216 protein-coding genes and 1 tRNA gene (1 of these 217 only partly in view) are annotated in these 222,555 nt (G+C 68.3%); 133 read left to right on the top strand and 84 right to left on the bottom strand.

Annotated elements, in window-relative coordinates; translation table 11 throughout:
* Positions 1 to 124 precede the first annotated feature (124 nt).
* The gene (locus ACWV14_RS31030; RefSeq protein ID WP_172839868.1) at positions 125 to 265 is read right to left on the bottom strand and encodes a hypothetical protein; all 141 of its coding nucleotides are present in this window, start codon (positions 263 to 265) and stop codon (positions 125 to 127) included.
* On the opposite strand from ACWV14_RS31030, the gene mltA reads away from it, so the two are divergent.
* Both mltA and ACWV14_RS31020 read left to right on the top strand, forming a co-directional pair.
* Positions 264 to 1,415, top strand: coding sequence for a murein transglycosylase A (mltA, locus tag ACWV14_RS31025; protein ID WP_454905688.1), 1,152 nt, complete (start codon positions 264 to 266; stop codon positions 1,413 to 1,415). The two genes, ACWV14_RS31030 and mltA, sit on opposite strands and share 2 nt — an antisense overlap.
* A 137-nt stretch (positions 1,416 to 1,552) precedes the next feature.
* Complete coding sequence (locus ACWV14_RS31020; protein ID WP_454905687.1) at positions 1,553 to 3,784, top strand: PhoX family protein; 2,232 nt, start codon at positions 1,553 to 1,555, stop codon at positions 3,782 to 3,784.
* A gap of 91 nt (positions 3,785 to 3,875) precedes the next feature.
* Here the strand turns inward: ACWV14_RS31020 and ACWV14_RS31015 are convergent, their stop codons facing one another.
* Positions 3,876 to 4,343 (bottom strand): Lrp/AsnC family transcriptional regulator, encoded by a 468-nt coding sequence (locus ACWV14_RS31015; protein WP_454905685.1) that lies wholly within the window; start codon positions 4,341 to 4,343, stop codon positions 3,876 to 3,878.
* A gap of 105 nt (positions 4,344 to 4,448) precedes the next feature.
* Between ACWV14_RS31015 and mdeB the strand changes: the two genes are divergently transcribed.
* The 9 genes from mdeB to ACWV14_RS30970 all read left to right on the top strand — a co-directional run bounded on the left by mdeB (position 4,449) and on the right by ACWV14_RS30970 (position 14,843).
* Entirely contained in the window at positions 4,449 to 7,115 is a 2,667-nt protein-coding gene (gene mdeB / locus ACWV14_RS31010; protein WP_454905683.1) for an alpha-ketoglutarate dehydrogenase, read from the top strand.
* A gap of 73 nt (positions 7,116 to 7,188) precedes the next feature.
* Entirely contained in the window at positions 7,189 to 7,965 is a 777-nt protein-coding gene (locus ACWV14_RS31005; protein ID WP_454905681.1) for a FadR/GntR family transcriptional regulator, read from the top strand.
* Positions 7,966 to 8,096: 131 nt separating this feature from the next.
* Complete coding sequence (gene ltnD / locus ACWV14_RS31000) at positions 8,097 to 9,017, top strand: L-threonate dehydrogenase (RefSeq protein ID WP_454905679.1); 921 nt, start codon at positions 8,097 to 8,099, stop codon at positions 9,015 to 9,017.
* 25 nt (positions 9,018 to 9,042) lie between these two features.
* A complete protein-coding gene (denD, locus tag ACWV14_RS30995; RefSeq protein ID WP_454905678.1) occupies positions 9,043 to 10,056 on the top strand; it encodes a D-erythronate dehydrogenase in 1,014 nt (337 codons plus the stop codon).
* Between the two features lie 3 nt (positions 10,057 to 10,059).
* On the top strand, positions 10,060 to 11,394 hold the full coding sequence (otnK, locus tag ACWV14_RS30990; protein ID WP_454905676.1) for a 3-oxo-tetronate kinase: 1,335 nt from the start codon (positions 10,060 to 10,062) through the stop codon (positions 11,392 to 11,394).
* 283 nt (positions 11,395 to 11,677) lie between these two features.
* The gene (locus tag ACWV14_RS30985; RefSeq protein WP_454905674.1) at positions 11,678 to 12,343 is read left to right on the top strand and encodes a class II aldolase/adducin family protein; all 666 of its coding nucleotides are present in this window, start codon (positions 11,678 to 11,680) and stop codon (positions 12,341 to 12,343) included.
* 12 nt (positions 12,344 to 12,355) lie between these two features.
* Positions 12,356 to 13,174 (top strand): 2-oxo-tetronate isomerase, encoded by an 819-nt coding sequence (gene otnI, locus ACWV14_RS30980; protein WP_454905672.1) that lies wholly within the window; start codon positions 12,356 to 12,358, stop codon positions 13,172 to 13,174.
* Entirely contained in the window at positions 13,171 to 14,379 is a 1,209-nt protein-coding gene (locus ACWV14_RS30975; protein WP_454905670.1) for an amidohydrolase family protein, read from the top strand. Before otnI ends, ACWV14_RS30975 begins: the two co-directional genes overlap by 4 nt.
* Positions 14,376 to 14,843, top strand: coding sequence for a RidA family protein (locus ACWV14_RS30970; RefSeq protein ID WP_369630641.1), 468 nt, complete (start codon positions 14,376 to 14,378; stop codon positions 14,841 to 14,843). Before ACWV14_RS30975 ends, ACWV14_RS30970 begins: the two co-directional genes overlap by 4 nt.
* Here ACWV14_RS30970 and ACWV14_RS30965 read toward each other — a convergent pair.
* From ACWV14_RS30965 to ACWV14_RS30910, 12 genes are all read right to left on the bottom strand, one after another.
* Positions 14,836 to 15,525: a TetR family transcriptional regulator C-terminal domain-containing protein gene (locus tag ACWV14_RS30965; protein ID WP_454905668.1), complete on the bottom strand. Its 690-nt coding sequence runs from the start codon at positions 15,523 to 15,525 to the stop codon at positions 14,836 to 14,838. The genes ACWV14_RS30970 and ACWV14_RS30965 overlap by 8 nt on opposite strands.
* Positions 15,522 to 16,484 carry a PDR/VanB family oxidoreductase gene (locus ACWV14_RS30960; protein ID WP_454905666.1) on the bottom strand — a complete coding sequence of 321 codons (963 nt, stop codon included), beginning with the start codon at positions 16,482 to 16,484 and terminating at the stop codon, positions 15,522 to 15,524. The genes ACWV14_RS30965 and ACWV14_RS30960 overlap by 4 nt, the downstream gene beginning before the upstream one ends.
* Before the next feature lie 35 nt (positions 16,485 to 16,519).
* Entirely contained in the window at positions 16,520 to 17,110 is a 591-nt protein-coding gene (locus tag ACWV14_RS30955; protein ID WP_454905665.1) for an NAD(P)H-dependent oxidoreductase, read from the bottom strand.
* A gap of 140 nt (positions 17,111 to 17,250) precedes the next feature.
* Positions 17,251 to 18,279 (bottom strand): ABC transporter substrate-binding protein, encoded by a 1,029-nt coding sequence (locus ACWV14_RS30950; RefSeq protein ID WP_454905663.1) that lies wholly within the window; start codon positions 18,277 to 18,279, stop codon positions 17,251 to 17,253.
* A 190-nt stretch (positions 18,280 to 18,469) separates the two neighbouring features.
* Positions 18,470 to 19,852: an FAD-binding oxidoreductase gene (locus ACWV14_RS30945; protein WP_454905661.1), complete on the bottom strand. Its 1,383-nt coding sequence runs from the start codon at positions 19,850 to 19,852 to the stop codon at positions 18,470 to 18,472.
* Positions 19,853 to 19,981: 129 nt separating this feature from the next.
* The gene (locus ACWV14_RS30940; RefSeq protein WP_454905659.1) at positions 19,982 to 20,866 is read right to left on the bottom strand and encodes an ABC transporter permease; all 885 of its coding nucleotides are present in this window, start codon (positions 20,864 to 20,866) and stop codon (positions 19,982 to 19,984) included.
* Positions 20,844 to 21,638 (bottom strand): ABC transporter ATP-binding protein, encoded by a 795-nt coding sequence (locus tag ACWV14_RS30935; protein ID WP_454905657.1) that lies wholly within the window; start codon positions 21,636 to 21,638, stop codon positions 20,844 to 20,846. Before ACWV14_RS30935 ends, ACWV14_RS30940 begins: the two co-directional genes overlap by 23 nt.
* Before the next feature lie 11 nt (positions 21,639 to 21,649).
* Positions 21,650 to 22,471: a creatininase family protein gene (locus tag ACWV14_RS30930; protein WP_454905655.1), complete on the bottom strand. Its 822-nt coding sequence runs from the start codon at positions 22,469 to 22,471 to the stop codon at positions 21,650 to 21,652.
* Positions 22,472 to 22,633: 162 nt separating this feature from the next.
* Positions 22,634 to 24,259 carry an MFS transporter gene (locus ACWV14_RS30925; protein ID WP_454905653.1) on the bottom strand — a complete coding sequence of 542 codons (1,626 nt, stop codon included), beginning with the start codon at positions 24,257 to 24,259 and terminating at the stop codon, positions 22,634 to 22,636.
* Positions 24,260 to 24,406: 147 nt separating this feature from the next.
* Complete coding sequence (locus ACWV14_RS30920; protein ID WP_454905651.1) at positions 24,407 to 25,177, bottom strand: amino acid ABC transporter permease; 771 nt, start codon at positions 25,175 to 25,177, stop codon at positions 24,407 to 24,409.
* Between the two features lie 113 nt (positions 25,178 to 25,290).
* Complete coding sequence (locus ACWV14_RS30915; RefSeq protein ID WP_454905649.1) at positions 25,291 to 26,049, bottom strand: basic amino acid ABC transporter substrate-binding protein; 759 nt, start codon at positions 26,047 to 26,049, stop codon at positions 25,291 to 25,293.
* A 116-nt stretch (positions 26,050 to 26,165) separates the two neighbouring features.
* Positions 26,166 to 26,642 (bottom strand): Lrp/AsnC family transcriptional regulator, encoded by a 477-nt coding sequence (locus tag ACWV14_RS30910; RefSeq protein WP_454905647.1) that lies wholly within the window; start codon positions 26,640 to 26,642, stop codon positions 26,166 to 26,168.
* 177 nt (positions 26,643 to 26,819) lie between these two features.
* Here ACWV14_RS30910 and ACWV14_RS30905 point away from each other — a divergent pair, with 177 nt between their 5' ends.
* The 5 genes from ACWV14_RS30905 (at position 26,820) to ACWV14_RS30885 (ending at position 36,573) form a co-directional block, all read left to right on the top strand.
* Positions 26,820 to 30,431: an indolepyruvate ferredoxin oxidoreductase family protein gene (locus ACWV14_RS30905; protein WP_454905645.1), complete on the top strand. Its 3,612-nt coding sequence runs from the start codon at positions 26,820 to 26,822 to the stop codon at positions 30,429 to 30,431.
* A gap of 286 nt (positions 30,432 to 30,717) precedes the next feature.
* Entirely contained in the window at positions 30,718 to 31,053 is a 336-nt protein-coding gene (gene yajC, locus ACWV14_RS30900) for a preprotein translocase subunit YajC (protein WP_062478234.1), read from the top strand.
* An 89-nt stretch (positions 31,054 to 31,142) separates the two neighbouring features.
* Positions 31,143 to 33,023 (top strand): protein translocase subunit SecD, encoded by a 1,881-nt coding sequence (secD, locus tag ACWV14_RS30895; protein ID WP_454905643.1) that lies wholly within the window; start codon positions 31,143 to 31,145, stop codon positions 33,021 to 33,023.
* Between the two features lie 18 nt (positions 33,024 to 33,041).
* Positions 33,042 to 34,001, top strand: a complete 960-nt coding sequence (gene secF, locus ACWV14_RS30890) for a protein translocase subunit SecF (RefSeq protein WP_454905641.1) — start codon at positions 33,042 to 33,044, stop codon at positions 33,999 to 34,001.
* A gap of 151 nt (positions 34,002 to 34,152) precedes the next feature.
* Positions 34,153 to 36,573: a DUF1631 family protein gene (locus ACWV14_RS30885; protein ID WP_454905639.1), complete on the top strand. Its 2,421-nt coding sequence runs from the start codon at positions 34,153 to 34,155 to the stop codon at positions 36,571 to 36,573.
* Between the two features lie 145 nt (positions 36,574 to 36,718).
* Here the strand turns inward: ACWV14_RS30885 and ACWV14_RS30880 are convergent, their stop codons facing one another.
* The 3 genes from ACWV14_RS30880 to ACWV14_RS30870 form a co-directional block, all read right to left on the bottom strand.
* Positions 36,719 to 37,237, bottom strand: a complete 519-nt coding sequence (locus ACWV14_RS30880; RefSeq protein ID WP_454905637.1) for a DUF494 family protein — start codon at positions 37,235 to 37,237, stop codon at positions 36,719 to 36,721.
* Positions 37,238 to 37,338: 101 nt separating this feature from the next.
* Positions 37,339 to 38,505 (bottom strand): DNA-processing protein DprA, encoded by a 1,167-nt coding sequence (gene dprA / locus ACWV14_RS30875; protein WP_454905635.1) that lies wholly within the window; start codon positions 38,503 to 38,505, stop codon positions 37,339 to 37,341.
* 30 nt (positions 38,506 to 38,535) lie between these two features.
* Complete coding sequence (locus tag ACWV14_RS30870; RefSeq protein ID WP_422084479.1) at positions 38,536 to 39,756, bottom strand: LysM peptidoglycan-binding domain-containing protein; 1,221 nt, start codon at positions 39,754 to 39,756, stop codon at positions 38,536 to 38,538.
* A gap of 159 nt (positions 39,757 to 39,915) precedes the next feature.
* Between ACWV14_RS30870 and def the strand changes: the two genes are divergently transcribed.
* From def to ACWV14_RS30845, 5 genes are all read left to right on the top strand, one after another.
* Positions 39,916 to 40,434, top strand: coding sequence for a peptide deformylase (def, locus tag ACWV14_RS30865; RefSeq protein WP_106936436.1), 519 nt, complete (start codon positions 39,916 to 39,918; stop codon positions 40,432 to 40,434).
* A gap of 2 nt (positions 40,435 to 40,436) precedes the next feature.
* Positions 40,437 to 40,949, top strand: coding sequence for a hypothetical protein (locus ACWV14_RS30860; RefSeq protein ID WP_454905632.1), 513 nt, complete (start codon positions 40,437 to 40,439; stop codon positions 40,947 to 40,949).
* A complete protein-coding gene (gene fmt, locus ACWV14_RS30855; protein WP_454905630.1) occupies positions 40,946 to 41,902 on the top strand; it encodes a methionyl-tRNA formyltransferase in 957 nt (318 codons plus the stop codon). Before ACWV14_RS30860 ends, fmt begins: the two co-directional genes overlap by 4 nt.
* Entirely contained in the window at positions 41,902 to 42,642 is a 741-nt protein-coding gene (locus ACWV14_RS30850; RefSeq protein ID WP_454905628.1) for an AzlC family ABC transporter permease, read from the top strand. Before fmt ends, ACWV14_RS30850 begins: the two co-directional genes overlap by 1 nt.
* A gap of 94 nt (positions 42,643 to 42,736) precedes the next feature.
* The gene (locus ACWV14_RS30845; RefSeq protein WP_198084019.1) at positions 42,737 to 43,075 is read left to right on the top strand and encodes an AzlD domain-containing protein; all 339 of its coding nucleotides are present in this window, start codon (positions 42,737 to 42,739) and stop codon (positions 43,073 to 43,075) included.
* A gap of 49 nt (positions 43,076 to 43,124) precedes the next feature.
* Here ACWV14_RS30845 and ACWV14_RS30840 read toward each other — a convergent pair whose 3' ends face one another.
* From ACWV14_RS30840 to ACWV14_RS30815, 6 genes are read right to left on the bottom strand one after another with little or no spacing between them, the layout of a single operon-like run.
* Entirely contained in the window at positions 43,125 to 44,096 is a 972-nt protein-coding gene (locus ACWV14_RS30840) for a Bug family tripartite tricarboxylate transporter substrate binding protein (protein WP_454906136.1), read from the bottom strand.
* A 43-nt stretch (positions 44,097 to 44,139) separates the two neighbouring features.
* The gene (locus ACWV14_RS30835; protein ID WP_454905626.1) at positions 44,140 to 45,117 is read right to left on the bottom strand and encodes an MBL fold metallo-hydrolase; all 978 of its coding nucleotides are present in this window, start codon (positions 45,115 to 45,117) and stop codon (positions 44,140 to 44,142) included.
* Positions 45,114 to 45,320 carry a DUF2783 domain-containing protein gene (locus ACWV14_RS30830; protein ID WP_454905624.1) on the bottom strand — a complete coding sequence of 69 codons (207 nt, stop codon included), beginning with the start codon at positions 45,318 to 45,320 and terminating at the stop codon, positions 45,114 to 45,116. The genes ACWV14_RS30835 and ACWV14_RS30830 overlap by 4 nt, the downstream gene beginning before the upstream one ends.
* A complete protein-coding gene (locus tag ACWV14_RS30825; protein ID WP_454905622.1) occupies positions 45,317 to 46,969 on the bottom strand; it encodes an FAD-dependent monooxygenase in 1,653 nt (550 codons plus the stop codon). The genes ACWV14_RS30830 and ACWV14_RS30825 overlap by 4 nt, the downstream gene beginning before the upstream one ends.
* 7 nt (positions 46,970 to 46,976) lie before the next feature.
* Positions 46,977 to 48,098, bottom strand: a complete 1,122-nt coding sequence (locus tag ACWV14_RS30820) for an alpha/beta hydrolase family protein (protein WP_454905620.1) — start codon at positions 48,096 to 48,098, stop codon at positions 46,977 to 46,979.
* On the bottom strand, positions 48,091 to 48,630 hold the full coding sequence (locus tag ACWV14_RS30815) for a VOC family protein (RefSeq protein WP_454905618.1): 540 nt from the start codon (positions 48,628 to 48,630) through the stop codon (positions 48,091 to 48,093). The genes ACWV14_RS30820 and ACWV14_RS30815 overlap by 8 nt, the downstream gene beginning before the upstream one ends.
* Positions 48,631 to 48,723: 93 nt before the next feature.
* On the opposite strand from ACWV14_RS30815, the gene ACWV14_RS30810 reads away from it, so the two are divergent.
* The 3 genes from ACWV14_RS30810 (at position 48,724) to pyk (ending at position 52,469) form a co-directional block, all read left to right on the top strand.
* Positions 48,724 to 49,629 carry a LysR family transcriptional regulator gene (locus ACWV14_RS30810; protein ID WP_454905616.1) on the top strand — a complete coding sequence of 302 codons (906 nt, stop codon included), beginning with the start codon at positions 48,724 to 48,726 and terminating at the stop codon, positions 49,627 to 49,629.
* 99 nt (positions 49,630 to 49,728) lie between these two features.
* Complete coding sequence (locus ACWV14_RS30805) at positions 49,729 to 50,934, top strand: phosphoglycerate kinase (protein ID WP_454905614.1); 1,206 nt, start codon at positions 49,729 to 49,731, stop codon at positions 50,932 to 50,934.
* An 86-nt stretch (positions 50,935 to 51,020) separates the two neighbouring features.
* Positions 51,021 to 52,469: a pyruvate kinase gene (pyk, locus tag ACWV14_RS30800; protein ID WP_081268800.1), complete on the top strand. Its 1,449-nt coding sequence runs from the start codon at positions 51,021 to 51,023 to the stop codon at positions 52,467 to 52,469.
* Positions 52,470 to 52,476: 7 nt separating this feature from the next.
* Here pyk and ACWV14_RS30795 read toward each other — a convergent pair whose 3' ends face one another.
* On the bottom strand, positions 52,477 to 53,493 hold the full coding sequence (locus ACWV14_RS30795) for a 1-aminocyclopropane-1-carboxylate deaminase (RefSeq protein ID WP_422084490.1): 1,017 nt from the start codon (positions 53,491 to 53,493) through the stop codon (positions 52,477 to 52,479).
* A gap of 136 nt (positions 53,494 to 53,629) precedes the next feature.
* Here ACWV14_RS30795 and ACWV14_RS30790 point away from each other — a divergent pair, with 136 nt between their 5' ends.
* The 4 genes from ACWV14_RS30790 to ACWV14_RS30775 all read left to right on the top strand — a co-directional run bounded on the left by ACWV14_RS30790 (position 53,630) and on the right by ACWV14_RS30775 (position 57,221).
* A complete protein-coding gene (locus ACWV14_RS30790; RefSeq protein ID WP_454905611.1) occupies positions 53,630 to 54,115 on the top strand; it encodes an Lrp/AsnC family transcriptional regulator in 486 nt (161 codons plus the stop codon).
* A 35-nt stretch (positions 54,116 to 54,150) separates the two neighbouring features.
* Entirely contained in the window at positions 54,151 to 55,080 is a 930-nt protein-coding gene (locus tag ACWV14_RS30785; RefSeq protein ID WP_454905609.1) for an alpha/beta hydrolase, read from the top strand.
* Positions 55,081 to 55,144: 64 nt separating this feature from the next.
* Positions 55,145 to 56,209 (top strand): class II fructose-bisphosphate aldolase, encoded by a 1,065-nt coding sequence (fba, locus tag ACWV14_RS30780; RefSeq protein ID WP_081268804.1) that lies wholly within the window; start codon positions 55,145 to 55,147, stop codon positions 56,207 to 56,209.
* A gap of 106 nt (positions 56,210 to 56,315) precedes the next feature.
* Positions 56,316 to 57,221, top strand: a complete 906-nt coding sequence (locus tag ACWV14_RS30775) for a phosphoribosylaminoimidazolesuccinocarboxamide synthase (protein ID WP_454905606.1) — start codon at positions 56,316 to 56,318, stop codon at positions 57,219 to 57,221.
* A gap of 11 nt (positions 57,222 to 57,232) precedes the next feature.
* Here the strand turns inward: ACWV14_RS30775 and ACWV14_RS30770 are convergent, their stop codons facing one another.
* Together ACWV14_RS30770 and ACWV14_RS30765 are read right to left on the bottom strand one after the other, a co-directional pair.
* A complete protein-coding gene (locus ACWV14_RS30770) occupies positions 57,233 to 57,688 on the bottom strand; it encodes an META domain-containing protein (protein ID WP_454905604.1) in 456 nt (151 codons plus the stop codon).
* 133 nt (positions 57,689 to 57,821) lie between these two features.
* Positions 57,822 to 58,742, bottom strand: a complete 921-nt coding sequence (locus ACWV14_RS30765; RefSeq protein WP_422084495.1) for a tetratricopeptide repeat protein — start codon at positions 58,740 to 58,742, stop codon at positions 57,822 to 57,824.
* A gap of 36 nt (positions 58,743 to 58,778) precedes the next feature.
* On the opposite strand from ACWV14_RS30765, the gene purE reads away from it, so the two are divergent.
* The 3 genes from purE to ACWV14_RS30750 are packed head-to-tail and all read left to right on the top strand — an operon-like array spanning position 58,779 to position 61,515.
* On the top strand, positions 58,779 to 59,330 hold the full coding sequence (purE, locus tag ACWV14_RS30760; RefSeq protein ID WP_454905603.1) for a 5-(carboxyamino)imidazole ribonucleotide mutase: 552 nt from the start codon (positions 58,779 to 58,781) through the stop codon (positions 59,328 to 59,330).
* The gene (locus ACWV14_RS30755; RefSeq protein WP_454905601.1) at positions 59,327 to 60,517 is read left to right on the top strand and encodes a 5-(carboxyamino)imidazole ribonucleotide synthase; all 1,191 of its coding nucleotides are present in this window, start codon (positions 59,327 to 59,329) and stop codon (positions 60,515 to 60,517) included. The genes purE and ACWV14_RS30755 overlap by 4 nt, the downstream gene beginning before the upstream one ends.
* On the top strand, positions 60,514 to 61,515 hold the full coding sequence (locus tag ACWV14_RS30750) for an L-threonylcarbamoyladenylate synthase (protein WP_454905599.1): 1,002 nt from the start codon (positions 60,514 to 60,516) through the stop codon (positions 61,513 to 61,515). The genes ACWV14_RS30755 and ACWV14_RS30750 overlap by 4 nt, the downstream gene beginning before the upstream one ends.
* A gap of 105 nt (positions 61,516 to 61,620) precedes the next feature.
* Here the strand turns inward: ACWV14_RS30750 and ACWV14_RS30745 are convergent, their stop codons facing one another.
* From ACWV14_RS30745 to ACWV14_RS30735, 3 genes are all read right to left on the bottom strand, one after another.
* Positions 61,621 to 63,201: an alpha/beta hydrolase family protein gene (locus ACWV14_RS30745; RefSeq protein WP_454905598.1), complete on the bottom strand. Its 1,581-nt coding sequence runs from the start codon at positions 63,199 to 63,201 to the stop codon at positions 61,621 to 61,623.
* Between the two features lie 170 nt (positions 63,202 to 63,371).
* A complete protein-coding gene (gene dacB, locus ACWV14_RS30740) occupies positions 63,372 to 64,796 on the bottom strand; it encodes a D-alanyl-D-alanine carboxypeptidase/D-alanyl-D-alanine endopeptidase (protein WP_454905596.1) in 1,425 nt (474 codons plus the stop codon).
* A gap of 7 nt (positions 64,797 to 64,803) precedes the next feature.
* A complete protein-coding gene (locus ACWV14_RS30735) occupies positions 64,804 to 65,391 on the bottom strand; it encodes a GDP-mannose pyrophosphatase (RefSeq protein ID WP_454905594.1) in 588 nt (195 codons plus the stop codon).
* A gap of 80 nt (positions 65,392 to 65,471) precedes the next feature.
* Between ACWV14_RS30735 and ACWV14_RS30730 the strand changes: the two genes are divergently transcribed.
* From ACWV14_RS30730 to pyrF, 5 genes are all read left to right on the top strand, one after another.
* Positions 65,472 to 66,236 (top strand): DeoR/GlpR family DNA-binding transcription regulator, encoded by a 765-nt coding sequence (locus ACWV14_RS30730; protein ID WP_454905592.1) that lies wholly within the window; start codon positions 65,472 to 65,474, stop codon positions 66,234 to 66,236.
* 114 nt (positions 66,237 to 66,350) lie between these two features.
* On the top strand, positions 66,351 to 67,082 hold the full coding sequence (gene tsaB, locus ACWV14_RS30725) for a tRNA (adenosine(37)-N6)-threonylcarbamoyltransferase complex dimerization subunit type 1 TsaB (protein ID WP_454905590.1): 732 nt from the start codon (positions 66,351 to 66,353) through the stop codon (positions 67,080 to 67,082).
* Positions 67,079 to 67,621 (top strand): ribosomal protein S18-alanine N-acetyltransferase, encoded by a 543-nt coding sequence (rimI, locus tag ACWV14_RS30720; RefSeq protein WP_422084504.1) that lies wholly within the window; start codon positions 67,079 to 67,081, stop codon positions 67,619 to 67,621. The genes tsaB and rimI overlap by 4 nt, the downstream gene beginning before the upstream one ends.
* Positions 67,618 to 68,463 (top strand): uracil-DNA glycosylase family protein, encoded by an 846-nt coding sequence (locus tag ACWV14_RS30715; RefSeq protein WP_454905588.1) that lies wholly within the window; start codon positions 67,618 to 67,620, stop codon positions 68,461 to 68,463. Before rimI ends, ACWV14_RS30715 begins: the two co-directional genes overlap by 4 nt.
* A 55-nt stretch (positions 68,464 to 68,518) precedes the next feature.
* Positions 68,519 to 69,343, top strand: a complete 825-nt coding sequence (gene pyrF, locus ACWV14_RS30710) for an orotidine-5'-phosphate decarboxylase (RefSeq protein WP_454905587.1) — start codon at positions 68,519 to 68,521, stop codon at positions 69,341 to 69,343.
* 3 nt (positions 69,344 to 69,346) lie between these two features.
* On the opposite strand, the gene ACWV14_RS30705 is transcribed toward pyrF, so the two are convergent.
* Positions 69,347 to 70,081, bottom strand: a complete 735-nt coding sequence (locus tag ACWV14_RS30705; protein WP_454905585.1) for a helix-turn-helix domain-containing protein — start codon at positions 70,079 to 70,081, stop codon at positions 69,347 to 69,349.
* Between the two features lie 144 nt (positions 70,082 to 70,225).
* Here ACWV14_RS30705 and ACWV14_RS30700 point away from each other — a divergent pair, with 144 nt between their 5' ends.
* From ACWV14_RS30700 to ACWV14_RS30670, 7 genes are all read left to right on the top strand, one after another.
* Complete coding sequence (locus tag ACWV14_RS30700) at positions 70,226 to 71,080, top strand: hypothetical protein (protein ID WP_454905583.1); 855 nt, start codon at positions 70,226 to 70,228, stop codon at positions 71,078 to 71,080.
* Between the two features lie 13 nt (positions 71,081 to 71,093).
* Positions 71,094 to 73,055, top strand: a complete 1,962-nt coding sequence (locus ACWV14_RS30695) for an MFS transporter (RefSeq protein ID WP_454905582.1) — start codon at positions 71,094 to 71,096, stop codon at positions 73,053 to 73,055.
* Between the two features lie 116 nt (positions 73,056 to 73,171).
* Positions 73,172 to 73,681: a YiaA/YiaB family inner membrane protein gene (locus ACWV14_RS30690; protein ID WP_454905580.1), complete on the top strand. Its 510-nt coding sequence runs from the start codon at positions 73,172 to 73,174 to the stop codon at positions 73,679 to 73,681.
* 27 nt (positions 73,682 to 73,708) lie between these two features.
* On the top strand, positions 73,709 to 74,188 hold the full coding sequence (locus ACWV14_RS30685) for a hypothetical protein (protein ID WP_454905578.1): 480 nt from the start codon (positions 73,709 to 73,711) through the stop codon (positions 74,186 to 74,188).
* Between the two features lie 11 nt (positions 74,189 to 74,199).
* Complete coding sequence (locus ACWV14_RS30680) at positions 74,200 to 74,988, top strand: DUF2145 domain-containing protein (RefSeq protein ID WP_454906134.1); 789 nt, start codon at positions 74,200 to 74,202, stop codon at positions 74,986 to 74,988.
* A 19-nt stretch (positions 74,989 to 75,007) separates the two neighbouring features.
* The gene (locus ACWV14_RS30675) at positions 75,008 to 76,045 is read left to right on the top strand and encodes a serine endopeptidase (RefSeq protein ID WP_454905576.1); all 1,038 of its coding nucleotides are present in this window, start codon (positions 75,008 to 75,010) and stop codon (positions 76,043 to 76,045) included.
* A gap of 108 nt (positions 76,046 to 76,153) precedes the next feature.
* Complete coding sequence (locus tag ACWV14_RS30670; RefSeq protein ID WP_454905574.1) at positions 76,154 to 76,543, top strand: DUF3597 domain-containing protein; 390 nt, start codon at positions 76,154 to 76,156, stop codon at positions 76,541 to 76,543.
* 127 nt (positions 76,544 to 76,670) lie between these two features.
* Here the strand turns inward: ACWV14_RS30670 and ACWV14_RS30665 are convergent, their stop codons facing one another.
* Complete coding sequence (locus ACWV14_RS30665) at positions 76,671 to 77,453, bottom strand: SDR family NAD(P)-dependent oxidoreductase (RefSeq protein WP_454905572.1); 783 nt, start codon at positions 77,451 to 77,453, stop codon at positions 76,671 to 76,673.
* 113 nt (positions 77,454 to 77,566) lie between these two features.
* Between ACWV14_RS30665 and ACWV14_RS30660 the strand changes: the two genes are divergently transcribed.
* A complete protein-coding gene (locus ACWV14_RS30660) occupies positions 77,567 to 77,944 on the top strand; it encodes a hypothetical protein (protein WP_454905570.1) in 378 nt (125 codons plus the stop codon).
* A gap of 13 nt (positions 77,945 to 77,957) precedes the next feature.
* Here ACWV14_RS30660 and tgt read toward each other — a convergent pair whose 3' ends face one another.
* Positions 77,958 to 79,130 (bottom strand): tRNA guanosine(34) transglycosylase Tgt, encoded by a 1,173-nt coding sequence (gene tgt / locus ACWV14_RS30655; RefSeq protein WP_454905568.1) that lies wholly within the window; start codon positions 79,128 to 79,130, stop codon positions 77,958 to 77,960.
* A 10-nt stretch (positions 79,131 to 79,140) separates the two neighbouring features.
* On the bottom strand, positions 79,141 to 80,184 hold the full coding sequence (queA, locus tag ACWV14_RS30650; protein ID WP_454905566.1) for a tRNA preQ1(34) S-adenosylmethionine ribosyltransferase-isomerase QueA: 1,044 nt from the start codon (positions 80,182 to 80,184) through the stop codon (positions 79,141 to 79,143).
* Between the two features lie 147 nt (positions 80,185 to 80,331).
* Between queA and ACWV14_RS30645 the strand changes: the two genes are divergently transcribed.
* The 3 genes from ACWV14_RS30645 to recG are packed head-to-tail and all read left to right on the top strand — an operon-like array spanning position 80,332 to position 84,715.
* Positions 80,332 to 81,006 (top strand): DUF4166 domain-containing protein, encoded by a 675-nt coding sequence (locus ACWV14_RS30645; protein ID WP_454905564.1) that lies wholly within the window; start codon positions 80,332 to 80,334, stop codon positions 81,004 to 81,006.
* Positions 81,003 to 82,499, top strand: coding sequence for a TIGR01777 family oxidoreductase (locus tag ACWV14_RS30640; protein ID WP_454905562.1), 1,497 nt, complete (start codon positions 81,003 to 81,005; stop codon positions 82,497 to 82,499). Before ACWV14_RS30645 ends, ACWV14_RS30640 begins: the two co-directional genes overlap by 4 nt.
* An 11-nt stretch (positions 82,500 to 82,510) precedes the next feature.
* A complete protein-coding gene (gene recG, locus ACWV14_RS30635) occupies positions 82,511 to 84,715 on the top strand; it encodes an ATP-dependent DNA helicase RecG (protein ID WP_454905560.1) in 2,205 nt (734 codons plus the stop codon).
* A 6-nt stretch (positions 84,716 to 84,721) separates the two neighbouring features.
* On the opposite strand, the gene ACWV14_RS30630 is transcribed toward recG, so the two are convergent.
* Positions 84,722 to 85,354, bottom strand: a complete 633-nt coding sequence (locus ACWV14_RS30630) for a LysE family translocator (RefSeq protein WP_454905558.1) — start codon at positions 85,352 to 85,354, stop codon at positions 84,722 to 84,724.
* 85 nt (positions 85,355 to 85,439) lie between these two features.
* Entirely contained in the window at positions 85,440 to 86,144 is a 705-nt protein-coding gene (locus ACWV14_RS30625; protein ID WP_422084520.1) for a GntR family transcriptional regulator, read from the bottom strand.
* Between the two features lie 272 nt (positions 86,145 to 86,416).
* Here ACWV14_RS30625 and ACWV14_RS30620 point away from each other — a divergent pair, with 272 nt between their 5' ends.
* From ACWV14_RS30620 to ACWV14_RS30575, 10 genes are all read left to right on the top strand, one after another.
* Positions 86,417 to 87,154, top strand: coding sequence for a DUF969 domain-containing protein (locus ACWV14_RS30620; RefSeq protein ID WP_454905556.1), 738 nt, complete (start codon positions 86,417 to 86,419; stop codon positions 87,152 to 87,154).
* Positions 87,155 to 87,156: 2 nt separating this feature from the next.
* Positions 87,157 to 88,113: a DUF979 domain-containing protein gene (locus ACWV14_RS30615; protein WP_422084523.1), complete on the top strand. Its 957-nt coding sequence runs from the start codon at positions 87,157 to 87,159 to the stop codon at positions 88,111 to 88,113.
* A 9-nt stretch (positions 88,114 to 88,122) separates the two neighbouring features.
* Positions 88,123 to 88,803: a pyroglutamyl-peptidase I gene (pcp, locus tag ACWV14_RS30610; protein ID WP_454905554.1), complete on the top strand. Its 681-nt coding sequence runs from the start codon at positions 88,123 to 88,125 to the stop codon at positions 88,801 to 88,803.
* A 50-nt stretch (positions 88,804 to 88,853) separates the two neighbouring features.
* Positions 88,854 to 89,633, top strand: a complete 780-nt coding sequence (locus ACWV14_RS30605) for a LamB/YcsF family protein (protein ID WP_454905552.1) — start codon at positions 88,854 to 88,856, stop codon at positions 89,631 to 89,633.
* Positions 89,634 to 89,635: 2 nt separating this feature from the next.
* The gene (locus tag ACWV14_RS30600) at positions 89,636 to 91,222 is read left to right on the top strand and encodes a 5-oxoprolinase subunit B/C family protein (RefSeq protein ID WP_454906132.1); all 1,587 of its coding nucleotides are present in this window, start codon (positions 89,636 to 89,638) and stop codon (positions 91,220 to 91,222) included.
* 14 nt (positions 91,223 to 91,236) lie between these two features.
* Positions 91,237 to 92,970: an acetyl/propionyl/methylcrotonyl-CoA carboxylase subunit alpha gene (locus ACWV14_RS30595; protein WP_454905550.1), complete on the top strand. Its 1,734-nt coding sequence runs from the start codon at positions 91,237 to 91,239 to the stop codon at positions 92,968 to 92,970.
* Positions 92,971 to 93,282: 312 nt separating this feature from the next.
* Positions 93,283 to 94,248, top strand: coding sequence for a LysR substrate-binding domain-containing protein (locus ACWV14_RS30590; RefSeq protein ID WP_081267421.1), 966 nt, complete (start codon positions 93,283 to 93,285; stop codon positions 94,246 to 94,248).
* 141 nt (positions 94,249 to 94,389) lie between these two features.
* A complete protein-coding gene (locus ACWV14_RS30585; protein ID WP_081267422.1) occupies positions 94,390 to 94,965 on the top strand; it encodes a Dps family protein in 576 nt (191 codons plus the stop codon).
* A 73-nt stretch (positions 94,966 to 95,038) separates the two neighbouring features.
* On the top strand, positions 95,039 to 95,899 hold the full coding sequence (gene ubiA, locus ACWV14_RS30580; RefSeq protein WP_454906130.1) for a 4-hydroxybenzoate octaprenyltransferase: 861 nt from the start codon (positions 95,039 to 95,041) through the stop codon (positions 95,897 to 95,899).
* A 5-nt stretch (positions 95,900 to 95,904) separates the two neighbouring features.
* Positions 95,905 to 96,387: a MaoC/PaaZ C-terminal domain-containing protein gene (locus ACWV14_RS30575; protein ID WP_422084530.1), complete on the top strand. Its 483-nt coding sequence runs from the start codon at positions 95,905 to 95,907 to the stop codon at positions 96,385 to 96,387.
* Positions 96,388 to 96,389: 2 nt separating this feature from the next.
* Here ACWV14_RS30575 and proC read toward each other — a convergent pair whose 3' ends face one another.
* Both proC and ACWV14_RS30565 read right to left on the bottom strand, forming a co-directional pair.
* Positions 96,390 to 97,247, bottom strand: coding sequence for a pyrroline-5-carboxylate reductase (gene proC / locus ACWV14_RS30570; RefSeq protein ID WP_454905548.1), 858 nt, complete (start codon positions 97,245 to 97,247; stop codon positions 96,390 to 96,392).
* An 11-nt stretch (positions 97,248 to 97,258) separates the two neighbouring features.
* Positions 97,259 to 98,419: an esterase-like activity of phytase family protein gene (locus ACWV14_RS30565; RefSeq protein ID WP_454905546.1), complete on the bottom strand. Its 1,161-nt coding sequence runs from the start codon at positions 98,417 to 98,419 to the stop codon at positions 97,259 to 97,261.
* 215 nt (positions 98,420 to 98,634) lie between these two features.
* Here ACWV14_RS30565 and rplN point away from each other — a divergent pair, with 215 nt between their 5' ends.
* From rplN to ACWV14_RS30475, 18 genes are all read left to right on the top strand, one after another.
* Positions 98,635 to 99,003 carry a 50S ribosomal protein L14 gene (rplN, locus tag ACWV14_RS30560; protein ID WP_009124801.1) on the top strand — a complete coding sequence of 123 codons (369 nt, stop codon included), beginning with the start codon at positions 98,635 to 98,637 and terminating at the stop codon, positions 99,001 to 99,003.
* A gap of 13 nt (positions 99,004 to 99,016) precedes the next feature.
* Positions 99,017 to 99,349 carry a 50S ribosomal protein L24 gene (gene rplX, locus ACWV14_RS30555; protein WP_454905545.1) on the top strand — a complete coding sequence of 111 codons (333 nt, stop codon included), beginning with the start codon at positions 99,017 to 99,019 and terminating at the stop codon, positions 99,347 to 99,349.
* An 11-nt stretch (positions 99,350 to 99,360) separates the two neighbouring features.
* Entirely contained in the window at positions 99,361 to 99,900 is a 540-nt protein-coding gene (rplE, locus tag ACWV14_RS30550; protein ID WP_013544114.1) for a 50S ribosomal protein L5, read from the top strand.
* An 8-nt stretch (positions 99,901 to 99,908) separates the two neighbouring features.
* Complete coding sequence (gene rpsN, locus ACWV14_RS30545) at positions 99,909 to 100,214, top strand: 30S ribosomal protein S14 (RefSeq protein WP_081267427.1); 306 nt, start codon at positions 99,909 to 99,911, stop codon at positions 100,212 to 100,214.
* A gap of 20 nt (positions 100,215 to 100,234) precedes the next feature.
* Entirely contained in the window at positions 100,235 to 100,630 is a 396-nt protein-coding gene (gene rpsH, locus ACWV14_RS30540) for a 30S ribosomal protein S8 (protein ID WP_081267428.1), read from the top strand.
* A 24-nt stretch (positions 100,631 to 100,654) separates the two neighbouring features.
* Positions 100,655 to 101,188: a 50S ribosomal protein L6 gene (rplF, locus tag ACWV14_RS30535; protein ID WP_422084534.1), complete on the top strand. Its 534-nt coding sequence runs from the start codon at positions 100,655 to 100,657 to the stop codon at positions 101,186 to 101,188.
* 14 nt (positions 101,189 to 101,202) lie between these two features.
* Entirely contained in the window at positions 101,203 to 101,568 is a 366-nt protein-coding gene (rplR, locus tag ACWV14_RS30530) for a 50S ribosomal protein L18 (protein ID WP_081267539.1), read from the top strand.
* Between the two features lie 18 nt (positions 101,569 to 101,586).
* The gene (gene rpsE / locus ACWV14_RS30525; protein ID WP_081267430.1) at positions 101,587 to 102,105 is read left to right on the top strand and encodes a 30S ribosomal protein S5; all 519 of its coding nucleotides are present in this window, start codon (positions 101,587 to 101,589) and stop codon (positions 102,103 to 102,105) included.
* A gap of 24 nt (positions 102,106 to 102,129) precedes the next feature.
* The gene (gene rpmD / locus ACWV14_RS30520; RefSeq protein ID WP_019653974.1) at positions 102,130 to 102,312 is read left to right on the top strand and encodes a 50S ribosomal protein L30; all 183 of its coding nucleotides are present in this window, start codon (positions 102,130 to 102,132) and stop codon (positions 102,310 to 102,312) included.
* A gap of 11 nt (positions 102,313 to 102,323) precedes the next feature.
* Entirely contained in the window at positions 102,324 to 102,755 is a 432-nt protein-coding gene (rplO, locus tag ACWV14_RS30515; protein ID WP_009124820.1) for a 50S ribosomal protein L15, read from the top strand.
* Positions 102,756 to 102,782: 27 nt separating this feature from the next.
* On the top strand, positions 102,783 to 104,096 hold the full coding sequence (gene secY, locus ACWV14_RS30510; RefSeq protein ID WP_009124822.1) for a preprotein translocase subunit SecY: 1,314 nt from the start codon (positions 102,783 to 102,785) through the stop codon (positions 104,094 to 104,096).
* 64 nt (positions 104,097 to 104,160) lie between these two features.
* Positions 104,161 to 104,274, top strand: a complete 114-nt coding sequence (gene rpmJ, locus ACWV14_RS30505) for a 50S ribosomal protein L36 (RefSeq protein ID WP_013544106.1) — start codon at positions 104,161 to 104,163, stop codon at positions 104,272 to 104,274.
* Between the two features lie 23 nt (positions 104,275 to 104,297).
* On the top strand, positions 104,298 to 104,663 hold the full coding sequence (gene rpsM, locus ACWV14_RS30500) for a 30S ribosomal protein S13 (RefSeq protein WP_013544105.1): 366 nt from the start codon (positions 104,298 to 104,300) through the stop codon (positions 104,661 to 104,663).
* A gap of 12 nt (positions 104,664 to 104,675) precedes the next feature.
* Positions 104,676 to 105,080: a 30S ribosomal protein S11 gene (rpsK, locus tag ACWV14_RS30495; RefSeq protein ID WP_009124825.1), complete on the top strand. Its 405-nt coding sequence runs from the start codon at positions 104,676 to 104,678 to the stop codon at positions 105,078 to 105,080.
* 131 nt (positions 105,081 to 105,211) lie between these two features.
* Entirely contained in the window at positions 105,212 to 105,835 is a 624-nt protein-coding gene (gene rpsD / locus ACWV14_RS30490) for a 30S ribosomal protein S4 (RefSeq protein ID WP_009124826.1), read from the top strand.
* 142 nt (positions 105,836 to 105,977) lie between these two features.
* Complete coding sequence (locus ACWV14_RS30485; protein ID WP_009124827.1) at positions 105,978 to 106,967, top strand: DNA-directed RNA polymerase subunit alpha; 990 nt, start codon at positions 105,978 to 105,980, stop codon at positions 106,965 to 106,967.
* A gap of 91 nt (positions 106,968 to 107,058) precedes the next feature.
* Positions 107,059 to 107,457, top strand: a complete 399-nt coding sequence (gene rplQ, locus ACWV14_RS30480) for a 50S ribosomal protein L17 (protein ID WP_081267431.1) — start codon at positions 107,059 to 107,061, stop codon at positions 107,455 to 107,457.
* A gap of 18 nt (positions 107,458 to 107,475) precedes the next feature.
* Positions 107,476 to 107,552, top strand: a tRNA-Met gene (locus ACWV14_RS30475).
* Between the two features lie 145 nt (positions 107,553 to 107,697).
* Here the strand turns inward: ACWV14_RS30475 and ACWV14_RS30470 are convergent.
* Genes ACWV14_RS30470 through ACWV14_RS30445 form a run of 6 tightly spaced genes read right to left on the bottom strand, consistent with a single transcriptional unit; the run spans position 107,698 to position 114,629 of the window.
* Positions 107,698 to 108,096 carry a RidA family protein gene (locus ACWV14_RS30470; RefSeq protein ID WP_081267432.1) on the bottom strand — a complete coding sequence of 133 codons (399 nt, stop codon included), beginning with the start codon at positions 108,094 to 108,096 and terminating at the stop codon, positions 107,698 to 107,700.
* The gene (locus tag ACWV14_RS30465) at positions 108,093 to 109,715 is read right to left on the bottom strand and encodes an AMP-binding protein (RefSeq protein WP_454905541.1); all 1,623 of its coding nucleotides are present in this window, start codon (positions 109,713 to 109,715) and stop codon (positions 108,093 to 108,095) included. The genes ACWV14_RS30470 and ACWV14_RS30465 overlap by 4 nt, the downstream gene beginning before the upstream one ends.
* A gap of 5 nt (positions 109,716 to 109,720) precedes the next feature.
* Positions 109,721 to 110,914 (bottom strand): acyl-CoA dehydrogenase family protein, encoded by a 1,194-nt coding sequence (locus ACWV14_RS30460; protein ID WP_454905539.1) that lies wholly within the window; start codon positions 110,912 to 110,914, stop codon positions 109,721 to 109,723.
* Between the two features lie 4 nt (positions 110,915 to 110,918).
* Positions 110,919 to 111,773 carry an enoyl-CoA hydratase family protein gene (locus tag ACWV14_RS30455; RefSeq protein ID WP_454905537.1) on the bottom strand — a complete coding sequence of 285 codons (855 nt, stop codon included), beginning with the start codon at positions 111,771 to 111,773 and terminating at the stop codon, positions 110,919 to 110,921.
* Positions 111,770 to 112,249, bottom strand: a complete 480-nt coding sequence (locus ACWV14_RS30450; RefSeq protein ID WP_422084539.1) for a MarR family winged helix-turn-helix transcriptional regulator — start codon at positions 112,247 to 112,249, stop codon at positions 111,770 to 111,772. The genes ACWV14_RS30455 and ACWV14_RS30450 overlap by 4 nt, the downstream gene beginning before the upstream one ends.
* Before the next feature lies 1 nt (position 112,250).
* Positions 112,251 to 114,629 carry a bifunctional salicylyl-CoA 5-hydroxylase/oxidoreductase gene (locus ACWV14_RS30445; protein ID WP_454905535.1) on the bottom strand — a complete coding sequence of 793 codons (2,379 nt, stop codon included), beginning with the start codon at positions 114,627 to 114,629 and terminating at the stop codon, positions 112,251 to 112,253.
* A gap of 133 nt (positions 114,630 to 114,762) precedes the next feature.
* Here ACWV14_RS30445 and ACWV14_RS30440 point away from each other — a divergent pair, with 133 nt between their 5' ends.
* Positions 114,763 to 116,031: a class I SAM-dependent methyltransferase gene (locus ACWV14_RS30440; protein WP_454905533.1), complete on the top strand. Its 1,269-nt coding sequence runs from the start codon at positions 114,763 to 114,765 to the stop codon at positions 116,029 to 116,031.
* A gap of 11 nt (positions 116,032 to 116,042) precedes the next feature.
* Positions 116,043 to 116,366 carry a DUF1840 domain-containing protein gene (locus ACWV14_RS30435; RefSeq protein WP_454905531.1) on the top strand — a complete coding sequence of 108 codons (324 nt, stop codon included), beginning with the start codon at positions 116,043 to 116,045 and terminating at the stop codon, positions 116,364 to 116,366.
* A 14-nt stretch (positions 116,367 to 116,380) separates the two neighbouring features.
* Here ACWV14_RS30435 and ACWV14_RS30430 read toward each other — a convergent pair whose 3' ends face one another.
* Together ACWV14_RS30430 and ACWV14_RS30425 are read right to left on the bottom strand one after the other, a co-directional pair.
* Positions 116,381 to 117,412, bottom strand: a complete 1,032-nt coding sequence (locus ACWV14_RS30430) for a Bug family tripartite tricarboxylate transporter substrate binding protein (protein ID WP_454905529.1) — start codon at positions 117,410 to 117,412, stop codon at positions 116,381 to 116,383.
* Between the two features lie 62 nt (positions 117,413 to 117,474).
* Positions 117,475 to 118,413: a LysR family transcriptional regulator gene (locus ACWV14_RS30425; protein WP_454905527.1), complete on the bottom strand. Its 939-nt coding sequence runs from the start codon at positions 118,411 to 118,413 to the stop codon at positions 117,475 to 117,477.
* A 123-nt stretch (positions 118,414 to 118,536) separates the two neighbouring features.
* Between ACWV14_RS30425 and ACWV14_RS30420 the strand changes: the two genes are divergently transcribed.
* The gene (locus tag ACWV14_RS30420; RefSeq protein ID WP_454905525.1) at positions 118,537 to 119,307 is read left to right on the top strand and encodes an SDR family oxidoreductase; all 771 of its coding nucleotides are present in this window, start codon (positions 118,537 to 118,539) and stop codon (positions 119,305 to 119,307) included.
* A 129-nt stretch (positions 119,308 to 119,436) separates the two neighbouring features.
* On the opposite strand, the gene ACWV14_RS30415 is transcribed toward ACWV14_RS30420, so the two are convergent.
* Genes ACWV14_RS30415 through ACWV14_RS30405 form a run of 3 tightly spaced genes read right to left on the bottom strand, consistent with a single transcriptional unit; the run spans position 119,437 to position 121,858 of the window.
* Positions 119,437 to 119,859: a MarR family winged helix-turn-helix transcriptional regulator gene (locus ACWV14_RS30415; protein WP_081267443.1), complete on the bottom strand. Its 423-nt coding sequence runs from the start codon at positions 119,857 to 119,859 to the stop codon at positions 119,437 to 119,439.
* A 23-nt stretch (positions 119,860 to 119,882) separates the two neighbouring features.
* Positions 119,883 to 120,851, bottom strand: a complete 969-nt coding sequence (locus ACWV14_RS30410) for an alpha-ketoacid dehydrogenase subunit beta (RefSeq protein ID WP_454905523.1) — start codon at positions 120,849 to 120,851, stop codon at positions 119,883 to 119,885.
* Positions 120,842 to 121,858, bottom strand: a complete 1,017-nt coding sequence (locus tag ACWV14_RS30405) for a thiamine pyrophosphate-dependent dehydrogenase E1 component subunit alpha (RefSeq protein WP_454905521.1) — start codon at positions 121,856 to 121,858, stop codon at positions 120,842 to 120,844. Before ACWV14_RS30405 ends, ACWV14_RS30410 begins: the two co-directional genes overlap by 10 nt.
* 149 nt (positions 121,859 to 122,007) lie before the next feature.
* On the opposite strand from ACWV14_RS30405, the gene ACWV14_RS30400 reads away from it, so the two are divergent.
* The 17 genes from ACWV14_RS30400 (at position 122,008) to ACWV14_RS30320 (ending at position 138,802) form a co-directional block, all read left to right on the top strand.
* The gene (locus tag ACWV14_RS30400; RefSeq protein WP_422084549.1) at positions 122,008 to 122,289 is read left to right on the top strand and encodes a ParD-like family protein; all 282 of its coding nucleotides are present in this window, start codon (positions 122,008 to 122,010) and stop codon (positions 122,287 to 122,289) included.
* Entirely contained in the window at positions 122,286 to 123,083 is a 798-nt protein-coding gene (gene map / locus ACWV14_RS30395; protein WP_454905519.1) for a type I methionyl aminopeptidase, read from the top strand. Before ACWV14_RS30400 ends, map begins: the two co-directional genes overlap by 4 nt.
* 134 nt (positions 123,084 to 123,217) lie before the next feature.
* Positions 123,218 to 124,111, top strand: coding sequence for a helix-turn-helix domain-containing protein (locus tag ACWV14_RS30390; RefSeq protein WP_454905517.1), 894 nt, complete (start codon positions 123,218 to 123,220; stop codon positions 124,109 to 124,111).
* A gap of 135 nt (positions 124,112 to 124,246) precedes the next feature.
* The gene (locus ACWV14_RS30385; RefSeq protein ID WP_454905515.1) at positions 124,247 to 125,866 is read left to right on the top strand and encodes an amidohydrolase family protein; all 1,620 of its coding nucleotides are present in this window, start codon (positions 124,247 to 124,249) and stop codon (positions 125,864 to 125,866) included.
* Entirely contained in the window at positions 125,863 to 126,927 is a 1,065-nt protein-coding gene (locus ACWV14_RS30380) for a CobW family GTP-binding protein (RefSeq protein WP_454905513.1), read from the top strand. Before ACWV14_RS30385 ends, ACWV14_RS30380 begins: the two co-directional genes overlap by 4 nt.
* Entirely contained in the window at positions 126,924 to 127,727 is an 804-nt protein-coding gene (locus ACWV14_RS30375; RefSeq protein ID WP_454905511.1) for an ABC transporter permease, read from the top strand. The genes ACWV14_RS30380 and ACWV14_RS30375 overlap by 4 nt, the downstream gene beginning before the upstream one ends.
* Entirely contained in the window at positions 127,724 to 128,797 is a 1,074-nt protein-coding gene (locus ACWV14_RS30370; protein WP_454905509.1) for an ABC transporter ATP-binding protein, read from the top strand. Before ACWV14_RS30375 ends, ACWV14_RS30370 begins: the two co-directional genes overlap by 4 nt.
* Before the next feature lie 40 nt (positions 128,798 to 128,837).
* A complete protein-coding gene (locus ACWV14_RS30365) occupies positions 128,838 to 129,875 on the top strand; it encodes an extracellular solute-binding protein (protein ID WP_454905507.1) in 1,038 nt (345 codons plus the stop codon).
* A gap of 3 nt (positions 129,876 to 129,878) precedes the next feature.
* Positions 129,879 to 130,721: an ABC transporter permease gene (locus ACWV14_RS30360; RefSeq protein WP_454905505.1), complete on the top strand. Its 843-nt coding sequence runs from the start codon at positions 129,879 to 129,881 to the stop codon at positions 130,719 to 130,721.
* A 188-nt stretch (positions 130,722 to 130,909) separates the two neighbouring features.
* Positions 130,910 to 131,542 (top strand): response regulator, encoded by a 633-nt coding sequence (locus ACWV14_RS30355; RefSeq protein WP_081267540.1) that lies wholly within the window; start codon positions 130,910 to 130,912, stop codon positions 131,540 to 131,542.
* Positions 131,543 to 131,570: 28 nt separating this feature from the next.
* Entirely contained in the window at positions 131,571 to 132,851 is a 1,281-nt protein-coding gene (locus tag ACWV14_RS30350) for a phospholipase D-like domain-containing protein (protein WP_454905503.1), read from the top strand.
* Positions 132,852 to 132,891: 40 nt separating this feature from the next.
* Positions 132,892 to 133,578: an alpha/beta hydrolase family protein gene (locus ACWV14_RS30345; protein WP_454905501.1), complete on the top strand. Its 687-nt coding sequence runs from the start codon at positions 132,892 to 132,894 to the stop codon at positions 133,576 to 133,578.
* Positions 133,579 to 133,703: 125 nt separating this feature from the next.
* Positions 133,704 to 134,207 (top strand): ferritin-like domain-containing protein, encoded by a 504-nt coding sequence (locus ACWV14_RS30340; protein WP_454905499.1) that lies wholly within the window; start codon positions 133,704 to 133,706, stop codon positions 134,205 to 134,207.
* A 186-nt stretch (positions 134,208 to 134,393) separates the two neighbouring features.
* Positions 134,394 to 135,416: a D-xylose ABC transporter substrate-binding protein gene (gene xylF / locus ACWV14_RS30335; protein WP_081267451.1), complete on the top strand. Its 1,023-nt coding sequence runs from the start codon at positions 134,394 to 134,396 to the stop codon at positions 135,414 to 135,416.
* A 112-nt stretch (positions 135,417 to 135,528) separates the two neighbouring features.
* Entirely contained in the window at positions 135,529 to 136,719 is a 1,191-nt protein-coding gene (locus ACWV14_RS30330) for a sugar ABC transporter permease (RefSeq protein ID WP_422084561.1), read from the top strand.
* Between the two features lie 123 nt (positions 136,720 to 136,842).
* On the top strand, positions 136,843 to 137,637 hold the full coding sequence (locus ACWV14_RS30325; RefSeq protein WP_422084562.1) for an ATP-binding cassette domain-containing protein: 795 nt from the start codon (positions 136,843 to 136,845) through the stop codon (positions 137,635 to 137,637).
* A 1-nt stretch (position 137,638) separates the two neighbouring features.
* Positions 137,639 to 138,802 (top strand): ROK family transcriptional regulator, encoded by a 1,164-nt coding sequence (locus ACWV14_RS30320; RefSeq protein WP_285414036.1) that lies wholly within the window; start codon positions 137,639 to 137,641, stop codon positions 138,800 to 138,802.
* 4 nt (positions 138,803 to 138,806) lie between these two features.
* On the opposite strand, the gene ACWV14_RS30315 is transcribed toward ACWV14_RS30320, so the two are convergent.
* Positions 138,807 to 140,093, bottom strand: coding sequence for a helix-turn-helix domain-containing protein (locus ACWV14_RS30315; protein ID WP_454905496.1), 1,287 nt, complete (start codon positions 140,091 to 140,093; stop codon positions 138,807 to 138,809).
* Between the two features lie 133 nt (positions 140,094 to 140,226).
* Between ACWV14_RS30315 and ACWV14_RS30310 the strand changes: the two genes are divergently transcribed.
* Entirely contained in the window at positions 140,227 to 142,341 is a 2,115-nt protein-coding gene (locus ACWV14_RS30310; protein ID WP_454905494.1) for a PQQ-dependent dehydrogenase, methanol/ethanol family, read from the top strand.
* Positions 142,342 to 142,351: 10 nt separating this feature from the next.
* Here the strand turns inward: ACWV14_RS30310 and ACWV14_RS30305 are convergent, their stop codons facing one another.
* Both ACWV14_RS30305 and ACWV14_RS30300 read right to left on the bottom strand, forming a co-directional pair.
* Positions 142,352 to 142,609, bottom strand: coding sequence for a LuxR C-terminal-related transcriptional regulator (locus tag ACWV14_RS30305; RefSeq protein WP_454905492.1), 258 nt, complete (start codon positions 142,607 to 142,609; stop codon positions 142,352 to 142,354).
* A 22-nt stretch (positions 142,610 to 142,631) separates the two neighbouring features.
* Positions 142,632 to 143,606: a tripartite tricarboxylate transporter substrate-binding protein gene (locus tag ACWV14_RS30300; protein WP_422084567.1), complete on the bottom strand. Its 975-nt coding sequence runs from the start codon at positions 143,604 to 143,606 to the stop codon at positions 142,632 to 142,634.
* Between the two features lie 251 nt (positions 143,607 to 143,857).
* Here ACWV14_RS30300 and ACWV14_RS30295 point away from each other — a divergent pair, with 251 nt between their 5' ends.
* Complete coding sequence (locus tag ACWV14_RS30295) at positions 143,858 to 144,427, top strand: type 1 glutamine amidotransferase domain-containing protein (protein ID WP_454905490.1); 570 nt, start codon at positions 143,858 to 143,860, stop codon at positions 144,425 to 144,427.
* Here ACWV14_RS30295 and ACWV14_RS30290 read toward each other — a convergent pair.
* A complete protein-coding gene (locus ACWV14_RS30290) occupies positions 144,372 to 145,610 on the bottom strand; it encodes a citrate synthase (protein WP_454905488.1) in 1,239 nt (412 codons plus the stop codon). The two genes, ACWV14_RS30295 and ACWV14_RS30290, sit on opposite strands and share 56 nt — an antisense overlap.
* Before the next feature lie 82 nt (positions 145,611 to 145,692).
* On the opposite strand from ACWV14_RS30290, the gene ACWV14_RS30285 reads away from it, so the two are divergent.
* Together ACWV14_RS30285 and ACWV14_RS30280 are read left to right on the top strand one after the other, a co-directional pair.
* Positions 145,693 to 146,814 carry a citrate synthase/methylcitrate synthase gene (locus tag ACWV14_RS30285; protein WP_081267461.1) on the top strand — a complete coding sequence of 374 codons (1,122 nt, stop codon included), beginning with the start codon at positions 145,693 to 145,695 and terminating at the stop codon, positions 146,812 to 146,814.
* Positions 146,815 to 146,904: 90 nt separating this feature from the next.
* Positions 146,905 to 147,939 carry a hypothetical protein gene (locus tag ACWV14_RS30280; RefSeq protein ID WP_454905486.1) on the top strand — a complete coding sequence of 345 codons (1,035 nt, stop codon included), beginning with the start codon at positions 146,905 to 146,907 and terminating at the stop codon, positions 147,937 to 147,939.
* Here ACWV14_RS30280 and ACWV14_RS30275 read toward each other — a convergent pair.
* From ACWV14_RS30275 to ACWV14_RS30245, 7 genes are all read right to left on the bottom strand, one after another.
* Positions 147,930 to 149,180, bottom strand: coding sequence for a phenylacetate--CoA ligase family protein (locus ACWV14_RS30275; protein WP_454905484.1), 1,251 nt, complete (start codon positions 149,178 to 149,180; stop codon positions 147,930 to 147,932). The two genes, ACWV14_RS30280 and ACWV14_RS30275, sit on opposite strands and share 10 nt — an antisense overlap.
* A gap of 331 nt (positions 149,181 to 149,511) precedes the next feature.
* Positions 149,512 to 150,324: an ABC transporter ATP-binding protein gene (locus ACWV14_RS30270; protein ID WP_422084573.1), complete on the bottom strand. Its 813-nt coding sequence runs from the start codon at positions 150,322 to 150,324 to the stop codon at positions 149,512 to 149,514.
* Positions 150,325 to 150,493: 169 nt separating this feature from the next.
* The gene (locus tag ACWV14_RS30265; protein ID WP_081267465.1) at positions 150,494 to 151,825 is read right to left on the bottom strand and encodes an ABC transporter substrate-binding protein; all 1,332 of its coding nucleotides are present in this window, start codon (positions 151,823 to 151,825) and stop codon (positions 150,494 to 150,496) included.
* A 51-nt stretch (positions 151,826 to 151,876) separates the two neighbouring features.
* Complete coding sequence (locus ACWV14_RS30260; RefSeq protein WP_081267466.1) at positions 151,877 to 152,941, bottom strand: branched-chain amino acid ABC transporter permease; 1,065 nt, start codon at positions 152,939 to 152,941, stop codon at positions 151,877 to 151,879.
* 3 nt (positions 152,942 to 152,944) lie between these two features.
* The gene (locus ACWV14_RS30255; RefSeq protein ID WP_422084575.1) at positions 152,945 to 153,874 is read right to left on the bottom strand and encodes a branched-chain amino acid ABC transporter permease; all 930 of its coding nucleotides are present in this window, start codon (positions 153,872 to 153,874) and stop codon (positions 152,945 to 152,947) included.
* Between the two features lie 152 nt (positions 153,875 to 154,026).
* On the bottom strand, positions 154,027 to 154,812 hold the full coding sequence (locus tag ACWV14_RS30250) for an ABC transporter ATP-binding protein (RefSeq protein WP_454905481.1): 786 nt from the start codon (positions 154,810 to 154,812) through the stop codon (positions 154,027 to 154,029).
* The gene (locus tag ACWV14_RS30245; RefSeq protein ID WP_454905479.1) at positions 154,809 to 156,767 is read right to left on the bottom strand and encodes an AMP-dependent synthetase/ligase; all 1,959 of its coding nucleotides are present in this window, start codon (positions 156,765 to 156,767) and stop codon (positions 154,809 to 154,811) included. Before ACWV14_RS30245 ends, ACWV14_RS30250 begins: the two co-directional genes overlap by 4 nt.
* A gap of 84 nt (positions 156,768 to 156,851) precedes the next feature.
* Here ACWV14_RS30245 and ACWV14_RS30240 point away from each other — a divergent pair, with 84 nt between their 5' ends.
* The 4 genes from ACWV14_RS30240 (at position 156,852) to ACWV14_RS30225 (ending at position 159,205) form a co-directional block, all read left to right on the top strand.
* Positions 156,852 to 157,631, top strand: a complete 780-nt coding sequence (locus tag ACWV14_RS30240) for a Crp/Fnr family transcriptional regulator (protein WP_422084578.1) — start codon at positions 156,852 to 156,854, stop codon at positions 157,629 to 157,631.
* On the top strand, positions 157,628 to 158,101 hold the full coding sequence (locus ACWV14_RS30235; protein WP_454905477.1) for a hypothetical protein: 474 nt from the start codon (positions 157,628 to 157,630) through the stop codon (positions 158,099 to 158,101). The genes ACWV14_RS30240 and ACWV14_RS30235 overlap by 4 nt, the downstream gene beginning before the upstream one ends.
* A 62-nt stretch (positions 158,102 to 158,163) precedes the next feature.
* Positions 158,164 to 158,928 (top strand): SDR family NAD(P)-dependent oxidoreductase, encoded by a 765-nt coding sequence (locus ACWV14_RS30230; protein ID WP_454905475.1) that lies wholly within the window; start codon positions 158,164 to 158,166, stop codon positions 158,926 to 158,928.
* 19 nt (positions 158,929 to 158,947) lie between these two features.
* A complete protein-coding gene (locus ACWV14_RS30225) occupies positions 158,948 to 159,205 on the top strand; it encodes a hypothetical protein (RefSeq protein ID WP_422084583.1) in 258 nt (85 codons plus the stop codon).
* A gap of 49 nt (positions 159,206 to 159,254) precedes the next feature.
* On the opposite strand, the gene ACWV14_RS30220 is transcribed toward ACWV14_RS30225, so the two are convergent.
* Positions 159,255 to 160,271 carry an MBL fold metallo-hydrolase gene (locus ACWV14_RS30220; protein WP_454905474.1) on the bottom strand — a complete coding sequence of 339 codons (1,017 nt, stop codon included), beginning with the start codon at positions 160,269 to 160,271 and terminating at the stop codon, positions 159,255 to 159,257.
* Positions 160,272 to 160,331: 60 nt separating this feature from the next.
* Positions 160,332 to 161,318, bottom strand: a complete 987-nt coding sequence (locus tag ACWV14_RS30215) for a Bug family tripartite tricarboxylate transporter substrate binding protein (protein WP_454905472.1) — start codon at positions 161,316 to 161,318, stop codon at positions 160,332 to 160,334.
* A 206-nt stretch (positions 161,319 to 161,524) separates the two neighbouring features.
* On the opposite strand from ACWV14_RS30215, the gene ACWV14_RS30210 reads away from it, so the two are divergent.
* A complete protein-coding gene (locus ACWV14_RS30210; RefSeq protein ID WP_422084586.1) occupies positions 161,525 to 161,902 on the top strand; it encodes a VOC family protein in 378 nt (125 codons plus the stop codon).
* 19 nt (positions 161,903 to 161,921) lie between these two features.
* On the opposite strand, the gene ACWV14_RS30205 is transcribed toward ACWV14_RS30210, so the two are convergent.
* The 5 genes from ACWV14_RS30205 to ACWV14_RS30185 are packed head-to-tail and all read right to left on the bottom strand — an operon-like array spanning position 161,922 to position 168,912.
* Positions 161,922 to 162,503, bottom strand: coding sequence for a superoxide dismutase (locus tag ACWV14_RS30205; RefSeq protein WP_454905470.1), 582 nt, complete (start codon positions 162,501 to 162,503; stop codon positions 161,922 to 161,924).
* Between the two features lie 40 nt (positions 162,504 to 162,543).
* The gene (locus tag ACWV14_RS30200; RefSeq protein ID WP_422084588.1) at positions 162,544 to 163,239 is read right to left on the bottom strand and encodes a helix-turn-helix transcriptional regulator; all 696 of its coding nucleotides are present in this window, start codon (positions 163,237 to 163,239) and stop codon (positions 162,544 to 162,546) included.
* 35 nt (positions 163,240 to 163,274) lie between these two features.
* The gene (locus tag ACWV14_RS30195; protein WP_454905468.1) at positions 163,275 to 164,714 is read right to left on the bottom strand and encodes an efflux transporter outer membrane subunit; all 1,440 of its coding nucleotides are present in this window, start codon (positions 164,712 to 164,714) and stop codon (positions 163,275 to 163,277) included.
* The gene (locus tag ACWV14_RS30190) at positions 164,711 to 167,791 is read right to left on the bottom strand and encodes a MexW/MexI family multidrug efflux RND transporter permease subunit (RefSeq protein WP_454905466.1); all 3,081 of its coding nucleotides are present in this window, start codon (positions 167,789 to 167,791) and stop codon (positions 164,711 to 164,713) included. Before ACWV14_RS30190 ends, ACWV14_RS30195 begins: the two co-directional genes overlap by 4 nt.
* The gene (locus ACWV14_RS30185) at positions 167,788 to 168,912 is read right to left on the bottom strand and encodes an efflux RND transporter periplasmic adaptor subunit (RefSeq protein ID WP_454905465.1); all 1,125 of its coding nucleotides are present in this window, start codon (positions 168,910 to 168,912) and stop codon (positions 167,788 to 167,790) included. The genes ACWV14_RS30190 and ACWV14_RS30185 overlap by 4 nt, the downstream gene beginning before the upstream one ends.
* Positions 168,913 to 169,245: 333 nt before the next feature.
* Here ACWV14_RS30185 and ACWV14_RS30180 point away from each other — a divergent pair, with 333 nt between their 5' ends.
* From ACWV14_RS30180 to fusA, 12 genes are all read left to right on the top strand, one after another.
* On the top strand, positions 169,246 to 169,491 hold the full coding sequence (locus ACWV14_RS30180; protein WP_455342726.1) for a hypothetical protein: 246 nt from the start codon (positions 169,246 to 169,248) through the stop codon (positions 169,489 to 169,491).
* A 23-nt stretch (positions 169,492 to 169,514) separates the two neighbouring features.
* Positions 169,515 to 169,907 carry a hypothetical protein gene (locus tag ACWV14_RS30175; RefSeq protein WP_454905461.1) on the top strand — a complete coding sequence of 131 codons (393 nt, stop codon included), beginning with the start codon at positions 169,515 to 169,517 and terminating at the stop codon, positions 169,905 to 169,907.
* Between the two features lie 133 nt (positions 169,908 to 170,040).
* Positions 170,041 to 170,163, top strand: a complete 123-nt coding sequence (locus tag ACWV14_RS30170) for a hypothetical protein (RefSeq protein WP_267898696.1) — start codon at positions 170,041 to 170,043, stop codon at positions 170,161 to 170,163.
* Positions 170,160 to 170,258 carry a K(+)-transporting ATPase subunit F gene (kdpF, locus tag ACWV14_RS30165; protein WP_019657711.1) on the top strand — a complete coding sequence of 33 codons (99 nt, stop codon included), beginning with the start codon at positions 170,160 to 170,162 and terminating at the stop codon, positions 170,256 to 170,258. The genes ACWV14_RS30170 and kdpF overlap by 4 nt, the downstream gene beginning before the upstream one ends.
* Position 170,259: 1 nt before the next feature.
* Complete coding sequence (gene kdpA, locus ACWV14_RS30160) at positions 170,260 to 172,059, top strand: potassium-transporting ATPase subunit KdpA (protein ID WP_454905458.1); 1,800 nt, start codon at positions 170,260 to 170,262, stop codon at positions 172,057 to 172,059.
* 13 nt (positions 172,060 to 172,072) lie between these two features.
* Entirely contained in the window at positions 172,073 to 174,175 is a 2,103-nt protein-coding gene (gene kdpB, locus ACWV14_RS30155; RefSeq protein WP_454905456.1) for a potassium-transporting ATPase subunit KdpB, read from the top strand.
* Between the two features lie 13 nt (positions 174,176 to 174,188).
* Complete coding sequence (gene kdpC, locus ACWV14_RS30150; RefSeq protein WP_454905454.1) at positions 174,189 to 174,800, top strand: potassium-transporting ATPase subunit KdpC; 612 nt, start codon at positions 174,189 to 174,191, stop codon at positions 174,798 to 174,800.
* Between the two features lie 13 nt (positions 174,801 to 174,813).
* The gene (locus tag ACWV14_RS30145; protein WP_422084597.1) at positions 174,814 to 175,188 is read left to right on the top strand and encodes a hypothetical protein; all 375 of its coding nucleotides are present in this window, start codon (positions 174,814 to 174,816) and stop codon (positions 175,186 to 175,188) included.
* The gene (locus ACWV14_RS30140) at positions 175,178 to 175,309 is read left to right on the top strand and encodes a hypothetical protein (protein WP_267898697.1); all 132 of its coding nucleotides are present in this window, start codon (positions 175,178 to 175,180) and stop codon (positions 175,307 to 175,309) included. Before ACWV14_RS30145 ends, ACWV14_RS30140 begins: the two co-directional genes overlap by 11 nt.
* A gap of 14 nt (positions 175,310 to 175,323) precedes the next feature.
* Positions 175,324 to 178,077, top strand: coding sequence for a DUF4118 domain-containing protein (locus ACWV14_RS30135; RefSeq protein ID WP_454905452.1), 2,754 nt, complete (start codon positions 175,324 to 175,326; stop codon positions 178,075 to 178,077).
* Positions 178,078 to 178,081: 4 nt separating this feature from the next.
* Positions 178,082 to 178,780, top strand: coding sequence for a two-component system response regulator KdpE (gene kdpE / locus ACWV14_RS30130; RefSeq protein WP_422084599.1), 699 nt, complete (start codon positions 178,082 to 178,084; stop codon positions 178,778 to 178,780).
* 473 nt (positions 178,781 to 179,253) lie between these two features.
* Positions 179,254 to 181,272 (top strand): elongation factor G, encoded by a 2,019-nt coding sequence (gene fusA / locus ACWV14_RS30125; RefSeq protein ID WP_454905450.1) that lies wholly within the window; start codon positions 179,254 to 179,256, stop codon positions 181,270 to 181,272.
* Between the two features lie 67 nt (positions 181,273 to 181,339).
* On the opposite strand, the gene ACWV14_RS30120 is transcribed toward fusA, so the two are convergent.
* From ACWV14_RS30120 to ACWV14_RS30095, 6 genes are all read right to left on the bottom strand, one after another.
* Entirely contained in the window at positions 181,340 to 182,470 is a 1,131-nt protein-coding gene (locus ACWV14_RS30120; RefSeq protein ID WP_454905448.1) for a zinc-binding dehydrogenase, read from the bottom strand.
* An 86-nt stretch (positions 182,471 to 182,556) separates the two neighbouring features.
* Positions 182,557 to 183,102, bottom strand: a complete 546-nt coding sequence (locus tag ACWV14_RS30115; RefSeq protein WP_454905446.1) for a dual specificity protein phosphatase family protein — start codon at positions 183,100 to 183,102, stop codon at positions 182,557 to 182,559.
* Positions 183,099 to 183,590, bottom strand: a complete 492-nt coding sequence (locus tag ACWV14_RS30110) for a hypothetical protein (RefSeq protein ID WP_454905444.1) — start codon at positions 183,588 to 183,590, stop codon at positions 183,099 to 183,101. Before ACWV14_RS30110 ends, ACWV14_RS30115 begins: the two co-directional genes overlap by 4 nt.
* Positions 183,587 to 184,732 (bottom strand): MGDG synthase family glycosyltransferase, encoded by a 1,146-nt coding sequence (locus ACWV14_RS30105; protein ID WP_454905442.1) that lies wholly within the window; start codon positions 184,730 to 184,732, stop codon positions 183,587 to 183,589. Before ACWV14_RS30105 ends, ACWV14_RS30110 begins: the two co-directional genes overlap by 4 nt.
* A 331-nt stretch (positions 184,733 to 185,063) precedes the next feature.
* Positions 185,064 to 186,509, bottom strand: coding sequence for a nicotinate phosphoribosyltransferase (locus tag ACWV14_RS30100; protein ID WP_454905440.1), 1,446 nt, complete (start codon positions 186,507 to 186,509; stop codon positions 185,064 to 185,066).
* Positions 186,510 to 186,575: 66 nt separating this feature from the next.
* Positions 186,576 to 187,646 (bottom strand): bifunctional nicotinamide-nucleotide adenylyltransferase/Nudix hydroxylase, encoded by a 1,071-nt coding sequence (locus tag ACWV14_RS30095; protein WP_454905438.1) that lies wholly within the window; start codon positions 187,644 to 187,646, stop codon positions 186,576 to 186,578.
* 83 nt (positions 187,647 to 187,729) lie between these two features.
* Here ACWV14_RS30095 and ACWV14_RS30090 point away from each other — a divergent pair, with 83 nt between their 5' ends.
* The 5 genes from ACWV14_RS30090 (at position 187,730) to ACWV14_RS30070 (ending at position 192,479) form a co-directional block, all read left to right on the top strand.
* A complete protein-coding gene (locus ACWV14_RS30090) occupies positions 187,730 to 188,563 on the top strand; it encodes a pseudouridine synthase (protein WP_106936513.1) in 834 nt (277 codons plus the stop codon).
* The gene (locus tag ACWV14_RS30085) at positions 188,530 to 189,657 is read left to right on the top strand and encodes a winged helix DNA-binding domain-containing protein (protein WP_454905436.1); all 1,128 of its coding nucleotides are present in this window, start codon (positions 188,530 to 188,532) and stop codon (positions 189,655 to 189,657) included. Before ACWV14_RS30090 ends, ACWV14_RS30085 begins: the two co-directional genes overlap by 34 nt.
* Before the next feature lie 155 nt (positions 189,658 to 189,812).
* Positions 189,813 to 190,469 (top strand): response regulator, encoded by a 657-nt coding sequence (locus ACWV14_RS30080; RefSeq protein ID WP_454905435.1) that lies wholly within the window; start codon positions 189,813 to 189,815, stop codon positions 190,467 to 190,469.
* Positions 190,470 to 190,587: 118 nt separating this feature from the next.
* On the top strand, positions 190,588 to 191,982 hold the full coding sequence (locus tag ACWV14_RS30075; protein ID WP_454905433.1) for a sensor histidine kinase: 1,395 nt from the start codon (positions 190,588 to 190,590) through the stop codon (positions 191,980 to 191,982).
* A 158-nt stretch (positions 191,983 to 192,140) separates the two neighbouring features.
* Entirely contained in the window at positions 192,141 to 192,479 is a 339-nt protein-coding gene (locus tag ACWV14_RS30070; protein ID WP_454905431.1) for a hypothetical protein, read from the top strand.
* A 31-nt stretch (positions 192,480 to 192,510) separates the two neighbouring features.
* Here ACWV14_RS30070 and aqpZ read toward each other — a convergent pair whose 3' ends face one another.
* Positions 192,511 to 193,215, bottom strand: a complete 705-nt coding sequence (aqpZ, locus tag ACWV14_RS30065) for an aquaporin Z (protein WP_422084612.1) — start codon at positions 193,213 to 193,215, stop codon at positions 192,511 to 192,513.
* Between the two features lie 270 nt (positions 193,216 to 193,485).
* Between aqpZ and ACWV14_RS30060 the strand changes: the two genes are divergently transcribed.
* Positions 193,486 to 194,538, top strand: a complete 1,053-nt coding sequence (locus ACWV14_RS30060; protein ID WP_454905429.1) for an ABC transporter substrate-binding protein — start codon at positions 193,486 to 193,488, stop codon at positions 194,536 to 194,538.
* 114 nt (positions 194,539 to 194,652) lie between these two features.
* Here ACWV14_RS30060 and ACWV14_RS30055 read toward each other — a convergent pair whose 3' ends face one another.
* From ACWV14_RS30055 to ACWV14_RS30025, 7 genes are all read right to left on the bottom strand, one after another.
* A complete protein-coding gene (locus ACWV14_RS30055) occupies positions 194,653 to 195,135 on the bottom strand; it encodes a DUF3761 domain-containing protein (protein ID WP_454906128.1) in 483 nt (160 codons plus the stop codon).
* Between the two features lie 108 nt (positions 195,136 to 195,243).
* A complete protein-coding gene (locus tag ACWV14_RS30050) occupies positions 195,244 to 195,909 on the bottom strand; it encodes a hypothetical protein (protein ID WP_454905427.1) in 666 nt (221 codons plus the stop codon).
* Positions 195,906 to 196,745, bottom strand: coding sequence for a COG1470 family protein (locus ACWV14_RS30045; protein ID WP_454905425.1), 840 nt, complete (start codon positions 196,743 to 196,745; stop codon positions 195,906 to 195,908). Before ACWV14_RS30045 ends, ACWV14_RS30050 begins: the two co-directional genes overlap by 4 nt.
* On the bottom strand, positions 196,742 to 197,233 hold the full coding sequence (locus ACWV14_RS30040) for a hypothetical protein (protein ID WP_454905423.1): 492 nt from the start codon (positions 197,231 to 197,233) through the stop codon (positions 196,742 to 196,744). The genes ACWV14_RS30045 and ACWV14_RS30040 overlap by 4 nt, the downstream gene beginning before the upstream one ends.
* Positions 197,230 to 197,865: a hypothetical protein gene (locus tag ACWV14_RS30035; RefSeq protein ID WP_454905421.1), complete on the bottom strand. Its 636-nt coding sequence runs from the start codon at positions 197,863 to 197,865 to the stop codon at positions 197,230 to 197,232. Before ACWV14_RS30035 ends, ACWV14_RS30040 begins: the two co-directional genes overlap by 4 nt.
* The gene (locus ACWV14_RS30030; RefSeq protein WP_454905419.1) at positions 197,865 to 198,479 is read right to left on the bottom strand and encodes a hypothetical protein; all 615 of its coding nucleotides are present in this window, start codon (positions 198,477 to 198,479) and stop codon (positions 197,865 to 197,867) included. Before ACWV14_RS30030 ends, ACWV14_RS30035 begins: the two co-directional genes overlap by 1 nt.
* Before the next feature lie 68 nt (positions 198,480 to 198,547).
* The gene (locus ACWV14_RS30025; protein WP_454905418.1) at positions 198,548 to 200,800 is read right to left on the bottom strand and encodes an SdrD B-like domain-containing protein; all 2,253 of its coding nucleotides are present in this window, start codon (positions 200,798 to 200,800) and stop codon (positions 198,548 to 198,550) included.
* A gap of 299 nt (positions 200,801 to 201,099) precedes the next feature.
* On the opposite strand from ACWV14_RS30025, the gene htpG reads away from it, so the two are divergent.
* The 11 genes from htpG to ACWV14_RS29970 all read left to right on the top strand — a co-directional run bounded on the left by htpG (position 201,100) and on the right by ACWV14_RS29970 (position 218,650).
* Positions 201,100 to 203,136 carry a molecular chaperone HtpG gene (htpG, locus tag ACWV14_RS30020; protein WP_454905417.1) on the top strand — a complete coding sequence of 679 codons (2,037 nt, stop codon included), beginning with the start codon at positions 201,100 to 201,102 and terminating at the stop codon, positions 203,134 to 203,136.
* Positions 203,133 to 203,753: a hypothetical protein gene (locus ACWV14_RS30015; protein WP_454905416.1), complete on the top strand. Its 621-nt coding sequence runs from the start codon at positions 203,133 to 203,135 to the stop codon at positions 203,751 to 203,753. The genes htpG and ACWV14_RS30015 overlap by 4 nt, the downstream gene beginning before the upstream one ends.
* Positions 203,754 to 203,805: 52 nt before the next feature.
* Positions 203,806 to 205,155 carry an SWIM zinc finger family protein gene (locus ACWV14_RS30010; RefSeq protein ID WP_454905414.1) on the top strand — a complete coding sequence of 450 codons (1,350 nt, stop codon included), beginning with the start codon at positions 203,806 to 203,808 and terminating at the stop codon, positions 205,153 to 205,155.
* A gap of 61 nt (positions 205,156 to 205,216) precedes the next feature.
* Positions 205,217 to 206,755 carry a DUF5691 domain-containing protein gene (locus ACWV14_RS30005; RefSeq protein WP_454905412.1) on the top strand — a complete coding sequence of 513 codons (1,539 nt, stop codon included), beginning with the start codon at positions 205,217 to 205,219 and terminating at the stop codon, positions 206,753 to 206,755.
* On the top strand, positions 206,752 to 207,831 hold the full coding sequence (locus tag ACWV14_RS30000) for an ATP-binding protein (RefSeq protein WP_422084624.1): 1,080 nt from the start codon (positions 206,752 to 206,754) through the stop codon (positions 207,829 to 207,831). Before ACWV14_RS30005 ends, ACWV14_RS30000 begins: the two co-directional genes overlap by 4 nt.
* An 8-nt stretch (positions 207,832 to 207,839) precedes the next feature.
* Entirely contained in the window at positions 207,840 to 209,702 is a 1,863-nt protein-coding gene (locus tag ACWV14_RS29995; protein ID WP_454905410.1) for an ATP-binding protein, read from the top strand.
* A 24-nt stretch (positions 209,703 to 209,726) separates the two neighbouring features.
* Complete coding sequence (locus tag ACWV14_RS29990) at positions 209,727 to 212,051, top strand: hypothetical protein (RefSeq protein WP_454905408.1); 2,325 nt, start codon at positions 209,727 to 209,729, stop codon at positions 212,049 to 212,051.
* A 36-nt stretch (positions 212,052 to 212,087) separates the two neighbouring features.
* Entirely contained in the window at positions 212,088 to 214,460 is a 2,373-nt protein-coding gene (locus tag ACWV14_RS29985; protein ID WP_454905407.1) for a DUF5682 family protein, read from the top strand.
* The gene (locus ACWV14_RS29980) at positions 214,457 to 215,668 is read left to right on the top strand and encodes a VWA domain-containing protein (protein WP_454905405.1); all 1,212 of its coding nucleotides are present in this window, start codon (positions 214,457 to 214,459) and stop codon (positions 215,666 to 215,668) included. Before ACWV14_RS29985 ends, ACWV14_RS29980 begins: the two co-directional genes overlap by 4 nt.
* A gap of 175 nt (positions 215,669 to 215,843) precedes the next feature.
* On the top strand, positions 215,844 to 216,827 hold the full coding sequence (locus ACWV14_RS29975; protein ID WP_454905403.1) for a Bug family tripartite tricarboxylate transporter substrate binding protein: 984 nt from the start codon (positions 215,844 to 215,846) through the stop codon (positions 216,825 to 216,827).
* A gap of 143 nt (positions 216,828 to 216,970) precedes the next feature.
* On the top strand, positions 216,971 to 218,650 hold the full coding sequence (locus tag ACWV14_RS29970; protein ID WP_454905401.1) for a hypothetical protein: 1,680 nt from the start codon (positions 216,971 to 216,973) through the stop codon (positions 218,648 to 218,650).
* On the opposite strand, the gene ACWV14_RS29965 is transcribed toward ACWV14_RS29970, so the two are convergent.
* The 4 genes in view from ACWV14_RS29965 to ACWV14_RS29950 are tightly spaced (at most 38 nt apart) and all read right to left on the bottom strand, a layout consistent with a single transcriptional unit that may run on beyond the window.
* Positions 218,640 to 219,788 carry a hypothetical protein gene (locus ACWV14_RS29965; protein WP_454905399.1) on the bottom strand — a complete coding sequence of 383 codons (1,149 nt, stop codon included), beginning with the start codon at positions 219,786 to 219,788 and terminating at the stop codon, positions 218,640 to 218,642. The genes ACWV14_RS29970 and ACWV14_RS29965 overlap by 11 nt on opposite strands.
* Positions 219,789 to 219,791: 3 nt before the next feature.
* Positions 219,792 to 220,568, bottom strand: coding sequence for a hypothetical protein (locus tag ACWV14_RS29960; protein ID WP_454905398.1), 777 nt, complete (start codon positions 220,566 to 220,568; stop codon positions 219,792 to 219,794).
* Positions 220,558 to 221,568, bottom strand: coding sequence for a hypothetical protein (locus ACWV14_RS29955; RefSeq protein WP_454905396.1), 1,011 nt, complete (start codon positions 221,566 to 221,568; stop codon positions 220,558 to 220,560). Before ACWV14_RS29955 ends, ACWV14_RS29960 begins: the two co-directional genes overlap by 11 nt.
* A 38-nt stretch (positions 221,569 to 221,606) precedes the next feature.
* A protein-coding gene (locus ACWV14_RS29950; RefSeq protein WP_454905395.1) for a glycosyltransferase crosses the window boundary here: on the bottom strand, positions 221,607 to 222,555 show its 3' portion. It continues 77 nt past the right edge of the window; the window shows 949 of its 1,026 coding nt (coding positions 78-1,026); the start codon falls outside the window, past its right edge; the stop codon is at positions 221,607 to 221,609.

The raw sequence follows: 222,555 nt of genomic DNA, 5'->3' as shown, positions 1-222,555 counted from the left end.
AAGCCCCACGGAAAATAAGAAAAGTTTCGCCATTGCCCATGAATGCTACGATGATTGCTACGAAAGTAATAGCAATGGGGTACTTCTCCGACAAGTTGCGGCGGTAACGGACTGCACAAGCAATTCACGCTTCTGGCGGCGGCTTCCGGTCGGTGTCGTCCTCGTCGTGCAATTCACCCTTCTTGCGGCCGGAAAACATGGTCCACCAGATGATCAAGATGAACACAAGTCCCGCGGCGAGGGCTTCAAGCAGAATCAAACCCATGAGAAATGGACTCCAGTGGCTGGTCGGGCTCTTGATCGTAGCAACGCTCGCAGCCTGTTCCACCGGCCCGCGCGCACCCGACCTGCCGACGCGCCCCCCCGTCATCAGCCCGCCGCGCGACCTCGGCCCGCTCACCGGCTCGCTCGCGCATCCCAAGAGCCGCTGGGTGCCGGTCGGCTGGGCGGAGCTGCCGGGCTTCAGCGAAGACCCGCTGCACGAGGCCTGGATCGCGCTGCTGGCCAACTGCTCGCGCCCCAATGCCGCCTTCGCGCCGCTGTGCCGCGACGTGCGCCAGCTGACCATCGCCACGCCCGAAGAACAGCGCCAGTGGATGACCGACCGGCTGCAGCCCTACCGCATCGAGGCGCTGAACGGCCAGAGCGAAGGCAAGCTCACCAGCTACTACGAGCCCGTGTACGAGGCCTCGCGCGTGCCCACCGCCACCTTCAACGTGCCGATCTACCAGGCGCCCGACGGCCTGGCCCCGCGCCGCCCCTGGTACACGCGCCAGGAAATAGAGACGCTGCCTGAAGCCCAGGCCGCCCTGCGCGGCCGCGAGATCGCCTGGATGGCGGACCCCATCGACGCCCTGATGCTGCACATCCAGGGCTCCGGCCGGCTGCGTATCACCGAGGCCAATGGCTACCAGCACACCGTGCGCATGGCCTTCTCGGCCACCAACGAGCAGCCCTACCGCAGCGTGCAGCAATGGCTCATGAGCCAGGGCGTGGCCAAGGTCGGCAAGTGGCCCGACGACACCAAGGCCTGGGCCGCTCAGAACCCCCAGCGCGTGACGCAGTTGCTGTGGAGCAATCCGCGCTACGTGTTCTTCCGCGAAGAAACCATGAGCGAGGTCGATGCCGCCTTCGGTCCGCGCGGCGCGCAGGGCGTGCCGCTGACCGCGGGGCGCTCCATCGCGGTCGACCGCGAGAGCATCCCCTACGGCACCCCGGTGTGGCTGGCATCCAACGGGCCGGCTGCGCAATTGCAGAAGCTGGTGGTGGCGCAGGACACCGGCAGCGCGATCCTGGGGGCCGTGCGGGCCGACTACTTTGCCGGCACCGGTGCCGACGCCGGGCGGCTCGCGGCGAGCATGAACCAGCCCCTGCGGCTGTGGGCGTTGTGGCCGAGGCAGTTGCCGGCACCCTGATTCTTGCGTGTGCTGCGTGCCGTCAGCTAGATCGATTCAACCTGACGGGAAGCTGAGCAATTCATAGAAGCGTCATACGAAGTGCCTACCTTCGCGGGCTGGTTTCCTTTCCATCCCCACGAAGAAAGACATTGCGCATGACCGCAAACACCCGCACCGACGATCCCTCGGTCGACCTCGACGACATCGGCACCAACCCCACGTCGAACCCCTCGTTCACCGACCTGATCGCCGCGCGCCTGAGCCGCCGGCGCCTGTTCGGCCTCGGCGCCGGCACCGCCGGCACGGCCCTGCTGCAAGCCTGCGGCGGCGGTGGCGGCGCAGGCGCCGCACCCTTCCCGATCCTGCCGCCGGCACCCGCACCTGCCCCCGCGCCGGCACCGGCCCCCGCCGGTCCGATGAAGCTCGGCTTCAATGCCGTCGCCAAGAGCCTCGCCGACGTGGTTGCCGTGCCCGCCGGCTACACCGCCAGCGTGCTGTACCGCCTGGGTGACCCGACCGCAGCCGGTGTCGCCGCCTACAAGAACGACGGCACCGACGACGCAACCACCTACGACCGCCGCGCCGGCGACCACCACGACGGCATGACCTTCTTCGGCATGAACGCGTCGAACAAGTGGGACGCCACCAGCGCCACGCGCGGCCTGCTCGTGATGAACCACGAAGCCATCACGCCCGTGTTCCTGCACCCCACGGGCCAGACCACTGTCAGCGGCGTGCGCACGGTTGCCGATGAAGTGCTGCGCGAGTTCTACCTGCACGGCGTGAGCGTCATCGAGGTCAACAAGAGCGGCAGCACCTGGAGCTACAAGCAGGACTCGAGCTTCAACCGCCGCGTCCACACCCTGACCGAAATGACCTTGTCCGGCCCGGCCGCCAAGACCGATTACCTGAAGACCAAGTACTCGACCGACGGCAGCAAGACCCGCGGCACTGTCAATAACTGCGCCAACGGCACCACGCCGTGGGGCACGTACCTGACCTGCGAAGAGAACTGGGCCGGTTACTTCCGCCGCATCAAGGCGAACGACGACGTCAACCGCTCTGCCAAGGAACTTGCCTCCTTCAGCCGTTACGGCGTCGCCGGCACCGGCCGCGAACTCTGGGCCACCGTCACGCCCGACACCGCCGACAACCTGTATGGCCGCTGGAACACCGAAGTCGTGGCTGTGACCGGCACCGCCACCGACGACTACCGCAACGGCGCCAACACCTACGGCTGGGTGGTCGAGATCGACCCCTTCAACCCCACCAGCACTCCGAAGAAGCGCACCGCGCTCGGCCGCTTCGGCCACGAAGGCGCCTGCCTGGGCCCGGTCGTGGTCGGCAAGCCGCTCGTCTGGTACATGGGCGACGACTCGCAGAACGAGTACCTCTACAAGTTCGTTTCCACCAAGAACTGGGATGCGGCTGACATCGGCGGCGGCATTGCGGCCGGCGACAAGTACATGGACGACGGCAAGCTCTACGTCGCCAAGTTCAAGGCCGACGGCACGGGCGACTGGCTCGAGCTCAAGCTCGGCGTGAACAACATCACCGCGAGCTACGCCAGCTACGCGTTTGCCGACGCGGCCGACGTCGTGATCAACGCGCGCCATGCAGCCGACGCAGCCGGCGCCACGAGGATGGACCGTCCGGAATGGACGGCGGTGAATCCGAAGAATGGCGAGGTGTACCTCACCTTGACCAATAACGCGGCTCGCACGATCAATGGCACCGACGCAGCCAACCCGCGCTTCTACAACGACCCCAAGGGCACGACCCCGCAGCGGGGCAACCCGAACGGCCACATCATCCGCTTTGCCGACACCGGCGGTGACCCTGCGGCCGTCAGCTTCAAGTGGGACGTGTACCTGTTCGGCGCGCGCTCGACCGCATCTGCCGACGTGAACGTGTCCGCCCTCGGCGCCGACAACGACTTCTCCAGCCCCGACGGCATGTGGTTCAGCCAGGCGGCGCCCGGCCTGCTGTGGATCGAGACCGACGACGGCAAGTACACCGACGTGACCAACTGCATGCTGCTCGGGGCACTGCCTGGCAAGGTCGGCGACGGTGCGTCCAAAACCATCACCAACTTCGACGGTGCTACCACCGTGCAGCAAAAGACTTTCGTCGGCAAGGCCCCGGGCACCGACGGTCTGCGCCGCTTCCTGGTCGGCCCGGTGGAGTGCGAGATCACCGGCATTGCCGAATCGGGCGATGGCCGCGCGCTGTTCGTGAATATCCAGCACCCCGGCGAGGACACGAAGGTGGCCGACATCACGACCCCGACGAAGTTCTCCAGCCACTGGCCTGAAGGCGGCAACGCCCGCCCGCGCTCGGCGACCATCGTCATCACGAAGAACGACGGCGGCCTGATCGGCCTGTAGGCAAGGGTCGCCCCTTCCGGAAGGGAACACCGTGGAACCGGCTCTGCCGGTCCACCGGTGTCGCCCCCGGCGAGGGGGCCTGGGGAAGTACCTACTCTTTCGGCAACGGCAGCGCCGTCTTGTATCTCACCTGCTTGAGCGCAAAGCTCGAGCGGATCTTCTCGATCCCAGGAATCGGCGTGAGCTGCTCCATGATGAATTTCTCCAGCGCCGCCATGTCGGCCACGGCGATGCGGATCAGGTAGTCGCTGTCGCCTGTCATCAGGTAGCACTCCATCACCTCGTCGTGCTCGGCGATGCGCTGTTCCAGGTCGGCGAGCGACTGCCGGTTCTGCGCCGCGAGGCTGATCGAGATGAACACGTTGAGCCCGAGGCCCAGCGCCTTGGGGTTCGCGAGCGCCACGTAGCGGTCGATCACGCCGTGGGTCTCGAGCGCCTTCACGCGGGCCAGGCAAGGCGACGGCGACAGGTGCACGCGGCGCGCGAGTTCCACGTTCGACAGCGCCCCGTCGCGTTGCAGTTCATCAAGAATGCGCAGGTCTATGGTGTCGAGTTGCATGAAATGCCGCGTCTCCTTTGTTTCGCGGAATTTTATGCCGCGAGGTGCGCATGGACTTGCATGCGCCGGTAGCTAATTCTTCGCATGCCGGCCTAAAGTGCCGTCATGAACGCCCCGATTTCCGCCGACCAGATGCGCGCGCTGCTGCTTGATACGCCGCTGTCGCACGACCCCGATCCCGCCGAGACCGCCGAGTGGCGCGACGCCTTCGTGGCGCTGGCGCAGACCCAGGGGCCGCAGCGCGCCAAGCAGATGCTGACCGAGCTGGCACGGCTGGCGCGACAGCAGCGCATCGGCTGGCAGCCCGAGCTGGCCACGCCGTACGTCAACACCATCGCCGCGCAAGACCAGCCGCCGTTCCCGGGCGACCTGGCCATCGAGGAAAAGCTCGCCTCGCTGATGCGCTGGAACGCGCTCGCGATGGTGGCCAAGGCCAACCAGGCGTACGGCGAACTCGGTGGCCACATCGCCAGCTATGCCAGCGCGGCCGATCTTTTCGAAACCGGGTTCAACCATTTCTTCCATGCGCGCAGCGACGCCCATCGCGGCGACCTGGTGTTCTTCCAGCCGCACAGCGCGCCGGGCGTCTATGCCCGCGCCTACCTCGAAGGCCGCCTGAGTGAAGAAGACCTGAAGCACTACCGCCAGGAACTCACCGCGCCTGCCTTCACCGACGGCAGCGGCGCGCGCGGCCTGTGCAGCTATCCGCACCCGTACCTGATGCCGGACTTCTGGCAGTTCCCCACCGGGTCGATGGGCATCGGCCCGATCAGCTCGATCTACCACGCGCGCTTCATGCGCTACCTCACGCACCGCAACCTGCTGAACTGCGAAGGCCGCAAGGTGTGGGGCGTGTTCGGCGACGGCGAGATGGACGAGCCCGAGTCGATGAGCGCATTGACGCTCGCCGCGCGCGAGAAGCTCGACAACCTCGTGTGGGTGGTCAACTGCAACCTGCAGCGGCTCGACGGCCCGGTGCGCGGCAACGGCCGCATCATCGACGAGCTCGAAAAGCTCTTTGCCGGCGCTGGCTGGAACGTCATCAAGCTGGTGTGGGGCAGCGACTGGGACGGGCTCTTCGCGCAGGACGTGAGCGGCGCCCTGGCCCGCGTGTTCGCCAACACCGTCGACGGCCAGATGCAGACCTTCGCGGCCAAGGACGGCCGCTTCAACCGCGACAACTTCTTCGGCCAGAACCCCGAACTCGCGCGCCTGGCCGAAGGCATGACCGACGAGCAGATCGACCGCCTCAAGCGCGGCGGCCACGACCTGGTGAAGATCCATGCGGCCTACGCGGCGGCGGCAAGGCACAAGGGACAGCCCACTGTGATCCTTGCCCACACCAAGAAGGGCTACGGCATGGGCAGTGCCGCGCAGGGCAAGATGACCACGCACTCGCACAAGAAGATGGGCGACGTGGACCTGATCGAATTCCGCGACCGCTTCAACCTGCCGCTGACCGACGCGCAGGCCACGGCGATGGACTTCTACCGCCCGCCGGAAGACAGCGCCGAGATGCGCTACCTGCGCCAGCACCGCGAGGCGCTCGGCGGCGCCATGCCCCGGCGCGAGACCGCCTGCGAGGTGGTGCCCAAGCCCGACATCGCGAGCTATGCCCAGTTCGCGACCGCGGCCGCCGGCAAGGAAATGAGCACCACCATGGCCTTCGTGCGCATGCTGGGCAACCTGCTGAAAGACCCGGCCCTGGGCCCGCGCATCGTGCCCATCGTGGCCGACGAGGCGCGCACCTTCGGCATGGCCAACCTGTTCAAGCAGGTCGGCATCTACTCGAGCGTGGGCCAGCGCTATGCGCCGGAAGACATCGGCTCGGTGCTGAGCTACCGCGAAGCCACCGACGGGCAGATCCTCGAAGAAGGCATCAGCGAGGCCGGCGCCATCGCGAGCTGGACGGCGGCGGCCACCAGCTACAGCGTGCACGGCCTGGCGATGCTGCCGTTCTACATCTACTACTCGATGTTCGGCTTCCAGCGCGTGGGCGATGCCATCTGGGCCGCGGCCGACCAGCGTGCGCGCGGCTTCCTGCTGGGCGCCACGTCGGGGCGCACCACGCTCGGCGGCGAAGGCCTGCAGCATCAGGACGGCAGCAGCCACCTGGTGGCCGCGACCATTCCCAACTGCAAGGCCTACGACCCGGCGTATGCGGGCGAGATGGCGGTGATCGTCGACGCGGGCATCCGCGAGATGATGGTCGAGCAGCAGGACGTGTTCTATTACGTCACGCTCATGAACGAGAACTACGCGCAGCCTGATGTGCCCGAGGGCGCACAAGGCGACATCCTGCGCGGCTGCTACCGCTTCGGCACTTACGCGCCTGCATCGGGCAAGGCGAACAAAGCGCAAGGGAAGGTCACGCTGATGGGCTCGGGCGCGATCCTCACCGAGGTGGTCAAGGCCGCGCAGCTGCTGGCCGACGAAGGCATCGAGGCCGAGGTGTTCAGCGTCACGAGCTGGAGCGAACTTGCACGCGACGGGCTGGCCTGTGAGCAGCGCGCGCTGGCTGGCGAGAAAGAAGCCGGCACCGCGTTCGTTGCGCAGCAACTCGGCAAGGACAGCAAGGCTCCGATCATTGCCGCCACCGACTATGTGCGCGCCGTGCCAGAGAGCGTGCGCGCCTTCCTCCCCGAAGGCCGCCGCTACATCACGCTGGGCACCGACGGCTTCGGCCGCAGCGACACGCGCGCTGCGCTGCGGGGGTTCTTCGGGGTGGATGCGGCCAGCATCGCGAACGCCGCGCGTCACGCGCTGGCCTGAGCGGGCCGGCAAGGGCGGAAATTGGCCGCGCGGGGCCTGCGTTAGAGTCGCAGCCCATCGCCGCACCACGCCAATGACCGCCCGCTTCCAGTCCGTCGCCCCCACCGTCCGCCTGGCGGACCAGGTGGCCGACGCGCTGGTCGCCGAGGTGCGCAGCGGCCGCCTGTCCGAAGGCGACCGGCTGCCCACCGAGACCGCATTGGCCGCGCAGTTCGGCGTGAGCCGCACCGTGGTGCGCGAAGCGGTGTCGCGGCTCAAGTCGCTGGGCCTGGTCGATTCGCGCCAGGGCAGCGGCGTGTACGTGCGCGCCGCCGGCATCGAACCGCTGCGCTTCGAGATGCCGCATGTCGCCTCGCGCGAGGCGGTGATCCAGATGGTCGAGCTGCGCCGCGCCCTCGAAGCCGAGGTGGCCGCGCTGGCCGCCGAGCGGCGCACCGAGGCCGACCTGCGCAGCATCCGTGAAGCCATCAAGGCGCTCGAGGCGGCGGTGGCGGATGGCGGCAACGGCGCAGACGAAGACGTGCGCTTCCACACCGCAATCGCCGAGGCCGCGCGCAACCCCTTTCTTCTCGGCACGCTGCAGTACCTGCGGCAGTTCCTGCATGGCGCCACCCGCGTCACGCGCGCCAACGAGGCACGCCGCGCCGACTTCGCCGCCCAGGTGGCACGGGAGCATGCGCTGATCGTCGATGCCATCGACGCGGGCGACCCGGTGCGCGCGCGCGAGGCGGCCAAGTCGCACATGGACAACGCGATCCGCCGCATCGAGCAGGCCGACCCGGCGTTCTGGCAGCAGGAGGGCGCGCAGCTCGCGCGGCCATTGGTCGAAGGCTGGCCCGCGCGCAACTGAGCCCACGCATGGCCCCAGGGTGCGGGTTAGATCGGATCGGCCCCAATGACGAGAATTTGTATGATGACCTTACAAATTGAGCCGCAGGCCATCGAGGCCTACGCTGTACACCGTTCAAGGAAAGCCCCTCCATGACCTCTTCACCCATCCCCGTCGTCGGCCTCGTGGGCCTTGGTGCAATGGGCGCCGGCATGGCGCAGTCGCTGCGCCGCGCGGGCCATGCGCCGCATGTGTTCGACGTGCGCCGCGAAGCCGCCGAAGCCTTCGCCCGCGACGGCGGCACGGCCTGCGCCACGCTCGAGGCGCTGGGCGCGCAGTGCGACATCGTGGTGTCCGTCGTCGTGAACGCCGCGCAGACCGAGTCGGTGCTGTTCGGCGACGGCACCACGCCCGGCTGCGCCGCGTCGATGAAGCCCGGCAGCCTGTTCGTGATGTGCTCCACCGTCGATCCGAACTGGTCGGTGGCACTCGAAGCGCGCCTCGGGAAGCTGGGCATCCTGTACCTCGACGCGCCCATTTCCGGCGGCGCCGCCAAGGCCGCGAGCGGCCAGATGACGATGATGACCGCCGGCACGCCCGCCGCCTACGAAAAGGCCGGCGCCGTGCTCGACGCGATGGCCGCCAAGGTCTACCGCCTCGGCGACCGCGCGGGCGCGGGCAGCAAGGTGAAGGTCATCAACCAGCTGCTGGCCGGTGTGCACATCGCCGCCGCGGCTGAGGCAATGGCGCTGGGCTTGCGCGAAGGCGTGGACCCGGCCGCGCTGTACGAAGTCATCACGCACAGCGCGGGCAACAGCTGGATGTTCGAGAACCGCATGGCGCACGTGCTGGCGGGCGACTACACGCCGCTGTCGGCCGTCGACATCTTCGTGAAGGACCTGGGGCTGGTGCTCGACGTGGCGCGGGCCAGCAAGTTTCCACTGCCGCTGTCGTCCACCGCGCACCAGATGTTCATGCAGGCCTCGACCGCGGGCTACGCGCGCGAGGACGACAGCGCGGTCATCAAGATCTTCCCCGGCATCGAAGTGCCGGCCCCGAAAAAAGAAGCCTGAAGAGAAAGCAGAGAGAGACACACACATGAACATCCTCATCACCGGCGGCTGCGGTTTTCTCGGCGCCCGCCTCGCCCGAACGCTGCTTGCCGGAGGCCCTCTCGCGCTGGCCGGCGGCGCCGCGCAGCCCGTGTCGCGCATCACCCTGGCCGACCGCGTGCCGCCGCCCGCCGACCTGGCCGGCGATGCGCGCGTGCAGTTCGTGCAGGGCGACCTGCTCAAACAGCTTGCGAGCGGCGCACTGCCCATCGCCGAGACGCAGCTCGTGTTCCACCTCGCTGCCGCCGTCAGCGGCGAGTGCGAGGCTGACTTCGACCTCGGCATGCGCAGCAACCTCGACGCCACGCGCGGCCTGCTCGAAGCAGCGCGCCGCGCCGGCCATGCACCGGTGTTCGTGTTCTCCAGCTCGGTCGCGGTGTTCGGCGATTCGCCCGAGCAGCGCCTGCCGGCGGTGATCGAAGACACCACGCTGCCGACGCCGCAGAACAGCTACGGCATCCAGAAGTTCATCGGCGAGCAGCTGGTGGCCGACTTCACGCGCAAGGGCTTCGTGCAGGGCCGCAACGTGCGGCTCATGACGGTGTCGGTGCGCCCGGGCAAGCCCAACGGCGCGGCCTCCAGCTTCCTCAGCGGCATGCTGCGCGAGCCGCTGGCCGGCGAGCGCGCGCGCTGCCCCGTGCCGCCCGACACGCCGGTCGCGCTGGCCTCTCCCGGCAACACCGTCGCGGGCATCATCCGCGCGGCCACGGCAAGCGCCACCGAGTGGGGCGCGCGCACAGCCATCAACCTGCCCGCGCTCACCACCACCGTGCGCGACATGGCGCAGGCGCTCGAACGCATCGCGGGCAAGGAAGCCACCGGCCTGATCGACTGGGAGCCCGACGCCGCCGTCGCGAAGATCGTCACCAGCTGGCCCAGCCGCATCCATGCCGCGCGCGCCGAGGCGCTGGGCCTGAAGGCCGACGCCAGCTTCGACGCCATCCTGCGCGACTACGTGCGCGAGAACGCGCAGGCCGTAAAGCTGCCGCTGAAGGGCTGAGCCATGGCCAAGCTCATGCTCGGCTGCATCGCCGACGATTTCACAGGCGCCACCGACCTCGCCAACAACCTCGTGCGCGCCGGCATGCGCGTGGTGCAGGCCATCGGCGTGCCCGAAGCAAGCGCGCGTCCCCTTGGGGGGCAGCGAGGACACGAAGTGCCGAGCGTGGGGGCCGAACTACCGCCGCTCGATGCGGATGTCGATGCCGTGGTCGTCGCGCTCAAGTCGCGGACCATCGCGCCGGCCGAAGCCATCGCGCAATCGCTGGCCGCGCTGCGCTGGTTGCAGGCACAGGGCGCGCACCAGATCTACTTCAAGTACTGCTCCACCTTCGACAGCACGCCGCAGGGCAACATAGGCCCCGTCACCGAGGCGCTGATGGACGCGCTGAACTGCGGCTTCACCATCGCCACCCCCGCCTTCCCCGACAACAAGCGCACCGTGTTCAAGGGCTACCTGTTCGCGGGCGACGTGCTGCTCAACGAAAGCGGCATGCAGAACCATCCGCTCACGCCGATGACCGACCCGAACCTGGTGCGCGTGCTGCAGGCGCAGTGCACGCGCAAGGTGGGGCTGATCGACTACGCCGTTGTGGCGCGCGGTGCGGCGGCCATCGACGAACGCATCGCTCAGCTCAAGGCCGAGGGCATTTCGATCGCCATCGTCGACGCCGTCTCCAACGACGACCTGCTGCGCATGGGCCCCGCGCTCGCGAAGATGCCGCTCGTCACCGCAGGCTCCGGCGTTGCCATCGGCCTGCCGGCCAACTTCGGGCTGGCACCTTCGTCGCAGGCCAGCGCATTGCCGAAGGCCGGCGGCAGGACGGCGGTCGTGTCGGGCAGCTGCTCCCTCGCCACCAACAGGCAGGTGCAAGACTTCATCCAGCGCGGCGGCGCGGCCATGGCCATCGACCCGTTGCGCATAGCGCAGCGAGTGGACGTCGCAGCAGAAGTGCTGGCGTGGGCCGCGCCGTTGATCGACAAGGGCCCCGTGCTCGTCTATTCCACAGCCGATGCCGGCGCCGTGAAGTCGGTGCAAGGAAAACTCGGCGTGGAGGAGGCCGGCGCATTGGTCGAGCGCACCATTGCCGCCATCGCGCGTGGCCTGGTCGAACGCGGCGTGCGCCAACTGGTGGTGGCCGGTGGCGAAACCTCCGGCGCATGCGTGCAGGCGCTGGGTATCGACCAGATGCAGATCGGCCCGCAGATCGACCCTGGCGTGCCGTGGTGCCATGCGCGCTCCGACGCAGCGCCGGAGGCTGGCTTGCACATTGCATTGAAGTCGGGCAACTTCGGCAGCGATGACTTTTTTACCAAGGCGTTTGCGGTGCTCGAATGACGTTCGTGTTGCAGGGGCGCGCTCACGCCGACGGGGTACCTTGCTCCGCGAATGTCCCCCGGCCTGCGGCCCCCTCCTCTATTTCGCTGCGCAAGGCACCCCATCGTCGTGAGCGTTGGACAGAGCGCCGGTTGATCGGCCGAGCACCAGCAGCGTGCCCACTGCACAGGGCATCGGGTGCTCCCCGCAGCGAAATAAAGGAGGAGGGCGAAGCCCGGGGGACATTCGCGGAGGGGAGTACCCGGTGGCCTGTGCAGTCCCCCGAACAACAGCGTTAAAAGAAATGACCGAAACCCAAGCAAGAGAAGAAATCTGCCGCACAGGCCGCAGCCTGTTCGACAGGGGCTACGTGCATGCCACCGCCGGCAACATCAGCGTGCGGCTGGACGACGGCTTCCTCATCACGCCGACCGATGCCTGCCTCGGCTTTCTCGACCCCGCGCGCCTTGCAAGGCTCGACGCGCAAGGCCGCCAGACAAGCGGCGACCGCGCCAGCAAGACCATCGCACTGCATACGCGCATCTACGCCGCCGCGCGCAAGTTCGACGCACACACCGCCTGCGTCATCCATACCCACAGCACCCACTGCGTCGCGCTCACATTGAACCCAACGGGCGACGAACTGCTGCCCGCGCTCACACCCTACTTCGTGATGAAAGTCGGCCATGTGCCCGTCATTCCGTACCACCGCCCCGGCGCGCCAGAGGCGGCCGAACAAGTCGCGCAGGCCATCGAACGCATGGGCGCGGCCGGCACGCCGATCCGCGCCGTGATGCTCACCCGCCTGGGCCCCAACGTCTGGCACGACACCCCCGCCGCCGCCATGTCCGTACTCGAGGAACTCGAGGAAACCGCCCGGCTCCAGATGCTCACGCAGGCTGCAGGGCCAGAGCCGCTGGACGCCGCACAGATCGATGAACTGCGCCGCACCTTCGGCGCGCGCTGGTAGTAAAAACACCCCATGCCCCAATTCGCCGCCAACCTCTCGATGCTCTACCCGGAGCTCGACTTCCTCGACCGCTTCGACGCCGCCGCCAAAGACGGCTTCCAGGGCGTCGAATACCTCTTCCCCTATGCCTTCCCGCAGAAGGAAATCGTTGCCCGCCTGCAGGCCAACGGCCTGAAGCAGGTGCTCTTCAACGGCCCGCCCGGCGACTGGGACGGCGGCGACCGCGGCCTCGCCTGCCTGCCGGGGCGCGACGCCGAATTCCGCGAAGGCATCGCCCGGGCCATCGACTACGCCGTGGCACTCGACTGCCCGCGCATCCACGTCATGGCAGGCCTAGTGCCCGAAGGCCTGGAGCGCGAGGCGGTGCAGGCCGTGTACCTCGACAACCTGCGCTGGGCCGCCACCGAAGCCGCCAAGGCCGGCCGCGACGTGCTGATCGAACCCATCAACACACGCGACATTCCGCGCTTCTTCCTCAACCGGCAAGACCATGCGCACGAGATCGTCGAGGCTGTCGGCGCGCCCAACCTCAAGGTCCAGATGGACCTGTACCACTGCCAGATCGTCGAAGGCGACGTGGCGATGAAGATCCGCAAGTACCTGCCCACCGGCCGCGTCGGCCACCTGCAGATCGCCGGCGTGCCCGAGCGCCACGAGCCCGACATCGGCGAGCAGAACTACCCCTACCTGTTCGAGGTGATCGACGAGGTGTCGGCGCAGTGCGGCTGGCAGGGCTGGGTCGGCTGCGAGTACCGGCCCGCCCGCGGCGCCGAGCCCGGCGGTACGTCGGCCGGCCTGGGCTGGCTGCGCGCCTGGCGGCAGCGCGCATGAAGCTCGAAGCGTTGCGCATTCCGGCGCCGCTGCGAGGCTTCGGCGCCGGCGACGCGCAGCTGTTCGACATCGTGCTGGCCGCCGGCAAGGTCGAATCGATCACGCCGAGCGCCGAGCAAAAGCACGCGCGTGGCACGCTGCTGAGCGCGCTGGTCGAGGCCCATGCGCACATCGACAAGAACTACACCGTGCAGGACGTGGGCGCCGCGCAGGGCAACCTGTTCGTGGCCATCGACCGCATGAACAAGCATCGCGACAGCTGGACCGGCGAGTCGCTGCGCCTGCGCATGGAGCGCGCACTGCACGACGCATGGCAGTGCGGCACCCGCGCGCTGCGCACGCACCTCGACTGGGTGCAGGCCGAGCCGCCGGCAGCGCTGGCCGTGTTCGAAGCCCTGCGCGAGGAATGGCGCGGCCGTGTCGAACTGCAGTTCGTCTCGCTCACGCCGCTCGATCTGTTCGCCGACCTCGCGGCCGGCGAGCGCATCGCGCGCGAGGTGAAGCGCGCGGGCGGCGTGCTGGGTGCGTTCGTGTACCGCAACGATGGCATCGTGCACAAGCTGGGGCGCGTCTTCGACCTGGCGCAGCAGCACGGGCTGGCGCTCGACTTCCATGTGGACGAAGGGCTCGACGCCGAAGCTGGCGGCCTGCGCAGCATCGCGCAGTTGGTGCGCGCGCGCGACTTCAAGGGCAGCGTGGCCTGCGGCCATGCCTGCTCGCTGTCGGTGCAGGACGATGCGGTCGCCGGCGAAACCCTTGCGCTGTGCGCGGGCGCCGGGCTGCATCTCATCGCGCTGCCCACCACCAACCTCTACCTGCAGGGCGCGTGGGACCGCACGCCTGTGCAGCGCGGCATCACGCGCATCCGCGAGGCGGCGGCACGGGGCTTGCGTGCGAGCCTGGCGACCGACAACGTGCAGGACGCCTTCTATCCCTACGGCAGCTACGACCTGCTGGAGACATTCGGCCTCGGCGTGCAGGTGGCGCACCTGGCGCCCGCGGCCGACTGGCTAGACACCGTCACCGTGAACCCCGCGAAGGCGCTGGGGCTCGCGTGGGACGGGCGCATCGCACCGGGCTGCCCGGCGGACCTGCTGGTGCTGTCGGCCACCGACGAACACGAACTCATCGGCCCGCGCGGAAGGCAACGCACCGTCATCCGCGCCGGCCGGATCATCGAGAAAAATCTGGAGAAAACCCAATGAGCATGGGCAAGCCAATGGCCAACTACGCCGCCGCCAAGCGCGTCGGCGATTTCGTCTTCATGAGCGGCGTGGTCGCGGTCGACCCGGCCACGCGCCGCGCCGTCGCCGGCTACGACGCCATTCCCGAAGAAGCGCGCACCGCGCTGCAGGGCGTGGGCTACGCCACCGGCCAGATGTCGGTGGACGTGTTCGAGGCACCCATCGTGGCGCAGAGCTGGTTCGTGCTGGAGCGCATCCGCCAGATCGCCGCCGAGCACGGCGGCACCATGGAAGACGTGGTGAAGCTGGTGCAGTACTTCCGCCACCTGCCGCACTACGCCTTCTACAACCGCGTGCGCGGCCTGTTCTATCCGGGCGAGCCGCCGGTGAGCACGGTGGTCGAGGTGTCGCGCTTCCTGCCGGGGGACGAGGTGCTGGTGGAAGTCGAAGCGACGATGTACCTGCCGCAGCGCGCGGCTACTTGACCCCCGCGCCCTTGAGCAGGAACTCGGTCACCTGCTCGATCAGGTAGCGCCGGTCTTTCTCGTCGCCCTGCTGCGCCACGTCGCGGTAGTAGGCGGCCTGCGTGGCGTGGTCGGCGTAGAACTGCGTCACGGCCCAGATGTGGAACAGCACCAGCATCGGGTCGGCCTTGTCCATCAGGCCCTGGTTCATCCAGTTCTGGATCACGGCGGCGGCCTGGTCGGTGCGGGCCTTGCTCGTGGTCATCATGTCGTTGATGACCGGCGCGCCGCGCATCATCTCGGCCGTGAAGATCCGCGAGCGCAGCGGATGATCGAACGAGAACACCATCTTGCGGCGGATCAGGTCGCCCAGCACCTTGCGCGGGCCGAAGGCCTCGTCGCTGAAGCCGAACACCACGATCCAGTCGGTGAGGATGTCCTGCAGCACCTGCCGGTACAGCGCTTCCTTGCTCTCGATGTAGTAGTGCAGCTGCGCCTTCGACAGCCCCGCCTTGTCGGCGATGGCCTGGGTCGATGCGCCGGCGAGTCCTTCACTGGCGAAGACCTCGATGGCGGCCTGGTTGATGAGGCCGAGTACCTGCGTGTACTTGCGCGAGCGGCCGCGCGTGGCGGGAGCTTCGCCGTCGCCCTCGTCGGCAACGACGGGGGGCGTGGTGGTGGTGGTGGAAGCGCGCGCGTTCACAGCTGAAGCACCAGCTCCGTGCCCTTGGCGCGGGAGCAGCACAGCGCCACCTTGTGGCGGCGCTCGCTGCCGGTCAGGCAGAAGTCGCGGTGTTCGGCGCCTTCGCCGTCGCCCTCGACCACGCAGGTGCCGCACAAGCCCTGCTGGCACGACACCGGAATGTCGATGCCGACCTCGTGCAGCGCATCGACAGCGGTCTGGTCGGCCGCCACCGGCACGCTGATGCCGCGCCGCGCCAGCTTGAGCGTGAAGGGCAGGCCGGTGGTGGTGTTGGCGTCGGTGGGTGCGGCGAAGTATTCGGCGTGCAGCGCGTCTTCCGGCCAGTGCGCGGCCGCGTCGCGTACTGCCTGCATGAAGCCGCCCGGTCCGCAGACGTAGAGATGCGTGCCCGGCGCACGCTCGGCCAGCAGCGCGCGCAGGTCGATGCGCTGAGAGGCATCGCCCTGGTCGAGGTGCAGCCGCAGATGCGGCGCCAGCGAGGGCGCGTGCAGCGCATCGGCGAACGCCAGGTGCTCCTCGCTGCGCGCGAACACGCACAGCGTGAAGCCGGCGCCGCGCGCCGCGAGCGCCTGCGCCATCGCCAGCAGCGGCGTCATGCCGATGCCGCCGGCCAGCAGCAGATGGTGCTTGGCTTCCTCGCGCAGCGGGAAGGTGTTGCGCGGGGCGCTGATCGGCAGCAGGTCGCCTTCGCGCACGCGCTCGTGCATCGAGGCCGAGCCGCCGCGGCTGCCGAGTTCGCGCTTCACGCCGATCACGTACGACGCCGCGTTGCCCGAAGGTGCCCGCGCCAGCGAGTACTGGCGCGAGAAGCCGCCCGGCATGTGCACGTCGATGTGCGCGCCGGCCTCGTAGGACGGCAGCGGCCGGCCCCACGGGTGGGCCAGCTCGAAGGCCAGGATTTCCGGCGTCTGCCGCGAGATGCGTTCGACGCGGACGGTGAGCGTGCGTTCGAGGCTCATGGTGCGGGCTCCCTATTCTTTCTGTTTGAAATGGCTCAGATGCTCTGCAGCTTGCGCGACACACGCGCAATGAAATGGGTGCGGTCGCTCGCGGTCACTGCGTTCATGTCGTGCAGCTGCAGCCAGGTCACCTTGCAGCGCCATGCGAACAGCGCTCGCAGCGCACGCGTGAAGAGCCGCCGGCCCGGGTCTCCGATGAGCATCACGAACCAGCGCGGCGAGCCGCCGGTGGTCACCACCGTCAGCCGCCGGATGTGCCGCATGCCCGACTTCGCGAGCTGCCCCTTGCGCTCGGCCGGCAGGAAGGCCACGCCCGGCAGCCACACCCGCTCCAGCCAGCCCTTGAGCATGGACGGCGGCCCGTGGAACCAGGTCGGGTAGACGAACACCAGGTGCTCGGCCCACAGCAGCGCTTCGACGTGGGGTTTCACGCGTTCGCGGATCAGTTCGGGGTTGTCGAGATAGGCGATGCGCTCTTCGCGTGTCAGCGTCGGGTCGAAGCCCTCGGCGTACAGGTCGATGGCCTTGACGGAGTGCCGGGGCTCGAGCGCCTCGAGGGCGGTGCGGTAGAGCGCGTGGTTGAAGCTGTCAGGGTTCGGATGGCAATGGACGACCAGGGTTTTCATGGGAGGGCCGGTTCGCCTGTCGGCGAGACGGGGTCAGAGCCCAAGGAACAAAAGGCCGCGCAGTGCCTTATGGCAACCCAGGCGCCGGCATCTGACCCCGGCGCAAGCCCCGCGCGACCCACGGGAAAAAATCGGTGTGCTTACTTGCCGGTGAGCTTCTTGCGGACGTCGACGCCGACGCCCTTGTTCACGAACTGCGTGGTCACGACCTTCGACAGGTCGACCTCGCCGGGCTTGTACAGGCCGGCCTTGACCATCTTGTCGTAGAAGTCCTTCACACGGGCTTCGTCCATGGCGCCGATGCCCTTGGTGAGCGACTCGCCGCTGTCGACGATGCCCATCTTCTTCATCAGCTCGATGGAGCCCTGCAGCGAGGCGACGGGCGAGTCGGGGTTGGTCTTGGCGATGAGCTCGTTGGCGGCCTTGTTGTCGCCGTAGAGGTAGTTGTTCCAGCCGATGATCGAGGCCTCGACGAACTTGCGCACCGTCTCGGGCTTGTTCTTGACCATGTCGGCGCGTGTCTCGATGGTGGTCGAGTAGGTCGAGAAGCCGTTGTCGGCCAGCAGCTGCACCACGGGGTCGAAGCCGGCCTGGGCCTTGATCGACAGCGGCTCGGAGATCGCGTAGCCCTGTTGGATGGACTTCTTGTCGGCCAGGAACGGGCCGACGTTGAAGGTGTAGGGCTTGAGCTGCGAGTCCTTGAAGCCGTGCTCGGACTTCATCCATTGCCAGAAGCTGAACTGGCCGTCCTTGCCGATGAAGGCCACGGGTGCCTTGGCCATGTCCTTGAAGGTGTCGAAGCCTTGGCCCGGGTGGGCGAACATGGCCTGCGGGTCTTTCTGGAAGAAGGCCGCGACCACCACGGTGGGCACGCCGTTCTTCACGTTGTCGAAGGACTGCAGCAGGTTGCCCGTCATGAGGAAGTCGACCTTGCCGGCCGGCAGCATCGGCCGGTTGTTGACCATCGGGCCGCCCTGCATGATTTCGACGTCGAGGCCGTACTTCTTGTAGGTGCCATCCACCAGCGCCTGGTAGAAGCCGCCGTGGCCGGCCTGTGCTTTCCAGTTGGTGGCGAACACCACTTTTTCCTGCGCCTGCACGGCGAAGGCGGCGGCCGCGAGGGCGAGGCCGAGGGCAAGCGGACGGATTGTCAGAGCGGGAACGCGCATGGCAGTGGACTCCTGGGTTGAATGCGAGATGGGATTTTCGTGTCGGTCGAGGGGTTTTTTCGGGGCGCGTGCTCAGGTCGTCGGGTACTCCCTGTGCACAGGGCACGCTGCTGGTGCGCGGCCGATCAACGGCTGCTCTATGCAACGCTCAGAAGACCACCCACGACGAACGAAAAGCCAAGGTTTCATTTCAGCGCTCGATGGCCATGCCAGCAGTCCAGCCGCGCGTCTTGCCAGGGTTCATCAACCCCATCGGATCGCTGCGCTTCTTGAACTCGATCTGCTGCGTGTCGATGGTCTTCATGCCGCCATCCTCGATGGTCACGACGTGCGGGTTGAAGATCTTGCAGCCGCCCTGCGACTCGATCTCGCGGATCAGCTCGTACTGATGGGCCTCGCCCTTCCAGCGCACCAGCAGGATGCCGAAGGTGCCGCATTCGCCGTTCGCGCGTGCGAAGTCCTGGTGCTGCAACACGTCGTCGCCGAAGATTTGCAGATGGCGCTCGACCACCGACGGGTCGAAAGGCTGGGCGTAAGCCACCTGCAGGTAAGTCCAGCTGCGGTCGGCCTTCAGCGCTTGCAGCGTCGTGTGGTTGAACGCGCATTCGTAGGCGGGCGGCAGGCCGTCGGCCAGCAGCTCGGCCTCGGTGCCGGCCACGGAAATCGTGCCGCCGTGCGCTTCGGCGAGCGCGCGGAAGTCCGCCATCGAATCGGGCGAGACCATGGTGAACACCGCGTGCCGGTCCGGCGGAAAGCGGTCGCGCATGGCCGTGTAGTAAGGCGAGAAGCGCGCCTCCACCGTGGACAGCAGGAAGATGTCGAGCGAGGGCGCCTGCGCCGCTATGCCGAAGTCGAGCGCGCCGCGATAGGTGTCGAACAGCACCGTGCAGTGCACCCATTCGACGGCCGGGCTCAGCGCAACTTCGACGTCCAGGATCACGCCGTTGGTTCCATAGGCATGGTGCACCTGCTGGATCTCGTCGCCGTGCAGCTCGATGACGCGCGGCTCGCGCTCCACAGTCATCACCCGTGCGCGCAGCAGGTTGCCGGGGTCGCGCAGGATGCCGTGGCGGAACGAGCCGATGCCGCCGAAGCCGCCCGCGATGAAGCCGCCGATGGAAGCCACATGCCAGGTCGACGGCCACATGCGCAGCGCCTGACCCGTTTCGCGCGCGGCGAGGTCGATGTCGTGCATGCGCGCACCGGCTTCCATGCGCATGCGGCCTTCGCCGATGTCGAGCACGCGGCACATCTGGGTCACGTCGAGCACGATGCCGCCCTCGAGCGGCACGCACTGGCCGTAGTTGCCGGTGCCGCCGGCGCGCACGGTCAGCGGCAGCTTCCACCTGGCGGCCACGGCCGCCGCCTGGCGCACGTCGTCCTCGGTGCTGACCTTGACGACAAGGTCGGCCACGCAGCCCGCGAGCTGCGCGGTGAGGATGGGGCTGTACCAGTAGAAGTCTTTCGAGAGTTGCTTGCGCTGGGCCGGCGCGGTGATCACGTTGAGGCCGCGCAGGTCGGCGCGCACGGCATCCCAGTCAACGTTTGTCGGGGAAGGGTGTTCGGAACTCATCGAGGCTCTGTCCGGGGGAACTCTTTGCAAGGGAACACCGCGGAACCGGCTTTGCCGGGCCGCAGGTGTTGCCCCCGGTAGGGGGTTGGCGAAGCGACACGAAGTGCGCGCAGCCTGGGGGCGAGCAAACTACCTTTCACGGCGCATCTCGCTTTCATGCCAGTGGCCGAGCACCAGGCGCGACAGGGCGGCGAACACGATGAAGATCACGATGCCGAGCAACGACACCAGCAGCAAGGCCGCGAACATCATCGGGATCTCGGTGCGGAAGCTCGATTCGAGGATGCGCGATGCCAGGCCCGTTTCCTTGCCGGCCGTGCCGGCGGTGAATTCGGCCACCACCGCGCCGATCAGGCTCAGGCCGCCCGCGATCTTCAGGCCCGCCATGAAGTACGGCAGCGCGCTGGGCGCGAGCAGGTAGCGGAAGGTCTGCCACGGCGAGGCCTTGTAGAGCTGGAACAGGTCGCGCAGGTTGCTGTCGGCGCTTTTCAGGCCGATGACGGTGTTCGACAGGATCGGGAAGAAGGCCACGATCCAGGCGCACAGCAATAGTGCCGCCGTGGTGCTCGACACGTAGATCAGGATCAGCGGGGCGATCGCGATGATCGGCGTCACCTGCAGGATCACCGCGATCGGGAACAGCCCGATCTCCACCCACTTGAACAGCGCGAACGCAATCGCCAGCAGCACGCCGCCGACGATGGCCGCCGTGAGCGCGAGCAGCGTGAGCTTCACCGTGAACCACAGCGCGCTGGAGAGCGAATCCCAGTTGTCGAACAGAGTGCGCAGGATGAGCGAGGGCGCGGGCAGGATGTAGTGCGGGATGTTGTTGGCGCGCACCGTCCATTCCCAGATCAGCAGCAGCGCCAGCACGATGCCCGCGGGCACGACGATGCGCAGCAGCGACTCGCGGCGGCGCAGCTTGTCTTCATGTGCGCGCAGCATGTCGGCGGACGGAGTGGCTTCGGTCGTGTCCATGGGCATCACGGGTTCAATGGTCGATGTCGAGGCCATGGAGCGCTCCGTGCAGGGATTGGGATACAGCCGTGCAATGCGCGTTGTAGCGGCTCGAGGTGCGGAACTCCTCGCCGCGCGGGTACGGCTCGTCAATGCGGATCTCGTCGATCACCCGGCCCGGGCGCGCCGCCATCACCACGATGCGGTTCGACAGGTACACCGACTCGTACACGCTGTGCGTGACGAACACGATCGAGAAGCGGTGTTCGCGCCAGATCGCCAGCAGGTCGTTGTTGAGCTTGATGCGCGTCATCTCGTCGAGCGCGGCAAAGGGCTCGTCCATGAGCAGCAGGCGCGGGTGCGTGACGAGTGCGCGCGCGATCGACACGCGCATCTTCATGCCGCCCGACAGCTCGCGCGGGTACACGTCGGCAAAGCGCGAGAGGCCCACCAGCTCCAGCACCTGCTGCACCACCGGCGCGGCGGCGTCGCGGCTGGTGCCGGCGAGCTTGAGCGGCAGCCAGACGTTGTCGAACACCTTGGCCCAGGGCATGAGCGTGGGTTCCTGGAACACGAAGCCCAGGTCGCGGTCGCTCTGTGTCTTGCCGGTGTTGGCGCCCGACCAGGTCATTTCGCCCGAGCTCAGGCGAGTGAGCCCGGCGACCAGCCGCAGCGCGGTGCTCTTGCCGCAGCCCGAGGGGCCGAGGAAGCTGATGAAGTCGTGCTCGCCGATGTCGAGCGACATACCCTGCAATGCGAGCGTGCCGTTGGCAAAGCGCTTGCCCACATTGCGCAGGCTGACCAGGGGTGGTGTCTGGGTGCTGTCCATGGCGTGCGAGCCTAGCGCCAGGCCGGCACGTTGGCCAGGCGTTCGAGCGGGAAGCGGTCGACCTCGTGCAGCAGCTCGACGAAGCGGCGGCCCACGTGGTCGAGCACCGCCGCGCCCTTCTCGGCCGTGGCGCGCGTGGCGTCGCCGGCGGCGCCCGCGGGGTTGATGTCGTGCATCTGCCAGCCGAGCTTGCCGCTGGGGGTGATCGAGAGGAACTTGTTCTCGGCGGCCAGCTGCTCGGTCATGGAGCTGAAGTTCTGGAACTGGTCGCGGCGCACGTAGTCGGGCGTCAGGTGCAGCATCACCGAGCTTTCGAGGTCGCCGGCATGGATGCCGTGCTTGCCCTCGTGCGCGGTGAACAGGCCCTCGGGCAGGCCCAGCGTGTACCAGTTGGCGGCCACGACCATCATGTCGTGCTCCTCGCGCAGGTCGCGCGCCACGATGTCCATGACGCTCATCTGGCCGCCGTGGCTGTTGTAGAGCACCAGCTTGCGCACCCCGGCCTTGGCGACGCAGGCGCCGATGTCTTTCCACAGCGAGATCAGCGTGTTGGCCGACACGGTGAGCGTGCCGGGGTAGCGCGAATGCTCGTTGCTCTTGCCATAGGGCACGGTGGGCAAGAAGAGCACCGGCAGGTCGTCGGGCAGGTGGGGCAGCGTGGCGCGCACCATGCCGTCGATGGTGGCCGTGTCGGTCGACATCGGCAGGTGAGGGCCGTGCTGTTCGGTGGCGCCGACCGGCAGCACGGCGATGAGCCGTTCACGGTCGAGGCGGGAGAACTCTTCGCTGGTCAGGTCGGACCAGAAACGGCTGCGCAGTGGAGGCGGATTCATCGGGGGTGTACCTCGTGACGCCGGAGTTGGCGGTGGCTTAAATTATCCATACGGTCAAAAAAGGCTGGCTATCCGTGGATACCCGGCGATTTTTCCACATGCAAGCCGCATGCCATCAAATTCACCCGGATGGTCAAAATTTGATCCGCCGGGCGTCCGGCCTCAGCGCCGCACGATGTAGCGCGTGATGACCGGCCCCGCCTCGCCGATGTGGAACGCCAGCCGGCGTTCGCGCAGCGCCATGTCCGAGGCGGTGGCGCGATTGAAGCGGCGCAGGTGGTCGGTCCACGAGTCGTCGACGATCTGCTCCACGTAGCGCTCGGGCTGGGCGATGTCATGCAGAAGTTCCCATCCGATGGCGCCCTGGCTCAGGCGCGCGCGGCGCGTCTGCTGCATCACGAGGTGGAAGGCGGCGGCGCGGGCGGGTTCGATGATGTATTCGACCGTGATCACCACCCGGCCTTCTTCCTGCGGCGCCTCGGCCGGCGGGCCGGCGGCCCAGCCGGCTGCGGCCGGGCTGGTGTCGTCCTCGCCGCTCACGTCGGTCACCCAGCGCAGGGCCAGAAGCATCATCAGCGTGCCGCTGATGGCGCCGATGACAAGGCTCAGCTGCAGCGTCGTGACCGTGGCCACCTGTCCCCAGATGGCCGCGCCGATCGCGCTCGCCCCCATGATCGCCATCTGGTACATCGACATGCCGCGCGCGCGCACCCAGTCGGGCAGCGCGAGCTGGGCCGACACCGAGAGCGAATTGGCCACCGTGATCCACGCCATGCCGCCGAAGAACATCGCCGGCACCGCCACCCAGGCGTTGGGCGCGAAGGCCATCACCGCCGTGGCGCCCGACTGCAGCAGCGTGCCGCGCAGCACCAGCTGGTCGCGCCCCAGCGCCTGCCGCAGCCGCGGCAGGAACAGCACCGCGATGATCGCGCCCGACCCCATGGCCGCCAGCAGCAGCGTGAAGGTGCCGGCGCCGCCGCCCTGCAGGTTGCGCGCCAGCAGCGGCAGCAAGGCCAGCAGGGCGGTGGAGTGGAAGAAGAAGATCGACACGCGCACCAGCACTGCCCGCATGCGCTGCGACTGCCGCACGAACTGCACGCCCACGCGCATCGCGCCGATGAGCTTTTCGCGGCCCAGCGGATTTGGCGTGTGCGCACGCCGCCAGCGCAGCACCACGAAGCCCGATGCCACCGACAGCACCGCATTGAGCGCGAACACCCACACGGTGCCGGCGCTGGCGATCAGCACGCCGGCGGTGAGCGGGCCGACGATGCGCGATGCGTTCATGGCGATGCCGTTGAGCCCCAGCGCGGCCGGCAGCTGCGGCCGGGGCACCAGCTCGGGCACGATGGCCGCGAACACCGGCCAGCGCAGGGCCAGCCCGATGCCGTTGGCGAAGGTGAGCGCCAGCAGCAGCGGCGCGGTCATCAGGTCGAGCGCCAGTGCAGCGCACAGCACGATGGCCGTGCCGGCCAGCCAGAACTGCGTGGCCACCAGCCAGCGCCTGCGGTCGAGGATGTCGGCCAGCGCGCCGCTGGGCAGGCCCAGCAGGAACACCGGCAGCGTGGAGGCCGACTGCACCAGCGCCACCCAGATCGGCGAGGAGGTGAGCGACGTCATCATCCACGCCGCGGCCACATCGTTCATCCACATGCAGATGTTGGCGATGAGCCAGGTGCTCCACAGCATGCGGAACACGGGGAGCTTCAGGGGCTCGAGGGCGGCGAGCCTGGAGGGCTGCGGCCGCTTGGGCGGGATCGGTGTCTCTTCGGGGGATATGGGTGGCATGTGGCGCTATTTTGGCCTCGGCCGCAACGGCGTGACATATCTCGTCATACCGGGAACACCGAGGAACCGGCTTTGCCGGGCCTCAGGTGTTGCCCCCTGCAAGGGGGTTGGCGCAGCGACACGAAGTGCGCGAAGCCTGGGGGGTGCCTATGCTCTGTCGCTGCGAGCCAGGCGGTGTTCCAGTCGGCGCAGCATCGTCGTGAGCACCAGCGTCATGACCCAGTAGATCACCGAGATCGCAAGGTACGGCTCCCAGTAGCGCGCATAGGCGCCAGCCACGGTGCGGGCGGCGTAGGCCAGCTCGGCCAGGCCGATGGCGGACACCAGCGAGGTGTCTTTCAGCAGCGCGATGGCGTTGTTGCCCAGCGGCGGCAGCATGCGGCGGAAGGCCTGCGGCAGCACCACGTAGCGCATCACCTGCGCGGGCGAGAAGCCGAGCGAGCGGCCGGCGTCGAACTGCCCGCGCGAGATCGACTGGATGCCGGCGCGGAACACCTCGGAGATGTAGGCGGCCGAGTTGAGCGTGAGCGCAACCACGCCCGAGATGAGCGCGCCGTGCTCCTGCTTGAGCGTGCGGGCCAGTTCGCCGTCGATCAGCAGGCCGCTGGTCGGGTGGATGAACACCGGCATCACCGCGAAGTGGATCAGCAGGATCTGCACGAACAGCGGCGTGCCGCGAAAGAAGCTCACGTAAACCGTTGCGGGCCAGCGCAGGAAGAAGCGCGCGACCCAGGTCCAGGGCGCGTGGCGTGGCTGCGCCAGGCGCGCGAGCGCGAGGCACAGGCCCCAGCTCGACCCCAGCAGCACGCAGACCACGGTCATGCGCAGCGTCATCCACGCGCCTTGCCAGAACAGGTCTTTGTATTCGACCAGGATGTCCCAGCGGAACCATCCAAAAAGCAGGATCGGTTGTTCCATCTATTGCTCCCCCCCGGGCTTCGCGCACTGCGTGTCGCCTCTCCAACCCCCTGCCGGGGGCGGGCCGGCCGCTTCGGGCGGCCGTGCGCGGCGGCCCTTTGAGCTGGATGCGCTCATCGGACGTTCGGGTCCTTGTTGAACCACTTCTTGTAGATCGTCACGTAGCTGCCGTCGGCGCGAATGGCCGCGAGGCCGGCGGTGAGCTTGTCGAGCAGCGGCTTGTCGCCCTTCTTCACGACGATGCCGAAGCCTTCTTCGGGGAAGGACTTGTCGTCGATGGTCTTCAGCTCGGGGTTCTGCGCCACGCGGTAGGCGATGACGCCGTTGTCGCCCATGGCCGCATCGACGCCGCCGCCGGCCAGCTCCGAAATGATGAGCGGCGTGCTCTCGAAGCGGCGGATGTCGGGGCTGGTCTTGCCGAACTCGCGCGAGGCGATGTCGTCGGCGGTGGAGGCGCTCACCACGGCGATCTTCTTGCCGGCCAGGTCCTTCAGCGAGGCAACCTTGCTGTTCTTCGGCAGCGCGATCAGCTGGCGGGCCGCGAAGTAGGGCGGCGTGAAGTCGTAGCTCTGCTTGCGCTTCTCGTTGATGGTCACGCCCGAGATCACGAGGTCGACGTCGCCGTTGTTCAGCGCGCCGAAGATGCCGGTGAAGGGCGTGTTGACGACCTTGATCTTCAGGCCCTGCTGCTTGGCGATGGCGTTGATGATGTCGATGTCGAAGCCGACGATCTGCTTGTCCTTGTTCTCGAAGGCGAAGGGCGCGTAGGTGGCGCTGGAGGCCACGATCAGTTCGCGGTTCTGGGCCTGGGCGCCGAAGGCGAGCGTGGCGGCGGCAAGGCCGAGGGCCAGGGCACGGCGGATGGGGTTCATTCAGGGTCCTCGTTTCCGCGGTTGGCGGGATATGGTGGGCGGGAATTTTAGGCGGTCGCTATCGACGGCCGTCCGCTCGCAAGTACCGAGCCCGTTCGGCGCCAGAGGCTGCGCCGCTAGACCGCCAGGTGCCCCAGCGGCAGCGCGCTGCTGGCCTTCACCTCGCCCAGCGAGAAGCTGGTGTGCAGGTCTTTCACGTTCGGCAGGTTCATCAGGTGCTGGCGCGCGAAGGCCGAGAAGCTGTCCAGGTCCTGCGCCACCACCTGCAGCTCGAAGGTGCCGGTGCCGCTGATGTAGTGGCAGGCCACCACGTCGGGCAGCTTGCGGATGGCGTCTTCCAGCTTGCGGGTGGCCTCGTGGGTCACGCGCTCGGTGTCCACCCGCACGAAGGCCAGCACGCCCAGGCCGATCTTGTGGCGGTCGATCTCGGCGTGGTAGCCCTTGATGAAGCCGGCTTCCTCGAGCGCGCGCACCCGGCGCCAGCAGGGCGCGGCCGAGAGGCCCACGCGCTGGGCCAGCTCGGCGTTGGTGAGGCGGCCGTCGGCCTGCAGTTCTTGCAGGATTGCGAGGTCGAACTTGTCAATTCTTTCCATGGAGTCGAATCTTAAGCAAGATTCTTTCTGGAACAGGGTTTTTCAGGGCAAAGAACGCAAACACCTATCGCGGACCCCGGCATACACTTTGCACGATCATGGGCTCGTGCCCTACCCGGGCACAGACCCACAGTAATCAGCCAGGCTCACAAGGCCCCGCCATACGGAGACAGAAAAATGAATGCACCGCTGCCCGCGCACATTCGCAAGGCCCTGGAAACGGTCACGCTCGACGACAAATACTCGCTCGACTACGGCCGGGCCTTCATGAGCGGCGTCCAGGCCCTCGTCAAGCTGCCCATGCTGCAGCGCCTTCGCGACCAGCAGGCCGGAAAGAACACCGCCGGCTTCATCAGCGGCTACCGCGGCTCCCCGCTCGGGGGCTACGACCAGGCCCTGTGGAAGGCCAGCAAGTTCCTCAAGGAACAGAACATCGTCTTCCAGCCGGGCGTGAACGAAGAACTGGCCGCCACCGCGCTATGGGGCACGCAGCAACTGGGCTTCTCCCCGCAGGGCACCAACAAGTTCGACGGCGTCTTCGGCATCTGGTACGGCAAGGGCCCGGGCGTGGACCGCTGCTCCGACGTCTTCAAGCACGCCAACATGGCTGGCACCACCGAGTTCGGCGGCGTGATCGCGGTGGCGGGCGACGACCACATCTCCAAGAGCAGCACGGCCGCGCACCAGAGCGACCACATCTTCAAGGCCTGCGGCACGCCGGTGTTCTTTCCGGCGAACGTGCAGGAAATCCTCGACCTGGGCATTCACGCCTTTGCGCTGAGCCGTTTCTCGGGCGTGTGGTCGGGCATGAAGACGATCCAGGAGATCGTCGAGTCGAGCGCCACGGCCATGATCGACCCCGAGCGCGTCGAGATCGTCATTCCCACCGACTTCGAAATGCCGCCCGGCGGCCTGCACATCCGCTGGCCCGACCATGCTCTGGAGCAGGAAGCCCGGCTCATGCACTACAAGTGGTATGCCGCGCTGGCCTATATCCGCGCCAACCGGCTGAACCACAACGTCATTCAAGGTCCGAACGACCGCTTCGGCATCATGGCCAGCGGCAAGGCCTTCAACGACACGCGCCAGGCGCTGATCGACCTGGGCCTGGACGACGCGGCCTGCCGCCAGCTGGGCATCCGGCTGCACAAGGTGGGCGTGGTGTGGCCGCTGGAAGCGCAGCTCACGCGAGAGTTCGCCACCGGCCTGCAAGAGATCCTGGTGGTCGAGGAAAAGCGCCAGGTCATCGAATACCAGCTCAAGGAAGAGCTCTACAACTGGCGCCCCGACGTGCGGCCCAACGTGGTCGGCAAGTTCGACGAGGGCGAAGTGCATGCGGCCGAGGGCTACTCCGGCGGCGAATGGTCGATGCCCAATCCGACCGCGCACACCCTGCTGCGCGCCAACGCCGACCTGAACCCCGCGATGATCGCCAAGGCGATCGCCGGGCGCCTGCGCAAGACCGGCCTGCTGGCCGCGGCCGGCGCCGACATGGCCGCGCGCATCGACGCCCAGCTCGCCATCCTCGAGGCCAAGGAGCGCTCGATGGTGGTGCAGCAGGCCTCCACCAGCGTGGTCGACGCCACCCGCCAGCCCTGGTTCTGCTCGGGCTGCCCGCACAACACCAGCACCGTGGTGCCCGAAGGCTCGCGCGCGATGGGCGGCATCGGCTGCCACTTCATGGCGACCTGGATGGACCGCTCCACCATCGGCTTCACGCAGATGGGCGGCGAGGGCGTGCCGTGGGTGGGCCAGCAGCCCTTCACCACCGACCAGCACATCTTCGCGAACCTGGGTGACGGCACGTACTTCCACAGCGGCCTGCTCGCCATCCGCCAGAGCATCGCGGCCGGCGTGAACATCACCTACAAGATCCTCTACAACGACGCGGTCGCCATGACCGGCGGCCAGCAGGTCGGCGAGCGGCCCGAAGGCCACTCGGTGCTGCAGATCGCCGAGAGCCTGCATGCCGAGGGCGCGGTGAAGGTCGTGATCGTGACCGACGAGCCCGAGAAGTACGAGGGCGTGAACATCCCCGGCGACCACGTGCAGGTCAAGCACCGCGACCTGCTCGACGACGTGCAGCGCGAGTTCCGCAAGATCCCCGGCACCACGGCCATCATCTACGACCAGACCTGCGCCACCGAGAAGCGCCGCCGCCGCAAGCGGGGCACGGCCGTCGATCCGGCCAAGCGCGTGGTCATCAACGAGCTGGTGTGCGAGGGCTGCGGCGACTGCAGCGTGCAGAGCAACTGCCTGAGCGTGGAGCCGCTGGAAACCGAATTCGGCCGCAAGCGCACCATCAACCAGAGCAGCTGCAACAAGGACATGAGCTGCCTGAAGGGCTTCTGCCCCAGCTTCGTGACGGTCGAAGGCGGCCAGCTCAAGAAGAAGGGCAAGAACAAGGCGGCCACGCCGGCCGAGTTCGGCCTGCTGCCCGAGCCCGCGATTCCGTCGCTGGCGGGCGGCAAGGTCTGGGGCGTGGTGGTGGCGGGCGTCGGCGGTACCGGCGTCATCACCATCGGCCAGTTGCTGGGCATGGCCGCGCACATCGAGGCCAAGGGCATCGTCACGCAGGACGCGGCCGGCCTCGCGCAAAAGGGCGGCGCCACCTGGAGCCACGTGCTGATCGGCGACACGCAGGACGACATCCGCACCACGCGCGTCGGCACCGCGGCGGCCGACCTGATCCTGGCCTGCGACCCGCTGGTCACGGTCAACGGCGAAACCATGGCGCGCATGCGCGAAGGGCGCACGCACGTGGCGCTCAACAGCCACAGCTCGCCCACCGCCGCCTTCGTGCGCAACGCCAACTGGCAGAACCCCGAAGACGCCTGCGCCGCGGAGATCGCGCGCGCCGTGGGCATCGACGCCATGGGCACCTTCGACGCCGATGCCGCCGCCACCACGCTGATGGGCGACAGCATCTACGTCAACCCGATGATCCTGGGCTACGCCTGGCAGAAGGGCTGGATCCCGCTGGAGCACGAGTCGCTCATGCGCGCCATCGAGCTGAACGCCGTGGCCGTCGAAAACAACAAGACGGCCTTCGAGTGGGGCCGCCAGGCGGCCGTGCGGCCCGAAGAGCTGCAAAAGCGCGTGCGCCCCGGCCAGGTCATCGAATTCAAGAAGCGCGAATCGGTCGAGAGCCTGGTGGCGCGCCGCGTGGAATTCCTGACCGGCTACCAGAACGCCGCCTATGCCGACGAATACAAGCAGTTCGTGGGCAAGGTGCAGCGGGCCGAGGCGGCCGTCGGCAAGAGCTCGGCGCTGACCGAGGCGGTCGCGCGCTACCTGTTCAAGCTGATGGCGTACAAGGACGAATACGAAGTCGCCCGCCTGCACACCGACCGTGCGTTCCTCGACCGCGTCGAAGGCATGTTCGAGGGCGACTTCAAGCTCAACTACCACCTGGCGCCGCCGCTCATCGCCAGAAAGAACAGCAAGGGCCAGCTGCAGAAGCAGAAGTTCGGCCCCTGGATGCTGACCGGCTTCAAGCTGCTCGCGAAGCTCAAGGGCGTGCGCGGCACGGCGCTCGACATCTTCGGGCGCACCGAAGAGCGCAAGACCGAGCGCGCGCTGATCGGCGAGTACCGCGCCAGCATCGAGGAAGTGATCGGCGCGCTGCGGGCCGACAACCACGCCCTGGCGCTCGAAATTGCCGGCCTGCCGGAGCAGATCCGCGGCTACGGCCACGTCAAGGAGCGCAACCTCGCGGCCGCCCGCATCCGCTGGAACGAGCTGATGGCCAAGTGGCGCAATCCGCAGGCGCAGCGCGCGGCGGCCTGATTTTTCGAAGCGATCTCCCCGCAAAGAGCGCCCGATGGGCGCTTTTTGCTATTTAAAAGATAGCGCCCGGCAGGCGGGCCGGATGGCCGGAAAGCCCTCCCCGCCGCGCCGGATAAGCCCGTGGAACGGCCATCTGCGCCGAATACAATGCCCGGTGCTGTGCGCGGCCAAGCCCCGCCGAGCTTTGACTTGCGGCCCCAATTCCGTTCGTGGCCGCGAAGCCATGAGAAGAGTCGGGACCGGCCCGCCTTCCTCTCGTTTTCTCTTCCCTCTGCTGGAGACTCTCTTGTTCATTTCCTCTGCTTTCGCCCAGACCGCGCCCGCTGCAGCCGGCGGCGGTGACATGTTGTCCTCGCTCGGCAGCATGCTGCCCCTGGTGCTGATGTTCGTGGTGCTGTATTTCGTCATGATCCGCCCGCAAATGAAGCGCCAGAAAGAAGCGCGCGCCATGATCGAGGCGCTGGCCAAGGGCGACGAAGTCGCCACCGCCGGCGGCGTGCTCGGCAAGATCACCTCGCTGAACGACCAGTACCTGGGCCTCGAGATCGCCAACGGCGTCGAGATCAAGATCCAGCGCAGCGCCGTGGTGCAGGTCCTGCCCAAGGGCGCCGTCAAGCAATAAAAGCGTGAGCTGAACCTTGCGCTTTGCGGCGCAGGGCCCCAAGTCACGCGGTGTTCCATTTCTGAAAAGCTTGAGAAAAGCGCCCGCTCATGAACCGCTACCCGGTCTGGAAGTACACGATCATCGTGATCGTGTTGCTCGTGGGGCTCATCTACGCCCTGCCCAATTTCTTCGGTGAGGCGCCTGCGGTGCAGGTGTCGGCGGCCAAGACGGTCGTCAAGGTCGATGCCTCCACCCAGACCCGGGTCGAGGAGGCGCTCAAGGCCGCAGGCCTGACGCCCGACCTGATCACACTGGACGCCACCTCGCTGCGCGCCCGTTTCGCCACCACCGACGACCAGCTCAAGGCGCGCGACGCCGTGCAGCGCGCGCTGGTGCCCGACGCGAACGACCCGCCATACACGGTGGCGCTCAACCTGGTGTCGCGCTCGCCCAAGTGGCTGACCGCGCTGCACGCTTTCCCGATGTACCTGGGTCTCGACCTGCGCGGCGGCGTCGACTTCCTGCTGCAGGTGGACATGAAGGGCGCGATCGACAAGAAGGCCGAGTCCTTTGCCAGCGACCTGCGCACCACCTTCCGCGACAAGAGCATCCGCGGCACCGCGGTCAGCCGCAACGGCCAGACCGTCGAGGTGACCTTCCGCGACGCGGCCTCGCTCGACGCGGCCAAGCGCATCATCCAGGACCAGTTCCAGGACCTCTCCACCACCGACAGCCAGGACGGCAGCAACTGGCGCCTCGTGGCCACCATCAAGCCCGAAGCCGCGCGCCGCATGCAGGACGCCGCGCTCAAGCAGAACATCACCACGCTGCACAACCGGATCAACGAACTCGGCGTGGCCGAGCCCGTGATCCAGCAGCAGGGCCTGGACCGCATCGTCGTGCAGCTGCCCGGCGTGCAGGACACCGCCAAGGCCAAGGAAATCCTGGGCCGCACCGCCACGCTCGAAATGCGCATGGTGGACGAAAGCGCCGAGGGCCGTGCCGCGGAACTGAGCGGCGGCCCCGTGCCCTTCGGCTCCGAGAAATTCCTCGACCGCCAGGGCCGGCCCGTGATCGTGAAGAAGCAGGTGCTCGTCACCGGCGAGAACCTCACCGACGCGCAACCCGGCTTCGACCAGCAGAGCAACCAGCCCAAGGTCGACCTGACCATGGACGCCAAGGGCGGGCGCATCATGCGCGACGTCAGCCGCGAGAACTACAAGAAGCGCATGGCCATGCTGATCTTCGAGAAGGGCAAGGGCGAAGTGCTCACCGCCCCGTCGATCAACGGCGAACTCGGCAACCGCTTCCAGGTCTCGGGCTCCATGACCGTGGTCGAGGCCAACGACCTCGCGCTGCTGCTGCGCGCCGGCTCGCTGGCCGCGCCCATGGAAATCATCCAGGAACGCACCATCGGCCCGAGCCTGGGCGCCGACAACATCGAGAAGGGCTTCAAGAGCGTGATGTACGGCTTCCTGGCGATCATGGTCTTCATGTGCCTGTACTACGCACTGTTCGGCCTGTTCTCCTCGATCGCGCTGGCCGTCAACCTGATGCTGCTGGTGGCCATCCTCTCGATGCTGCAGGCCACGCTCACGCTGCCCGGCATCGCGGCCATGGCCCTGGCCATCGGCGTGGCCATCGACTCCAACGTGCTGATCAACGAACGCGTGCGCGAAGAGCTGCGCAACGGGGCGTCGCCGCAGGCGGCCATCCATGCCGGCTACGAACGCGCCTGGGGCACCATCCTGGACTCCAACGTGACCACGCTGATCGCGGGTATCGCGCTGCTGGCCTTCGGCTCCGGGCCGGTACGCGGCTTCGCGGTGGTGCACTGCATCGGCATCGTCACCTCGATGTTCTCCGCCGTGTTCTTCTCGCGCGGCCTCGTCAACTTCTGGTACGGCCAGAAGAAGAAGCTCAAGACGGTGTCCATCGGCACGGTCTGGCGCCCCGCAACCGACGGCTCGTCCGTGGCAACCAAGTAAAGGGCGAGGACAAGCGTCATGGAATTCTTCCGCATCCACAGGACCATTCCGTTCATGCGCCACGCGGTGGTGCTGAACATCGTCTCCGTCGTCACCTTCGCGCTGGCGGTGTTCTTCCTGTTCCACCGCGGGCTGCACCTGTCGGTGGAGTTCACGGGCGGCACGGTGATGGAGGTCGCGTACAAGCAGTCGGCCGACATCGGCAAGGTGCGCGACGCCATCGGCAAGCTCGGCTACCCGGATGTCCAGGTGCAGAGCTACGGCTCCTCCGAAAACATCCAGATCCGCCTGCCGGCCCAGAAGGGCATGAGCTCCGACCAGCAGAGCGCCCAGGTCATGCAGGCGCTGAAGTCGGTCGACGAGTCGGCCACGCAGCGTGGCATCGAGGTCGTCGGACCGCAGGTCGGCGAAGAGCTGACCACCAACGGCCTCAAGGCCCTGGGCATGGTGGTCGTGGGCATCATGATCTACCTGGCGTTCCGCTTCGAATGGAAGTTTGCGCTGGCTACCGTGCTGGCCAACCTGCACGACGTGGTGATCATCCTGGGCTTCTTCGCCTTCTTCCAGTGGGAGTTCTCGCTGGCGGTGCTGGCGGCGGTGCTGGCGGTGCTGGGCTACTCGGTGAACGAATCGGTCGTGATCTTCGACCGGATCCGCGAGAACTTCCGCCGCTACCGGAAGATGACGACCACCGAGATCATCGACAACGCGATCACCTCGACCATCAGCCGGACCATCATCACCCACGGCTCCACCCAGCTGGTGGTGCTGTCGATGTTCTTCTTCGGCGGCCCGACCCTGCATTACTTCGCCCTGGCGCTGACCATCGGCATCTGCTTCGGCATCTACTCCTCCTGCTTCGTGGCGGCGGCCATCGCCATGTGGCTCGGCATCAAGCGCGAAGACCTCGTCAAGGGCGGCCCCACCAAGCGCGACGGGGAGTCCGGGGACGACCCGAACGCCGGAGCCGTCGTCTGACGGATACTTAGGGTTTGAATCAGGTGGCCGGGGAGGCGCCGCGGTACGCATGCAACGCCGCGCACTCTCCACACTTGTGCGGTTGAGCATCCCGATGCAAGCTCGCGGTTGTCGCCGATAAACCGAACACCCTGGCCTTTCCGACTTTTCAATGAGCATTGCGCGGTCCGCTTCTTCCCTGCAGCTCGCTCGCGAGACGCGTGAGCGTTTCGTGGCGGCCACGGAAGGCGCGATCGTGCCGCTGGCCCGTGCGATCCGGGACCGGCTGACCTCGCTGGCCTCCGAAGCCGGCAACGCCCGCGCCATGCAGGAGCACCGCGACGATTTCGTGGCGTTCCAGGGGCAGGGCACCCGCTGGGTCTCGCTCGCGCAGACCGGCTGGCGCAAGGCGCTGGCGGGCTCGGGCGGCGGCGTGGCCGCCGCGTCTTCGGGCTTGCGCCTCGAGCTCATCGGCGACGAGGAGGTCGAGAGCAACATCCTCTCGTCGCGCCTGGCGCAGGTGATCCACGACAAGGCCAGCTTCGAGCTGAGCGACCTGCGCCTGCGCATCCAGCACCTCGAAGGCACCAGCGAACTCGACGCCCGCGACGTGCTCAAGCCCGAGACGCTGGCCAAGCTGCTGGTCGAGCAATGGCTCGGCGCGGGCCTGAGCCGCGGCATGTGGACCCGGGTGCAGGACACCGTGCAGCAGGCGCTGGTCGACGTGGTCGTCAAGGCCTACAAGGACGCCAACGTGTTCCTGGTCGCCAACGGGGTGATGCAGGAGATCGATCTCAAGAGCTTCGTGCGGCGCACGGGCGGCAGCGGCGCACCGGGCGGTGGAGGCGGTGGCTCCGGCGGCCCGACCACGTCGAGCGCCTCGATGGCCCGCGACAGCAGCATGTCCGGTGGCCCCCACAGCGCCCAGCGGGCCGGCTTCGGGTTCGCCGGCTCGCAGCAGGGCTCGGTGCCCTCGGCCGTGGCGCCGCCGGCAACCACCGGCGGTTCGCCGCTGATGATCGCCCGGCAACGCGCGCAGACTGCCCTGTTGAGCCTCAAGCGTTTCGTGACCGCGCGCATAGGCGGAGACACCGGCGGCGGCGCGGGGCAATACCAGGCCGCGAATCCCGAAGGGCGCACCACCGATGTCGGCGGTGGTGGCGGCGCGGGCGGCGGCCCCGTGGCTCCGCGCGTGTTCTCGCGCACCTTCGCCGGCGCCATCGCCGATGCCGAAGTCGCCTATCGAATGGCGGCCACCCAGTTCATGGACGGCCCGGGCGAGCAGGCCACGCTGATGCAGCAGACCGCCGTCGACTTGCGCAAGCGCAGCGCCGAACTCAAGAAGCGCGCGCCGACCACCGCCGACAAGGCCACGGTCGAGATCGTGGCGCTGATGTTCCAGGCCATCCTGGCCGAGGAGCGCATTCCCTTTTCGGCGCGCGTGTGGTTTGCTCGCCTGCAGATGCCGGTGCTGCGCGTGGCCATTGCCGAGCCCGAGTTCTTCGGCACCCTGCAGCATCCCGCGCGCATGCTGATCGACCGCATGGGCTCGTGCGTGATGGGCTTCGATGCAGCGGCCATCACCGGCAGCGCGCTCGAAGGCGAAATCCGCCGCGTGGTGCAGGTCATCGAGCAATATCCCGAAACCGGCCAGCGCGTGTTCAAGCTGGTGTTCGACGAGTTCGTCGCCTTCCTCAACCGTTACCTGACCCAGAGCGACACCACGCAGCGCGTGATGAGCGTGGCCCAGCAGGTCGAGCAGAAGGAAACGATGGCGATCCAGTACACCATCGAGTTGCGCAAGATGTTGAACGACATGCCGGTGCGCGACGAGATCCGGGAGTTCCTCTTCAAGGTCTGGGCCGAGGTGCTGGCCATTGCCGCGCTGCGCTACGGCGCGCAGGGCGAGCAGACGGTCATGCTCAAGCGCGTGGCCTCCGAGCTGGTGTGGGCCGCGAGCGCCAAGCCCAACCGCACCGACCGCGCCCGCGTCATACAGGACCTGCCGCAGCTGCTGCAGCGCCTGCGCCAGGGCATGGCGCTGCTGGGCATCGTCGACGAGCCGCAGGAAGCGCACATCAAGATCATCGGCGCCACGCTGTCCGACGCCTTCATGTCGAAGACCGAGGCGATTCCGCAGGCGAAGATCGAAGCCATGGCCGAGCGGCTGACGCACCTGGAAGACTTCGTGACCGACGTCGGCGGCGCCTCCGACCTGCCGCTCGACGCCCACAGCATCGAGCTGCTGCTCGGCGTGGACGCCGCATCGATCGAAGTCGTTCCCGATGCCGCCGGCGCCAAGGTGGCCGAGGACATGCTCGCCTGGGCGCATGAGCTGCAGGTGGGCAACTGGTTCATGCTCGACCACAACGACCGGGTGAGCCAGGTGCAGTTCGTGTGGCGCAGCGACCGCAAGCAGCTGCACCTGTTCGCCTCCGCGGACGGCCGCAGCTTCCTGATCCAGGCCGGGCGGCTGGCCATGTACCTGCAGGCCGGCCTGCTGGTGCCCGCCGAGGAAGAAACGCTCACGGTGCGCGCCACGCGCGAAGCCCTGGCCAAGCTCGACGCCAACCCCGAGCGCCTGCTGAACTAGCTAAGTCGTACCACCGCGCCGCGCCGTTCTTTCCCCGCCTTCTCGTGGAACACCACGGAACCGGCTCCGCCGGTCCGCAGGTGTTGCCCCCGGAAGGGGGTTGGCGCAGCGACACGAAGTGCGCGAAGCCTGGGGGAGAGCCCAGCTAATGCGCCGTGCGGCCTTCGCGGCTTTCGCAGAGCTCGTCGAGCACCAGGGCATCTGGCTCGATGCCGGTGCTCCAGTGGACCATCAGCACGATGATCTTCAGGTCGTCGATTGCGACCGGATCGCCCGGCGCCGCCATCGCGCGCTCGATCACGATCTCGCGCAGCCCGCAGGGCAGCACGTCCGACGATTCGAGGAAGCGGATGAAGCCCAGGCACTCGGCACCGAGGTGCTCTTGCTCTGCCTGGGAATAGACGCGCATGGCATCGGGGGATTGGGGCAGGGCCGCTTCGGGTGCGCCGCGCAATGTGACGGTGGCCGAAGCCGCGTCGTCGGCGTGGTGCTCGATCTGCATGCCTTGCGTTGCAAGGCTCAGGCCGTCGAGCCAGTGAAGGGCTTCGCGGATTTCTTCTGCCTCGAAGCCGTGTGCGCTGAGCTTGCGGCCCAGTTGTTCGGGTTCGGGGCATGCATCGCCGCGCCAATAGTTCTCGTAGACAAAAACAAGTACTTCGAACATGCGCACCAATATAGCCCAGGAAGTGGCTGATCGCCCCCGGGCTTTGCGCACTTCACATCACTTTTCCTTCCTGCGCGCGCAGGCGGTCGTGCAGACCCGGATCAGCTGCTGGCCGATCGCTGGAAGAGCCCGCCGGGCAGGCGCGATACATGGCCGTCCAGTTCGAGCGAGAGCAGCTTCGCCTGCAGCGCGGCGGCGCTCCAGCCGGTGCGTGCGCTCAGTGCGTCGAGACTGACCGGGTCGAAGCCCAGGGCCTCCAGCAGCGGAGCCTCGGCCGATGACGGCGCCTGCCGCGCTTCGGTGGCGCTGCTGCTGCCGTTGCCGTTCTTGTGCGGCGATGCTGACGGTGTGTGCTGCAGCGGCGGCAGTTCTTCGAGGATGTCGTTGACCGATTCCACGAGCTTGGCGCCCTGCCGGATCAGCGCGTGGCAGCCGCGCGATTGGGGCGAGTGGATCGAACCCGGTATCGCGAACACTTCCTTGCCCTGCTCCGAAGTGAGCCGCGCGGTGATCAGCGAGCCCGACTGCAGCGCCGCCTCGACCACCAGCGTGCCGCGTGCCAGCCCGGCGATCAGCCGGTTGCGTTTCGGAAAGTTCTGCGTGAGCGGCGGCGTGCCCAGCGGCAACTCGCTCACGATCAGGCCTTGTTGGGTGATGCGATGCGCCAGGTCGCGATGCCGAGCCGGGTAGACGCGGTCGAGCCCGGTGCCGACCACGGCAACCGTGGCCAGGCAGGGCGTCTCGCCAGCGGCGTCCAGCGCCCCCTGGTGCGCGGCGCCGTCCACGCCCAGCGCCAGCCCCGACACCACCGGCAGGCCGGCTTCGCCCAGCGCGCGTGCAAAGCTGCGCGCATTGGTGGCGCCCTGCGGCGTCGGGTTGCGGCTGCCCACGACCGCGATGCTGTGGCCGAGCTGCGTCAGGTCGTAGTCGGCGGCGCCGAGCACGTAGAGCATGGGCGGCGGGTCGGCCATTTCGAGCAGCGAGGCCGGGTAGCCGGCATCGCCGAGCGTGACGAGCCGGCGCGAACTGCCGTTGTCGGTGTTGTGCAGCCATTGCCAGGTCTGGTCGACCTGGGCCTGGAGATTGGCGGGCGGCTGCCGCAGTGCCTCGGCCTGCGCGAGCGACATCACTTCGCGCAGCGCTTCTTCCGGCTGCGCGAAGACGCGCTCGGGCAAGCCGAACGCCGCGAGGAGCCGGCGCACGGTGCCGTCACCGATGCCGGGGGTCAGTGAAAGTCGCAGCCAGCCTGCGAGTTCTGCGCGTTCCAAACGTATGTGCGAAAGAGCCGGAGCCGTGGGTCAGGGATTGACGAGGAAGTCGCCAGCGCGCGGAGTGTCGTTGATTTCCAGCACCAGCGCGTAGGACACCTTCTCGAAAGTGCGAAACACCATCAGCAGGCCGATGCGTTCGTTGGGCAGCTTGATGGTTTCCTTGCGGGCGCCGGTGCGATCGACGATGGTCTCGCCGTTCTTCAGGATGGCCAGCACGTGGCCGCTGTCGATGCCGTCGCGCGTGCCCTTGTTGATGGCCACCACTTGGTTCTGCGCGGCGAACTGCACCGCGTTGCCGTAGACCGAGATGATGCGGCCGTCGACCTGCGTCGAGGGCGCGCGCGGCACGTAGCTCAGCAGCTGGCGCGGCGGCTCGGGCAGCAGGCGGTCGCCGGCGCGGATTTCCTCGCGCGACGCGATGATGTCGACGGTCGCGGGCACCACCGTGATGACGTCCTTGTCCTCGACCGTCTCGACGGTGGTCGACTCGCCGCGCTGCAGCTGGGCCTTGCCCAGGTACTGCGCCTCGTAGCCGAGGATTTCGCCCGTGCCCGGGTCTTTCAGCGGAGTGGCGTTGCGGAACACGCGGAAGTGCTGCACCGGGCCCGCAGCCTCGACCAGCGGCGAATTGGCGTTGCCGCGTGCATAGGCGCGGTCGCCGCGCGACAGCAGAACACGGTTGTCGTTACCGGCCACGATGCGCGGCGCGGTCTCCAGCGTGTCGGCGTCGACCACGATGGGCTCGCTCAGGAAAGGCTCGATGATGCTCGGGTTGAGCGTGGGCAGTGCCATGCCGGCCAGCGAATCGAAGCGGGTGCGCGGCGACAGCTTGATGGTGCCGCCGTCGCCGCTGAAGCCGCCGCGGCGGGTGGTCGTGAGGCGGGCACGGCCGCCGGTCTTGTCCAGGTAGAGCACCTGGCCGGGGTAGATGCGGTGCGGGTTCGCGATCTCGTTGATGTTCATGCCCCACAGCTCCGGCCAGCGCCAGGGGCGCAGCAGGTACAGGCGGGAGATGGCCCAGAGCGTGTCGCCGGGCTTGACGGTGTATTCGTCGGGCGCGTTGGGGGCGAGTTCGCTCAGCGGCACGCCGGTCTGCGCGGTCTGCTGGGCCGTGGCGCGCTGCTGCGGCGTGACCGGGTAGTTCTGGGCCCAGGCCGTCGTGGCGCCGCAACTGCCGAGCACCGCCAGGGCGGTCAGCGTGGCAAGAAAGGAGGGGCGCTGGCGTTCAGCTGATCTGAGCTTTTTCATGTCTGGATGGGTGAGCGCGCGACGTATCGCTGCACATACGAATCTCACAATTTGCTACGAATTCTGCGCTGAAGCCCTTGGCAGGGCAACGTTTTCGGGCTCGCGGAACCCGCCGCGTCGCGGAATTGGCGAAAATAGCCACAACTTTCCCCCGATTTCATGGCCAAACGAATCATTCTGAGTTACCCGGACAAGCGCCTCCACACGGTGGCCAAGCCGGTGCAGGGCGTCGACGCGCGCATCAAGGCGCTGGTGGCCGACATGCTGGAAACAATGTACGACGCCAACGGCATCGGCCTGGCAGCCACCCAGGTCGACGTGCACGAGCGGCTTGTCGTCATCGACGTGTCCGAAGAGCGCAACGAGCCCATCGTTCTCATCAACCCCGAGATCACCTGGGCCAGCGACGAAAAGGTGCTGAACGAGGAAGGCTGCCTCTCGGTGCCCGGCATCTACGACGGCGTGATGCGCTCGACCTCGGTCAAGGTGCAGGCGCTCGACGAGAACGGCGAAAGCCGCACCATCGAGGCCGACGGCCTGCTGGCCGTGTGCATCCAGCACGAACTCGACCACCTGCTGGGCAAGGTGTTCGTCGAATACCTCTCCCCCCTGAAGCGCAACCGCATCAAGAGCAAGCTGCTCAAGCAGCAACGCGAAGAATTGCGGGAACGGGCCTGAACATGACGACGCAGTGCGGCTTTCGCACCTTCGCGACCCTGGCGGTCTTCGTGGCCGCCGGCCTGGGGCTGGCTGGCTGCGTGAGCGAGCCCGCGCGCATCCGGCCCGGCACCTCCGCCGCCGAAACACTGCAGCTGCTGGGCACGCCCACGGGCCGCTACCCGCTCAACGGCGGCGGCGAACGGCTGCAGTATTCGCGCATGCCCGCCGGCTTCGAGGTGACCGACATCGACGTCGACGCGTCCGGCAAGGTCGTCTCGGTGACCCAGGTGCTCAGCGAAGCGCGCTTCGGCCAGGACATCAAGGTCAACCAGTGGCGCCAGGACGACGTCATGGCCTTCTACGGCCGCCCCTATGAAATTTCCCGCGTCAGTTCCTTCGACGGTGCCGTCTGGACCTGGCGCTACAAGGCCGTGAACGAGCGCCGCATGCTGTACATCTACATCGATCCGACCGGCGTGGTCCGGCGCTATCACACGGGGGACGATCTCGAGTTCGATCGGATCCGCGATTGAGCCGCCTGCGCGTCGTTTTTGCGGGCACGCCCGAGTTCGCTCGCGTCGCCCTGGAGGCCATCTCCGCCGCCGGCCATGACATCGTGCTGGTGATGAGCCAGCCCGACCGCCCCGCCGGCCGCGGCATGAAGCTGCAGGCTTCGCCCGTCAAGCAGTGCGCCGTCGCCAACGCTTGGCCTGTGTCCCAGCCGCGCAGCCTGCGCCTGGACGGCAAGTACCCCGACGAGGCCTCGGCCGCGCGCGACACCCTGCTGGCCGCAAGGCCCGACGTGATGGTGGTCGCCGCCTACGGCCTGATCCTGCCGCAGTGGGTGCTCGACCTGCCTGCGCACGGCTGCCTCAACATCCACGCGAGCCTGCTGCCGCGCTGGCGCGGCGCCGCGCCGATCCATCGCGCGATCGAGGCCGGCGACGCGCAGACCGGCATCACCATCATGCAGATGGACGCGGGCCTGGACACCGGCGACATGTTGCTGCGCGAGTCGGTCGACATTGGCGACGACAACACCGCGCGCCTGCACGACCGGCTGGCCGGGCTGGGCGGCCGCATGATCGTCGAGGCGCTGGCGAATATCGGCAGCCTCACCCGCACGCCCCAGCCCGCCGAAGGCATCACCTATGCCCGCAAGGTCGAGAAGCACGAAGCGCTGATCGACTGGGCCCAGCCCGCCGACGCCATCGTGCGGCGCATCCGCGCCTTCGACCCGTTCCCCGGCGCCAACAGCCCGCTCGACGGCGAGGCCATCAAGCTCTGGGCCGCCCACGCGACTGCGGCCACCGATGCTTCGGCCACGCCGGGCACGATCCTGGCCGTTACCGACGCCGGTGTTGCCGTGGCGGCTTCCGGCTCGACCGTCACCATCACCGAACTCCAGCGCGCGGGCGGCAAGCGCCTGCCCGTGGCCGATTTCCTGCGCGGCTTCGACCTGAAGCCCGGGCAGGTGTTCGGCTGATGTTCCTGTCGACCGCCATCCGCTCGCGGCCCGAATTCCGGACGGGCGTGCGCGACATGTCTTCCGTGGCGCTGGGCATCGGCGCCTGGGGCCTCATGACCGGCGTGGCCATGGTCAAGTCGGACATGAGCGTGATCGAGGCCATTGCGATGACCCTGCTGGTCTACGCCGGCAGCTCGCAGCTCGCGGCCATTCCGTTGCTGGCCGCCGGCGCGCCGGCCTGGGTGATCCTGGCCACAGGCTTCTGCGTGAACCTGCGCTTCGTCGTGTTCAGCCTGCACCTGCGCCCCTACCTCATGCACATGCCGCGCTGGCGCCGCATGCTGCACGGCTACCTGACGGCCGACATGAGCTATGCGCTCTTCACCAGGAGGTACCCCAAGCCGCCGCTGACCATTGCCGAGCAGCAGTCGCAGGAGGCCTACCTCACCGGCAACTACTTCGTGACCTGGTGCGCCTGGATGGGCATGAGCATGCTGGGCGTGGCGCTCGCCAACTTCATTCCGCAGAACTGGGGCCTGGGCTTCGCGGGCGTGCTGAGCCTGGTGGCCATCGTCTGCTCGATGGCGACGACGCGGCTGCGGGTGCTGGCCGCGCTGATCGCGGGTGTTACCGCGGTGGCCGCCTATGCGCTGCCGCTGAAGCTCAACATCGTGGTCGCCATCGGCGTCGCGGTGCTGCTGTGCTTCTGGCTTGAAAAGCAGTTCGGGCTCGACCCGGCCGCGGAGGACGACAAGTGAGCGCCGCCCGGCCGCCCGAAGGCGCTCGCCCCCTCCGGCTGGAGGGGGGAGGCGAAGCGGCGCGGAGTGCGCGAAGCCTGGGGGAGGCCATCCGATGAGCGGCACCACCGACCTGTGGACCCTGGGCGTGATCGTGGGCCTGGCGCTCGTCACCGTGCTCACGCGCTGCTTCTTCTTCATACTGGACCGCCCCTGGGGCCTGCCGGAGTGGGCGCACCGCGCGCTGCACTACGCGCCGGCCGCCGCGCTCGCGGGCGTGATCGCGCCCGAGATCGTCATGACGCAGGGCCATCTGATCACCACGCTGCACGACGCCCGCCTCTATGCGGCGGTCGTCGGCGCGGCTTACTACTACTGGCGGCGCGGCGTGCTCGGCACCATGCTCGCGGGCATGGCGGTGTACCTGCCGCTGCACCTGGGCCTCGGCTGGTAGCGGGCGGCCGCCGCCGGGCCGCCCCTCCCCCTTTGGGGCTCGCGGCTCGTCAGTCCAGCTTGACGCCGGCTGTCTTGATGATGTTGCCCCAGCGCTCGCTCTCGGCGCGCGAGAGCTTGTAGAAGTCCTGCGGCGTGCCCGGCAGCGCCTCGAAGCCGAAGTCCGCGAACAGCTTCACCACCTTCGGCGCCTTCATGGCCTTGTGCAGTTCGGCGTTGAGCCGCGCCACCGCTTCGGGCTGCATGCCGGCCGGGCCGATCAGGCCGTGGAAGGCGTAGGCGTTGACATCGGGAAAGCCGGCCTCGACGAAGGTCGGCACCTCGGGCAGTGCATTGGCGCGCTGCGGCAGCGCAATGGCCAGCACCCGTACCTTGCCCGACTTGATGATCGACAGGCCCGAGGCCAAGTCGAGCATCATCACCGGCACCTGGCCGCCCATCACGTCGGACATGGCGGGCGCGGCGCCCTTGTACGGCACGTGCACGATGCTCAGGCCGGCCTTCTGCTTGAACAGCTCCATCGCCATGTGATGCGGCGAACCGTTGCCCGGCGAGGCATAGCTCACCTTCTCGGGATTCGCCTTCACGTAGCGCACGAACTCCGCCACGTTCTTTGCGGGAAAGTCGGGGTGCACCACCAGCGCCACCGGGAAGCGGCCGATGGTGCCGATGTAGGTGAAGTCGCTCGCCGGCTTGTAGGGCAGCCTGGTGAACATGTGCTCGTTGAAGAGCAGCGCCGCGTTCTCGGCCTGCATGATCGTGTAGCCGTCGGGCTTGGCCTGCATCATCACGGACACGCCGATGTTGGTCGACGCTCCGGGCCGGTTGTCGATGATCAGCGGCTGCCCCAGCGAAGGCTGCATGGCCTCGGCCAGCGAGCGCGCGAGGTTGTCGGTGCCGCCGCCGGCCGAGTACGGCACGATCCACTTGACCGGCTGGTTCGGGTAGGTGGCCGGCTGCGCCGACGCGAAAGAAGCAGCCAGCGCGAGGGTCGCGGCCAGCAGGGGAAGGAAGCGTTTCATCATCGTCTTTTGTCTCCGTTGCCTGTCTTGAAATCGGTTCGGTTCAGTCGCCGCGCAGCACCTGCCAGAGCTCGCGGTCGCGCTCGGCGGTCCACACCACGGGGTGTTCGATGCCGTGCAGTTCGTCATAGGCGCGCGACACGTCGAAGGGCAGCACGTGCTGGAACACGGGCCAGTTGCCGAAGCGCGGCGTCATGGCCGCCTCGGCGCGCGCGAAGCAGCCCTTGAGCGTGTCGCCCGCCGCGATGCCGGCCTTCACGCTGTCCAGCAGCGTCGACAGGAATGCCTTGGTCAGGCCGATCGCCTCGGCGCATGCCGCTTCGTCCTGCAGCACCGCGCCGCGGCCCGGCACCAGCACGCGCGGGTTCAGCGCGTGCACCGCGTCGAGCGTGCGGGCCCAGTCGCCGATGTAGGCGTCGCCCGCGTACACGCCGCAGTGGTTCTCGACCACGTCGCCCGAGAACAGCACGCCGCAGTCGGGCAGCCAGGCGACGGTGTCGCCGCTCGAATGGCCGCGGCCCAGCGCCATCAGCCGCAGCTCGCGGCCGGTGCCCGGGCGGGGGCCGAGCCACAGGCTCATCTCGCCCTGGAAGCTCATCGTCGGAAAGGTCAGGCCCGGAATCTCTTCCACGCCCGCGAACAGGCGCGGGAAGCGGCCCACCTCCGAATCGAAGTCGGCCTGGCCTCGGGTGCGGATCCAGTCGAGCGTGCCGTTGCTCGCGATGATCTGCTCCACCTCGTCGAAGGCGCTCGCGCCCATCACGCGCACCGCGTGGTAGTGGGTGAGCACGATGGTCCTGATCGGCTTGTCGGTCACCGTGCGGATGGCCGCGAGGAAGTCGCGCGCCATGCGCGGCGTGGGCCGCGTGTCGATCAGCACCACCTGCTCGTCGCCGACGACGAAGCCGCAGTTGGGATCGAAGTCGCTGATGTAGCCGTAGGCACCGGGCGCGAGTTCGCGCAGTTGCGGCTTCTGCTCGCGGGTGTCCGAGGCAGAAGCGAAAGAGACGTTGGCGGTCATGGGGTTGGCGTGGTCGTGGGGTTGTCTTCTGCGGCTGCATCGATGCAGGCCAGCAGCACGGCCTGGTCGGCGCACTGGTTGGCCAGCAGCAGCACGAGGCGGGCGTTGAGGTCGGCGCTGTGCGCCTCGCTCAGGCCTTCGTGCGCGGCGAGCAGGGCGGCATAGAAGCCGTCGGGGTCGGGAATGCGGGGCGCTGTGTTCATGAGGCGGTGTCGTGATGGGCGAGCGCGGTGCGCGCGGCGGAGGCGATGGCTTGCGGCGTGGGGTTCGCGAGCAGGGCGGCGCGGTAGGCATCGGGGCGCACCAGCGCGAAGCCGCCCGCGCCATCGATGCCGACGTGGCTCGCCAGCCTGTCGTCGGGCTGCAGCGTGGGCAGGCCGCTGTCGCCGCCCACGGCCAGCAGGCGCAGCGGCAATGCGGCGGTGGCGTCGAGCGCGGCCCGTGCCTGCTCGCGCGTCGGCGCGAACCAAAGACCGATGCACTGCGTGCCCTCTGCCAGCAGCTGCATCAGCGTCGTCTCGCGGCCGTCGGCCCAGCGCAGCGGCAGGTTCTGCACCGTGCGGCCGCCTTCTGGCAGCGCGGGCGCGGGCGGGTAGTCGTTGGCGACCGACATGCGCCCGGTGTTCACCAGCGCCCGTGCGAACGGATGGCGCGCCGCCAGCGCCACCACCGCGCGGCGCAGCGTGTGCTCCGCCGGCGAGCGCGGCGCGAGGAAGCGCGCCGAGCGGCTGGTCACCTGCAGGTTCTGCGCGGCGGCGGGCTGGCGCTCGGCGTCGTAGCTGTCGAGCAGCGCATCGCCGGCCTTGCCTTGCGTGACCAGCGCGAGCTTCCAGCCGAGGTTGGCCGCGTCCTGGATGCCGCTGTTGCCGCCGCGTGCGCCGAACGGGCTCACCACGTGCGCCGCGTCGCCGATGAAGAACACGCGCCCGTGCCGGAAGCTGTCGAGCAGATGGTCGCGGTAGCCGTACGGCCCGATCCACACGAACTCGAACTCCACGTCCGGCCCCAGCTGCTCGCGCAGCCGTGCACCGGCTACTTCAGGCTTGCTGATGTGGGCCGTGTCGCAGTCTTCGGGCATCTGGTAGTCGATGCGCCACACGCCGTCGGCCATCAGGTGCTGCCACACGCCGCGGCCTTCGTTGAAGGGCGCGTCGACCCAGGTCCAGCGCTCGGTGGGCAGCGGCTTCCTGAAGCGCACGTCGCTGATGCACCAGCGGTCGGTGCTGCGCGAGGCGTGCGCCTCGATGCCGAGCTGCGTGCGGATCGGGCTGTTGGCGCCGGTCGCGTCGATCAGCCGGTCGGCCTCCATGGTGTAGCTGCCGGCGGGCGTCTCGATATCCAGGCGCACGCCGTCGGCCAGTTGCTCGACGCGCGTCACGCGGCTCTTCCAGCGCACGTCGGTGCGGCCGAGTTCGAGGATGCGCTCGACCAGGAACCACTCGACGTAGAACTGCTGCAGGTTGATGAACGGCGGCTGCCTGGAGACGCTGTTCGCCTGCAGGTTGAAGTTGTAGACCTCCTGCTCGCCCGAGAAGGTGCGCCCGAACGACCAGGTGATGCCCTTGGCCGCGATGCGCTCGTAGATGCCCAGGCGCTCGAAGATCTCCAGGCTCTTCTGCGCATAGCAGATGCCGCGCGACGAGGCGCCGCGCACGCCGACGGTGTCGTCCTCGTCGAGCAGCACCGCATGCACGCCGCGTTGCGCGAGGTCGCAGGCCAGCGTGAGGCCGGAGGGGCCGGCGCCGACGATCACGATGGGGTGGCGCGCGACCTTCGCGCTGTGCAGCTCGGGCGGAGGCGTGAAGGGCCAGACCGGCAGCTCGTAGGCCGGTGCGAATGCATAGTTTTCCATGTCTCTTCTACAGCGCGTGGGCGAACTCCGCGATGGCGTCTGCCGCCTGCGGAATCAGGTGCGGCTGGCCCGCCAGGTAGTGGTTGCCGCCCACGATGTCGACGTTGCGGATGCGCGATCCGCCTGCCGCCATCCATGCGTCGCGCGTGCTCGGGAAGGTCGACTGGTCGCCGGTGTAGGTCAGCAGCAGCTTCGGCACCGTGGTGCGCGCGAGGTTGGTGGGGCCATCGGCCTGCGAGCGCGAGGACCACTGCGACAGAAAGGCCGTCAGCGAGGTGGTGCGGCCCATCGCGTTGGCCGAGTAGTTCACTTGGCGCGCGTCGCCCCACACGCTGCCCGGAAGACGGTCGTTGGGGTCGAGCGAGAGGTCGACGCAGCGCGGATCGGCGTGCGTGCGGTAGACGATGAAGGTCTGGTCGCGCGGCGCGCCGGGCGTGTTGCGCAGCAGTGCGAGGCGGTCGATGCACCACTGCTCGATGCGGTCCAGCCGCGCCTTCTGCGCCGCGCTGAAGCGGGCGAGAAATTCGCCGTCGTAGGGCACGCGATGGCGCGGGTCGTACATGTCGAGTTCGGGGTCCACCAACAGCGGGTCGTGCTCGTCTGTGACCGAGGGGTCGATCCAGTCGCGCATCAGCCGCGTGCGTCCCAGGTGCGCGGCGCACAGCGCGATGCCGTCCACCGGGGGCAGGTCGCCCGGGTGCAGGTGCGTGGGGTCGCCGTCGGGCAGGTGCGTGGCGGTGAGCTTCTCGGCCTGCGCCTGGTAGAAGGCCGACAGCGCGGCGCCGCCGGAGTTGCCGACGAGGAACACCTTCTCGTAGCCCGCCGCGCGCAGGTACTGCACACCGGCGCCCAGGTCCTGGATCGCGCGCTCCATCAGCAGCACCGTGTCGTTGCCCACGAAGCGCGAGTTCAGTCCCATGCAGCAGATGCCGCGCTCGGCCAGCGGGCCGATCAGGTAGTGGCCCATGAAGTTGCTGGTCGGGTGCATCACGATGGCCGCGACCTTCTTCGGCCCTTGCGGTGCTTGGTAGGCGCCGTAGATGCGCGGGCGCAGCAGCTGCAGGCCCGACTGGCTCTCCATCGAGGCCCCGGGCTTCACGTCGATGACGGCGAGTTGCAGCTCAGGCATTCGACGCACTCCTTGCCGCGCGCAGCTCGGCCTTGCGCGCGGTCCAGGCGTCGAGGTCGGACCGGGCGCGCAGCGCATGCGCGTCCATCTCGGCCTGCGGCACGGTCGGCGTGGTCAGCTCCACGCGGATGCCGTTGGGGTCGAAGAAGTAGATCGACTCGATGATGTGGTGGTCGGTCACGCCCAGCACCTCGACGCCCGCGCCCTCGAGCCGCGCCTTGGCGGCCAGCAGGTCGTCCACCGAATCGACGCGCAGCGCAATGTGGTTGACCCACGAGGGCGTGTTGGGCGAAGGCAGCGCGGCAATGTCGTCGCCCAGGTCGAAGAAGGCGATGTACGAGCCGTCGCGCATCTGGAAAAAGATGTGCACGTAGGGGCAGTACTCGCCCGTGCTCGGCACGTGGTCGCTCTTGATGACGTGGGCCAGCGGCAGGCCCAGCAGGTCTTCGTAGAAGCGGCGGGTTTCCTCGCTGTCGCGGCAGCGCCAGGCGAAGTGGTGCAGCCCGCGCACGGGCGGTGGTGGGGTTGGCATGGCTCTCGTGTCTCCGGTGAGCCGGTATTGGGCGATGCCGGGTCTTATGATGCAATCGAAATTAATTCATCGATTGATGAAATAACCATATATATGAACCTCACCCTGCGCCAGCTGCGCGCCTTTGCCGCCGTGGCCGAAAGCGGCAGCTTCACCGCCGCGGCGCAGCAGCTGCACCTCACGCAGTCGGCGCTCAGCGTGCTGGTGCGCGAGCTCGAACGCGAAATGGGCGTGCAGCTGCTCGACCGCAACACCCGCAGCGTGCAGCTGTCGGAGGCGGGGCGCGAGTTCTTGCCGTCGGTGCACCGGCTGCTCGGCGACCTGGCGGGCGCGGTGGCCGGCGTCACCGATCTGCGTGACAAGAAGAAAGGCTTGTTGCGGCTTGCGGCACCGCAGCTCATGGCCTGCACGCTGATGCCGCGCGTGATCGCGGTCTACCGCGAGGCCTATCCCGACGTGGACGTGCGGCTGGCCGACACCCTGCCGGAGCACCTGCTGGCGGGCGTGACGGCCGGCGACGTGGAGCTGGCCGTGGGTCAGGACGTGGCCGTCGACGGCGCCATCGAGCGCCGCACGCTGTTTCGCGACCGGCACTGGCTGATCTGCCCGCCGGAACACGCCTTTGCCAACCGCCGCAAGGTGCGCTGGCACGAGCTGGGCCCCTACACCTTCATCGCGCCCACGCGCGATTTCCGCCAGCGCGTGCTGCCCGAACTGGCCCCGGCCGAGCGCGACTACATGCTGCGCCCCGGCACGCAGGAGGTGTCGTACATGACCACCGCGCTCGGCATGGTGGCCTCGGGGCTGGGGCTCACGGTGTGCCCGACCTACTCCGCGCCGCTGGTGCGCGCCCACGGGCTGCGCATGGTGCGGCTCGAATCGCCCGACTTCCACCGCGAGGTGTGCGTCTACAGCGCGGCCCGGCGCAGCCTTTCGCCGGCGGCCGCGGGCTTCGTCGAGATACTGGAGCAGTTCGCCAGGGCGCAGCAAAAGGCCTGAAGGCCTGAAAAGCATCGGCCCGCGGCAAGAAGCGCTCAGGGCGGCCACAGGGCCAAACCTACAATGCAGGCCGACCCGTCTTCCACCTCTTCCAGACCCATGAACGTCATTCGATTCACCGACCTCTGCGCACAGGGCAAAGCCGCCGGCCAACGCGTCTTCATCCGTGCCGACCTCAACGTGCCGCAGGACGACGCCGGCAACATCACCGAAGACACGCGCGTGCGCGCCTCGGTGCCCTGCATCCAGCTGGCGCTCGACGCCGGCGCGGCCGTGATGGTCACTTCGCACCTGGGCCGCCCGACCGAAGGCGAGTTCAAGCCCGAAGACTCGCTGGCCCCCGTCGCCAAGCGCCTGGGCGAGCTGCTCGGCCACCCGTACGAAAATGGGGTGCCGCTGGTCTCCAACTGGGTCGACGGCGTCGACGTCAAGCCCGGCCAGGTCGTACTGCTCGAGAACTGCCGCGTCAACAAGGGCGAGAAGAAGAACGACGAGGCGCTGGCCCGCAAGCTTGCAGCGCTCACCGACATCTACGTGAACGACGCTTTCGGCACCGCCCACCGTGCCGAGGCCACCACCTACGGCATCGCGCAGTTCGCGAAGATCGCCGCGGCCGGCCCGCTGCTGGCGGCCGAGATCGACGCCATCACCAAGGCCCTGGCACAGCCCAAGCGGCCGCTGGTGGCCATCGTGGCGGGCTCGAAGGTCAGCACCAAGCTCACCATCCTCAAGAGCCTGTCGGCCAATGTCGACCAGCTGATCGTGGGCGGCGGCATCGCCAACACCTTCATGCTGGCCGCCGGCCTGAAGATCGGCAAGTCGCTGGCCGAGCCCGACCTGGTCGACCAGGCCAAGGCGGTGATCGACGCCATGCGCGCGCGCGGCGCCGACGTGCCGATTCCGGTGGACGTGGTCACGGCCAAGACCTTCGCGGCCGATGCGGCCGCCACCGTCAAGGACGCGAGCGACGTGGCCGACGACGACCTGATCCTGGACATCGGTCCCAAGACCGCCGCGATCCTGGCCGCGCAGCTGCGCGAAGCCGGCACCATCGTCTGGAACGGCCCGGTGGGCGTGTTCGAGTTCGACGCCTTCGCGGGCGGCACCAAGGCCATCGCGCAGGCGATTGCCGAAAGCAGCGCGTTCTCGATCGCCGGCGGCGGCGACACGCTGGCGGCCATCGCCAAGTACGGCATCGAGAAGCAGGTCGGCTACATCTCGACTGGCGGCGGCGCCTTCCTTGAAGTGCTGGAAGGCAAGACGCTGCCGGCCTTCGAGATCCTGTCCAAACGCGCGGCCGGCTGATGCCGGCGGCGGGAAAGCCCGTGGGGTGACTTCCGTCAGACACACAAAGTGTATACAGTAGCGAATACAAAACGGAGACTACCCTCATGAGCACGGACCGCATCCCCCGCCACGCCACCAAGATCGTTGCCACGCTCGGTCCGGCGTCCAACACGCCGGAACTGCTGGAAAAGATGATCCTGGCCAAGGTCAGCGTGGTGCGGCTGAACTTCAGCCACGGCACGGCGCAGGACCACATCGACCGCGCGGCCATGGTGCGCGAAGCCGCCCGCAAGACGGGCCGCGAAGTGGCCATCATGGCCGACCTGCAGGGCCCCAAGATCCGCGTGGGCAAGTTCGCGCAGGGCAAGGTCTGGCTGGAGCCGGGCGCCAAGTTCGTGCTCGACGCCTCGCGCACCGAGCCCGGCGACGTCGATGCCGTGGGCCTCGACTACAAAGACCTGCCGCGCGACGTGAAGCCCGGCGACAAGCTGCTGCTGAACGACGGCCTCATCGTGCTCACGGTCGACGCCGTCAAGGGCGAGGCGGTGCACACCACCGTCAAGCTCGGCGGCGAGCTGTCGAACAACAAGGGCATCAACAAGCAGGGCGGCGGCCTCACGGCGCCCGCGCTGACGGCCAAGGACATGGAAGACATCAAGACCGCGATGAGCTTCCAGGCCGACTACGTGGCCGTGAGCTTCCCCAAGAACGCCACCGACATGGAAATGGCGCGCCAGCTGTGCAACGTGGCTGCGGCAGAGTACGGCCACAAGCCCGGCATGATCGCCAAGATCGAGCGGGCCGAAGCCATTCCCAAGCTGGAAGAAATCCTGCGCGCCAGCGACGGCATCATGGTCGCGCGCGGCGACCTCGCGGTCGAGGTGGGCAACGCGGCAGTGCCCGCGCTCCAGAAGAAGATGATCCGCATGGCGCGCGACATGGACAAGGTGGTCATCACCGCGACCCAGATGATGGAGTCGATGATCACCAACCCCGTGCCCACGCGCGCCGAGGTGAGCGACGTGGCCAACGCCGTGCTCGACGGCACCGACGCAGTCATGCTCTCCGCCGAGACCGCCTCGGGCCGCTACCCGCTCGAGACCGTGCAGGAGATGAGCCGCATCTGCGAAGCCGCCGAAGCGGCCGAAGACAAGACGCTCGACGCCGACTTCAGCGGCAAGACCTACAGCCGCATCGACCAGTCGATCGCCATGGGCGCGCTGTTCACGGCGCACCACCTGGGCGCCAAGGCCATCGTGGCGCTGACCGAGTCGGGCGCCACCATGCTGTGGATGAGCCGCCACCGCGCGCACATTCCCATGTACGCGCTGACCTCGCGGCTGGCCACGCAGCGCAAGCTGGCGCTGTACCGCAACGTGCGCCCGCTGCTGATGGACTCGGAAAGCGACCGCGACACCGCGCTGCTGCAGGCCGAGAACCACCTGAAGAAGCGCGGCATCGTGCAGACCGGCGACGTCTACGCCATCACCTGCGGTGAGCCGATGGGTGCCCCGGGCGGCACCAACATGCTGAAGATTTGCCGCGCGAGCTGACCCCCGGTCAGCCGTTGCGGAACAGGAAGCTGTAGGCGTTCAGCGCGGGCACCCCGCCCAGGTGCGCATACAGCACCTTCGAGCCGGCCGGGAATTCCCCGAGCCGCACCTTCTCGATCATCCCGTGCATCGACTTGCCCTCGTACACGGGGTCGGTCAGCATCCCCTCGAAGCGCGCGCTCAGGCGGATGGCCTCCAGCGTGCCGTCGTTCGGCAGCCCGTATTCGGGGCCGCCGAAGCGGCGGTCGAGCACCACGTCTTTCTCGGTGATGTCGCGGCCCAGTTCGACCAGCTCGGCCGTGTTCTTCGCGATGCGCAGGATCTGGTCGAAGGTCTGCTGCGGCTTGGCCGAGGCGTCAATGCCGATCACCCGGTCGGCCCGGCCGTCGGCCGCAAAGCCCACCACCATGCCGGCCTGCGTGCTGCCGGTGACCGCGCAGACCACGATGTAGTCGAACTTGAAGCCCAGCTCGGCCTCCTGCTGGCGCACTTCTTCGGCAAAGCCCACGAAGCCGAGCCCGCCGCGCGGATGCTCCGAGCAGCCCGCCGGAATCGGAAACGGCTTGCCGCCGGCCTTGCGCACGCTCTCCATCGCGTCTTCCCAGCTCTTGCGGATGCCGATGTCGAAACCCGCTGCGTCCAGCCGCACGTCGGCGCCCATGATGCGCGACATCTCGATGTTGCCCACGCGGTCGTACACCGCGTCGGAGTAGTTGACCCAGTTCTCCTGCACCAGCACGCACTTCAGGCCCAGGTGCGCGGCCACCGCGGCCACCTGCCGCGTCTGGTTCGACTGGATGCCGCCGATGGACACCAGCGTGTCATAGCCGCCTTCCAGCGCCTCGGGAATGAGGTATTCGAGCTTGCGCGTCTTGTTGCCGCCGAAGGCCAGGCCGCTGTTGCAGTCCTCGCGCTTGGCATAGAGATCGACCTTGCCGCCCAGGTGGGCGCTCAGCCGCTTCAGCGGGTGGATCGGCGTCGGGCCGAAGGTCAGGGCGTGGCGGGGAAACTTCTTCAGGTTCATGAGGGTGGCTCCGGTGCGTTGAAGCCACTGATCGTAGGAAGAAGGGTTCGCAACGTGCTTGCGAAGTTCAATGGCTTTCCGTAATAAAAAAAGGCAGGATTGCCATCTTCGGAACTTTCAATCTGCGAAGTTGCCAATGAACACAACAAAGTTGCGTACCCCGCCGGAGCTGGACCGCATCGACCGCGCCATCCTGCGCGCCCTTCAGCGCGACGCTTCGCTGTCGAACGTGGCGCTCGCGGCCAAGGTCAACCTCAGCGCCGCCGCCTGCCTGCGCCGGGTCGAGCGGCTCAAGGCGGCGGGGCTCATCAAGGGCGTGGTGGCGCTGCTCGATGCCGACGCGCTCGACCTCGGCATGCTGGTGATGATCGGCGTGGTGCTCGACCGCTCCACGCCCGACTCTTTCGCCGACTTCGAGAAGGCCGCGCAGAAGGTCCTGGGCTGCCTCGAGTGCCACGTGGTCACCGGCGAGTTCGACTACTTCATGCTCGTTCGCACCCGCGACAACGACAGCTTCAACCGCCTGCACGCCGAACAGCTGCTCTACCTGCCCGGGGTGCGCCAGATCCGCACCTTCGTCGTTCTCAAGCAGGTTCTGTCAACCACGCAGCTTCCGATCTGACGAAACCGCTGCCTGCCTTCGTGCGTACTGGTGCGATGAGCTTTCCCCCATTCGCGTCACTCCGCCGGCGCCGCAGCGCTTTCTTCACCGCCTTCACAGTCACCGCCGCCGCCGTGCTCTCGGCCTGTTCGCCGGTCAAGGTGCTCAACGGCCTGGTGCCCGGCGACACCTACCAGTTCCAGGGCGGCATCGCCTACGGCCGGACACCGCGCCAGATGCTCGACGTGTACCAGCCGCTGCCGTCCACGCAACCGGCCCGGGGCTCCCGCCCGCTGGTGGTGTTTTTCTTCGGCGGTACCTGGACCAACGGCGACCGCGCCAGCTACAAGTTCGTCGGCGAGGCGCTGGCCGCGCGCGGCGCGGTGGTGGTGATTCCCGACTACGGCCTGTCGCCCACCTTCACCTATCCGGTCTTCGTGCGCGACAGCGCGCTGGCCGTCAAATGGGCGCTCGACAACGCCGCGCAGCTGGGCGCGGACCCGAAGCAGGTCTACGTGATGGGGCACAGCTCCGGCGGCTACAACGCCGCGATGGTGGCGCTCGACGAGCGCTGGCTGGCCGAGGTGGGCGCCAGCCCGAGGCAGCTCGCGGGCTGGATCGGCCTGGCTGGCCCCTACGACTTCCTGCCCATCGGCGACCCGCAGGCGCAGGCCGCCTTCAACTGGCCGAACACCCCGCCCAACTCGCAGCCGCTGGCGCACGTCACCCCGGCGGCGCCCCGCGCGCTGCTCCTGGCGGCCTCCAAGGACAACCTGGTCTACCCCGACCGCAACACCGGCCGGATGGCCCAGGCGCTGCGCGCGGCGGGCGTGCCGGTGCAGGTCAGGCTGTACGACAACCTGAGCCACGTGACGCTGATCGGTGCTTTCGCCAAGCCGATCCAGTGGCTGGGCGGGCCGGTGCTGCCGCCGGTCATGGAGTTCCTCGGGTTGGCGTCAGTGCCGTCCGACAAGGTCGCTCGGTAGAATTGGGGTAGTTTTTCTCGTCTTCCAGCCTTCTCTTTTTCCAATTCCCGCGAGGTATTTCCCCATGGCACTCGTCTCGATGCGCGAACTGCTCGACCATGCCGCAGCCAATGGCTACGGCATTCCGGCCTTCAACGTCAACAACCTCGAACAGGTCCAGGCCGTGATGGAGGCCGCCAAGGAAACGGGCGCCCCCGTCATCCTGCAAGCCAGCGCAGGCGCCCGCAAGTACGCCGGCGAAGCCTTCATCAAGCACCTGATCCAGGCCGCCATCGAGCAGTACCCGAACATCCCGCTGGTCATGCACCAGGACCACGGCCAGAACCCCGACGTCTGCAAGGGCGCCATCGACCTGGGCTTCAGCTCGGTCATGATGGACGGCTCGCTCGAGGCCGACGGCAAGACCATCGCCAGCTACGACTACAACGTCGACGTCACCAAGAAGGTGTCCGACATGGCCCACCGCCTGGGCGTGACGGTCGAAGGCGAGCTGGGCTGCCTCGGCTCGCTCGAGACCATGAAGGGCGACAAGGAAGACGGCCACGGCACCGACGACACCATGACGCGCGAGCAGTTGCTCACCGACCCCGAGCAGGCCGCCGACTTCGTCAAGCGCACCCAGATCGACGCGCTGGCCATCGCCATCGGCACCAGCCACGGCGCCTACAAGTTCACGCGCGAGCCCACCGGCGACATCCTGGCGATCGACCGCATCAAGGAAATCCACCGCCGCATTCCCAACACCCACCTGGTGATGCACGGCTCGTCGAGCGTGCCGCAGGAGCTGCTGGCCATCATTCGCCAGTACGGCGGCAACATGAAGGAAACCTACGGCGTTCCCGTGAAGGAAATCCAGGAAGCCATCAAGCACGGCGTGCGCAAGATCAACATCGACACCGACATCCGCCTGGCCATGACCGGCGCGGTGCGCAAGTTCCTGTTCGAGAACCCCGAGAAGTTCGACGCCCGCGAATGGCTCAAGCCCGCGCGCGAAGCCGCCAAGCTGATCTGCAAGCAGCGCTACATCGAGTTCGGCTGCGAAGGCCAGGGCGCCAAGATCAAGGGCGACACGCTGCAAGTGGTCGCCGCCAAGTACGCCAAGGGCGAACTCGCTCAGGAAGTCGTTTAAAACCTCCCCGCGATTCGAAGGCCACCGTTCGCGGTGGCTTTTTTCTGCGCGCACAATCCGCTTTCACCGTCTTTCAGTTTCCGTCGTTTCCCCACCGCAATTGCCCATGACCACCGTCCACACCTCCTCCATCCAGAGCCTGCCCCTGCTTGCGCGCGGCAAGGTGCGCGACAACTACGCCGTCGGTGAAGACCGCATCCTCATGGTCGCGAGCGACCGGCTGAGCGCGTTCGACGTGATCATGGGCGAGCCCATTCCAGGCAAGGGCGTGATCCTCACGCAGATGGCGCTGTGGTGGTTCGAGCGGCTCGGCCAGATCTGCCCCAACCACTTGACCGGCGACGCGCCCGAGAGCGTCGTCACCGAGGCCGAGGTGCCGCAGGTCACCGGCCGCTCGATGCTGGTCAAGCGCCTGAAGCCGATCCCGGTCGAGGCCGTGGTGCGCGGCTACCTGGCCGGCAGCGGCTGGAAGGAATACCAGGAATCGCGCTCGGTCTGCGGCGTGCCGCTGCCCGAGGGCCTGACCAACGCCAGCAAGCTGCCGCGCCCGATCTTCACGCCCGCCGCCAAGGCGGCGGCCGGCGAGCACGACGAGAACATCAGCTACGAGCGCGTGGTCGAGATCGTCGGCCCCAAGCTGGCCCAGCAGATCCGCGAGACCAGCATTGCCATTTACGAAACCGCGGCGCAGATCGCCCTGACCAAGGGAATGATCATTGCCGACACCAAGTTCGAGTTCGGCCTCGACGAGGCCGGCACGCTGGTGCTGATGGACGAAGTGCTCACGCCCGACAGCTCGCGCTACTGGCCGGTGGAGGGCTACCAGGCCGCGCTGGCCGCCGGCGCCAACCCGCCGAGCTACGACAAGCAGTTCGTGCGCGATTGGCTCGAAGGCACCAAGATCAACGGCAAGCCCTGGGACAAGACGCCTCCCGCGCCGCGCCTGCCGGCCGAGGTCATCGAGAAGACCGCCGCCAAGTACCGCGAGGCGCTCGAGCGCCTCACCGGCTGATTACGGCCTGATCAGCGGCCGCCGGCCGAGCTGAACGTCGCCACGGTCCGGCCGCCGGCGTCCAGCAGCGCAAGCCGGCCCGGCCCCGCAAGGCTGTAGCTCGCGGTGTTCTGCAGCGCCGAAATGAACTGCGCCTCGTTGGCCCCGCGCGTCGGGTCGAGGCAGGCCATGCGGGTCGAGGCCAGCTGGCCGATCTTCAGGGAGATGCCCGCGCGCGTGTACGAACCCGAAAGGCGGTTGCAGCCGCCCGATCCGCTGACCCGTCCGCTGCTGCGGTCGAATTGAACCTGTGCACCGCTGTTGGGCGCGATGGGCTCGTCGCCCAGTTGCACCAGGCGCCAGGTCGGCCCCTCGATCGGTTCGTCCAGGCTGATGCCGCTCCCGCATCCGGCCAGGGTGGTCGACAGCACCGCCGCCGCGAGGACGGGCAGCGCAATGCGGCGGGTAAGGCGGGCGAATGAGCGCATGGCCGGTCTTTCCTTTTCAAATCTGCAACAAGTTGAATCGGGCGTGATCGTATGCGACAGCGCCGGCCGCGCCAATGCTGTCCCGTTCGCGGTCGGGCCATGAAAAAAGCGACCCGGAGGTCGCTTTGTGGAATCAGCTCAGCACCACGCTGCTCAGGCGGCGGCGGTAGGTGGCCACCACCGGATCGTCCGGCGGGATCTGGCCATCGGCCACCTTGACCTTCGGCGGCTCGATCAGGTCGAGGATCGCGATGTAGGTCTTGCGCGCGAGGTCTTCGCTCCAGGTCTTGTCGCGCATCAGGATGTCGAGCAGCTCGTCCATCGCGTCGGTCCAGCGCTGGGCGGCCATCAGCAGGCGGGCGCGGCCGAAGCGGGCGTCGAAGTCGCGCTTGTTGGCTGCGATCTTCGCGTCGAAATCTGCGATGGCCGGCGCGGCACCGGTGGGCGGCGCTGCGAAATCGATAGCATCCATCCAGCGCTGCAGCGCGTCGAAGCGGCGCACCAGCGTGGTCTTGGCGATCACCGGGGCGAACGCGACCTTGGCGTCGTCGTGGCGGCCTTCCTGCAGCAGCAGCTTGATGTAGTCGAAGCGGGCGTCGTCGTTGGCGGGGTCGGTGGCCACGGCATGCTGCAGCTTCTCGAGCGCGCCCTGGGTGTCGCCGCCGGCCAGCGCTTCCTGCGCGGCGGCTTCTTCCGAGGCGGCCTCGGCTTCGTCGGCGCCGGGCACGTGCTTGTCGAGGAATTCGCGGATCTTCTCGGCCGGAATGGCGCCGACGAAGCCGTCGACCGGCTGGCCGTCCTTGAACATCACGCAGAACGGGATGCTGCGCACGCCGAACATCTCGGACAGCTGGGAGGAGATCTGCGGCACCTTGTCGGCGTCGAGCTTGGCCAGCGTGAAGCGTCCGCCGTACTCGACTTCGAGCTTTTCGAGCACCGGGCCGAGCTGTTTGCAAGGGCCGCACCATTCGGCCCAGATGTCCAGCAGCACCGGCGTGGCGACCGAGCCTTCGATCAGTTCGGCCTGGAAATTTTCGAGAGTGATGTCGATCATCGGAACCAACTGAGGGTGAAACGTAAAATTGAAACCATGAACGAAACCATTCAGGTCGGTGTAGTGATGGGCTCGAGCTCCGATTGGGAGACGATGCGCAACGCGGTCGAGATTCTCCAGCAATTCGGAATCAGCCACGAGGCAAAGGTGGTCTCGGCCCACCGCATGCCCGATGCGCTCTTCGCGTATGCCGAAAGCGCCGCCGGGCGCGGGCTCGCCGCGATCATCGCCGGCGCGGGCGGGGCGGCCCACCTGCCGGGCATGCTGGCATCCAAGACCACGGTGCCGGTGCTCGGCGTGCCGGTGGCCAGCCGCCACCTGCAGGGCGTCGACTCGCTCTACAGCATCGTGCAGATGCCCAAGGGCGTGCCCGTGGCCACTTTTGCCATCGGCAACGCAGGCGCGGCCAACGCGGCGCTGTTCGCGGTGTCGATGCTGGCGGTGAACAACCCGGCGCTGCGCGCGAAGCTCGACGCTTTCCGCTCCGCCCAGACCGCCGCCGCCGAAGCCATGACGCTGCCGCCGGCTCCCGCTGGCGAAGCACCCCCCGTGTCTCCTTTCTCGCCCCAGGGCGGAGGTGCCCTGTGAGCGACGCCGACCTGCCCATTCTTCCGGGCGCCACGCTCGGCGTGCTCGGCGGCGGACAGCTGGGGCGCATGTTCGTCCACGCGGCCCAGCGCATGGGCTACTTCACGGCGGTGCTCGACCCCGACACCGACAGCCCCGCCGGCCGCGTGAGCCACCACCACATCCACACCGACTACGACGACGTCGACGGGCTCGCCCGCCTGGCCGGGCTGGCCGACGCGGTGACGACCGAGTTCGAGAACGTGCCCGCGCCGTCGCTGGAGCACCTGGCCGTCGCGCGGCCGGTGTCGCCCGGCGCCCCGGCCATCGCCATCGCGCAGGACCGCATTGCCGAGAAGGCCCACTTCACCCGCTGCGGCGTGCCCTGCGCGCCCTACGCGGCCATCGAAACGGCGGCCCAACTGGCCGCGGTGGACGACAGCCTGCTGCCCGGCATCCTGAAGACCGCGCGCCTGGGCTACGACGGCAAGGGCCAGCAGCGCGTGAAGACGCGCGCCGAGCTGGTCGACGCCTGGCAGGCCACGGGCTGCGTGCCCTGCGTGCTCGAGAAGATGCTGCCGCTCGAGTTCGAGTGCTCGGTGATCCTCGCGCGCGGCCGCGACGGCCAGGTCGTGCACTTCCCGCCGCAGCGCAACCTGCACCGCGACGGCATCCTCGCCGTCACTGAAGTGCATCCGCAGAACATGCCCAAGACGGTGGCGCAGGGCGCGGTCAATTCGGCAAAGAGCATCGCCAACGGCCTGGGCTATGTGGGCGTGCTGTGCGTCGAGTTCTTCGCGCTGGCCGACGGCTCGCTGGTGGTGAACGAAATGGCACCGCGCCCGCACAACAGCGGCCACTACACGATGGAAGCCTGCGACGTGTCGCAGTTCGAGCTGCAGGTGCGCACGCTCGCCGGCCTGCCGCTGGCCGCGCCGCGCCAGCACAGCCCGGCCATCATGCTCAACCTGCTGGGCGACCTGTGGTTCCCGGCCGGGGGCGACAAGCCGGTCTCCCCCCGCTGGGGCGAAGTGCTGGCGCTGCCGGGCGTGCACCTGCACCTCTACGGAAAGATGGAGCCGCGACGCGGCCGCAAGATGGGCCACCTGACCCTCACCGGCGCCACCCTCGAAGCGGTGCGCGCCACGGCCTCGCAGGCGGCGCTGCTGTTGGGCCTGCCGGCGGTGACCACCACCGACCTCGCATGATCCTCGACGGCCGCTCCCCGGACGCCATTGCCGAAGCCGTGCGTGTGCTGCGCGCGGGCGGGCTGGTCGCCTTCCCGACCGAAACCGTCTATGGCCTGGGCGCCGATGCGAGCAGCGACACCGCCGTGGCCGGCATCTTCAAGGCCAAGGGGCGGCCCTCCGACCATCCGCTGATCGTGCACGTGGCGGCCGGCGTCAAGGGCACCGAATCGCTGTCGCGCTTCGCCCAGCCGCTGCCGGCTTTCGCGCAGAAGCTGGTGCAGGCCTTCTGGCCCGGCCCGCTCACGCTGATCGTCACGCGCCAGCCCGGCGTGGGCGCGGCGGCGGCCGGCGGGCAGGACACCATCGGCCTGCGCTGCCCCTCGCATCCGGTGGCGCAGGCGCTGCTGCAGGCCTGCGCCGAGCAGGGCGTGCCGGGGCTCGCGGGCCCCAGCGCCAACCGCTTCGGCCGCGTCAGCCCGACCACGGCGCAGCATGTGTACGACGAATTCGGCGACGCGCTGCCGGTGGTCGACGGCGGGGCCTGCGAGGTCGGCATCGAGTCGACCATCGTCGACTGCAGCCGCGGCGCGCCAGTGCTGCTGCGCCCGGGCCTCATCACCCGCGCACAGATCGAGGCGGCCTGCGGCGAGAAACTGGCTGACCGCGAAGTGCTCGAGACGCCCGACCCGCGCGCCTCGGGCACTCTGGAGGCGCACTACGCCCCAGACGCCAAGGTGCGCCTGATGGACGCCAAGGCCATCCAGACCGGGCTCGACGTGCTGGGCGCCAACGCCGCGCACATCGCCGTGTGGTCGCGCGCCGTGGTGCGCACCCGTTCGCAGCGCGTGCTGCTGCGGCGCATGCCCGACGACGCCGCGGCCAGCGCGCAACAGCTGTTTGCCGTGCTGCGCGCATTCGACACCGAAGGCGTCAAGCTGATCTGGGTCGAAACGCCGCCCGACACCCCCGAGTGGGAGGGTGTCAAAGACCGCCTGCAGCGCGCCGCCGCGGCCTGAACCCAATCAGAAACACCGAGGAACCGGCTTCGCCGGGCCTCAGGTGTTGCCCCCGGCAGGGTGTTGGCGAAGCGACACGAAGTGCGCGAAGCCTGGGGGCGAGCTCTATCCCCCCGCTGCCAGCACGCCCTGGAAGAAGCCGCGGGCCGAAGCCAGGCAGAACGGCGGCGCCAGCGTGCCGTGGTACGCCTGGGTGACGGCCGTCGCCTTGTCGGTCGCGCTGCCCGACGTGTTCTGCGCCAGCAGGCTCTTGGCCTGCGCGAAGCCGGCGCGGGCGGCTGAGTAAGCGTCGTTCGCGCCCGAATCCTCCAGGTCGACCACCGTCAGCGCGGCAGCGGGCATGCCCTTGGCGCGGAAGTAGCCGGCGGTGGCGCGGGTGCTGGCGAAGTTCACCGTCGGGTCGTTGGCGCCGCCGCACATCAGCACCGGCTTGGCCGGCACCCAGTTGCGCAGGTCGTTCGCCACCGCCGCCCTGCGAAAGCCCGTGGTCGGCTTGCAGTCCAGCGGCGTGGCCGTGCCCACCGAGGCCGCCGTGGTCGGCAGCGCGTTGCCGGCGCAGGGATTCGACTGGATGTCGCTCGCCGCCTGCGTCAGGTAGCTCTGGCGGATCAGGTTGTTGGCGCCGTAGAAGATCGACAGCTGCGGATTCAGCGGACCAGGCACCGCGTCGGCCGGGAACAGCGCCAGCTGCGGCAGCTTGCCGTTCTGGAACAGCGTGGCGACGGGCGTGTTGCTCGGCAGCAGGGTGTCGATGCCGCTGGCGTACTGGTTCTCGTAGACGTCGGTGGTGGCGTTGTAGACATTGCCGAACTGCTGCTGCCAGCTGGTCGTCAGCAGCGGCACGAAGAGGGTGGCGCCCAGCGCCGGCCAGCCTTCGAAGGTGTAGTCGGTCAGCAGGCTGATGGCCGAGGGCGCCGACAGCGGCGCCGCCGCCGTCACCGTCTTGCCGGTGGCCTGCATCTCGCGGTGCGCCGCCATCGCGACATAGCCGCCCTGCGAATAGCCGGTGATGAACAGCGACCCCGCATCCGTGGCGCCGATGTCGCCGAAGGTCTTGCGCGCCGCGGTGAGCGCGTCGACCATGTCCTTGCCCTGCTGGTCGCCGTTGAGATACGGGTGGTAGGGCAGCGTCGACTTGTCGTAGCCCGCGTAATTGGGCGCCACCACGATGTAGCCCTGCGCCGCGAACATGGCCGCTACCAGCAGGCCCTCGCCGGCTGCCGGCTGGGTGGTGTCGGTCCATTTCGCCAGGTTGTAGTTGCGTGCCGGCGTGGTGCCGTGTGCATAGAGCACCACCGGCCGCGCGCCGCTGCAGGCCACGTCGCTGCCCGTGGGCACCATGATCGCGGCGGTGGCGTTGGTGGCTTCGTTCTTGCCGCCGATGGTGCGGTATTCGAGGTAGCGCAGGTCGATGCCGCACTTGGGCGCGCCGGCCACCTGCAGCAGCGCCTTGCCCTGGTCGCTGGCCTGCAGGCTGGTATTGAACTGGGCAGCGGTCAGGTTGGCCGTCTGCGCGGGCGGCCCGGAGACGACCGAGCCGCGCCCGGTGTCGCTGCCGCCGCCACCGGGCAGCAGCCCGCCGAAACCGATTCCCCCGCCGTCCCCACCACCGCCGCAGGCGGTCAAAAGCAGGGCGACGCCCGCGAGCGCGAGCGCCGGTGCGGGAATGTGCAGCGGTCTTTTCATTGGGAATGTCTCCTGCGTGGATGTTTGTTGTCGTGCCGGAGGGCCGAAACGAACGGTCGTTCGCATGACCCGACGCGATTTTGCGCAGGGGCCGGGGCTGTGCGCAAGCGGCGCACCCCGGTAGATTTTTTCAGTACACCGCTGTAGTGGTCCGGCGGCACGGACGCAGGTCAGTCCTGCGAGGCCCAGTCGACCAGCGCGTCGAACGCAGCGCGCGCGGCCACCGCGTTCTCGGCATTGGCGATGGCCACCAGCACGTAGCGCCGGCCGCTCGCGCCGTCCACGAAGCCGGCCACGCCAGAGGCGTCGCGCAGCGTGCCGGTCTTCAGGTGGGCCGAACCGCCCGAGCGCAGCGTGCGCTTCTTCAGCGTGCCGTCCACGCCCATGGCCGGCAGCGAGGAAACCAGCTCCGGCATCACCGGCGAGCGCCATGCCACCTGCAGCATCTTGCCGAGCGCGGCCGCGCTGATGCGCTCGTCGCGCGACAGGCCCGAGCCGTTCTCGAACACCGGCTGCGCCTCGCCCGTGCCGATGCGGTCGCGCCACCACTGGCCCAGCGCGGTGCGCGAGGCCTCGAAGGTGCCGCGGTTCTTCTGCGTGAGCCCGATCGTGAGGAACAACTGCTGCGCCATCACGTTGTTGCTGTACTTGTTGATGTCGCGCACCACCTCGGCCAGCGGCGGCGACTCGAACTCGAAGGCCGGCTTCAGCCCCGCCGGCACGCGCCCTTCGCGCATCTGCCCGCCGACGCGACCGCCCATCTCGGCCCACATGCCGCCGATGGCGCGCAGGCTGTAGGTGCGCGGGTCGGCATACGCCACGGCCCAGCTCTTCTCGCCGCAGCCGGCAGGGAAGCCGCCATTGAAGCGGATACGGTTCACGTCGGTGAAGTCGGCGCGCAGCGTGGTGCGCCAGTCGCCGCATTCGCCGGGCACCAGCGGCACCGTGGCCGGCATTGCCACGCTGGCCAGCGGGGGCTCGTAGTTCACGCGGGCGAACTGCCCCGCGCGGTCGGGCGCGAAGCTCATGTTGACCGACTTGAAGTTGACCAGCAGCGCGTCGGGCGAGGCGTTGTACGGGCGCAGCGGCTCGCCGTCGAAGGCGGCCGGGTCGCCCTCGACCGTGTTCTCGAAGGCGCTGCGGTCGATGACGATGTCGCCGCTCACCGTGGTGATGCCCAGCCCCTGCACATGGCGCAGCAGCAGCCACATGCGTTCGAGCACCAGCTTCGGGTCGCCCTGGCCCTTGATGTAGAGGTTGCCGTTGAGCACGCCGTTGCTCACCGTGCCGTCGGTGTAGACCGGGGTGGTCCAGTTGTAGGCCGGCCCGAGCAGGTCGAGCGCGGCGTAGGTCGTCACCAGCTTCATGATCGACGCCGGGTTCACCGGCACCTGCGTGCGCCAGGCCAGGCGCGGCGGGCGGCTGCCGTCGGCATCGGCCACCAGCATCGTCACCGCCTCGCGCGGCACCTTGGCGCGGGCGAGGGCGGCGTCGACCTGGGTCGGCAAGGCTTGCTGGGCGAGGGCGGCGCCGGCCGGGGCCAGCATCGCGACGAGGGTCAGTGCGCGAGCGGCGCGGCGGGAGGCAGGAGGCATGCGCCCATTATCCCGGCGCGAAAAGATGCAGCTTCGCGTGGTACAGCAGCATCACCGTCTTGGCGTCGGCGATGCGGCCGTCCGCCACCATGGCCAGCGCCTCGTCGATGTCGAGCTCCAGCACCTCGATGTCCTCGCCTTCCTCGGCCAGCCCGCCGCCTGCGCCGATGCGCATCGAGGGCTCGTAGGGCGCGACGAAGAAGTGCAGCTTCTCGGTCACCGAGCCGGGGCTCATGAAGCTCTCGAAGATCTTGCGCACCTCGCCCAGCCGATAGCCGAGTTCTTCCTCGACCTCGGCGCGGATGCGTTCTTCAGGCGCCGCGTCGTCGAGCAGGCCGGCCGCCGCCTCGATCAGCAGGTCGTCATGCCCGTTGACGAAGGCCGGGTAGCGGAACTGGCGTACCAGCAGCACCGTGCGCCGCGCAAGGTTGTACGGCAGCAGCGTGGCACCGTTGCCGCGGTCGTAGGTCTCGCGGTGCATGCGCTGCCACTGGCCGTCGTTGCGCCGCCAGTCGAAGGCGGTGGTGCGCAGCGTGTACCAGTTGTCGGAAAGCAGGGTGACTTCGTGCACCCGGACGCGGTCTTGGAGTGTCATGGGCGGCGAGCATATGTGCATATTCGTGCAATAACAAGAAAATTCGTGCGGAAAGCGTGCAGGCCCGATACCATCGGCCGATGCTCACCAGCCAGCGCAAGCAACACATCCTTTCGGTCCTGCGGCGCGACGGCAACGTCGTCGCCAAGGCGCTCAGCGAAGAACTCGGCCTGTCGGAAGACACGCTGCGCCGCGACCTGCGCGAAATGGCCGCCGAAGGCCTGCTGCAGCGCGTGCACGGAGGTGCCTTGCCGCTGGCGCCGGCCGAAGCCGATTTCGCGGGTCGCCAGCAGTTGGCCTCCGGCGAGAAGGTCGCCATCGGCCGTGCCGCCGCGCGGCTGGTGAAGCCGGGGCAGGTGGTGTTCATCGACGGCGGCACCACCGCCGTGCAGCTCGCGCGCCACCTGCCGCGCGCCTTGCAGGCCACGGTGGTCACGCACAGTCCGTCGGTGGCGGTCGAGCTGGTGTCGCATGCCGGCATCGAGGTGGTGCTGATCGGCGGGCGCCTCTTCAAGCACTCGGTGGTGGCCGTGGGTTCGGCGGCGATGGCGGCCATTTCGCGCATCCACGCCGACACGTATTTCATGGGCGTCACCGGCGTGCACGCCGAGGCGGGCCTGACCACCGGCGACCTCGAGGAAGCCGAGATCAAGCGCGCCCTGATGGCCGCGTCGGCCGAGACGGTGGTGCTGGCCTCGTCCGAGAAGCTGGGCGCGGCCTCGGCCTGGGTGGTCAACCCGGTCACCTCGGCCACCACGCTGCTGGTATCGCCGGATGCACCCGCCAGGGCGCTGGCGCCGCTGCGCAAGGCCGGGCTGGCCGTGCTGCTGAGCGAAAAGGCCTGATATCGCAGGGTGGCGACCGGGATTGGCCGCCCCTCGATAATCGGGGCATGCCTCTTTCGCCCCGCTTCTTTCTCCGCCCGCCCGCCGCGGGCGCGGCCCCGGGGTGTCCCGCCAATGTCTAGATTGCTGGCCTTCGACACGAGCACCGAGCACCTGTCGGTCGCGGTGCTGCACGGCGAGCGGCTGCTGGCCCACAACGGCGTGGGCGGCGCGCAGGCCTCGACCACGCTGCTCCCGCTGATCCAGCAACTGCTGGGCGAGGCCGGGCTGGTGCTGGCCGAGCTGGACGCGATCGTCTTCGGCCGCGGCCCCGGTTCGTTCACCGGCCTGCGCACCGCCTGCTCGGTGGCCCAGGGGCTGGCCTTCGGCGCCGGCGTGCCGCTGCTGCCGGTCGACACCCTGCTGGCCGTGGCCGAGGAAGCGCGCCATGCCTTCGGCGTGCAGCAGGTGGTGGCGGTGCTCGACGCCCGCATGGACCAGCTCTACACCGCGCGCTACGACTTCTCTGCCGCCGGCCCTCTGGGCGGTCTGGGTGGTGACGACGAACCGCTGCTGCTGTCGCCCGAAGCCCTCAAAGTGCCCGCCGGCTACGCGCTGGCCGGCAACGCCTTCGCCGCCTACGGCCCGCGCCTGGCGCCGGCCGCCGCCCGCCACGAGGCCCTGCCGACCGCCACCGCCATGCTGCGGCTCGCGCCCGCGCTGCTCGCGGCCGGCCGCACCGTGCCCGCGGCACAGGCCTGGCCGCTCTATGTTCGCGATAAAGTGGCGCAGACCACCGAAGAGCGCGCTGCCATCAAGGCGGCCGCGGCATCGGCGGCCGCAGCAGCCCCCTCCAGCCACGCATGAGCGCCGTCCTCCAGCCCGTCGAAGCCCGCCTCGAACCGCTCACCATCGAGCGGATCGACGCTGTCTGCGCGGTGGAGCAGACGGCCTACAGCCACCCCTGGACGCGCGCCAACTTCACCGACTCCATGGCCGTGGGCTACCACTGCCAGTGCCTGCTGGCGCCCGGCGTGGCGCAGGGCGTCACGTCGCCCGTCACCAGCCTGGGCGAAACGCTCATCGGCTACTTCGTGGCCATGAAGGGCGTCGACGAGGTGCATCTGCTGAACATCACCGTGGCCCCGGCCTTCCAGCGCCAGGGCTGGGCGCCGCTCATGCTGGAGGCGCTGGGCGGCTGGTCGCGCGGCGAAGGCGCGCAGTGGCTGTGGCTCGAAGTGCGCCAGAGCAACCAGCGCGCGCTCGACATCTATGTGCGGCAGGGTTTCCGCAGCGTGGGCGTGCGCAAGGGTTACTACCCGGCCCATGACGGCAAGCGCGAGGACGCGGTCGTCATGAGCCTGCGATTGAACGAAACAGGCACCGCCTGGGGAGCCTTGCGATGAGCGCGGTGCAGACATTGAAGCTCGACGCGCGCCAGCGCGCGATGCTCGACGAAATGGGCGTGAAGGTCTGGTGGCCCGTGCCCCAGGTGGTTGAAGCCGAGCCCGAACCCGTGCCGGTGCAGGCCGCGCCCGAAGCCGGGCCGCCCGACGACGAGGAATACATCCCGAGCGCCGAGGAGCGCATGGAGGCGGAAATGCCCGTCTCCGCGCCGCGCCCGCCGCGCGCGCCGGTCGCCCGCCCCGTGGCGGCACCCGCGCCGGCTGCGCGCCCCGCTCCCGCCGCCCCGGCGTCGATGGGCGCCGCCGTGCTGCTCGAGGCGCCCTGCCGCCTCTATGCCGATGCCGGCACTCCAAACGACATGGCCGAGACGCAAGGCGGCTGGCTGGTCGTCGCCGACATGCCGCCCGAGGCCGACGGCCGCCACGGAGAGCCCTTCGCGGGCGACGCCGGCCGCCTGCTCGACAACATGCTGCGCGCCCTGAAGCTGCACGACGGCAAGACGCCCGTGCACCTCATGCGCACCCACCGCGGCGTGGCCGCCGGCCAGCCCGGCAGCCCGCGCCCCATGGCCGAGGCCTTCGGCGAGCACGCCGCCGCGCTCGCGCCCCGCGTCGTGCTGGCAATGGGTCCGCTGGCCGCGCAGAGCCTGATGCAGAGCGGCGATCCGCTGGGCAAGCTGCGCGGCCGCGCGGTGCCGCTGGCTATGACTGGGGAGCCTGGCGCAGCGGTGGTTGTGGCGACCTATCACCCGGCCTACCTGCTGCGCAACCCGGCCGACAAGGCCCGCGCCTGGGCCGACCTCTGCCTGGCGGCCGAGCAGCACACGCCCACGGCGGGCTGAGCGGGAAAATCGGGGTCAGGAACCGGTCGGAAGGGGCCGCCTAAAATCACGGCCCATGACTTTCCTCGACAAGCTGGCCGCCGCACAGCAAAAAAACGGTTCGTTGCTCTGCGTGGGGCTCGATCCCGAGCCGGCCAAATTCCCGGGGCAATTCAAGGGCGACGCCAGCCGCATCTTCGATTTCTGCGCGCGCATCGTCGACGCGACGGCCGACCTGGTCATCGCGTTCAAACCCCAGATCGCCTATTTCGCGGCCCACCGCGCCGAAGCCCAGCTCGAGCAGCTCATGGAGCACATGCGCCGCAACGCGCCTGACGTGCCCGTGATCCTCGACGCCAAGCGAGGCGACATCGGCTCCACCGCCGAGCAGTACGCGCTGGAGGCTTTCGAGCGCTACGGCGCCGACGCGGTCACGCTGTCGCCCTTCATGGGCTTCGATTCGGTGGCGCCCTACCTCAAGCACGAGGGCAAGGGCGCCTTCCTGCTGTGCCGCACCAGCAACCCCGGCGGCTCCGACCTGCAGGGCCAGCGCCTGGCGGACGTCGAGGGCCAGCCTTTCCTTTACGAGCACGTCGCCAGGCTGGCGCAGGGGCCGTGGAACCTCAACGGCCAGCTCGGGCTGGTGGTGGGCGCGACCTACCCGGCTGAAATCGAGCGCGTGCGCGAACTCGCGCCGACCGTGCCGCTGCTGATTCCGGGCGTCGGCGCCCAGGGCGGCGACGCCGTCGCCACGGTGCGCGCCGGCTGGCGTGCCGATGCGCCGATCATCGTGAACTCGTCGCGGGCCATCTGCTACGCCTCGTCGGGCGAAGACTTCGCCGAAGCTGCGAAGAACGCCGCGCGCACCACGCGCGACGCCCTGGAAGCCGCGAAGCCCTGAGGCTCAGGCTCTACGGAGCCTCGTGAACGCCTCGAACTCCCAGTTCCGCATCCCCAGCAGCAGGGTGTAGCCCTCGCGGTCCTTCGCGGCCAGCTTCTGGTCGGTCTGGTGCTGCTGGGCGAAATCCTGCGCTACGCGTTGCAGGCGCTCCAGGAAGGCGGGTGCCAGTGAGCGGCTGATCTGGCCGTGCACCAGCAGCAGGCCTTCGGCCGGGCCGTCGAAGCCGCCCTTGTAGTAGTCGAGCACCACGTTCTCGCGGAAGAACTCCATCACCGGGCCGTGCGGGCGCCAGCGGAAGGTCTTGGCTAGCTTCAGGCGATACCGGTTCAGCGGGCGCAGTTCAATGATGCCGATGCGGTCCAGCTGCGCCAGGAAACCGATGCACTCGGGCTCGCTCACGCGGTAGGCCGCCACGATCTGCTCCAGCGTCCACTGGCTCAGCACGCTGATGGCCACCAGCAGCAGCTTCTTGTCCTTGACCACGGCCTTTTCCTGCTCGTGCGTCAGCTCCTTCAGCAGCGGCTGTGCGTCGGCCACGCGGCGGGCGAGTTCGGCGAAATCGATCTTCAGCGCGCGGCAGATGGCGTCTACGCGCGACAGCGGCATGTCGCTCTTGGCCAGCATCCGCTTGACGCTGGATTCGGCCATGTCGAGCGACCGCGCCAGGTCGGCGTAGGTCATGCGCGCACTTTTGAGTTCGTTCTTGAGGGCTTGGACGAGGTCGACGGTGGTGCTCATCGTTCGAGCGTACACGGGCACCGGGAAGTATCAATTGGAGATACCACCGGGTGTGAATTAGTACCTCGTATCGATTCTCGATGCCTGTGGAGGGGGCTGGACCCTAAATTCCGCGCCACGTACCGACCACCACCGAGAAACGCCATGCCTCTGCCCTCTCTCAGCCGCCGCGAACGCGGGTTGCTTTTCACCCTGGCCCTGCTCACGGCGATCGCCGTCTTCGGCCCGGCGCTGCCGGCGGCCGACGTCGCCATCGCCACGGTGTTCGCCGACGACCGCGCCTGGCACGGCCTGCCGAACGCGATGGACGTGCTCAGCAACATCCCATTCGTCGTGGTCGGCATCTGGGGCCTGTACCGGCTGAACCGCATCGACCGCTCGCACCAGCAGGCGCTGTCGGCCTTTCCGCTGGCGCCGCCGGCCAGCGACCCGCCCGACAACACGCTGGACTGCGCCTGGCTGTTCTTCGCCGGCCTGATCGCCACCGCCGCCGGCTCCGCCTTCTATCACCTGCTGCCCGACGGACCCCGGCTCGCGGCCGACCGCGCCGGCATGGCGGTGGCTTTCGCGGGCCTGATCGGCGTGGCGGTCTGCGAGCGGGTAAGCCAGCGCGCCGGCTGGCCGGCCGCGTGGTTCGTGCTCACGGCCGGCCTGCTCTCGGCGGAGGTGTTCCAGGAAACCGGCAACGTCATGCCGTGGGCGCTGGTGCAGTTCGGCGGCATGGCGCTGGTGCTGACGCTGGCGCTGGCCACGCCGATGCGCAATTCGGTCGGTCTCAAGCTGGGCTGGGTGATCTTCTTCTACGCGGTGGCCAAGGCCTTCGAGATGGCCGACCAATCGATCTACGAGTTCACGCAGCACACGGTTTCCGGCCACACGCTCAAGCACCTGACGGCGTCGCTCGCGGGGCTGCCGCTGTTGCTGGCGCTGCGCAAACTCGAGATGCGCTGGCAAGCCGCGCTGCGGCACAATCCGGGCGCAGCCGCCGTAGCGGCCTGAGGAAATCCTTCGCATGACAACCCCCGCCGCTGCAGCAGCCCCCGCGACATCCGCGCCCCACGAGGCCAACGCGCACGCCAACCAGTTCGCCCTCCTCAAGCAGCGGCGCTTCGCGCCATTCTTCTGGACCCAGTTCGCGGGCGCCGCGAACGACAACCTCTTCAAGTTCGCCTTCACCGTCATGGTGACCTACCAGCTCCAGCTGAGCTGGATGCCGCCGGCCATGGCGGGCCTGGTGATCGGCGCGCTGTTCATCCTGCCGTTCCTGCTGTTCTCGGCCACCTCGGGCCAGCTCACCGACAAGTTCGACAAGACGAAGATGATCCGCTTCGTCAAGAACCTCGAGATCGCGATCATGCTGATCGCCGCCTGGGGCTTCGTCACGGCCAATGCGGTGCTGCTGCTGGGCTGCGTGTTCCTCATGGGCCTGCACTCCACGCTGTTCGGGCCGGTCAAGTTCGCCTACCTGCCGCAGGTGCTCGATCCGCGCGAGCTCACGGGCGGCAACGGCATGGTCGAGATGGGCACCTTCGTCGCCATCCTGCTGGGGCAGGTGGCGGGCGGGCTGCTGGTGGCGGTGCCGCAGATCGGCCATCTCACGGTGGCCGTGGCCTGCGTGCTGCTCGCGCTGGTGGGGCGCGGCGTGGCGCAGGCCATTCCGCGCGCGCCGGCCACCGACCCCGGGCTGGTGATCAACTGGAACCCGGTCAGCGAGACCTGGCGCAACCTGAAGCTCGCACGCGGGAACATCGTGGTGTTCCGCTCGCTGCTGGGCATTTCGTGGATGTGGTTCTTCGGCGCGGTGTTCCTGAGCCAGTTCCCCAGCTTCGCCAAGGAAGTGCTGCACGGCGACGAGCAGGTGGCGTCGCTGCTGCTGGTGGTTTTCTCGGTGGGCATCGGCGTCGGTTCGCTGCTGTGCGAGACGCTGAGCCGCCGGCAGGTGGAAATCGGCCTGGTGCCTCTGGGCGCCATCGGCATGAGCGTGTTCGCGATCGACCTGTACTTTGCCTCGCGCGGGCTGCCCAAGGTGCCCGAGATGGGCATCGGCAGCTTCGTGCACCAGGGCGCCCACTGGCGCGTGATGGCCGACCTGGCGCTGCTGTCGCTGTTCGCGGGCCTGTACAGCGTGCCGATGTACGCGCTGATCCAGCTGCGCAGCCAGCCCACGCACCGCGCGCGCATCATCGCGGCCAACAACATCCTCAATGCGCTGTTCATGATCGGCAGCTCGGTCATCGCCGGCGCGCTGCTGGGCGCGGGCTTCACCATTCCGCAGATCTTCCTGTTCACCGGCATCGCCAACGCGGTGGTGGCGTTCTACATCTTCATGCTGGTGCCCGAGTACATGCTGCGCTTCGTGGCCTGGGTGCTGTCGCGCTTCGTCTACCGCTTCGACATCAAGGGCGACGAGCACATTCCCGCCGAGGGCGCGGCCGTGCTGGTGTGCAACCACGTGAGCTTCATCGACGCGGTGCTGCTGATGGCGGCGAGCCCGCGGCCGATCCGCTTCATCATGGACCACCGCATCTTCAAGGTGCCGGTGCTGGGGTGGCTCTTCAGGCTGGCCAAGGCGATCCCCATCGCCCCGCAGAAGGAAGACCCGGCGGCCTATGAAGCCGCCTTTGCCAAGGCGCTGGGCGTGCTGCGCGAGGGCGACCTGCTCGCCATCTTCCCCGAGGGCGCGATCACGCGCGACGGCACGCTGCAGCCCTTCAAGGGCGGCGTGATGAAGATCGTCGACAGCGCGCGCGCCGAAGGCATCGAGCCGCCGGTGATCCCGATGGCGCTGACCAACCTCTGGGGCTCGTACTTCAGCCGCATCGAGCTGCGCGGCGGCGAGCGCGTGGCCATGGCCAAGCCATTCCGCCGCGGTTTCTTCAGCCGCGTCGGCCTGAACGTGGGCGCGGCCGTGCCGTCGTCCGAGGTTCAGCCCGAGTCGCTGCGCCAGCGCGTGAGCGGCCTGCTCGGCGCGTAAAAGTACCGCTCTGAGATACCGGCGGCGCTGCAAACCGCCACCGGTGCAAGCATTCAAGCCCCGCGGTGCGGGAGCGAACCATCATTCGCTCACCTTCACTACGCCGCGAGGCACACATGCAACCCCTTTCATCCTCGACCGTTTCCATCCAGCGCGACACGCGGGCCTGGCAGTTCCAGACCTGGGCCTCGTTCGCGATCGCCGTCTTCCTGTGCGCCACCGGCTTGAGCTGGCTGCCGGGGCAGGCGCTGGACCGGGCGTTCATGGTGATGGGCTACGTGTTCTGCCTGAGCACCGCCTTCATGCTGGCCAAGTTCATCCGCGACGGCGAGCAGGCCGCCGCCGGCCTCTCGGCGGGCCGCGACGTGCCCATGTGGCGCCTGGTCGTCTGGGGCAGCTTCTTCACCGCGATGGCCCTGACCGGCTGGGGCCTCGTGCGCATGGAGATCAACGACGCCTACAAAGCCTTCCTGGGCGTGAGCTGGCTGTTCCTCATCAGCTCGGCCTTCACGCTGGCCAAGACGCTGCGTGACCGCCACGAAGCCGACATGGCAGAAGCCCGCCTGCAAGGCCGCCGGCTGGCCCGCGCCGAAGCCGCCGCTTCTGGTTCCTCCTCCGCCGAATAACCCGTGCCAGGCCAACGAAAGATCATCATGAAGAAGTCGATTGCCGCTGTCCTCGTCGCCGCATGCACCGCCTTCGCCGGCGTCTCGGCCCCCTTGCAGGCACAGGCCCAGAGCGACGCCTCCACGGCCATCTCGCTGATGCCGGTGGCCTCCGTCCTCGTCACGGCGTCGGCCGTGGGTGCGTCGGCGGACTCCGTAGGCGGAGTGACCAAGGCCTCGGTGGCGCTACCCGCCGCGCTGTCGGTGGCCGGCTCCGTGCTCACCGTGGTCGCGGTCGAAGCCTCGGCCGACGGCACGGTCTATGTGCTGGAGCGTGCTTCGGACGGCGCGCGCGCCAGCATCAGGGTGGCGGGGCGCGCCGCCAACGGCGTGCCGGCTGCCGTGGGCACCGGCGTCACCGTCAGCGTGATCGGCTCGGGCGTCGTGCTCTCGGCCGCCGGCGAAGTGCTGGCCTTCGTGCCCAACGCCATCGGCCGTGCGCTGCTCTACAACGAGAGGCTCTCGTGAAGCGCGCGCTGATGGCCCAGGCCGTGCTCGGGCTCGTCCTTGCGATGGCGCTCCCGCTGCAGGCCTGGGCCGGCCGGTCCTGCGAGCAGGTCAAGCCGACGTCCGCGGTGATCGTCAAGGGCATGGAGCTGGCCGAGCGCACCTCTCAGGCGCTCGACGCCAGCGGTGCGCGCGTGGTGATCCTGGCGCGCGCCGGGCAGGACCTGGGCAAGTACGGCCTGCGCTACTCGCACCTGGGCATTGCCTACAAGACCGAAGCCGGCCCGTGGCGCGTGGTGCACAAGCTCAACCAGTGCGGCACCGCGGTGGCGTCCGTGTACCGCCAGGGGCTCGGGGAGTTCTTCCTCGACGACCTGTGGCGCTACGAGGCGGCCTGGGTCGTGCCCACGCCGGCCGTGCAGGCGCAGCTGATGGCCGCGCTGGACGAGCCGCCCGCGCGCATCGTGCGGATGAACGTGGCGCCCTACAGCATCGTGAGCTACGCCTGGGGCCAGAAGTACCAGCAGTCGAACCAGTGGGCCGTCGAGACGCTGGCCGCCGCGATGGAGCCCGCCACCATCGGCAACCGCGCGCAGGCGCAGGCATGGATGCAGTTCAAGGGCTACGAGCCCACCACGCTGAAGCTCGGGCCGCTCACGCGGCTGGGCGGGCGCGTGACCTCGGCCAACGTGGCCTTCGACGACCACCCGAACGACAAGCGCTTCAGCGACCGCATCGACACGGTGACGGTCGACTCCGTGTTCGCATGGCTGCCGCGTGCCGGCCTGGGCGCCGCGCCGGTGACGCTGAAGCTTCAATGAACAGGAACGGGACAACGACATGAGCAAATCCCTGCGCCTTTCCGAAAAATGGTTCCGCCGCGGCCTCTGGCTGGTGGCCTTCGTGTTCGCCAGCTTCCTCATCGGGCTGGGCAGCACCATCGTGGGCGACCTGCCGCAGGTCGAGCGCGTGCGCGGCATCGACGACTTCATCGACCTGCGCGCCGCACAGCCGCTTCGCGCGACCATCGCGGCCTCGGAAGCCACCGAGCTGCAGGCGGCGCGCGACCTCGACCAGATACGCCTGCAGCTGCAGGCTGCGCAACAGGCCAATGCCAATGCGCGCGAGACCTTCGGCAACTGGCTCGCCACGCGCCGTGCCACCGCGCAGCCCGACCAGGACACCGAGCTCATCGCGCGCACCAAGGCGCTCGACGCCTTCAAGCAGAAGGAAGAACAGGTGCAGCGCCAGGTCAGCGCGCAGCAGCAGATCACGCTCGACGCGCGCCAGGCCGAGCAGCGCGCACGCACCGCGCTCGCCGACCTGGAGCGCGACGCGCAGGTGAAGCTGGAAGCCGAATACCGCCGCATCGAGCTGCGCGTGTTCCTCTACCGGCTGGCCCTCACGCTGCCCTTGCTGGTCGTGGCCGGCTGGCTGTTCGCGAAGAAGCGCAAGAGCACGTACTGGCCCTTCGTATGGGGCTTCATCTTCTTCGCGCTGTTCGCGTTCTTCGTCGAGCTGGTGCCCTACCTGCCGAGCTACGGCGGCTATGTGCGCTACGTGGTGGGCATCGTGCTCACGGTGCTGGTGGGGCGCTATGCCATCGTCGCGCTCAACCGCTACCTGGCGCGCCAGAAACTCGCCGAGCAGCAGCCCGACCAGGTGCGGCGCGAAGAACTCAGCTACGACACCGCGCTGGCCCGCCTGGGCAAGAGCGTGTGCCCCGGCTGCGAGCGGCCGGTGGACCTGAAGAACGACGCGATCGACTTCTGCCCGCATTGCGGCATCGGCCTGTTCGACCACTGCGGCGTGTGCGAGACGCGCAAGAGCGCGTTCTCCAAGTTCTGCCACGCCTGCGGCACCCCGGCCGCGGCCTAGTCTGCGGATTCGGTCACGCCCCCGCGCGCCGATCGACACACCATGTAGCCGGCGCGCCGCAAGGCCGTGCTACAACGACGGATTCCCAACCCCAGACGGAGCTAAAGCATGAGCATTTTCGGCAGCATCCTTTCCAAGATCTTCCCGGGCGCCAAGGCAGCTGAGGCGCCCGCCCCGGCACCCACCGCCGCGGCACCGGCCGATGCACCCGCACCCGCCGTGGCCGCGCCCCCGCCCGCCATTCCGCTGGGCGACGTGGCCGCCGTGCTCGACGGCATGCCGGGCTCGAAGAACCTGAACTGGCGCACCTCCATCGTCGACCTCATGAAGCTGCTGGGCCTGGACAGCAGCCTCGAGGCACGCAAGCAACTGGCCGCTGAACTGAGCTACGGCGAAGACACCAGCGACAGCGCCAAGATGAACATCTGGCTGCATCGCCAGGTCATGACCAAGCTGGCCGCCAACGGCGGCACGGTTCCGGCAGAGTTGCGGGACTGAGCTGGATAGTCGCTCGGAAGTTTTTCGAGAACACCGAGGAACCGGCTCTGCCGGGCCTCAGGTGTTGCCCCTGGTAGGGGGTTGGCGAAGCGACACGAAGTGCGCGTAGCCTGGGGGCGAGACTATTTCAGGTCCAGCCGGCGTCGACGACGTAGTCTTGAGCGGTGCACATGCGCGAATCGTCGGCCGCCAGGAACAGCGCCATCGCCGCGATGTCTTCCGCCATCACGCGGCCCGGCAGGCACTGCGCCGCATCGATCTCCGCACCCGATTCGGGCTTGACCCACAGCTTGATCTGCCGCTCGGTCATCACCCAGCCCGGCACGATCGAATTCACCCGGATGTTCTGCTTGCCCAGGTCGCGCGCCAGCGAACGCGTGAGGCCGCGCGCCGCCGCCTTGCAGGCCTGGTACACCGGATAGCCCTTGCCCTTGATCATCCAGCTGATCGAGCCGAAGTTGATGATCGAGCCGCCACCCAGCGCGCGCATGTCGTCGGCCACCGCCTGCGCGGCGAAGAACTGGTGCTTGAAGTTGACGGCCACGAGGCGGTCGAAGTCGTCGCTGGTCACGTCCGCCATCTCGTGGCGGCGGTCGTTGGCGGCGTTGTTCAGCAGTACGGAGACCGGGCCGAAGCGCTGGCGCACCGCGTCGATGGCGGCGGCGAGCACGTCCGTGTCTGTCACGTCGCAGGGCACGAACAGCGCCGGGTTTTCGCCCTGCAACTGCGCCGCGAGCGCGCTGCCGGCAGCGGTGTCGAGGTCGCAGAAGCCGACCTTCGCGCCCTGCGCATGAAAGGCCCGCACCAGCGATTCGCCGATGCCGCTGGCCCCGCCGGAGATGAACACGGTGCGCCCGGTCAGCGAGGGATAGCGGGCGGTGTAGGGCGAAAGTTGTGATGCGTTGGTCATGCGGATGCGGCAACAGCGGTGGGGACGGACGGCAAGCGTAGCGGATAGCGGCCGGCCGGTGTATGGCTTCCGGCAAATGGGCGGCGCACCCGGGCGTGGCTACGCTTGCTCCCATGAAGACGAAGACGCTGCCCCGCCGCCGTACCCTCATCGCGTTCGCGATGCTCGTTCCCGCCGCGCTGGCGGTGCGCTCCGTGCGCGCCCAGGCGGGCACGGGCGGTGTCCAGCTCTTCAAGGTGGTCTCGCCGCGCGACGAGGTTGTCGTGGGCGCCGATGCCGCGCTGCTCGGCACCGGCTCCGGTCCCGCCGTCGAGAGGCTGGCCGCGCAACTCGCCGCCAAGGGCCAGCTCACGCTGTGGCAGTACGCCTCTCACAAGGACGCGAGCGGTGCGCTGGTGCAGGCGCCGCTCAAGCAGATCGTCGTCTTCAGGAACGAGGCCTTGCGCATCGAGCCCTACGCCACGCCGCTGCCGATCCAGCCGCTGAAGTAGCGGCCGCTCTTCTTCAGACGCCTCTTGCGCGCTCAGACTTGAAGCGCGCGCGAAACTCCGTGAACGTGCCCGCGTCCAGCGACTCGCGGATCTCGCTCATCAGGTTCAGGTAGTAGTGCAGGTTGTGGATGGTCGTGAGCATCGGCCCGAGCATTTCGCCGCAGCGGTCGAGGTGATGCAGGTAGGCGCGGCTGAAGCCCTCGCGCCCGCCGTCGTTCCAGCTCACGCCCGAAGTGCCCGCGCAGGCATGGCAGGTGCAGCTGGGGTCGATGGGCTGCGGATCGCTCTTGTGGCGCGCGTTGCGCATCTTCAGGTCGCCGAAGCGTGTGAAGAGCGTGCCGTTGCGCGCATTGCGCGTGGGCATCACGCAGTCGAACATGTCGACGCCGTCGGCCACGCCCTGCACCAGGTCTTCCGGCGTGCCCACGCCCATCAGGTAGCGCGGCTTGTTCGCGGGCAGCCGGTGCGGCGTGTGGCCCATGATGTGCAGCATCTCTTCCTTGGGCTCGCCCACGCTCACGCCGCCGATGGCGTAGCCGGGGAAGTCCATGTCCACCAGCGCGGCGAGCGACTCTTCGCGCAGGTTCTCGAACATGCCGCCCTGCACGATGCCGAAGAGCGCGTTCGGGTTCTCCAGCCGGTTGAACTCGGCCTGGCAGCGCCTGGCCCAGCGCAGGCTCAGTTCCATCGAGATGCGCGCCTCGGCCTCGGTCGTGATGTGGCCCTTGGTGTCGTAGGGCGTGCACTCGTCGAACTGCATCACGATGTCGCTGTTGAGGATGGTCTGGATCTGCATCGAGACCTCGGGCGTGAGGAACAGCTTGTCGCCGTTGACGGGCGACGCGAACTTCACGCCTTCCTCGCTGATCTTGCGCATCGCGCCCAGCGACCACACCTGGAAGCCGCCCGAGTCGGTGAGGATGGGCTTGTTCCACTTCTCGAAGCCGTGCAGCCCGCCAAAGCTGGCCATCACGTCGAGGCCGGGGCGCATCCACAGGTGGAAGGTGTTGCCCAGGATGATCTGCGCGCCCATTTCTTCCAGGCTGCGCGGCATCACGCCCTTGACCGTGCCGTAGGTGCCCACCGGCATGAAGATCGGCGTCTGCACCTTGCCGTGGTTGAGCGTGAGCGTGGCGCGGCGCGCGTGGCTGTCGGGGTCGGTCTTGAGGAGTTCGAAGTTCAGCATGGTGGTCGTCTCAATCTTGTTGCCGGGCCAGCAGCATGGCGTCACCATAGCTGAAGAAGCGGTAGCGCTCGGCAATGGCGTGGGCATAAAGCCCCATCACCCGCTCATAGCCCGCGAATGCCGAGACCAGCATCATCAGCGTGCTCTTGGGCAGATGGAAGTTGGTCACCAGCAGGTCGACGTGCTCGAAGGCGAAGCCCGGGGTGATGAAGATGCGCGTGTCGCCCGATGCCTCGCCGCTCTTGGCCCAGGATTCGAGCGTGCGCACGGTGGTCGTGCCCACGGCGACGATGCGGCCGCCACGCGCCTTGCATTCGGAAATGGCGCGCTGGGTGGCCTCGGGCACCTCGTAGCGCTCGGCATGCATGGTGTGCTCGGCGATGTTCTCGGTCTTCACGGGCTGGAAGGTGCCGGCGCCCACATGCAGCGTGACGTTGGCGCGCTGCACGCCGCGCGCTTCGAGTTCGGCCAGCAGGCCTTCGTCGAAATGCAGCGCGGCCGTGGGCGCGGCCACCGCGCCGGGCACGCGCGCGAACACGGTCTGGTAGCGGCTCTCGTCGTCGGCCGAATCGGTGTGGGTGATGTAGGGCGGCAGCGGCACGTGGCCGCAGCGCTGCATCAGTGCATACGGGTCTTCGCCCGCGTCGCTCTCGAAGCCGAAGCGGAAAAGCGCCCCCTGCTCGTCGGGCCAGCGACCCAGCAGGGTGGCGCGGAAGCCGCCGACCATGTCGAGCGTGGTGCCCACCGGCGGCTTCTTGCTGACCTTCATGTGCGCGACCACCTCGTGGCCCTGCAGCACGCGTTCGACCAGCAGCTCGAGCTTGCCGCCGGTCGGCTTCTCGCCGAACAGGCGCGCCTTGACGACGCGCGTGTCGTTGAAGACCAGCAGGTCGCCCGCGCGCAGCAGCGAGGGCAGGTTCTTGAAGATGCGGTCGACCGGAGCGGGCCCCGTGCCGTCGAGCAGGCGGGAGGAGGTGCGTTCGGTGGCCGGGTGTTGCGCCACCAGCTCGGGTGGCAGGGCGAAATCGAAATCGGAAAGCGTGAAGGCGCGCATGTTGCTTGAGGGCCGGACGGGCCCGTGCCAAGGAGGCATGGGAAAAGAAAAGAGAAAGCCGGGAGGCGGGCGGGATTGTCCCATGCCCGGAAAACGGGGCGTCGAGGCGGGGCTATCGGGGCCGTGTTGCCAAGGCAGAATCGGCGGATGCCTGATTCACATGCCGCGCGCGTCGCACCCCAGCCCGGCCCTTCCGAAGGCGAACTCTTCAAGAAGATCCTGGGGAGCAAGTGGCAGGGCCTGCACCCCGACATCCGCCGGCGCTTCGACAAGAACCCGTTGCCGGGCAAGGCGCTGCATTACCTCGGCGCGCTCAGCGAGCTGAGCTGCTCGCGCTTCGGCAAGCTGCTGGGGCACCTGACGCAGCCGATGATCCAGGGCGCGCTCATTCCCTACAGCGACGCCAATTTTCCGGTGGAGATACAGGTCTATGCCAAGCCCGAAGATCCGGCCATCTACAAGCAGCGCATCTATCGCCTGCATGGCCGCAAGCCGATCCAGTTCACCAGCTTCATGCGCGAGAGCGAGCGCGGCGAGGTGCTGGAGTACGTGGGCATGGGCCTGGGCATGAAGCTGGTGCTGAGCGTGGAAGAAAACGGCAGCCTGCATTTCCAGAGCGACGGCTACTTCTGGGACGTGCTGGGCTGGCGCATTCCGCTGCCCGGCGTGTTCACGCCCGGCAAGACTTTCCTGTGGCACCACAACGAGACGCCGGAGCGCTTCAACATCCGCATCGAGATCCGCCACTGGCTGATGGGCACCACCTTCACCCAGGTCGGCGTGTTCGAGGAAGTGACTGAACCCAGGGCGGTGGCCGCATGACGATCGACACCCACCTGCTGGCGCTGCAGCTCATGGCCGCACAGGGGCTGATGGGCGCGTTCGACACGCTCTATCACCACGAAGGCACCGAGGCGCTGGCGCAGCGCAACACCGCGCGGCGCGAGCTGTCCATCCACGCGGTGCGCTCGTCGATCTACTGCGCCATGTTCATCGGACTGTCGTCGTGGGCCTGGCACGGCGTGTGGGCCTGGGTGCTGCTCGCGGTGTTCGGCGTCGAGATCGTGCTCACGCTGTGGGACTTCGTGGTGGAAGACGGCAGCCGCCTGCTGCCGCCCACCGAGCGTGTCACGCACACGGTGCTGGCCATCAATGCCGGAGCTTTCATCGCGCTGCTTGCCATGAATGCGGTCGACTGGGCGGCGCAGCCCACTGCGCTGGTGTGGCAGCCGCAAGGCTGGCTCGGCGCCTTCCTCGCGCTGTGCGGTGTGGGCGTGGGCATTTCGGGTCTGCGCGACGGGCTGGCGGCGCGCGCGCTGTTCCGGCGCACCGCGCAGGAAGAACAGCGCGCGGTCGATGCGCCGGTGCATTTCGGCAGCAAGCCGCAGCGCGTGTTGGTGACCGGCGGCACCGGCTTCATCGGCCAGCTCCTGGTGCGCCACCTGCTGGCCGACGGCCATGCGGTGACGGTGTGGACGCGCGATGCGCGCTCGGCCGCCTGGGGCTTCGGTGGCGCGGTGCGCTGCGTGCAGGCGCTCGAGCAGATCCCGGCGACGGACGATGTCGACGTGGTCATCAACCTGGCGGGCGCGCGCATTCTCGGCCAGCGCTGGAACGAGCGGCGCCAGCGCCAGCTGATGCAAAGCCGCGCGGGCCTGACGAACACGCTGGTCGCGTGGATCGCCACGCGTGCGCGCAAGCCCTGGCTGCTGCTGTCGGGTTCGGCCATCGGCTACTACGGCGTGCAGCCGCAGGGCGACACCGCCGAGCTGGCCGAAGACGCACCGCCGCAGGACATCTTCATGTCGACGCTGTGCCAGGCCTGGGAGCAGGCCGCGCGGGGCGCCGTTGCGCACGGCGTGCAGGTGGCCTGCATGCGCTTCGGCTTCGTGCTGGGCCACCAGGGCTCGCTGCCGCAACTGCTGCTGCCCGTGGCGCTCGGCATGGGCGGCCGCCTGGGCAGCGGGCGGCAGTGGCTGTCGTGGGTGCATGTGCATGACGTGATCCGCGCGATGGCCCATGTGTGGGGCCTGGCCGAACAGGCTGGTGGCGATGCAGCGGCGGCGCAGGCTTTCAACTTCACCGCTCCCGGCGCTCTCTCGCAGGAAGAATTCACCCGCGTGGCCGCCAGCGTGATGCACCGCCCCTGCTGGATGCCGACACCCGCCGCGCCCGTCAGGCTGCTGCTGGGCGAGCAGGCCGACCTGCTGCTCGAGGGGCAGCGCGTGGCGCCCGCGCGCCTGCTGCAGACCGGGTTCCGCTTCGCGTTTCCCGATGCGCGCAGCGCCTTGACTGACCTTTGCCGCCCGCGCTAGAAGCTTCGCCCGTGCCGCCCAAGAAACAAGCTCCCTTGCCCACTGCCGATCCAGCAGCCGCCGCCGCTGCGCCGCCGCAGCCGCCCGGTGCCGGCCTGAGCCAGGTGCAGCGCGCGCTGCGCAAGCTCGGCCTGGTGCGCGACATCGACTTCGCGCTCTACCTGCCGATGCGCTACGAGGACGAGACCCGCATCGTGCGCCTGGTCGACACGCGCGACGGCGACATGGCGCAGGTCGAGGGCGTGGTCACGGAATGCGAGGTGGTGTACCGCCCGCGCCGGCAGCTCATCGCCACCATCGACGACGGCAGCGACACCTGCCAGCTGCGCTTCTTCAATTTCTATCCGTCGCAGCAGAAGCAGCTCGCGGTCGGCGCGCGGGTGCGCGTGCGCGGCGAGATGCGCGGCGGCTTCGTGGGGCGGCAGATCATGCATCCCACGGTGAAGGCCGCCGGCACTGCATTGCCCAACGCGCTCACGCCCATCTACTCGACCGTGGCGGGGCTGCCGCAGCCGGTGCTGCGGCGCGAGGTGCGCTCGGGCCTGGCGCGGGCTGTGCTCGACGAGACCATTCCGGTGCAGATCGGCTTTCGCGGCGCCTGGGACCTGCGCGCCTCGCTGAGCTTCCTGCACTACCCGACGCCCGACGTGGCGATGGCCACGCTCGAAGACCACAGCCACCCGGCATGGCAGCGCATCAAGGCCGAGGAACTGCTGGCGCAGCAGCTGTCGCAATTGCAGGCACGGCTGGAACGCGCGGCGCAGCGCGCGCCGGTGCTGCCCGCGCCGGCCGAGCCCGCCGCCGCCTCGCTGCATGCGCAGTTGCTCGCGGTGCTGCCCTTCGGCCTGACCGGCGCGCAGCAGCGGGTGGGCGAGGAAATCACGCGCGACCTCTGCCGCGAGATTCCCATGCACCGGCTGCTGCAGGGCGACGTGGGCTCGGGCAAGACGGTGGTGGCCGCGCTGGCGGCGGCGCGCGCCATCGATGCGGGCTTCCAGTGCGCGCTGATGGCGCCCACCGAAATCCTGGCGGCGCAGCATTTCGGCAAGCTGGTCGGCTGGCTCGATCCCTTGCTGGCCGAGCGCGGCCTGCGCGTGGCGTGGCTCACGGGCAGCCAGAAGAAGAAAGAGCGCGATGCGATGTCGGCGGCGGTGGAGAGCGGCGAGGCCGCGCTGGTCATCGGCACGCATGCCGTCATCTCGGAGAAGGTGCGCTTCAAGAATCTCGCGCTGGCCATCATCGACGAGCAGCATCGCTTCGGCGTGGCGCAGCGGCTCGCCTTGCGCGGCAAAGCGGCAGGCAATCTTGGCCCCCCTGAGGCTTCGCCTCACCCCCCCGAGGGGGAGGCCTCCGGCTTGGGGCGGCCCGGCGCCGGATTGGAACCGCACCTGCTGATGATGAGTGCCACGCCCATCCCGCGCACGCTGGCGATGAGCTACTACGCCGACCTCGACGTGTCCACGCTCGACGAGCTGCCGCCGGGCCGTACGCCCATCGTCACCAAGCTTGTGGCCGACCACCGGCGCGACGAGGTCATCGACCGCATCCATGCGCAGATCGCGCAGGGGCGGCAGGTGTACTGGGTGTGCCCGCTGATCGAGGAGAGCGAGGCGGTCGACCTGCGCAACGCCACCGAAACCCGCGACGAACTGGCCGGCACGCTGGGCGAGCCGATCCAGGTCGGCCTGCTGCATTCGCGCATGCCCACGGCCGAGAAGCAGGCGGTGATGGCCGCGTTCACCGCCAACGAGATCCAGGTGCTGGTGAGCACCACTGTCATCGAGGTGGGCGTGGACGTGCCCAATGCCTCGCTGATGGTGATCGAGCATGCCGAGCGCTTCGGCCTTTCGCAGCTGCACCAGTTGCGCGGCCGGGTAGGGCGCGGCGCGGCGGCCTCGGCCTGCGTGCTGCTCTATGCGCCCGGCGACAGCGGCCGCGTGGGCGAGGCCGCGCGCGCCCGGCTCAAGGCCATGGCCGAGACCGGCGACGGCTTCGAGATCGCGCGGCGCGACCTGGAGATTCGCGGGCCCGGCGAGTTCCTGGGTGCGCGTCAGTCGGGCGCGCCGCTGCTGCGCTTTGCCGACCTGACGACAGATACGCTGTTGCTCGAGTGGGCGCGCGAGCTGGCGCCCGTCATGCTCCAGAAGCACCCCGACCTGGCGCAGCGCCACATCGACCGCTGGCTAGGCACCAAGGCCGAGTACCTCAAAGCCTGAGAGAACTCAGGTCGTCGGCCGGCGCGTGAAGGCGAGGATCAGGCCGAAGCCGACCATCATGCTGCCGCTGATGCGGTTGAACCAGCGCATCGCGCGGCTGCCGTTGGCCATGCGGCGCATGCGCGCGCCGAGCAGCGCGTAGAGGGCGATCGCGACCACCTCGAACACCAGGAAGGTCGCGCCCAGCAGCAGGTAGCTGCTGGCATAGGCGCCCGGCGCCACGAACTGCGGAAAGAAGGCGGTGAACACCAGGATGGCCTTCGGGTTGCCGGCCGCCACGGTGAATTCCTGTCGTGCCAGCGCGCGCATGGACGGCGGCGCGGATGCGTCGCGCAAACCCACATCGGCCGTTGGCGCCGGGGCGCGCAGCAGGCGGATGCCGATCCACACGAGGTACGCCGCGCCGATGTACTTGATGACGTGGAAGGCCAGCTCCGACGCCACCAGCACCGCGCCCATGCCCAGGCCCGCGATGGCGATCATGATCGCGAAGGCCACGAGCCGCCCGCTGGCCGCGATCACTGCCGGCGACACGCCGTGCTTCGCGCCGTTGGTCACGGACAGCAGGTTGTTGGGCCCGAACGCCATGTTGATGGCGAAGCAGGCGGGCAGGAACAGCAGGTAGGCAGACAGGGTCATGGCGCGTATCCGTCGGCGTTGCGTGGCGGGGCTGCCATTATTTCAGCTCATCGAGGACGCCGGTACCGCTCTTCTCAGGCCCTGCCTAGCTGTCGATTCCGCCCTCGGGCATCTGCCGCGCATAGACCGCGAGCACGATGCGCTCGGAGTGGATCAGGTAGTCGTTCAGCGCCGCCGAGCCCTCGGCGAACTTGCCGGCCTCGATGAGTTCGAGCAGCTTGGTGTTCATGTCCACGTAGGGCGCGTGCAGGAACTCCGGGTCCTTGAGCAGGCCGAAGGCCAGCCGCAGCTCGACCAGGATGTGCGCGAACAGCACGTTCAGCCGTTCGCTGTCGGCCAGCTCCACGATGCCCTTGTGGAACTCCATGTTCGCAGTGCCCACGCCCAGCCAGTCGCCGGCCTCGCGGCACTTCAGCGCCAGTTCGACCGCCTCGCGCATGTGCTTCTTGGCGGGGTGGCGCGGGTAGGCCTGCGCCAGCGCCTGGCATTCGATGAGGCGGCGCACGCGGTAGATGTCGATGATCGACGCGATGCTCGGCACCGCCACGAACACGCCGCGGTTGGGCGCGTGCTTGAGCAGGCCTTCCTTGGTCAGCGTGCGGAACACCTCGCGCAGGGTGTTGCGCGAAATCTCGAAGCTGTCGGCCAGCGTGGCCTCCGACAGCCGCTGCCCGGGCGAGAACTCGCCCTTCACGATCTTCTGGCGGATGAGTTCCGCCACCCGGTCGTTGAGCGTCTGCGTGCCCGCGGCCGGCGAGGCGGGCGTTGTGGTGGAAACCTGTCGATTCATGCCGGGAGGTAGGTGGAGGGGGCGTCGGTGCCGCGCGTTTGTAGCAGATTTCCGCTGGCCGCCAGCGCACCAGATCGCAACGCGATCAGGGTTTCCATGGGGTCATCCAGGCACCTTTGTTGGGCACACTCGCATTGATTGTTCAACAATCCAAAGAAAATGAGTGATTCAGGTGGTTTGAATTGCTCATTCATTGGCATGGCACTTGCGTAGATCGACGTGCCGGCGGCATATGCGCCAGGCGGCTGTGAACTCCAACACGAAAGACCAACATGACTCCTGACATCCCTCTCTGGCCGCTGATTGGCGTGGCCGTCATCATTGCGGGGTTCATCCTGCGCTTCAATCCGATGCTGGTGGTGATCGTCACGGCCATCGTGACGGCCGCCGCCGCGGGCTTCGGCCCCATGGCCATCCTCACGGCCATCGGCACCGGCTTCATCAAGACCCGCAACCTGCCGCTGATCATTCTTCTGCCGCTGGCGGTGATCGGGCTGCTGGAGCGCCACGGCCTGCGCCAGCATGCGCAGAACTGGATCGGGCGCATCAAGTCGGCCACCGCCGGGCGCCTGCTGATCGTCTACCTCGCCGCGCGCGAACTCACGGCGGCCATGGGGCTGACCAGCCTCGGCGGCCATCCGCAGATGGTTCGCCCGCTGCTCGCGCCCATGGCCGAAGGCGCCACCGAAACCCGCTACGGCAAGCTGCCCGAGCGCCTGCGCCACAAGCTGCGCGCCTATGCCGCGGCCACCGACAACGTGGGCCTGTTCTTCGGCGAAGACATCTTCGTGGCCTTCGGCGCCATCGTGCTGATGACCACCTTCCTGCATGAAGCGGGCATCGACGTCGAGCCGCTGCATGTGGCGATGTGGGGCATCCCCACCGCGATCGCCGCGTTCGTCATCCATTCGTGGCGCCTGCGCCGCCTCGACCAGGCCATCGCCCGCGAGATGGAAGGCACCCCGAGCCCTGACGCCCCGGCCGTTCCCGCCACGCAAGAGGGCCGCTGATCATGATTCTCTCGATCCAGCACCTCTACATCCTGGTCGGCCTGATCCTCGCGATCACGGCCATCATGACGCTGACCGACCGCCAGCACCCCAAGCGCTACACCAGCGGCCTGTTCTGGGCGCTCTATTCGCTGGTGTTCCTGGTCGGCGACAAGCTGCCGCCCGCATGGGTGGGCGTGGGCGCCATCGCGATGGCCGTCATTGCCGGCATGCGCGGCGTCGGCGCGGGCAAGCACCGCGAGCCCTCGCCCGAGCAGTACCAGGCCAGCGCCATGCGCCTGGGCAACAAGCTCTTCATGCCGGCGCTGGCGATTCCGCTGGTCACCGTGATCGGCACCGTGCTGATGAGCAAGGTCAAGATCGGCGACGCCTTCCTGCTCGACCCCAAGAACACCACGCTGGTGAGCCTGGGCGTGGGCTGCGTGGTGGCGCTGGCGCTGGCCTGCTGGCTGACGCGCGAGACGCCGGTGCAGGGCATGCGCGAGTCGCGCCGCCTGACCGACGCGCTGGGCTGGGCCGTGGTGCTGCCGCAGATGCTGGGCATGCTGGGCCTGGTGTTCTCCGACGCCGGCGTGGGCAAGGCGGTGGCGTACATCACCACCAGCTACATCAACATGGACATCCGCTTCGTCGCTGTGGTGGTGTACGTGCTGGGCATGGCGCTCTTCACCATCATCATGGGCAACGGCTTCGCGGCCTTCCCGGTGATGACGGGCGGAGTCGGCGTGCCGGTGCTGGTGGGCGTGTACCACGGCGACCCGGCGGTGATGGCGGCCATCGGCATGTTCTCGGGCTACTGCGGGACACTGATGACGCCGATGGCGGCCAACTTCAACATCGTGCCGGCGGCGCTGCTGGAACTGCCGGACAAGAACGCGGTCATCAAGGTGCAGGTGCCCACTGCCGCCGCGCTGCTGGTGGTCAACATCTTCCTGCTTTACTTCCTGATGTTCCGCTGAGGCTCTGCAATGAAGAAGACGACCGGTACCGCCGCGCCCCGCGTGCTGCTCGCGGGCTTCGAGCCCTTCGAGAACGACCCCGTCAACCCGGCGTGGGAAATCGCGCGGTCCCTCGACGGCTGGGCCTGCGAAGGCGCCGCGGTGCATGCGGTACAGCTGCCCTGCGTGTTCGGCCGTGCCATCGACCGGCTCGACGAGGCGCTGGCGGCCGGCGCGCCACCCGTGCTGGTGCTGTGCATCGGCGCGGCGGGCGGGCGCACCGAGATCTCCCTGGAGCGCGCCGCGCTGAACGTCGACGACGCGCGCATTCCCGACAACGCCGGCTACCAGCCCATCGACATCCCGGTGGTCGAGGGCGGCCCGGCGGCCTACTTCAGCACGCTGCCGATCAAGGCCATGGTGCGCGACATGCGCGCGGCCGGCCTGCCAGCGGCCGTGTCCAACAGCGCGGGCACCTTTGTCTGCAACCACATCTTCTATGCGCTGATGCACCGCATCGCGACGCAGCCCGTGCTTGCGCAAACGCGCGGCGGCTTCGTCCACGTGCCTTACCTGCCCGAGCAGGCGGCTTCCAAACCCGGCTTCGCCAGCTTGGCGCTCGCGACGCAGGTCGAGGCTTTCCGCGTGGCGATCCGCACCGCGCTGACCGTGCGCGACGACGTGCGCGAGACCGGCGGCCGCCTGCACTGACCCGATGACCCCTGTGGCGCGTGCCTGCCGCGCGCCGGAAAAGACGAACGATGAACATCGACTTGAACAGTGACCTCGGCGAGAGCCTGGGCGTCTGGCGCGTGGGCGACGACGCCGCCATGCTGGATATCGTGAGCAGCGCCAACGTGGCCTGCGGCTTTCACGCAGGCGACCCCGCCGGCATCCTGCGCACGCTGCGCCAGGCCGCGCAGCGCGGCGTCGTGGTCGGCGCCCATGTGGCCTACCGCGACCTGGTGGGCTTCGGCCGCCGCAACATGGACGTGGAAAGCGCCGACCTGCGCGCCGACGTGATCTACCAGATCGGCGCCCTCAAGGGCCTGGCCGCCGCCGCCGGCACCACCGTGCGCTACGTGAAGCCGCATGGCGCGCTCTACAACACCATCGCCCACGACGAGCGCCAGGCGCGCGACGTGATCGCCGCCATCCGCGAAATCGACCCCGGCCTGTGCCTTGTGGCGCTGGCCGGCTCACCGCTTTTGGGCTGGGCCGAGGCCCAGGGCCTGCGCGCCGTGGCCGAGGCTTTTGCCGACCGCGCCTACACGCCGCAGGGCACGCTGGTGTCGCGCCGCGAACCCGGTGCCGTTCTGCACGACGCGCAGGACGTGGCCGAGCGCATGCTGCGGCTCGCCGAGGAGGGCGTGGTGACGGCCATCGACGGCAGCACCGTGCGCATCCGTGCCGAATCGGTCTGCGTGCATGGCGACAGCCCTGGCGCGGTCGGCATGGCGCGGCAGGTGCGCGAGCGGCTGGCGCAGGCCGGCGTGACCATCGCTTCGTTCGCGGGTACCAGCACGGGCACGGACGCATGACCATGCGCTGCCTGTCGGCCAACCTGAATGCCGTGCTGGTCGAGCTCGACGACCTGCCGCAGACGCTCGCGCTGCTCGCCTCGCTGCGCGCCGAGCCCATCGACGGCATCGAGGAACTGGTGCCCGCCGCGCGCACGCTGCTGATCACCTTCCGGCCCGCCGCGCTGACGGCAACCGGGCTTGCGCGCCAGCTGCGGCTGCGCAGCCTCGACGCCCGCGAGACGCGCGCGGAAAAGCGCATCGAGATTCCCGTGCGCTACGACGGCGAGGACCTGGCCGAAGTGGCCGGCCTGCTCGGCGTTTCGCCCGAAGAGGTGGTGCGCCGCCACACCGGCAGCGACTACACCGTGGCCTTCACCGGCTTCGCGCCGGGCTTCGCCTATCTGTCGGGCGGCCATCCGAGCCTGGACGTGCCGCGCCGCAAGGTGCCGCGCACCCGCATCCCCGCCGGTGCAGTGGGCCTTGCCGGCAGTTTCAGCGGCGTGTACCCGCAGGCCAGCCCCGGTGGCTGGCAGATCATCGGCGTGACCGACACGCCGATGTGGGACCTGTCGCGCGCAACGCCGGCGCTGCTGCAACCCGGCGACACCGTGCGCTTCGTGGACGTCACCGCCTCGCCGGCGACCTTGCCCGTGCCACCGAGCGAAGCGCCTTCCGCATTCGCGGCGCCCGCGCCCGGCGACTGCGCGCTCGAGATCCGCGCCGCCGGCGTGCAGGCGCTGCTGCAGGACAGGGGCCGCCCCGGGCAGGCGCGCCAGGGCGTGTCGGTATCCGGCGCGATGGACCAGCGCGCGCTGCAGGCGGCCAACCGGCTCGTCGGCAATGCCTCCGACAACGCCTGCATCGAAGTCGCCTACGGCGGCTTCCAGCTCGTCTGCCGCGGCGAGGCGGCGGTGGCCGTCACCGGTGCCGATGGCCCCCTCACGCTGACCCGTGCCGACGGCGCCAAATGGCCGCTGCCGCGCTACCAGCCCTTCGCGCTGGCCGACGGCGACACGCTCTCGCTGGGCGAGCCCGTCGCCGGCATCCGCAGTTATGTGGCGGTGCGCGGCGGCTTCGCGGTCGCGCCGGTGCTGGGCAGTTGCTCGAGCGACACGCTGGCCCGCATCGGCCCGCCCGCGCTGGCTGCCGGTGACGTGCTGCCGGTGCGTGCCGTGCATATCGGTGCCGTCGTCGGCGCGCCCGAGACGCCGCCTGCGGACCTGCCCACCATGCAGGAAGAAGTCGTGCTGGACATCGTGCCCGGCCCGCGCGCCGACTGGTTCACGTCCGAGGCCATCGCGCAGCTGTGCGGCCAGCCGTGGCAGGTCACGCCGCAGTCCAACCGCGTCGGGCTGCGCCTGGCCGGCGAGCGGCCGCTGGTGCGCGCCAACCTGTCCGAGCTGCCCAGCGAGGGCACCGCGCGCGGCTCCATCCAGGTGCCGCCCAGCGGCCAGCCCGTGTTGTTCCTGGCCGACCATCCGCTGACCGGCGGCTATCCCGTGATCGCCTCGGTCGCCACCCATCACCTGGACCGCGCGGGGCAGATTCCCGTGAACGCCCGCGTCCGTTTCCAACCCATGGCCGGACTCGGCCCGGTCGAACACTGATCGAGAGTCTTCCGATGAAAAAAGTCCTGATCGCCAACCGAGGCGAAATCGCCGTGCGCATCGCGCGCGCCTGCGCCGACTACGGCGTGCAATCGGTGGCCGTGTACGCCGATGCCGACATCGACGCGCTGCATGTGCGCATGGCCGACGAGGCCTACGGCCTGGAGGGCGACCGTCCCGCCGATACCTACCTGCACATCGCCAAGCTGCTGGCCGTGGCGGCGCGCAGCGGCGCCGACGCGGTGCACCCCGGCTACGGCTTCCTGTCCGAGAGCGCCGCGTTCGCGCAGGCCGTCATCGACGCGGGGCTGACCTGGATCGGCCCGTCGCCTGCAGCCATCGCGCGGCTGGGCGACAAGGTGCAGGCGCGCAAGCTGGCCATGAAGGTCGGCGCGCCGCTGGTCGCGGGCACCGCCGACCCGGTGCAGAGCGCAGCCGAGGTGCTGGCCTTTGCCGAGAAGCACGGCCTGCCGGTGGCCATCAAGGCCGCGTTCGGCGGCGGCGGGCGCGGCATCAAGGTCGCGTGGCGCATGGACGAGGTCGAGGGCCTGTACGAATCGGCCGTGCGCGAGGCCGTCACCGCCTTCGGCCGCGGCGAGTGCTATGTCGAGCAGTTCCTCGACCGGCCGCGCCACGTCGAGGCACAGGTGCTGGGCGACACGCACGGCAACGTCGTGGTGCTGGGCACGCGCGACTGCTCGCTGCAGCGGCGCAACCAGAAGCTGGTGGAAGAAGCGCCCGCGCCATTCCTGAGCGACGCGCAGCGCGAGCGCATCCACCAGTCGGCGCGCGACATCTGCGCCGAGGCCGGCTACACCGGCGCCGGCACGGTCGAGTTCATGCTCAGCGCGAGCGGCGCGATCTCGTTCCTCGAAGTCAACACGCGGCTGCAGGTCGAGCATCCGGTGACGGAAGAAACCACCGGCATCGACCTCGTGGTCGAGCAGTTGCGCATTGCCGACGGCCTGCCGCTGTCGGTCACCGAAACGCCGGCGCCGCGCGGCCATGCCTTCGAGTTCCGCATCAACGCCGAGGACGTCGGCCGCGGCTTCCTGCCGACGCCGGGCCCGGTGAAGGTGTTCGACGTGCCCTCGGGCCCGGGCGTGCGCATCGACACCGGCGTGGTGGCCGGCTCGAGCGTGCCGGGCACCTTCGACTCGCTGATGGCCAAGCTGATCGTCACCGGCGCCACGCGCGAGCAGGCCGTCGCGCGGGCGCGCCGCGCGCTTGCCGAATTCCGCATCGAAGGCGTGGCCTCGGTGCTGCCGTTCCATCGTGCCGCGATGGCGCATCCGGATTTCGTGTCCGGCGATGCCTTCAAGGTCCACACGCGCTGGATCGAGACCGACTTCGCCAACGGCGAGACCGCCGCCGCGCGGCCCGAGCCAAGGCCCGACACCGTGCTGGTGCGCACCGCGATCGAGGTCGACGGCCGTCGCCTGTCGCTGGGCCTGCCGCCCGAGCTGCTGCGCGGGCTGTCGTCCGCCAATGCAGGGGGCGCCACAGCCGCACCGGCCGAGGCCGTGGCGGTGCAGGACCCGGCGGCCGTGGCGGCGCCGGTGTCGGGCACCTTGCAGGGCTGGAAGGTCGCCGATGGCGACGAGGTTGCGCAGGGCGCCGTGATCGCCGTCATGGAGGCGATGAAGATGGAAATGCAGGTGCTCGCGCACCGCGCGGGGCGCATCGCATTCGGCGTGGCTGCGGGCGGCTACGTGGCGGTGGGGTCGGCGATCGCGACCATCGGCTGATGGGCCCTGCGATCCCCCGTGACGGCTGCCGCTTCTCTCTTATTTATTCTTCTTATTTAAGTTAGTAGTAGTAGATAAGGGTAAACCCCATCTGTGGACAGCGGGTGTTTTCTCTTGGCTGACAACGACTTGCCACACCCGCGTCACTGTGTACACGTCTGTTTCGGCGCTGTCCTGGAAAAAGGACAACTCGCCGGCGAACGATGCCGCTGTGGACAAGTGGGGCCTTGTGCTGAAACTGTCCCCAGAGTTGTTCCGCCAAAGCCCCAGGGGCGCCGGGTCACGGGCGCTTGCGCATAATTGACGCAAGCTATGACTCTCACCGAACTCAAATACATCGTCGCAGTAGCCCGCGAACGGCACTTCGGCAAGGCGGCCGAGGCCTGCTACGTCTCCCAGCCGACCCTCTCGGTCGCCATCAAGAAACTGGAGGACGAACTCGAGGTCAAGCTCTTCGAGCGCAGCGCCGGCGAGGTGACCGTCACCCCGCTCGGCGAGCAGATCGTGCAGCAGGCGCAAAGCGTGCTCGACCAGGCCGCCAGCATCAAGGAAATCGCCAAGCGCGGCAAAGACCCGCTGGCCGGCCCGCTGAACCTGGGCGTGATCTACACCATCGGGCCGTACCTGCTGCCCGACCTGGTCCGCCAGGTGATCCAGCGCACGCCGCAGATGCCGCTGGTGCTGCAGGAGAACTTCACCGTCAAGCTGCTCGAGATGCTGCGCGCAGGCGAGATCGACTGCGCCATCATGGCCGAGCCCTTTCCCGACACCGGCCTGGCGATGGCGCCGTTGTACGACGAGCCTTTCATGGCGGCCCTGCCCGCGAAGCACAAGTTTGCCGACCGCGAGTCGATCACCTCCGAGGAACTGCAGAGCGAGACCATGCTGCTGCTGGGCACCGGCCACTGCTTTCGCGACCACGTGCTCGAGGTCTGCCCCGAGTTCGCGCGCTTCTCCAGCAATGCCGAAGGCATCCGCAAGAGCTTCGAGGGCTCGTCGCTGGAAACCATCAAGCACATGGTGGCCTCCGGCATGGGCGTGACGCTGGTGCCGCGGCTGTCGGTGCCGGCCGAGGCGCTCAAGCCGAGGGTCAAGGGCCGCAAGGAGGCCGAGCAGATGGTGCGCTACCTGCCGGTGCGCGACGCGCACGACCGCGATCCGCCCACGCGCCGCGTGGTGCTCGCATGGCGGCGCACCTTCACGCGCTACGAAGCCATCGCGGCGCTGCGCAACGCGATCTATGCCTGCGAGCTGCCGGGCGTCAAGCGGCTGTCCTGAAGGCGGCAATTCGGGGAATCGGCCTACGCGAGGGCCGTTTTGAATCGTTGATCGCTGAGATAGAGTGACGCTGTTGCGAAGCCGCACGCCGGCTTCCAGAATCGAAGCGTTCCACCCAAACTTGAAGAAAGAGTTCTCGCCATGGCCAAAGCCTCGAAGAAATCGTCGCCTGCTTCCTCCGCCGGCAAGGTGCCCAAGAAGGGCGGCACGGTGGTCGCGCAGGAGTCGGGCAGCCGCAATGCGCCGATCATCAACATCGGCATCGAGCGCCAGGACCGCGCAGCCATCGCCGAAGGCCTGAGCCGCGTGCTGGCCGACACCTACACGCTGTACCTCACCACGCACAACTTCCACTGGAACGTGACCGGCCCGCACTTCAACTCGCTGCATGCGATGTTCATGGGCCAGTACACCGAGCTGTGGGGCGCCACCGACGTGCTGGCCGAGCGCATTCGCGCGCTGGGCCACTACGCACCGGGCTCCTACGCCGAGTTCAGCAAGATCGCCACCGTGCCCGACGTGCCCCAGACCCCGCCCAAGGCGATGGAGATGGTGCGCATCCTGGTGAAGGGCCACGAGACCGTCTCGCGCATCGCGCGCGAATTCATCCCCGTGGCAGAGGAAGCCGGCGACGACCCGACGGCCGACATGCTGACCGCGCGCTGCACGGTGCACGACCAGACCGCCTGGATGCTGCGTTCGCTGCTCGAAGACTGAGCGCGCGCTTTCCTCGCACCAGCACAAGAGCGGCACAATGGCCGCTCTTTTTTTGCCCGTCTCGTTCCTTCGCATGCTCGCACGTCGTTTCGCGCTCTACCTCGACCTGATCCGCTGGAACCGCCCCGCAGGCTGGCTGCTGCTGCTGTGGCCCACGCTGGGCGCGCTCTGGTTCGCGGCCGACGGCTGGCCGGGCTGGCACCTGGTGGTGGTGTTCACGCTCGGCACCTTCCTCATGCGCAGCGCGGGCTGCTGCGTCAACGACGTGGCCGACCGCGACTTCGACCGCCACGTCAAGCGCACGGCGCAACGGCCCGTGACCAGCGGCGCGATGTCGGTCAAGGAGGCGCTGGGGCTCGGCGCGGTGCTGGCGCTGATGTCATTCGCTCTTGTGCTCACCACCAACCGCACGACGGTGCTGTGGTCGTTCGCGGCGCTGGCCATCACGCTGATCTACCCCTTCGCCAAGCGCTTCGTGTCGATCCCGCAGGCAGTGCTGGGCATTGCCTTCAGCTTCGGCATTCCGATGGCCTTTGCGGCGGTGCAGTCGCACGTGCCCGTGTTCGCCGCCTGGCTGCTGGCGGGCAACCTGTTCTGGGTGCTTGCCTACGACACCGAATACGCCATGGTCGACCGCGACGACGACCTCAAGATCGGCATGAAGACCTCTGCCATCACCTTCGGCCGCTTCGACGTGGCGGCGGTGATGGCGAGCTACGCGATCTTTCTCGCGGTGTGGATCTGGGCCGGCGCGAGCCGGTCGCTGGGCGTGCTGTTCTACGCCGGCATCGCCGTGGCCGCGGCGCAGGCGCTGTGGCACTGGCGGCTCATTCATGACCGCACGCGCGACGGCTGCTTCAAGGCCTTCCGGCTGAACCACTGGCTGGGCTTCACGGTGTTCGCCGGCATCGTGGCCGGCTACGCGCTGCGCTGAACGCGATGTCCGACGCAATGCTGGAGCAGCTGAAACAGAAGATCGGCCAGGAGGGCTTCTCCGAATGGCACTGCATCACGCAGGAGATGGTCGACCGCTACTCGGAGCTGTCGGGCGACGGCGAGGGTGAGTGGATCCACCTCGACCCCGAGCGCGCGGCGCGCGAGGCGGACTACGGCGGCACCATCGTGCAGGGCTTCTTCCAGGTGTCGCACCTGATCCGCCTGACCGGCGAGGCCATGCGCACGCTGCTGCCGTTCGACTCGAATCACGCGCTCAACTATGGCTTCGACCGCCTGCGCTTCGTGCGGCCGATGCCGGTGGGCGCGCGCTTCCGGGCGCGGGTGCGCATCGCGGAAGCGACGCCCAGGCCTGGCGACAGTTTCTTGCTGAAGGAAGAAGTCCGGCTCGAACTGGAAGACGGCACCGTCACGCTGGCGGCCGAGTGGCTCTTCCTGCTCGGGCCGCGTGCGTTGCCCGCGGCCTGAGATCAGTCCCGGCCGAATTCCTCGCCCAGCTCCGCGGCGCGCTTCTGTGCCGCGCGGATCGCGGTCTTGAACTGCGCCTTCACGTCGGCAGCCTGCAGCGAGGTGATGGCCGCGTAGGTCGTGCCGCCCTTGGAAGTCACGCGCTCGCGCAGCACCGACGGCGGCTCGGTCGCGCTGTGCGCCAGCGCCGACGCGCCGGTGAAGGTGCCGATGGCCAGGCGCTGGGCCTGGTCGGGCGTCAGGCCCATCTCGACGCCGGCCTCGGTCATGGCCTCGATGAAATAGAACACATAGGCCGGGCCCGAGCCCGACATGGCGGTCACGGCGTCGAGCGCGGGTTCGGCCTCGACCCAGATCAGCTCGCCGGTGGGCGCCAGCAGCTGGCCGACCAGTGAGCGGTCGGCGCCGGTGACGCCGGCGCGCGCGAACAGGCCGGTCATGCCCTTGCCGACCAGCGCGGGCGTGTTGGGCATGGCGCGCACCACGCGCTCGGTGCCCAGCCAGCGGGCGATGCTGTCCGACGGAATGCCCGCGGCCACGCTGAGCTGCAGCGCGCCGCTGGCGAATTCGCGCACCGGGCGGGCGGCTTCGGCAAATGTCTGGGGCTTGACCGCCCACACCACCACCTCGCAGCGCGACAGCGCTTCCCCGGCCTCGGCTTTCGCGACGATGCCGTAAGACTGGGCCAGCTTCGCGCGGGCCTCCTCGAAGGGCTCGACCACCTCGAACGAATCGGCCGCGGAGCCTTGCTGGATCAGGCCGCCGATGATGGCGCTCGCCATGTTGCCGCCGCCGATGAAGGCGACGGGTGGCAGCGGCGCGGGGGCGGTGCGGGGCAGGAAAGTGACGGCGATGGTCATGGTCGGTCGGGTTATTCGAAGGCGAAGGCAGCGAACTGGGTGATCTGCAGCGGATTGAAATTGTCGTCGCTCACGACCACCAGCATGCGCTTGCCGTCGGGCAGCGGCGGCCCCCAGCACATGCCCTCGGTGTTGTCGAGCCGCGACAGGCCCAAGGCGGCGAAGTCCGCCACCAGGGTCTTGGAGGCCGGGCGGTGGTTCCCCGGCGCCAGCGTGTCGATGGAGAGCACCTCGCCGGCGGTGTGGGTGTCGATTTCGTAGAGGCGCAGCGAGTTTCCGGTACCGGTGGCATAGGCGCGCTCCAGCACCAGCATGCGGTGGGCGTCGATCATCAGGATCTCGCTGACGCCGTTGTCGGCATAGGTGCCGGGCACCAGCGGGCGCAGCGGAATGGCGTCGGGCACGTAGGCGATCTGGCGCACGGCGCGGCCGCTCTCCAGGTCGAGCTGGGTGAAGCGGCAGGGGCCGCCGGGCGCGCCGGTGGTGGGCTCGGGGCCATCCTGGATCAGCGCGTTCTCCATGCCCAGCCAGGCGAAGCGGCCGTCCGGCGTGAGGGTGACGCCCTCGAACGTCAGGTTGTCGCGCGGGCCGCGGCGCTTTGCCGGGTCGGGCTGGAACATCGGCGGCATGGCGAATTCGCGCAGGAAGCGCCCGTCGCGGGCGGATTCGTAGAGCGCGGGGCCGAAACCCCGGGCGATGTCGCCTTCGCTGGTCCACAGGATGGTGTCGGTCGAGGGGCGCAGGCGCAGGGCTTCGGGGTCGGGCACCGGGAGGCCGTCGATGGCCTGGCGCCGGCTGGGCCAAGGGCCGCCGCCGGGGCGTTGCAGCTTTACCACGCCGGTGGGTTCGGGCGGCGCGGCCTGCGGCAGGGGCCAACGTGCGGTGTAGTAGCGCACCGGATCAAAGTCTGACCGGTCATCGCTGATGAGCAGGTACTCACCTCGCACCGGGTTGTAGTCGATACCCGAGAGGCCGCCCACCGTGGTGCCTTCTATATGAAGGCGGTGCGCCCAGCGCGCCTCGGCCACCAGTCGCAGCCGGCCGGGGTCCTGCTGCGGAGCGGCGCTCCTGCAGGCGCCCAGGCCCAGCGCCAGCAGGCCGGCCGCGCTGGCCAGAAAGCTGCGGCGGCCTGGATGCGGGGCCGAAAAGAGGGATTTCGCAGGGGTGCGCACCTTCGGGAGTCTAGTGCCAGCGCTTGGTGGTGTAATAGGGTTGTTGACATCGGCACAAGTGCGTGCCACAATCGCGGGCTTCGCTTCCAAAAGGCGAAGCTTTCAGCCCAAAGCGGAAGTGCCTCGAGTGGTTCGAGGTGCGGACGACGGGCCCAAGACTGACCGCGGTGTTTCCCTCCTGGAGGCACATCGGTACAAGTTGGGAATATCAAGAAATGATCCAAACTGAATCCCGGCTCGAAGTGGCCGACAACACAGGCGCGAAATCCGTCCTGTGTATCAAGGTGCTCGGTGGCTCCAAGCGGCGTTACGCCAGCGTGGGCGACGTCATCAAGGTCAGCATCAAGGAAGCCGCTCCGCGTGGTCGCGTCAAGAAGGGCGAGATCTACAGCGCAGTGGTGGTCCGCACCGCCAAGGGCATCCGTCGCGCCGACGGTTCGCTCGTCAAGTTCGACGGCAATGCCGCCGTGCTGCTCAATGCCAAGCTGGAGCCCATCGGCACCCGCATCTTCGGACCGGTCACGCGCGAACTGCGCACCGAGAAGTTCATGAAGATCGTGTCGCTGGCACCCGAAGTTCTGTAAGGACAACAACGCCATGAACAAGATTCGCAAAGGCGACCAGGTCATCGTGTTGGCCGGCCGTGACAAGGGCAAGCGGGGCACCGTCTCGCTGCGCAAGGACGACTCGCACGTCGTCATCGAAGGCCTGAACCTCGTCAAGAAGCACACCAAGCCGAACCCCCTCAAGGGTACGACCGGTGGCATCGTCGAGAAGTCCATGCCCATTCACCAATCCAACGTGGCGATCTTCAATGCCGCGACCGGCAAGGCCGACCGCGTGGGCATCAAGATCACCCAGGGTGCTGACGGCAAGCGCGTGGCTGTTCGCGTCTTCAAGTCCAGCGGCGGCGAAATCAAGTTCGCCTAAGAGGTACTCACATGGCACGTCTCCAACAACACTATCGCGAAAAGATCGCGAAAGACCTGACGGAAAAGTTCGGCTACAAGTCGCCGATGCAGGTTCCGCGCCTCACCAAGATCACCCTGAACATGGGTGTGGGTGAAGCAGTCGCCGACAAGAAGGTTCTCGACAACGCCGTCGCCGACCTGACCAAGATCGCTGGCCAGAAGCCCGTGGTCACCAAGTCGAAGAAGGCTATCGCCGGTTTCAAGATCCGCGAAAACCAGCCTATCGGCTGCATGGTCACGCTGCGTGGCGTGCAGATGTATGAGTTCCTGGACCGTTTCGTGACCATCGCGCTGCCGCGTGTTCGCGACTTCCGCGGCATCTCCGGCCGTGCGTTCGACGGCCGTGGCAACTACAACATCGGCGTCAAGGAACAGATCATTTTCCCCGAGATCGAGTACGACAAGGTCGATGCCCTGCGCGGTCTGAATATCAGCATCACGACGACGGCCAAGACCGATGAAGAAGCCAAGGCGCTTCTCGCCGGCTTCCGTTTCCCGTTCAAGAACTGAGGTGATCCGTGGCTAAAGCATCTTTGATCCAGCGCGAACTCAAGCGCGACAAGCTGGTTGCCAAGTTCGCTGCGAAGCACGCGGAACTGAAGGCGGCTTCCAATGACGTGAAGAAGACCGACGAAGAGCGTGCAGCTGCCCGTCTGGCGCTGCAAAAGCTCCCGCGCAACGCGAACCCCACGCGTCAGCGCAACCGTTGCGAAATCACCGGTCGCCCCCGTGGCACCTTCCGTCAATTCGGTCTGGCCCGCGCCAAGATCCGCGAACTGGCTTTCAACGGCGACATCCCCGGTGTCACCAAGGCCAGCTGGTAAGCCAGGCAGGAGCAAACAACATGAGCATGAGTGATCCCATTGCCGACCTGCTGACGCGTATCCGTAACGCGCAGATGGTGGCGAAGCCCACCGTGTCGGTTCCGTCTTCCAAGGTGAAGATCGCAATCGCACAAGTCCTGAAGGACGAGGGCTATATCGACGGCTTCCAGGTCAAGACCGAAGCCGGCAAGAGCGAACTTGAAATCTCGCTGAAGTACTACGCTGGCCGTCCGGTCATCGAGCGCATCGAGCGCGTGAGCCGCCCCGGCCTGCGTGTCTACAAGGCCAGTGCTTCCATTCCGCAAGTCCAGAACGGCCTCGGCGTTGCGATCGTCACGACCCCCAAGGGCGTGATGACCGACCGCAAGGCTCGCGCCTCCGGTGTCGGCGGTGAAGTTCTGTGCTACGTCGCCTAACCGAGACATCGAGGAGTTACTGAAATGTCCCGAGTAGGAAAAATGCCGATCACCATCCCCGCAGGCGTGGATGTGTCGATCAAGGAAGACCAGATCAGCGTCAAGGGCACGGGCGGTTCGCTCAGCCTGGCCCGCAATGCGCTGGTGAAGATCGTCAGCAATGACGGCAAGCTGAACTTCGAGCCCGCCAACGATTCGCGTGAAGCGAATGCGATGAGCGGCACGATCCGTCAGCTGGTGAACAACATGGTGGTTGGCGTGACCAAGGGCTTCGAGAAGAAGCTCAACCTGGTCGGCGTCGGCTACAAGGCTGCAGCCTCCAACAACAAGTTGAACCTGCAAGTCGGTTACTCGCACCCGGTCAACATCGACATGCCGCAAGGCATCACGGTGGCCACCGCGACCCCGACCGAAATCGTGATCAAGGGTGCTGACCGTCAGCGCGTTGGTCAAATCGCCGCTGAGATCCGCGCTGTTCGTCCGCCCGAGCCTTACAAGGGCAAGGGTATCCGTTATTCGGACGAGAAGATCGTGATCAAAGAGACCAAGAAGAAGTAAGGGGCAGCAAAATGATGTTGACCAAAAAAGCACAGCGTCTTCGCCGCTCGCGCCAGACCCGCATTCGCATCGCGACGCAGGGCGTGGCCCGTCTGACGGTGAACCGCACCAACCTGCACATCTATGCAACCGTCATCTCCGACGACGGCTCCAAGGTGATTGCAACCGCATCGACGGCAGAAGCCGAAGTGCGTACCTCGCTCGGCGGTTCGGGCAAGGGCGGCAATGCCGCCGCAGCCACCGCCGTCGGCAAGCGCATCGCTGAAAAGGCGAAGGCAGCCGGCGTCGAGAAGGTCGCTTTCGACCGCGCAGGTTTCGCTTACCACGGCCGCGTCAAGGCGCTGGCCGAGGCCGCCCGCGAAGCCGGCCTGCAGTTCTAACCGGACACGAGATTCAAAATGGCAAAGATTCAGGCAAGAACGCAGAACGAAGGCCCCGAGGACGGTTTGCGCGAGAAGATGATCGCGATCAACCGCGTCACCAAGGTGGTGAAGGGTGGTCGTATCCTCGGTTTCGCAGCACTCACCGTCGTTGGTGATGGCGATGGCCGCGTCGGCATGGGCAAGGGCAAGTCGAAGGAAGTGCCCGCTGCAGTGCAGAAGGCCATGGAAGAAGCGCGTCGCAACCTGCTGAAGGTTTCGATCAAGAACGGCACGCTGCACCACCAGGTGCAAGGCCACCATGGCGCTTCGACGGTCGTGATGTACCCGGCTCCCAAGGGTACCGGCATCATCGCCGGCGGCCCGATGCGCGCCGTGTTCGAAGTGATGGGTATCACCGACATCGTGGCCAAGAGCCATGGTTCGTCGAACCCCTACAACATGGTTCGCGCCACGCTCGACGGGTTGAAGAACTCGACGACCGCGGGTCAAGTGGCTGCCAAGCGCGGCCTCACCGTCGAAGAAATCTTCGCTTAAGCGCAAGCCGAAAGAAGCATTCAAATGACGCAACAACAAACCCTCAAGGTCCAATTGGTCAAGAGCCCGATCGGTACCAAGGAATCGCATCGCGCGACCGTGCGCGGCCTCGGCCTGCGCAAGCTCAACAGCGTGAGCGAGCTGCAAGACACGCCCGCAGTGCGCGGCATGATCAACAAGATCAGTTATCTGGTCAAAGTTCTGTAAGAGAGACTGATATGGAACTCAATGGCATCAAGCCGGCAGCCGGCGCCAAGCACGCCAAGCGTCGCGTTGGCCGTGGTATCGGTTCTGGCATCGGCAAGACCGCAGGTCGCGGTCACAAGGGCCAGAAGTCGCGCGCAGGTGGCTTCCACAAGGTGGGCTTCGAAGGCGGTCAAATGCCTCTGCAGCGTCGCCTGCCGAAGCGCGGCTTCAAGTCGCACCTGCTGAAGTTCAACGCCGAAGTCACGCTGACTGCCCTCGAGCAGCTCGGCCTGGCCGAAGTGGATGTCCTGGCGCTGAAGCAAGCCGGCCTCGTGGGCCAGCTCGCCAAGGTCGTCAAGGTCGTCAAGACCGGCGAACTGACCAAGGCCGTCAAGCTGACGGGCGTGGGCGCTACCGCTGGTGCCAAGGCTGCGATCGAAGCAGCCGGCGGCAGCATCGCCTGATCACCATCGGACTGAAAGAAGTTCTTCGTGGCAACTAACGCGGCAACGATCGCAAAAACAGGCAAGTTCGGCGACCTCCGTCGTCGGCTCGTCTTTTTGCTGCTCGCGCTCGTGGTCTACCGGATTGGCGCGCACATTCCTGTGCCGGGTATCAACCCGGACCAGCTGGCAGCGTTGTTCCAGGGCCAGCAGGGCGGCATTCTGAGCCTGTTCAACATGTTCTCGGGCGGTGCGCTCTCGCGCTTCACCGTGTTCGCGTTGGGGATCATGCCGTACATCTCGGCGTCGATCATCATGCAGCTGATGACCTACGTGCTTCCGACCTTCGAGCAATTGAAGAAGGAAGGCGAGGCCGGCCGCCGCAAGATCACGCAGTACACGCGCTATGGCGCGCTCGGTCTGGCACTGTTCCAATCGTTCAGCATCGCGGTGGCTCTCGAGTCGTCGGCTGGTCTGGTCATCGCCCCCGGTTTCGGCTTCCGCCTGACCGCCATGGTGAGCCTGACGGCAGGGTCGATGTTCCTGATGTGGCTCGGTGAGCAGATCACCGAACGCGGCCTGGGCAACGGCATCTCGATCCTGATCTTTGCAGGTATCGCGGCCGGCCTGCCGAACGCGATCGGTGGCCTGGCGTCGCTGGTGACGACTGGTGCAATGAATCCGATCATTGCGCTCTTCATCATCGCCGTCGTCGTGCTGGTCACCTACTTCGTGGTGTTCGTCGAACGCGGTCAGCGCAAGATCCTCGTGAACTATGCGCGGCGCCAGGTCGGCAACAAGGTCTATGGCGGCCAGTCGTCGCACCTGCCCTTGAAGCTGAACATGGCTGGCGTGATCCCGCCGATCTTTGCCTCGTCGATCATCCTGCTGCCCGCAACGGTGGTTGGCTGGTTCAGTACCGGTGAAGGCGGTTTCCGCTGGATCAAGGACGTTGCGGGCGCACTGCGTCCGGGCGAACCGATCTACGTGCTGCTGTATGCCGCTGCGATCGTTTTCTTCTGCTTCTTCTACACGGCACTCGTGTTCAACAGCAAGGAAACGGCCGACAACCTGAAGAAGAGTGGTGCATTCATTCCTGGCATTCGCCCGGGTGACCAGACCGCTCGCTATATCGACAAGATTCTGGTTCGCCTGACGCTGGCCGGCGCGGTGTATATCACCTTCGTCTGCCTGCTGCCCGAGTTCCTGATCCTGAAGTACAACGTGCCGTTCTACTTCGGTGGTACCTCCCTGCTGATCATCGTGGTCGTCACGATGGACTTCATGGCCCAGGTGCAAAACTACATGATGTCCCAGCAGTACGAATCGCTGCTGAAGAAGGCGAACTTCAAGACATCGTAGGGCTGTGTTTCAGTATTGAGTCCGGGCGGTAGACCGCCACGTTAAACAGTTTTAGGAGAATGAAATGAGAGTTTCGGCTTCGGTCAAAACCATCTGCCGTAATTGCAAGGTCATCCGCCGTAAAGGTGTGGTGCGTGTGATTTGCACCGACCCGCGCCACAAGCAGCGCCAGGGTTGATTGAAGAGTATTAGAGGACGCACATGGCACGTATTGCTGGCATCAACATCCCGCCGCACAAGCACGCTGAAATCGGCCTGACCGCCATCTTCGGCATCGGTCGCACCCGCGCCCGTCAAATCTGCGAAGCGAGCGGCATCGAGTATTCGAAGAAGATCAAGGATCTGACCGACGCCGATCTCGAAAAGATCCGCGACCAGATCGCTCTGTTCACCATCGAAGGCGATCTGCGTCGCGAGACGACGATGAACATCAAGCGTTTGATGGACATCGGCTGCTATCGCGGCTTCCGTCACCGTCGCGGCCTGCCGATGCGCGGCCAGCGCACGCGCACCAACGCCCGCACCCGCAAGGGTCCGCGCAAGGCTGCGCAGTCCCTGAAGAAATAAGGATAGACCAGCATGGCTAAAGCACCTGCAAACAACGCCGCACAGCGCGTTCGCAAGAAGGTTCGCAAGAACGTTGCGGACGGTATCGCCCACGTGCATGCCTCGTTCAACAACACCATCATCACGATCACCGATCGCCAGGGCAACGCCCTGTCGTGGGCTTCGTCGGGTGGCCAGGGCTTCAAGGGCTCGCGCAAGTCGACCCCGTTCGCTGCGCAGGTCGCTTCCGAAGTTGCCGGCCGTGCTGCTGTCGAACAAGGTATCAAGAACCTCGACGTCGAGATCAAGGGCCCTGGTCCTGGTCGCGAATCGTCGGTGCGCGCACTGGCTGCGCTCGGCATCCGGATCAACTCCATTGCCGACGTGACGCCCGTTCCGCACAACGGCTGCCGTCCCCAGAAGCGTCGTCGCATCTGATCGTCAGTCCGCAAGGCGCAGCCGGCTTTTTCAAGCGGCTGCGCATTTGTTTTTTATCTAAGCCCACTGCCATCCGCGCTTCGCAGATGGCTCCCGCAGGCAACTGCGGCAGATGACACAAAGGAAAAATCGTGGCACGTTACCTCGGCCCCAAGGCCAAACTTTCCCGCCGTGAAGGCACCGACCTGTTCCTGAAGAGCGCCCGCCGCTCCATCCAGGACAAGGCCAAGTTCGACTCCAAGCCCGGCCAGCATGGTCGCACCTCGGGTCAGCGCACTTCCGACTACGGTCTGCAACTGCGTGAAAAGCAGAAGGTCAAGCGCATGTACGGCGTGCTCGAAAAGCAATTCCGCCGCTACTTCGAAGAAGCCGATCGCCGCCGTGGCAACACCGGCGCCAACCTGCTGTTCATCCTCGAGTCGCGCCTGGACAACGTCGTCTACCGCATGGGCTTCGGCTCGACCCGCGCCGAAGCGCGCCAGCTCGTGTCGCACAAGGCGATCACGGTGAACGGTCAGTCAGTCAACATCCCGTCGTACCTGGTCAAGACCGGTGACGTGATCGCCGTGCGCGACAAGTCGAAGAAGCAGAACCGCATTGTCGAAGCGCTGCAACTCGCCCAGCAAGTCGGTATTCCGGCTTGGGTCGACGTGAATGCCGACAAGGCCGAAGGCACGTTCAAGAAGGTGCCCGATCGCGACGAATTCGCAGCCGACATCAACGAATCGCTGATCGTCGAACTGTATTCGCGTTGATTTTTTCTACCCGCCCCGGCGCATTCGCGCCGGCGGGAGATTGATATTGTTGTTCACGTTCCTGCTCCGCGCTTCGTCGCGGATCAGGTGCTTCACCAGCCTTACCGGTGTAACGAGCCGGGGGTATTGAGAGGAAGTCTGCATGCAAACCACCCTGCTGAAACCCAAGACCATCCAGGTCGAGCAACTTGCCGCCAACAAGGCCAAGGTCACGCTCGAGCCTTTCGAGCGCGGCTACGGCCACACGCTCGGCAACGCGCTGCGTCGCGTTCTGCTGTCGTCCATGGTCGGCTACTCGGCCACCGAAGTCACGATCGCTGGCGTTCTGCATGAGTACTCGTCGATCGACGGCGTGCAGGAAGATGTCGTCAACATCCTGCTGAATCTCAAGGGCGTGGTGTTCAAGCTCCACAACCGCGACGAAGTCACGCTGAGCCTGCGCAAGGACGGCGAAGGCCCGGTCCTCGCATCGGACATCCAGACCCCGCACGACGTCGAGATCATCAACCCCGACCACGTGATCGCGCACCTGTCGCAAGGCGGCAAGCTCGACATGCAGATCAAGGTCGAAAAGGGTCGCGGCTACGTGCCCGGCACGATGCGTCGCTATGCGGACGAGCCGACCAAGTCGATCGGCCGCATCGTTCTCGACGCGTCGTTCTCGCCCGTCAAGCGCGTGAGCTACACGGTCGAAAGCGCCCGTGTCGAACAGCGTACCGACCTGGACAAGCTGCTCGTCGAGATCGAAACCAATGGTGCCATCACTGCGGAAGACGCAGTTCGCGCTTCGGCTAAAATCCTGGTCGAGCAGCTCGCAGTGTTCGCGCAGCTCGAAGGCGGCGAACTGGCTGCATTCGATGCACCGGCACCGCGCAGCGCACAGCAATTCGATCCGATCCTGCTGCGCCCTGTCGACGAGCTCGAACTCACCGTGCGTTCGGCGAACTGCCTGAAGGCCGAAAACATCTATTACATCGGTGATCTGATCCAGCGCACCGAAAACGAGCTGCTCAAGACCCCGAACCTGGGTCGCAAGTCGCTCAACGAAATCAAGGAAGTGCTCGCCTCCCGCGGCCTGACCTTGGGCATGAAGCTCGAAAGCTGGCCGCCGGCCGGTCTCGACAAGCGTTGATTTGAATTTTTGAATTTGGCTCCCCAAAGAGCCAGTGCACCGGGCAGTACCTGATACGGCTGCCTGTTTTTATAAAGTAAAGGAAAGCACCATGCGTCACGGACACGGACTCCGCAAACTCAACCGCACCAGCTCGCACCGCCTCGCGATGCTGCAGAACATGATGAACTCGCTCATCGAGCATGAAGTCATCAAGACCACGGTCCCCAAGGCCAAGGAACTGCGTCGCGTCATCGAACCGATGATCACGCTCGCCAAGAAGCCCACGCTGGCCAACAAGCGCCTGGCTTTCGATCGCCTGCGCGACCGCGACAGCGTCGTGAAGCTCTTCGGCGAACTCGGTCCGCGTTTCGCAGCCCGTCCGGGCGGCTACACGCGCATCCTGAAGATGGGTTTCCGCGTGGGCGACAACGCGCCGATGGCACTGGTCGAACTCGTCGACCGTCCTGAAATTAAAGAAGACGCAGCCGAGCAAAACGCTGCTGAATAAGCTATAATTTATTCTTGCCGCGCGATGGAGCAGCCTGGTAGCTCGTTGGGCTCATAACCCAAAGGTCGCAAGTTCAAATCTTGCTCGCGCAACCAATTTAAAAGGCCCTTTGAATTTTCAAAGGGCCTTTTTTCTTGGCCGGTAAATGAATTGAAAAAGCCCTCGCAAAGAGGGCTTTTCTGTTTCTGGAATTTACGCGCGCTCGTTACGGTGAAAGTGCGGCGCATGCCCGATGAGGCATCAGTCCGGAATGACCGCCGTCACCTCGATCTCGACCTTCGCGCGGTGTTCCACCAGCGCAGCCACCTGCACGCAGGTCATGGCCGGGAAGTTGCGCCCCATCGCATCGCGATAGACCGGGCCCAGCTCGGAGAGGCGGCGGCTGTATTCGTCGCGGTCCGTCACGTACCAGGTCATGCGCACCATGTGCTCGGGGCCCGCGCCGCCAGCGCGAAGCACTTCGGCGATGTTGCGCAGCGCCTGGCCGCATTGGTCGATGAAGTCGTCCGACTCGAACTGTTGTTGCGCGTTCCAGCCGATCTGGCCGCCGACGAACAGCATCGTTCCGCGTGCGGCGACGCCGTTCGCATAGCCCTTGGGAGGCAGCCAGCCTTCGGGCTGCAGGAGTTTGTTGATCATGATGTTGTGTTGGGTTGTCTCAGTTTGAATCGCTGGAGCTTGCCAGTCTCGGTGCGCGGAAGCGCCGTGACGAACTCGATCTCCCGCGGGTATTTGAAGGGCGCGATCGTCGCCTTCACATGGTCCTGCAGCGTCTTCACCAAGGCTGCATCGCCTTCATGGCCGGGCTTGAGCACGCAGAAAGCCTTGACGATCATGCCGCGGTCCGCGTCCGGCTTGCCGATCACACCGCACTCCGCCACGGCGGGGTGCTTCAGCAACGCATCTTCCACCTCCGGCCCGCCGACGTTGTAGCCGGCCGTGATGATCATGTCGTCGGCGCGCGCCTGGTAGAAGAAGTAGCCGTCGTCGTCCTGCACGAACGAATCGCCCGGGTAGTTCCAGCCGTTCTTCACGTAGTCGGCCTGGCGCGGATCGTCGAGATAGCGGCAGCCCACGGGCCCCTGCAGCGCCAGCTTGCCGACAGTGCCATGCGGCACCTCGTTGCCTGCGTCATCCACCACCTTCGCGGTGAAGCCCGGCACCGCCTTGCCGACTGCGCCGCGGCGCACCTCGTCGCCGGCAGCCGAGATGTAGATGTGGAACACCTCGGTGCCGCCGATGCCGTCGAGCATCTCGATGCCGGTGGCTTCCTTCCATAGCTGCCGCGTGGCGTCGGGCAGTGCCTCGCCGGCGCTCACGCTGATGCGAAGGCTCGGCATGCCGTGCTGCTTCACGAAGGGTGCCATCTGGCGGTAGAACGTGGGCGCGGTGTAGCTGATGGTCGCCCCGACTTGGTTGATCAGCTTCACGAGCCCTTCGGGCGAGAACGGTGCATCGGGAAAGTACACCGAGGCACCGGCCCACATCGGAAACACCAGCAGCCCACCGAGCCCGAATGTGAAGGCCAGCGGCGGCGAGCCCACCACGATGTCGTCGCTGCGCGCCTTGAGCACGTGGCGCGGCCAGGTCTGGCACATCGCGAGCACGTCGCGATGCGTGGTCACCGGTGCCTTCGGCTTGCCCGTGGTGCCCGACGTGAACGCGAGCAGCGCGATGTCGTCCGATGCCGTGGGGCATGCGGTGAACACGCCGCTCTTCTTCGCGGCGCGCGCCGAGAGCGAGTCCGGTGCATCGGGCTGGTTGAACGCGATCACGGTGGCCAGCACCGGATGTTCCCGCTGCGCGATGGCGAGTTCATCGAGCAGCCGGCCATCGCACAGGGCGGCCACGGGCCGTGCTTTCTCGATGATCTCGCCCAGTTCCTTCGCGCGCAGCAGCGGCATCGTCGCGACCGCGATCAATCCCGCCTTCACCACCGCGAGCCAGGCCAGCGCCATCGCCACCGAGTTGCCGCCGCGCAGCAACACGCGGTTGCCCGGCACCAGCCCGAGGTCTTGCGTCAGTACCTGCGCGATGCGGTTGACCTCGACGGCCGCTTGCGAATAGGTGAGCGTGCCCTGCGGCGAACGAAGCATCAGGTTGTCGCCGAAGCCCTTGGCAGTTGCCTTGTCGAGCAGTTCCTCGACCAGGTTCAACTGGTCGGGCAGTTGCAACTCGGGCAGGTCGTAGCGAAAGACGGGCAGCTGCGCGGCTGGCGGCAGGCGGTCGTGAACGAAGCGGTCGACTTGGGCAGACACGGTATTTATCCCCGCAGAACGGATTTGCCAATGATCAGTTGTTGAACCTCCGTCGCGCCTTCGTAGATGCGCAGCGAGCGGATGTCGCGGTAGAGGCTCTCAATCTTCGTGCCAACCTTCACGCCGAGGCCGCCATGCATCTGCAGCGCCATGTCGATCACGCGGCTCGCGTTTTCCGTGGCGCACATCTTCGCCATCGCGGCTGCTGCCGACACGTCGCCAACCGCGGGCGCGCCGCGCTGTTCGGCGTCGTCGCGCATCCATGCCGCGCGGTAGGTGAGCAATGCTGCGCTGTCGATCAGCGCGGCCATCTCGCCGAGCTTGGCCTGCGTGAGCTGGAAGTCAGCGAGCGTCTGTCCGAACATGCGGCGGTTCTTCGAATGCGCGATGGCTTCGGCCAGCGCGCGTCGCCCCATGCCGAGCGCCGCGGCGGCCACCGATGCACGGAAGATGTCGAGCGTGCGCATCGCGAGCTTGAAGCCGCCGTTGAGCTCGCCGAGCTGAGCGGTGCGCGGCACCACGCAGTTCTCGAAGCGCAAGGTGGCGAGCGGATGCGGCGCCATCACGTCGATGTGCGCGGAGGTGTCGAGGCCCGGCGTCGTCGCATCGACGATGAACGCGGTGATGCCGCGCGTGCCGCCTGCAGGATCGGTCTTCGCGAACACGCAATAGAAGTCGGCGATGCCGCCGTTGCTGATCCAGGTCTTCTCGCCGTTGAGCCTCCAGCCATCGGCGGTGGGCTCGGCGCGCATTGCCATCGCGCCCACGTCGGAGCCCGCCTCGGGCTCGCTGAGCGCGAAGGCTGCGATCTTGCTTCCATTGGCCACTGCCGTCAGGTAGTTGGCGTGCTGCCCGGGCGTGCCTGCAAGCGTGATCGCGCCGCTGCCCAGGCCCTGCATCGCGAATGCGAAGTCGGCGAGTGGCGAATGGAAGGCGAGCGTTTCGCGCAGCAGCACGAGGGCGCGCGAGTCGAGCCGCTCGAGCGCACCGCCCGATGTGCCCGGCACGCAGTAGCGCAGCCAGCCGCCGTCGCCGAGACGGCGTACCCAGTCGCGGCAGGCGGCGCGGTCGTCGTGCTCGTCGATCTCCTGCGCAGCAGCCCAGGGCAAAAGGCCTTCGGCCAGCGCGCGATGCGCATCGTCGAAGAACGGCAGCGCCAGGTGCACTGTCGAGGGTGGGGCAGGTGCCTTGGTCATCATGGCGTCAGTCTCCGCCGAACACCGGCTTGCGCTTGGCCGCGAAGGCTTCGTACGCACGCTTGAAGTCTTCGGTCTGCATGCAGATGGCTTGTGCCTGCGCTTCGGCCTCGATGGCCTGGTCGATGGTCATCGACCATTCCTGCGCGAGCATGGTCTTGGTCATGCCGTGCGCGAAGGTGGGGCCTTCGGCCAGCTCGTGCGCCACCTTGGTGGCGGCCTCGAGCAATGCATCGCTTTCGTGCAGCGCGTTGAAGAAGCCCCAGGCGTGGCCTTCCTGCGCGGTCATCGCGCGGCCGGTGAACAGCAGTTCCGAGGCACGGCCCTGGCCGATCACGCGTGGCAGCAGCGCGCATGCGCCCATGTCCGCGCCGGCTAGGCCCACGCGGGTGAAGAGGAATGCGGTGCGCGTGGCGGGCGAGCCGTAGCGCAGGTCGCAGGCCAGCGCGATCATCGCGCCCGCGCCGGCGCACACGCCGTCGATCGCACCGACGATGGGCTGCGGGCACGAACGGATGGCCTTTACCAGGTCGCCCGTCATGCGCGTGAACTCCAGCAACTCCGGCATGCGCATGCCGGTCAGCGGGCCGATGATCTCGTGCACGTCGCCGCCCGAGCAGAAATTGCCGCCCGCGCCGGTGACCACGATCACCTTCACGTCTGTCGCGTAGGCCAGCGCGCGGAACAGGTCGCGCAGCTCGGCATAGGAGTCGAAGGTGAGCGGGTTCTTGCGCTCGGGCCGGTTCAGCGTGATGGTGCCGACGCCCGCTTCGTAGCTCCATGCGAAGTGCTCGGCCTTGTAGGCAGCCTTCGCTTCGAATTGCGCGCGCATGGGGTTGCCTGCGCCGATGTAGTGCTTCATTCCGTCTCCGCCATCGATTGGTTGTGTGAGTGTTGCTTGACCTTGCCGAGCAGCTTGTGCAGCTGCGCGATCTCTTTTCCGCTGAGGCCCGCAAAGGCCTCGACGATCCAGTCTTCGTGCTGTTGCGCCATCTCGTTGAAGAGCTTGCGGCCGCGCGCGGTGAGGCGCACGCGCCAGGCGCGGCGGTCGCCCTCGACATTGATGCGCTCCACCAGCCCTTCGGTCACGAGCTGGTCGGTGATGCCGGTGACGTTGCCGCCCGTCACCATCATGCGGCGCGAGAGCTCGTTCATCTTCAGGCCCTCGGGCGAGCGCTCGAGTTGAGACATCAGGTCGAAGCGCGGCAGCGTGGTCGCGAACTGCGAGCGCAGTTCATTGCGCACCTGCTTCTCGATCAGCTGGGTGCAGGTGAGCAGCCGCAGCCAGAGCCGCAGGGCTTCGGGGTGTTCGCTGTGCGCGCGCGCTTCGAGGTCCATGTCAGTGTGTCTCCTCGGGGTTCGCCGCGGCGGCTGCAGCCATCTGCTGCTGCTTGGCGATCTCGCGGTACATCTGGTCGCGGCCGCTCAAGTACTGCTTCGGCCAGTCGACTTCGCGGCTTTGCAGCTTGGCGGCTTCATGCAGCGTCCAGGCCGGGTCGGCCAGGTGCGGACGCGCGACGGCGCACAGGTCGGCGCGGCCGGCCGCGATGATGCTGTTGGCCTGGTCCGCATCGGTGATGGCGCCCACCGCGATGGTCGAGATGCCCACTTCGTTGCGGATGCGGTCGGAGAAGGGCGTCTGGTACATGCGGCCGTACACCGGCTTGGCGGCGCGCGTCGTCTGGCCCGAAGAGACGTCGATGAAGTCCGCGCCGGCCTCCTTGAAGAGGCGCGCGACCACGACGGCGTCGGCGTCGGTGTTGCCGCCGGGCGCCCAGTCGTGCGCGGAGATGCGCACGCTCATGGGCTTGTCCGCCGGCCACACGGCGCGCATGGCGCGGAACACTTCGAGCGGGTAGCGGCAGCGTGCCTCGATGTCACCGCCGTACTCGTCGGTGCGCAGGTTGGTGAGCGGGCTGATGAAGGCCGACAGCAGGTAGCCGTGCGCGCAGTGCAGCTCGAGCCAGTCGAAGCCGGCTTCCAGCGTGCGGCGAGTCGAGGCGACGAACTGGTCGCGCAGCGTGTCCATCTCGGCGCGCGTGATGGCTGCGGGCAGCTGGTTCTGCTCGCCGTACGGCACGGCGCTGGCACCCAGCAGCGGCCAGTTGCCGCTTTCGAGCGGCTCGTCGGTGCCTTCCCAGCCCACGCGGGTCGAGCCCTTGGGGCCGCTGTGGCCGAGCTGCATCGCGATCTTCGCGCTCGACTGCGTGTGCACGAAATCGACGATGCGCTTGAAGGCGGCTTGCTGCGCGTCGTTGTAGATGCCGGTGCAGGCCGGGGTGATGCGGCCTTCGGGTGTCGGGCTCGTCATTTCGACGAACACCATCGCGGCGCCGCCGAGCGCGCGCGCGCCCAGGTGCACCAGCAGGAAGTCTTGAGGCACACCGTCGACCGCGCTGTAGGTGGCCATCGGCGACACCAGGATGCGGTTCTTCAGCGTGAGCCCGCGCACCTTGTAGGGCATGAGCATCGGCGGCACGGCCTTGCCGCCCGCGAGCCACTTCTCATAGCCGCCGAGCCATTGCGTGTCGCGCACTCGCAGGTTCTCGTGGCTGATGCGCTGGGAGCGCGTGAGCAGCGAGTAGGCGAACTGCTCGATCTCCATGCCCGTGTAGCGCGGCACGTTCTCGAACCACTCGGTCGAGTTGCGCGCGGCGTTCTGGATCTTCAGCACCTCGACGCTGCGGCGTGCCTCGTAGCCTTCGAGCACGTGGTCGACGGTGCCGCCCTGTGCGAATTCGTTGGCCAGGTCGATGGCGTCTTCCAGCGCGAGCTTGGTGCCCGAACCGATCGAGAAGTGCGCGGTGTGCGCAGCGTCGCCCATCAGCACCACGGGCACCGAGCGGCCTTCGACGTCGATGCGATGCGTCCAGCGCTCGCACACCACGCGCGGAAAGCGGATCCAGTTGGCCGAGCCGCGCAGGTGGGTGGCATTGCTGATCAGCGAGTGGCCGCCGAGGTACTTGGCGAACAGCTTCTCGCAGAAGGCGATGGCCTCCGGCTGCTCCATCTGGTCGAGGCCATGTGCCTTCCACACGGCCTCCGGCGTTTCGACGATGAAGGTCGAGGTCTTGTCGTCGAACTGGTAGGCATGGGCCTGGAACCAGCCGTGCTCGGTCTGTTCGAAGGCGAAGGTGAAGGCATCGAAGGTCTGGTGCGTGCCCAGCCACACGAAGCGGCAGTTGCGCAGATCGATGTCGGGCTTGAACACGTCGGCATAGCGCTGGCGGATGCGGCTGTTGAGGCCGTCGCTGGCAATGACGAGATCGGCCTCGTACTTCGCGGCGATGGCCTGGTCGTCGGTGGCGTCGGTCTCGAACACCAGGTCGACTCCCAGTGCCAGGCAGCGTTCCTGCAGGATGTTCAGCAGGCGCTTGCGGCCGATGCCGCAGAAGCCGTGGCCGCCCGAGCGCACCTGGCGGCCCTTGAAGAACACCTGGATGTCGTCCCAGTGATGGAACTCGTTGCCGATGAGCGCCGCGGTTTCGGCGTCGGCAGCGCGCAGGTTGCCCAGCGTCTGGTCGCTCAGCACCACGCCCCAGCCGAAGGTGTCGAAGGGGCGGTTGCGTTCCACCACCGTGATCTGCAGCGCCGGGTTGCGCGCCTTCATCAGCAGTGCGAAGTACAGCCCGGCCGGCCCGCCACCGATGCACAGGATGCGTTGGAGATCCGCGGCTGGAGCGGGGCGGACGGATTGAACCGGGTTGAGGCTGTTCATGTTTCAATAGTTTAGACATAAACAATCTGCTGTCAATGCGGGTTGGCAACTACCGGCCGGGCGCACCGTTTCGAGGCTTCCGCCGACACGGGTAGTCATGCAAAAACTTGGAAAAATCAATACCATGGGCCCCATGCAAAACTTGATACCCAAGATCGAGTCGCAGCTGGCCTCGCTGCCTGTTCCTATCGCGCTGGAGTTGCCCGATGGCCGCCGCGTTGCCCAGGCGGGGGCCCGCGTCACGCTGGCCTTCAAGGAGTGGACGGTGCTTGCCAAGCTGGCGGCCCGGCAGGTGGGGGCCATCGGCGAGGCATACGTCGAGGGCAAGGTGCAGATCGAAGGCGCCATGCGCGACCTGATCGACGCCACGGTGGGCATGCTGCCGGGCAACCCGGCCGAGACCGACACCGGCTGGTGGAGCCGCCTGCAGCACATGGCCAAGTCGCACGGCTCGCATTCGCTGCGCAAGGACGCGGCCCAGATCGAGTTCCACTACGACGTTTCCGACGATTTCTACGCGCTGTGGCTCGACCCGCGCCGCGTCTATTCGTGCGCTTACTTCCGCACGCCCGACCTCACGCTGGCGCAAGCCCAGGAAGCCAAGCTCGACCACATCTGCCGCAAACTCATGCTGCAGCCGGGCGAGCGCTATCTCGACATCGGCTCCGGCTGGGGCGCGCTGCTGCTGTGGGCGGCGGAGCACTATGGCGTGGACGCCACCGGCATCACGCTGTCGAAGAACCAGCACGCGCACGTCCAGCGGCTGATCGAGGAAAAGGGCCTGCAGGGCCGCGTGCGCGTCGAGCTGCGCGACTACCGCGAACTGTCGGTCGACCAGCCCTTCGACAAGATCTCGTCGGTCGGCATGTTCGAGCACGTGGGCGCGGCCAACATGCCGACCTACTTCCGCAAGATCTATTCGCTGCTCAAGCCCGGCGGCCTGGTCATGAACCACGGCATCACCTCGGGCGAGCTCAACTACCGCCAGCTGGGCGCGGGCATGGGCGACTTCATCGAGAAATACATCTTCCCCGGCGGCGAGCTGCTGCACGTGACGCACGTGCTGCGCGAGACGGCCGCGGCCGGCCTGGAAATGGTCGATACCGAGAGCCTCCGCCCGCACTATGCGCGCACGCTATGGGCCTGGTCGGACGCGCTCGAAGCACAGCTCGACACCGCGCGCGAAATACTCAAGCGCAGCGGCGGCCGCCAGGGCGAAAACGCCGAGCGCGTGCTGCGGGCCTATCGCCTGTACCTCGCGGGCTCGGCCATGAGCTTCGAGCAGGGCTGGATTTCGCTGCACCAGATGCTGTCTACCAAGCCGGACGGCAAGGTCGAGCATGGCGTCTTGCGCGGTGCGCAATCGGTGTACCCTTTTGCCCGTGATTACATCTACAAGTAAGTGAGAACACCATGCTCTATCGATTCCAGTCCCGGGCTTCCGCCGATTTCGTGATGCTCGAAGTGCACGCGCGCCAGTTGCTCGACATCGTCGGCAAGTCGGCCGCGCCGCAAGGCATCATCACGGTCGAGCAGATCCCGGGCGCCATCTCCGCGCTCGAGGCCGCCCTGGCCCGCGAAGGCAGCAACACCCACAACCACGACGACTACGCGGTAGAGGGCCATGCCAACGAGGCCGAGAAGCAGCATGTAGGACTGCACCAGCGTGCAGCCCCCCTGCTTCACATGCTCAAGGATTCGCTGGCCGACAAGAAGGACGTGACCTGGAAGACCTGAGCGTCTTCAGCGGTTCAATCGACCTTCGCGCCGGAGTCCTTCACCACCTTCGCCCACTTCACGTGTTCGCTCGCAATGAGCTTCGTGAAGTCGGCGGGTGAATTCCCGCTCGGCAGCGCGCCCTGCGCGAGCATCTTCTCCTTGATGGCCGGCGTGCCCAGCGACTTGGCCACTTCCTGCTGAATGCGGTTCACGACCTCGGGCGGGGTACCGGCCGGCGCCAGCAGCCCGAACCACGAGCTCGCCTCGTAGCCCTTGAGCGTCGGGCCTCCCACCTCGGCCACCGTCGGAATGTCAGGCAGCGCGGGCGAGCGCTGCGCGCTGGTCACGGCCAGCGCAGTGAGCTTGCCGGCCTTGATCTGCGCCATCGACGAGGGCAGGTTGTCGAACATCACGTCGGCGTTGCCGCCCACCATGTCCAGCAGCGCCGGGCCCGAGCCCTTGTACGGGATGTGCGCCATGAAGGTGCCCGTCATGCTCTTGAACAGCTCGCCCGCCAGGTGGATCGACGTGCCGCTGCCGCTGGACGCCATGTTCAGCTTGCCGGGGTTGGCCTTGGCGTACTTGATGAAGTCCTGCACGTTGTGGATGTTCAGCGCCTTGGCCTTGTCGGCGTTCATTTCCATCACGTTGGGCACGGCGGCCACCAGCGTGATGGGCGCGAAGTCCTTGATCGGGTCGAAGGGCAGCTTGGGGTAGAGCGCGCGGTTGATGCCGTGCGTGCCCACCGTGCCCATCAGCAGCGTGTAGCCGTCGTTGGGCGCGCGCGCCACGATCTCGGCGCCCAGGTTGCCGCCCGCGCCGGCCCGGTTGTCGACGATGAACTGCTGGCCGAACGCCCTGGAAAGCTCGGGCGCGATCGCGCGCGCCAGGATGTCGGTGGTGCCGCCGGCTGCGAACGGCACGACGATGCGCACCGGCTTGGTCGGCCAGTTGCTCTGGGCCCAGGACGGGGCGGCCATCAGCGCGAGTGCGGTGGCGACCGAGGCCGCGAGCGCGGTCCGGCGATTCGAAGGAGAAGAGAAGAAGAAAGAGAAAGAAGTCATGCGCGCGTTTGTACATGGGGGCGCTGCCCGCGTCGCGGGTGAAAACCCCGTGGGCGCAACGGTCAGGCCACCTGCATCCGCTGGGCGAAGCGTTCGCTGCGAAAACGCTCGAGCACGAAGTCGATGAACACCCGCGTCTTCGGCGGCAGCAGCTTCTTGCTCGGGTAGTAGAGCCACACCGCGCCCGTCTCCTGGTACCACTCGGGCAGCAGCCGCACCAGTTCGCCGCCGCGCAGGTTGCGCTCGACGAAGGGCATCGGCAGCATCGCCACGCCCAGCCCCATGAGCGCGGCCTGCGCCAGGGCCTCTGGGTCGTTGAAGACGGCGCGCGGCCGGGGCAGCTCGACAGAGATTTCCGCCTCGCTGGCGTTGGCGCGCATGTGCCGCAGCGTCCAGCCGCGCACGCGGCCCGTGGGCGACGAGCGGCGCAGCAAGGCGTCGAGCGCAGCCAGGTCCGACGGGTGCCGGGGCATCTGCCGCCCCTCCATGTAGCGCGGCGACGCCACCGCCACCTGGTGGACGCGCGCCAGTTCGCGCGCCACCAGCCCCGCCGACAGTTCGATGCCGCCGCCGATGGCCGCGTCGAAGCCCTCGCCGACCAGGTCGACCTGCTGGTTGTCGAAATGCCAGTCCGGCACGATGGCCGGGTAGCGCGCGAGGAAGTCGCCCAGCATCGGCAGCACATGCTCTCGCCCGAAGGCCTGGCCCATGCTCACCTTGAGCATGCCGGCGGGCTGGCCGTCGTCGGTGTCGATGCCGGCCACGGCCTCCCGCAGCGTGGCGAGCGCGCCGCCGATCTGCGAGAGGAAGCGCTCGCCGCCCTCGGTCAGCGTGAGGCTGCGCGTGCTGCGCTGGAACAGCCGAAGGCCCAGCCGCGCCTCGAGCCGCGCCACGTTCTTGCTGACTGCCGCCGGCGTGAGCCCCAGGCGCCGGGCCGCGGCCGAAAAGCTGCCGCCCTCCGCGCTTTGCACGAAGGATTCGAGGTGATTGAGCGGTTCCATGCGCGCATTTTCATGCCGATATTCAACTTTCAGTTGAATTTGATTGACTCGATTGATGGCTACCGGCAATGCAATGAAAGGCAGAGACTGGAGGCCTTCTTCCTCCAACAGATCGGAAAAATCATGGCTTCCAGCAACGTCGTTTCTTCTGCTCCCGTCCTGGCCGGCAAGGTCGCCTTCGTCACCGGCGGTTCGCGCGGCATCGGTGCCGCCATCGTTCGCCGGCTGGCGCGCGACGGCGCCGCCGTGGCCTTCAGCTATGCCAGTTCCGCCGCGCCGGCCGACGAGCTGGTGCGCGCCATCGAGGCCGAAGGCGGCCGCGCCCTCGCGCTGAAGATCGACAGTGCCGATGCCGCCGCGCTCAAGGCCGGCATCGACCAGGCCGCCGGGCACTTCGGCGGGCGCATCGACATCCTGGTCAACAACGCTGGCGTGCTGCACCTCGGCCCCGTCGAGCAGTTCGCGCTGGCCGACTTCGACCGCACCATCGCGGTCAACGTGCGCGCCGTGTTCGTCGCGATCCAGGCGGCGCTGGCGCACATGGGCACGGGCGGGCGCATCGTCAACATCGGCAGCACCAACGCCGAGCGCATGCCTTTTGCCGGCGGCAGCGTGTATGCGATGAGCAAGTCGGCGCTGACCGGCCTGGTGCAGGGCCTGGCGCGCGACCTGGGGCCGCGCGGCATCACGGTCAACAACGTGCAGCCCGGCCCGGTCGACACCGACATGAACCCCGCCAGCGGCCCGATGGCCGCCACCATGCACGGCTTCATGGCCATCGACCGCCACGGCCATGCCGACGAGATTGCCGGCATGGTGGCGTACCTGGCCAGCCCCGAAGCCGCGTTCGTGACCGGCGCGGGCCTGAACATCGACGGCGGCTTCGCCGCGTGAACCTGGCTCGCCCCCAGGCTGCGCGCACTTCGTGTCGCTTCGCCTTCCCCCGGCCGGGGGCAACACCTGAGGCCCGGCGAAGCCGGTTCCTCGGTGTTCTGGAAGGGGGCGGGGTTTGGCGTGCCTTTGTCAACTGCTGCGCTGGACGGCCTTGATGAGTTTGTCTAGCGTTGCGTCTAGCTGGGCCAGTTCGTTGCCGTCGACACCTGCGAACAGCGCGGCCTCGCGCTCGCGGCCCAGTGTGGCGACCTTTTCATGCAGTGCCTTGCCGGCGGCGGTGAGGTAGAGGCGGCTGCTGCGCTGGTCGGTCGGGTCTTCGTGGCGCTGCACGCGCTTGTGGCGCTTCAGGCCGGCCAACGCGCGGCTCACCGCCATCTTGTCCAGGCCCGTCTGGTCGGCGACCTGCGTGGCGTTGAGGCCCGGCTGCGCGCCGAGCACGGCCATCGTGCGCCACTCGTTCAGCGTGAGCTGGTGCTCCCGGCCCACGCGTTCATGAAAAGGCCGGGCCGTGAGGTTGACCACCCGCACCAGCTTGAAGAAGAGCGGGTCCATCGCGCCTGTGTCGCGGGCGGACCTCAGCCGGCCAGCTTCTTCGCGGCGGCCACGATGGCCGGCATGCCCACGCGCGACTGCGCTTCCAGCACCGGCGCATAGCCGACCGGAATGCGCGGCGCGCCCAGCCGCGCCACGCGGCAGCCCGTGGCTTCCGCCGCGCTGGCCGCTATCTCGGCGCCGAAGCCCCCCGCCTGCACCGCCTCGTGCACCACCAGCAGCCGGCCGGTGCGCGCGCAGGACGACAGCACGGTCTCGCGGTCCCATGGCCACAGCGTGCGCAGGTCGATCAGGTCGACCGCGATGCCTTCGGCCGCCAGTGCGTCGCAGGCTGCTTCGCAGGCCTGGATCTGCCGGCTCCAGCTCACCAGCGTGAGCGCATTGCCCTCGCGCACCCGCGAGGCCTTGCCCAGCGGCACCGCAACGCTTTCGTCGACCTCGCCTCGCACGCCCCACAAGGTCTTGTGCTCGATGTAGACCACGGGGTCGCCGCACTGCAGAGCGGCGCGCAGCAAGCCGTGGTTGTCCTGCGGCGTCGAGGGGCACACCACCACCACGCCCGGCAGGTGCGCGAACCAGGCTTCGAGCGACTGCGAATGCTGCGCCGCCGATGCGTCCCAGATGCCGCCCGGCATGCGCGCCACCAGCGGCACGCGGCCCTGGCCGCCGAACATGAAGCGGTTCTTGGCGGCCTGGTTCACCAGTTCGTCCATGCCGCACAGAGCGAAATCGACCACGCGCATCTCGACCACCGGCCGCAACCCCGCGAGCGCCATGCCCACGCCGGCGCCCATGATCGCGGCCTCGCTGATCGGCGTGTCGATCACGCGACCGGCGCCGAAGTGCTGCTGCAGCCCCTTGTACTGGCCGAAGATGCCGCCGCGGCCCACGTCCTCGCCGAGCACGACCACGCGCGGGTCGGCCTCCATCTCGCGCTGCAGTGCGAGCAGTGCGGCTTCCGAATAGCTCAGGTCCTTCTTCGTCAATGCCATTGGCCGGCTCCGGTGGTCTGCACGTCGGTGAAGGCGGCGCCGGCGTCGGGCCAGGGCGCTGCATCGGCGACGGCCAGCGCGGTGTCGACCTCGTCGCGCGCGGCGTTCTCGATGGCGTCGAGCGTGGCGGCGGCGATGCCCGCCGAAAGAAGATGCCCGCGCGCCCGCGCGATCGGGTCTGTTTCCAGCGCGGCGGCCAGTTCGGCCGGGTCGCGGTAGGCCGCGAGGTCGACCGAAACGTGCCCCTTCACGCGGTAGGTCAGCGCATGCAGCAGGCGCGGGCCGCTGCCGGCGCGCACCTCGCTCACCAGCCGCGCGGCGGTTTCGTGCACCGCGAACACGTCGTTGCCGTCGACCTGCGTGGACGCGATGCCCAGCGACTCCGCACGCACCGACGCGCCGTCGCCGGCCGTCATCGGCCCGCTCGCGGTGGTCGCGCTCCAGCGGTTGTCTTCGCAGACGAAGAGCACAGGCAGCTCGTACACCCGCGCCCAGTTCAGCGCTTCGAGAAAAGGGCCCCGGTTGATGGCGCCGTCGCCGAAGAAGCAGACCGTGATGTCGTCGCCCTTGCCGAGCAGCTTCTGCGCATGCGCCGCGCCCACGGCAATCGGCAGCCCTGCCGCCACCACGCCGTTGGCGCCCAGCATGCCGACCGAGAAGTCCGCGATGTGCATCGAGCCGCCCTTGCCGCCGTTGAAGCCGGTGGCCTTGCCGAACAACTCGCACATCATCCGCGTGAGGTCGGCGCCCTTGGCCAGCGTGTGGCCGTGGCCGCGATGGGTGGAGGTGAGGTAGTCGCTGGCGCGCAGGTGGGCGCACACGCCGGCCGGCACCGCCTCCTGGCCCGTGGAAAGGTGCAGCGGCCCGCGCACCTTGGCGGCGCCCGCGGCCTGCTGGCCGTAGGCGCTCACGCCCCCCTGGCTGGCCGCCTCGGCGGCGTTCTCGAAAGCGCGGATGCGCACCATGACGCGGTACAGCGCCTGCGCATCGGATGTGCTCGGGTCCATCTTGTCTCCAACGCGCTCGAGGTGGGCGCTTCGAGAAAAATCGTATCAAACGAGATCGAATCGCTGCACCGGGCTTACCCCGCCGTCGCGTTGAAACACATCGGCTGATTTGATATGATTTATATACGTTTCATATATTCAAAAGAGCCATGGGCATCGTCAAGATTTCAGACCTCATGCATGAGAACCTGCGCGTCGCGGGCAATGCACTGAGCCGTTCCATCAATGCGCAGGCCGAGCACTGGATGCGCATCGGCATGCTGGCCGAACTGCACCCCGAGCTCGATCACCGCGAGATCTGCCAGCTGCTCATCCGCGCCGAGCAGGCCGGCGGTTTCGACCTGGCCACGGTCTCCACCCTGCTGGAACCGCCGCCGCCCGCGCCCGCTGCTGCTCCTGCCGCACGCAAGCTGGCCGGGGCGCGCGCATGAGGGCCACCGCCGCACCGCTCAAGTCGCCCGACGAAATCGCGATGGCGCGCGCCGCGGGCCGGCTCGCCGCCGAGGTGCTGGCGATGATCGGCGAGCATGTGAAGCCCGGCGTCACCACCGAGGAGCTCGACCGCATCTGCCACGACCACATCGTCAATGTGCAGGGCGTGGTGCCCGCCAACGTCGGCTACCAGGGCTACACCAAGACGGTCTGCACCTCGGTCAATCACGTGGTCTGCCACGGCGTGCCGTCGGCGCAGAAGGTGCTGAAGAAGGGCGACATCATCAACATCGACGTGGCCGTCAACAAGGACGGCTGGTTCGGCGACTGCAGCCGCATGTACTTCGTCGGCGAGCCCAGCCCGCTCGCGCGCCGCCTGGTGGACACCACCTACGAGGCAATGCGCGCCGGCATCCTGCAGGTGCGTCCCGGCGCCACGCTGGGCGACGTGGGCCATGCGATCCAGAGCGTCGCGCACCGCGAGCGCTTCAGCGTCGTGCGCGAGTACTGCGGCCACGGCATCGGCCAGATCTACCACGACGATCCCCAGGTGCTGCACTACGGCCAGCCCGGCCAGGGCCTGCGGCTGGAGGCCGGCATGGTCTTCACCATCGAGCCGATGATCAACGCCGGCCGGCGCGAGACCCGCGAGCTGCCCGACGGCTGGACGGTGGTCACGCGCGACCATTCGCTGTCGGCGCAGTGGGAGCACATGGTCGCGGTCACGGAAGACGGCTTCGAGGTGCTGACGACCTGGCCCGAAGGCACGGGGCGCTATCCGGCGATCGGCTGAGGCGGCGCATCCGGGTCGCCCGCGCTACCCTGCAGACAGGGAATTCCCGCCGCCGATGGCCTGGAAAATGCTTGAGAATTTGTGCACCTTCGAGGGACACCTCCCTCGCGCAACCCCTCCCAGGCACAAAACTCATGCAACCGCTGCGCCACCTGAACGACATGGAAGACCTGTGGGGCATGCGCAGTGCAGGCGCCCTCATCGACCTGCCGTCCACCGGCGTGTCGGTGCTGCGGTGGACGCGCACGACCGGCGGGCCCTTCGAATTCAACGTCGCCACCTCGCCCGACTTCATGCTGTTCTCGATGGTGCTGCTGCCCATGGAGGCCTGCTCACGCGTGGACGACTCAGTGATCTGGGACGGCCCCATCCGCGGCGGCAGCGTGCGGCTCATCGATTCGCGCAGCATCGAGTACACCGGCTTCGAGTCTCCGAGCCCGTTCGACCTGCTGCACATCCATTTCTCGCTCGACGAACTGCGCCTGGCCGCGCGCCGCTTCGGCGTGGACTTCGAAGACTTCCAGCCGAACGACGGCCCGCTGTACCGAGACGACAGCATCGGCCGGCAACTGGGCGCGCAGTTCGTCGCGGCGCTCGATGCGGACGGCCCGGCAGGCCGCATGTATGCAGACGGCATCGCGCAGTCGCTGGTGGCGCACCTGCTGCACAACTATGGCCGCGTGACGGGCCCCTTGCAGTCCGCCGGCCCCGACGGCCTGCAGGCCGCATTCGAGCATGTGGAGCGCCACCCGCATGAAACGCTCAGCGTGGCCCGGCTCGCGCGGGTGGCCGACATGAGCGAATTCCATTTCGCGCGCCGCTTCAAGCAGCGCTACGGCCTCACGCCGCACGCGCACCTGGTGGCGGCCCGGCTGCGGCTGGCCAAGGCCGACCTGGCCTTCTCCGACAAGAACATCCTGCAGATCGCCATGGACTGCGGTTTCTCCGACTCCAGCCACCTCGCGCGCCTGTTCCGCAAGATGGAGGGCGTGACGCCGCAGCGCTACCGGCAGGCGCTGCAGCAGTAGTCCGCAGCCGCCGCTCCCGGGCCACACAGCAAGAACATGCTGTCCGCCGAGCAGGATTGAGCGAGACGGCACACCCCCTCGCTCGAAAGAATCGCCCTCGCCATCCGGCATTCCGGATGTTTCGAGGAGATTCGAGTGACAGCAGCATCCGCGATGCAGGAACACATGTCGGCCGTCGAGGCCGGCGACGAGATCGCGGCCGCGCGCCAATTGCGCGGCGGCCGCGAGAAGCCGCGCGCCACCGGCCGCGACCGTGGCGAAGGGCCGTTCGCCCGGCTGGTGCTGCGCGGCGCCACCGTCATCGACGGCACCGGCGCGCCGCCCTGGGGGCCGGTCGACATCGTGATCGAGGGTGACCGCATCGTCGAGATGCGCGGCGTCGGCGCGCCCCGCAAGGCCATCGACCCGGCCGTGCGCCCGGCCGCCGGGCAGCATGAGATCGACTGCCACGGCAGGTTCGTCACGCCGGGTTTCGTCGATGCGCATGCGCACATCGGCTCGCCCTTCGTGGCCGGCAAGGCGCCGCCGGCCGACTACGTCTACAAGCTCTGGCTGGCCCACGGCGTGACCACCGTGCGCGAGATGGGCTGCTTCAACGGCCTGGGCTGGACGCTGGACCAGCGCGAGCGCGCTGCGGCCGGCACCATCGCCGCGCCGCGCATGCTGGCGCATGCGTACTTCCCGGCGGTCAATGACATCCTGAAGATCATTCACACGCCGGCGCAGGCACGCGACTGGCTGGGCCGGCTGAAGGCGCGCGGCGCCGACGGCGTGAAGTTCTTCGGCGCCTCGCCCGCCATCATGCAGGCCGCACTGGCCGAATGCGCCAGCCTCGGCCTGCGCAGCGGCTGCCACCACGCGCAGACCGCCGTGACCCGCATGAACGCGCTCACCACCGCGCAATGGGGCCTGACCAGCGCCGAGCACTACTACGGCCTGCCCGAGGCACTGTTCGAGCACCGCGTGGTGCAGGACTACCCGGCCGACTACAACTACGGCGACGAATACTTCCGCTTCTCCGTCGCCGGCCAGAGCTTCGGCCAGGCCGCGCAGCCGGGCAGCGCCACATGGCGTAACGCGATGGACCGCTTTCTCGAACTCGGCTTCACCTTCGTGCCTACCTTCGGCATCTACGACGCCAACCGCGACCTCATGCGCACCCGCCGCGCCGACTGGCACGACGAATACACCTGGAAGAGCTACTGGGACGGCTTCCAGCCCTACCGCGGCGGCCACGGCTCCTACTGGTATCGCTGGTCGACAAGGAACGAGATCGAGTGGAAGGAAAACTACCGGCTCTGGATGCGCTTCATCAACGAGTACAAGAACCGCGGCGGGCGCGTCTGCGCGGGCAGCGACTCCGGCTTCATCTTCCAGGTGTTCGGCTTCGGCTTCGTGCGCGAGCTCGAGATGCTGCAGGAAGCCGGCTTCCATCCGCTGGAGGTGCTGCGCGCCGCCACGCTCGAAGGCGCGCACCTGCTTGGCATCGAGGCCGACTGCGGCAGCCTGGAGGTCGGCAAGCGCGCCGACCTGCTGGTGCACGACCAGAACCCGCTGGAAGACTTCAAGCTGCTGTACGGCACCGGCGCCATGCGGCTGAACGATGACACCCAGCGTGTCGAATGGCAGCGCGGGCTGAGCCGCACCATCGTGGGCGGCATCTGCTACGACACGGCCGAACTGCTGGCCGACGTTCGCGCGATGGTGGCGGCCAGCCACGCCGAAGCCGCCGCGGCGGAAGCACCCGCCGCATGAGCAGCCCGGACAACGCTTTGCCGCCGATGCCGGTTCCCATCGAGCTGATCGTGCTCACCGGCTTCCTGGGCAGCGGCAAGACCACGCTGCTGTCGGCGTACCTGCGCCAGCCGCAGGCCGCCGACACCGCGGTGATCGTCAACGAGGTTGGCGAGGTCGACCTCGACGGCGCCGTCATCTCCGCCTCCGCCGACAAGGTGCCGATGGCGCTGCTGAGCAACGGCTGCGTCTGCTGCGCGATGGGCGGCGACTTGCCCGGCACCATTGCGGCACTGATCGAGGCGCGCGCCGAACAGGGCCTGCCGCCGCTCGCGCGCATCGTGCTGGAGACCACCGGCCTCGCGCGCCCCGGGCCGGTGCTGCGCAGCCTCGGTCCGTTGGCCGGGCACCTGCGCGCGCATGTCGTGAGCACCTTCGACTGCGAGCGCGGCGCCGCCACGCTGACGCTGCCCGAAGCCGCCGCGCAGATCGCCGGCGCGCAGCGCATCGTGCTGACCCGGCAGGACATTGCCCGGGCCGGTGCGGTGGACGCGGCGCGCGCTCTGCTGGCACGCGTCAATCCGCTGGCCGAACTGGTGGCCGACGCCGAGCCGGGGCCGCGCGCACTGGCCGCGCTGGCATCGCCGCCGGCGCGCTCATCGCTGCCGCACCTTTCGCTCGCGCCGGTGGACGACGACGCGCTGCAGCTGCCGCACAGCGACATCCGCACCGCCCTGTGCCGCTTCACCGCGCCGGTCACGCGCGACGAACTCTCCGAGTGGCTCGACAACCTCGCCGGCCTGTGCGGCGAGCGCCTGCTGCGCGTCAAGGGACTGGTCGGGGTGCAAGACGAGCGATGGCCGTTGCTGGTGCAATGCGTCGGCACGCTGTTCAGCCCCATCGTGCCGCTCGCGGCGCAGACGCCGGACTCGTTCCTCGTCCTCATCGTGCGCGGCATGCATCTGGATGAACTGCGCGACGTGCAGCCGTCCTTGCCCTTCGTGCTGAAGGCGGCCGCGCTGTCCACAAGACCGGCCATTGGCCGGCCGCTCGCCGCCGTGCTTGAGGAGGCCCGCGCGTGAGGCCCGCCACCGTCGCCCGCCGGTTCGCAGTGGCCGCGGCATACGCGGCCATGCTGCTGCCGCTCGTCACCGTGGCCTGGCTGAGCTTCTTCGAGCAGCCGATCATGAGTTTTCCGCCCAAAGGCTATTCGCTGCACTGGTACGCCAATGCATGGAGCAAGCCGCAGTTCGCGAGCAGCTTCATGCTGTCGCTGCAACTGGCCGCCGTCTCGGCGCTGCTCGGCGTGAGCACCGGCACGGTGGCCGCCTACGCCATCGAGCGCGGCAATTTTCGCGGGCGGCGCGCGCTGGCCGCGCTGCTGCTGTCGCCTCTGGCTTTTCCGGGTGTGGTGCTGGGCACCGGCATCTACGTGTTCTTCGTGCAGATCGACAACACCGTCGGCCTGCAGATCGTTGCCACGCTGCCGGGCCTGATCGCCGCGCATGCGCTGCTGGCCATTCCGTGGACCGTGCGCCTCGTGTCGGCCAGCCTGCAGGGGCTCGGCCGCGCGCCGGAGGAAGCCGCCGCCAACCTGGGCGCGCGCCCGGTCACGGTGTTCCTGCGCGTCACGCTGCCCTCGATGCACGCCGGCATCGTGGCCGCGGCCGTCTTCAGCTTCATCGCGAGCTTCGAGAACCTGGAGATGACCATGATGCTCACCGGCCCCGGGTACGCGACGCTGCCGGTGGAAATGCTGAGCTACCTCAACTTCAACATGGACCCGACACTGGCCGCGGTCGGCACGGTGCAGACCGTGCTCATCGCCGTGCTCCTGCTGGTGGCGGATCGTTTCGTCAGTCTGTCCCGGGTGGCCACGTGAGCTATTTGCGTCTCGACAATCTCCAGTGCACCTACGACCGCACGGTCGCGGTGCGCAACCTCAACCTCGGCGTGGCGCAGGGCGAACTGCTCGCGCTGCTCGGGCCCTCCGGCTGCGGCAAGAGCACCACGCTGCGCATGGTGGCCGGCTTCGTACAGCCGAGCGCGGGCCGCATCTTCTTCGGCGAACGCGAGGTGACGCATGCGCCGCCCCATGCGCGCGACACCGGCATGGTGTTCCAGGGCTATGCGCTGTTCATGCACATGAGCGTGGCCGAGAACGTGGCCTTCGGGCTGCAGATGCGCAAGGTGCCGCGCGCCGAGCAGGCCGCGCGTGTGAAAGAAGCGCTGCGGCTGGTGCGGCTCGATCACCTGGCCGACCGCCGGCCGGCCGCTCTGTCGGGCGGCCAGCAGCAGCGCGTGGCGCTGGCGCGCGCGCTGGTGGTGCAGCCCACGGTGTTCCTGCTCGACGAGCCCATGTCCAACCTCGATGTGCGCCTGCGCACCGAGGTACGGCTCGAAATACGCGCGCTGCAGCAGCGCCTGGGCCTCACCACGCTGCTGGTCACGCATGACCAGGAAGAAGCCCTCACCACCGCCGACCGCCTGGCCGTGATGGACCACGGCCGCGTGCGCCAGATCGGCACACCGCGCCAGGTGTACGAGCAGCCGGTCGACCAGTTCGTCGCCAACTTCATCGGGCGCTGCAACCTGGTGCCGGGGCGGGTCGATGCGCCGGGCGTGTTCCGCGCGGGGGCGCATGTGCTGCCTTGCGCGCCATCGGTGGTGCCTGCGTCCGCGCCGGACGACGTGGCGCTGATGGTGCGGCCCGACCGCATCCGGATTGCCAACGCGGGCGAGCAGGGCCTGCCCGCGCGGGTGCGGCTCAGCACCTACCTGGGCGGCACGACCGAATGGCACTTCGAGACCGACGTCGGCCCGATCTCTGTCGCGCAGCCCAGCGCGCTGGCACACGACAGCGCCGCGCGCGGGCCGGTCGAGGGCGAGTGCGTATCGCTGCAGTGGTCGCCGGAGCATGCGCTGGCGCTGCCCGCGGATGCCAGCGCCTGAACTTCCTTTCTTCTCTTCCTCCGTTTCTTCAACCACCGCCATGTCCTCACATTCCACACGCCGTTCCCTGCTGCTGGCCGCCGCTTCGCTGCCGCTGGCAGCCTCCGCGCCCGCACTTGCCGCCACTGGCGGACGCGTAGTCGTCGCCACCTGGGGCGGCGACTACGGCGACCTGCTCGGCAAGAACGTCGAGCAGCCGCTGCTCAAGCCGCGAGGCATCGAAGCCGTGCAGAGCACCGACGACGGCCCCCCGCGCAAGGCCAAGCTGCTGGCCGAACGCAACAGCCGGCGCGGCAGTCTCGACGTGGTGTCGTTGGTCGACTTCGAGGCCAGCGGGCTCGCGCAGATGGGCCTGTTCGAGACGCTGACCGACGCCAACGTGCCGAACGCGAAGAACGCCATCGCCGCGCTGCGCCAGCCGCAGGCGCTGCCGCACATCTACTCGGGCCTGGTCATTGCCTACAACCCCGGGAAGATCAAGACGCCGCCGAAGTCGCTCAACGACCTCTGGGACCCGAAATACAAGGGCCGCGTCGGACTGGCCGACATCCTGTTCCCGTACAACATCGCCGCCGCCTCGCTGGCGGCCGGCGGCACGCTGTCCGACTTGGCGCCGGGCATGAAGAAGCTCGGCGAGCTGAAGGCGCTGTCGCCCAAGATCTTCGCCACCAACGAGGCGGTGGCGCAGGCGCTGAAGTCGGAGGACATCTGGATCACGCTGGCTTGGCGCGCCCGCGTGTACCAGTGGCGCCGCGCCGGCGTGAGCGTGGCCGCCGCGGTGCCCACCGAAGGCATCATGCCGACCACCTTCAGCGCCGTGGTGCCGAAGAACAGCCAGCAGAAGGACAACGCCTTCGCTTATCTCGACGCCATGCTGGACGCGCGCGCCCAGGCCGCGTTCGCCGAGCGCATGGGCTACGTGCCCACCGTCACCAACGCCAGCCTGCCGGCCGAGCTGGCCGCGCAGATAGCGTTCACCCCCGAGGAGCAATCGCGCTTCAAGGTGCCCGACTTCGGCTACTTCGCACAGGCCATGCCGGCGCTGCAGCAGTACTGGTCGCGCGACTTCAAGGCCTGAGCGATGCGCCTGCTAACTCTGCCGGCCATCGCGATCGTGCTGGCGCTGATGGTGGCGCCCATGGCGATGCTGCTGCGCTACTCGCTCAACATCTACACACCCACCGAGCTGATGGTCGAGGCCTTCACGCCGCGCAACTACGTGCAGGTGTTCGCCGACCCGTACTTCCGCGAAGTACTGTCTGTGACCCTGCAGGTCGCCGCCATGACCACGCTGATCGCATCGCTGGTGGGGCTGCCCGCCGGCTACACGCTGGCGCGCATGCCGCGGCGCTGGAAGATGTGGCTCACGCTCGCCACCATCCTGCCGCTGATGGTCGGCAACGTGGTGCGCTCGGCCGGCTGGCTGGCGCTGCTGGGCAACAGCGGCCTGTTCAACGCGGTGGCGCAGTGGAGCGGGCTGGTGCGCGAGCCCATGCAGCTCATGTTCAACCAGCCGGCCGTGGTGGGCGTGATGGTGACCATCGTGCTGCCGCTGATGGTGATGACGCTGGCCAGCGTGATCGAGGGCATACCGCGCAACGTGGAGGAGGCGGCCGCCAACCTGGGCGCGCGGCCCTTCACCGTATTCCGCCGCGTGGTGCTGCCGCAGGCCATGCCGGGCGTGATCGCGGGCATGTCGCTGGTCTTCATCCTGTGCATGAACGCCTATGCGACGCCGGTGCTCATTGGCGGGCCGCGCTTCAGGATGATGACGCCCGAGATCTACCAGCAGTTCGTCGGCCTGAACAACTGGCCCTTCGGCGCCGCGCTGGCCTTCATGCTGCTGGCGGTGACGCTGGTGGTCGTGCTGGGCATCGGTGCGCTGCTGCAGGGCAACTGGCGCCGCCAGGAACGGCGCGCCTGAAGCCTTGCTGCTTCGGGCCTGACGCCGCGTCGTTTCCGTCCGACGCGGGCGACAGGCAATCCTGCATTGCCTTGCAGGACAACGCCGCGTCCTGCGTTTCGGGCGTTCCGGGGGCCGATGCCTGTGGCATCTTCGTTCCCCTGTCGCGCCGCATCCTGGCGCGCATCGCTTCAAGCAGGAACAACACCATGATCAAGATCGGCATCGTCGACGACCACGCCGTCGTCCGCACAGGCCTCAAGGCGTTCTTCTCCACCTTCGTCGATTTCCGCGTGGTCGGCGAGGCCGGCTCCGGCCGCGAGGCCATCGACCTCGTGCGCACGGCCGACATCGACGTGCTCGTGATGGACCTCTCGATGCCCGGCCAGAGCGGCATCGACGCGCTCGCCATGGTGCGCGCCAAGGCGCCCGACCTGGGCGTGCTCATCCTCAGCGGCTACCCCGAGGAGCACTACGCGGTGAACCTGATTCGCCAGGGTGCATCGGGCTATCTCAACAAGGAATGCGAGCCCGAGGAAATCGCCAAGGCGATCCGCACGGTGGCGCTGGGCCGGCGCTACATCTCGCCCTCGGTGGCGGAGCTGCTGGCCGGGCAGCTGGAGCGCAAGGACAACGCGCCGCCGCACAAGCACCTGTCGGAGCGCGAGTTCCAGGTGTTCCTGAAGCTCGCCAAGGGCGAGTCGGTGGGCAGCATCGGCGAGGCGCTGTCGCTGTCGGTGAAGACCATCAGCACCTACCGCACGCGCCTCATGGAGAAGATGAACCTCTCCACCAACAGCGACCTGACCTACTACGCGATCAAGACGCAGCTGATCGACTGATTGCCTGAGCAACGCTCCGCGTCCTGACGTGCGCCGCCAAGGGACGCTCAAGACCGTCGTCTGGACTTTCGTCCTGACGCTGGCCGCCACGCTGCTGGTGCTCAACTTCACCAGCGGCGAGAAGAAGCTCGACGAGCAGGTCAAGCGCGAGTACGCGCTGCACGACGCGCAGTACCAGCGCGCGCTGGGCGTGATGCTCGGGCCGCCCATCACCGGCGGCAACCGCTTCGAGGCTTTCCAGAACGGCGACCAGATTTTTCCGCCGATGCTCGCCGCCATCCGCGGCGCCAGGCGGAGCATCACTTTCGAGACCTACATCTACTGGTCGGGCGACATCGGGCGCGAGTTTGCCGATGCGCTCTCCGAGCGCGCCCGCGCCGGCGTGAAGGTGCACGTGCTGCTCGACTGGGTGGGCAGCGCCAAGGTCGACGGCGACTTCATCCGCGAGATGGAAAGCGCCGGCGTGCAGATCCGCAAGTTCCACAAGCCGAGCTGGTACGACATCGCGCGCATGAACAACCGCACCCACCGCAAGCTGCTGGTGGTCGACGGCCGCACCGGCTTCACCGGCGGCGTGGGCATCGCGCCCGAATGGACCGGCCACGCACAGGACGCCGAGCACTGGCGCGACTCGCACTACAAGGTCGAGGGGCCGGTGGTGGCGCAGATGCAGGCCGTGTTCATGGACAACTGGGTGAAGGTGTCGGGCGACGTGCTGCACGGCGAAACCTACTTTCCGCCGATTCCCCCGATGGGCGACGGGCGCGCCCAGATGTTCAGCAGTTCGCCCTCGGGCGGCAGCGAGAGCATGCATCTCATGTACCTGCTGTCGATCGCGGCGGCCACCAGGACCATCGACCTGTCGAGCGCCTACTTCGTGCCCGACGACCTGACCGTGGGTGCGCTGGTCGCGGCCATGAAGCGCGGCGTGCGGCTGCGCATCATCACGCCGGGCCCGATCATCGATTCGCAGACCGTGCGCGGAGCCTCGCGCGCGGCGTGGGGCCCGCTGCTGGAGGCGGGCGCCGAGATCAGCGAATACCAGCCGACCATGTTCCATTGCAAGGTCTTCACGGTCGACGGCCTGCTGGTGTCGGTGGGCTCCACCAACTTCGACAACCGCTCGTTCCGCCTGAACGACGAGGCCAACCTCAACATCTACGACGAGGCCTTCGCCGCCGAGCAGACCGCGCAGTTCGAGGCCGACCTGCGCCAGTCGAAGCGCCTGACGTACGAGGCCTGGAAGGACCGCCCGCTGCACGAGAAGGCGATGGAGCACCTGGCGGCGCTGCTGTCGTCGCAGCTCTAGGGTGAACAGGCCCTGGCTGCCGCGCGGGCACACTCGCGCGATGACCACCCTGCACAAACTTTCCATCGACGTGAGGCCCGGCATTGCGGTGTCGGCCCTTGCGATGTCGCCACCCTCGGCCGACGCGTGCCTGGTGCTCGCGCACGGTGCCGGCGCGGGCATGGCGCATCCGTTCATGCAGGCCGTGGCCGAGGGCCTCGCCGAGAGGTGTATCGCCACGCTGCGCTACCAGTTCCCCTACATGGAGCAGGGCAGCAAGCGCACGGACGCACCTGCGCTGGCGCATGCCACGGTGCGCGCGGCGGTGGCCTGCGCGTCGGCGCGCTTCGCGGGCATGCGCCTCTTCGCGGGCGGCAAGTCGTTCGGCGGCCGCATGACGTCGCAGGCCCAGGCGCTGGAGCCGCTTGCGGCCGTCGAAGGGCTGGTCTTCCTGGGCTTTCCGCTGCATCCGTCGGGCGCGCCAGCAAAGGCGGCCGAGCGCGCGGCGCACCTGCGCGAGGTCGACGTGCCCATGCTCTTCGCGCACGGGCCACGCGACACGCTGGCCGAACCCGCGCCTTTCGACGACACCGTGCAGGCGCTGGGTCCGATCGCCACCGTGCTGGAGATCGACGGCGCCGACCATTCTTTCCATGTGCTCAGGCGCACCGGCCGCACCGACGAGCAGGCGCTGGACGAACTGCTCGACGGCATCGCCATGTGGACGCAGGCCTGGCGCATCGGCTGAAGCCGGGCGGCGCGGGTCGTCCTTCGCCTACGCCGTGTCGCCCGATGGGACGACGCGGCGCAGCGGCGGTTTTTTGAACCATGGCTTTTCGACAGACAGCAATTCAACCCCGAAAGGACCCCGACATGGCATACACAGACGCATCCCTCGACACCCTGCAGGCCACCGGCCCCGTGCTCGCCAACGACGAAGTGGTGGACGTGCTCAACGACCTGCTCGAGAACTCGCGCGACGGCGAATATGGCTTCCGCGCCTGCGCCGATGAGGTAGAGAGCCCCGCGGCGAAGCAACTGTTCGCCAATCGCGCCGAAGAGTGCCGCAAGGCCGGCAGCGAACTGATGGCGCTCATCACCGCCTACGGCGGCAAGCCGGCCGATGGCGGCACCGCCAGCGGCGCGCTGCATCGCGGCTGGGTGCATGTGAAGGGCTCGCTGGGCGCCAACAGCGAACTCTCCATTCTCGAATCGTGCGAGCGCGGCGAAGACACCGGTGTCGCGCGCTATCGCAAGGCCCTGAAGCAGAACCTGCCCGCCGACGTGCGCGGCGTGGTCGCTGCCCAGGCCGAAGGCGCACAGCGCAACCACGACCAGATCCGCGACCTGCGCAACGCCGCGCGCGCTCGCGACTGATCGCCGCCACGCGCGGAAGTGCATGAAGGCCGGGCTTGCCCGGCCTTTTTCATGGGCGCCGCACGCTCCGGGAATTCCCGGATGCCCAGTACCTTGCCGCGATGGGATAGTTAGTTCGCCCTTCAAACTAACTAATTTCTTACACGGCTGATCCCTGTGGGGCGCACCAACTCTGGAGAGACATCGATGCAACTGAAACACACCCTGGCCGCCATGGCCTTCGGTCTCACGGCCGTGGGCGCGATGGCGCAGACCGTGGTCGGCGTGAGCTGGTCCAACTTCCAGGAAGAGCGCTGGAAGACCGACGAGGCCGCCATCAAGGCCGAACTCGAGAAGCTCGGCGCCAAATACATCAGTGCCGATGCGGGCGGCTCTCCGGAGAAGCAACTGGGCGACATCGAGGGCCTGATGTCCAAGGGCGCCAAGGCGCTCATCGTGCTGGCGATGGACAAGGACGCCATCCTGCCGGCGGTGACCAAGGCCACGCGCCAGAAAGTGCCCGTGGTGGCGTACGACCGGCTGATCGAGGCGCCGGGCGTCTTCTACATCACCTTCGACAACGTCGAGGTCGGCCGCATGGAAGCGCGCGAGGTGCTGAAGGTCAAGCCCAAGGGCAACTACGTGATCATCAAGGGCTCGCCGAGCGACCCGAACGCCGACTTCCTGCGCGCCGGCCAGCAGGAGGTGCTCGACGCCTCCATCAAGAAGGGCGACATCAAGATCGTCGGCGACGAATACACCGAAGGCTGGAAGCCCGAAGTCGCGCAGAAGAACATGGAGCAGATCCTCACCAAGAACGGCAACAAGGTCGACGCGGTGGTGGCGGCCAACGACGGCACGGCCGGCGGTGCGGTCGCGGCGCTCACGGCAAAGGGCCTGCGCGGCATTCCGGTGTCGGGCCAGGACGCCGACTTCGCGGCGCTCAACCGCATCGCGCTGGGCACGCAGACCGCGACCATCTTCAAGGACTCGCGCGAACTCGGCCGTGAAGCCGCCGCCGCGGCCATCGCGCTGTCGCAGGGCAAGCCGGTCGACAAGGCCGGCACCTGGAACTCGGGTCCGAAGAAGGTCTCGCTGCAATCGCGCCTGCTGACGCCGGTGCCCGTGACGCGCGACAACCTCGACGTCGTGGTCAAGGCCGGCTGGATCAAGAAGGACGAGCTCTGCAAGGGCGTGACGGGCGCCAGTGCGCCCGCGGCCTGCAAGTAAGCAAGCACGGATCACCCGCGCAACGCGGTCCCCGGCCGGCCCGCCCATGGTGTCCATGGGTCCGGCCGGCGGGCGGCTGCGCTCCTGTCCCAAGTCCCAAGGGGTCTGAAAAATGAGCAATCCAACACCGGGCTGGTGGCGCCGCACGGGCATCGACCTGCGCCTGATCCTGATGTGCGTGCTGCTGGCCGTCATGGCCGTGGCGTTCAGCGTCATGTCGGGCGGCGTGTTCCTGTCGCCGGAGAACCTGTACAACGTCGCGCAGCAGACGGCGGTGGTCGGCATCGTGTCGACCGTCATGGTGCTGATCATCGTGGCGCGCCACATCGACCTGTCGGTCGGCTCGGTGATGGGCTTCGTCGGCGTGCTCATCGCGTACCTGCAATACACCTCGGGCTGGTCGTGGCCCACGGCATGCCTCGCGGGGCTGGCGGTGGCGCTGCTGGTGTCCGTCTACCAGGGCTGGCTCACGGCGGTGCTGGGCGTGCCTTCGTTCGTGGTCACGCTGGGCGGCCTGATGTCGTTCCGCGGCGCGGCCTTCTTGGTGGCCGAAGGCAAGACGCAGCCGGTGAACGACGAATTCTTCCAGCGCCTGGGCGGCGGCTACGACGGCGGCATCGGGGTCACCGCGAGCTGGGTGATCGCGGGGCTGGTGGCGGTGGTGCTGTTCGCGCGCATGTTCCAGAAGCGAGCGGCGCGCGCGCGCCACGAGATGCCCAACGAGCCGCTGTGGCTGGAGCTGCTGCTCACGGCGGTGCCGGCGGCGGTGGTGATCGGCTTCGCGGCGGTCATGAACCACTACAAGATCGATTCGAAGGACGCGCCGCAGGGCATTCCGATTCCGGTGCTGATCTGGGCGGTGGTGGCCATCGTGCTGTCGTTCATCGTGCACCGCACGCGCTTCGGCCGCTATGTGTTCGCGATGGGCGGCAACCCCGACGCGGCGGCGCTGGTGGGCATTCCGGTCAAGCGCGTCACGCTGATGCTGTTCGCGCTGCTGGCGGTGCTGGTCACCATCGCGGCCATCGTGTCGATCGCGCGGCTCAACGCGGGCACGAATTCGCTGGGCACGGGCATGGAGCTGTACGTGATCGCGGCGGCCGTCATCGGCGGCACGGCGCTGGCGGGCGGCAGCGGCTCGATCTTCGGCTCGGTGCTGGGCGCGCTCATCATGCAGTCGCTCGACAGCGGCATGCTGCTGCTCGACGTGCCCATCGGCAAGCGCATGGTCATCATCGGACAGGTGCTGATCGTGGCTGTGGTGTTCGACGTTCTCTACCGGCGCAAGTTTGGGGAGAACTAGGAATGAACTCGCATTGCTGTTCAGGGCGCGATAACGCCGACGGGGGACATTCGCGGAGGGGAGTACCCGGCGCCGTTCACACGCGTCCCGAACAAGAACGCCAAACCAAGGCAGAGCACTGAAATGGCAGACATCGACACATCCAAACCCCTCGTCGAACTGCGCGAGATCCGCAAAGCCTTCGGCGGCGTGAAAGCGGTGGACGGCGTGAGCGTCAACCTCTACCCCGGCGAAGTGGTCGCGCTGCTCGGCCACAACGGCGCCGGCAAATCCACGCTCATGAAAATGCTCGCGGGCGCCTACCCCATCGACTCCGGCGACACCCTGATCGCCGGCGAGAAGGTCAACATCCGCACGCCCGCCGAAGCGCAGGCACAAGGCATCGAGACCATCTACCAGACCCTCGCGCTGGCCGACAACCTCGACTCCGTGTCGAACCTCTTCCTCGGCCGCGAGAAGATGACGCGCTGGAACACCCTCGACGACCACTTCATGGAAGTGCAGGCGCGCAAGGTGTTCCACCGGCTCAACAAGAACTTCACCAACATCCGCGTGCCCGTGCGGCGCCTCTCCGGCGGACAGCGGCAGGTGGTGGCCATCTCGCGCGCGCTGTACTTCAACGCGCGCATCCTCATCATGGACGAGCCCTGCGCCGCGCTCGGCCCCGAAGAAACCGCGATGGTCGGCGGCCTCGTGAAGCAGCTCAAGGCCGACGGCGTGGGCATCTTCCTCATCACGCACGACATGCCGGACGTGTTCTCGCTGAGCGACCGGCTCGCGGTGATGAAGAACGGCAAGCTGGTCGGTACCTACCGCACCGCCGACGTCACCGAAGACGAAGTGCTCGGCATGATCATTGCCGGCAAGCGGCCCGAAGGCAAAGAGCAGGCCCATCACGCCGACACCGCGGCCGCCTGATGTGACCACCATCGGCGACCAGCAGCTCGTGAAGCGCATGAACCGCAGCGTGCTGCTGCGGCTGCTGCGCGCGCAGCCCGGCCTCTCGCGCGCGCGGCTGGCCGGAGAGAGCGGCCTCACCAAGTCGACCGTGAGCCTGCTGGTGCGCGAGCTGATCGACGAAGGCTGGCTCAGCGAATCTGGCGCGGCCGTGGCCGACGGCCTGGGGCGGCCTTCGACGCCGCTGCGCATCAACGTGGGCGTGCGCGCGCTCATGGGCGTGGAGATCGCCGTGGAGACGGTGCGCCTCGTGTGCATGTCGCTGCAGGGCGAGGTGCTGTATTCGGACACCCGGGCACTGGCCGACAGCGCGCCTGCCGGCGTCTGCGCGCAGGTCGCGCGCATGGCCTCGGTCGCGCATGCGCGGCTCGAGCAGCTCGGCCTGCGCCTGTCGAGCATCGGCGTGTGCATACCCGGCGCGGTGGACGACTGCACAGGCGTGGTCCGCTTCGCGCCCAACCTCGGCTGGCGCAACGTGAGCCTGCTGCCCGCGCTGGAGAAAGCCTTTGCCGCCGTCGGCCTGCCGCGCGTCACGGTGCAGCTGCAGAACGACGCCGATGCCGCCGTGCTGGGCGAATACGAGTTCGCGGCAATGGAAGGCCAGGAGGGCGAAGACCCGCTGATCTTCGTCAACTGCGACGTGGGCGTGGGCGCGGGCGTGGTGCTGAACGACCGGCTCTTCACCGGCGCGCAGGGCATGGCCGGCGAGATCGGCCACACCATCCTCGAGCTCGACGGGCCGCTGTGCTCGTGCGGGCGGCGCGGCTGCGCCGAGGCTTTCTTCGGTTCGCGCGTGCTGCTGCGCGAAGGCCGCGACATGCAGCGCGCCGCCGCCTTCTTCGGCGTGATGCTGCAGAACCTGTGGGTCACCTTCAACCCGCGCGCGATCGTGCTGGGCGGCAAGGCCTGTACCGATCACCGCGACTTCGTGCAGGCGGCTTTCGAGAGCGTGCACCGGCACGCCGACCGCGCCGGCATGCCGGCACCCGAGCTGCGCACCGCGCGCTACGACGCATTGGCGCCGGCGGTGGGTGCCGCCGCACTGGCGCTGCACGAATATCTGCGGCCGCTGCAGCCCGACGCGAAGGCGCGGCGCGCGCGCGCGCTGGCCCGCGCCGCCGTCTGAACGCTCAGTCGTCCGGGATGGCCGGCGCGGTGTCTTCGTGCCAGCCGCGCAGCCGCCGGTACAGCGTGCCGCGCGACACGCGCAACTGCCGCGCCGCCTGCGACACATTGCCGCCGTGCGCGGCGAGCGTGTCCTCGATCAGCTTGCGGCTGTGCTCGCGCAGCGTGCCGGCGGGCAACGCGGCTTCGCCAGCCTCCGTGCTCGCATCGCCTTCGATGGCGGCAGCGGTGATGGCAATGGCTGGCACCGCATCGCATTCGAGGGCCGCTGGCGCCGTCTCTCCGGGCATCGCCACGGCATGGCGGAAGTCCGCACCGTTCGCACCCTTCAACTGCGCCTGCACCCACACGCCGAGCCCGCTCGCCAGCCGCAGCGGCTGCGCCGCCTCGCGCCGGCCGAGCCGCATCAGGCTCGCGAGGTCGTGCCCCAGCAGGCATTCGACATCGCGTTCGTCCGCCGCCTCGGGCAGTCGGCCCAGCAGCCGCGCGCCCGCGTTGTTGAGCCAGGCGATGGTGCCGTCGGGCGCGATGCCGGCCAGCGCCTCCAGCGGCGTGCCCAGCAGCGTGGGGCTCGCCTGGAAGCGCAGGATGAGGTGGTCGCGCGACTGCGCCTGCAGCAGCCGGTTCTCGATGGTGGTGGCGTAGAGCGCCACCATCGACGCCGCGTCGAAGCCGAAGCGCCGCGCCTCCACCGTGAGATCGAGCACGCCGGCCAGCCGGCCCGTGACGTCGCGGATCGGCGCGGCGGCGCATTGCATGTGGCACAGCACATCGAAGTAGTGCTCCGCGCCGTCCACCGTGCAGGCCTGCCCGGTGCTGGTCACGATGCCCGGCGCGGTAGTCCCCACCACGCGCTCCGAAATGTTCACGCCCACCCGCGCGGTCTTGCGCAGCACCGGCTGGTGCGCTGCGGCGGGCTGGTCGGTCACGTGCACCACCACGCCGTCGCGGTCGGTCAGGATCACGCGGCAGTCGGTGCCGGCGAGCATGTTCTCCATCTGCGCGAGTTCCTGCCGGGCCACCTCCAGCAGCTCGCGGTTGCGCGCCAGCGTGGCGTGCAGCCGGCTCGGCGTGACCGCGTCGAAGGGCACGATGCGCTGGCGGTCGGTGTGCGTGCGGCTGCAGCGCAGCCACGACTGGATCACCGCCTCGCCGACCAGGCCCGAGGGGCGCACGCCTTCTTCGAAGAACTGCCGCCGCGCGAGCGCCACGCGCTGCGCCGGCGTGCTGGCAAAGAGCTGGCGCGGCGCATCCGCCGTGCCTAGCCTGCTGTCGAACTTGCCTTGGGACATGGGTTCGCCGTCTCCCTGTATTCGGGACCAGCAGCGAATGTGTTCCGCAATGGAACAGCGACGGATTGGGGAAATCCCGAAGGTGAACACGAAGCCGCCGCGAACGATCCTTGCGGCACAAAGGAGACCTGCGATGAAAAAAACACACTCCGGGCTGCTCGCGCTCGCCGGCGCGTTGCTGTGCCTGGGCGCATCGACGGGGGCCACGGCCCAGAACGCACAGGAGCGCGCCGCGGCCGCCACCGGGCGCGTCGACGGCAACTTCATACGCGCCAACGCGGCGCAGAAGAAAACCCCCGACTGGCCCAGCGTCGGCCTCGACTATTCGGAGTCGCGCTTCAGCAGGCTGGACCAGGTGAACACCGGCAACGTGAAGGACCTGGGGCTGGTCTGGTCTTACAACCTCGAGTCGACGCGCGGCGTGGAGGCTACGCCACTGGTGGTGGACGGCATCATGTACGTCACCGCCTCGTGGAGCGTGGTGCACGCCATCGACACCCGCACCGGGCAGAAGCTGTGGACCTTCGATCCGCAGGTCGACAAGTCCAAGGGCTTCAAGGGTTGCTGCGACGTGGTGAACCGCGGCGTCGCCATCCATGAAGGCAAGATCTACGTGGCCGCCTACGATGGGCGCCTGATCGCGCTCGACGCCGCCACCGGCCAGAAGGTCTGGGAGAAGGACACGCTCGAAGGCCAGAAGGGCAGCTACACCATCACCGGTGCGCCGCGCGTGTTCAAGGGCAAGGTCATCATCGGCAACGGCGGCGCCGAATACGGCGTGCGCGGCTTCGTCACCGCCTACGACGCCAAGACCGGCGACCAGAAGTGGCGCTGGTTCGTGGTGCCCGGCGACCCGAGCAAGCCCTTCGAAGACGCTTCCATGGCCAAGGCCGCGAAGACCTGGGACCCGAGCGGCAAGTACTGGGAAGCCGGCGGCGGCGGCACCGCGTGGGACAGCTTCGCCTTCGACCCCGAGCTCAACCTGATGTACGTGGGCACCGGCAACGGCTCTCCGTGGTCGCACAAGGCGCGCAGCCCCAAGGGCGGCGACAACCTCTACCTGGGCTCGGTGGTGGCGCTCGACCCCGACACCGGCAAGTACAAGTGGCACTACCAGGAGACGCCGGGCGACAACTGGGACTACACCTCCACCCAGTCGATGATCCTGGCCGACATGAAGGTGGACGGCAAGCCGCGCAAGGTGCTGCTGCATGCACCGAAGAACGGCTTCTTCTTCGTCATCGACCGCACCAACGGCAAGTTCATCTCGGCGAAGAACTTCACCGAAGTGAACTGGGCCACCGGCTACGACAAGAACGGCCGCCCGATCGGCGTGGCTGCCGCGCGCGACGGCACCAAGCCCAACGACGCCATCCCCGGCCCGTTCGGCGCGCACAACTGGCACCCGATGTCGTTCAACCCGCAGACCGGCTTCGCCTACCTGCCGGCGCAGCACGTGCCGATCAACCTGATGGACGACAAGGACTGGAAGTTCAACGAGGACGTGCCGGGCCGCCCGCATGCGGGCCTGGGCTGGAACCTGGCCAAGTTCGCGAACGTGGAGCCGCCCAAGAGCAAGCCGTTCGGGCGCCTCGTGGCCTGGGACCCGGTGGCGCAGAAGGAAGCCTGGGGCGTGGACTATGTGTCGCCCTGGAACGGCGGCACGCTCACCACCGCCGGCAACCTGGTGTTCCAGGGCACGGCCGACGGCCGCCTGCTGGCCTACAACGCCAAGACCGGCGAGAAGCTCTGGGAAACACCCACCGGCACCGGCGTGGTGGCGGCACCTTCGACCTACATGGTGGACGGCAAGCAGTACGTGTCGGTGGCGGTGGGCTGGGGCGGCGTGTACGGCCTCGCGCAGCGCGCAACCGAGCGGCAGGGGCCGGGCACGGTCTACACCTTCGCGGTGGGCGGCACGGCCAAGATGCCGGACTTCGTGCAGTACCGCATGGACAAGCTGGTGCAGGGCGTGAAGTACGACCCCGCCAAGGTCCAGGCCGGCACCATGCTGTACGTGAGCAACTGCGTCTTCTGCCACGGCGTGCCGGGCGTGGACCGCGGCGGCAACATTCCCAACCTCGGCTACATGGACGCGGCCTACATCGAGAACCTCGACAAGTTCATCCTCAAGGGCCCGGCCATGTCGCGCGGCATGCCCGACTTCACGGGCAAGCTCTCGGGCGAGGAGATCGAGAGCATCAAGGCCTTCATCCAGGGCACGGCGGACGCGATCCGGCCCAAGTAGCAGAGCGGGCTCAGCCCGCGAGCCGCAGCTCCTGGATCAGCCCGGCCACGTTGCTCACCTCCAGCTTGTCGTAGATCGACTGGATGTGGTTGCGCACGGTGGCCGGCGAGCGGTGCAGGATGGTGGCGATGTCCTTGTGCGTGTCGCCGCGCGCCAGGTCGACCAGCGCAAGAGCTTCGAGGTGTGGAAGGTCGTGCAGCCCTGATCCCGCCGCTGCCTGCACCATGAGAAAAAGCCGCCGGTCCCGAAGGGCCGGCGGCTTTTTCATTGGTTCCGGAAGCGGAAGGCGATCAGTCGGCGTACACGCCGGCGGCCTTGATGATCGGGCCCCACTTGGCGATCTCGGCCGAGACGAACTTCTTGTGCTCGGCCGGTTCGGTGCGGCTGTCGGTGGTGATCACCGCGCCCAGCGCTTCTTCACGCTTGATGAAGCCCGGGTCCTTCATGGCGGCCTTGATGGCTTCGTTGAGCTTCTTCAGTACCGGCGCGGGCGTGCCCTTGGGGGCGTACACGCCGTGCCAGATCGTCACTTCGAAGCCCTTCAGGCCCGACTCGTCGAGCGTAGGCAGGTCCTTCAGCGCCGGGGTGGTCAGGCGCTTGGCGGTGGTCACGGCATAGGCCTTGACCTTCTTGGCCTCGATCTGCGACGTGGTGTTGGTGGTCTGGTCGCACAGCAGGTCGATCTGGCCGCCCAGCAGGTCGGCGATGGCCGGGGCCGTGCCCTTGTACGGCACGGGCGTCATCTCGACCTTGATCGCGCTCTGGAACAGCAGGCCGCACAGGTGCGACGCGGCGCCCAGGCCGGCGTTGCCCAGGTTGATCTTGCCCTTGTTGGCGGCGATCCAGGTCGTCAGTTCCTTGTAGTTGTTGGCGGGCAGGCCGGGCTTGCCGATCAGCGTCATCGGCACTTCGTTGACCATGCCGAGGTACTCGAAGTCGGTCTCGACGTTGAAGGGCAGCTTGCGATAGAGCGCCGGCATCGTCGACATGCCGATGTGGTTCAGCAGCAGCGTGTAGCCGTCGGGGTTGGCGCGCGCCACCTTGGCGGTGCCGATGGAACTGCCCGCGCCCGCGGTGTTGTCCACCACGATGGTGGTGCCGAGCGTCTTCTGCATGGCTTCCGCCAGGTCGCGCGCCACGCGGTCGGTCGGGCCGCCGGCCGCGAAAGGCACCACGAGCGTGACGGTCTTGTTCCCGGGGAAGTCCTGGGCATGAGCACCGGCAGCTGCGGCGGCAATCGCCGCGAGGGCGAACAGTTTCTTCATTTCGTCTCCGAGAGGGGTAAAAAGGCCGCGATCTTAAGGGCTGACTGCAGGCTGACCTATCCCCAATAGCCCTTATGCGAGAAGCATGATCCGCCCCTTGCCGGTGCATGCCGGGCATGGGTGCGTGCCTGAAAGCAGGTGCCCGTCGAACTGTCCGACAGGCGGAGCCGGCGCCGGACGATGCGGCCGCCGTGCGCAGGCCCTAGGGTGAACCTTCATTGCCGGTTTTTCACCCCAAAGGAGATTCACACATGCCCATCACCTCGTCTTCCCTCGACGGAATGAAGGTCGCCATCCTCGTGTCGGACGGCTTCGAGCAGGTCGAGATGACAGAGCCGCGCAAGGCGCTCGACCATGCCGGCGCGCAGACGCTGATCGTCTCGCCCGTCGATGGCCGCGTGCGCGGCTGGAACCACCACGACCCGGCCGACAGCTTCGAGGTCGACGTGCCGCTGCAGACCGCGAAGCCCGAAGACTTCGATGCCCTGCTGCTGCCCGGCGGCGTGGTCAACCCCGACACCCTGCGCATCGACGAGAAGGCGGTCGCGTTCGTGCGCGCCTTCGTGGAGGCGGGCAAACCCATCGCGGCCATTTGCCACGGGCCCTGGACGCTGATCGATGCGGACGGCGTGAAGGGCCGCAAGATGACTTCGTGGCCGTCGCTGCAGGCTGACCTGAAGAACGCCGGCGCCAACTGGAGCGACAAGGAAGTGGTGGTCGACCAGGGGCTTGTCACCAGCCGCAAGCCCGACGATCTGCCCGCCTTCAACCGCGAGATGACGAAGGCATTCGAGATCGCGCACGAGGCGTCGATTCACTGAGCTCCTGCGTGGCCGCATCGGCCGCCGGGCCGGTGTAGCGCGCACGCGGGCGGATCAGCTGGCCGCTGGCTTGCTGTTCCAGCACATGCGCCGTCCAGCCGACGGTGCGCGAAAGCGCAAACAGCATGAGCGGCGCGCCGGCCGGCAGCTTGTGTATCGCCGCCAGCGCCGCGAGCGCGAAGTCGACGTTCACCGTGTCGCCGAGCAGCTTCTCGCCGACATCGCGCAACTCGCTGAAGGCTGGCGGCAGTTCGATGTTCGCCAGCAGCGCGCGGCAGCGTGCATCGCCGTCCGGATAGAGCGGATGCCCGAAGGCGGCCAGCGGCCGGTCGTGCGCGAGCCATTCGCGCACCGCCGCTTCGGTGCCGATGGCCGCCGCACTGCGCATCAGCGCCTGTACCGCCGCCGAGGCGCCGCCGTGCAGCGGGCCCGTCAGGGTCGAGAGCCCGGTGAGCAGGCACGCCGCCACCGACGCGCCGGTCGATGCCGTCACGCGCGCCGCGAAGGTCGACGCATTGAGTTCGTGGTCGGCCAGCAGCACCAGCGCGCGGCGCAGATCGTCGGCGGCGCGAGGGCGGCGCCATGCAGAGGCCAGCCGCATGTGCAGCGGCATCGCGCGCGCAGGCGAGGTGCCGAGCAATGCATCGGCCAGCGCGCCGATCGCCTCCGCAGCCTCGGCTTGCAGTACGTTGCGGGACCGGCCCCGCGAGGGCAGGTCGGTGGCGGCGCGCGTCGCGAGTGCGAGCAGGCCGGCTTGAAGAGGCGACGAATTGCCGTCCGAGGCAAGCGGCACGGCGGAAGCCGGAAAGTGCGGCGGCGCGCTTTCCCACAGCAGGCCCGCTACTTCTTCGAGCGTGGCGTGTTCCGACAGCGCGCAGGCGTCCTGCCCGCGGTACAGCAGCCGGCCTTCTGCCACCGTGGACACAGCCGAAGCCAGCACCGGCTCGCCCCACTGGATCGCCTCGCTCGCCACCGTCTCGCTGCTGCGGCGGCCGCGCGCGCGCGTTGCGATGCGTTGCACGTCGTCGCGGTGGTAGAGGCTGCGGCGCGGGTCGGCGGCATCGGGCTTGGCGCGGATGCGGCCGCGGCTCACGCTGGCGTAGAGCGTTTGCGGGCGCACCTGCATCAGTTCGAGGGCCTCGGCGGCCGGCAGCCACAGCGGCGCTGTTCTCTTCGTTGTCATGTTGACAGAATAGATCAAGATTGACGTCAATATCCATCTGGCCAGAATCAATGTCATCGTGACAACCCAGGAGTAAAGAGCGATGAACAACGACGACGGCAGCCTCGAAGGCGTGGTGGCCGCGCATACCGTGCTGTCCGAGGTGGACGGCGAGGCCGGCCGGCTCGTGATCCGCGGCCATGCGCTGGACGAAATCGCGCAGCGCTGGCGCTATGAAGACGTGGTGGGCCTGCTGTTCGAAGGCTTCTTCGACACGCTGCCCGCCGCCGAGGCCCTGCGCACCGCCATCGGCCGCGCGCGCCGCGAAGCCTTCGAGCGCCTTCAGCCCAACGACGACGCCGTGCTGCGCCGGCTGCCGCCCATCGAGGCCGTACGCGCGCTGCTGGCGCGGCTGCCGGATGGCGACGACCTGCCGACCGCGCTGCGCCTGGTGGCCGCGCCTGCCGTGTACACCGCCGCGGTGATGCGATGGCGCCTGGGCGTGCAGGCGCTCGCACCCGACGAGGCATTGCCGCACGCCGCCGACATGTTGCGCATGCTGCATGGCCGCGCGCCCACGCCAGCGCAGAGCGCCGCGCTCGACACCTACCTCGTCACCGTGTGCGACCACGGCCTCAATGCCTCGACCTTCGCGGCGCGCGTGGTCGCATCGACCGGCGCCGGCCTGGCCTCGGCCGTGATTGCGGGCATCAGCGCGCTCAAGGGGCCGCTGCACGGCGGCGCGCCCGGCCCGGTGCTCGATGCGCTCGACGCCATCGGCAGCGCCGGCAACGCCCGCGCATGGCTGGAGCAGGCCGTGGCCGAGGGCCAGCGGCTGATGGGCTTCGGCCATCGCATCTACCGCGTGCGCGATCCGCGCGCCGATGCGCTCAAGGGCGCGCTCGGGCGGCTCGGCAAGGAGGGCAGCGTCAACGCCGCGCGCTTCGCGCTGGCCGAGGCGGCGGAGCAGGCTGCGCTGGCCATCCTGCGCGAGAAGAAGCCGGGCCGCGCGCTGGAGACCAACGTCGAGTTCTACACCGCGCTGCTGCTGGAGGCGCTGGGCTTCGGCCGCGAGAGCTTCACCTGCGTGTTCGCCGCCGGCCGCGTGGGCGGCTGGGTGGCCCATGCGCGCGAGCAGGTGAAGAAGGGGCGGCTGATCCGTCCGCAGTCGGTGTACGTGGGGCCCGAACCCGAGGAGGCGGGCGAAGCCGCACTCGCGCACTGAGCCTACAGGGCGCGTGCGCCGTCATCCGATACGCTCGCTTTGTTCCTCGCATGCCACGGCATGCGCCATGCAAAGCGAAAGTACTCTCTCATGACGGCGACCTCCCTTCATCCGCAAAAGCACGAGACCGCACGGCGCCTGCCGCGCGACCTCGCGCTCATCACCGTGGCCATCGATGCCCTCATGGTGCTGGTCAACCTGGCCGTGCAGCTCTCTCCCGACACGCCCGAGGGCGCGCAGATGCGCGGTACCTACGCCCTGCCGGGCGTGTGGATCCCGATGGTGTGCAGCATCGGCATGGCGTGGGTGCTGGCGGCGGCGCTGGCGTGGAGCCACGGGCGCAATGCGCTGGAGAAGCGCGGTTTCGACAGCATCTCGCAGCTTGCGCGGCCGCGCCTGCGCTATGCCGCCGCCTACCTGGTGGTGCTGCTGCTCAACTTCTATGCGCTGAGCCCGCTGCTGTACGAGGTGCAACTGCTCTTCATGCCGGGCGGCCGCCTGCACGACGCGGTCGGGCCGGCTTCCATTCGCACGGTGATGGGGGTGTTCGGGTTCCTGCAGTCCATCGCGCAGTTGATAGTGCTCGTGCTCGGCGTGTGGGCCGCGGCGTGGGTCGCGTTGCGCGGCGGGCGTGCCGCGCAGCTTGGGACCGCCGAAGCGCCGGGCGGCGTGGAAGATCCGGGAGGCACGTCTGCGCGCCGCGCGGTGGCGCTGGTGGGCGCCGCGATGTTCGCGTCGCTGCAGATGTGGAGCGGCGTGGCCATGAGCCGCTGGACCTCGATGGGGCGCGACGTGGACGGCCCCGAGCTGCTGTTCGCCTGGATGGTGCCGCCGCTGGTGGTTTTCGCGCTTGCGTTCTGGGGTGGCTGGCTCGGCGCCACCTCGGGGCTCGCCAGGGCGCGGCCGTTCAGGGCCGTGGCTGCTTCGGCGCTGGCCTTCGTGCTGGTGCAGGTGAGCTGCATCGTCATTGCCATTGCCTGGCTGTACATCGCGTCGCGCATGTCCGGCCGCAACAGCCTTGGGGGGCTCATCGGCTTCGTGCTGGCGTTCGTGCTGGTCTATGCGATACACGTGGTACTGCTCATGCGCGCCGCCACGCGCTGGCTGTACCGCCGCTACTTGTAGCTGCGAGCGTCCTCGATCACCTTGCCGTCGTTGGGCAGTTCGCCCGCGCCCACCACGACGACCTCGCCGCGCAGTTTGGTCACTTCGCGGATCGCATCGCCCACGCGCGCCTGCAGCCCTTCGGGCACGGCGCTATCGCATTCGAGCTGCAACGTCATGCGGTCGTCGCCCATCTCGCCAGACACCACCAGCCGCGCACGCCGCGCCTCGGGAAAGCGCCGCAGTATCTCGGCCACCTGCGATGGATGCACGAACATGCCGCGCACCTTGGTGGTCTGGTCGGCCCGGCCGAGCCATCCCTTGATGCGCTTGTTGGTGCGGCCCGTGGGGCAGGTGCCAGCGAGCACCGCCGACAGGTCGCCGGTGCCGAAGCGCACCAGCGGGTAGTCGGGGTTGAAGGTGGTGACGACGATCTCGCCGACTTCGCCGTCGGGCACCGGGTCTCCGGTGCCGGGCCGCACGATCTCGACCAGCACGCCTTCGTCGATCACCAGCCCTTCGCGCGCGCTGGTCTCATAGGCGATGAGGCCCAGGTCGGCCGTGGCGTAGCACTGCGTGCCCTTCACGCCATGCGCGGCGATCCAGTCGTGCAGGCTAGGCGGAAAGGCTTCGCCGGAGACGAGTGCCTTGGTGAGCGAGGGCAGCTTCAGGCCTTTTTCTTCGGCCTTCTCCAGCAATATTTTCAGGAAGCTGGGCGTGCCTGCGTAGCCTTCGGGCTTGAGGTCGACCATGGCTTCGAGCTGCTGTTCGGTCTGCCCGGTGCCGCCCGCGAAGACGCTGCAGCCCAGGGCGTGCGCGCCGCTTTCCATGATGGAGCCGGCGGGTGTCATGTGATAGCTGAAGCTGTTGTGGATCAGCTCTCCACCGCGAAAGCCCGCCGCATGCAGTGCACGAGCGGTGCGCCAGTAGTCGCGCGCCCCGCCTTCGGGTTCGTAGATGGTGCCGGGGCTCGCGAACACGCGGGGCATGCGCGGGCCGCGTGCGATGGATGAGAACCCGCCGAAGGGGTCGTCGGTGCGTCGGGCCTTCTGCAGTTCGAGCAATTCCGATTTGCGCGTGACGGGCAGTCTGGCGAGTGCTTCGCGTGTGGTGATGTCGGCGGGCTTCACGCCGTCGAGGATTTTCGCGAACGCGGGTGCGGCGCTCTGGGCTTGCGCAATCTGCTTGGGCAAGGCGGCCAGCAGGTCGCGTTCGCGTTCGGCGGGGTCTCGGATTTCGAGCTTGTCGTAGTGGTCGGTCATGTCCGTACCCTTCAATCTGTTCAATTCAGTTCTTTACCGAGCGGTGTTTGTTCAGGGCGTGTGCACAGGCCATCGGGTACTCCCCTCCGCGAATGTCCCCCGGGGCTGCGCCCTCCTCCTTTATTTCGCTGCGGGGAGCACCCGATGTCCTGTGCACGTTGGACGCCGCGCTTATGCGAGCCGATCAACAAGTGCGCTGAACGATCAGGTCGATGGGGTGCCTTGCGCAGCGAAATAAAGGAGGAGGCCGTAGGCCGGGGGACATTCGCGGAGCAAGGTACCCCGTCGGCCTGATCGCGCCCCGAACAGCGGCGCACAACACGAAGAAACCTCAAGCCAGCCACCTCTTGCGCCGCTTGTAGCTCTTCACATCCCGGAAACTCTTGCGGTCCGCGCCGCCGACGCCAAGGTAGAACTCCTTCACGTCCTCGTTCTCGCGCAGGCTCTTCGCCTCGCCGTCCATCACGATGCGGCCGTTCTCCAGGATGTAGCCGTAGTCGGCATAGCGCAGCGCCATGTTGGTGTTCTGCTCGGCCAGCAGGAAAGTCACGCGCTCCTTGGTGTTGAGGTCTTTCACGATCTCGAACACCTCCTCCACGATCTGCGGCGCCAGCCCCATCGAAGGTTCGTCGAGCAGCACCATCGTCGGGTTGGCCATCAGCGCACGGCCGATGGCGCACATCTGCTGCTCGCCGCCCGATGTGTAGGCCGCCTGCGAAGTGCGCCGCGTCTTCAGCCGCGGGAAATACGCGTACACCTTCTCCAGCGTCTGCTGCACCGCGGCCTTGCCGTCGGTGCGCGTGTAGGCGCCGGTCATCAGGTTCTCCTCGATCGTCAGGTGCGCGAAGCAATGACGGCCTTCCATCACCTGGATCAGCCCGCGCTTGACCAGCTCCGCTGGCGACAGCGCCTCGATGCGATCGCCACGCAGCTCGATGGTGCCCTTGGTGACGGCGCCGCGCTCGCCCGCGAGCAGGTTGCTCACCGCGCGCAGCGTGGTCGTCTTGCCCGCGCCGTTGCCGCCGAGCAGCGCCACGATGCCGCCGTCGGGTACCGTGAGCGAGACGCCCTTGAGCACCAGGATCACGTGGTTGTAGATGACCTCGATGCCGTTGACATTGAGGAGGATGTTGGGTTCGCTCATGGTGTGGTCCGAAGCATTCGAAAGAACAACAGCGCAGTTCTTTCGGATGCCCGCTCGGCCATCCTCCCTTCAGGGAACACCGCGGAACCGGCTTTGCCGGGCCGCAGGTGTTGCCCCCTGAAAGGGGGTTGGCGAAGCGACACGAAGTGCGCGAAGACTGGGGGTCAGCTCAAGACTGGCAGTCCGCTGCCTCGCGGCGCGTCAGCTTCTTCTCGGTCGCATACTTGTCGGCAGCGGCCTTGGCCATGGGCTTGATGATCTGGTCGTCGGCCTGGTACCAGTCGGGCGCGATGTTCCACTTGGCGCCGTCCCAGGTTTCCATGCGCGCCCAGGTCGAGCCGATGTGGTCCTGGCACGAGGTGCTCACCGGACGCATCACGCCGGCGAAGCCCAGTGCGTCGAGCTTCTTCTGGTCGAGCGCCAGGTTCTCCAGGCCCCAGCGCACCTGCTCGCCGGTCATGACCTTGCCCTTGCCGAAGCGCTCCTGCGCGCGCCGCACCGCCTCGACGCCGAGCATCGAGATGATCGCGCCGCGCGTGTACAGCACCGAGCCCACTTCTTCCTTCGGGCCCGTGCCCTGGCCCTTGTCGTGCACCTGCTTGAGGATGTCCTGGATCACCTTGTTGTCGGGACCGGAGCCGTTCAGCGCAAGCGCGTTGTAGCCCTTGGCGTTGGCGCCCACGTCCTTCACGTCGGGTTCGGCGCCGGCCCACCACACGCCGTACATCTTCTCGCGCGGGTAGCCGGTGGCCACGGCTTCCTTCAGCGCGGTGGAGTTCATCACGCCCCAGCCCCACAGCAGCACGAAGTCGGGGCGCTGCTGGCGCACCTGCAGCCAGGCCGACTTCTGCTCCACGCCCGGCGCCGTCACCGGAATCAGCGACAGGTCGAAGCCGTGCATCTTCGCGCGCTCCTGCAGCAGAGGAATCGGCTCCTTGCCGAAGGGCGAGTCGTGATACACGAGGGCGATCTTCTTGCCCTTGAGCTTGTCCATGCCGCCTTCTTTCTTGCCCAGGTGCTGGATCAGGATGTCGGCCGCGGTCCAGTAGGAGCCCATCAGCGGGAAGTTCCACTTGAAGACGCCGCCGTCCTGCGAGGCCGCGAGGCCGTAGCCCAGCGTGACGAGCGGGATCTTGTCGGTGGGCACCTTGTCGGTCAGCGCGAAGGTGATGCCGGTGGCCTGCGGGTCGAACAACGCAACGCCGGGGCGGCCCTTCAGGCGTTCGTAGCATTCCACGCCCTTGTCGGTGGCGTAGCCTGTTTCGCATTCTTCGAACGTGATCTTCACGCCGTTGATGCCGCCTTGCGCGTTGACCAGCTTCAGGTAGTCCTGCTTGCCGTTGGCCCAGGGCGTGCCGTTGGGCGCGTAGGGGCCGGTGCGGTACACCAGCAGCGGGAAGAACTGTTCCTTGGCTTGTGCCTGGGCGACCGACGGCGCGAGCATGGCGCCGAGAGTGCTGGCCACCAGGGCGGCGGTCAGAGCGAGCGATTTCAGTTTCATGCCTGTCTCCTTTTGTGGGCACCTCGGTGCCGGGTTTTTACGAACGGGAACTCAATGAGGGAAGGGCCACAGCCGCAGCTTCTCCTTGGCCGTGGACCACAGCCGGGCCAGTCCGTGCGGCTCCACGATCAGGAAGAACACGATCAGCGCGCCGAAGATCATGGTCTCCAGGTGCGAGGCCAGCGCGGTCGAAATCGAGAAGCCCAGCCACGCCGGCAGCTGGTTCAGGAACAGCGGCAGCAGCACGATGAACGCAGCGCCGAAGAAGCTGCCCATGATCGAGCCGAGCCCGCCGATGATCACCATGAACAGCAGCTGGAACGAGCGGTCGATGCTGAACGCCGCCGGCTCCCACGCCCCCAGGTGCACGAAGCCCCACAGCGCGCCGGCCACGCCGACGATGAAGCTGCTCACCGCAAAGGCCGTGAGCTTGGCGTACACAGGGCGGATGCCGATCACCGCGGCCGCCACGTCCATGTCGCGCATCGCCATCCATTCGCGGCCGATGGCGCTGCGCACCAGGTTCTTGGCCAGCAGCGCGAACACCACCACGAAGGCCAGGCAGAACAAATACTTCTGCACCGGCGATTCGATCGGCACGCCGAACACGTTGAGCCCCGCCACGCTCACCGAACCCGACGAAGAATTGTTGGTGAACCACTGGATTCGCAGGAAGGCCCAGTCGGTGAAGAACTGCGCCGCCAGCGTGGCCACCGCAAGGTACAAGCCTTTGATGCGCAGGCTCGGAATGCCGAAGAGCACGCCGATCACCGTGGCGCACAGGCCGCCCAGCAGCAGCGATGCGATGAGCGGCATGCCCTCGATGCGCACCTGGAAGTTGTAGGCCGCATAGGCGCCCACCGCCATGAAGGCGCCCGTGCCCAGCGAGATCTGGCCGCAGTAGCCAACCAGGATGTTCAGCCCCAGCGCCGCGAGCGAAAGAATCAGGAAGGGCGTGAGGATGGCGCGCATCCAGTAGTCGGACACGCCCAGCGGCACCACCACGAACGCCACGAGCAGCAGCACCAGGATCGCGATGCGGTCCTGCGCGATCGGGAAGATCTGTTGGTCGGCCCTGTAGCTCGACTTGAACTGGCCGTTTTCTCTGTAGAACATTGCTCAGACCCGATCGATGATCTTCTCGCCGAACAGCCCCTGGGGCCGAACGAGCAGGAAGACCAGTGCAAGAACATAGGCAAACCAGATCTCGATGCCGCCACCGAGCATGGGGCCGAGATAGATTTCGGACAGCTTCTCGCCCACCCCGATCAGCAGGCCGCCGATGATGGCGCCAGGTATCGAGGTGAGCCCGCCGAGGATCACCACCGGCAGCGCCTTCAGCGCCACCAGCGAGAGCGAGAACTGCACGCCCAGCTTCGATCCCCAGATGATCCCGGCCACCAGCGCCGAGAAGCCGGCCACCGACCACACGATCACCCAGATGCGCTTGAGCGGAATGCCGATCGACTGCGCGGCCTGGTGGTCGTCGGCCACCGCGCGCAGGGCGCGGCCGGTGGCCGTCTTCTGGAAGAAGATGGCCAGCACCACCACCAGGCCGGCCGCCACCAGCGCGGCGATCAGGTCTTCCTGGCTCAGCAGCAGGCCGCCCTGGAAGGTGCCTTCGAGCACCATCAGCGGCTCCTTGGGCATGCCCACGTCGATCTTGTATATGTCGTTGCCGAACAGCGTCTGGCCCATGCCGTCGAGGAAGTAGGCGATGCCCAGCGTGGCCATCAGCAGCGTGATGCCTTCCTGGTTCACCAGCTTGCTGAGCGCGAGCCGCTCGATCAGCCAGGCGACCACCACCATCACCGCCATCGCGGCGATGAAGGCCAGGATGTTGGCGAGGATCTGGCTCTGGAAGCCGAACCACAGCGGGAACCATTCGGAGAAGCGCGCCATGGCCAGCGCGGCGAACAGCACCATCGCGCCCTGCGCGAAGTTGAAGACGCCGGAGGCCTTGTAGATCAGCACGAAGCCGATGGCGATCAGCGAATAGAGCATGCCGACCATGAGGCCGCCGAAGAGGGTTTCGAGGAAAAAGCCCATGTCAGTTTCTTTCTTGTTTTTCTCCCTCCCCCGCTGGGGGAGGGTTGGGGTGGGGGCAGGCGGCGTATCCGTCGGGCGCTCTGCGTGCCCCCATCCCAGCCTTCCCCCGGAGGGGGAAGGAGCAATGCTTCATGGCGAGGGTTGGCATGGCGTCAGTGCTCCACACCCAGATAAGCCCGGATCACGTCATCGTTGTTCCGTACTTCATCCGGCGTCCCATCGCCGATCTTCTTGCCGTAGTCCAGCACCACCACGCGATCGGAGATGTCCATCACCACGCCCATGTCGTGCTCGATCAGCACGATGGTCGCGCCGAACTCGTCGTTCACGTCCAGGATGAAGCGGCTCATGTCCTGCTTCTCTTCCACGTTCATGCCGGCCATGGGCTCGTCCAGCAGCAGCACCTGCGGTTCCATCGCGAGCGCGCGGCCCAGGTCGACACGCTTCTGCAGGCCGTAGGGCAGGCGGCCAACGGGTGTCTTGCGGTGCGCCTGGATCTCCAGGAAGTCGATGATGTGCTCGACGAACTCGCGGTGCCGCAGCTCTTCGCGCTCGGCCGGGCCCCAGCGCAGCGCCTGGGCGAACAGGCCGCTCTTCATCTTGAGGTTGCGCCCGGTCATGATGTTGTCGAGCACGCTCATGCCCTTGAACAGCGCCAGGTTCTGGAAGGTGCGCGCCACGCCCATCTCGGCCACCTGGCGCGAGTTCATGTGCTTGAAGGTCTGGCCGCGGAAGGTGATGGAGCCCTGCTGCGGCCAGTAGACGCCGTTGATGCAGTTCAGCATCGAGCTCTTGCCCGCGCCGTTCGGCCCGATGATGGCCCGCACCTCGTGCTCGCGCACGTTGAAGCTGATGTCCGTCAGCGCCTTCACGCCGCCGAAGCTCAAGCTGATGTTCTGCACGTCGAGGATGACCTCGCCGGTCTTCCTGCTGCTCATGCCGCCGCCTTCACGATGATGGGGAAAGTCTTCGCATCGACGACCTTCAGCGTGGCGCTCACCATGCCCGTGCGCCCGTCCTCGAACTTGACCTGGGTCTCGATGTACTGCTCGGTCCTGCGGCCATAGAGCGCATCGACCAGCACCGCGTATTTCTCGGCGATGAAGCCGCGGCGCACCTTGCGCGTGCGGGTCAGTTCGTCGTCGTCGGGGTCGAGCTCCTTGTGCAGAACCAGGAAGCGCGCGATCTGCGTCTCGCCCATGCCGTCCTCGGCCGCCAGGTCGGCATTCACCTTGCCGATGCACTCGGCCACCAGCGCCAGCACGTCGGGCTTGCCGGCCAGGTCGACGTAGCCGCCGTAGGCCAGCCCGCGCCGCTCGGCCCAGTTGCCCACGGCCTCGTAGTCGATGTTGATGGCCGCGCACACTTCGTCGCGGCCGTTGCCGAAGCACACGGCTTCCTTGATCTGCGGGAAGAACTTGAGCTTGTTCTCGATGTAGTTGGGCGCGAAGATCGCGCCGCTCACGAGCCGGCCCACGTCCTTGGCGCGGTCGATGATGCGCAGGTGGCCTTCGCTGTCGAGCACGCCCGCGTCGCCGGTGTGGAAGTAGCCGTTGGCGTCGAGCACCTCGGCTGTGGCGTCGGGGCGCTTGTAGTACTCCTTGAGCACCGACACGCCGCGCACCAGCACCTCGCCGTCTTCCGCGATCTTCAGCTCGATGCCCGGCGCGGCGGTGCCCACGGTCTGCAGCTTGACCTTGCCGTCCTGCTGCAGGCACACGTATGCGCAGGTCTCGGTCTGGCCGTAGAACTGCTTCAGGTTGACGCCGATGGAGCGGTAGAAGCGGAACAGGTCCGGCCCGATGGCCGCGCCCGCCGTGTAGGCCACGCGGATGCGGCTCATGCCCAGCACGTTGCGCAGCGGGCCGTAGATCAGCAGGTTGCCCAGGCCGTACATCAGCCGGTCGCCGGCGCTCACCGGCGCGCCGTTGAGGATGTCCGCGCCAACGCGCTGCGCCAGGGCCATGAACTTCGCATACAGCCAGCGCTTGGGCGCGGCCGCGTCTTCCATGCGGATCGACACGGCCGTGAGCAGGCCTTCGAAGGTGCGCGGCGGGCCGAAGTAATAACTCGGGCCGATCTCGCGCATGTCGTTCATCACCGTCTCGCTGGACTCGGGGCAGTTGAGCGTGAAGCCGCCCACCAGCCACTGCGCCACCGAGAACAGATGGTCGCCCACCCATGCCATCGGCAGGTAGCTCATGATGTTGTCGCCGGGGCCGAGCCTGTCGGTCTGCACGCCGCCGCGGCCCGCCGCGATGAAGCTCGCATGCGTCTGGCACACGCCCTTGGGGCGGCCGGTGGTGCCGGAGGTGTAGAGGATCACGCCCACGTCCGTGGCCTCGCCGCTGGCCACCGCGCGGTCGTAGTAGCCCACGTTGGCCTTGTCGAACTCGCGGCCCAGCGCGCGCAACTGCTCGTAGCTCATGAGCCCGGGCTGGTCGTAGTGGCGCAGGCCCTTGGGGTCGTCGTAGATGATGTGGCGGATGGCCGGCAGCTTGCCCTGCTGGAGTTCGCGGCACTCCAGCAGCTTGTCGACCTGCTCCTGGTCTTCGACGATCACGAACTCGATGCTCGCGTCCTGCAGCATGAAGACCATCTCGCCGGCCACCGCGTCCTGGTAGAGCGGCACGGGCACGCCGCGCAGGCTCTGCGCGGCGATCACCGCCATGTACAGGTGCGGCCGGTTGGCGCCGACGATGGCCAGGTTGTCGAAGGCCTTGAAGCCCAGGCTCGCCAGGCCGCAGGCCATTTCGCGCACTTCCTGCGCCACGGCGTTCCAGGTCCAGGTTTGCCAGATGCCGAGATCCTTCTCGCGCACGGCGGGGGCCTCGGGTTGGGCCTCGGCATGCGCGAGCAGCAGACGGGGGAAGGTGGGGGCGGTTGTTTGCACAGTGGGCGGATCGTAGGTCTCACTTTGACGCCCGGTTGTCGTTCCAACGACAATCCTAGGGACACTACTCCCCGGAGTTTCCCGATGCCTCACGGCAACCTCAACCACAACAACGTGCTCGGCGGTTCGATCAAGGACCGCGTGCGTCCGGCCAACGCCGCCGAACTCGACGGCATTCCCTGGCTGCCCACGCTCACCCCCGCCGAGCGCCGCCGCGCCGAGGCCACGCTGGTGGTCGGCGAAGCAGAGCCCGGCGACCTGGTGTGCCGCGTCGGCCGCTCGCCCACCTACTGGTTCGGCGTGGTCGAGGGGCTGCTGAAGATGAGCAACGACAACGCCGACGGCGGCTCGGTCACCTACACCGGCGTGCCGCCCGGCGGCTGGTTCGGCGAGGGCACGGTGATGAAGCGCGAGCCCTACCGCTACAACATCCAGGCGCTGCGCCGCAGCCTGATTGCGGGCCTGCCTATCGAAAGCTTCCACTGGCTGCTCGACCACTCCATCGGTTTCAACCGCTTCGTGATGAACCAGCTCAACGAGCGGCTCGGCCAGTTCATCGCGGCGCTGGAGATCGACCGGCTCAACAACCCCGACGCGCGCGTGGCGCGCAACCTGGTGTCGCTGTTCAACCCGGTGCTGTACCCGGGCGTGGGCGAGGTGTTGCGCATCACGCAGCAGGAGCTGGCCTACCTGGTCGGCCTTTCGCGCCAGCGGGTGAACGAGGCGCTCAACGGCCTGTCGGCGCAGGGGTTGATCCGCGTGGAGTACGGTGGCCTGCGCGTGCTCGACCTGCCGGGCCTGCGCGCGACCGCGATGTCGAACAAGAAGAACAGCCAACCCTCCGCGGAAACGGAAACCTCATGACGCTCAAAGACCAGATACAGATCGTGCCCGCGAACGCGGAGGCCGCGTTCATTCCCCCGCCGGAGCCGTCGAAGAAGCCCAAGGCCGAAGAGGCCGGGCCGACGCTCGAAGAGGCGCTCGCGCGCAATGAGCAACTGGCCGAAAAGCTCGAGGAACTCGATGCGGTGCTGGCCAAGCCGCTCAGCGAAATCCTCGCCGACCGCGAGAAGGCCGAGGAAACCGCACTCGCATGGGACCGCTTCGGCGCCATGTGGATGCTCTCGCAGCGTGCGATGCGGCGCGTGGCGCTCGACCTCGCGGCGCAGCTCGGCGTGAGCGAGGAAGAGGTCGTGGCGCGCGCCATGACCAACGCCAACGCGGTGCTCAACGGCGCAGACGAAGTCGACCTGGGCGGCACCGTCGCGCCCGCGCAGCTGCAGCACATCGCGCGCCACCGCAACTTCCTGCGCAAGCAGTTCCGGACCGGTTGAGCCGCGAGGCTTTTCAATACCCCTTAATCTCCCCGCCTTCTTTCCAGAAAGACCACTCTCCGATGACCGCTTCCCACCTCACCATCATCACCGGCGCCTCGCGCGGCCTGGGCCAGGCCATGGCCCAACAGCTGCTGCAGGCCGGCCACACGGTGCTCGGCATCTCGCGCAAGCAGTCGCCCGAGCTGGCCGAGGCCGCCAAGGCCGCCGGCGCCGAAGTCGTGCAATGGGAGCAGGACCTGTCCGACCCGGTGGGCGCATCGGAGCGCGTGTCGGCATGGCTCAAGACCGTCGACGCGCAGCGCTTCGACAGCGTCACGCTCATCAACAACGCCGGCACCGTCGGCAACCCCGCGCCGCTGTCGCGCGCCGTGGAGGCCGAGCTGTCGCTGGCCCTGCGCATCGGCCTGGAAGCGCCGATGCTGCTGACCGCCGCGTTCCTGGGCGCGACGCGCGAATGGCGCGGCGTGCGCAAGGTGCTCAACATCTCGTCGGGCCTGGGCCGCAATGCGATGGGCAGCCAGGCGCCCTACTGCGCGGCCAAGGCCGGCATGGACCACTTCTCGCGCGCCGTGGCGCTCGAAGAGGCGAACGCACCCAACGGCGCGCGCATCGTCTCGCTCGCGCCCGGCGTGATCGACACCGACATGCAGGTGCAGCTGCGCGGCGCCTCGGCCGACAAGTTCCCCGACCGCACGCGCTTCGAGAAGATGAAGAACGAGGGCATGCTCGACAGCCCGGCCACGGCCGCGGCGAAGGTGCTGGGCTACCTGGCGCGCGAAGACTTCGGCGCCAAGCCCGTGGCCGACGTGCGCGATCCGGCCTGAAACCGAGGACGCCCAAGCCATGGCCACCGCCAAGTCGATCGACACCCTCGAATACAAGCTCTTCCCCTCGCCGAGGAACGTGCACCGCATCGTCTTCGAGCACCAGGTCTTCGTGCCCTATCCGTACGCGCTGATCGTGATGGACGAGTTCTACTTCAAGGGCCGCTACAGCCTGTTCTCGGCCTGCAGGATGAGCGACGGGAAGATGGGGCAGGTGGCGACGTTCGAACTGGAGTCGGACGTGGCCATCTTCAACGCGAAGTTCGTGCCGGACTAAGCCTTCGGTATTTCTCCTTCCCCCAGAGGGGGAAGGCGCAAAGACCCGCTCATTGCATCGTGAACCGGTCACGCTGCGCCTGCGCGCATTCGCCCATCACGCTCAATGCCCGCTCCACCGTCGGCGTGCCCATCACGAAGGGGTTCGCCGCGCCCGCCGGCTGCCGCCGCAGCGCGGCCATCTTGGCCTGCGAGCTGTCCACGTTCGAATGGTTCGACAGCATCACGTCGATGTTCTGCGCCTTCACCAGCGAGTCCATGCGCTTCGTGGACGCGATGTAGCTGTCCAGCCGCGGCACGTCCTTGCCGAAGTTGAAGCCCGTGCCGCCCCAGAGCATGGCCCGGTGCTTGCGGCCGTTCTCGCTCACGTCGAACACCGGCGAGAGCGTGCCCATGGTGTGGCCCGGCGTGAGGTACAGCGTGACGGTGGTGTCGCCCAGGGTGATGCGGTCGCCGTCCTTTGCCGAGATGTCGCCCGCGCCGCGCCTGGGCGGCGCGCCCCAGATGGGCGTGGCGAATTCGAGCTTGGTCTCGGTCATCGTCCAGTCGGCATCGCTCATCACCACGCGCGCGCGGTATTTCTGCGCGAGGTAGGGCGCGCCGCCGTAGTGGTCGCCGTGCCCGTGCGTGACGATCACGTATTTGATCTGCGCCGGGTCGAGGCCCAGCTTGCGCATGCCGCCTTCGATCAGCGCGGCGGCTTCCACCTGGTTGTTGAGCGCATCGATGAGGATGATGCCGTCCGAGGTCTTGATGGCCCAGGCGCTGACCCAGTCGGCGCCCACGAAGTACAGGTTGTCGAAGGCTTTGGCGGGCGGTGGCGCCGGCTTGTTGATGAGCAGCGGGAGGCCCTTGTCGAGCTCTTCCTGCGGCGGGCGCGTGGCGGGAGCCGGCTTGCACAGCGAAAGCAGCGGCCCGAGGTCGGAGCCCGCGGCCTGCGTGGCCGCCGCGACGTGGGCAGCCACGGTTGCGTCGGAAGGCTTCTGCGCGGGCGTCTGCGCGCAGCCCTGGACGAGTGCGACAACCGCCGCAAGGGCGGCTGTCTTCAGGGGAAGGGAAGGAACCATCGGTGTCTCCATGCCGTCGTTGCGGCTTGTCCTGGAGACACCATTCTGCGACGCCCTGTCTTATTCGATTGTCGCGCCCGAGGCTTGCACGATGCCCTTCCACTTTTCGTAGTCGGTCTTCAGCAGCTTGCCGAACTGCTCCGGCGTCATGCTTTGCGGCTCGGCGCCCTGGGCGATGATGGCGGCCTTCATTTCAGGCGTGGCCAGCAGCTTGTTGACTTCGGCATTGAGCGTGGCCACCACGTCCTTGGGCGTGCCGGCCGGCACGAACAGGCCGTACCAGGTGCTCACGTCGAAGTCCTTGTAGCCCAGTTCGGCCACGGTGGGCGTGTCGGGCAGCGAGGTGCTGCGCTTGGCCGAGGTCACGGCCAGCGGCCGCAGCTTGCCCGCCTTGATCTGCGCCATGGCCGAGGGCACCGACGACACCATCAGGTCGACGTTGCCCGCGAGCACGTCCATCATGGCCGCGTTGGAGCCCTTGTAGGGCACGTGGCGCATCTTGATCTTGGCCGCGCCGTTGAAGATCTCGCCGGCGAGATGGATGGTGGTGCCGTTGCCGGGCGAGCCGTAGGTGACGGTATCGGGCGCGGCGCGCGCTGCCTTCACCACGTCGTCGAGCGTCTTGAACTTGGAGTTGGCCTGCGTGACGATCACCACCGGCGTGTAGGCCACGTGGGCCACCGCGGTCAGGTCTTTCACCGGGCTGTAGCTCAGGTTCTTGTAGAGCCAGGGCGCGACGACCATGTTGTCCTTCTGGCCCATCACGATGTCGTAGCCCGTGGGCGCGGCGCGCGCTGCCTCGGCGATGCCGATGGTGCCGCCGGCGCCCGCGCGGTTGTCGGGCACCACGGTCCAGTGGTTCACCTCGGTGAGCTTCTGCGCGACCAGGCGCGCCAGGATGTCGGTGCCGCCGCCGGGCGGGAAGGGCACGATCATGCGGATCGGCTTGGCGGGGTAGGCCGCGGCCTGTGCGTGGGCGAGGGGGGCCGTGAAGGCCAGCGGGAATGCCAGCGCGATGGCCAGCGTGCCGAGGTGTCTGCGGATCATGGTTGTCTCTTTGTGGGGAGCGAAGCGGATCGGGGTTGCAGTCGCATTGTCTTCACTGCACCGGGGGTGCAGTGTGCCGGAAGCGGTGCCCCGGGGTTTTCGCGATTCGCGATGGGCCCCGTATCGGCTCGCGCTGGCTTGACAGGGGGCGGCCCGAGGCAAATACTGCACCGGCCGGTTGAGTATTCCCGGAAAAGGAGACATCCATGCTCGGAAACATCGACGCCGTGGCCAACCTCGCGGTGAAAGACCTCGCCGTGGCGCGCCGCTTCTACGAAGGCACGCTGGGCCTTTCACAGGTCGACGCGGAAGGCGAGGAAGTGATCGTCTACCGCAGCGGCAACACCCGCATCAACGTGTACCGCTCGTCGTTCGCGGGCACCAACCAGGCCACGGCAGTGACCTGGCAGGTGGGCGACGACATCGGGCGCCTGGTGGCCGCGCTCGGGGCCAAGGGCGTGCGCTTCGAGCACTACGACATGCCCGGCACGAAGCTCGAAGGCGACCTCCACGTCATGGGCGGCATGAAGGTCGCGTGGTTCAAGGACCCCGACGGGAACATCCTGAACCTCATCAACGGCTGAGCGACCAGCCGGTGCTTTTTCAGCCGAAGTTCTTCTCTGCGAATTCCCAGTTGACCAGCTTGGCCAGGAAGGTCTCGACGAACTTCGGGCGCAGGTTCCGGTAGTCGATGTAGTAGGCGTGTTCCCAGACGTCCACGGTCAGCAGCGCGGTGTCTGCAGTGGTCAGCGGCGTGCCGGCGGCGCCGGTGTTCACGATGTCCACCGAACCGTCGGCCTTCTTCACCAGCCAGGTCCAGCCCGAGCCGAAGTTGCCCACGGCCGACTTCACGAAGGCTTCCTTGAAGGCGTCGTAGCTGCCCCACTTGGCTTCGATGGCCTTGGCCAGCGCGCCGGTGGGTGCACCGCCGCCTTGCGGCTTCATGCAGCTCCAGAAGAAGGTGTGGTTCCAGATCTGGGCGGCGTTGTTGTAGATGCCGCCGCTGGCCTTCTTGACGATCTCTTCGAGCGTGAGCGACTCGAACTCGGTGCCCTTCTGCAGGTTGTTGAGGTTCACCACGTAGGCGTTGTGGTGCTTGCCGTAGTGGTACTCGAGGGTTTCCTGCGAGTACTCGGGTGCCAGCGCGTCCAGGGCGTAGGGCAGGGGTGGGAGCTTGTGTTCCATCGTGATTACCTTCGTGGTTGTTGAAAAAGAAGAAACGGATTCACTCGTCGGCAGGCAACGCGCCCGGCTTGGGCACGACCCGGTAGGCACAGCGCCGCGCGCCCGCGAGCACATGCTCGACACGGCTCACGGTCACGTCGGGCCCCAGCACTTCGTCGAAGAGCTGCAGCTCGCTGCGGCAGAAGCCGCTGCAGGCCTGGGCCGCCGTGCAGATGGGGCAATGGTTCTCGATGAAGAGCCAGCCGTTGCCCTGGCCTTCTTCGTCTTCGGGCCGGAACTCGGCCATGTAGCCCTCGCGGCTGCGGATTTCCGCCAGCCGCGCAAGCCGCGTCTTCAGGCTGCGCGCGCCGCGCATGGCCTGCGTGTAGTTGGCGCGCATGGTGGCCTCGCGCGCCGTGATGAGCTGGTCCATGCCCTTCTCGCCGAACACGCTGATGACGGCGCTGATCATCTGCACCGTCATCTCGGCGTGCGTGTCGGGAAAGCGCTTGTGGCCTTCGCCGGTGAGCCGCCAGATCTGCGTGGGCCGGCCGCGGCCGCTCGGGCGGCTCTCGGCGTCGACCAGGCCTTCGGCCTCCAGCTTGGCCATCTGCTGGCGCACCGCTTCCACGGTGACGTTCAGCACCTTGGCGATGTCGGGAATGCCGAGCGCGCCGCGGGTCTTGAGCGTCGAGAGGATGCGGTCTGCCGGCTGGTGCGGCATCCAGGTGGGCTTGGCGGCATCTGGGGCGGACATGGCGAGTTCGGTCGTGGAGGAAAACGGGTCCATTGTCAGGTGGTTGGACCTCCCCTTGCCGCCGCGGGTGCTTGCCAGCCGCCGCCCAGCGCCTTGTAGAGCGCGACGAGGCTGGTGTACGAGGCGGTTTCGGCCTCGGCCACGGCATCTTGCGCGCGCAGCAGGGTGCGCTGGGCGTCGAGCACGCTCAGGTAGGACGTGGCGCCTTCGCGGTAGCGCACCTCGGCCAGTTCGGCGGCGCGGCCGCTGCGGGCCGAGGCCTCCACCAGCCGCTGCAGCCGCAGCTGGTTCTGGCCGTACCCGGTGAGGGCGTTCTCGACGTCCTCGATGGCGCGCAGCACGGTCTGCTCGTAGAGCGCGCGGTCGCCTTCGGCGCGGGCTTCGGCGCCGCGCACGCGTGCCTTCACCGAGCCCAGCCGCAGGGCGGGCCAGCTCACGCCGGGCGTCACGCTGAAAGCCCGGCTCGACGAGCTTCCCAGGTCGGAACCGCGCAAGGCGACGAAACCGAGGAAGCCGCCGATGTCGAAGCGCGGATACAGCTCGGCCGTGACCGCGCCCACGTCCGCCGTGCTGGCCGCGAGGCCGCGCTCGGCGCGCAGCACGTCGGGCCGGCGGCGCAACAGGTCGGCCAGGTCGCCGACGGGCAGGCGCTTGTCGAGCGCATGCAGCGGCCGGGGCTGCAGCATCGGTTCGAGCTCGGCGGGGCGCAGGCCGGCCAGCACCGCTACGCGGTAGGCGGCCTGGCGGCGCGCCGTTTCCAGCGCGGGCAGCTGGCTCTCGGTGGTCGCCAGGTTGGCCTGCGCGCTCGCCAGGTCGCCTTCGAGGCCGCGGCCGGTCCGCACCTGCGCATCGGTCACGCGCAGGCTCTGGCGCAGGCTGTCGAGCGTGCGGCGCGTCACGGCAATGCGCTGCTCCGCGCCGCGCATCTCGTAGTAGTTGCGCGCCAGTTCGGCCACGGCCACGATGCGCACCTGTTCGAGGTCGGCGGCGCTGGCTTCGGCGCGCGCGGTGGCGGCCTCGTCGAGCCGCTTCAGCCGGCCGAACAGGTCGATTTCCCACGAGGCGTCGAAGCCTGCGCGGCTGCTCTGCGACAGCGAGCGCACGTCGGGCTGCGTGCCGCTGTTGCCTTGCGCGATGCTGCGCGTCTTGCTCGCGCCGGCGGTGACCACCGGCAGCTGGTCTAGCTCCGCCTCGGTCTGCGTGGCGCGGGCTTCGAGCAAGCGGGCCTGCGCGATGCAGATGTCGTGGTTGGCGGCCAGTGCGCGGTCGATCAGCGCATCGAGCTGCGGATCGTCGAGCTGGCGCCACCAGTCGCGCTGCACCGCGTCGTCGGCGAACAGCGAGCGCTCGGGCGCGGAGATGGCAACCGGCGCGTCCGAAGGCGCGGTGTACTTCGGCCCGACCGCGCAGCCGGCCAGCACGAGCAGGCTCAACGAAAAAGGCGCGGTGTATGAAAAGAGTCGGTTCATGGTCATGCTCCTTCGGCCAGCGCATCGAGTTCGGCCGTGCGCCGCGAGCGGCCCACCGCGCGGTGGTCGCGCGCCAGCAGCGTGTACATGGTGGGCAGCACGAACAGCGTGAACAGCGTGCCCACCAGCATGCCGACCACGATCACCAGGCCGATGCTGAAGCGGCTGTTGGCACCCGCGCCGCTCGCGAACAGCAGCGGCACCAGGCCCACCACCATCGCGGCGGTGGTCATCAGAATGGGGCGCAGCCGTATGCGCGCGGCCTCCTCGATCGATGCGCGCCGGTCGAGGCCCTTGTGCATCTGGATCTCGTTGGCAAACTCCACCATCAGGATGCCGTGCTTGCTGATGAGCCCGATCAGCGTCACCAGCCCGATCTGCGTGTAGATGTTGATGGTGCCGAAGCCCAGCGCCAGCGGCACCAGCGCGCCGCAGATCGACATCGGCACGCTGATCAGGATGATCAGCGGGTCGCGCAGACTCTCGTACTGCGCGGCCAGCACCAGGTAGATCACCACGATGGCAAACACGAAGGCCATCACCAGCGCCGAACCCTCCTGCGTGAACTGCCGCGCGTCCGACTGCCAGTCGTAGCTGAAGCCGGCCGGCAGCTTCTTCGCCTCTTCGCTCAGGAAGGCCACCGCGTCGCCCATGGTCACGCCCGGCATCGGAATGGCCTGGAAGGTGGACGCATTGAGCTGGTTGAACTGCGTGAGCTTGTTGGGGCCCACGCTGGTCGACAGCTGCACCAGGTTGGCCAGCGGCACGGGCTGGCCGCTCGCGCTCTTCACGAAGTAGCGCGACAGCGCCTCGGCCGACAGGCGCTGCTCGCGCGGCGACTGCGGAATCACGTCGTAAGAGCGGCCGTCCATGCCGAAGCGGTTGACGTAGTTCTCGCCCACCAGCACGGCCAGCGTGTCGCCGATGGACTTCATCGTCACGCCCATGCTGTTGGCCTTGGCGCGGTCCACGCGGATTTCGACCGTGGGGTTGTTGAACTCCAGGTCGCTGTCGACCACGGCGAACTTGCCGCTGTCGCGCGCCGACTTCTTCAGCGCTTCCATGGCCTCGAAAACGGTGCGGTGGTCGCCCGCGCTGCGGATCACCATCTGCACCGGCAGCCCGCCGGTGGAGCCTGGCAGCGAGGGCAACTGGAACGCGAAGACGCTGCTGCCTTCCACGTCGTTCATGCGGCCCTGCGTGTCGCCCTGGATCTGGTCGGCGTTGCGCTTGCGGTCTTTCCAGTCCGACAGCTGCACGCCGCCGATGCTGTTCGACACGCCGTCGGAGCCGTTGATGAGCCAGCGGCCGGTGTTCTCGGGCAGCGTGGCAAACACCTCGTCCCACTTCTTGCCGAACTTCTCGACGTAGTCGATGTTGGCGTGCTGCGGCGACTTGATGGCCGTGAGCACCATGGCCTGGTCCTCGCCTGGAGCCAGCTCGCGCTGCGCCGCGTTGTAGAGGAAGGGCAGGCTCGCCAGCACCAGTGCTGCGAACACGCCGGTCACCCAGCGGTGGTGCAGCGACACGTCGAGCAGCCGGCCGTAGCCCGTTGCAAGCTTGTGGAAGAACGACTCCGCCGCGCGCGCCATGCGGCTGCCGGTGGTGTCCTGCGGCAGCAGGAACGAACTCATCACCGGCGACAGCGTGAGCGCGATCACGCCCGACACCACCACCGCGCCCGCCAACGTGAAGGCGAACTCCTTGAAGAGCGAACCCGTGAGCCCGCCCATGAGGCCGATGGGTGCGTACACCGCGGCCAGCGTGAGCGTCATCGCGATCACCGGGCCTGCCACTTCGCGCGCGCCGATCAGCGCGGCCTGCACGCGCGATTTGCCTTCCTCGATGTGGCGGTGCACGTTCTCCACCACCACGATGGCGTCGTCCACCACCAGCCCTATGGCCAGCACCATCGCCAGCAAAGTCAACAGGTTGATGCTGAAGCCGAACAGCAGCATCAGCGCGGCGGCGCCCAGCATCGACAGCGGAATGGTCACCACCGGGATCAGCACCGCGCGCACCGAGCCAAGGCACAGGAAGATCACGATCACCACGATGGCGATGGCTTCGAGCAGCGTCTTCTGCACCTCGTCGATGGAAGCCTCGATGAAGCGCGCCAGCTCGAAGGGCAGCTGCACTTCCACGCCCGGCGGCAGGTTCTGCTTGATGCCGGGCAGCAGGTCGCGGATGCGCTTCACGATCACCAGCGGATTGCCGTTGGGTGCCGCCTGCAGGCCGAGGTAGATGGCGGGCACGCCGTCCATCGTGGCGCTGCTGTCGGCGCTTGCAGCGCCCAGCTCCACAGTGGCCACGTCGCCAAGGCGCACGATGGCGTCACCGTCGCGCTTGACCACCATGTCGCGGAACTCGGCCACGTTCACCAGGTCGGTGTTCACGCGGATGTTCGACACCACGTACAGGCCCTTCACCTGCCCGGGTGCGGCCTGCACGTTGTTCTGGCGCAGCGCGTCGGCCAGCTCGCCGGCCGAGATGCCGCGCGCGGCCATGCGGTTGGGGTCGAGCCACACGCGCATGGCCAGCGTTTGCCCGCCCGAGACCTCGACGCCCGACACGCCGGTGATGGAGGCGAACTGCGGCTGCACCACGCGCGAGAGGTAGTCGGTGAGCGCCGGCATCGGCATCGTCTTGCTGGAGAAGCCGACGTAGGCCACCGCAGTGGCCTCGCCCGACGATTTGAGGATGACCGGGTCGAATGCTTCGGCCGGCAGCCGGTACTTGACCTGGCTGACCTGCGCCATCGCCTGCGTGAGCGCCTGGTTGGCGTCGGCGTTGAGCTTCATGCGCACGCTGATCACGCTGCGGCCCAGCGTGGAAGACGACGAGAGATAGTCGACGTTCTCGATGGTCGCCACCGCCTGCGCGATCGGCTGCGTGACGAAGCCCTGCATCAGCTCCGGCGAGGCGCCGGGGTACTGCGTGGTGATGGTGAGCGTGGTGCTCTCGGTCAGCGGGTATTGCCGCACCGGCAGGTCGCCCAGCGCACGCGCGCCGAGCAGCAGGATGAGCGTGCTCACCACCAGCGCCAGCACGGGCCGGCGCACGAAGAGGTCGGTGAACTTCATGGCCTGGGTTCCTGTGCGAGGGCCAGCGTGTCCTTGGCCGTCGGCATCACGGCCGCGCCGGTGTACAGGCGCAGCTGGCCGGAGGTGACGACCTTGTCGCCGGGCATCAGGCCCTTCTCGATGACGACCAGGCCGTCCTGCCGCTCGCCGGCCTTCACGAACACCTGCTGCGCGGTGAAGCCGTCGCCCTTCTCGGCGGGCCGCACCACGAAGACCGAGTCGCCGTGCGTGCTGTAGGTGATGGCCGTCTCGGGCACGGTGATGGCGTCGGTGCGTGCCGGCAGCGCGACCTTGCCATTGACGAACATGCCGGGCGTGAGCGCGCCGTCTGCGTTGTCGATGGTGGCCTGCAGGCGCACGGTGCGTGTGTCGCTGCCGATCTGCGGCTCGATGGTGCTGAGCCTGCCCTGGAACACCCGGCCCGGATACGCATCGACCGACAGCGCCACCTGCTGGTTGCGCTTGAGAACGGGCAGCGCCGTCTCGGGCAGCGCCGTCTCGGGCAGCGTGAGGTTGGCGAACAGCGTGCGGCTGTCGGTGAGCGACACCAGCGCATCGCCGGCCCGCACGAACTGGCCGAGGTTGACGCGGCGGATGCCGAGCACGCCGTCGAACGGCGCCTTGATGCGCTTCTGCTCGAGCACGGCCTGGGCGCGCCGGAGGTCGCCGCTGGCCTGGTCGAAGGCGGCCTGCGCCTGTTCGAGCTGCTCCTGCGTGGCGGCCTGCTGAGGCAGCAGGCGGCGCGTGCGCTCCAGCAGCGCCTTGGCATTGGCGCGCTGGGCCGTCAGGCGCTCCAGGTCGCCTTGCTCGGGTGCGTCATTGAGCTGCACCAGCAGCTGCCCCGCGCGCACCTCGCCGCCGGGCGTGAAGAGGATCTTCGCGACGCGGCCTTCCACCTCGGCCGGCACCTCGACCTGCCGGTTGGCCTCCAGCGTGCCGATGCCGCTGAGGAAGCGCGCCACCTCCGTCTTCTGCGCGGTGGCAACGGCCACCTTGGCCGGCGGCATGCCGGTGCCCTGCGCGTGTGCCGGCTCGAGCTTCGTGACGAGCCCGTAGCCGGCTCCCCCCAGTACCAATGTCGCCAGGCCGGCGCCCAGCCAGGCCCTTGATTGCTTGTTCATTACGACGTCCATTATTAATCAAAGAAAGTGCTTTGATTATTTGATGGCGCCGGCCGCCTGTCGAGGACGGCTTGGCAATGGCCGTCATAGGCCGGGGCTATTCGAGCGAGGCTGCTGCTGTGCATGTCGGGTTCTCCAGGTGTTGCGCGGGGGAACCCCGCAGACCTGAAGACGTGCCAGCCGGTCGTGTTGTGACAGTCGGGCTCCTCTGTTTCGCCGGATGCGCCGCGTGAAGTAAGTCGCGACGCCGGGGTTTTGTCCGCGGCGATTGGTGCCGGCGTCACCTGGGCTCTCTACAAGTTGCTGTCCTCAACTTGGAGATTCATCGGAATGATGCGAAAGGTGATCGTGGTGGGGGATCCGCAGAGGCTGGCGATACAGCGGGCCAGGAATGTTGCTCGCATTCTCGATGAGGGTCTGCGCTTCAGCGTGCCGACGGTCGCTCTTCCGGCCAAAGGCAATGTCTATCCTGCAGGCGCCCTGGGCAAGGAAGACGTCAAGCGAGTGGAGATCGACTTCCTTCTTGCCTGTCCGCATGAATGTCCGTGCCGAATGGAAGATGGAGGGATTCAAAGGTGAAAGCAATAAGACTCGCTTGCCTCGTGCCGCCCGTCCTCGCCGGTCTGAGCACCTGTGCAACGGCGCAGGAATGCAAACACTGGGCTTCGGCCCTCGTCGTTTTCGCCGAAGGCTCCGCAGTCCTGGACCGCGACCAGATCGCGCTGATCGCCGACAGGCTGGATCATTTCCGCCGCCTGTACCCGCACTTGGACTCGGTTGACCTCGAAGGCGTGGCGCCCGATACCGCGCCCGACGCAAAGCGGCTGGCGCAGCGACGCGCGGCCGCGACGGCTGATGCGGTGCGAAGTCTTTTCGATGGCGTGAAGCTGCACGTCTCTTCGAATGTCTATCCGCTCGCCTGGACCGATCACGACGGCAACTACGCCGCCTTCGACGCTATCCCCCCTATGCAGGACCTGCCCGTCTGCCCCTGAGATTCAAGCGCTGAAGAGCCCTGGAGCCGCCGTTTTTACGCTTTCTTTACGGCCGTACCTTCACTCTTTCCCCCGTTTTGACGCACGACTGCCGAGACTGAAGCCCATCTTTTCTCGTTTGCAGGAGTGATGTATGGACATCGTCTGGATGGGCGCCTTGCTGGCGCTTTGGGCCGTGGTGGGGGCCATGGTGGTCGGGCTGAACAGGCTCGACGCACCGAAGCCATCGAACAAGACCGACGGAGCGCCGTCATGATCAGCCTCGAAGTTCTTTACGGCTTCGGCGCACTGATCGCCGTGGTGCTTTTCGCCTACTTGGTGTTCGCGCTGATCTGCGCGGAGGAATTCTGAAATGACCTCCTCCGCATGGGGCCTGCTGGCCCTTTTCATGGCCGCGCTGCTGGTGCTGGCCTGGCCCGTCGGCAAGTTCCTTGCCGCGCTGTGCAACGAGCGCGTGCCGCGCTGGATGCAGCGCGTCGAGGCGCCGCTGTACAAGCTCGCCGGCACCAAGCCCGAGCAGTCGATGCACTGGCTGCGCTACGCGCTCGCGCTGCTGGCCTTCAATGCCATCGGCGCGATCTTCGTCTACGCCCTGCAGCGCCTGCAGGGCTGGCTGCCGTTGAACCCCGCGGGCATGACGGCCGTGTCGCCCGACTCGGCCTTCAACACCGCGGTGAGCTTCGTCTCCAACACCAACTGGCAGGGCTACTCCGGCGAGTCGACCATGAGCTATCTCACGCAGATGCTCGGCCTGACGGTGCAGAACTTCTTCTCCGCCGCCACCGGTATCGCGGTGGCCTTCGCGCTGGTGCGCGGCTTCGCGCGTCGCGGCGACGGCAAGGGGCTGGTCGGCAACTTCTGGGCCGACGTCACGCGCATCACGCTGTGGGTGCTGGTGCCGATCTCGTTCGTGCTTGCGATGATCTTCGCGGGCCAGGGCGTGATCCAGAACTTCGACGCCTACAAGGAAGTGAGCACGCTCGAGACCACCGCCTTCCAGCAGCCGAAGAACGGCGCCGACGGCCAGCCGCTGAAGGACGAGAAGGGCCAGCCGGTGATGGAAGACGCCACCACCAAGACGCAGACCCTGGCCATGGGCCCGGTGGCTTCGCAGGAAGCCATCAAGATGCTCGGCACCAATGGCGGCGGCTTCTTCAACGCCAACTCGGCGCATCCGTATGAAAACCCGACGGCGCTGGTGAACCTGCTGCAGATGATCGCGATCTTCCTGATCCCGGCCGCGCTGTGCTTCACCTTCGGCCGCGTGGTCGGCGACATGCGCCAGGGCTGGGCCGTGCTCGCGGCGATGACGATCATGTTCGTCATCGCGGTGATGGTCATCACGCCCGCCGAGCATGCAGGCAATCCGCTGTTCGCCTCGCTCGGGGTCGACCAGGTGTCGAACGCGCTGCAGGCCGGCGGCAACATGGAAGGCAAGGAAGTGCGCTTCGGCATCGATGCCTCGTCGCTCTTTGCCGCAATCACCACGGCCGCATCCTGCGGTGCGGTCAACGGCATGCACGACTCGCTCACCCCGCTGGGCGGCATGGTGCCGATGGTGCTGATGCAGCTGGGCGAAGTGGTGTTCGGCGGCGTGGGCTCTGGCCTGTACGGCATGCTGATCTTCGCGATGCTCGCGGTATTCATCGCCGGGCTGATGATCGGCCGCACGCCGGAGTACCTCGGCAAGAAGATCGAGGTGCGCGAGATGAAGCTGATCTCCATCGCCATCCTGGTCACGCCGGTCCTGGTGCTGGCGGGCACGGCGGTGGCGGTGATCGCGGGCGCCGGCAAGGCCGGCATTGCGAACCCGGGCGCGCATGGCTTCTCTGAAATCCTGTACGCGCTGACCTCGGCCGCCAACAACAACGGCAGCGCCTTCGCGGGCCTGTCGGCCAACACGCCCTTCTACAACGGCCTGCTCGCACTGGCCATGTGGCTCGGCCGCTTCGCGATGATCGTGCCGGTGCTGGCCGTGGCCGGCGCGCTGGCCGCCAAGAAGCGCCTGCCCGTCACCAGCGGCACCCTGCCCACGCACGGCCCGCTGTTCGTCTCCCTGCTGATCGGCACGGTGCTGCTGGTCGGCCTGCTCAACTATGTGCCGGCGCTGGCCCTGGGCCCGATCGTCGAACACCTCGTGCTCTGGAAATAAGAAGGAGCGCAACATGACTACTGCCAATACCAAGACATCCCTCTCGCTGTTCGACGCGGCGCTGGTCAAGCCCGCGCTGTGGGCCGCCTTCGCCAAGCTCAACCCGCGCACCCAGTGGCGCAACCCGGTGATGTTCATCGTGTACATCGGGAGCATCCTGACCACGGTGCTCTGGGTGCATGCGCTGAGCTTCCCGGGCGACACCGGCATGAAGCCCGCCTTCGTGCTGGCCGTGACCATCTGGCTGTGGTTCACCGTGCTGTTCGCGAACTTCGCCGAAGCCCTGGCCGAAGGCCGCAGCAAGGCGCAGGCCGCTTCGCTGCGCGGCCTGCGCAAGGACACCTGGGCCAAGAAGCTGCAGGAGCCGCATCACGGCGCACAGTGGCTGCCGGAGCAGGCGCCCAACCTGCGCAAGGGTGATGTCGTGCTGGTCGAGACCGGCGACGTGATCCCGCTCGACGGCGAGGTTATCGAAGGCGTGGCCTCGGTCGACGAAAGCGCCATCACCGGCGAATCGGCGCCCGTGGTGCGCGAATCGGGCGGCGACTTCTCGGCCGTGACCGGCGGCACCCGCGTGCTGTCCGACTGGCTGGTGGTGCGCATCTCGGTGAACCCGGGCGAGTCTTTCCTCGACCGCATGATCGGCATGGTCGAGGCCGCCAAGCGCCAGAAGACGCCCAACGAGATCGCGCTGACCATCCTGCTGGTGGCGCTGACCATCGTGTTCCTGATGGTCACGGTCACGCTGCTGCCGTTCTCGATCTTCAGCGTGGAAGCCGCCGGCGCCGGCACCGTGGTGTCGCTGACCGCGCTGGTCGCGCTGCTGGTGTGCCTGATTCCGACCACCATCGGCGGGCTGCTGTCGGCCGTGGGCGTGGCCGGCATGAGCCGCATGATGCAGGCCAACGTGATCGCCACCTCGGGCCGCGCGGTGGAAGCCGCCGGCGACGTCGACGTGCTGCTGCTCGACAAGACCGGCACCATCACGCACGGCAACCGCCAGGCCACTTCGTTCCTGCCCGCGCCCGGCATCACCAAGGCCCGGCTGGCGCGCGCCGCCATGTTCTCGTCGCTGGCCGACGAGACGCCCGAAGGCCGCAGCATCGTCGAGCTGGCCCGCCGCGACGGGCTGGACACCACCGCCGTGGAGGGCGCGCGCTTCGTGCCCTTCACCGCGCAGACCCGCATGAGCGGCGTCGACCTGCCGGCCGAGCCCAACAGCCTGGACACCGACGACATCCTGCTGCGCAAGGGCGCGGTCGATGCGGTGCGCCGCCATGTGGAAGCGCTCGGTGGCAGCATGGCGCCCGAGGTGCTGCGCGCGGCCGAGGAAGCCGCCCGCCGCGGCAGCACGCCGCTGGCCGTGGCCGAAGGCAACCGCGTGCTCGGCGTGGTCGAGCTCAAGGACATCGTCAAGACCGACATCAAGGAGCGCTTTGCCGAGTTGCGCCGCATGGGCATCAAGACGGTGATGATCACCGGCGACAACAAGCTCACGGCGGCGGCCATCGCGGCCGAGGCCGGCGTGGACGACTTCCTGGCCGAAGCCACGCCCGAGGACAAGCTCGCGCTCATCCGCCAGTACCAGTCCGAAGGCCGCCTCGTGGCCATGACCGGCGACGGCACCAACGACGCCCCCGCGCTCGCGCAGGCCGACGTGGCCGTGGCCATGGGCAGCGGCACGCAGGCTGCCAAGGAGGCCGGCAACATGGTCGACCTGGACTCCAACCCGACCAAGCTGCTGGAAGTGGTGGAGACCGGCAAGGCGCTGCTCATGACGCGCGGCTCGCTCACCACCTTCTCCATTGCCAACGACGTGGCGAAGTACTTCGCCATCATCCCGGCGATCTTCGTGTCGACCTATCCGCAGCTGGGCGCGCTGAACGTGATGCGGCTGGCGAGCCCGTCCTCGGCCATCCTGAGCGCGGTGATCTTCAACGCGCTGGTCATCGTGTTCCTGATTCCGCTGGCACTGAAGGGCGTGCGCTACCGGCCCGTGGGCGCCGCGTCGCTGCTGCGCCGCAACCTGGCCATCTACGGCCTGGGCGGCCTGCTGGTGCCCTTCATCGGCATCAAGCTGATCGACTGGCTTCTTGTCGTCGTCCATCTCGTCTGAGGAGTTTTCCATCATGAACAACAACAGCGGCAACATCGCCCGCCCCGCGCTCGTGCTCTTCGTGCTGCTGAGCGCGCTCACCGGCCTGATCTACCCGATGGCCGTCACCGGCGCCGCCAAGGCGGTGTTCCCCGCGCAGGCGGCCGGCAGCCTGATCGTGCTCGACGGCACCACGGTGGGCTCGAAGCTCATCGGCCAGAACTTCAGCGATCCGAAGCACTTCTGGGGCCGTCCTTCGGCCACGTCGCCGCAGCCGTACAACGGCGTGGCCTCCGGCGGCTCGAACCAGGGCCCGCTCAACCCGGCGCTGACCGATGCCGTGAAGGCGCGCGTCGAGGCGCTGCGCGCGGCCGACCCGGGCAACACCGCGCCGGTGCCGGTCGACCTGGTCACCGCATCGGCCAGCGGCCTCGACCCCGACATCAGCCCGGCCGCCGCGCGCTACCAGGCAGCGCGTGTCGCACGCGTGCGCGGCATTCCGCTGGACCGCGTCAACACGCTGATCACCGACAACACGGAAGGCCCCAAGTGGGGCTTCCTGGGCGAGTCGCGCGTCAACGTGCTCGCGCTGAACATCGCGCTCGACGCTTTTGCAGGTTCCTTCAGTCCTTCGACTCCCCGTTGAGGAGAAACAAACCATGGCCTATGCCGCCTACCGAGAACACCCCGGCGTGCCGCGAACGCACGCACTCATGAGCAAGCCGAACAGCAAGCAGGGCACGGGCCCGTACTACGTGCTCGACGTCACCGTCTGCTGCGCAGACGCCCTGCGCGTGCGCCGCAGCATGGCCGGCTGCCCCGACGCGGGTGTGGTGCGCTGCGAGCCGCTGCTGCACGCCTGCAGCACGCAGGAAAGCGATGCGCCCTGCGTGCGCCTGATGATCCGCCTGCCGATCGGCAGCTACGCGGACGTGCTGCATCGCCTGATCGAATGCGTGCCTTCGGGCGAGATCGGCCGGCTCGTGAGCTGGCGCGATCACCTCGCGCGCTGCGGCCTCGGCCATGGTCACTGACCTGCTTCTTGCGCTGCTGGCGATGGCGGCGCTGTTCGTGCCGCTGGGCTTTGCCTGGTGGGTGCTCTCGCGCACCGCGCGGCGGCACGCGGACCGCCGCAAGGACCCTCCGATGCGATAACCTGCGCGGCACACATGCTCGACGACCGCCCCGACCCCGACGCCCTGCTCGCGCAACTGCGCAGCGACGAAGCGCGCGCGCAGCGCGGCAAGCTGCGCATCTACTTCGGCGCCAGCGCTGGCGTCGGCAAGACCTGGGCCATGCTGAGCGCCGCGCAACGCGAACGCGCCGCCGGCCGCGACGTGCTGATCGGCGTGGTCGAGACCCACGGCCGCAGCGAGACCGCCGCGCTGCTCGCGGGGCTCGACGCGCTGCCGCTGCGCGAGCTGGCCTACCGCGGCCGCACCCTCGCCGAATTCGACCTCGACGCCGCGCTGGCCCGCAAGCCAGCCGTGCTGCTGGTCGACGAACTGGCCCACACCAACGCCCCCGGCTCGCGCCATGCCAAGCGCTGGCAGGACGTGCAGGAGCTGCTGGCCGCCGGCATCGAGGTGTGGTCGGCGCTCAACGTGCAGCACCTGGAGAGCCTGAACGGCACGGTCGGCGCCATCACCGGCGTGCGGGTGCACGAGACCGTGCCCGACACCGTGCTCGACGAGGCCGACGAGGTGGTGCTGGTCGACGTCACCCCCGACGAACTCACGGCGCGGCTCGCGGCCGGCAAGGTCTACCTGCCGCAGCAGGCCGAGCGTGCGGCGCAGAACTTCTTCCGCAAGGGCAACCTCATCGCGCTGCGCGAGATCGCGCTGCGGCGCACCGCCGAACACGTGGAAGACGACGTGCGCGGCTGGCGCGTGGAGCAGTCGGGGCCGGGTGCCGGCGGGAACGGAAAAGGGCGCGGCCTGCAGGCCTGGAACACCTCGGGCGCGATCCTCGCCTGCGTCGGCCCGCACGAAGGCGCGGCGCAGACGGTGCGCACCGCCGCGCGGCTGGCGGGCCAGCTCAATGTGCGGTGGCATGCGGCGTATGTCGAGACGCCCCGCCTGCAAAGACTGGCGGCCGCCGAGCGCGACCGCATCCTCGCCGTGCTCAAGCTGGCCGAGGAACTGGGGGCGGCCACGGCGGTGCTCACCGGCTCCGACGTGGCGGAGCAGCTCGCCGAACAGGCACGGCGCCTGAACTGCGCAACGCTGGTGCTCGGGCGCTCGGAGCTGGCCGCGGGCTGGCGCCGCTGGTGGCCCGCCGCCGCATCGCCCCCGCTCTCGCGCGCGCTGGCGCAACGCGCGCCCACGCTCGACATCATGGAAGTCGCGCCCGCCGACAGCTCGCGCCGCCTGTCGCGCGCGCCGCTGGAAGGTGCGCGCATCGACAGCGACGACCACGAGAAAGCGCCCACCTACTGGCCGGCCTACGCATGGGCCACCGCCACCAGCGTCGCGCTGACACTGGTGTGCACGCCGCTGGCCAGCGTGCTGGAGCTGTCGAACATCGTCATGCTGTTCCTGCTGGGCGTGGTGGGCGTGGCAATGCGCTTCGGGCGCGGGCCTTCGGCGCTGGCGGCGCTGCTCAACGTCGCGGCCTTCGACTATTTCTTCGTGCCGCCGCGCCTGTCCTTCGCGGTCAGCGACGTGCAGTACGTGCTGACCTTCGCCATCATGCTGGGCGTCGGCCTGCTGGTGGGGCAGCTCACCGCCGGCCTGCGCTTCGCAGCCGGCGTGTCGACCAGCCGCGAGCGGCGTGCACGCTCGCTGTTCGAGCTGACGCGGGAGCTGTCCGCCGCGCTCGAAAGCTCGCAGGTGGTCACGCTCGGCACTGCCGCGGTGCAGGGGCACTTCGGTGGCCATGCGCTGGTGCTGGTGACCGACGCTGCCGACCAGCTCGTGCTGCCGGCCAACGCACCCGAAGGCTTCGATCCGCAGGTGGCCGACTGGGCCTTCCGCCACGGCCAGCCGGCCGGCCTGGCGACCGCCACGCTGGCCGCGCAGCCCTGGCACTACGTGCCGCTGCGCGCGCCGATGCGCGTGCGCGGCGTGCTGGCGCTGTCGCCCGCGCAGCCGCGCTGGCTGCTCATTCCCGAGCAGGCGCAGCAGCTCGACACGCTGGCGCGGCAGATCGCCATCGCGCTGGAGCGGGTGCACTACGTCGAGGTGGCGCAGCAGGCAGTGGTCGAGATGGAGTCGGAGCGGCTGCGCAACGCGCTGCTCGGCGCCATCTCGCACGACGTGCGCACGCCGCTCACCGCGCTGATCGCGCTGGCCGAATCGCTGCAGACGCTGCCGCCCGAGGAGCGCGACAACGCCGCGCGCGCCATCGTCGCGCAGGCGCACGAGCTGCATGCGCTGGTCAACAACCTGCTCGACATGGCGCGGCTCGAAAGCGGCATCGCCGGCGGCGCGGTCAACCTGCGGCGCGACTGGCAGTCGGTGGAAGAGGTGGTGGGCTCGGCCATCCGCGCGGCGCGCACCTCGCTGGGCGACACCGTCGTGCACACCGCGCTCGACGCCGAGCTGCCGCTGGTCGAGTTCGACGCGGTGCTGATCGAGCGCGTGCTCGTCAACCTGCTGGAGAACGCCACCAAGTACGGCGCGCCGCCCATCGAAGTCGGCGCGCGGGCCGAGCCCGGCACGCTGGTGCTCACCGTGCGCGACCACGGCCCTGGCCTGCCCGCCGCGCTGCTCGGCCACGAGCAGAAGCTGTTCGACAAGTTCACGCGCGGCGAAGCCGAATCGGCGACGCCGGGCGTGGGCCTGGGCCTGGCAATCTGCAAGGCGGTGGTGAGCGCGCACGGAGGCGAGATCACCGCGTCGAATGCGCGCGGCGGCGGTGCAGAATTCACGGTCACGCTGCCGCGCCGCGAGCCGCCCGAATCCGCCGAAGCACAACTCTGAACCCATGCCAGCCCCCACCGCCATCGTGATCGAAGACGAACCGCAGATACGCAGGTTCGTGCGCGGCGCGCTCGAGGCCGAAGGCTGGCTGGTGCACGAGGCCGGCACCCTGCGCGACGGCCTGGCGGCGGCCGGCACGCGGCAGCCCGACCTGCTGGTGCTCGACCTCGGCCTGCCCGACGGCGACGGCGTCTCGCTGATCCGCGACGTGCGCGGCTGGTCGGCGGTGCCGATCATCGTGCTGTCGGCGCGCACCGACGAGGCCGACAAGATCGCCGCCCTCGACGCCGGCGCAGACGACTACCTGACCAAGCCCTTCGGCACCGGCGAACTGCTGGCGCGCGTGCGTGCCAACCTCAGGCGCCCCCGCGCCGCGGGGGGCGGCAATGACGAACCGGCCGAGGCGCTGTTCCGCTTCGGCGAGATCGAGTTCGACCGCGCGGCGCGGCTCGTGCGGCGGGCCGGCGCTGAAGTACACCTGACGCCCACTGAATACCGGCTGCTGTCGGTGCTGGTCGCAAACGCAGGCCGCGTGCTGACGCAGCGCCAACTGCTGCGCGAAGTGTGGGGACCGTCGCACACCGACCAGAGCCACTACCTGCGCATCTACATGGGGCACCTGCGGCAGAAGCTCGAGGCCGATCCCGCGCAGCCCCGGCATCTGCTGACGGAGACGGCTGTGGGGTATCGGCTGGTGGTCTAGGGCGTGCTGGGCTGCCTGCCCAGCACCGTGACTTCCGACCAACACCGCGCATTGCTGCGCTTGCCTTTGCCCGCCGGCATCTTCACAATCCCGCCCACCATGAAATTCATCCAAGCCATCGAGGCGAGCATCGCCACCTGACATCGCCCTCGATCGCGTTCGGAAGGCGTTGCGCCTTCCGGTATTGAAAACCCCGGCAGGCTCCGTCCCTCCGGGGTTTTGTTTTTTCCGCACATCAACCGTTCAACACGCCATGCGTACCTACGACAAGCTGATCGCCACGATTCGCCTCCGCCGGAGCGTGGACACCGTGCGCCCGGGCTCCGGCCGCCGCATCAGCACATTGCACGACACCGTTCGTCGCTAGCCTCCCGGGCGAATCTTTTTGCCTGGGGCTGGCGCATGCCAACCAGGCCTTCGAAGCACTGCGCGAAAGAGCGCGTGCCTCGATCCAGAGAAAAGAAAGATTCGCCATGAACCCGAAATCCAGAAACCTCCGCAACATCGGCATCATTGCCCACGTCGACGCGGGCAAGACCACGACCACCGAACGCATCCTGTTCTACGCCGGCGAGAGCCATCGCATCGGCGACGTCAGCAGCGGCACGGCGCGCATGGACTTCGATCCACAGGAGCAGAAGCGCGGCATCACCATCAGCAGCGCGGCCATCACGGTCCACTGGAACGCGACGCAGATCAACCTGATCGACACGCCCGGCCACATCGACTTCAACATCGAGGTGAACCGCTCGCTGCGCGTGCTCGACGGCGCGGTCGTCGTGTTCGACGGCGTGGCCGGCGTGGAGCCGCAGACCGAGACGAACTGGCGCCTCGCGGACAAGTACCGCGTGCCGCGCATCGCCTTCGTCAACAAGCTCGACCGCCTCGGCGCGGACTTCCCGCGCGTGGTTGCCATGATGGAAGACCGCCTGGGCGTGAAGGCCGTGGCGGTGCAGTTACCCATTGGCACGGAAGGCGACTTCCGTGGCGTGGTCGACCTCGTCGGCATGCGTGCGCTCGTCTGGGACAAGGACGACGCAAGCGAGCCCTGCCGCGTGACCGGCGTGCCCGCCGATCTGCTGGCTTCGGCGCAGCGCCATCGTGCGCGGCTTGTGGAGCTTGCGGTCGAGCAGGACGACGCGGCCATGGAGGCCTACCTGAACGGCAATGAGCCGTCGGCCGACGTGCTGCGCGCGTGCATCCGCAAGGCAGTGCTGGCCAGTGCCTTCGTGCCCGTACTCGCGGGCTCCGCGTTCCGCAACCGCGGCGTGGAGCCGCTGCTCGACGCGATCGTCGACTGGCTGCCGAAGCCGGGCGAAGTTGCGACTGCATGCGACCCCGAGGCGCCGTTCTCGGCGTTGGCATTCAAGGTCGCCAGCGACGACCACGGCGCGATGGTGTTCGTGCGTGTCTACGGCGGCCGGCTGCGGCGTGGAGATACGGTGCTGAACGCGACGACGGGCCGCACGGAACGCGCGGCGCGGCTGTACGAAGTGCATGCGGACGACCGCATCGAGCGCGAGGTACTCGTGGCGGGCGACATCGCCGCGATCGTCGGGCTGAAGGACACGTTGACCGGCAACACGCTGTGCGACCGGAACCATCCGGTGCAACTGGAAGAGATCAGCGTGCCCGAGCCGGTGATCCATGTCGCGATCGAGCCGAAAGCGCAAGCGGATCAGCAGGCGCTGTCGAAGGCCTTGCAGGTCATGCTGCGGGAAGACCCGAGCCTGCGGCTGCGGCAGGACGCCGAGTCGGGTCAGACGATTCTGTCGGGCATGGGCGAGCTGCAGCTCGATGTGTCCGTCGAGAAGTTGCGCGCGAAATACGGCGTCGAAGTGTCGGTGGGACGGCCCCAGGTCGCCTACCGTGAAACCTTGTCGAGAGAAACGGAGGTGCACCATGTGCACAGGAAGCAGAACGGCGGTCCCGGCCAGTTCGCGGAGCTGACGCTGCGCATCGCGCCGCGTGCGCGTGGCGACGGCATTGGATTCGAGAGCCGGGTGGTGGGCGGCGTCATTCCGCGCGAGTTCATTCCCGCGGTCGAGGCCGGTATCCGCCGCGCCGCGCAATCCGGCGTGGTGGCCGGTTTCCCGTGCGTGGACTTCATGGCCACGCTGGTGGACGGCAGCCACCACGAGAGCGATTCGTCGGCGATGGCGTTCGAACTGGCCGCCGCGGCGGCGTTCCGCGAAGCGGCCGCGAAAGCAGCGCCGCAGTTGCTGGAGCCGGTGATGGCCGTGGAAGTCATCACGCCCGCCGACTACCTCGGCGATTGCATCGGTGACCTGCACCGGCGGCGCGGCATGGTCCGTGGCCAGTCGGTGCGCGGCAACGCGGCCGTCGTCGATGCGCATGTGCCGCTGAAGGAAATGTTCGGCTACATCGGCAACCTGCGTGCGCTGTCTTCGGGCCGCGCGCAGTACACGATGCAGTTCGACCACTACGCAGTGGCGCCTGCGAGTGAAACGGCCGGGCTCTTGAAGAGCTGACAGGCCTCAGGGGCGGTCCTTTGTCGGGGCCGCCCCTTTTTTCTTGGGCGAGTGCGAAGGCCGCAGGTCAGGCTGCAACGCCCTTGTTGGGATTCAGCAGGAACTTCTCACCGGTAGCCTGCTTCCCGTACACCCCGATCGCATCGAGCTGCAGCATCTCCACCAGCGAAACCTCGCGCGTGTACTTGCTGGCGAAGGTGGTCTTCAGCTCCGCCACGACACGGGTCTTCAAACGCTGCGTACCGGCATCGCCGAGCTTGCCGAGGAACGGAAACAGCAGCCACCCGCCCATGCCCCACGCCATGCCGAAGTTGCGCACGAATTCGGTGGGAGAGCGATCAAGGCCGCCGTAGATGTAGACCTGCTTGTGCGTGGTCGAGCCGTAGCGGCTGTATTCCTTGGCGGTGCGGTTCAGTGCCGCTTCCATGCAGCCGAGGATCTGCCCGGCGAGCTTGCCGCCGCCGGTGGCGTCGAAGGCCAGCGTGGCGCCGGTCTCTACCAGCGCCTGCGTCAGGTCTTCGAGGAAGGTGGGCGAGGTCGCGTTGCAAACGTACTTCGCGCCCAGGCCGCGCAGCAGGTCTTCCTGCTCCTGCTTGCGCACGATGTTGACGAGCGCGATGCCGTCCTTCTGGCAGATCTTGTTGAGCATCTGGCCCAGGTTGGACGCGGCGGCCGTGTGCACCAGCGCCTTGTGGCCCTCCATGCGCATGGTCTCGACCATGCTGAGCGAGGTGAGCGGGTTGACGAAGCAGGATGCGCCTTCGGCCGGCGTGGTGCCGTCCGGCAGTTCCAGGCACTGGGCGGCGGCGAGGCAGCGGTACTGCGAGTACATCGCGCCGCCGATGGCCGCCACGGTCTTGCCGAGCAGCGCCTGCGCGGCCGGCGACGATCCGGCCTTGACCACCACGCCCGCGCCTTCGTTGCCCACCGGCATCGACTGGTCGAGCCGCGCCGCCATCGCGGGAAGCACGCGCTCGGGCACGGTGGCGGTGACGACGGGGCGCTCGGGCGTGCCCGAGGCCTTGGCGGTGCTCATGTCGGCGGCGCCGAACAGCAGGCCGAGGTCCGACGGGTTCAGGGGCGACGCCTCGACGCGGATCACCACTTCGTGGGCCTGCGGTTCGGGGATCGGGTCGTCGTGCAGAGAGAGTTCGAGTTCGCCGTTCGCGCGAACGAGGGAGCGGATTTGGAGTGCCATGGAAGAGCCCTTCGTGAAGCTTCGCAGATGGCCATCGGCCACGGGGCGGCCAGTATAGGAGCGGGGTACGGAAGCCGCTGGCGCCTTCAGGACACCACGGGGATCACGGGGGCATGCGCCAGCGCGTGGCGCATCTTCGCGGGATCGAGCCGCTCGATGTAGCGCGGGATGTTGCGCCACAGCGTGTGGTAGCCGTAGCCGCCTCGCAGCATCTCGTGGCGCGCGCTGTCCTTGTCCCAGTCCTGCACGGCCATGCGGTAGACCGCGGCGATCACGCCGGTGCGGTCGGCGCCGTGCATGCAGTGGATCAGCACCGGTCCCTGCTTCTCCGCCTCGCGGATAGCGAGCAGCGCGCGCAGCACCTTGGCGTCGTCGATGGACCAGGTATTGATCGGCACGCGCACCAGCCGCATGCCGGTGCCGGCGAACACCTTCTTGTCGTCGTTGAACGAGCGCAGGCTCACCACCGTGCGAATACCGAGCGCCTGCAGCGCGGCCATGTTGGCGCGCCGGGGCTGCGCGCTGCGGTACAGCGTGGGCGTGATGCGGTGCAGGTTCTCGACGTGCAGTTCGTCGAGCGGGTCGGCCCAGTGGCCGGGGCGCGTTTCGTCGTCGCCGCCAGCCGCGCTCATGGCTTGCGCTTCCAGTGGCGAACCGTGAGGATCAGCAGCGCCACCGCGAGGCCGCCCCAGTAGTCGACCGGCGCGCCCCACAGCCAGTGCTTGTGCCAGAACGCATCGACCGGGTTGAAGCGCGCCCAGCCGAAGGCCGGGTTGATGAGGAACCACAGAAAGTCCTCGCAGACCCAGAACACGATCAGCCCCGCCACCGCGAGCCCGACGTTGCGCCATGTCCAGCGGCCGTTGAAGGCCAGCGGCGAGAAGAACACCAGCGCCATGAAGGTGAACACCCATGCGTGGTAGCCCGTCATCGCGCGGCCGCCCCAGAAGATGTCGAGCCAGATGCTGTTCTCGATGCGCCAGGTCGGCAGCGACGTCGCCCAGCCGGCACCGCCTTCGATCTGGATCTCGGCGTTGGCGAAGAAGAAGGCCATGACGGCCACCCAGGCGAGATAGCCGAGCGTGCGGCCCACGCCGGTCTTTTCGGTGTCGCGGTTCATGCCGCGCTGTCCGACAGAACGTGTTGCAGCACCGCGCGAGCGGCCTGCGGCTTGCCCAGCGCGCGGCTGCGGGCGGCCATGTTCGCGAGCTTGGCGGTGTCGGCCATGAGGCGCGCCACTTTGTAGTCGAGGCCGATGGCGTCGTAGGCCAGCCACGCGGCGCCTTCTTCCATCAGGAAGCCGGCGTTGTGTTCTTCCTGCCCGGGGATGGGCGAGATCAGCAGCATCGGCTTGCCCAGTGCCAGGCATTCCGACACCGTGAGGCCGCCCGGCTTGGTGACGACGAGGTCGGACGCGGCCATCATCTTGTGCATCTCGTTGGTGAAGCCGATGGCGACCACGCGCCCCGGGTAGCGCCTGGCCAGCGCCTCCAGCTTGCCGTATGCCTCCACGTTGCGGCCGGCAACGGCAATGACCTGGAAGTTGCCTTCCCCGCCGAGGCCGAGCACGCGCTCGACCATGCTCGGCAGGTCGCCCACGCCCGCCCCGCCCGAGGCCATCAGCAGCACCGGCCGCGAAGGATCGAGGCCCAGTTCCGTCGCGCAGGCGTTGCGCGCAAGCGTCGGTGCGTCGGGCTCGGAGAACGCCGGCATCACGGGGATGCCTGTGACGTGGATGCGGTCCGCCGGAATGCCGCGCGCCCGCAGGCGGAACGCCACTTCTTCCGTGGCGGCAAGGTAGCCGGTCATGCCCGGCACGAGCCACATGTTGTGCAGGTCGTAGTCGGTGATCTGCAGCCACACGGGGTAGTCGATGCGGCCGCGGTTGCGCTCGCGCATCAGCAGTTCCGCGGGCAGGAAGTGGGTGCAGATCACGGCGTCGGGCTGCTCGCGGCGGATTTCCTTCACGAGGGCGCCGGTGCTCAGCCGCTCGATGCCGCGGCGCAGGCGTTGCGAGGGCGCGTGGTGCGGCGTGGTGTCGGTGCGCTGGTGCAGGTACGACCACAGCTCGGGGGCCCGGTTCACGAGCTGGATGTACCAGTCGGTGTAGACCTTGCGAAAGCCGCCGGCCACGTGGGCCATCGCATCGATGTGGACCGCCGTGCAGGGCGGGGCGAGGGTCTGGGCGGTGGCGGCAAGCGCCTGTGCTGCACGCACGTGGCCGTTGCCGGCGCTCACGCTGAGGATCAGGAGTTTGGTCATGAAATCCGGGAGTTGGGCGGATTATGGCGATGCTGTGTGGCGGTGCTTTTGGGGGCCTTCATTCAGGGCTCGCTCACGCCGACGGGGTGCCTTGCTCCGCGAATGTCCCCCGGCCTGCGGCCTCCTCCTTTATTTCGCTGCGCAAGGCACCCCGCCGTCGTGAGCGTTCAGAGCACTGGTTGATCGGCCAGCACGAGAGCCGCGCTCGTCGTGCACAGGGCGCCGGGTGCTCCCCGCAGCGAAATAAAGGAGGAGGGGCGCAGCCCCGGGGGACATTCGCGGAGGGGAGTACCTGGTGCCCTGTGCACACCCCCGAACCCTCGAACACAAATCAAAGAGGCGCCCGAGAAGTGATGAACTGATTCACCCCCGCAGCAGCCCGCTCGCGAACAGCATCGAAAGTGGTGCTCTCCACGATGCGCCCGTTCTCGAACACCGTCTGAAGCAGGTCGGCCTGGCCTGTCGCCATCGTCTCTTCCCGCACAGTGTTCTCGATGCCGTTCGCACCGCGCACCAGCGCAAGACGCCCCTTCTTCGAAGCCTTGCCCATGTCCCCGACGGGCGACTTGTACACGTCGCGCCACTCGCCGTTCACCTGCATCGCCGAGCACTTCATCGCCCACTGCATCGTGTCGCGGTTGACCTGCTGCAGCAGCCCGCCGCCCATGCCGAAGGAGATGTTCTCCGTCGAAAAACCGTTGTGGAAAAAGTTCGACAGGCACAGCCGCAGCGAATCGAGATTCACGCCGTCGCCCTGGATGATGCGCACGTTGTTCAGCACGCGGAAGCCCTTGGCGTTGGTCGTCGTGCCGAAGCGCTCGGCCAGGATCTGCGCCACCTTCAGCGTGGTTTCTGCCGGGTCGCCCGAATCCGGCCGCACCACCAGCGTCGCGCCCGAGGCCACCACCTTCGCCTTCAGCTCGTCGCCCCAGATGCGCGCGCAGGCATTGAAGATGTCGTAGCTGTCGCTCACCACCGCAAAAGTGGCGCCGGGCTTGCCGAACTGGTCGACCATGTTGCTGTACGCATCGGCTTCATGCTCGCGGCCCCAGCCCGTGATGGTGCTGTGCTCCGCCGCCGGAATCGAAAAGCCCGCCACGTCGCAGTCGTAGTACCGGCGTGCCGCCACCAGCGCAGCCAGCGTGTCCGTGCCCATGAAGTTCACCAGGTGCGCCATGCCGCCGAGCGCGGCCGATTCGAGGCTCGACACGCCGCGCGCGCCGAAGTCGTGCAGCCTGAAGGCGATCTGCCCCTGCGGGTCGTCGCAGGTCGCTTCCAGGTAGCGCAGCAGCGTGGTGCGCGCTGCTGCCGACAGCGTGGCGACCGTGGTGGGATACCAGATGGCGCGCAGCAGCTCGGTCTCGAGAAAGCTCGTGACCCAGAAGAACTCGGGGTCGGTGTTCTCGATGGTCGCGAGCACGTTGTGCACCGGCGTCACGCTGCCTTCGGGCACGGCGCGGATGCGCACCGGCATCAGCCCGCCGTGCTTCTCGATCAGCCGCAGCCAGCCTTCGCGGTTGAAAGGCTCGCCGTGCGCGGCCATGAGCAGGGCGGCTTCTTCCACGTCGTCGCGCGTCACCGGCGTCTGCAGGTATTCGCGCAGGTAGGCCTGCAGCCCGAAGAACAGCGAGTGGCTGAAGATGCCGCCGCGCGACTCGATGTAGCTGTACACCGTCTGCGTGCCGGGCGGGTACTGCATCCAGTGCGACACCTTGTAGGAGTCGGTGCGAAGCAGCAGGTTGTTGCCCAGGGGCGAGGAGGTGAGATTGCGGTTCATGTGAAAGCTCCTTTCACTGTGGCACCCGTCAACCGGGTGCCGTTCTTGCTGACAAAGCCTGGTCGTTCAGTTCTTGCCCAGGCCACCCAAAAAATGATTCGCGATGAAGAAGTGGTCTTCGTAGATGCGGTCCTGCATGTCGAGGAACTCGGCGATCGGCACCCAGCGCACTTCGGCCGCGTCGTCGTCCGCGCGCACTTCCGAAAGGCCTGCCCACTGGTTGTGCGCCAGTTCGAAAAAGAAGCCGTGCGTGATGGTGCGCCCGCGCTGCGAGCGGTCGGGCGCGTCGAACACATGGCTGGCCTTCATGCTGCCGTTGAGCACTGGCACGGGCACCTTGAGCCGGGTTTCTTCCTTCAGCTCGCGGATGGCCGCGTCCTGCAGCCGCTCCTGCTGGCCGACGAAGCCGCCGGGCAGCGCCCAGGTGCCCTTGCCTGGATGGAACTTGCGCTGCACCAGCAGGATGTGGCCGGCCTCGACCACGATGGCGTCGACCGTGGTGTAGATGGGTGGAAAGTCGCTGCCTGCGTAGCGGTACTTGTCGCGGTAGTCGAGCAGGAAGGCGCGCTCTTCGCAGAGCTCGGCGTAGTCGGCGGTGCGGGTGAACTGGTCGAGGAACGCGGCCGTGCCGTCGGGCAGGTCGGCGCGTGCGAGCTGCCCGCGGTTCTCGGGGTCGAAGTAGAGGCTGCGCACGTCGGTGGCGTTGAGGCTCTCCACGCTGTTCTGCCCGACGAACTCCCAGTGGGGGAACATCTTCAGGTAGTAGCTCGATGCGTCCTTCAGATGCCCCACCAGTGCCACCTTGGCCTTGGCCGGCGCATGGCCGTCCTGAGCGATGAGCCGCTCGACCGCCGACTGGATCGACGCGATCCAGATCTGGTCGTTGTAGGGCGAGTCGCCCACGCCGACCACGCTCACGCGCATCTGGTCGCTGCTGCGCAGGCAGGCGCGCACCATGCGTTCGCGTTCGTCGAAGGTGAAGGGGTTCTTGACGCTTCGCGGCTGCCGGTCGGAGCCGACCACCACGATGACCCGATCGGCGGCGCGCGAGGCCTCTTCGATGAGTCGTTGATGTCCGAAATGAACGGGCTGGAAGCGCCCGATGACGATGGCGTATTGGTACTTGCGTGTGCTCACTTGGGAATCCCCCAAAAAGGGCGCGATCAACTCGCGCTTGCGTTCAGGATAGCATCGGTGCCGCACATTGATCAAGCCTTCCGATGACCGAGCCCTCTTCTCCCCCCGCCGATGCCGTGCGCCTGAACAAGCGCATGGCCGAACTGAAAATGTGCTCGCGCCGCGAGGCCGACGAATGGATCGCCAACGGCTGGGTGAAGGTCAACGGCAGGCCAGCCGAGATGGGCGTGAAGGTCACGCCCTCCGACCGCATCGAGATCGACAAGGCGGCCAAGGGCCAGCAGGCGAACCAGGTCACCATCCTCATCAACAAGCCCATCGGCTACGTGAGCGGGCAGGCCGAGGACGGCCATGAACCGGCGGTCACGCTGTTCACGCCGCAGAACCGCTGGGCCGAAGACAACGCGCGCTTTTTCTTCAGCCCGCAGCAGCTGCGCGGCCTGGCGCCGTGCGGCCGGCTCGACATCGACTCCATCGGCCTGCTGGTCATGACGCAGGACGGCCGCATCGCGCGCCAGCTCATCGGCGAAGACTCGGTGATGGAAAAGGAATACCTGGTGCGCGTGGCCTACCACGGCCTGGGCCAGCCCGCGCCCACCGGCCAGCTGGTGCGCATGGACGACGACGACCCCGTCACCACCAACGTGCAGGCGGTGTTTCCGCCGGCCATGCTCGCGAAGCTGCGCCACGGCCTGAGCCTCGACGGGCAGGCGCTGAAGCCGGCGCGGGTCGAATGGCAGAACCCGGAGCAGCTGCGCTTCGTGCTCACCGAAGGCAAGAAGCGGCAGATCCGCCGCATGTGCGAGCTGGTCGGCCTGAAGGTGGTGGGGCTGAAGCGTGTGCGCATCGGCAAGGTCATGCTGGGCAACCTGCCGGTGGGGCAATGGCGATACCTGGCGCCGCACGAGAAGTTCTGAGCCTGCGCGCGCTGAACCGCGCCACGCTGGCGCGGCAGATGCTGCTGCAGCGGCGCAGCCTGACGGCGGCGCAGGCCGTCGAGCGGCTGGCCGGGCTGCAGGCGCAGGCGCCCAACCCGCCCTACATCGGCCTCTGGAGCCGGCTCGAAGGCTTCCGGCGCGAGCAGCTGACCGACGCATTGCACAAGCGCCGCATCGTGCGCATGTCGACCCTGCGCGGCACCTTGCACCTGATGAGCGCGCGCGACGCGCTGGCATGGCGCCCGCTGCTGGAGCCGGTGCATCAGCGCGGCCTGCAGGGCAGCAATCACAAGAAGGCGCTCGACGGCATCGACCGCGCGGCGGTGGTCGAGGCCGCACGCACGCTGCTCGCCGAGCGTCCGCGCACCGGCGCCGAACTCGGGCAGGCCCTCGGCCTGCGCTGGCCCGGCCGCGAGAGCGCCTCGCTCGCCGCGCTGATCCGCAACAGCCTGCCGCTCGCGCACCTGCCGCCGGCGGGCACCTGGAACTCGCACCAGAGCGCGCTGCTGCAGCCCCTTGGCGACTGGCTCGGGGATGCGGCGGCCAATGCAACCCCCGCCACCCAGGACGACCTGCTGCTGCGCTACCTCGCGGCCTTCGGTCCCGCCACGCTGGCCGATGCCGGCGCATGGTCGGGCCTCACCGGCTGGAAGGCCGTGGCCGAGTGCCTGCGGTCCCGGCTGCGCGTGTTCATGAGCGAAGACGGCCAGGAGCTCTTCGACCTGCCCCGCGCGCCGCGGCCCGATCCCGACACGCCCGCGCCGCCACGCCTCGTGGCCGAGTGGGACAACTTGCTGCTCTCGCATGCCGACCGCGTCCGCGTGCTGAGCGAGGCGCACCGTGCTCGCGTGTTCACCGCCAACGGCATCGTGCGCGGCACGGTGCTGCTCGACGGCTTCGTGGCGGGTGTCTGGAAGATCGAGCGCGAGAAGAAGAGCATTGCCACCGTGCTGCTGGAGCCCTTCGCACGCTGGTCGAAGGCCGACCGCGTTGCAGTGGAGAAAGAGGCCCTCGACCTGCTGGCCTTCGCCTCGGACGGCGAGGGCGAGCGCCACGCCGTGCGCATGGCCTGAGCGTTGCCGCGGCGCGCCATTACCTCCGCCATTGCCCCCGCGATGCACCCGCCGCCTAAGCTGCGTCTAAGTATTCACACCTACTCTGCGCCCCGGCGCAGGCTCTTCCGATCATCCCGGTCGCGTGCTACCTTGCGGCCGAAGGAGTCGCCGCAATGCGCGTTCTGCTGGTGGAAGATGACGAGATGATCGGGCGCAGCCTCAAGCAGGCGCTCGAGGGTGCGGGCTGGTCCGCGGATTGGGTGCGCGATGGCGAGCTTGCCCAGAGCGCCCTGGGCGACGGCGGCTACACCTGCGTGCTGCTCGACCTCGGCCTGCCCAAGCAGGACGGCACCGAGGTGCTGCGCCGCGCCCGCGAACGCGGCGACGCCACGCCGGTGCTGGTGCTCACCGCCCGCGACGGCCTCGACGACCGCATCCACAGCCTCGACCTCGGCGCCGACGACTACCTGCTCAAGCCCTTCGAATTCCGCGAACTGCTCGCACGCATGCGTGCCATCGTGCGGCGGCGCGACGGTGCCGCGCATTCGCTGGTCGGCAGCGGCATGCTGCAGCTGGACCTCACCACGCGCGAGGTGCTGGTCAACGGCGAGCGCGAGGCGCTCACCGCGCGCGAGTTCGCGCTGCTGCACGCCCTGCTGGAGCGCCCCGGTGCCATCCTCTCGCGCGAACAACTCGAGAACCGCATCTACGGCTGGGGCGAAGAAGTCACCAGCAATGCGATCGATGTGCTGATCCACGGTATGCGCCGCAAGCTGGGCGCGGACGCGATCCGCAACGTCCGCGGCCTGGGCTGGCGAGTGGTCGCATGACCAGGCTCGGCCCCAGGCTTCGCGCACTTCGTGTCGCTTCGCCTGGCCCCTGCCGGGGGCGACACCTGCGGCCCGGCGGAGCCGGTTCCGCGGTGTTTCGCGAACGGGCCGTCGGCTCATGACCGGCGGTGACCGTAGCGGCGGCCGCTGGTGGCGGCCGCATTCGCTGCGCACGCAGCTGCTGCTGTGGCTCATCACGCTGCACCTGGGTGCCGCGGTGCTGACTGCGTGGTTCTCTTTCGTGGCCTACGGCAACCTCGTGCACAACGCGCTGGACGACCAGATGCGCCTCGTGGCCGAGTCGTATGCGGGCAGCGACCCGCTCAAGGTCCCGCGCCCGATGGACGGCGAGGCGGCGTTCGCGCGCGGTGCCTTCATCGTGCAGATATGGAGCCCCGACGGCCACACGCTGCGCGCCAGTTCGTGGCCGGTGCTCGCGGTGCCGCTGCAGTCGCGCGCGGGCTTCAGCGACGTGAGCACGGGCACGCATGCCCAGTCGAGCTGGCGCGTGTTCACCGCCGAGCCCGGCACGCGCGCCGACCAGCCGCGCGTGCAGGTGCTGCAGAACGAGGACTACCGCCGCCGCCGCGCCCTGCGCCGCGCATTGCTGGAGGGCCTGCCGATCACGCTGCTGCTGCCGCTGGCGCTGCTGATCCTGTGGATCATCGTGTCGGCCGCCTCGCGCTCGCTGCGCGCGGTGGCGCGCGACGTGGCCTCGCAGGACGAACGCAGCCCCACCGAGCTTTCGCTGTCGCGCGTGCCCGAAGAGATCGCACCGCTGGTGGGCGCCTTCAACAACCTGCTGTCGCGCGTGCGCAGCGCCTTCGCCACGCAGCGCCGCTTCGTGCAGGACGCGGCCCACGAGCTGCGCACGCCGATGGCCGCCATCGGCCTGCAGATCGAGAACCTGCGCGCGCACGTGCCGGCCGGAGAGGCGACCGAGCGCTTCAACCAGCTCGAAGCCGGCGTCACGCGCGCGCAGCACCTGATCGAGCAGCTGCTCAACCTGTCGCGTCAGGACGCGCCGCAGCGCAGCACCGCCGGCGAGCGCGTCGACATCGAAGTGCTGCTGCGCGAAAGCGTGAGCCAGCTCATGGTGCTGGCCGATGCACGGCGCGTGGACATCGGCTTCGAGGGCGGCATCGCGGCAGTGGTGGTTGCGCCCGCGGCCGAACTGCGCAGCGTGTTCGACAACCTGATCGACAACGCGCTGCGCTATGCGCCCGAAGGTGGCGTGGTCGACGTGAAGCTGCATCAGTTCGGCGGGCATGCGGTGGTCGACGTGCTCGACAACGGCCCCGGCATTCCGAAGGCCGTGATGGGCCGCGTGTTCGATCGCTTCTTTCGCGTGCCGGGCGCCGTGGCGGGCGGCAGCGGCCTGGGGCTGGCCATCGCACGCACGGCGGCGGAGCGGCACGGCTTGCGCATCGAGCTGCACAACCGCGACGACGGACCGGGATTGATGGCGCGCGTGCATCTGCCGCCGTCGCCGGCAGCGCCTCTTTCGCACTGAGTAAGAAAGGCCACTGCGCGGCGCGCTTACTCATCCGCGCCTAACTCTTCGCTCACCTTCACCTCAGTCTGCATGCCTAGAGTGCACTCAGGTCCTGCCACGCGCAGTTCGCGTGATGGCACGAGGCCGGAGACAACATGCCCTCAGGAGAACACACAATGCGTACTTCCCTCAAGCTTCTCGCCGTCGGTTCCCTCGCTGCGCTGGCAGCGATGGGCGCCATCACCGCATCTGCCGAAACCACCGATGGTTCGGACTTCCATCCGCTGCAGATGAACTCGCCCGTAAATCCTGATGTCCAGGCCGGCGCGATGGCTGCGGCCCGTCCGAGCGGCACCGAGCCGATCGGCCAGTCGACCAGCGCACCCTCGATGAGCTCGACGATGCCGGTGGCCGACATCCAGGCCGGCGCCTATGCGGCGTCGCATCCGACCGGCACCGAGCCGATCGGGCAATCGACTTCACTGCCGATGGTGAAGTCGGGCAGCGGCAGCTGAGTGCCGCCGCCGGTTGCAACGACGACTGTGTTCAGTCGTCGTTGCTGCTGAGCAGTGCGCGGTAGATCACCGCGCCGATGATGGCGCCCGCGATGGGCGCCACCCAGAACAACCACAGCTCCGACACCGCATAGGACGGCCCGAACAAGGCCGGGCCTGTGCTGCGTGCGGGGTTCACCGAAGTGTTGGTGACCGGGATCGACACCAGGTGGATCAGCGTAAGGCACAGGCCGATGGCCAGCCCCGCGAAGCCGCCGGCCGCGCGCTTGGCGGTGGCACCGAGGATCACGATCAGGAACACCGCGGTCATCACCACTTCGCAGATCAGCGCGGCGGTCATGCCGTATTTGCCGGGCGAGTGTTCGCCATAGCCGTTGGTGGCGAAGCCGCCGATGTCCGCGCCCGGCTTGCCGGTGGCAATGAGATAAAGAACGCCCGCCGCCGCGATGGCGCCGAGCACCTGCGCCACGATGTAGCCCGCGAGCTGCGAGGCTTTGAAGCGGCCTGCCGCCGCAAGGCCGATGGACACCGCCGGATTGAAGTGCCCGCCCGAGATCGGGCCCAGCGCATAGGCCCCGGTCACCACCGTGAGGCCGAAGGCCAGCGCGACCCCGTGAAAGCCGATGCCGGTACCTGGAAAGGCCGCCGCGAGCACTGCGCTTCCGCAGCCTCCGAGCGTGAGCCAGAAAGTACCAATGAACTCGGCAGACCACTTTTTGTAGGTACTGTGTTCCATGACGCTCCATCCTGAAGTTGAGGGATTGCGCCCGGCCCACGGCCTTGCGCGGGGCGGATTCTAGGAACGGCAAGGACGGTAGCGCAGCATGTCTTTCGGCCTATCGGAACCTGTTCACGTTCGTTGCAGCTTTGTGCATTTGCGCCCAGGCGAATACCAGGTCTTCCGATGCGCGCAGGCGTGGCCGCACGCTGAAAACCCCTGCACCGCCGTGCGACGCGGGCGCTATCCTGCGGCTTCCAGCCATCGAACAACGAGGAGACACGCCGCATGCGCCCATTCGCCATTCCACACACCGCAGCCGCCGTCGCATGCACGGCCCTCGTGGCCACGGCGGCGCTGCTGGGCACATCGAACGCGGCCGCGCAGGGCACCGTCAACGCGCTGTGCAGCACCGACGCAGGCTGGTGCGAGGCCGCCGCCGCGGCCTTTACGCGCGAGACCGGCATCAAGGTGCTGCAGGCCCACAAGGGCACCGGCGAAATCGGTGCGCAGCTGCGCGCGGAAGCGGCCAACCCCAAGACCGACATCTGGTGGGGCGGCACCGGCGATCCGTTCCTGCAGGCGGCCGAGCAGGGCCTGCTGGAGCCTTACCGGCCGGCCTACATCAACGACCTGTACGACTGGTCGGTGCGCCAGTACGCGATGTCGCAGAACATGGTGGGCGGCTTCTACACCAGCGCCATCGGCTTCGGCTTCAACACCGAACTGCTGAAGAAAAAGAAGCTGCACGAGCCCAGGTGCTGGGCCGACCTGATCAAGCCCGAATACAAGGGCGAGATAGAGATATCGCACCCCGCCTCCAGCGGCACGGCCTACACCATCATCGCGGGCCTGGTGCAGCAGATGGGTGAGGACGAGGCCTTCGAGTACCTCAAGAAGCTGCACCGCAACGTGACCAGCTACACCCGCAGCGGCCAGGCGCAGGCGCCCAACGTGGCCAAGGGCGAAGTGGCCATCGGCGTGAGCTTCATCTTCGGCTTCGAGCGCTGGCGCTACGACAAATTTCCCGTGAAGACCGCCGCGCCCTGCGAGGGCACCGGCTACGAGATCGGCGGCATCGCCCTGGTGAAGGGCGCGCGCAACAAGGAGAACGCGAAGCGCTACTACGACTGGCTCATGAGCCCCGCGGGCCAGTCCATCGGCGGCAAGTCGGGCAGCCTGCAGTCGCCGGCCAACAAGACTTTCAAGCCCGACCCGCGCATCCCGTCGATGGCCGACGTGAAGCTCATCAAGTACGACTTCGAGAAATACGGCAAGGCGGCCGAGCGCAAGCGGCTGATCGACCGCTGGACCCGGGAAGTCGAGTCTCAACCGAAGTAAGGGCCCCGGACTTTTGCGGCGAACACCGCGGAACCGGCTTTGCCGGGCCGCAGGTGTTGCCCCCGGCAGGGGGGTGGCGAAGCGACACGAAGTGCGCGAAGCCTGGGGGCGAGCCTATGAGCAGGCCTTGTTGTGGGAGGCGTGCATGCCCTTGGCTTTTGCATCGGCCTCGCTCAGGTACTCGCCCTTCTTGGTCTTGCCGTAGTAGCGGTCGCCCATGCAGTGGTAGACCTTGGTCTCGTCGTTGGCCCACACCTTGCCGGCACCGCCGCCGGGCGCTGCGGCCATCTTCGTGAGGTCCGGCGCGCCGGGTGTCTTGGTGGCCGTGCCGGTGCTCGGCGCGACGCCGGTCGTGCCGACATCGGCCGACTGGGTTTGCACGGCCGGAGCCGCGGCGGCAGCAGCAGGGGCCGCCGCGGCGCCCTTGCCGAACCACGTCTTGATGCCCTTGTGCCCGCGGCAGGCGCCGGACTTGGTGTCGGGCGATGCATAGCTGCCGTCCTTGCATTGAACGGTGGTGCCGGCCGGCGCGTCGGCCGGCACTTGCGCCTGCGCCGCAAACGCGGCGAGGCCGAGGCAGGCGGCGATCCACAGCATCCGGGGATTCTTGTCGTTCATGCAAAGCTCCTGGTGGGTTTAAAGGGCAACCCCTCAGCTTTGGGCATCAATCCCAGCGGAAGCTGACTTGCCCGCCCTGCACCCTGCTCAGGGCGAACTCGCTGTGAAGGTGACGACGCCGGAGTAAGTGCCGGCGGTGCGGCTGGCCGAGTTGGCGTACTGGAAGGTCCAGGTCGCATTGCGCACGGTGACGAGGCCGGTGGTGTCGGTGGGAGCCACGTTCACGGTGGCGCCGCTGCCCGTGGCAGGAATCACCGGGGCGGGCAGGTTGCCGTCGCTCGAGCTGATCGTGATTTCCGACATCGGGATGGTGCTCGAGCCGGTCGTGAGCGGCGTGGTCACTGTGGCGTGCAGGCCGATCCGTCCGGCGTTGCTGCGCACCTCGACCGGCAGCACGTTGCCGCTCGGCGTCACGCCCAGCGTGGGCGCGGCGCCGCTCCAGTTGACCGGCTTGTTGTTGCCGGCCGTCGGCGTGGTGGGGCCGCCGGGAATCGTCGGCGCCACCGTGAAGCTCACGCTGCTCGTGGTGCCGCCCGGCGAGGGCCAGGCGCCGTCGCCGATGCGAAAGAAGATGAACTTGTCGATCGCGAGGGTGAAGTTCAGCGCCACGGTGCCTGTTGTCAGCGGCACGTTGGCACTCGGGCCCGCCGTGCTGGAGGCGGCGAGCACGGCCATCGGCGCGGTGGCGGCCGCCGCCAGCAGGCAGGCCGCGGCAAGCGCACCGTGCTCGCACAGGCCGCCGCCGTGTTTCATTTCAGCTCCACGTCCACCTTGAAGCTGCCTTTCTCCCAGTCCAGCGCACCGCTTGCCTTCACCGGGTAGACGGGCTGCGGTGCGGATGTTCCGCCGTCGCCCTTGGGCACCAGCGCCAGCGTGCGGGTCTGGCCCGGCAGGATCGGCGTGCCTTCTGGCACCAGCTCGAACGTGCGGCCCTTGCTGTCGGTGGCGTCCAGGCTGCCTTCGAGCCGGCCGTGAGCGTCGCCGGTGTTGGCAACGGTGATCAGCGAGCGCCGGGCGCCGGAGGCCTCGCCACTGGCGATCTGCCGGATCTCGAGCTTGGGCTCGGCGCCATTGAGCAGCACGTACACCGCCACCGCGATGCGACCGGTGACCGGCAAATTCAGGCTCGCGCCGCCGCCGCGGATGACGGTCTGCTGCGCGGGCTCCGTGCCTTCGATGGCGATCATGAAGCGGCACTCGCCGCGCGGTGCGTCGGCCGGCGGATCGACCTGGAAGCGGAACGACTTCTTGCTGCGCGCCGGCACCGAGACGATGCGCCGCTCGAGCATCACCCAGGGCCGGCAACTGCCCGGCAGCAGCTCGTCGTGATAGCCGATGTTGCCCTCGGGCGAATAGCTCCAGTCGATGGTGCGTATCGCCACCTCGGTCGGGGCCGATGCCAGGTTGTGGATGTCGAGCGACTGCCCGACGCGGGTGCCGCCCTTGGCCGCGAGCTCGAAGCGCGAAGGCGTGACGGCGATCTCGAATGGCGCGGCTGCTGCGTGCTGCTGCGCAGCAACGAGGAGCGCGAGCACGGCTGCGGCGCGCAGCAGCCGGCATCGGCGAGGAAAGGGGATGGCGTCGTTCATGGCAATGTCTCGATCTCGAAGGTCGACTCGAAGCTCAGCGCCGCGCCCGTGGGCAGGCGCAGTTCGCGCGGGTCCACGCGCAGCGTCAGGTCGAAGGTTTCGTTCATCCACGGCGTCTTCACGACGCCGTTCCACACCTGCACCCGGTCGCCGGGGCGGCCCGAACCGCTCGCGAACGCGCCGCTGCCGCGCCAGTCGACCCGCAGGCCGGCCGGCGAGCGCAGCCCCACGACGGCCGGCGGAATCACGTAGAAGATGCGCGCGCGCCGCCCGGTGTAGGGCGCCGTGGCCAGCCGGTATTCGACGCGCCCGAAGGGCAGCACCAGCAGGTTGCCGTCCATGCCCTGGGCGCTGCTGAAATCGCCGCGCACCTGCGCGCGCGGCGAGGCCGAGTCGTCCAGCCGCGCCACCTGCGCCCAGGCGGCCACGGCCGCGCCGAGGCACGCAGCGCAGGCCGCCATTCGCAGGTACTGGCGCCGCGTGCTCATTCCATCGACGCCGTGAAGCGCACGGTGCCCATGTAGGTGCCGCCGGGGTAGACGGTGTCGTTGGCGTAGGTGAACTGCAGCGTCGTGGACGACAGCTGCCGCGACTGGTAGGTCCAGGTGCCGATGCCCAGCACGCACGGCAGGCCCAGCAGGCCGGTGCAGAAGGAGGCGTTGGCGTTGTAGCTGGCGATCGTCTGGTTGGCCGTGCCGTCGAAGCTGCCGCTCTGGATGTCGCCCGACGCGGCGTTGTCGTTGCCCGAGGCGGTCCAGCTGACCTTGCTGAAGGGAATGGTGATCGAGCCGCAGCCGGACCACTGGCAGACCAGTCCCGAGGACGAATCCACGCGCAGCGTCACGGGGCGCGCGGTGGTGTTGCTGGCGGTGATCGGCCGCACCGGCGTGACCCACACCGTGATCGGCTGCGAGCCGGTCACCGCCGTGGGCGTGAGCCCGGCGTTGGGGCCGGTGACGCTGAAGGCCACGGTGTCGACCGTGGTGCCGGGCGAGCCCACGCGCAGCACGAGTCCGTAAGTGCTGCCGGTGTCCGTCACGATGGTGATGACGGCGCGCGCCGGCGCCGCAGCGCACGCCAGCGCCAATGCCGCCGCGCCCGCGACTGCGGGGGCGCGCATCAGATGCCCTGCGCTGTGTACGTGATGGTGTTGGTATAGACGCCCGCAACCCATAAGCCGGGCGTGCCGCCCAGCGTATAGGCCCAGGTGCTGGTGGCCACCACGTTGGAGCCGAACGAGGTCGATGCGCAGGCGCCGAGGTTGGCGCCCGGATGCGGCAGGTTGCCGACCGCCGCCACCGAGAAGTCTCCGTTGGCCGGGCCGCCGGTGGCGCTCCAGGTGCCCAGGGCGCAGTTGATGGTGCCCGCGCCCGCGTTGGTCCACGCGTACACCGTGAGCGTGCTGCCCGCCGTGCTGGTGGTAACCGTGGGTGCGGTGCCGTTCCAGTCGACCTGGGTGTTGTTGACGCCGGCCAGCGGCGTGGTGGGGGTGGCGCCGGGAATGCTGAGGGCGGAGGTCCAGGCCACCGTGTCCACCGTGGCGTTGGTCGAGCCCACGCGCAGCAGGATGAGCTTGGGCACCGTCACGCTGAGGTTGACCTTGGCCTGCGCGGTGATCGTGCCCGTGCCGGAGCCGTACTGGCTCTCCGCCAGGGCGCCACCGCCCGGCAGGGCCAGGGCGAGCGCGGCCAGCGATGCGGCCAGCGGGCGGGGGGCGAATTTTCTTCGGCTCATGGTGTCTCCTTTTGTTGAACGCAGGTGGGAACAAATCGGACGAAAGCGCTGCTGATTCATTGATTCATTCATTCGGCCACCTTGACCACGGGGATCTCGGTGGTGGCCTGGCCACGCAGTGGCACGTCGACGCTCACGCCGCTGTCGCTCCTGGCGCCCCACGGCAGGGGCACGCTCTCGAGCGTGAGCGTCAGCTGGTGGCGGCCGGTCGTGACCAGCGGAAACTCGAAGCGGCCGTCTCGGTCGGTGATGGCGCGGTATCGGCCGTCGAGCAGCACCTCGACGCCTGCCACGCCGCCTTCGCCGGGCTGCTGCACGCCGTCGCGGTTGGCATCGAAGAACACCTGCCCCGACACGCTTCCGCCGCCCGCGCCGCCGCCGCGCACCCCGGCCGCCTGGTAGGCCGTGCCGGCGCTGCCCTCCCAGCGCAGGTAGATATAGGCGGACTTCTCTTGACTACGATAGAGATTGGTACCGGAGAACGTGGTCGGTACCAGCGCGGCGCGCGCCTGGTTGAAGCTGGCCGCGAAACCCAGGCGCCAGCCCGGCGCGAGCTCCTTCTCGGCGGTGAGCGTGCCCGACAGGCCGCGGCTGGTGTAGAGGCCGCCGCTTTGCGAGGTGTAGCGCAGGTTGCCGCCCAACTGCAGGCCGCCGTCCATCCAGTAGCGGAACTGCACGCCGGCCGTCGGGTAGTTGCGCGCGGTGCCGCCGCTGCGGTCGCGCGCATAGCCGAGGGTGGTGGTGAACTCGGGCCGCTTCGTCTCGAAGCGCCCGCCGATCCAGTCCTGCTCCCACTGAAGCTCCTGGCCGGTGGCGGCCGGCTCGTTGCGCACGAGCAGATCGTTGCGCCGCACCGTCAGCGTGAAGCGGCTGCGCGGCCAGTCGAAGAAGCGCGTTTGATAGAAGGCGTTGCCGTAGAGGCTGCGCGCATCGGACGCGGCCACGGCGCTGCTGGCTGCGGGGTCCGTGGCCTTGTCGTAGCGCGTGCGGTACACGTTCAGGCTGCCGCCGGCCGAAGTGTCGCGGTCGAACAGGTACTGGAAGTTGCCGTTCGCACCCATCCGAGAATAGCCCGCGAGGTGGTAGTTGGGGTCGGCCTGGGTGCGCTCATGGTCCAGGCCCGCGCCCCAGCTCATGCGGCTCGTGCTGCGGTCCACGCGCCAGTAGGCGCCGCCCGTGCCGGTGGAAAGCGCGTAGTCGCCGAAATGCAGGTTCGGCCGCGCCGTGTACACGCCGAACTCGTGCCGGTAGAGCCCGGCACGCGCGCTCGCCTCGAGAAACAGGCCCTGCGAGCCGCCCGTCGCCACGCCCGCCGTGGGCGAACTCACGCTGCTGCCCACCAGCGTGGCGCGCGCCTTGAAGTCGCCGTCACGCACCACCTCGCGGCCGTAGCCCAGCGAGGCGGCCCAGCTCGTGACGTCCTTGCGGCCGAAGCCCTGCGCCGTGAGCGGGTCAAGGTAGTAGGCCGGCACGTCGCGCGCCTGGTCGAGCTGCAGTGCCGTGAACCAGGAATCGCCCAGCCGCTGCGTGAACCCGAGCCAGCCCAGCGTGCCCTGGCTCTTCTCGAAGCCCGGGTAGGGGCCGCCCGCCATGTTGCCGCGCTGGCCGAAGCCGGCGCGCACGTCCAGGTCGGAATTGAAGATGCGCATCGAGGCGCCGCGCACCGTCGTCGAGCCCAGCGAGAGCCGGTAGTTGCGGCCCAGGCCGTCGGTCAGTTCGCTGTAGATGTCGCCTATGGCGCTGTCGGCAAAGGTCTGCGTGGTGACAGGGAAGCCCAGGTTGCGCAGCGTGAAGCGTCCGCTGGTGGGTTCGCGCGCATAGCCCAGCGCGCCGATGCCGCCGCCGCCCACGAGGCTGTCGCCGCTGAGGTGGCGGCCGTCGGCCTGCAGCACGAACTCGCCGTAGTTCAGCGTCTCGCGGCGGTATTCGAAGCGCTGGCCGAACTCGGCCGCGCGCTGGCTGCCGTAGCCGGAGGCCGATGCGGAACCGAAGCCGATGCGGCTTTCCACCAGCCATGCGCGAAAGCCCTGCGGCTGCTCTGCCTCGGCTGCCGTGCCGCCGCCGGTGGTATCCGCGTCGGTGTCCGCCGTCATGAAGCGGTCTTCGTAGGCCTTGGGGGCGGAAGCCGCGAGCGCTTTCAGCCGCGCCTGCTCCGCCTGGGCGCGGTCCATGGACTGGATGCGCGCGTCAGCTGCCACGGTCGCGCCGGGTAAAGGAGGTGACTGGCCATGCGCCGGCTGCAGGCAGAACACGGCGGTCGTGCATCCCAGCCATGCGCGCGCGGTGATCTGGAGCAGGGGCGCCCCGGCTGGATTGGCCATGGTCCGCGGAGTCACTCGAATCATCAAACGACATCCTGTTTCCCGATGCATTGATGCCCTGTTCAGATCGGAACCTAGGATATTTCAGAAATGTTATCTGCGGTAACCTTTTGTGTTTCAGGAGGCGTCGTGCGCTTACATGGAAGCCATTTGTTTTGCTAAAAATGTGAAGTGCTTCACGCAAAAGGCCCATGCTGTTGATAAAGAACACGAATGCCTTACCTGAGAAAGTCGGCACGCCGTCACCTTGTGGCCGCCGTGCCGACTTAGAATTTTTTTGACTCGATATTTCTCTTTCCATGGCTGATTCCTCCAACACCAAACTCCCGTTCCAGGCTGAAGTCGCGCAACTGCTGCACCTCGTCACGCATGCGCTTTATTCGAACAAGGAAATCTTCCTGCGCGAGCTGATCTCGAACGCTTCCGACGCGTGCGACAAGCTGCGCTTCGAGGCGCTCGACCACCCCGAGCTGTACGAAGGCCAGTCCGATCTCGACGTGCGCCTCTCCTTCGACAAGGCCGCGCGCACCATCACCATCACCGACAAGGGCATCGGCCTGTCGCGCCAGGAAGCCATCGACAACCTCGGCACCATCGCCAAGAGCGGCACCAAGGACTTCATGAGCAAGCTCAGCGGAGACCAGAAGGCCGACGCACAGCTCATCGGCCAGTTCGGCGTGGGCTTCTACTCGGGCTTCATCGTGGCCGACAAGATCACGGTCGAATCGCGCCGCGCCGGCCTGCCGGCCGACCAGGGCGTGCGCTGGGTCAGCGGCGGCGCCGGCGACTTCGAGGTGGCCGACATCACCCGCCCCGAGCGCGGGACCAGCATCACGCTGCACCTGCGCGACGACGCCGACGAATACCTCAACGCCTGGAAGCTCAAGCAGATCGTCGGCAAGTACTCCGACCACATCTCCCTGCCCATCCTCATGGAAAAGGAAGAGTGGAAGGAAGGCGAGAACGACCAGCCCGGCGACATGGTGAAGACCGGCGAATGGGAAACCGTCAACAAGGCCAACGCCCTGTGGAGCCGCCCCAAGAAGGACATCACCCCCGAGCAGTACGAGGAGTTCTACAAGAGCATCAGCCACGACTACGAGGCCCCGCTCGCCTGGAGCCACAACCGCGTGGAAGGCAGCACCGAATACACGCAGCTGCTCTACATCCCGGCCAAGGCCCCGTTCGACCTGTGGAACCGCGACAAGAGCGCGGGCGTCAAGCTGTACGTCAAGCGCGTCTTCATCATGGACGACGCCGAGGCGCTGCTGCCCAGCTACCTGCGCTTCGTGAAGGGCGTGATCGACTCGGCCGACCTGCCGCTGAACGTGAGCCGCGAGCTGCTGCAGGAAAGCCGCGACGTGAAGGCGATCCGCGAAGGCAGCACCAAGCGCGTGCTCGGCATGCTCGAAGACCTGGCGAAGAAGCAGAAGACCGGCCCCGAGAGCACTGAAGGCCGGATCGACGTGGGCTCGGGCGAATCGGTGCCGGCCCCCGAGCCGACCGAAGCCGTGACGGACGTGGTCGACAAGAACGCGCCCACCGCCGCCGAAGCCGCCGCGAGCGCGGCCGACGAATCGGGCAAGTACGCCAAGTTCTACGCCGAGTTCGGCGCGGTGCTGAAAGAAGGCCTGGGCGAGGACTTCGGCAACCGCGAGCGCATCGCCAAGCTGCTGCGCTATGCCTCCACCACCACCGATACGGTGAGCGTGAGCTTCGCGGACTACAAGGCCCGCATGAAGGAAGGCCAGGACGCGATCTACTACATCACGGCCGACACCCTGGCCGCCGCCAAGAACAGCCCGCAGCTCGAAGTCTTCAAGAAGAAGGGCATCGAGGTGCTGCTGATGACCGACCGCGTCGACGAGTGGGCGCTGAACTACCTCAACGAGTTCGACGGCACCCCGCTGCAGAGCGTGGCCAAGGGCGCGGTCGACCTCGGCAAGCTGCAGGACGAAGCCGAGAAGAAGGCCGCCGAGGAAGCCGCCGAGTCGTTCAAGCCGCTGCTCGAAAAGCTCAAGGAAGCGCTCAAGGACAAGGCCGAAGACGTTCGCGTGACCACGCGCCTCGTCGATTCGCCCGCCTGCCTCGTGGTGCAGGACGGCGGCATGAGCACGCAGCTCGCGCGCATGCTCAAGCAGGCCGGCCAGCCAGCGCCCGAGCTGAAGCCGGTGCTCGAGGTGAACGCCGAGCATCCGCTGGTGAAGAAGCTCGAAGGCTCGGCGCACTTCGACGACCTCGCGAACATCCTGTTCGACCAGGCGCTGCTGGCCGAAGGCGGCCTGCCCGCCGATCCGGCGGCCTATGTGAAGCGCGTCAACGCGCTGCTGGTGTGACCGGCCGGCCGCGCACCGTCCGGACAACAGCCGCCGCGGTTCCCGCGGCGCTGCTGCTGCTCCTCATGGTGGGCGGCTGCTCGCACTACCGCGTCGGCATTCCGCTGGCGCCGGGGCTCTCGCTGGGGCTCGGCGCCACCAAGGACGGCAACTTCTCGGTGGGGCTCAACACCGGCTTCGGCCCGCTCGGCGCGGGCTTGGCCGTGAACAACGGCGGGCAGATATCGGGCACGGCTGGCGCCGGTATCGGCGTGGGGCCGGTGGCCACGGGGGTCGGCAAGGGCGCGGTGCTCTACGACCCGAAGGCCGCGCCTGCAGCACCTGCCGCAGCCGCGTCGACCGTGGCCCCGGCCGCCGTCACCGTGACGGCTGCGCCGGGAACACCCGCTCCCGTCCTGTATTCGACGCCCGCGGCGCCTTTCACGCCGATCGCGCCCGTGGCCCAGGCTGCCGCCGCTCCGACGGCTCCCGCCAGGGCGCCTCTCTTCAAGATCACGCGCCCGCCGCCGGAGCCTCCGGCGCCCGCGGTGAACGTGAGCTACCGCACGCCGGCCGTTGCGGCCGCAGCGGCCTCGGCCCGCGAGGCCGGCACGCCGGGCAATCCCGTCGCGCCTTGATGGTCGCGTCTTTTCAATCATCCGCGCCGCGGACCGGCGCGAGGGTGCCCCGATGAGTCTCAGCACAGAAGCCGTCCTGGCGCTCGCCCCCGACGATGCGTCGGCCAAGGCCGCCAAGGGTTTGCTCGCACCGGCCAAGTGGCCCACGCTCGCGTTCTCCGACACCGCCGTGTGGGGCGAATGCCAGGGCAGCGGCAGCAAGCCGTACCAGACGCAGGTCGATCTCACGGGCCCGGTGTTCCGTTGCTCGTGCCCGAGCCGCAAGTTTCCTTGCAAGCACGGCCTGGCGCTGATGCTGCTGCGCGCGCAGAACGAAGCCAGCTTCACCCAGGGCGACCCGCCGCCGTGGGTGGCCGAGTGGCTCGCCTCGCGCCGCGAAAAGGCCGAGAAGAAAGAAGCCCGCGCCGCCGAACCGCCGGCAGCGCCCGACCCGGCGGCTGCCGCCAAGCGCGACGCGCAACGCTGGAAGCGCATCGAGGCCGGCGCGCAGGAGCTGGCGCGCTGGCTCGACGACCAGACGCAGCGCGGCCTGGCATCGCTTGGCAGCGAGCAGCAGCAAGCCTGGAGCGCGATGGCCGCGCGCATGGTCGATGCGCAGGCGCCGGGGCTCGGCCAGCGCATCACGCAGGCGGCCGAGCTCATCGGCGTGGGTGAAGGCTGGCCCGCGCGGCTGCTCGACCGGCTCGGGCGGCTGCAGCTGATCGTCGATGCGGTGCCGCGCCGCGAATCGCTGTCGCCCGCCACGCTGGCCGATTTGCGCACCGCGCTCGGCTGGCCGCAGGACCGCGAGGCGCTGCTCGCCGAAGGCGAACGCGTCAGCGACCACTGGCTGGTGCTGGGCCAGTGCATCGACGAGCGCGACACCAGACTGGTCGAGCGCCACGTGTGGCTGCAAGGTCGCGCGAGCGGACGCCGCGCGCTGCTGCTCGACTATGCCCACGGCGGACGCGGCTTCGAGACCGGCTGGGTCAGCGGCACCGAACGCGCGGCAATGCTGTGCTTTTATCCGGGCCATGCTTCGCAGCGCGCGCTGGTGGCCGAGTTGCCGTCCGACGCGCCCGCCACCGCCGTCCCCGCCGATGGCGCGCCCGACGAATGGCAGCGCATGGCGCAGCAGATCGCCGCCAATCCCTGGCAGCCGCTGCTGCCGATGGTGTGGGCGGACGCCGTGCCCAGCCGCGACGGCGACCGTTGGTGGCTGCGCCTCGGCGGCGCGCCGCAGGCGCTGCCGATGCAGATCACGGCGCAGGAGGCGTGGCAGCTGCTGGCGCATTCGGGCGGTGCGCCGCTGCGGGTGTTCGGCGAGTGGGACGGCGAGCAGTTCGCGCCGCTCACCGCATGGCCGATGAGTGCGGCGGCCGGCAGTGCGCCGGTCTGGACGCTGACGGGAGTGCGGGTATGAGCGCAGCGCCTTGCCGCCCCAAGCAAGCTCGCACCGCAGTGCGAAGCACGGAGGTCATCGAATGAGCCAATGGAACCAACTGCTGCAGGCCGCGCTGGTCGGCACCTCGCGCCAGCCCGTGCCGCCGGCCGAAGGCATGGCGGGCGAATTCGCCGGGCTGCTGCAAGCGCTGCAAGGCGGCGAGGCGCAAGGCCAGTTGCTTCGCATGGCGGGCGCCGTCGCGGTCGGGCGCCGCGCGGGCTTCGTCGCGCCGAGCCTGTCGCCGTCCGACGCGCCTGTCGCCGCCAACGACGAACGCCCCGAACTCAAGGAACCCGCGCTGCAGGCCGCCATCGCCGATGCCTTGTCGACCGGCCCGCTGCGCCTGCAGCATGAAGGCCTGGCCGCGCTCGCGGCCGCCGGCCTGCGCCTGCCGCACAGCCTGCTGCCCCTGGCGCTCGACGCCGGCCGCCGCGCCATCGACCTGCGGCCCGCCGTGGCCCCCGCGCTCGGCGAACGCGGCCTATGGCTCGCCGCGCGCAACGACGACTGGCGCTATGCCGTCGGCGCCAGCGAACAGGCCGACGTGCAGACACGCTGGGACGAAGGCAGCCTCGACCAACGCGTCGCGGTGCTGCGCGAACAGCGCCAGGGCGACCCGGCTGGCGCGCGGGAACGCCTTGCCGCCGAGCTGCAGCAGCTGCCCGCCAAGGACCGCGCTGCGCTGCTCGGCGCGCTCGCCGAAAACCTCGGCCCCGACGACGAGGCACTGATCGACGCCCAGCTCAAGGACCGCGCCCGCGACGTCCGCCAGGCCGCCGTCGAACTGCTGCAGCGCCTGCCGCAGAGCGCGCATGCGCAGCGCATCGCCGCCTTCCTCGAACCGCTGCTGAAGCAGGACGGCGTCACATGGCGCATCGACGCCCCCGAAGCCGCCGACGCGCGCTGGAAAGACGACGCCATCGACCCCGTGCGCCCCACGCACGACAGCCTCGGCGAGCGCGCATGGTGGCTCTACCAGCTCGTGCGCCAGGCGCCGCTGTCTTGGTGGACCGCACGCACCGGCATGACGCCGGCAGCCTTGCTCGACTGGGCCGCCGCCGGCGACTGGAAAGACGCGCTGCTGCGCGGCTGGAACGACGCCGTCATCGCCGCCCCCGACCACGACTGGTGCGACGCCATGCTCGATCGTCCGCGCGCCCAGCGCGCCTGGATCGGCCAGCTGCTCGCGCTGCTGCCGCGCGCGCGGCGCGAGCGCCACTGGCTCGCGGAACTCGGCACCGAAGGCAACGGCGCGCAGGAAGTCGTGGGCTTCGCCGACCAGGCCTGCGCGCCCGGCGAAACCCCGTCGGCCGAGCTGTCCGCCAGGCTCGCCGCCGCGCTGCGCCTGCGCGTGGAGCGTGGCAGCCTGGCCAACGACTACATGCTGCGCCAGGTGCTCACCAGCGCCGCCGCGCTGCTGCATCCCTCGGCGCTGAATGCGCTGGCCGACCTGCCGCGCGCCGCCGACGAAACACCCGGTACCGCCAACGCACTGGCCGAGACCGCGCGCATCGTGCGCGCGCGCCGGCTGTTCCTCACCCTTTCATCTACTTCTTCTTCATCCCAAGGCCGTCCATGAGCAATGTCCTGCGCCAGCATGCCGAACAGCAATTCGCCGAAGAACTCGATGCACTCCAGAAGGTCGACGACCGCCAGCGTCCGGCCAACTGGAAGCTCTCGCCCTGGGCGGTGCTCACCTACCTGATGGGCGGCAAGCTCGCCAGCGGCTTCGAGGTCAGCCCCAAGTACATCGGCAATCCGCGGCTGATGGAAATCGCGGTCTCCACGCTCGCGACCGACCGCGCGCTGCTGCTGTACGGCGTGCCGGGCACCGCCAAGTCGTGGGTGTCCGAGCACCTGGCCGCCGCCGTGAGCGGCGACTCCACCATGCTGATCCAGGGCACCGCCGGCACCAGCGAAGAGCAGCTGCGCTACGGCTGGAACTACGCCGAGCTGCTGGCCCACGGCCCGTCCGACAAGGCGCTGGTGCCCAGCCCGCTGGTGCACGCCATGCGCCTGGGCAAGATCGCGCGCGTCGAGGAGCTCACCCGCATCCCGGCCGACGTGCAGGACACGCTGATCACCGTGCTGTCGGAAAAGACGCTGCCCATTCCCGAACTCGGCAGCGAGGTGCAGGCGGTGCGCGGCTTCTCGGTCATTGCCACCGCCAACAACCGCGACAAGGGCGTGAACGAGCTGTCGAGCGCGCTCAAGCGCCGCTTCAACACCGTGGTGCTGCCGGTACCGTCGAGCGAGGCAGAGGAAGTCCAGATCGTGGTCAAGCGCGTGGGCGAACTGGGCCGCGCGCTCGCGCTGCCGGCCGAGCCGCCCGCGCTGCAGGAAGTGCGCCGCGTGGTGCAGATCTTCCGCGAGTTGCGCAACGGCCAGACCGAGGACGGCAAGACGCGCATCAAGTCGCCCAGCTCCACGCTCTCCACCGCCGAGGCCATCTCCGTCATCAACAGCGGCATGGCGCTGGCCGGCCACTTCGGCGACGGCGTGCTGCGCTCGGCCGACGTGGCTTCGGGCCTGATCGGCGCGGTCATCAAGGACCCGGTGCAGGACCACGTGGTGTGGAAGGAATACCTGGAGACCGTGGTGAAGGAACGCAGCGACTGGAAGGACCTGTACCGCGCCTGCCGCGAGCAGCTGTGAGCGCGCCGATGTCGGACCTTCCACAGCCGGACCTCCCTTCGCAGACACCGGCGCTGCAGACCACCCAGGTGCACCTGGACGGCCTGTTCGACGTGCTGGCCAAGCACCTGTATTCGACGCCCGTGGTGGCCATACGCGAGCTGATCCAGAACGCGCACGACTCCATCTCGCGCCGCCGCCTCGAAGACCCGTCGTTCACCGAGGCCGGCCGCATCGACGTGCTGGCCGACGAGGCCGCGCAGACCATCGTCATCCGCGACAACGGCTCCGGCCTCACCGAGCAGGAGCTGCACCGCTACCTCGCTACGCTGGGCAACGGCTACACGCGGCAGCTGCGCGCGTCCGACCAGGACGGCAGCGACGAGCTCATCGGCCTGTTCGGGCTGGGCTTTCTATCTGCCTTCGTGGTGGCCGAGCAGGTACTGGTGAACAGCACCTCGTTCCAGTCGCCCGGCGAAGGCTGGCGCTACCGCTCGTCGGACGGCCGGCGCTACGCGGTGCAGGCCATCGACGCGCGGCCGGTGGGCACCGAGATCCACCTCGCGATGCGCAGCGACTTCAGCCACCTGTGCTCGGCCGGCGTGCTGAAGAAAGTGCTCGGCCGCTATTGCGCGCTGCTGCGCGAGCCGCTGTGGTTCGACGACGAATGCGTCAACGCCGACCCGCCGCCGTGGCGCGCCGCCGCCGACGGCGTGGTGCTGCACCCCGCGGTGCTGCAGCGCCAGCGCATGGCCTTCGCAGCGCGCATGGAGCGGCACTTCGAGCCCATCTGCGTGATTCCCGTGGAGCCCGAGGGCGACAGCGACGCGCGCGGCCTGCTGTGGGTGCAGGACGGCGCCACCTACGGCACCAGCGACAACCGCCACCTGAGCGTCTACGTGCGCGGCATGCTGCTCGACGACGAGGCGCGCGACCTGCTGCCGGTGTGGGCCGGCTTCATCGGCGGCGTGATCGAGTCGAACACGCTCACGCCCACCGCCAGCCGCGAAGACCTGCAGCGCGACGCCGCCTACCAGGCCACGCGCGCCCACATCCAGGACGCGCTGATCCGCGGGCTGGCCGATCTCTCGCAGTCGCAGACCCCGGCGTGGAGCCGCCTGCTCACGCGCCACAACGAGGCGCTGCTGGGCGCCGCGCTGTGCGAGGACGAGCTCTTCACCATGCTGGCCGACGCCGTGCGCCTGCCCACCAGCCAGGGCGACCTGCCGGTGCGCAGCCTGGTGCGCGAAGGCCGCATTCACCTGAGCCTGGGCCAGAGCGGCGGCTTCGAGGACGTGCTGTTCCGCGCGCTGCAGGTGCCCGTGGCACGCGGCGACCGCTACGCCGTGGCCGGCTTCCTGCGCCAGTGGGTGCGCGATCGCGGCGTGCAGCTCATCGAGATCGGCACCGCCGCCGGCAACGCCCGCATGTTCCGCGGCGAAGACCTGCCCGAGAGCGAACTCGCCTGGCTTCGCGAACACCTCGCGTGGGGCGAACTGGTGGTGCCCGCGCGCTTCGTGTCGCCCGAGCTGCCGCTGATCGCCGTGCCCGACCGCGAGGCGCAGCTGAAGGCGCGGCTGGAGACCGACGAGGCCAGGAAGCGCATGGCCGGTGCCGCGCTCAGCCTGGCGCGCGCGTTCACCCAGCGCATCGACGCGAGCGTGTCGGCGCGGCTGTACGTGAACCTCGACAACCCGGCCATCCAGGCGCTGCTGCAAAGCCACCGCGAGGGCCGCGCCGTGCCCGCGCATGCGGTCGCGCTGCTGCGCAGCTTCAAGGCCATCATGGCGCCCGGCGGCGAGGAACTGAAGGGCCAGCCGCCGCTGGTCGAACTGCTGGCCGATTTCAGCCAGGCCGTGGCCGCGCTCTGCGCGCCGCGCGCGGCCTCCTAAAACCAAAGAGAGAGGATCACCACGATGGACAGCTTTGCCTGGGTCAACGACCTGTCGGACCGGCTCGAGGAAGAAGGCCAGCAGCGCCTGGCCTACCTGATTCACGACGTGCCGCACCAGCAATTCCAGGGCAACCATGCGCTGGTCGAGGCGCTGGTGCCCGAGGCGCTCGCCAGCGCGCGCGGCCTCGACATTCCGTGGCTCGACGTGTACTTCAAGCACTGGCTTTGCGCCTCGCGCGTGGCGCGCCACCACGGCGAGTCGCAGCTCGGCGAAGTGGTCGATGCCTACGAGCGGGCGCACCAGGAAAAGACCCAGGGATGCCCGCAGAGCGTTTGCGTCACGCAAGACCTGGTGGCCACCTACGCGAACGTCGACGGCCCCGGCTGGGCCGGCGAGCGCCTTGCTGCCTGCGACGAGACGCTGGCGCGCATCGACCCCAGCTGGGGCTGCTTCGGCTGCCTGAGCATCGAGCGCGCCAATGCCATGGGCGACCAGGGCCAGCCGCGCGAGGCCGTGCTGTACCTCAAGAGCCAGCGCGACGCGCAGCGCCGCGCCGGCGAAGAGGTGACCACGCTGTTCGTCACCACCGAGGTCGAGCAATGGCTCGCGGCCGGCGATCCGCACACCGCGCTCAAGCTGCTCGACGACTCCGAGGACGAAGCCGACGAGGACGACCGCCGCGAGCAGTCGACCCGCCTGCTGCAACGCAGCCGCGCGCTCGTGCTGGCCGGCGAACCGCAGGCCGGGTGGGACCTGCTGCCGGAATTCGGCGACATCGAGGTGGCCGACCATGTGTCGTGGTGCCGCGCCGCCGTCGCCGCCGCGCGCGCGCTGCCAGAGCTCAACACGCCCGCGCTGGGCCATGCGCTGTGGACCACCATCGAGCACCTGCACACCGTCGGCAGCCACCGGATGCTGATCGACCTTGCGCTGGCGCAGGCCGAGTTGGCCGGCGCGCGGCAGGTGCCGTGGCTGGCCGAGCAGGCCATCGCGCGTGCGAGCCACCATGTGCCGCTGCTGCGCGAGGACTTCGGCGCCGCCGACAAGGTGCGGCGTGCCGGGCAGGCGCTTGCCGCCGTGGCGCCGAAGCCCGCGCCGAGCGCACCCGAAGCGCTCCCCGACTGGCTGCGTTCGCCCGAGGCCGAAGACCTGTCGAACGAGACCGTCATCCAGTGGCTGGAGCAGGCGCACCAGGCGCTGCCCGGCGACGAGGGGCTGGCGATGATGCTGGCCTCCGCGTTGTCGAACTACGGCTGCCACGACGAGGCGCGCAGCCGGCTGCAGGCCATGGTGCTGGCGGCGCCGCAATCGGTGGCGCTGCAGAACCACTGGTTCGGCCTGTGCTTCAGTGCCGGCGACCTGGGCGCCATCGAGGAACAGGCGCGCCGCATCGAGGCCGCGCAGCCGGCCATGGCCGCCTGGTACCGCGCGCGCATCGCCTTCAGGGAAGGGCGCTACACGCAGGTCGGCCCGCTGGTCGAGCAGGTGCTGGCGCACGACCCCGAGGCCACGGCCACGCGCCGCCTGTGGGCCGACGCCGCCATGGAACTGAAGGACTTCGACACGGCCGTGGCCCAGCGCCGCATGGTGCTGGCCGCCGACGACGCGCCCGAGCCCGGCCGCCGCTGGGAGCTGCTGATCGCCGCCAGCGCGGCGCGCCAGTGGACCGACGTGCGTGCGCAGGCCCGCGCGCTCGAGATGGAACTCGAAGCCGGCCAGCCCGACGATGCCGCGGTCGAGGAAGACTGGGGCCTGGTCTACCTGCGCTGCGAGGAAAACGGCCGCGAGCGCGACGTGCTCGCGCGCCGCACCGGCCCGGCCACCGCGCGCATCGTGCAGCCCTCGCCGCGCGGCCTAGAGCAGCGCCTGGGCGACTGGGTGGTGTTCGAACCCAAGCTGGCGGAGCAGCCGCCCGAGGACGAAGAAGAGCTGCGCACCTACACCCGCGTCTTCACCGCGCCCGTGCATTTGCTGGAGAAGGGCCCCTACGGCCCGAGCTACATGATCGACGGCGTGCACCCCGGCGAGGAAAGCGTGAGCGCCCTGCGCGACGCGCTCCACGAGGCGGGCTGGAGCACCTGGCAGTACAGCAACGACAACTACCGCGTGAGCGACGCCGAAGCGGATGACGCGGACGAAGAAGACGAAGACGAAGGCGACGACGAAGCCGACCTCCCCGGCCTCTACCTCGCCGTGACCGCGCCCGCCAACGTGCCGCCGCGCGCCATCGCGGCGCGCGTGGCTGCGCTGTGCAAGGGCCATCAGCTGTGCTGGACCGAGCTGGCCCGCGCGGCTGGCGAGCCGACCGAATGGCACGAGGCCATGGAAGCGCGCTACGGCCTCTGAGCCCCGGCATCTTCATTTTTCCGACGCACTGAACAAATGGGCTCTCCGCTGCACTACTTCGGCATCCGCCATCACGGGCCCGGCTGCGCGCGCAGCCTGCTGCGCGCCTTCGAGTCGCTGCAGCCCGACTGCATCCTGGTCGAAGGCCCGCCCGACGCGGAGGGCCTGCTGTCCTTCATGGCGCATGCCGACCTGCGCCCGCCGGTCGCGATGCTGATCCACGCGGGCGAGGACACGGGGCTCGCTGCCTTCTACCCATTCGCCGAGTTCTCGCCCGAATGGCAGGCGCTGCAATGGGGCGTGTCGCGCAACCTGCCGGTGCGCTTCATCGACCTGCCGCAGTCGCACCGCATGGCGATCGAGCAGGCCGCGCGCGCCGCCGACGAAGCCGAGGCGGCCAAGGCGCCGGAAGCACCGGAAGCGGAATCCGGCGAACCGCTGGGTGACCACGAAAACGGCGAAGTGCACGACGAAGCACCGGCCGCCGAATCCGAATCCGACTCCGCCTCCGGCGAAGAAGCGGCGCGGCAGCAGATCCCCGACGACCCCTTCGACTGGCTCGCCCATGCCGCCGGCTATGCCGACGGCGAGAGCTGGTGGAACCACATGGTCGAGGAGCGCGGCGACGGCGAAGACCTGTTCGGCGCCATCGCCGAGGCCATGACGGCCGTGCGCGCGGAAACCCCCGAAGACCGCCGCGGCCCGCGCGCCGCGAAGCGCGAACAGCTGCGCGAGGCCTTCATGCGGCAATCGATACGCGAAGCCGTCAAGGCCGGCCACCAGCGCATCGCCGTGGTCTGCGGCGCCTGGCACGTGCCGGCCCTGCAGGGCGCGGCCACCGCCAAGGCCGATGCGGCGCTGCTCAAGGGCCTGCCCAAGCTCAAGGTGCTGGCCACCTGGGTGCCGTGGACCTACCGCCACCTCACCAGCGCCAGCGGCTACGGCGCGGGCATCGATTCGCCGGGCTGGTACGAGCACCTGTGGCAGCAGGGCCAGCAGGTGGCGGGCCGCAGCACCGGCTGGCTCGCGCGCGTGGCGCGGCTCCTGCGCGAGCACGACCTCGACTGCTCTTCCGCCCACCTCATCGAGGCCACGCGCCTGGCCGACACGCTCGCCGCGCTGCGCGAACGCCCCGCGCCCGGCCTGCCCGAACTCGACGAAGCCGTGCGCAGCGTGATCTGCATGGGCGAGCAGGCGCCCCTCACGCTGATCCGCGAGCGCCTTACCGTCGGCGACCGCATGGGCCAGGTGCCGGCCGAAGTGCCGACCGTGCCGCTGCAGCGCGACATCGAGCAGCAGCAAAAAAGCCTGCGCTTGAAGCCCGAGGCCACCGCGCGCACGCTCGACCTCGACCTGCGCCAGCCCAACGACCTCGCGCGCAGCCACCTGCTGCACCGCCTGCGCCTGCTCGACCTGCCCTGGGGCGCGCCCACCGCCGGCCAGCGTTCGAGCCGCGGCACCTTCCACGAGGTGTGGCAACTGCAGTGGCAGCCGGAGTTCGCGCTGCGCATCATCGAGGCCAGCCGCTTCGGCGCGACCGTGGCGCACGCCGCCGCCTCGCGCGTGATGGAGCAGCTTGCCGGCGAAAGCTCGCTCACCGTGCTGGCCGAGCAGGTCGACACCGTGCTGCTGGCCGACCTGCCTGCCGCCGTGCAGGCCGTGACCCGAGCGCTCGAAGACCGCGCCGCGCTCACCGGCGACGCGGTGCAGCTCATCGGCGCGGTGCCGCCGCTGGCCAACGTGTTCCGCTACGGCAGCGTGCGCCAGACCGACAGCGCGCTGCTCTCGCACGTGCTCGACAGCCTCATCGTGCGCGGCGCCATCGGCCTGCCCATTGCATGCGGCGCGCTCGACGCCGAAGCGGCCGAATCGCTGCGCACCAGCCTCATCGCCGCGCACGACGCGGTGCGCCTGCGCGACGGCGAGGAAACCACCGCCGCATGGCGCAGCGCGCTGCGCTCCATCGCTTTCGGCGAGAGTGCCGCGCCGCTGCTGCGCGGCGTGGCCTGCCGTCTGCTGCTCGACGATGCGCAGATCGACAGCGAGGGCGCCTCGCAGCAGCTCGCGCGCAATCTCTCGGCAGGCGCTCCGCCCACCGAGGCGGCAGCGTGGCTCGAGGGTTTTCTCAACCGCAACGCGATGGTGCTTCTGCACGACGAGGCCGTGTGGTCGCTGGTCGACGGCTGGCTGTCGGCGCTGGGCGAAGAACACTTCCTGCAGGTGCTGCCGCTGGTGCGCCGCAGCTTCGCCGACTTCTCCGGCGCCGACCGGCGCGCGCTGGGCGAGCGCGCGAAGCGGGGCGCCGCTGGCGGCACGGCGGTGGTCGCCACCGCCGCCGCCGACTGGGACGAATCACGCGCGGTGCTCGCGCTGCCGCTGCTGCGGGAACTGCTGGGAGTGAAGGCATGAACACCAACACCGTTGCCGCGTCCGCGGACGAGACGCCGTCGCCCACCGACCGCCTGCAGCGCTGGCGCCTGGTGCTCGGCAGCGAGGCCACGCCCAGCTGCGGCGCGGTCGAGGGCCGGGTGCGCGAGATCGACATGGCGCTGGCCGCGCTCTACGAGGCCGACGGCCGGCGCGGCCTGGGCCAGGGCGGCCAGCGCGGCGGCCGGGGCGATTCGGCGCCCAGCGTGGCGCGCTGGCTCGGCGACATCCGCAAGTACTTTCCGAGCCAGGTGGTGCAGGTGATGCAGCGCGACGCGATGGAGCGGCTCAACCTGCGCCAGATGCTGCTGCAGCCCGAGATGCTCGAAAACGCCCAGCCCGACGTGCACCTGGTGGCCAACCTCGTGGCGCTGGCCAGCGTGATTCCCGCGGGCACCAAGGACACCGCGCGCGCCGTGGTGCGCAAGGTGGTCGACGAGCTCATGAAGAAGCTCGAGGAGCCGATGCGCAGCGCCGTGAGCGGCGCGCTCAACCGCAGCCAGCGCAACCGCCGCCCGCGCCATTCGGAGATCGACTGGAACCGCACCATCCGCGCCAACCTGCGCCACTGGCAGCCCGAATACCGCACGGTGGTGCCGCAGTCGCTGGTCGGCTACGGCCGCAAGGCGCGGCAGCCGCAGCGCGAGGTGATCCTGTGCATCGACCAGAGCGGCTCCATGGCCGCGTCGGTGGTCTATTCGAGCATCTTCGGCGCCGTCATGGCCAGCCTGCCGGCGGTGGCGACCAAGCTCGTGGTGTTCGACACCAACGTGGTCGACATGACCGAGCAGCTGCAGGACCCGGTCGACCTGCTGTTCGGCGTGCAGCTGGGCGGAGGCACCGACATCAACGGCGCCGTGGGCTACTGCCAGAGCCTGATACGCGAGCCGCGCAACACCATCCTGGTGCTGATCTCCGACCTGTACGAAGGCGGCGTGGAAGAAAAGCTGCTGCACCGCGCCAACGAGCTGGTCGAGGCCGGCGTGCAGTTCATCGCGCTGCTGGCGCTCAGCGACGAGGGCGCGCCGGCCTACGACCGCGACCTGGCCGCCAAGCTGGCCGCGCTGGGCGTGCCCTCGTTCGCATGCACGCCCGACGCGTTCCCGGGCCTCATGGCCGCGGCCATCAAGCGCGAGGACGTGGCGGGCTGGGCCGCGGCACAAGGCCTGAAGGCCAGCAGGGCAGGATGAGGCTCGCCCCCAGGCTTCGCGCACTTCGTGTCGCTTCGCCTTCCCCCTCTCCGGGGGCGACACCTGCGGCCCGGCGAAGCCGGTTCCGCGGTGTCTCGCGACTGAGCCGGGCCGGTTTGTGATACACGGCCGAACAACTAACATGGGCTGAAGACCGTCTGCCATCAGCCTGCCCATGATCCGCCGCCGACCGCTTCTGCTGCAACTGCTGTCCACAGCCGCCCTGTCGGTCGGTTTCAGGGGCGCGACGGCGCAGCCGCTCTATCCCGCCAGGCCCTTCCGCTGGATCGTGCCGTACCCGGCCGGTGCCGGCGCCGACATCGTCGCGCGCACCGTGGGCGCCCAGCTCGCCATCGACACCGGGCAGCCCGTGACCATCGAGAACCGCGCCGGCGGCAACACCGCGCTCGGCGCCATCGAGGCCGCGCGCGCGCCGGCCGACGGCTACACGCTGCTGTCGGCCGACAACGGCATGCTGGTGTTCAACCCCGCGCTCTACCGCAACCTCAGCTACAACCCCGTGCGCGACTTTGCGCCGGTCACGCTGATGGGCCGGCTGCCGATGGTGCTGCTGGTCGGCCCGGCCACCGGCGAGAAAGACGCGCGGGCCTTCATCGCCGATGCGCGCGCCTTTCCCGGCAAGGTCAGCTTTGCCTCCGCCGGCACCGGCAGCCCGCAGCACCTGGCCATGGAACTGCTCGAGCGCGAGGCCGGCCTGGAGATGGTGCACGTGCCCTACCGCAGCGCGGCGCCCGCGCTGGCCGACGTGGCCGGCGGCCAGCTGCCGGCCATGATGTGTGACCTGGCGGCGGCCCGCCGCTTCATCCAGAGCGGCAAGCTGCGCGCGCTGGCGGTGGCCCATCCGCGCCGGCTGGCGCAGCTGCCGGCGGTGCCGACCTTCGCCGAACTCGGCTTGCCGCGCGTCGAGGCCGCCACGCTCATGGGGCTCGTGGTGCCCTTGAACACGCCGGGCGAGCTGGTCGCGCGGCTGCAGCAGGCGGTGGCCAGCGCCATCCACAACCCGGCGGTGCTGGCCAGGTTCGCCGACCTGGGCGTCGAGGCCGCGGGCGACGGGCCTGGCAAGTTCGCTTCGCTGCTGCAGGGCGAATCGGCACGCTGGCAGCCGCTCATCCGCGACCTCAACCTGGTGCTGGACTGAGCCGCCCGCGCCTTTACGGCAACTTTGCGCGCAGGCCGCGACGTCCTCATTCCTGGCTAAGAGTCGCTGCCTAGATTGGCGCATCGCCAGAAAGGGTCGGCGGGACGGTGTGCAGGGGCAGGCCGCTCCTGCCCGTAAAAACGATGAAAACTCGCCGGTTCCACCACGTCGTCTTTGCGGACGATTTTTTTCGCTCCGCAGCCAACGGCCTGATCTACCACGTCGCGAACCGGCGATTCCTGCGTGCTTTCTTCGACACTGCGCTCGGCCGCCTGGGCCTGCCGGTGCAAGAGGTCGCGCCGCTGTCCGACGGCGGGCGCATCGACGTCGCACGCCTCATGGCCCGGCTCGACCTGCCCTGCACGCCGGCCGGCTGGGCCCGCGCCTGCATCGCCGACCTGGCGCCGCTGGCGGGCCGCGACGGCATGCCGGCGTTCGACCCCGGCTGCCTGGTGATCGGCTGGGGCCTGACGCCGGCGCTGCAGCACTGCATCCACCGCAGCGGCGCCAGCTACCTCGACATCGAGATCGACCCGCGCCGCTTCACCGAGCACCTGCACTTCTGCGCCCGCACCAACGACCCCGCCATCGAGGCCGCGCTGCGCGCGCGCCGGGTGGACGAGGAGCTGTTCTGGAACCACGCGAGCGTGATCAAGGGCTACTTCGCCAGGCGCGGCGCCGCTTCGCTGTTCGACCCGCGGCTGCGCGTGGGGCTGTTCTTCGGCCAGAGCCTGGTCGACCTGTCGCTGGTCGGCGGCGGGCGCACCATGCATCCGGCCAGCGTGATCGCACCGCTGCGAGAACTGGCGCGCGGGGTCGACCTGCTGGTCATCAAGCCGCATCCCTACGAGCCCGCGCTGCACGACCTCGCGCCGATCGCGCGGGCGATTCCCAACGTCGCATGGACGCAGGAGAACACGTATGCGCTGCTGTCGGCGAACAACGTGCACTTTGCGTCGTCGCTGTCGTCCAGCGTGCTGACCGAGGCGCGCTACTTTCGCAAGCCCGCCCATGCGCTGATCCATGCGGACCGCAACGCGCGCTCGCAGCTGCCGGCGGCATGCTCGGGCTGGATGCCTATCGGCGCCGGGCTCGGCGCGATGGACTTCATGGCCGAGGCCTGCGGCGACATCTCTCCGCTGGCGGCCGATGCCGCCGCGGGCGCATCGGCCTGGCCCGCCGCCGCCATCGAGCGGGCGTTCGCGTTGCGCTGGGGTTTCGACGACAAGAGCCAGGGCCTGCGCGACGTGGCCGAGCTGCGGATGGACCGGCCCTACATGTTCCACCCGGGCAGCCCCGCGACCGGCTGGCTCAGCCACGGCTGGGCCGGCTTCGACGGAGAGGGCGCGCGCAGCGAGGGCGAGCTGGCCAGCCTTGTCATACCGCTGCCCGCGCTGGCGCCGTCGCAATCGCTTTCGCTGTCGCACCAGAGGCCGCACCGCATCGAGGTGCGGGTGGACTACCGCAGCAATGCCAAGGCCACGAGCGTGCACGCCATGTTCGACGGCGTGGTGCTGCCGGCCCAGCGCGTTACGGGGGCGCGGCGCCGCAGCCTCGTGTTCGACATCGAGGCCGCGGCGGCGCGCAAGTGCCTGGTGCTGCAGTTCGTGGTGGCGGACACCGGGCGCTCAATGCCGCGCCGGGCGCTGGCGCGGCCGTCTTTCACGATCAAGCGGCTGCAGGTGTCGCTGCGCATGGGCCGAGGCGTGGTCTCGGCGCCGCCGAAGGCCACGTCGATGCGATGGGCCGAGATGCATCCGCTGCGCGCGGCGGCCCGCGTGTTCCGCGCGGTGGTCGATTCGGCGCGCGGGGTCATGGGGTAGCCGGTCCGTCACCGGCAAGGCGCATCAGCAGCGTGACCCAATGCTGGCGCCGGTCGATGGCGGCCTGCCGGCCCTCCGCCGCTTTCGTGGTGTCCGTGGCGTCCGTGGAGTTGCCGGCGTTGGTGGCGACCAGTTCCCCGGCTGCCGTCGCCACGGCCCGCGCGAACTTCGCCGCGTCGCCGCGCCACACCACCACCCGGTGCTCGAGCCCGAGCTGCGCGGCGCGCCCGGCGTTGATCGCCTGCTCGGGCTGGTCGGTCAGCAGCAGCAGGATCGGCTTGCGGTACACCGCCGCGATCGACAGCGCCGCCATGCCCGGCGCGGAGACGATGAAGGCGCTGCGCGCGGCCGCCTCGATCCAGTGCTCGTCGCGCGCATGCCAGCGGGGCCGCCGCGCATAGCCTTCGCCGACCAGGTGTGCCGGCAGGCCCGCATCGGCCAGGCCCTGCTCCAGGCCTTCGGCCAGTGCCGGTTCCTCGAAGTGCGGGTTCAGGTAGACGGCCGCGGCGCGCGGCGCGGCCTCCTGTGCATGGGCCACCGCATCCACCACCGCGACCGGCGTCGGCAGCCGCCAGCCGCCGCGCCCGTCGTGCGCCGGCTCGCCGTGGGCGAAGTCGTGCGCGATGCGCGCGAGGCTGCGGTCGATCTGCCAGGCCACGATGCCGCCGAACAGCCGTGCCACGCCGCCCGGCATGCGGCCCTCGAAGTTGGTCTGCAGCGCATGCCGCAGGCTCGCGCCGTACACATGCACCACCTTTCGGTGCCAGAACGGCAGCCAGCCCATCAGCAGCAGCGCGGGGTGGAAGGAGTCGTTCACCACCAGGTCCGTGTCGCGGAAGCGGCGGCTCAGCCGCAGCACGTCGCGCAGCATGCGCGTGGGACGGAACATGTAGTGCGCCACGTTGCGGTCGGTCTCGCGGCGCAGCATGTTCTGCTCCTTGTCGAACTGCACCGCGTAGTGGCGCGAAAGCACCGGCGCGTCGATGCCGAAGCCGGCCAGGAAGCGCGCGCCTTCGTCCGAGGTGGTGAGCACCTGCACCTGCGCGCCGGCCTCGCGCAGCGCATGCGTCAGCAGTTGCGCGCGCATCAGGTGGCCGCGCGCGTCCGCGGTCGCGAGGTAGAGGATGCGCGGCGGCATCGATCAGGCGTGGTGCTGGTGCCGCACCGGCCGCGCGGCGCCTGGGCGCAGCCGCAGGGCCACGCCGGCCAGCCACATCCCGGCCGCGCCGGTGATGCCGAAGCCGCGTTCGGTGTCTCGCACCTCTCGCATCAACTGCGCGAGCCGGGCCTGCTCGTGCGGCGCCACGCAGCGCTGCAGCGTGTGGCTGCACAGGCGGATGTGGCGGTCTTCGTCGGCCAGCACGCGCGACAGCAGCGGATGCAGCGCATGCTGCTGGCCGATCAGCGCGCAGTGGCGCTGCAGGATGCGTGAAGCCATCTGTTCCGCGCTCAGGCCGATGGCATAGGCAGGCACCAGCCCGCCGTGCGCGAAGTGCGGCGCATGCCGGCGAATCAGCTGCTGCCAGCGCGCCAGCTTGCGGCGGCTGAACCAGTCGGGCCGGGGCGCTTCTTCGGGCGAGGCGGCGGCCTGGGCGGTGCCGCCGCGCTCCACGATGGCTTCGGCGAACAGGCGCGCGTGCAACTGCTCGTCGGCAAGGTGCTGGTCGAGCTGGCGCGCGAGCCAGTCGGGCGGGTCGATGCGCAGCTCGCGCTGCAGCGCCTGCTCGGACGACTCCTCGCCCACCAGGTAGAAGCGCAGCAGAAGCATCTCGCCCGCGTTGCTCGCATGCAGCTGCCGCAGCGCGGCGCGCTTGACGTGGTGCACGATGCGCGCCTGCATCGCGGGCCAGCCGCGAAGCCGTGGCGGGGCGAGGCAGTCGAAGCCGGCTGCCGTGTCTGGTGCCTGGTCAGCGGGCATCGGCCTTGGCCTGCACGGGCTGCGGCTGTTGCTGCTGCCAGCCCAGCACGAGCCCGATGAAGCTGTCCTGCAGGAACGCGCGCGCGGCCGCGTCGGCGCCCGCGAACTCGCGCTGCTGTCCGTCGTAGCGCACGAAGCCCTTGCCGCCGGCCGCACCCAGCACCAGCTTCTCGTTCTTGCGGAAGCCGCGCTGCAGCAGCGGCTGCAACAGCGACTGCGATTCCAGCCCGTACAGGAACAGGTCGCGCTGCACCACCTGGCGCGGGATCTTGCCGCTGAGCGCCTGCAGCTCCAGCGTCCAGTTGCCTTGCTGCATCGCTTCGGCCAGTTCGCGGCCCTTGGCGGCCGGCGCGTGGAAGCGTGCGCGCGCCACCGACTTCGACGCCTTGCTCAGGCCCAGGCCGATGGTGATGTCGGCGTCTTTCGCGCCATCGGTACGGTTGTCGTCCACCTGCACCAGCACGTTGGCCAGGCGCGCCGTGAGCGAGGGCTTGGCCAGCGCCTCGATGACCTGGTCGGCCGTGAGCACCACGCGGTCGGTGTTCGCCTCGTTCACCACGACCTGGTACGGGTCGATCCGGATGTCGTTGAATTCCCCGCCGATGGGCGAGTGCGCGTGGCTGCTGATCGACCAGTCGGTGCCCGACCGGCTCAGCAGCGCGTGGAAGGTCAGCGGCACGCGCTGGCCGCTGCGCGCCTGGCCCGAGCCCTGCAGCAGCACGTCGCCGACGATGGTTTTCTCGGCGTAGCTGCGGGTGTTGGTGAAGCGGATGGTGTGTGCGGCGCCGTCGAGCGCGGCGCGCGTTTCGGGGTCGTCGAGCGCCAGGCGGTTGCAGTCGTTGCCCGCGCCGGCCAGCGCGGCGAAGGGGCAGCCGGCGTCGGACTTGAAGTTGAAGACGCCACGGCCGGCGAAGTCGGCGGCGCTTGCCAGCGTGAAGGCGCCTGCGAGCGCAAGGCCGAGCGCGGCGCGGCGCGCCAGAAGCGAAGAGCGGATGTGCATGGTTTCTGTCGTTTGTTGTTCTTGTGGCGAGCGGCGATTCAAGGCCGGTGATAGGAGAGCGCCTGCGCATCCGCATTGGTGCGGCCCGTGGTGTGCCAGCCGATGCCGCGCGCGAATGCGCCCAGCATGTCGACGGCCGAGAAGCCCAAAATCAGCGCCACGCCCGCGAGCCAGCGCAGGCCGCGCAGCGGCGGCAGGTCTTGATGGTTCAGCGCCTTCACGCTGAAGCCCAGCCGCGTGAACAGCACGCACAGCGGACCGATGGGCCCGCTCTTCGCCAGCCACTGCCAGCGCGGCGACACGTAGCTGCGCAGCAAGTGCGGCGTGAGCGAGTAAGTGTCCTGCCCGCGCATCCAGCGCAGCTTGAGCGCCTCGATGCGCGTGTCTGGCAGTCGGTGTTCGGTGTGTGCCGCTGCTGCGTAGTGAATGGGCACGCCCGCTGTCTTCAGCCGCATGCCCAGTACCTGGCAGTGCGCGCGGTACACGCCGTCGAGCGCCTGGTAGCTGTGCTGCTCGAACACCTCGCGGCGGAAGGCCACGTTGTTCGCGTAGAAGTTGCTCGTGGCGCCCGCATGGTCCGCGTTGGGGAAGTACATGAAGTCGATGGTGGTCAGCGCGGTACCCACCACGTTGGCTGCGTAGCTGGTGCGCCCGGCCACCACTGCGGGCGCATCGCTTCGGGTGAACGGCTGCAGCATCTGCAGCAGCCAGTCGTCGTCGGGCAGGCAGTCGGCATCGGCGAACACCACGTGCGTGCAGCGCTGCGCGTCGGTGGCCGCGAAGCCGGCGTTCTTTGCGTCGTAGTAACCGGTGGCCGTGTCGATGCGCACGAAGTCCACCGGCCGGCCCGCGAGCGCGCTCACCGCATCGCAGGTGGCGGGGCTCAGCCCGTCGTGCGTGATGACCACCTGCGCGAGCGCCGTGAGAGGCAGTTTCTGTTTCGCGAGCAGCGCCACCAGGCGCTGCAGGCTGGCGCCGGCCCTTGCC

The organism is Variovorax durovernensis (assembly GCF_977011995.1).
Note: the sequence above shows the minus strand (reverse complement) of the source record. Positions and strands in the feature narration are given on the sequence as shown.

Bases quoted from the DNA above. Each gene is read 5' to 3' on its own strand.
- mltA (WP_454905688.1), top strand. From the start codon at position 264: ATGAGAAATGGACTCCAGTGGCTGGTCGGGCTCTTGATCGTAGCAACG.
- ACWV14_RS31030 (WP_172839868.1), bottom strand. From the start codon at position 265: ATGGGTTTGATTCTGCTTGAAGCCCTCGCCGCGGGACTTGTGTTCATC.
- ACWV14_RS31020 (WP_454905687.1), top strand. From the start codon at position 1,553: ATGACCGCAAACACCCGCACCGACGATCCCTCGGTCGACCTCGACGAC.
- ACWV14_RS31015 (WP_454905685.1), bottom strand. From the start codon at position 4,343: ATGCAACTCGACACCATAGACCTGCGCATTCTTGATGAACTGCAACGC.
- mdeB (WP_454905683.1), top strand. From the start codon at position 4,449: ATGAACGCCCCGATTTCCGCCGACCAGATGCGCGCGCTGCTGCTTGAT.
- ACWV14_RS31005 (WP_454905681.1), top strand. From the start codon at position 7,189: ATGACCGCCCGCTTCCAGTCCGTCGCCCCCACCGTCCGCCTGGCGGAC.
- ltnD (WP_454905679.1), top strand. From the start codon at position 8,097: ATGACCTCTTCACCCATCCCCGTCGTCGGCCTCGTGGGCCTTGGTGCA.
- denD (WP_454905678.1), top strand. From the start codon at position 9,043: ATGAACATCCTCATCACCGGCGGCTGCGGTTTTCTCGGCGCCCGCCTC.
- otnK (WP_454905676.1), top strand. From the start codon at position 10,060: ATGGCCAAGCTCATGCTCGGCTGCATCGCCGACGATTTCACAGGCGCC.
- ACWV14_RS30985 (WP_454905674.1), top strand. From the start codon at position 11,678: ATGACCGAAACCCAAGCAAGAGAAGAAATCTGCCGCACAGGCCGCAGC.
- otnI (WP_454905672.1), top strand. From the start codon at position 12,356: ATGCCCCAATTCGCCGCCAACCTCTCGATGCTCTACCCGGAGCTCGAC.
- ACWV14_RS30975 (WP_454905670.1), top strand. From the start codon at position 13,171: ATGAAGCTCGAAGCGTTGCGCATTCCGGCGCCGCTGCGAGGCTTCGGC.
- ACWV14_RS30970 (WP_369630641.1), top strand. From the start codon at position 14,376: ATGAGCATGGGCAAGCCAATGGCCAACTACGCCGCCGCCAAGCGCGTC.
- ACWV14_RS30960 (WP_454905666.1), bottom strand. From the start codon at position 16,484: ATGAGCCTCGAACGCACGCTCACCGTCCGCGTCGAACGCATCTCGCGG.
- ACWV14_RS30955 (WP_454905665.1), bottom strand. From the start codon at position 17,110: ATGAAAACCCTGGTCGTCCATTGCCATCCGAACCCTGACAGCTTCAAC.
- ACWV14_RS30950 (WP_454905663.1), bottom strand. From the start codon at position 18,279: ATGCGCGTTCCCGCTCTGACAATCCGTCCGCTTGCCCTCGGCCTCGCC.
- ACWV14_RS30945 (WP_454905661.1), bottom strand. From the start codon at position 19,852: ATGAGTTCCGAACACCCTTCCCCGACAAACGTTGACTGGGATGCCGTG.
- ACWV14_RS30940 (WP_454905659.1), bottom strand. From the start codon at position 20,866: ATGGCCTCGACATCGACCATTGAACCCGTGATGCCCATGGACACGACC.
- ACWV14_RS30935 (WP_454905657.1), bottom strand. From the start codon at position 21,638: ATGGACAGCACCCAGACACCACCCCTGGTCAGCCTGCGCAATGTGGGC.
- ACWV14_RS30930 (WP_454905655.1), bottom strand. From the start codon at position 22,471: ATGAATCCGCCTCCACTGCGCAGCCGTTTCTGGTCCGACCTGACCAGC.
- ACWV14_RS30925 (WP_454905653.1), bottom strand. From the start codon at position 24,259: ATGCCACCCATATCCCCCGAAGAGACACCGATCCCGCCCAAGCGGCCG.
- ACWV14_RS30920 (WP_454905651.1), bottom strand. From the start codon at position 25,177: ATGGAACAACCGATCCTGCTTTTTGGATGGTTCCGCTGGGACATCCTG.
- ACWV14_RS30915 (WP_454905649.1), bottom strand. From the start codon at position 26,049: ATGAACCCCATCCGCCGTGCCCTGGCCCTCGGCCTTGCCGCCGCCACG.
- ACWV14_RS30910 (WP_454905647.1), bottom strand. From the start codon at position 26,642: ATGGAAAGAATTGACAAGTTCGACCTCGCAATCCTGCAAGAACTGCAG.
- ACWV14_RS30905 (WP_454905645.1), top strand. From the start codon at position 26,820: ATGAATGCACCGCTGCCCGCGCACATTCGCAAGGCCCTGGAAACGGTC.
- secD (WP_454905643.1), top strand. From the start codon at position 31,143: ATGAACCGCTACCCGGTCTGGAAGTACACGATCATCGTGATCGTGTTG.
- secF (WP_454905641.1), top strand. From the start codon at position 33,042: ATGGAATTCTTCCGCATCCACAGGACCATTCCGTTCATGCGCCACGCG.
- ACWV14_RS30885 (WP_454905639.1), top strand. From the start codon at position 34,153: ATGAGCATTGCGCGGTCCGCTTCTTCCCTGCAGCTCGCTCGCGAGACG.
- ACWV14_RS30880 (WP_454905637.1), bottom strand. From the start codon at position 37,237: ATGTTCGAAGTACTTGTTTTTGTCTACGAGAACTATTGGCGCGGCGAT.
- ACWV14_RS30870 (WP_422084479.1), bottom strand. From the start codon at position 39,756: ATGAAAAAGCTCAGATCAGCTGAACGCCAGCGCCCCTCCTTTCTTGCC.
- def (WP_106936436.1), top strand. From the start codon at position 39,916: ATGGCCAAACGAATCATTCTGAGTTACCCGGACAAGCGCCTCCACACG.
- ACWV14_RS30860 (WP_454905632.1), top strand. From the start codon at position 40,437: ATGACGACGCAGTGCGGCTTTCGCACCTTCGCGACCCTGGCGGTCTTC.
- ACWV14_RS30850 (WP_454905628.1), top strand. From the start codon at position 41,902: ATGTTCCTGTCGACCGCCATCCGCTCGCGGCCCGAATTCCGGACGGGC.
- ACWV14_RS30845 (WP_198084019.1), top strand. From the start codon at position 42,737: ATGAGCGGCACCACCGACCTGTGGACCCTGGGCGTGATCGTGGGCCTG.
- ACWV14_RS30840 (WP_454906136.1), bottom strand. From the start codon at position 44,096: ATGAAACGCTTCCTTCCCCTGCTGGCCGCGACCCTCGCGCTGGCTGCT.
- ACWV14_RS30835 (WP_454905626.1), bottom strand. From the start codon at position 45,117: ATGACCGCCAACGTCTCTTTCGCTTCTGCCTCGGACACCCGCGAGCAG.
- ACWV14_RS30830 (WP_454905624.1), bottom strand. From the start codon at position 45,320: ATGAACACAGCGCCCCGCATTCCCGACCCCGACGGCTTCTATGCCGCC.
- ACWV14_RS30825 (WP_454905622.1), bottom strand. From the start codon at position 46,969: ATGGAAAACTATGCATTCGCACCGGCCTACGAGCTGCCGGTCTGGCCC.
- ACWV14_RS30820 (WP_454905620.1), bottom strand. From the start codon at position 48,098: ATGCCTGAGCTGCAACTCGCCGTCATCGACGTGAAGCCCGGGGCCTCG.
- ACWV14_RS30815 (WP_454905618.1), bottom strand. From the start codon at position 48,630: ATGCCAACCCCACCACCGCCCGTGCGCGGGCTGCACCACTTCGCCTGG.
- ACWV14_RS30810 (WP_454905616.1), top strand. From the start codon at position 48,724: ATGAACCTCACCCTGCGCCAGCTGCGCGCCTTTGCCGCCGTGGCCGAA.
- ACWV14_RS30805 (WP_454905614.1), top strand. From the start codon at position 49,729: ATGAACGTCATTCGATTCACCGACCTCTGCGCACAGGGCAAAGCCGCC.
- pyk (WP_081268800.1), top strand. From the start codon at position 51,021: ATGAGCACGGACCGCATCCCCCGCCACGCCACCAAGATCGTTGCCACG.
- ACWV14_RS30795 (WP_422084490.1), bottom strand. From the start codon at position 53,493: ATGAACCTGAAGAAGTTTCCCCGCCACGCCCTGACCTTCGGCCCGACG.
- ACWV14_RS30790 (WP_454905611.1), top strand. From the start codon at position 53,630: ATGAACACAACAAAGTTGCGTACCCCGCCGGAGCTGGACCGCATCGAC.
- ACWV14_RS30785 (WP_454905609.1), top strand. From the start codon at position 54,151: ATGAGCTTTCCCCCATTCGCGTCACTCCGCCGGCGCCGCAGCGCTTTC.
- fba (WP_081268804.1), top strand. From the start codon at position 55,145: ATGGCACTCGTCTCGATGCGCGAACTGCTCGACCATGCCGCAGCCAAT.
- ACWV14_RS30775 (WP_454905606.1), top strand. From the start codon at position 56,316: ATGACCACCGTCCACACCTCCTCCATCCAGAGCCTGCCCCTGCTTGCG.
- ACWV14_RS30770 (WP_454905604.1), bottom strand. From the start codon at position 57,688: ATGCGCTCATTCGCCCGCCTTACCCGCCGCATTGCGCTGCCCGTCCTC.
- ACWV14_RS30765 (WP_422084495.1), bottom strand. From the start codon at position 58,742: ATGATCGACATCACTCTCGAAAATTTCCAGGCCGAACTGATCGAAGGC.
- purE (WP_454905603.1), top strand. From the start codon at position 58,779: ATGAACGAAACCATTCAGGTCGGTGTAGTGATGGGCTCGAGCTCCGAT.
- ACWV14_RS30750 (WP_454905599.1), top strand. From the start codon at position 60,514: ATGATCCTCGACGGCCGCTCCCCGGACGCCATTGCCGAAGCCGTGCGT.
- ACWV14_RS30745 (WP_454905598.1), bottom strand. From the start codon at position 63,201: ATGAAAAGACCGCTGCACATTCCCGCACCGGCGCTCGCGCTCGCGGGC.
- dacB (WP_454905596.1), bottom strand. From the start codon at position 64,796: ATGCCTCCTGCCTCCCGCCGCGCCGCTCGCGCACTGACCCTCGTCGCG.
- ACWV14_RS30735 (WP_454905594.1), bottom strand. From the start codon at position 65,391: ATGACACTCCAAGACCGCGTCCGGGTGCACGAAGTCACCCTGCTTTCC.
- ACWV14_RS30730 (WP_454905592.1), top strand. From the start codon at position 65,472: ATGCTCACCAGCCAGCGCAAGCAACACATCCTTTCGGTCCTGCGGCGC.
- tsaB (WP_454905590.1), top strand. From the start codon at position 66,351: ATGTCTAGATTGCTGGCCTTCGACACGAGCACCGAGCACCTGTCGGTC.
- rimI (WP_422084504.1), top strand. From the start codon at position 67,079: ATGAGCGCCGTCCTCCAGCCCGTCGAAGCCCGCCTCGAACCGCTCACC.
- ACWV14_RS30715 (WP_454905588.1), top strand. From the start codon at position 67,618: ATGAGCGCGGTGCAGACATTGAAGCTCGACGCGCGCCAGCGCGCGATG.
- pyrF (WP_454905587.1), top strand. From the start codon at position 68,519: ATGACTTTCCTCGACAAGCTGGCCGCCGCACAGCAAAAAAACGGTTCG.
- ACWV14_RS30705 (WP_454905585.1), bottom strand. From the start codon at position 70,081: ATGAGCACCACCGTCGACCTCGTCCAAGCCCTCAAGAACGAACTCAAA.
- ACWV14_RS30700 (WP_454905583.1), top strand. From the start codon at position 70,226: ATGCCTCTGCCCTCTCTCAGCCGCCGCGAACGCGGGTTGCTTTTCACC.
- ACWV14_RS30695 (WP_454905582.1), top strand. From the start codon at position 71,094: ATGACAACCCCCGCCGCTGCAGCAGCCCCCGCGACATCCGCGCCCCAC.
- ACWV14_RS30690 (WP_454905580.1), top strand. From the start codon at position 73,172: ATGCAACCCCTTTCATCCTCGACCGTTTCCATCCAGCGCGACACGCGG.
- ACWV14_RS30685 (WP_454905578.1), top strand. From the start codon at position 73,709: ATGAAGAAGTCGATTGCCGCTGTCCTCGTCGCCGCATGCACCGCCTTC.
- ACWV14_RS30680 (WP_454906134.1), top strand. From the start codon at position 74,200: ATGGCCCAGGCCGTGCTCGGGCTCGTCCTTGCGATGGCGCTCCCGCTG.
- ACWV14_RS30675 (WP_454905576.1), top strand. From the start codon at position 75,008: ATGAGCAAATCCCTGCGCCTTTCCGAAAAATGGTTCCGCCGCGGCCTC.
- ACWV14_RS30670 (WP_454905574.1), top strand. From the start codon at position 76,154: ATGAGCATTTTCGGCAGCATCCTTTCCAAGATCTTCCCGGGCGCCAAG.
- ACWV14_RS30665 (WP_454905572.1), bottom strand. From the start codon at position 77,453: ATGACCAACGCATCACAACTTTCGCCCTACACCGCCCGCTATCCCTCG.
- ACWV14_RS30660 (WP_454905570.1), top strand. From the start codon at position 77,567: ATGAAGACGAAGACGCTGCCCCGCCGCCGTACCCTCATCGCGTTCGCG.
- tgt (WP_454905568.1), bottom strand. From the start codon at position 79,130: ATGCTGAACTTCGAACTCCTCAAGACCGACCCCGACAGCCACGCGCGC.
- queA (WP_454905566.1), bottom strand. From the start codon at position 80,184: ATGCGCGCCTTCACGCTTTCCGATTTCGATTTCGCCCTGCCACCCGAG.
- ACWV14_RS30645 (WP_454905564.1), top strand. From the start codon at position 80,332: ATGCCTGATTCACATGCCGCGCGCGTCGCACCCCAGCCCGGCCCTTCC.
- ACWV14_RS30640 (WP_454905562.1), top strand. From the start codon at position 81,003: ATGACGATCGACACCCACCTGCTGGCGCTGCAGCTCATGGCCGCACAG.
- ACWV14_RS30630 (WP_454905558.1), bottom strand. From the start codon at position 85,354: ATGACCCTGTCTGCCTACCTGCTGTTCCTGCCCGCCTGCTTCGCCATC.
- ACWV14_RS30625 (WP_422084520.1), bottom strand. From the start codon at position 86,144: ATGAATCGACAGGTTTCCACCACAACGCCCGCCTCGCCGGCCGCGGGC.
- ACWV14_RS30620 (WP_454905556.1), top strand. From the start codon at position 86,417: ATGACTCCTGACATCCCTCTCTGGCCGCTGATTGGCGTGGCCGTCATC.
- ACWV14_RS30615 (WP_422084523.1), top strand. From the start codon at position 87,157: ATGATTCTCTCGATCCAGCACCTCTACATCCTGGTCGGCCTGATCCTC.
- pcp (WP_454905554.1), top strand. From the start codon at position 88,123: ATGAAGAAGACGACCGGTACCGCCGCGCCCCGCGTGCTGCTCGCGGGC.
- ACWV14_RS30605 (WP_454905552.1), top strand. From the start codon at position 88,854: ATGAACATCGACTTGAACAGTGACCTCGGCGAGAGCCTGGGCGTCTGG.
- ACWV14_RS30600 (WP_454906132.1), top strand. From the start codon at position 89,636: ATGCGCTGCCTGTCGGCCAACCTGAATGCCGTGCTGGTCGAGCTCGAC.
- ACWV14_RS30595 (WP_454905550.1), top strand. From the start codon at position 91,237: ATGAAAAAAGTCCTGATCGCCAACCGAGGCGAAATCGCCGTGCGCATC.
- ACWV14_RS30590 (WP_081267421.1), top strand. From the start codon at position 93,283: ATGACTCTCACCGAACTCAAATACATCGTCGCAGTAGCCCGCGAACGG.
- ACWV14_RS30585 (WP_081267422.1), top strand. From the start codon at position 94,390: ATGGCCAAAGCCTCGAAGAAATCGTCGCCTGCTTCCTCCGCCGGCAAG.
- ubiA (WP_454906130.1), top strand. From the start codon at position 95,039: ATGCTCGCACGTCGTTTCGCGCTCTACCTCGACCTGATCCGCTGGAAC.
- ACWV14_RS30575 (WP_422084530.1), top strand. From the start codon at position 95,905: ATGTCCGACGCAATGCTGGAGCAGCTGAAACAGAAGATCGGCCAGGAG.
- proC (WP_454905548.1), bottom strand. From the start codon at position 97,247: ATGACCATCGCCGTCACTTTCCTGCCCCGCACCGCCCCCGCGCCGCTG.
- rplN (WP_009124801.1), top strand. From the start codon at position 98,635: ATGATCCAAACTGAATCCCGGCTCGAAGTGGCCGACAACACAGGCGCG.
- rplX (WP_454905545.1), top strand. From the start codon at position 99,017: ATGAACAAGATTCGCAAAGGCGACCAGGTCATCGTGTTGGCCGGCCGT.
- rplE (WP_013544114.1), top strand. From the start codon at position 99,361: ATGGCACGTCTCCAACAACACTATCGCGAAAAGATCGCGAAAGACCTG.
- rpsH (WP_081267428.1), top strand. From the start codon at position 100,235: ATGAGCATGAGTGATCCCATTGCCGACCTGCTGACGCGTATCCGTAAC.
- rplF (WP_422084534.1), top strand. From the start codon at position 100,655: ATGTCCCGAGTAGGAAAAATGCCGATCACCATCCCCGCAGGCGTGGAT.
- rplR (WP_081267539.1), top strand. From the start codon at position 101,203: ATGTTGACCAAAAAAGCACAGCGTCTTCGCCGCTCGCGCCAGACCCGC.
- rpsE (WP_081267430.1), top strand. From the start codon at position 101,587: ATGGCAAAGATTCAGGCAAGAACGCAGAACGAAGGCCCCGAGGACGGT.
- rpmD (WP_019653974.1), top strand. From the start codon at position 102,130: ATGACGCAACAACAAACCCTCAAGGTCCAATTGGTCAAGAGCCCGATC.
- rplO (WP_009124820.1), top strand. From the start codon at position 102,324: ATGGAACTCAATGGCATCAAGCCGGCAGCCGGCGCCAAGCACGCCAAG.
- rpmJ (WP_013544106.1), top strand. From the start codon at position 104,161: ATGAGAGTTTCGGCTTCGGTCAAAACCATCTGCCGTAATTGCAAGGTC.
- rpsM (WP_013544105.1), top strand. From the start codon at position 104,298: ATGGCACGTATTGCTGGCATCAACATCCCGCCGCACAAGCACGCTGAA.
- rpsK (WP_009124825.1), top strand. From the start codon at position 104,676: ATGGCTAAAGCACCTGCAAACAACGCCGCACAGCGCGTTCGCAAGAAG.
- ACWV14_RS30485 (WP_009124827.1), top strand. From the start codon at position 105,978: ATGCAAACCACCCTGCTGAAACCCAAGACCATCCAGGTCGAGCAACTT.
- rplQ (WP_081267431.1), top strand. From the start codon at position 107,059: ATGCGTCACGGACACGGACTCCGCAAACTCAACCGCACCAGCTCGCAC.
- ACWV14_RS30470 (WP_081267432.1), bottom strand. From the start codon at position 108,096: ATGATCAACAAACTCCTGCAGCCCGAAGGCTGGCTGCCTCCCAAGGGC.
- ACWV14_RS30460 (WP_454905539.1), bottom strand. From the start codon at position 110,914: ATGATGACCAAGGCACCTGCCCCACCCTCGACAGTGCACCTGGCGCTG.
- ACWV14_RS30455 (WP_454905537.1), bottom strand. From the start codon at position 111,773: ATGAAGCACTACATCGGCGCAGGCAACCCCATGCGCGCGCAATTCGAA.
- ACWV14_RS30450 (WP_422084539.1), bottom strand. From the start codon at position 112,249: ATGGACCTCGAAGCGCGCGCGCACAGCGAACACCCCGAAGCCCTGCGG.
- ACWV14_RS30445 (WP_454905535.1), bottom strand. From the start codon at position 114,629: ATGAACAGCCTCAACCCGGTTCAATCCGTCCGCCCCGCTCCAGCCGCG.
- ACWV14_RS30440 (WP_454905533.1), top strand. From the start codon at position 114,763: ATGCAAAACTTGATACCCAAGATCGAGTCGCAGCTGGCCTCGCTGCCT.
- ACWV14_RS30435 (WP_454905531.1), top strand. From the start codon at position 116,043: ATGCTCTATCGATTCCAGTCCCGGGCTTCCGCCGATTTCGTGATGCTC.
- ACWV14_RS30430 (WP_454905529.1), bottom strand. From the start codon at position 117,412: ATGACTTCTTTCTCTTTCTTCTTCTCTTCTCCTTCGAATCGCCGGACC.
- ACWV14_RS30425 (WP_454905527.1), bottom strand. From the start codon at position 118,413: ATGGAACCGCTCAATCACCTCGAATCCTTCGTGCAAAGCGCGGAGGGC.
- ACWV14_RS30420 (WP_454905525.1), top strand. From the start codon at position 118,537: ATGGCTTCCAGCAACGTCGTTTCTTCTGCTCCCGTCCTGGCCGGCAAG.
- ACWV14_RS30415 (WP_081267443.1), bottom strand. From the start codon at position 119,859: ATGGACCCGCTCTTCTTCAAGCTGGTGCGGGTGGTCAACCTCACGGCC.
- ACWV14_RS30410 (WP_454905523.1), bottom strand. From the start codon at position 120,851: ATGGCATTGACGAAGAAGGACCTGAGCTATTCGGAAGCCGCACTGCTC.
- ACWV14_RS30405 (WP_454905521.1), bottom strand. From the start codon at position 121,858: ATGGACCCGAGCACATCCGATGCGCAGGCGCTGTACCGCGTCATGGTG.
- ACWV14_RS30400 (WP_422084549.1), top strand. From the start codon at position 122,008: ATGGGCATCGTCAAGATTTCAGACCTCATGCATGAGAACCTGCGCGTC.
- map (WP_454905519.1), top strand. From the start codon at position 122,286: ATGAGGGCCACCGCCGCACCGCTCAAGTCGCCCGACGAAATCGCGATG.
- ACWV14_RS30390 (WP_454905517.1), top strand. From the start codon at position 123,218: ATGCAACCGCTGCGCCACCTGAACGACATGGAAGACCTGTGGGGCATG.
- ACWV14_RS30380 (WP_454905513.1), top strand. From the start codon at position 125,863: ATGAGCAGCCCGGACAACGCTTTGCCGCCGATGCCGGTTCCCATCGAG.
- ACWV14_RS30365 (WP_454905507.1), top strand. From the start codon at position 128,838: ATGTCCTCACATTCCACACGCCGTTCCCTGCTGCTGGCCGCCGCTTCG.
- ACWV14_RS30360 (WP_454905505.1), top strand. From the start codon at position 129,879: ATGCGCCTGCTAACTCTGCCGGCCATCGCGATCGTGCTGGCGCTGATG.
- ACWV14_RS30355 (WP_081267540.1), top strand. From the start codon at position 130,910: ATGATCAAGATCGGCATCGTCGACGACCACGCCGTCGTCCGCACAGGC.
- ACWV14_RS30345 (WP_454905501.1), top strand. From the start codon at position 132,892: ATGACCACCCTGCACAAACTTTCCATCGACGTGAGGCCCGGCATTGCG.
- ACWV14_RS30340 (WP_454905499.1), top strand. From the start codon at position 133,704: ATGGCATACACAGACGCATCCCTCGACACCCTGCAGGCCACCGGCCCC.
- xylF (WP_081267451.1), top strand. From the start codon at position 134,394: ATGCAACTGAAACACACCCTGGCCGCCATGGCCTTCGGTCTCACGGCC.
- ACWV14_RS30330 (WP_422084561.1), top strand. From the start codon at position 135,529: ATGAGCAATCCAACACCGGGCTGGTGGCGCCGCACGGGCATCGACCTG.
- ACWV14_RS30325 (WP_422084562.1), top strand. From the start codon at position 136,843: ATGGCAGACATCGACACATCCAAACCCCTCGTCGAACTGCGCGAGATC.
- ACWV14_RS30315 (WP_454905496.1), bottom strand. From the start codon at position 140,093: ATGTCCCAAGGCAAGTTCGACAGCAGGCTAGGCACGGCGGATGCGCCG.
- ACWV14_RS30310 (WP_454905494.1), top strand. From the start codon at position 140,227: ATGAAAAAAACACACTCCGGGCTGCTCGCGCTCGCCGGCGCGTTGCTG.
- ACWV14_RS30305 (WP_454905492.1), bottom strand. From the start codon at position 142,609: ATGAAAAAGCCGCCGGCCCTTCGGGACCGGCGGCTTTTTCTCATGGTG.
- ACWV14_RS30300 (WP_422084567.1), bottom strand. From the start codon at position 143,606: ATGAAGAAACTGTTCGCCCTCGCGGCGATTGCCGCCGCAGCTGCCGGT.
- ACWV14_RS30295 (WP_454905490.1), top strand. From the start codon at position 143,858: ATGCCCATCACCTCGTCTTCCCTCGACGGAATGAAGGTCGCCATCCTC.
- ACWV14_RS30290 (WP_454905488.1), bottom strand. From the start codon at position 145,610: ATGACAACGAAGAGAACAGCGCCGCTGTGGCTGCCGGCCGCCGAGGCC.
- ACWV14_RS30285 (WP_081267461.1), top strand. From the start codon at position 145,693: ATGAACAACGACGACGGCAGCCTCGAAGGCGTGGTGGCCGCGCATACC.
- ACWV14_RS30280 (WP_454905486.1), top strand. From the start codon at position 146,905: ATGACGGCGACCTCCCTTCATCCGCAAAAGCACGAGACCGCACGGCGC.
- ACWV14_RS30275 (WP_454905484.1), bottom strand. From the start codon at position 149,180: ATGACCGACCACTACGACAAGCTCGAAATCCGAGACCCCGCCGAACGC.
- ACWV14_RS30270 (WP_422084573.1), bottom strand. From the start codon at position 150,324: ATGAGCGAACCCAACATCCTCCTCAATGTCAACGGCATCGAGGTCATC.
- ACWV14_RS30265 (WP_081267465.1), bottom strand. From the start codon at position 151,825: ATGAAACTGAAATCGCTCGCTCTGACCGCCGCCCTGGTGGCCAGCACT.
- ACWV14_RS30260 (WP_081267466.1), bottom strand. From the start codon at position 152,941: ATGTTCTACAGAGAAAACGGCCAGTTCAAGTCGAGCTACAGGGCCGAC.
- ACWV14_RS30255 (WP_422084575.1), bottom strand. From the start codon at position 153,874: ATGGGCTTTTTCCTCGAAACCCTCTTCGGCGGCCTCATGGTCGGCATG.
- ACWV14_RS30250 (WP_454905481.1), bottom strand. From the start codon at position 154,812: ATGAGCAGCAGGAAGACCGGCGAGGTCATCCTCGACGTGCAGAACATC.
- ACWV14_RS30240 (WP_422084578.1), top strand. From the start codon at position 156,852: ATGCCTCACGGCAACCTCAACCACAACAACGTGCTCGGCGGTTCGATC.
- ACWV14_RS30235 (WP_454905477.1), top strand. From the start codon at position 157,628: ATGACGCTCAAAGACCAGATACAGATCGTGCCCGCGAACGCGGAGGCC.
- ACWV14_RS30230 (WP_454905475.1), top strand. From the start codon at position 158,164: ATGACCGCTTCCCACCTCACCATCATCACCGGCGCCTCGCGCGGCCTG.
- ACWV14_RS30225 (WP_422084583.1), top strand. From the start codon at position 158,948: ATGGCCACCGCCAAGTCGATCGACACCCTCGAATACAAGCTCTTCCCC.
- ACWV14_RS30220 (WP_454905474.1), bottom strand. From the start codon at position 160,271: ATGGTTCCTTCCCTTCCCCTGAAGACAGCCGCCCTTGCGGCGGTTGTC.
- ACWV14_RS30215 (WP_454905472.1), bottom strand. From the start codon at position 161,318: ATGATCCGCAGACACCTCGGCACGCTGGCCATCGCGCTGGCATTCCCG.
- ACWV14_RS30210 (WP_422084586.1), top strand. From the start codon at position 161,525: ATGCTCGGAAACATCGACGCCGTGGCCAACCTCGCGGTGAAAGACCTC.
- ACWV14_RS30205 (WP_454905470.1), bottom strand. From the start codon at position 162,503: ATGGAACACAAGCTCCCACCCCTGCCCTACGCCCTGGACGCGCTGGCA.
- ACWV14_RS30200 (WP_422084588.1), bottom strand. From the start codon at position 163,239: ATGTCCGCCCCAGATGCCGCCAAGCCCACCTGGATGCCGCACCAGCCG.
- ACWV14_RS30195 (WP_454905468.1), bottom strand. From the start codon at position 164,714: ATGACCATGAACCGACTCTTTTCATACACCGCGCCTTTTTCGTTGAGC.
- ACWV14_RS30190 (WP_454905466.1), bottom strand. From the start codon at position 167,791: ATGAAGTTCACCGACCTCTTCGTGCGCCGGCCCGTGCTGGCGCTGGTG.
- ACWV14_RS30185 (WP_454905465.1), bottom strand. From the start codon at position 168,912: ATGAACAAGCAATCAAGGGCCTGGCTGGGCGCCGGCCTGGCGACATTG.
- ACWV14_RS30180 (WP_455342726.1), top strand. From the start codon at position 169,246: ATGCGAAAGGTGATCGTGGTGGGGGATCCGCAGAGGCTGGCGATACAG.
- ACWV14_RS30170 (WP_267898696.1), top strand. From the start codon at position 170,041: ATGGACATCGTCTGGATGGGCGCCTTGCTGGCGCTTTGGGCCGTGGTG.
- kdpF (WP_019657711.1), top strand. From the start codon at position 170,160: ATGATCAGCCTCGAAGTTCTTTACGGCTTCGGCGCACTGATCGCCGTG.
- kdpA (WP_454905458.1), top strand. From the start codon at position 170,260: ATGACCTCCTCCGCATGGGGCCTGCTGGCCCTTTTCATGGCCGCGCTG.
- kdpB (WP_454905456.1), top strand. From the start codon at position 172,073: ATGACTACTGCCAATACCAAGACATCCCTCTCGCTGTTCGACGCGGCG.
- kdpC (WP_454905454.1), top strand. From the start codon at position 174,189: ATGAACAACAACAGCGGCAACATCGCCCGCCCCGCGCTCGTGCTCTTC.
- ACWV14_RS30145 (WP_422084597.1), top strand. From the start codon at position 174,814: ATGGCCTATGCCGCCTACCGAGAACACCCCGGCGTGCCGCGAACGCAC.
- ACWV14_RS30140 (WP_267898697.1), top strand. From the start codon at position 175,178: ATGGTCACTGACCTGCTTCTTGCGCTGCTGGCGATGGCGGCGCTGTTC.
- ACWV14_RS30135 (WP_454905452.1), top strand. From the start codon at position 175,324: ATGCTCGACGACCGCCCCGACCCCGACGCCCTGCTCGCGCAACTGCGC.
- kdpE (WP_422084599.1), top strand. From the start codon at position 178,082: ATGCCAGCCCCCACCGCCATCGTGATCGAAGACGAACCGCAGATACGC.
- fusA (WP_454905450.1), top strand. From the start codon at position 179,254: ATGAACCCGAAATCCAGAAACCTCCGCAACATCGGCATCATTGCCCAC.
- ACWV14_RS30120 (WP_454905448.1), bottom strand. From the start codon at position 182,470: ATGGCACTCCAAATCCGCTCCCTCGTTCGCGCGAACGGCGAACTCGAA.
- ACWV14_RS30115 (WP_454905446.1), bottom strand. From the start codon at position 183,102: ATGAGCGCGGCTGGCGGCGACGACGAAACGCGCCCCGGCCACTGGGCC.
- ACWV14_RS30110 (WP_454905444.1), bottom strand. From the start codon at position 183,590: ATGAACCGCGACACCGAAAAGACCGGCGTGGGCCGCACGCTCGGCTAT.
- ACWV14_RS30105 (WP_454905442.1), bottom strand. From the start codon at position 184,732: ATGACCAAACTCCTGATCCTCAGCGTGAGCGCCGGCAACGGCCACGTG.
- ACWV14_RS30100 (WP_454905440.1), bottom strand. From the start codon at position 186,509: ATGAACCGCAATCTCACCTCCTCGCCCCTGGGCAACAACCTGCTGCTT.
- ACWV14_RS30090 (WP_106936513.1), top strand. From the start codon at position 187,730: ATGACCGAGCCCTCTTCTCCCCCCGCCGATGCCGTGCGCCTGAACAAG.
- ACWV14_RS30085 (WP_454905436.1), top strand. From the start codon at position 188,530: ATGGCGATACCTGGCGCCGCACGAGAAGTTCTGAGCCTGCGCGCGCTG.
- ACWV14_RS30080 (WP_454905435.1), top strand. From the start codon at position 189,813: ATGCGCGTTCTGCTGGTGGAAGATGACGAGATGATCGGGCGCAGCCTC.
- ACWV14_RS30075 (WP_454905433.1), top strand. From the start codon at position 190,588: ATGACCGGCGGTGACCGTAGCGGCGGCCGCTGGTGGCGGCCGCATTCG.
- ACWV14_RS30070 (WP_454905431.1), top strand. From the start codon at position 192,141: ATGCGTACTTCCCTCAAGCTTCTCGCCGTCGGTTCCCTCGCTGCGCTG.
- aqpZ (WP_422084612.1), bottom strand. From the start codon at position 193,215: ATGGAACACAGTACCTACAAAAAGTGGTCTGCCGAGTTCATTGGTACT.
- ACWV14_RS30060 (WP_454905429.1), top strand. From the start codon at position 193,486: ATGCGCCCATTCGCCATTCCACACACCGCAGCCGCCGTCGCATGCACG.
- ACWV14_RS30055 (WP_454906128.1), bottom strand. From the start codon at position 195,135: ATGCTGTGGATCGCCGCCTGCCTCGGCCTCGCCGCGTTTGCGGCGCAG.
- ACWV14_RS30050 (WP_454905427.1), bottom strand. From the start codon at position 195,909: ATGAAACACGGCGGCGGCCTGTGCGAGCACGGTGCGCTTGCCGCGGCC.
- ACWV14_RS30045 (WP_454905425.1), bottom strand. From the start codon at position 196,745: ATGAACGACGCCATCCCCTTTCCTCGCCGATGCCGGCTGCTGCGCGCC.
- ACWV14_RS30040 (WP_454905423.1), bottom strand. From the start codon at position 197,233: ATGAGCACGCGGCGCCAGTACCTGCGAATGGCGGCCTGCGCTGCGTGC.
- ACWV14_RS30035 (WP_454905421.1), bottom strand. From the start codon at position 197,865: ATGCGCGCCCCCGCAGTCGCGGGCGCGGCGGCATTGGCGCTGGCGTGC.
- ACWV14_RS30030 (WP_454905419.1), bottom strand. From the start codon at position 198,479: ATGAGCCGAAGAAAATTCGCCCCCCGCCCGCTGGCCGCATCGCTGGCC.
- ACWV14_RS30025 (WP_454905418.1), bottom strand. From the start codon at position 200,800: ATGGCCAATCCAGCCGGGGCGCCCCTGCTCCAGATCACCGCGCGCGCA.
- htpG (WP_454905417.1), top strand. From the start codon at position 201,100: ATGGCTGATTCCTCCAACACCAAACTCCCGTTCCAGGCTGAAGTCGCG.
- ACWV14_RS30010 (WP_454905414.1), top strand. From the start codon at position 203,806: ATGAGTCTCAGCACAGAAGCCGTCCTGGCGCTCGCCCCCGACGATGCG.
- ACWV14_RS30005 (WP_454905412.1), top strand. From the start codon at position 205,217: ATGAGCCAATGGAACCAACTGCTGCAGGCCGCGCTGGTCGGCACCTCG.
- ACWV14_RS30000 (WP_422084624.1), top strand. From the start codon at position 206,752: ATGAGCAATGTCCTGCGCCAGCATGCCGAACAGCAATTCGCCGAAGAA.
- ACWV14_RS29995 (WP_454905410.1), top strand. From the start codon at position 207,840: ATGTCGGACCTTCCACAGCCGGACCTCCCTTCGCAGACACCGGCGCTG.
- ACWV14_RS29990 (WP_454905408.1), top strand. From the start codon at position 209,727: ATGGACAGCTTTGCCTGGGTCAACGACCTGTCGGACCGGCTCGAGGAA.
- ACWV14_RS29985 (WP_454905407.1), top strand. From the start codon at position 212,088: ATGGGCTCTCCGCTGCACTACTTCGGCATCCGCCATCACGGGCCCGGC.
- ACWV14_RS29980 (WP_454905405.1), top strand. From the start codon at position 214,457: ATGAACACCAACACCGTTGCCGCGTCCGCGGACGAGACGCCGTCGCCC.
- ACWV14_RS29975 (WP_454905403.1), top strand. From the start codon at position 215,844: ATGATCCGCCGCCGACCGCTTCTGCTGCAACTGCTGTCCACAGCCGCC.
- ACWV14_RS29970 (WP_454905401.1), top strand. From the start codon at position 216,971: ATGAAAACTCGCCGGTTCCACCACGTCGTCTTTGCGGACGATTTTTTT.
- ACWV14_RS29965 (WP_454905399.1), bottom strand. From the start codon at position 219,788: ATGCCGCCGCGCATCCTCTACCTCGCGACCGCGGACGCGCGCGGCCAC.
- ACWV14_RS29960 (WP_454905398.1), bottom strand. From the start codon at position 220,568: ATGCCCGCTGACCAGGCACCAGACACGGCAGCCGGCTTCGACTGCCTC.
- ACWV14_RS29955 (WP_454905396.1), bottom strand. From the start codon at position 221,568: ATGCACATCCGCTCTTCGCTTCTGGCGCGCCGCGCCGCGCTCGGCCTT.